The 230,686-nt window shown below is 63.6% G+C and carries 193 protein-coding genes and 4 pseudogenes (2 of these 197 only partly in view); 97 read left to right on the forward strand and 100 right to left on the reverse strand.

Translation table 11 applies throughout. The annotated features are described in order from the left end of the window. Positions 1-731, reverse strand: partial view of a dihydrodipicolinate synthase family protein gene (locus QAZ47_RS15240; RefSeq protein WP_278233642.1) — the 5' portion only. It extends 190 nt beyond the left edge of the window; only the first 731 of its 921 coding nucleotides appear in the window; it begins with the start codon at positions 729-731; the stop codon falls past the left edge of the window. Between the two features lie 438 nt (positions 732-1,169). Continuing rightward, entirely contained in the window at positions 1,170-1,856 is a 687-nt protein-coding gene (locus QAZ47_RS15245) for a GntR family transcriptional regulator (RefSeq protein ID WP_278233643.1), read from the reverse strand. A gap of 205 nt (positions 1,857-2,061) precedes the next feature. Here QAZ47_RS15245 and QAZ47_RS15250 point away from each other — a divergent pair, with 205 nt between their 5' ends. Continuing rightward, positions 2,062-3,042 (forward strand): GlxA family transcriptional regulator, encoded by a 981-nt coding sequence (locus QAZ47_RS15250; RefSeq protein ID WP_278233644.1) that lies wholly within the window; start codon positions 2,062-2,064, stop codon positions 3,040-3,042. A gap of 277 nt (positions 3,043-3,319) precedes the next feature. Here QAZ47_RS15250 and QAZ47_RS15255 read toward each other — a convergent pair whose 3' ends face one another. Further along, on the reverse strand, positions 3,320-4,885 hold the full coding sequence (locus QAZ47_RS15255; protein WP_278233645.1) for an ABC transporter substrate-binding protein: 1,566 nt from the start codon (positions 4,883-4,885) through the stop codon (positions 3,320-3,322). A 17-nt stretch (positions 4,886-4,902) separates the two neighbouring features. Next, positions 4,903-6,426 carry a sulfatase-like hydrolase/transferase gene (locus QAZ47_RS15260; protein ID WP_278233646.1) on the reverse strand — a complete coding sequence of 508 codons (1,524 nt, stop codon included), beginning with the start codon at positions 6,424-6,426 and terminating at the stop codon, positions 4,903-4,905. Between QAZ47_RS15260 and QAZ47_RS15265 the strand changes: the two genes are divergently transcribed. The 3 genes from QAZ47_RS15265 to QAZ47_RS15275 all read left to right on the forward strand — a co-directional run bounded on the left by QAZ47_RS15265 (position 6,413) and on the right by QAZ47_RS15275 (position 10,234). Next, a complete protein-coding gene (locus tag QAZ47_RS15265) occupies positions 6,413-7,468 on the forward strand; it encodes a LysR substrate-binding domain-containing protein (protein WP_278233647.1) in 1,056 nt (351 codons plus the stop codon). The genes QAZ47_RS15260 and QAZ47_RS15265 overlap by 14 nt on opposite strands. Positions 7,469-8,205: 737 nt before the next feature. Then, on the forward strand, positions 8,206-8,427 hold the full coding sequence (locus QAZ47_RS15270) for a DUF680 domain-containing protein (protein ID WP_278207581.1): 222 nt from the start codon (positions 8,206-8,208) through the stop codon (positions 8,425-8,427). A 262-nt stretch (positions 8,428-8,689) separates the two neighbouring features. Continuing rightward, positions 8,690-10,234 (forward strand): cyclic nucleotide-binding domain-containing protein, encoded by a 1,545-nt coding sequence (locus QAZ47_RS15275; RefSeq protein ID WP_278233648.1) that lies wholly within the window; start codon positions 8,690-8,692, stop codon positions 10,232-10,234. Between the two features lie 252 nt (positions 10,235-10,486). Here the strand turns inward: QAZ47_RS15275 and QAZ47_RS15280 are convergent, their stop codons facing one another. Further along, positions 10,487-11,269 (reverse strand): ATP-binding protein, encoded by a 783-nt coding sequence (locus QAZ47_RS15280; RefSeq protein ID WP_278233649.1) that lies wholly within the window; start codon positions 11,267-11,269, stop codon positions 10,487-10,489. 462 nt (positions 11,270-11,731) lie between these two features. Between QAZ47_RS15280 and QAZ47_RS15285 the strand changes: the two genes are divergently transcribed. The 6 genes from QAZ47_RS15285 (at position 11,732) to QAZ47_RS15310 (ending at position 16,367) form a co-directional block, all read left to right on the forward strand. Continuing rightward, complete coding sequence (locus QAZ47_RS15285; protein ID WP_278233650.1) at positions 11,732-12,493, forward strand: alpha/beta hydrolase; 762 nt, start codon at positions 11,732-11,734, stop codon at positions 12,491-12,493. A 72-nt stretch (positions 12,494-12,565) separates the two neighbouring features. Further along, positions 12,566-13,324, forward strand: a complete 759-nt coding sequence (locus tag QAZ47_RS15290) for an SDR family oxidoreductase (protein WP_278233651.1) — start codon at positions 12,566-12,568, stop codon at positions 13,322-13,324. 63 nt (positions 13,325-13,387) lie between these two features. After that, positions 13,388-14,380, forward strand: a complete 993-nt coding sequence (locus tag QAZ47_RS15295) for an alpha/beta hydrolase (protein ID WP_278233652.1) — start codon at positions 13,388-13,390, stop codon at positions 14,378-14,380. Between the two features lie 97 nt (positions 14,381-14,477). Beyond that, on the forward strand, positions 14,478-14,891 hold the full coding sequence (locus QAZ47_RS15300; protein ID WP_278233653.1) for a cupin domain-containing protein: 414 nt from the start codon (positions 14,478-14,480) through the stop codon (positions 14,889-14,891). A gap of 18 nt (positions 14,892-14,909) precedes the next feature. Next, the gene (locus QAZ47_RS15305) at positions 14,910-15,662 is read left to right on the forward strand and encodes an SDR family oxidoreductase (protein WP_278233654.1); all 753 of its coding nucleotides are present in this window, start codon (positions 14,910-14,912) and stop codon (positions 15,660-15,662) included. A gap of 57 nt (positions 15,663-15,719) precedes the next feature. Next, positions 15,720-16,367 (forward strand): hypothetical protein, encoded by a 648-nt coding sequence (locus QAZ47_RS15310; protein WP_278233655.1) that lies wholly within the window; start codon positions 15,720-15,722, stop codon positions 16,365-16,367. 117 nt (positions 16,368-16,484) lie between these two features. Here QAZ47_RS15310 and QAZ47_RS15315 read toward each other — a convergent pair whose 3' ends face one another. The 4 genes from QAZ47_RS15315 to QAZ47_RS15330 are packed head-to-tail and all read right to left on the reverse strand — an operon-like array spanning position 16,485 to position 21,985. After that, positions 16,485-17,168 (reverse strand): response regulator transcription factor, encoded by a 684-nt coding sequence (locus QAZ47_RS15315; RefSeq protein ID WP_278207852.1) that lies wholly within the window; start codon positions 17,166-17,168, stop codon positions 16,485-16,487. Beyond that, a complete protein-coding gene (locus QAZ47_RS15320; protein WP_224706964.1) occupies positions 17,158-17,547 on the reverse strand; it encodes a response regulator in 390 nt (129 codons plus the stop codon). The genes QAZ47_RS15315 and QAZ47_RS15320 overlap by 11 nt, the downstream gene beginning before the upstream one ends. A gap of 2 nt (positions 17,548-17,549) precedes the next feature. Further along, complete coding sequence (locus tag QAZ47_RS15325) at positions 17,550-18,191, reverse strand: response regulator (RefSeq protein WP_278233656.1); 642 nt, start codon at positions 18,189-18,191, stop codon at positions 17,550-17,552. Beyond that, the gene (locus QAZ47_RS15330; RefSeq protein WP_278233657.1) at positions 18,188-21,985 is read right to left on the reverse strand and encodes a PAS domain-containing protein; all 3,798 of its coding nucleotides are present in this window, start codon (positions 21,983-21,985) and stop codon (positions 18,188-18,190) included. Before QAZ47_RS15330 ends, QAZ47_RS15325 begins: the two co-directional genes overlap by 4 nt. Positions 21,986-22,406: 421 nt before the next feature. On the opposite strand from QAZ47_RS15330, the gene QAZ47_RS15335 reads away from it, so the two are divergent. Further along, positions 22,407-23,324, forward strand: a complete 918-nt coding sequence (locus QAZ47_RS15335; protein WP_278233658.1) for an MBL fold metallo-hydrolase — start codon at positions 22,407-22,409, stop codon at positions 23,322-23,324. Between the two features lie 434 nt (positions 23,325-23,758). Here the strand turns inward: QAZ47_RS15335 and QAZ47_RS15340 are convergent, their stop codons facing one another. Both QAZ47_RS15340 and QAZ47_RS15345 read right to left on the reverse strand, forming a co-directional pair. Continuing rightward, positions 23,759-24,841: a site-2 protease family protein gene (locus tag QAZ47_RS15340; RefSeq protein WP_278233659.1), complete on the reverse strand. Its 1,083-nt coding sequence runs from the start codon at positions 24,839-24,841 to the stop codon at positions 23,759-23,761. Positions 24,842-25,210: 369 nt separating this feature from the next. Beyond that, on the reverse strand, positions 25,211-25,492 hold the full coding sequence (locus tag QAZ47_RS15345) for a hypothetical protein (protein WP_278207596.1): 282 nt from the start codon (positions 25,490-25,492) through the stop codon (positions 25,211-25,213). Positions 25,493-25,942: 450 nt separating this feature from the next. On the opposite strand from QAZ47_RS15345, the gene QAZ47_RS15350 reads away from it, so the two are divergent. Genes QAZ47_RS15350 through QAZ47_RS15360 form a run of 3 tightly spaced genes read left to right on the forward strand, consistent with a single transcriptional unit; the run spans position 25,943 to position 30,756 of the window. Beyond that, complete coding sequence (locus tag QAZ47_RS15350; RefSeq protein ID WP_347567199.1) at positions 25,943-26,911, forward strand: HlyD family efflux transporter periplasmic adaptor subunit; 969 nt, start codon at positions 25,943-25,945, stop codon at positions 26,909-26,911. After that, positions 26,895-29,627 (forward strand): ribosome-associated ATPase/putative transporter RbbA, encoded by a 2,733-nt coding sequence (rbbA, locus tag QAZ47_RS15355; protein ID WP_278233661.1) that lies wholly within the window; start codon positions 26,895-26,897, stop codon positions 29,625-29,627. The genes QAZ47_RS15350 and rbbA overlap by 17 nt, the downstream gene beginning before the upstream one ends. A gap of 4 nt (positions 29,628-29,631) precedes the next feature. Beyond that, on the forward strand, positions 29,632-30,756 hold the full coding sequence (locus tag QAZ47_RS15360; RefSeq protein WP_278233662.1) for an ABC transporter permease: 1,125 nt from the start codon (positions 29,632-29,634) through the stop codon (positions 30,754-30,756). A gap of 358 nt (positions 30,757-31,114) precedes the next feature. Here the strand turns inward: QAZ47_RS15360 and QAZ47_RS15365 are convergent, their stop codons facing one another. The 4 genes from QAZ47_RS15365 to QAZ47_RS15380 form a co-directional block, all read right to left on the reverse strand. Then, a complete protein-coding gene (locus tag QAZ47_RS15365; protein ID WP_278207601.1) occupies positions 31,115-31,513 on the reverse strand; it encodes a response regulator in 399 nt (132 codons plus the stop codon). A 124-nt stretch (positions 31,514-31,637) separates the two neighbouring features. Further along, on the reverse strand, positions 31,638-32,033 hold the full coding sequence (locus QAZ47_RS32110) for a LuxR C-terminal-related transcriptional regulator (RefSeq protein ID WP_347567200.1): 396 nt from the start codon (positions 32,031-32,033) through the stop codon (positions 31,638-31,640). Positions 32,034-32,252: 219 nt separating this feature from the next. Next, positions 32,253-33,680, reverse strand: a complete 1,428-nt coding sequence (locus QAZ47_RS15375; protein ID WP_278233663.1) for a PAS domain-containing sensor histidine kinase — start codon at positions 33,678-33,680, stop codon at positions 32,253-32,255. Positions 33,681-34,500: 820 nt separating this feature from the next. Further along, positions 34,501-34,737: a hypothetical protein gene (locus QAZ47_RS15380; RefSeq protein ID WP_278233664.1), complete on the reverse strand. Its 237-nt coding sequence runs from the start codon at positions 34,735-34,737 to the stop codon at positions 34,501-34,503. 138 nt (positions 34,738-34,875) lie between these two features. On the opposite strand from QAZ47_RS15380, the gene QAZ47_RS15385 reads away from it, so the two are divergent. Further along, complete coding sequence (locus QAZ47_RS15385; protein WP_278233665.1) at positions 34,876-35,157, forward strand: hypothetical protein; 282 nt, start codon at positions 34,876-34,878, stop codon at positions 35,155-35,157. On the opposite strand, the pseudogene adhP reads toward QAZ47_RS15385, so the two are convergent. The 9 genes and pseudogenes from adhP to QAZ47_RS15430 form a co-directional block, all read right to left on the reverse strand. Then, positions 35,152-36,176: pseudogene (adhP, locus tag QAZ47_RS15390) on the reverse strand (alcohol dehydrogenase AdhP). The gene QAZ47_RS15385 and the pseudogene adhP overlap by 6 nt on opposite strands. Before the next feature lie 349 nt (positions 36,177-36,525). Continuing rightward, positions 36,526-37,668, reverse strand: a complete 1,143-nt coding sequence (gene pqqE, locus QAZ47_RS15395; protein WP_278233666.1) for a pyrroloquinoline quinone biosynthesis protein PqqE — start codon at positions 37,666-37,668, stop codon at positions 36,526-36,528. Further along, entirely contained in the window at positions 37,665-37,961 is a 297-nt protein-coding gene (gene pqqD, locus QAZ47_RS15400; protein WP_278233667.1) for a pyrroloquinoline quinone biosynthesis peptide chaperone PqqD, read from the reverse strand. The genes pqqE and pqqD overlap by 4 nt, the downstream gene beginning before the upstream one ends. After that, on the reverse strand, positions 37,961-38,716 hold the full coding sequence (gene pqqC / locus QAZ47_RS15405) for a pyrroloquinoline-quinone synthase PqqC (protein WP_278233668.1): 756 nt from the start codon (positions 38,714-38,716) through the stop codon (positions 37,961-37,963). Before pqqC ends, pqqD begins: the two co-directional genes overlap by 1 nt. Next, complete coding sequence (pqqB, locus tag QAZ47_RS15410; protein WP_278233669.1) at positions 38,713-39,651, reverse strand: pyrroloquinoline quinone biosynthesis protein PqqB; 939 nt, start codon at positions 39,649-39,651, stop codon at positions 38,713-38,715. Before pqqB ends, pqqC begins: the two co-directional genes overlap by 4 nt. 153 nt (positions 39,652-39,804) lie before the next feature. Continuing rightward, positions 39,805-39,942: a hypothetical protein gene (locus QAZ47_RS15415; protein WP_278207612.1), complete on the reverse strand. Its 138-nt coding sequence runs from the start codon at positions 39,940-39,942 to the stop codon at positions 39,805-39,807. A gap of 166 nt (positions 39,943-40,108) precedes the next feature. Then, positions 40,109-40,978, reverse strand: coding sequence for a substrate-binding domain-containing protein (locus QAZ47_RS15420; protein ID WP_278233670.1), 870 nt, complete (start codon positions 40,976-40,978; stop codon positions 40,109-40,111). Between the two features lies 1 nt (position 40,979). Beyond that, a complete protein-coding gene (locus QAZ47_RS15425) occupies positions 40,980-41,504 on the reverse strand; it encodes a c-type cytochrome, methanol metabolism-related (RefSeq protein WP_278233671.1) in 525 nt (174 codons plus the stop codon). Between the two features lie 159 nt (positions 41,505-41,663). Beyond that, on the reverse strand, positions 41,664-43,565 hold the full coding sequence (locus QAZ47_RS15430; RefSeq protein WP_347566946.1) for a methanol/ethanol family PQQ-dependent dehydrogenase: 1,902 nt from the start codon (positions 43,563-43,565) through the stop codon (positions 41,664-41,666). A 693-nt stretch (positions 43,566-44,258) separates the two neighbouring features. Here QAZ47_RS15430 and QAZ47_RS15435 point away from each other — a divergent pair. Next, positions 44,259-44,612 carry a hypothetical protein gene (locus QAZ47_RS15435; RefSeq protein ID WP_278207616.1) on the forward strand — a complete coding sequence of 118 codons (354 nt, stop codon included), beginning with the start codon at positions 44,259-44,261 and terminating at the stop codon, positions 44,610-44,612. A 140-nt stretch (positions 44,613-44,752) separates the two neighbouring features. Here the strand turns inward: QAZ47_RS15435 and QAZ47_RS15440 are convergent, their stop codons facing one another. From QAZ47_RS15440 to QAZ47_RS15455, 4 genes are all read right to left on the reverse strand, one after another. Then, positions 44,753-45,493, reverse strand: a complete 741-nt coding sequence (locus QAZ47_RS15440) for an ATP-binding cassette domain-containing protein (protein ID WP_278233811.1) — start codon at positions 45,491-45,493, stop codon at positions 44,753-44,755. Beyond that, entirely contained in the window at positions 45,462-46,208 is a 747-nt protein-coding gene (locus tag QAZ47_RS15445; RefSeq protein ID WP_278207855.1) for an ABC transporter permease, read from the reverse strand. The genes QAZ47_RS15440 and QAZ47_RS15445 overlap by 32 nt, the downstream gene beginning before the upstream one ends. Before the next feature lie 77 nt (positions 46,209-46,285). Further along, positions 46,286-47,248 carry an ABC transporter substrate-binding protein gene (locus QAZ47_RS15450; RefSeq protein ID WP_347567201.1) on the reverse strand — a complete coding sequence of 321 codons (963 nt, stop codon included), beginning with the start codon at positions 47,246-47,248 and terminating at the stop codon, positions 46,286-46,288. 52 nt (positions 47,249-47,300) lie between these two features. Further along, positions 47,301-47,510, reverse strand: a complete 210-nt coding sequence (locus QAZ47_RS15455; RefSeq protein ID WP_278207618.1) for a hypothetical protein — start codon at positions 47,508-47,510, stop codon at positions 47,301-47,303. 266 nt (positions 47,511-47,776) lie between these two features. Between QAZ47_RS15455 and QAZ47_RS15460 the strand changes: the two genes are divergently transcribed. Further along, positions 47,777-48,157: a cytochrome c family protein gene (locus QAZ47_RS15460; RefSeq protein WP_278077214.1), complete on the forward strand. Its 381-nt coding sequence runs from the start codon at positions 47,777-47,779 to the stop codon at positions 48,155-48,157. A gap of 113 nt (positions 48,158-48,270) precedes the next feature. On the opposite strand, the gene gph is transcribed toward QAZ47_RS15460, so the two are convergent. From gph to QAZ47_RS15510, 10 genes are read right to left on the reverse strand one after another with little or no spacing between them, the layout of a single operon-like run. Continuing rightward, complete coding sequence (gene gph, locus QAZ47_RS15465) at positions 48,271-48,972, reverse strand: phosphoglycolate phosphatase (protein ID WP_278233673.1); 702 nt, start codon at positions 48,970-48,972, stop codon at positions 48,271-48,273. Further along, complete coding sequence (locus QAZ47_RS15470) at positions 48,969-49,526, reverse strand: thioredoxin family protein (RefSeq protein ID WP_278233674.1); 558 nt, start codon at positions 49,524-49,526, stop codon at positions 48,969-48,971. The genes gph and QAZ47_RS15470 overlap by 4 nt, the downstream gene beginning before the upstream one ends. A gap of 21 nt (positions 49,527-49,547) precedes the next feature. Next, on the reverse strand, positions 49,548-50,234 hold the full coding sequence (gene rpe, locus QAZ47_RS15475) for a ribulose-phosphate 3-epimerase (protein WP_278207623.1): 687 nt from the start codon (positions 50,232-50,234) through the stop codon (positions 49,548-49,550). Next, positions 50,231-51,169 carry a CbbX protein gene (cbbX, locus tag QAZ47_RS15480; protein ID WP_278233675.1) on the reverse strand — a complete coding sequence of 313 codons (939 nt, stop codon included), beginning with the start codon at positions 51,167-51,169 and terminating at the stop codon, positions 50,231-50,233. Before cbbX ends, rpe begins: the two co-directional genes overlap by 4 nt. Before the next feature lie 24 nt (positions 51,170-51,193). Continuing rightward, entirely contained in the window at positions 51,194-51,613 is a 420-nt protein-coding gene (locus QAZ47_RS15485) for a ribulose bisphosphate carboxylase small subunit (protein ID WP_278233676.1), read from the reverse strand. 11 nt (positions 51,614-51,624) lie between these two features. Continuing rightward, entirely contained in the window at positions 51,625-53,085 is a 1,461-nt protein-coding gene (locus QAZ47_RS15490; RefSeq protein ID WP_278233677.1) for a form I ribulose bisphosphate carboxylase large subunit, read from the reverse strand. A 35-nt stretch (positions 53,086-53,120) separates the two neighbouring features. Beyond that, the gene (fba, locus tag QAZ47_RS15495) at positions 53,121-54,200 is read right to left on the reverse strand and encodes a class II fructose-bisphosphate aldolase (protein ID WP_278233678.1); all 1,080 of its coding nucleotides are present in this window, start codon (positions 54,198-54,200) and stop codon (positions 53,121-53,123) included. An 11-nt stretch (positions 54,201-54,211) separates the two neighbouring features. Beyond that, complete coding sequence (gene tkt, locus QAZ47_RS15500; protein WP_278233679.1) at positions 54,212-56,218, reverse strand: transketolase; 2,007 nt, start codon at positions 56,216-56,218, stop codon at positions 54,212-54,214. A gap of 10 nt (positions 56,219-56,228) precedes the next feature. Beyond that, complete coding sequence (locus QAZ47_RS15505) at positions 56,229-57,101, reverse strand: phosphoribulokinase (protein WP_278207631.1); 873 nt, start codon at positions 57,099-57,101, stop codon at positions 56,229-56,231. Positions 57,102-57,109: 8 nt separating this feature from the next. Next, the gene (locus tag QAZ47_RS15510) at positions 57,110-58,159 is read right to left on the reverse strand and encodes a class 1 fructose-bisphosphatase (protein WP_278233680.1); all 1,050 of its coding nucleotides are present in this window, start codon (positions 58,157-58,159) and stop codon (positions 57,110-57,112) included. A 120-nt stretch (positions 58,160-58,279) separates the two neighbouring features. Between QAZ47_RS15510 and QAZ47_RS15515 the strand changes: the two genes are divergently transcribed. Together QAZ47_RS15515 and QAZ47_RS15520 are read left to right on the forward strand one after the other, a co-directional pair. Beyond that, complete coding sequence (locus tag QAZ47_RS15515; protein WP_278233681.1) at positions 58,280-59,242, forward strand: LysR family transcriptional regulator; 963 nt, start codon at positions 58,280-58,282, stop codon at positions 59,240-59,242. A 255-nt stretch (positions 59,243-59,497) separates the two neighbouring features. Then, on the forward strand, positions 59,498-59,698 hold the full coding sequence (locus QAZ47_RS15520; RefSeq protein ID WP_278233682.1) for a hypothetical protein: 201 nt from the start codon (positions 59,498-59,500) through the stop codon (positions 59,696-59,698). Between the two features lie 4 nt (positions 59,699-59,702). On the opposite strand, the gene QAZ47_RS15525 is transcribed toward QAZ47_RS15520, so the two are convergent. From QAZ47_RS15525 to QAZ47_RS15545, 5 genes are all read right to left on the reverse strand, one after another. Beyond that, positions 59,703-60,332 (reverse strand): hypothetical protein, encoded by a 630-nt coding sequence (locus tag QAZ47_RS15525; protein WP_278233683.1) that lies wholly within the window; start codon positions 60,330-60,332, stop codon positions 59,703-59,705. Further along, entirely contained in the window at positions 60,332-61,192 is an 861-nt protein-coding gene (locus QAZ47_RS15530; protein WP_278233812.1) for an ABC transporter permease, read from the reverse strand. The genes QAZ47_RS15525 and QAZ47_RS15530 overlap by 1 nt, the downstream gene beginning before the upstream one ends. An 11-nt stretch (positions 61,193-61,203) precedes the next feature. Further along, positions 61,204-61,992: an ATP-binding cassette domain-containing protein gene (locus tag QAZ47_RS15535; protein ID WP_278233685.1), complete on the reverse strand. Its 789-nt coding sequence runs from the start codon at positions 61,990-61,992 to the stop codon at positions 61,204-61,206. Between the two features lie 77 nt (positions 61,993-62,069). Beyond that, on the reverse strand, positions 62,070-63,041 hold the full coding sequence (locus QAZ47_RS15540; RefSeq protein ID WP_278233686.1) for a PQQ-dependent catabolism-associated beta-propeller protein: 972 nt from the start codon (positions 63,039-63,041) through the stop codon (positions 62,070-62,072). Positions 63,042-63,060: 19 nt separating this feature from the next. After that, positions 63,061-64,308, reverse strand: coding sequence for an ABC transporter substrate-binding protein (locus QAZ47_RS15545; RefSeq protein WP_278233687.1), 1,248 nt, complete (start codon positions 64,306-64,308; stop codon positions 63,061-63,063). Positions 64,309-64,712: 404 nt separating this feature from the next. Here QAZ47_RS15545 and QAZ47_RS15550 point away from each other — a divergent pair, with 404 nt between their 5' ends. Both QAZ47_RS15550 and gfa read left to right on the forward strand, forming a co-directional pair. Continuing rightward, complete coding sequence (locus QAZ47_RS15550; RefSeq protein WP_278233688.1) at positions 64,713-65,840, forward strand: S-(hydroxymethyl)glutathione dehydrogenase/class III alcohol dehydrogenase; 1,128 nt, start codon at positions 64,713-64,715, stop codon at positions 65,838-65,840. Positions 65,841-65,907: 67 nt separating this feature from the next. Next, positions 65,908-66,477 carry an S-(hydroxymethyl)glutathione synthase gene (gene gfa, locus QAZ47_RS15555; protein WP_278230347.1) on the forward strand — a complete coding sequence of 190 codons (570 nt, stop codon included), beginning with the start codon at positions 65,908-65,910 and terminating at the stop codon, positions 66,475-66,477. A 276-nt stretch (positions 66,478-66,753) separates the two neighbouring features. On the opposite strand, the gene QAZ47_RS15560 is transcribed toward gfa, so the two are convergent. From QAZ47_RS15560 to QAZ47_RS15570, 3 genes are all read right to left on the reverse strand, one after another. Continuing rightward, complete coding sequence (locus QAZ47_RS15560; protein ID WP_278233689.1) at positions 66,754-67,167, reverse strand: c-type cytochrome; 414 nt, start codon at positions 67,165-67,167, stop codon at positions 66,754-66,756. A gap of 267 nt (positions 67,168-67,434) precedes the next feature. Then, positions 67,435-67,836 (reverse strand): hypothetical protein, encoded by a 402-nt coding sequence (locus tag QAZ47_RS15565; RefSeq protein WP_278233690.1) that lies wholly within the window; start codon positions 67,834-67,836, stop codon positions 67,435-67,437. Between the two features lie 259 nt (positions 67,837-68,095). Continuing rightward, positions 68,096-70,759, reverse strand: a complete 2,664-nt coding sequence (locus QAZ47_RS15570) for a LuxR family transcriptional regulator (protein WP_278233691.1) — start codon at positions 70,757-70,759, stop codon at positions 68,096-68,098. 774 nt (positions 70,760-71,533) lie between these two features. Here QAZ47_RS15570 and ftsZ point away from each other — a divergent pair. Beyond that, a complete protein-coding gene (ftsZ, locus tag QAZ47_RS15575; protein ID WP_278207645.1) occupies positions 71,534-72,526 on the forward strand; it encodes a cell division protein FtsZ in 993 nt (330 codons plus the stop codon). Positions 72,527-72,799: 273 nt separating this feature from the next. After that, a complete protein-coding gene (locus QAZ47_RS15580) occupies positions 72,800-74,776 on the forward strand; it encodes a protein-L-isoaspartate(D-aspartate) O-methyltransferase (protein ID WP_278233692.1) in 1,977 nt (658 codons plus the stop codon). A gap of 99 nt (positions 74,777-74,875) precedes the next feature. Here the strand turns inward: QAZ47_RS15580 and QAZ47_RS15585 are convergent, their stop codons facing one another. Beyond that, a complete protein-coding gene (locus tag QAZ47_RS15585) occupies positions 74,876-75,892 on the reverse strand; it encodes an ATP-dependent DNA ligase (protein ID WP_278233693.1) in 1,017 nt (338 codons plus the stop codon). 220 nt (positions 75,893-76,112) lie between these two features. Beyond that, positions 76,113-76,718, reverse strand: a complete 606-nt coding sequence (locus QAZ47_RS15590) for a DUF6496 domain-containing protein (protein ID WP_278233694.1) — start codon at positions 76,716-76,718, stop codon at positions 76,113-76,115. Between the two features lie 354 nt (positions 76,719-77,072). Between QAZ47_RS15590 and QAZ47_RS15595 the strand changes: the two genes are divergently transcribed. After that, entirely contained in the window at positions 77,073-77,510 is a 438-nt protein-coding gene (locus tag QAZ47_RS15595; RefSeq protein WP_278233813.1) for a DUF2267 domain-containing protein, read from the forward strand. Positions 77,511-77,819: 309 nt separating this feature from the next. On the opposite strand, the gene QAZ47_RS15600 is transcribed toward QAZ47_RS15595, so the two are convergent. The 3 genes from QAZ47_RS15600 to QAZ47_RS15610 form a co-directional block, all read right to left on the reverse strand. Then, a complete protein-coding gene (locus QAZ47_RS15600) occupies positions 77,820-78,257 on the reverse strand; it encodes a CBS domain-containing protein (protein ID WP_278233695.1) in 438 nt (145 codons plus the stop codon). Between the two features lie 527 nt (positions 78,258-78,784). Beyond that, positions 78,785-79,606 (reverse strand): hypothetical protein, encoded by an 822-nt coding sequence (locus tag QAZ47_RS15605; RefSeq protein ID WP_278233696.1) that lies wholly within the window; start codon positions 79,604-79,606, stop codon positions 78,785-78,787. A gap of 172 nt (positions 79,607-79,778) precedes the next feature. Continuing rightward, positions 79,779-82,577 carry a glycosyltransferase family 25 protein gene (locus QAZ47_RS15610; protein ID WP_278233697.1) on the reverse strand — a complete coding sequence of 933 codons (2,799 nt, stop codon included), beginning with the start codon at positions 82,575-82,577 and terminating at the stop codon, positions 79,779-79,781. Between the two features lie 1,026 nt (positions 82,578-83,603). Here QAZ47_RS15610 and QAZ47_RS15615 point away from each other — a divergent pair. The 6 genes and pseudogenes from QAZ47_RS15615 (at position 83,604) to QAZ47_RS15640 (ending at position 92,962) form a co-directional block, all read left to right on the forward strand. Next, a complete protein-coding gene (locus QAZ47_RS15615) occupies positions 83,604-83,918 on the forward strand; it encodes a hypothetical protein (RefSeq protein ID WP_278233698.1) in 315 nt (104 codons plus the stop codon). A gap of 88 nt (positions 83,919-84,006) precedes the next feature. Continuing rightward, positions 84,007-84,450, forward strand: a pseudogene (locus QAZ47_RS15620) (DUF4347 domain-containing protein); the annotation flags it as partial. A gap of 2,688 nt (positions 84,451-87,138) precedes the next feature. After that, complete coding sequence (locus QAZ47_RS15625) at positions 87,139-87,318, forward strand: hypothetical protein (RefSeq protein ID WP_278233935.1); 180 nt, start codon at positions 87,139-87,141, stop codon at positions 87,316-87,318. A 114-nt stretch (positions 87,319-87,432) separates the two neighbouring features. Further along, complete coding sequence (locus QAZ47_RS15630; RefSeq protein ID WP_278233699.1) at positions 87,433-89,808, forward strand: peptidase domain-containing ABC transporter; 2,376 nt, start codon at positions 87,433-87,435, stop codon at positions 89,806-89,808. Positions 89,809-89,820: 12 nt separating this feature from the next. Next, on the forward strand, positions 89,821-91,227 hold the full coding sequence (locus tag QAZ47_RS15635) for an HlyD family type I secretion periplasmic adaptor subunit (protein ID WP_278233700.1): 1,407 nt from the start codon (positions 89,821-89,823) through the stop codon (positions 91,225-91,227). A gap of 1 nt (position 91,228) precedes the next feature. Continuing rightward, positions 91,229-92,962 carry a tetratricopeptide repeat protein gene (locus QAZ47_RS15640; RefSeq protein ID WP_278233701.1) on the forward strand — a complete coding sequence of 578 codons (1,734 nt, stop codon included), beginning with the start codon at positions 91,229-91,231 and terminating at the stop codon, positions 92,960-92,962. 61 nt (positions 92,963-93,023) lie between these two features. Here QAZ47_RS15640 and QAZ47_RS15645 read toward each other — a convergent pair whose 3' ends face one another. Then, positions 93,024-94,169, reverse strand: coding sequence for an NAD(P)/FAD-dependent oxidoreductase (locus QAZ47_RS15645; RefSeq protein ID WP_278233702.1), 1,146 nt, complete (start codon positions 94,167-94,169; stop codon positions 93,024-93,026). Positions 94,170-94,386: 217 nt separating this feature from the next. On the opposite strand from QAZ47_RS15645, the gene QAZ47_RS15650 reads away from it, so the two are divergent. Further along, entirely contained in the window at positions 94,387-95,763 is a 1,377-nt protein-coding gene (locus tag QAZ47_RS15650) for an aspartate aminotransferase family protein (protein ID WP_278233703.1), read from the forward strand. Positions 95,764-96,041: 278 nt separating this feature from the next. Here QAZ47_RS15650 and QAZ47_RS15655 read toward each other — a convergent pair whose 3' ends face one another. The 8 genes from QAZ47_RS15655 to QAZ47_RS15690 form a co-directional block, all read right to left on the reverse strand. After that, the gene (locus QAZ47_RS15655; RefSeq protein ID WP_278233704.1) at positions 96,042-96,479 is read right to left on the reverse strand and encodes a CBS domain-containing protein; all 438 of its coding nucleotides are present in this window, start codon (positions 96,477-96,479) and stop codon (positions 96,042-96,044) included. A 256-nt stretch (positions 96,480-96,735) separates the two neighbouring features. Then, positions 96,736-99,405, reverse strand: a complete 2,670-nt coding sequence (locus QAZ47_RS15660; RefSeq protein ID WP_278233705.1) for a nitrate reductase — start codon at positions 99,403-99,405, stop codon at positions 96,736-96,738. A gap of 3 nt (positions 99,406-99,408) precedes the next feature. Further along, positions 99,409-99,738 carry a nitrite reductase small subunit NirD gene (nirD, locus tag QAZ47_RS15665; protein WP_278233706.1) on the reverse strand — a complete coding sequence of 110 codons (330 nt, stop codon included), beginning with the start codon at positions 99,736-99,738 and terminating at the stop codon, positions 99,409-99,411. A 70-nt stretch (positions 99,739-99,808) separates the two neighbouring features. Beyond that, the gene (nirB, locus tag QAZ47_RS15670) at positions 99,809-102,259 is read right to left on the reverse strand and encodes a nitrite reductase large subunit NirB (protein WP_278233707.1); all 2,451 of its coding nucleotides are present in this window, start codon (positions 102,257-102,259) and stop codon (positions 99,809-99,811) included. Between the two features lie 17 nt (positions 102,260-102,276). Then, the gene (locus QAZ47_RS15675; protein ID WP_278233708.1) at positions 102,277-103,578 is read right to left on the reverse strand and encodes a nitrate/nitrite transporter; all 1,302 of its coding nucleotides are present in this window, start codon (positions 103,576-103,578) and stop codon (positions 102,277-102,279) included. Between the two features lie 65 nt (positions 103,579-103,643). Continuing rightward, entirely contained in the window at positions 103,644-103,823 is a 180-nt protein-coding gene (locus QAZ47_RS15680; protein WP_278207667.1) for a hypothetical protein, read from the reverse strand. 362 nt (positions 103,824-104,185) lie between these two features. Continuing rightward, positions 104,186-105,418 carry a CmpA/NrtA family ABC transporter substrate-binding protein gene (locus tag QAZ47_RS15685; protein ID WP_278233709.1) on the reverse strand — a complete coding sequence of 411 codons (1,233 nt, stop codon included), beginning with the start codon at positions 105,416-105,418 and terminating at the stop codon, positions 104,186-104,188. After that, positions 105,415-106,017: an ANTAR domain-containing response regulator gene (locus tag QAZ47_RS15690; protein ID WP_278233710.1), complete on the reverse strand. Its 603-nt coding sequence runs from the start codon at positions 106,015-106,017 to the stop codon at positions 105,415-105,417. The genes QAZ47_RS15685 and QAZ47_RS15690 overlap by 4 nt, the downstream gene beginning before the upstream one ends. Before the next feature lie 277 nt (positions 106,018-106,294). On the opposite strand from QAZ47_RS15690, the gene QAZ47_RS15695 reads away from it, so the two are divergent. The 5 genes from QAZ47_RS15695 to QAZ47_RS15715 all read left to right on the forward strand — a co-directional run bounded on the left by QAZ47_RS15695 (position 106,295) and on the right by QAZ47_RS15715 (position 111,489). Next, a complete protein-coding gene (locus QAZ47_RS15695; protein ID WP_278233711.1) occupies positions 106,295-107,179 on the forward strand; it encodes an AraC family transcriptional regulator in 885 nt (294 codons plus the stop codon). A 225-nt stretch (positions 107,180-107,404) separates the two neighbouring features. Next, positions 107,405-108,472: a sugar ABC transporter substrate-binding protein gene (locus QAZ47_RS15700; protein WP_278233712.1), complete on the forward strand. Its 1,068-nt coding sequence runs from the start codon at positions 107,405-107,407 to the stop codon at positions 108,470-108,472. A gap of 187 nt (positions 108,473-108,659) precedes the next feature. Continuing rightward, complete coding sequence (locus tag QAZ47_RS15705) at positions 108,660-109,472, forward strand: ATP-binding cassette domain-containing protein (RefSeq protein ID WP_278207674.1); 813 nt, start codon at positions 108,660-108,662, stop codon at positions 109,470-109,472. Further along, the gene (locus tag QAZ47_RS15710; protein WP_278233713.1) at positions 109,469-110,722 is read left to right on the forward strand and encodes a sugar ABC transporter permease; all 1,254 of its coding nucleotides are present in this window, start codon (positions 109,469-109,471) and stop codon (positions 110,720-110,722) included. Before QAZ47_RS15705 ends, QAZ47_RS15710 begins: the two co-directional genes overlap by 4 nt. A gap of 38 nt (positions 110,723-110,760) precedes the next feature. Next, on the forward strand, positions 110,761-111,489 hold the full coding sequence (locus QAZ47_RS15715) for an SDR family oxidoreductase (RefSeq protein ID WP_278233714.1): 729 nt from the start codon (positions 110,761-110,763) through the stop codon (positions 111,487-111,489). A 94-nt stretch (positions 111,490-111,583) separates the two neighbouring features. On the opposite strand, the gene QAZ47_RS15720 is transcribed toward QAZ47_RS15715, so the two are convergent. The 3 genes from QAZ47_RS15720 to QAZ47_RS15730 all read right to left on the reverse strand — a co-directional run bounded on the left by QAZ47_RS15720 (position 111,584) and on the right by QAZ47_RS15730 (position 117,668). Then, positions 111,584-112,981 carry a hypothetical protein gene (locus QAZ47_RS15720; RefSeq protein ID WP_278233715.1) on the reverse strand — a complete coding sequence of 466 codons (1,398 nt, stop codon included), beginning with the start codon at positions 112,979-112,981 and terminating at the stop codon, positions 111,584-111,586. After that, a complete protein-coding gene (locus QAZ47_RS15725; RefSeq protein WP_278233716.1) occupies positions 112,978-115,854 on the reverse strand; it encodes a peroxidase family protein in 2,877 nt (958 codons plus the stop codon). The genes QAZ47_RS15720 and QAZ47_RS15725 overlap by 4 nt, the downstream gene beginning before the upstream one ends. 104 nt (positions 115,855-115,958) lie before the next feature. Continuing rightward, positions 115,959-117,668: a thiamine pyrophosphate-binding protein gene (locus tag QAZ47_RS15730; RefSeq protein WP_278233717.1), complete on the reverse strand. Its 1,710-nt coding sequence runs from the start codon at positions 117,666-117,668 to the stop codon at positions 115,959-115,961. An 84-nt stretch (positions 117,669-117,752) separates the two neighbouring features. Between QAZ47_RS15730 and QAZ47_RS15735 the strand changes: the two genes are divergently transcribed. The 5 genes from QAZ47_RS15735 (at position 117,753) to otsB (ending at position 124,047) form a co-directional block, all read left to right on the forward strand. Beyond that, on the forward strand, positions 117,753-117,902 hold the full coding sequence (locus QAZ47_RS15735; RefSeq protein ID WP_278207682.1) for a hypothetical protein: 150 nt from the start codon (positions 117,753-117,755) through the stop codon (positions 117,900-117,902). A 163-nt stretch (positions 117,903-118,065) separates the two neighbouring features. Continuing rightward, a complete protein-coding gene (locus QAZ47_RS15740) occupies positions 118,066-119,124 on the forward strand; it encodes a glycosyltransferase family 4 protein (protein WP_278233718.1) in 1,059 nt (352 codons plus the stop codon). 43 nt (positions 119,125-119,167) lie between these two features. Continuing rightward, positions 119,168-121,330 carry an amylo-alpha-1,6-glucosidase gene (locus tag QAZ47_RS15745; protein ID WP_278207684.1) on the forward strand — a complete coding sequence of 721 codons (2,163 nt, stop codon included), beginning with the start codon at positions 119,168-119,170 and terminating at the stop codon, positions 121,328-121,330. A gap of 150 nt (positions 121,331-121,480) precedes the next feature. Further along, on the forward strand, positions 121,481-123,268 hold the full coding sequence (locus QAZ47_RS15750; RefSeq protein ID WP_278233719.1) for a trehalose-6-phosphate synthase: 1,788 nt from the start codon (positions 121,481-121,483) through the stop codon (positions 123,266-123,268). Further along, complete coding sequence (otsB, locus tag QAZ47_RS15755; RefSeq protein WP_278233720.1) at positions 123,265-124,047, forward strand: trehalose-phosphatase; 783 nt, start codon at positions 123,265-123,267, stop codon at positions 124,045-124,047. The genes QAZ47_RS15750 and otsB overlap by 4 nt, the downstream gene beginning before the upstream one ends. Positions 124,048-124,183: 136 nt before the next feature. Here the strand turns inward: otsB and QAZ47_RS15760 are convergent, their stop codons facing one another. Continuing rightward, a complete protein-coding gene (locus QAZ47_RS15760; RefSeq protein WP_278207687.1) occupies positions 124,184-124,489 on the reverse strand; it encodes a hypothetical protein in 306 nt (101 codons plus the stop codon). A 218-nt stretch (positions 124,490-124,707) separates the two neighbouring features. Then, positions 124,708-125,739: a hydroxyacid dehydrogenase gene (locus QAZ47_RS15765; RefSeq protein ID WP_278233721.1), complete on the reverse strand. Its 1,032-nt coding sequence runs from the start codon at positions 125,737-125,739 to the stop codon at positions 124,708-124,710. Between the two features lie 144 nt (positions 125,740-125,883). On the opposite strand from QAZ47_RS15765, the gene QAZ47_RS15770 reads away from it, so the two are divergent. From QAZ47_RS15770 to pobA, 11 genes are all read left to right on the forward strand, one after another. Continuing rightward, positions 125,884-126,957, forward strand: coding sequence for a LacI family DNA-binding transcriptional regulator (locus QAZ47_RS15770; protein WP_278233722.1), 1,074 nt, complete (start codon positions 125,884-125,886; stop codon positions 126,955-126,957). 76 nt (positions 126,958-127,033) lie between these two features. Continuing rightward, complete coding sequence (locus QAZ47_RS15775) at positions 127,034-128,023, forward strand: substrate-binding domain-containing protein (protein WP_278233723.1); 990 nt, start codon at positions 127,034-127,036, stop codon at positions 128,021-128,023. 124 nt (positions 128,024-128,147) lie between these two features. Next, positions 128,148-129,134, forward strand: coding sequence for an ABC transporter permease (locus QAZ47_RS15780; RefSeq protein ID WP_278233724.1), 987 nt, complete (start codon positions 128,148-128,150; stop codon positions 129,132-129,134). Next, on the forward strand, positions 129,131-129,907 hold the full coding sequence (locus tag QAZ47_RS15785) for an ATP-binding cassette domain-containing protein (protein WP_278207693.1): 777 nt from the start codon (positions 129,131-129,133) through the stop codon (positions 129,905-129,907). The genes QAZ47_RS15780 and QAZ47_RS15785 overlap by 4 nt, the downstream gene beginning before the upstream one ends. A 1-nt stretch (position 129,908) precedes the next feature. Beyond that, entirely contained in the window at positions 129,909-130,763 is an 855-nt protein-coding gene (locus tag QAZ47_RS15790; RefSeq protein ID WP_278233725.1) for a sugar phosphate isomerase/epimerase family protein, read from the forward strand. Positions 130,764-130,863: 100 nt separating this feature from the next. Continuing rightward, positions 130,864-131,676, forward strand: a complete 813-nt coding sequence (gene pcaD, locus QAZ47_RS15795; protein WP_278233726.1) for a 3-oxoadipate enol-lactonase — start codon at positions 130,864-130,866, stop codon at positions 131,674-131,676. After that, positions 131,669-132,073: a 4-carboxymuconolactone decarboxylase gene (pcaC, locus tag QAZ47_RS15800; protein WP_278233727.1), complete on the forward strand. Its 405-nt coding sequence runs from the start codon at positions 131,669-131,671 to the stop codon at positions 132,071-132,073. The genes pcaD and pcaC overlap by 8 nt, the downstream gene beginning before the upstream one ends. Further along, complete coding sequence (gene pcaH, locus QAZ47_RS15805; protein WP_278233728.1) at positions 132,066-132,818, forward strand: protocatechuate 3,4-dioxygenase subunit beta; 753 nt, start codon at positions 132,066-132,068, stop codon at positions 132,816-132,818. The genes pcaC and pcaH overlap by 8 nt, the downstream gene beginning before the upstream one ends. Further along, the gene (gene pcaG / locus QAZ47_RS15810) at positions 132,818-133,432 is read left to right on the forward strand and encodes a protocatechuate 3,4-dioxygenase subunit alpha (RefSeq protein WP_278233729.1); all 615 of its coding nucleotides are present in this window, start codon (positions 132,818-132,820) and stop codon (positions 133,430-133,432) included. Before pcaH ends, pcaG begins: the two co-directional genes overlap by 1 nt. A 10-nt stretch (positions 133,433-133,442) precedes the next feature. After that, the gene (locus QAZ47_RS15815) at positions 133,443-134,495 is read left to right on the forward strand and encodes a 3-carboxy-cis,cis-muconate cycloisomerase (protein ID WP_278233730.1); all 1,053 of its coding nucleotides are present in this window, start codon (positions 133,443-133,445) and stop codon (positions 134,493-134,495) included. Next, positions 134,495-135,667: a 4-hydroxybenzoate 3-monooxygenase gene (gene pobA / locus QAZ47_RS15820; RefSeq protein WP_278233731.1), complete on the forward strand. Its 1,173-nt coding sequence runs from the start codon at positions 134,495-134,497 to the stop codon at positions 135,665-135,667. The genes QAZ47_RS15815 and pobA overlap by 1 nt, the downstream gene beginning before the upstream one ends. Before the next feature lie 13 nt (positions 135,668-135,680). Here pobA and pcaF read toward each other — a convergent pair whose 3' ends face one another. Genes pcaF through QAZ47_RS15835 form a run of 3 tightly spaced genes read right to left on the reverse strand, consistent with a single transcriptional unit; the run spans position 135,681 to position 138,544 of the window. Beyond that, positions 135,681-136,886 (reverse strand): 3-oxoadipyl-CoA thiolase, encoded by a 1,206-nt coding sequence (pcaF, locus tag QAZ47_RS15825; protein ID WP_278233732.1) that lies wholly within the window; start codon positions 136,884-136,886, stop codon positions 135,681-135,683. Then, complete coding sequence (locus QAZ47_RS15830) at positions 136,887-137,690, reverse strand: CoA-transferase subunit beta (protein ID WP_278233733.1); 804 nt, start codon at positions 137,688-137,690, stop codon at positions 136,887-136,889. Continuing rightward, a complete protein-coding gene (locus QAZ47_RS15835; protein ID WP_278233734.1) occupies positions 137,687-138,544 on the reverse strand; it encodes a CoA transferase subunit A in 858 nt (285 codons plus the stop codon). The genes QAZ47_RS15830 and QAZ47_RS15835 overlap by 4 nt, the downstream gene beginning before the upstream one ends. Before the next feature lie 225 nt (positions 138,545-138,769). On the opposite strand from QAZ47_RS15835, the gene QAZ47_RS15840 reads away from it, so the two are divergent. The 12 genes from QAZ47_RS15840 (at position 138,770) to QAZ47_RS15895 (ending at position 149,806) form a co-directional block, all read left to right on the forward strand. Beyond that, the gene (locus tag QAZ47_RS15840) at positions 138,770-139,495 is read left to right on the forward strand and encodes a GntR family transcriptional regulator (protein WP_278207708.1); all 726 of its coding nucleotides are present in this window, start codon (positions 138,770-138,772) and stop codon (positions 139,493-139,495) included. Between the two features lie 2 nt (positions 139,496-139,497). Further along, on the forward strand, positions 139,498-140,532 hold the full coding sequence (locus QAZ47_RS15845; protein ID WP_278233735.1) for an ADP-ribosylglycohydrolase family protein: 1,035 nt from the start codon (positions 139,498-139,500) through the stop codon (positions 140,530-140,532). Next, positions 140,529-141,503 carry a PfkB family carbohydrate kinase gene (locus QAZ47_RS15850; protein WP_278233736.1) on the forward strand — a complete coding sequence of 325 codons (975 nt, stop codon included), beginning with the start codon at positions 140,529-140,531 and terminating at the stop codon, positions 141,501-141,503. The genes QAZ47_RS15845 and QAZ47_RS15850 overlap by 4 nt, the downstream gene beginning before the upstream one ends. Positions 141,504-141,542: 39 nt before the next feature. After that, positions 141,543-142,607 carry an ABC transporter substrate-binding protein gene (locus tag QAZ47_RS15855; RefSeq protein ID WP_278233737.1) on the forward strand — a complete coding sequence of 355 codons (1,065 nt, stop codon included), beginning with the start codon at positions 141,543-141,545 and terminating at the stop codon, positions 142,605-142,607. Positions 142,608-142,630: 23 nt separating this feature from the next. Further along, positions 142,631-143,500: an ABC transporter permease gene (locus QAZ47_RS15860; RefSeq protein WP_278207712.1), complete on the forward strand. Its 870-nt coding sequence runs from the start codon at positions 142,631-142,633 to the stop codon at positions 143,498-143,500. Further along, the gene (locus tag QAZ47_RS15865) at positions 143,500-144,288 is read left to right on the forward strand and encodes an ABC transporter permease (RefSeq protein ID WP_278233738.1); all 789 of its coding nucleotides are present in this window, start codon (positions 143,500-143,502) and stop codon (positions 144,286-144,288) included. The genes QAZ47_RS15860 and QAZ47_RS15865 overlap by 1 nt, the downstream gene beginning before the upstream one ends. Beyond that, positions 144,289-145,356, forward strand: coding sequence for an ABC transporter ATP-binding protein (locus tag QAZ47_RS15870; protein WP_278233739.1), 1,068 nt, complete (start codon positions 144,289-144,291; stop codon positions 145,354-145,356). It abuts the gene before it with no gap. 97 nt (positions 145,357-145,453) lie between these two features. Continuing rightward, on the forward strand, positions 145,454-146,542 hold the full coding sequence (locus QAZ47_RS15875; protein ID WP_278233740.1) for a Gfo/Idh/MocA family oxidoreductase: 1,089 nt from the start codon (positions 145,454-145,456) through the stop codon (positions 146,540-146,542). 50 nt (positions 146,543-146,592) lie between these two features. Continuing rightward, positions 146,593-147,507, forward strand: coding sequence for a sugar phosphate isomerase/epimerase (locus QAZ47_RS15880; RefSeq protein WP_278207716.1), 915 nt, complete (start codon positions 146,593-146,595; stop codon positions 147,505-147,507). A 21-nt stretch (positions 147,508-147,528) separates the two neighbouring features. Continuing rightward, positions 147,529-148,626 carry a fatty acid desaturase family protein gene (locus QAZ47_RS15885; protein ID WP_278207717.1) on the forward strand — a complete coding sequence of 366 codons (1,098 nt, stop codon included), beginning with the start codon at positions 147,529-147,531 and terminating at the stop codon, positions 148,624-148,626. A 28-nt stretch (positions 148,627-148,654) separates the two neighbouring features. Beyond that, a complete protein-coding gene (locus QAZ47_RS15890; RefSeq protein ID WP_278207718.1) occupies positions 148,655-148,969 on the forward strand; it encodes a MocE family 2Fe-2S type ferredoxin in 315 nt (104 codons plus the stop codon). A gap of 33 nt (positions 148,970-149,002) precedes the next feature. Next, positions 149,003-149,806 carry a 3-methyl-2-oxobutanoate hydroxymethyltransferase gene (locus QAZ47_RS15895; protein WP_278229980.1) on the forward strand — a complete coding sequence of 268 codons (804 nt, stop codon included), beginning with the start codon at positions 149,003-149,005 and terminating at the stop codon, positions 149,804-149,806. A gap of 20 nt (positions 149,807-149,826) precedes the next feature. Here QAZ47_RS15895 and hutH read toward each other — a convergent pair whose 3' ends face one another. Next, positions 149,827-151,308, reverse strand: a complete 1,482-nt coding sequence (gene hutH, locus QAZ47_RS15900) for a histidine ammonia-lyase (protein ID WP_278229981.1) — start codon at positions 151,306-151,308, stop codon at positions 149,827-149,829. After that, the gene (locus QAZ47_RS15905; protein ID WP_278229982.1) at positions 151,305-152,306 is read right to left on the reverse strand and encodes an ornithine cyclodeaminase family protein; all 1,002 of its coding nucleotides are present in this window, start codon (positions 152,304-152,306) and stop codon (positions 151,305-151,307) included. Before QAZ47_RS15905 ends, hutH begins: the two co-directional genes overlap by 4 nt. 239 nt (positions 152,307-152,545) lie before the next feature. On the opposite strand from QAZ47_RS15905, the gene QAZ47_RS15910 reads away from it, so the two are divergent. Next, the gene (locus QAZ47_RS15910; RefSeq protein ID WP_278229983.1) at positions 152,546-153,079 is read left to right on the forward strand and encodes a GNAT family N-acetyltransferase; all 534 of its coding nucleotides are present in this window, start codon (positions 152,546-152,548) and stop codon (positions 153,077-153,079) included. Positions 153,080-153,116: 37 nt separating this feature from the next. On the opposite strand, the gene QAZ47_RS15915 is transcribed toward QAZ47_RS15910, so the two are convergent. The 11 genes from QAZ47_RS15915 to QAZ47_RS15965 form a co-directional block, all read right to left on the reverse strand. Beyond that, positions 153,117-154,004 (reverse strand): amidohydrolase, encoded by an 888-nt coding sequence (locus QAZ47_RS15915; protein ID WP_278229984.1) that lies wholly within the window; start codon positions 154,002-154,004, stop codon positions 153,117-153,119. Next, positions 154,004-155,122: a VWA domain-containing protein gene (locus tag QAZ47_RS15920; protein WP_278229985.1), complete on the reverse strand. Its 1,119-nt coding sequence runs from the start codon at positions 155,120-155,122 to the stop codon at positions 154,004-154,006. The genes QAZ47_RS15915 and QAZ47_RS15920 overlap by 1 nt, the downstream gene beginning before the upstream one ends. 149 nt (positions 155,123-155,271) lie before the next feature. After that, on the reverse strand, positions 155,272-156,153 hold the full coding sequence (locus QAZ47_RS15925; protein WP_278229986.1) for a MoxR family ATPase: 882 nt from the start codon (positions 156,151-156,153) through the stop codon (positions 155,272-155,274). A 7-nt stretch (positions 156,154-156,160) separates the two neighbouring features. Further along, the gene (locus tag QAZ47_RS15930; protein ID WP_278207728.1) at positions 156,161-157,165 is read right to left on the reverse strand and encodes a molybdopterin cofactor-binding domain-containing protein; all 1,005 of its coding nucleotides are present in this window, start codon (positions 157,163-157,165) and stop codon (positions 156,161-156,163) included. A 1-nt stretch (position 157,166) separates the two neighbouring features. After that, positions 157,167-158,534 (reverse strand): xanthine dehydrogenase family protein molybdopterin-binding subunit, encoded by a 1,368-nt coding sequence (locus QAZ47_RS15935; protein WP_278207729.1) that lies wholly within the window; start codon positions 158,532-158,534, stop codon positions 157,167-157,169. A gap of 11 nt (positions 158,535-158,545) precedes the next feature. Then, complete coding sequence (locus QAZ47_RS15940; protein WP_278229987.1) at positions 158,546-159,028, reverse strand: (2Fe-2S)-binding protein; 483 nt, start codon at positions 159,026-159,028, stop codon at positions 158,546-158,548. A gap of 112 nt (positions 159,029-159,140) precedes the next feature. Further along, entirely contained in the window at positions 159,141-159,935 is a 795-nt protein-coding gene (locus tag QAZ47_RS15945; RefSeq protein WP_278229988.1) for an FAD binding domain-containing protein, read from the reverse strand. A gap of 15 nt (positions 159,936-159,950) precedes the next feature. After that, positions 159,951-160,394 (reverse strand): SRPBCC family protein, encoded by a 444-nt coding sequence (locus QAZ47_RS15950; RefSeq protein WP_278229989.1) that lies wholly within the window; start codon positions 160,392-160,394, stop codon positions 159,951-159,953. A 115-nt stretch (positions 160,395-160,509) separates the two neighbouring features. Then, positions 160,510-161,337 carry an AraC family transcriptional regulator gene (locus tag QAZ47_RS15955; RefSeq protein ID WP_278207734.1) on the reverse strand — a complete coding sequence of 276 codons (828 nt, stop codon included), beginning with the start codon at positions 161,335-161,337 and terminating at the stop codon, positions 160,510-160,512. 189 nt (positions 161,338-161,526) lie between these two features. Then, positions 161,527-162,525 carry an ABC transporter permease gene (locus QAZ47_RS15960; RefSeq protein ID WP_278207735.1) on the reverse strand — a complete coding sequence of 333 codons (999 nt, stop codon included), beginning with the start codon at positions 162,523-162,525 and terminating at the stop codon, positions 161,527-161,529. 60 nt (positions 162,526-162,585) lie between these two features. Beyond that, positions 162,586-163,329, reverse strand: a complete 744-nt coding sequence (locus QAZ47_RS15965) for an ATP-binding cassette domain-containing protein (RefSeq protein ID WP_278207736.1) — start codon at positions 163,327-163,329, stop codon at positions 162,586-162,588. A gap of 454 nt (positions 163,330-163,783) precedes the next feature. Here QAZ47_RS15965 and QAZ47_RS15970 point away from each other — a divergent pair, with 454 nt between their 5' ends. Both QAZ47_RS15970 and QAZ47_RS15975 read left to right on the forward strand, forming a co-directional pair. Beyond that, on the forward strand, positions 163,784-164,773 hold the full coding sequence (locus QAZ47_RS15970; protein ID WP_278207737.1) for a sugar-binding protein: 990 nt from the start codon (positions 163,784-163,786) through the stop codon (positions 164,771-164,773). Positions 164,774-164,942: 169 nt separating this feature from the next. After that, positions 164,943-165,681: pseudogene (locus tag QAZ47_RS15975) on the forward strand (FadR/GntR family transcriptional regulator). An 18-nt stretch (positions 165,682-165,699) separates the two neighbouring features. Here QAZ47_RS15975 and QAZ47_RS15980 read toward each other — a convergent pair. Next, positions 165,700-166,638, reverse strand: a complete 939-nt coding sequence (locus QAZ47_RS15980; protein WP_278229991.1) for an NAD(P)-dependent oxidoreductase — start codon at positions 166,636-166,638, stop codon at positions 165,700-165,702. 150 nt (positions 166,639-166,788) lie between these two features. Between QAZ47_RS15980 and QAZ47_RS15985 the strand changes: the two genes are divergently transcribed. Together QAZ47_RS15985 and QAZ47_RS15990 are read left to right on the forward strand one after the other, a co-directional pair. Continuing rightward, positions 166,789-167,685 (forward strand): NAD(P)-dependent oxidoreductase, encoded by an 897-nt coding sequence (locus tag QAZ47_RS15985; protein WP_278229992.1) that lies wholly within the window; start codon positions 166,789-166,791, stop codon positions 167,683-167,685. Positions 167,686-167,786: 101 nt separating this feature from the next. Next, complete coding sequence (locus QAZ47_RS15990) at positions 167,787-168,563, forward strand: FadR/GntR family transcriptional regulator (RefSeq protein ID WP_278072646.1); 777 nt, start codon at positions 167,787-167,789, stop codon at positions 168,561-168,563. A gap of 25 nt (positions 168,564-168,588) precedes the next feature. On the opposite strand, the gene QAZ47_RS15995 is transcribed toward QAZ47_RS15990, so the two are convergent. Beyond that, on the reverse strand, positions 168,589-168,876 hold the full coding sequence (locus QAZ47_RS15995; protein WP_278072647.1) for a DUF3175 domain-containing protein: 288 nt from the start codon (positions 168,874-168,876) through the stop codon (positions 168,589-168,591). Positions 168,877-169,106: 230 nt separating this feature from the next. Here QAZ47_RS15995 and QAZ47_RS16000 point away from each other — a divergent pair, with 230 nt between their 5' ends. The 7 genes from QAZ47_RS16000 (at position 169,107) to QAZ47_RS16030 (ending at position 176,983) form a co-directional block, all read left to right on the forward strand. Then, positions 169,107-170,279 (forward strand): MFS transporter, encoded by a 1,173-nt coding sequence (locus QAZ47_RS16000; protein ID WP_278233814.1) that lies wholly within the window; start codon positions 169,107-169,109, stop codon positions 170,277-170,279. Positions 170,280-170,431: 152 nt separating this feature from the next. Then, a complete protein-coding gene (locus tag QAZ47_RS16005; RefSeq protein WP_278207741.1) occupies positions 170,432-171,460 on the forward strand; it encodes a LacI family DNA-binding transcriptional regulator in 1,029 nt (342 codons plus the stop codon). A gap of 269 nt (positions 171,461-171,729) precedes the next feature. Further along, positions 171,730-172,854: a sugar ABC transporter substrate-binding protein gene (locus QAZ47_RS16010; RefSeq protein ID WP_278229994.1), complete on the forward strand. Its 1,125-nt coding sequence runs from the start codon at positions 171,730-171,732 to the stop codon at positions 172,852-172,854. 75 nt (positions 172,855-172,929) lie between these two features. After that, positions 172,930-174,474: a sugar ABC transporter ATP-binding protein gene (locus QAZ47_RS16015; protein ID WP_278229995.1), complete on the forward strand. Its 1,545-nt coding sequence runs from the start codon at positions 172,930-172,932 to the stop codon at positions 174,472-174,474. Then, positions 174,471-175,451, forward strand: a complete 981-nt coding sequence (locus QAZ47_RS16020; protein WP_278229996.1) for an ABC transporter permease — start codon at positions 174,471-174,473, stop codon at positions 175,449-175,451. The genes QAZ47_RS16015 and QAZ47_RS16020 overlap by 4 nt, the downstream gene beginning before the upstream one ends. Then, on the forward strand, positions 175,448-176,434 hold the full coding sequence (locus QAZ47_RS16025; protein ID WP_278229998.1) for an ABC transporter permease: 987 nt from the start codon (positions 175,448-175,450) through the stop codon (positions 176,432-176,434). The genes QAZ47_RS16020 and QAZ47_RS16025 overlap by 4 nt, the downstream gene beginning before the upstream one ends. Before the next feature lie 81 nt (positions 176,435-176,515). After that, positions 176,516-176,983: a gluconokinase gene (locus tag QAZ47_RS16030; RefSeq protein ID WP_278207860.1), complete on the forward strand. Its 468-nt coding sequence runs from the start codon at positions 176,516-176,518 to the stop codon at positions 176,981-176,983. A gap of 22 nt (positions 176,984-177,005) precedes the next feature. Here the strand turns inward: QAZ47_RS16030 and QAZ47_RS16035 are convergent, their stop codons facing one another. The 10 genes from QAZ47_RS16035 to QAZ47_RS16080 all read right to left on the reverse strand — a co-directional run bounded on the left by QAZ47_RS16035 (position 177,006) and on the right by QAZ47_RS16080 (position 193,008). Further along, complete coding sequence (locus QAZ47_RS16035) at positions 177,006-178,154, reverse strand: hypothetical protein (protein ID WP_278229999.1); 1,149 nt, start codon at positions 178,152-178,154, stop codon at positions 177,006-177,008. Between the two features lie 96 nt (positions 178,155-178,250). Then, positions 178,251-178,700, reverse strand: a complete 450-nt coding sequence (locus QAZ47_RS16040) for an Rrf2 family transcriptional regulator (RefSeq protein ID WP_040970141.1) — start codon at positions 178,698-178,700, stop codon at positions 178,251-178,253. A 246-nt stretch (positions 178,701-178,946) separates the two neighbouring features. Further along, complete coding sequence (locus QAZ47_RS16045; RefSeq protein WP_278230000.1) at positions 178,947-179,933, reverse strand: sulfate ABC transporter substrate-binding protein; 987 nt, start codon at positions 179,931-179,933, stop codon at positions 178,947-178,949. A 199-nt stretch (positions 179,934-180,132) separates the two neighbouring features. Continuing rightward, positions 180,133-181,173, reverse strand: coding sequence for a sulfate/molybdate ABC transporter ATP-binding protein (locus QAZ47_RS16050; protein ID WP_278230001.1), 1,041 nt, complete (start codon positions 181,171-181,173; stop codon positions 180,133-180,135). A 70-nt stretch (positions 181,174-181,243) separates the two neighbouring features. Continuing rightward, positions 181,244-182,128, reverse strand: a complete 885-nt coding sequence (cysW, locus tag QAZ47_RS16055; RefSeq protein ID WP_278207753.1) for a sulfate ABC transporter permease subunit CysW — start codon at positions 182,126-182,128, stop codon at positions 181,244-181,246. After that, a complete protein-coding gene (gene cysT / locus QAZ47_RS16060) occupies positions 182,121-182,972 on the reverse strand; it encodes a sulfate ABC transporter permease subunit CysT (RefSeq protein ID WP_278072657.1) in 852 nt (283 codons plus the stop codon). Before cysT ends, cysW begins: the two co-directional genes overlap by 8 nt. A gap of 94 nt (positions 182,973-183,066) precedes the next feature. Continuing rightward, complete coding sequence (locus QAZ47_RS16065; RefSeq protein WP_278230002.1) at positions 183,067-184,095, reverse strand: sulfate ABC transporter substrate-binding protein; 1,029 nt, start codon at positions 184,093-184,095, stop codon at positions 183,067-183,069. Between the two features lie 199 nt (positions 184,096-184,294). Further along, a complete protein-coding gene (locus tag QAZ47_RS16070; protein WP_278230003.1) occupies positions 184,295-185,002 on the reverse strand; it encodes a M15 family metallopeptidase in 708 nt (235 codons plus the stop codon). A 229-nt stretch (positions 185,003-185,231) separates the two neighbouring features. Next, positions 185,232-187,322: a penicillin-binding protein 1C gene (gene pbpC / locus QAZ47_RS16075; protein ID WP_278230004.1), complete on the reverse strand. Its 2,091-nt coding sequence runs from the start codon at positions 187,320-187,322 to the stop codon at positions 185,232-185,234. A 205-nt stretch (positions 187,323-187,527) separates the two neighbouring features. Further along, positions 187,528-193,008 (reverse strand): alpha-2-macroglobulin family protein, encoded by a 5,481-nt coding sequence (locus QAZ47_RS16080; protein ID WP_278230005.1) that lies wholly within the window; start codon positions 193,006-193,008, stop codon positions 187,528-187,530. Positions 193,009-193,287: 279 nt separating this feature from the next. Between QAZ47_RS16080 and QAZ47_RS16085 the strand changes: the two genes are divergently transcribed. From QAZ47_RS16085 to QAZ47_RS16110, 6 genes are all read left to right on the forward strand, one after another. Further along, positions 193,288-195,216: an autotransporter assembly complex family protein gene (locus tag QAZ47_RS16085; RefSeq protein WP_278230006.1), complete on the forward strand. Its 1,929-nt coding sequence runs from the start codon at positions 193,288-193,290 to the stop codon at positions 195,214-195,216. 2 nt (positions 195,217-195,218) lie between these two features. Beyond that, positions 195,219-201,272 (forward strand): translocation/assembly module TamB domain-containing protein, encoded by a 6,054-nt coding sequence (locus QAZ47_RS16090; RefSeq protein ID WP_278230007.1) that lies wholly within the window; start codon positions 195,219-195,221, stop codon positions 201,270-201,272. A gap of 275 nt (positions 201,273-201,547) precedes the next feature. Continuing rightward, entirely contained in the window at positions 201,548-203,206 is a 1,659-nt protein-coding gene (locus tag QAZ47_RS16095; RefSeq protein ID WP_278201723.1) for an ABC transporter substrate-binding protein, read from the forward strand. A gap of 148 nt (positions 203,207-203,354) precedes the next feature. After that, complete coding sequence (locus QAZ47_RS16100; protein WP_278201724.1) at positions 203,355-204,389, forward strand: ABC transporter permease; 1,035 nt, start codon at positions 203,355-203,357, stop codon at positions 204,387-204,389. Between the two features lie 13 nt (positions 204,390-204,402). After that, complete coding sequence (locus QAZ47_RS16105) at positions 204,403-205,560, forward strand: ABC transporter permease (protein ID WP_278201725.1); 1,158 nt, start codon at positions 204,403-204,405, stop codon at positions 205,558-205,560. A gap of 127 nt (positions 205,561-205,687) precedes the next feature. Beyond that, the gene (locus QAZ47_RS16110; RefSeq protein ID WP_278201726.1) at positions 205,688-207,898 is read left to right on the forward strand and encodes an ABC transporter ATP-binding protein; all 2,211 of its coding nucleotides are present in this window, start codon (positions 205,688-205,690) and stop codon (positions 207,896-207,898) included. 38 nt (positions 207,899-207,936) lie between these two features. On the opposite strand, the gene QAZ47_RS16115 is transcribed toward QAZ47_RS16110, so the two are convergent. Next, on the reverse strand, positions 207,937-208,527 hold the full coding sequence (locus tag QAZ47_RS16115; protein WP_278201727.1) for a transglycosylase SLT domain-containing protein: 591 nt from the start codon (positions 208,525-208,527) through the stop codon (positions 207,937-207,939). Between the two features lie 210 nt (positions 208,528-208,737). Here QAZ47_RS16115 and QAZ47_RS16120 point away from each other — a divergent pair, with 210 nt between their 5' ends. Further along, the gene (locus QAZ47_RS16120; protein ID WP_278230008.1) at positions 208,738-210,276 is read left to right on the forward strand and encodes a trimethylamine methyltransferase family protein; all 1,539 of its coding nucleotides are present in this window, start codon (positions 208,738-208,740) and stop codon (positions 210,274-210,276) included. A 238-nt stretch (positions 210,277-210,514) separates the two neighbouring features. Further along, complete coding sequence (locus tag QAZ47_RS16125) at positions 210,515-212,941, forward strand: FAD-dependent oxidoreductase (RefSeq protein WP_278230009.1); 2,427 nt, start codon at positions 210,515-210,517, stop codon at positions 212,939-212,941. A 21-nt stretch (positions 212,942-212,962) separates the two neighbouring features. On the opposite strand, the gene QAZ47_RS16130 is transcribed toward QAZ47_RS16125, so the two are convergent. Beyond that, on the reverse strand, positions 212,963-213,361 hold the full coding sequence (locus tag QAZ47_RS16130; RefSeq protein ID WP_278230010.1) for a DoxX family protein: 399 nt from the start codon (positions 213,359-213,361) through the stop codon (positions 212,963-212,965). A 196-nt stretch (positions 213,362-213,557) separates the two neighbouring features. On the opposite strand from QAZ47_RS16130, the gene QAZ47_RS16135 reads away from it, so the two are divergent. After that, positions 213,558-214,046, forward strand: coding sequence for a hypothetical protein (locus tag QAZ47_RS16135; protein ID WP_278072672.1), 489 nt, complete (start codon positions 213,558-213,560; stop codon positions 214,044-214,046). Positions 214,047-214,082: 36 nt separating this feature from the next. On the opposite strand, the gene QAZ47_RS16140 is transcribed toward QAZ47_RS16135, so the two are convergent. Further along, positions 214,083-214,859 carry a VOC family protein gene (locus tag QAZ47_RS16140; RefSeq protein WP_278230011.1) on the reverse strand — a complete coding sequence of 259 codons (777 nt, stop codon included), beginning with the start codon at positions 214,857-214,859 and terminating at the stop codon, positions 214,083-214,085. Between the two features lie 275 nt (positions 214,860-215,134). Between QAZ47_RS16140 and QAZ47_RS16145 the strand changes: the two genes are divergently transcribed. From QAZ47_RS16145 to QAZ47_RS16165, 5 genes and pseudogenes are all read left to right on the forward strand, one after another. Further along, positions 215,135-215,869 carry a gamma-glutamylcyclotransferase gene (locus QAZ47_RS16145; protein ID WP_278230012.1) on the forward strand — a complete coding sequence of 245 codons (735 nt, stop codon included), beginning with the start codon at positions 215,135-215,137 and terminating at the stop codon, positions 215,867-215,869. A 113-nt stretch (positions 215,870-215,982) separates the two neighbouring features. Continuing rightward, on the forward strand, positions 215,983-217,347 hold the full coding sequence (locus QAZ47_RS16150; RefSeq protein WP_278230014.1) for an NAD(P)-dependent oxidoreductase: 1,365 nt from the start codon (positions 215,983-215,985) through the stop codon (positions 217,345-217,347). A gap of 2 nt (positions 217,348-217,349) precedes the next feature. After that, positions 217,350-218,663, forward strand: a complete 1,314-nt coding sequence (gene preA / locus QAZ47_RS16155; protein ID WP_278230015.1) for an NAD-dependent dihydropyrimidine dehydrogenase subunit PreA — start codon at positions 217,350-217,352, stop codon at positions 218,661-218,663. 273 nt (positions 218,664-218,936) lie between these two features. After that, positions 218,937-219,089: pseudogene (locus tag QAZ47_RS16160) on the forward strand (DoxX family protein); the annotation flags it as partial. A 99-nt stretch (positions 219,090-219,188) separates the two neighbouring features. After that, a complete protein-coding gene (locus QAZ47_RS16165; RefSeq protein ID WP_278230016.1) occupies positions 219,189-219,683 on the forward strand; it encodes a DUF3592 domain-containing protein in 495 nt (164 codons plus the stop codon). A gap of 12 nt (positions 219,684-219,695) precedes the next feature. Here QAZ47_RS16165 and QAZ47_RS16170 read toward each other — a convergent pair whose 3' ends face one another. After that, positions 219,696-220,418, reverse strand: a complete 723-nt coding sequence (locus QAZ47_RS16170) for an SDR family oxidoreductase (RefSeq protein WP_278230017.1) — start codon at positions 220,416-220,418, stop codon at positions 219,696-219,698. Further along, positions 220,415-221,260, reverse strand: a complete 846-nt coding sequence (locus QAZ47_RS16175) for an SDR family oxidoreductase (RefSeq protein WP_278230018.1) — start codon at positions 221,258-221,260, stop codon at positions 220,415-220,417. The genes QAZ47_RS16170 and QAZ47_RS16175 overlap by 4 nt, the downstream gene beginning before the upstream one ends. 102 nt (positions 221,261-221,362) lie before the next feature. On the opposite strand from QAZ47_RS16175, the gene QAZ47_RS16180 reads away from it, so the two are divergent. After that, a complete protein-coding gene (locus QAZ47_RS16180; RefSeq protein WP_278230019.1) occupies positions 221,363-222,235 on the forward strand; it encodes a helix-turn-helix transcriptional regulator in 873 nt (290 codons plus the stop codon). Positions 222,236-222,534: 299 nt separating this feature from the next. On the opposite strand, the gene QAZ47_RS16185 is transcribed toward QAZ47_RS16180, so the two are convergent. Further along, on the reverse strand, positions 222,535-223,164 hold the full coding sequence (locus tag QAZ47_RS16185; RefSeq protein WP_278207861.1) for a TetR family transcriptional regulator C-terminal domain-containing protein: 630 nt from the start codon (positions 223,162-223,164) through the stop codon (positions 222,535-222,537). A gap of 356 nt (positions 223,165-223,520) precedes the next feature. On the opposite strand from QAZ47_RS16185, the gene QAZ47_RS16190 reads away from it, so the two are divergent. The 4 genes from QAZ47_RS16190 (at position 223,521) to QAZ47_RS16205 (ending at position 228,065) form a co-directional block, all read left to right on the forward strand. Next, positions 223,521-224,849 carry an aspartate aminotransferase family protein gene (locus QAZ47_RS16190; protein ID WP_278230020.1) on the forward strand — a complete coding sequence of 443 codons (1,329 nt, stop codon included), beginning with the start codon at positions 223,521-223,523 and terminating at the stop codon, positions 224,847-224,849. A gap of 69 nt (positions 224,850-224,918) precedes the next feature. Continuing rightward, positions 224,919-226,169: a Zn-dependent hydrolase gene (locus QAZ47_RS16195; RefSeq protein WP_278201741.1), complete on the forward strand. Its 1,251-nt coding sequence runs from the start codon at positions 224,919-224,921 to the stop codon at positions 226,167-226,169. Between the two features lie 64 nt (positions 226,170-226,233). Next, positions 226,234-227,685, forward strand: coding sequence for a dihydropyrimidinase (gene hydA / locus QAZ47_RS16200; RefSeq protein ID WP_278201742.1), 1,452 nt, complete (start codon positions 226,234-226,236; stop codon positions 227,683-227,685). Between the two features lie 2 nt (positions 227,686-227,687). Next, the gene (locus QAZ47_RS16205) at positions 227,688-228,065 is read left to right on the forward strand and encodes a hypothetical protein (protein WP_278201743.1); all 378 of its coding nucleotides are present in this window, start codon (positions 227,688-227,690) and stop codon (positions 228,063-228,065) included. A 23-nt stretch (positions 228,066-228,088) separates the two neighbouring features. Here QAZ47_RS16205 and QAZ47_RS16210 read toward each other — a convergent pair whose 3' ends face one another. Further along, positions 228,089-228,499, reverse strand: coding sequence for a cupin domain-containing protein (locus tag QAZ47_RS16210; protein WP_278201744.1), 411 nt, complete (start codon positions 228,497-228,499; stop codon positions 228,089-228,091). 113 nt (positions 228,500-228,612) lie between these two features. On the opposite strand from QAZ47_RS16210, the gene QAZ47_RS16215 reads away from it, so the two are divergent. Then, positions 228,613-229,404 (forward strand): ABC transporter ATP-binding protein, encoded by a 792-nt coding sequence (locus QAZ47_RS16215; protein ID WP_278201745.1) that lies wholly within the window; start codon positions 228,613-228,615, stop codon positions 229,402-229,404. 409 nt (positions 229,405-229,813) lie between these two features. Then, a protein-coding gene (locus QAZ47_RS16220; RefSeq protein ID WP_278201746.1) for an ABC transporter permease crosses the window boundary here: on the forward strand, positions 229,814-230,686 show its 5' portion. The gene runs 6 nt beyond the window's last position; only the first 873 of its 879 coding nucleotides appear in the window; its start codon is at positions 229,814-229,816; its stop codon lies beyond the right edge, outside the window.

The raw sequence follows: 230,686 nt of genomic DNA on the forward strand, positions 1-230,686 counted from the left end.
AGGAAGTCCATCAGCGGCAGCATTGCCGTCATGATGGCGCGGCCCTTGTCGAAGTTCTTTTCGAGCACGCAGGCTTCGTAGAGCGCGACATGCTCGCGCGGCAGGAAGTTCGAGCCGGCGCAGACCCAGCTCCTGGCCCCCCAGGCGAAGAATTCGAGCGCCTGGTCGTCCCAGCCGCAGGACAGCGCGATGTGCGGGAACTTGCGGGCAAGCCGATGCAGGTTGCCCATGTCGCCGGAGCTTTCCTTGATGGCGACGACGTTCCGGGACTTCCCGATGCGGGAGAAATATTCCTCGCCCATCATGACGCCCATGCGGGCGGGGTAGTTGTAGAGCATGATCGGCAGGTTGGCCGCGCGGTCGACAGTCAGCGCATGAACCGCATTCTCCCGCTCGGTCGGCAGCGCGTATGGCGGCGACGAGACGAGGATCGCGTCGGCGCCGATCTCCTTCGCCGCCTTGGCGTACTCGACGGAGTCTTCGGTCCTGATGGCGCCGGTGCCGATGATGAGGGGGAGGCGGGTGCCGATCACCTGCTTGGCGTAAGCGCCGAGATCGAAGCGCTCCTGCGCGCTCTGGGCGTAATATTCGCCGGTAGAGCCGCCGACGATGATGCCGTGCACCTTGGCTTCGATGAGTGACTCAAGAACGTCGGCGAAAGCGGCGTTGTCGATCTGCCCGTCCGGGCCAAGCGGCGTCACCGCCGGCGTATAGATGCCCTCGAACTTCAAGACAGTTCTCCGTCCCTGGGGTGGCCGTTTCGACCAAAGCGTCGTTCGGCCAAAGGGGAGCTGTCTGCGAACTCTCCAGTGAGAGTCCCCAGCGCCGAAACCGGTCGATCGCATTTGATGGCGCGGAAGATTGCACGCCGTCGAAGCGGAGTCAACAGATTGTATTATATACGTACACAAAATTTATACGGACAGAACACAATGCTGCCGAAGGCTGTCGAAGCGTCCTCCGGAGCCACAAGTGCGACAGCTGCCCAGTTGCCGCGGAAGCCCCCGAGGCAGACAGAAAGCCGCGCGCGCCACCGAGTGGAGTCATACATCAGAGTTGAGAGGAGGCGTGCCTTTCGGAGCGAGGCGTGCTTTATGCACCTTTACGGATGCTGAAACGGCTCCGCACGCAGAGTTGGAAGGATGTCGATCCGAAGGGTGAAAGCGCCGTCAGTTGTCCCCAACCAAGGCGTCCGCCTTCATTCCCTGGGGCGCGATGAACATTTCCATGTTTTCGCGCGACAGTTCCCAGTGCTCAAACACCAGATCGACGACGGCGTCCTCGTCATGACCGCCAATAGCAGCGATGAAACCATCATGGTGTTCCACCGCTTTTTTGAGGCGCTTGCGCATGTCTTCATTGCGCGGGCGGAAGAAGGTATGGCCGATGCGGGCATGGTCGATCAGCAGGCGGCCGAGGCTGGGCTGCAGATAGACGTTGCCGGACATCTCGCCGATGATCTCGTGGAACCTGTTGTTCTCGACCACCATGGAAAGCGCGTCGCCCGACTTGCTCGCCGCGCGGAAACGCTCCTGCGTGTCCTTCAGGTCCGACATCTGTGAAGGCTTGAAATTCTGCACCGCCAGCCGGCCGATCGCAGCGTAGACCATCGGGGCGACCAGGAAGAATTGCCTGAGCGTCGAGTGGTTCATCGGGACGACTCTGGCCCCCCGGTTCGCCCGAATTTCGATGTAGCCTTCGCCCTCCAGCCGGCGGAAGATTTCCCTGACCGGGGTGCGCGACAGGCCGTAGCGCTCACTCAGCGCCACTTCGTCCAGATCCTCGTCGGGATCGAGTTCCATGGTCAGGATGCGACGCTTCAGATCGTCGTAGAGACTGCCCTTGCTTCCCTTCATCGAGCACCTTCGGAATCATCTCTGCCAATCGATACTATTTGGCACGGCTGGAAGAATCGCACGCACGCGAATGCGAGTCAACGGATTGTATTTTCTTGGTACACAATATATAGCTGATGGATCGGTGCTCGCCCGTAGGAGAGACAAAAAAGACAATTCCGTCTGGATGAGCTTCGGATAGCACGACGGACAGTCCCGGAAAAAAATGGCCAAGAAGTTTGCGTTTCTCCTGGTTCGCGATTTCACCCTGTCGCCGCTTTCGCTCTTCATTGACACGCTTCGCCTGGCGGGCGATGAGGGCGACCGCAGCCGCAGAGTGGAGTTCGACTGGCAGATCGTCGGCGAGCGCGGCCTGCCGATCCGGGCGAGCTGCGGCGTCGAGTTGCTGCCGACCAAGGCGATCGGCAATCCGGAGGATTTCGACAACGTCGTGGTGGTCGGCGGCCTGCTCGACATCAACCGCGGCTTGAGTTCGGAAAAGGAAGCCTTCCTTCTGCGGGCCGCCGAAAAGGGCGTGCCCATAACCGCGCTGTGCACGGGAAGCTTCGTGCTGGCCCGCTACGGCTTGCTGGACGGCTACAGCGCCGCCGTCAGCTGGTTCCACATCAAGGATTTCCGGGTCCAGTTCCCAGACGTGAACGCGCATGCCGATAGTTTGTTTTCCGTCGACCGCGGCCGTGCGACATGCGCCGGCGGCACGGGCGCGGCCGATCTCGCTGGCTATTTCGTGTCGCAATTCATCGGCCAGAAGGCGGCGGAGAAGGCCGCCAAGATCCTGGTGCTCGACCGGATCCGCAACATCAGGGACGTGCAGCCCGTGGGCGACCTGTTTCCCGAAGCCGCGAGCCGCGCGGTGAAGCGGGCCTTGCTCTTGATGGAAAGCAATCTGCAGGAGAAGGTGTCGGTTACAGAGATCGCAAGCCGCCTCAATTGCTCGCGGCGCCAGCTCGAGCGTCTTTTCGCGACCGAACTCGGCACCAGTCCGATGGCCGCCTACCTGGCGCTCAGGGTGCACTACGCGAAATCGCTGCTGGAAGGCAGCGATCTGCAGATAGGTGACATCGCCTACCGATGCGGCTTCGAAAACGCCGGCCATTTCAGCCGGGTCTTCCGCCAGCACACCGGCATCACGCCGACCCATCTCAGGCATCCGAACCGATCGGTCCGAATTCCTGCCGAGGCATGACTTCAAGCCATCCTGCTGGAGAATGCGCGATCTGCAAAATCACTACGTCTGTTGGTCGGCGCAGCACTGGATAGATCCGACGCTTCTAACCGTTCCCCGCCGATAGCGGATATTCCGCTACTGGCCCTCCTTCTCGTTGAGTAGAAACCGGACGGCAACGCGCCTCAATACGGACGCGAAGCCGACGTCGAGCCCGCTCAAAGCTGCCTCCGGCCAAGGTAGGCGGAAAGTCGGTTATCCGCCTGATATCGAGACTGTAGGGAAGGTTCGATTTGGATCATGCCTCCAGCCAGACTCGCTCAGCCACGCGATGGTCGCTGAGCAGGAAATTCGGGTTCGCCACGAAACCTTTCACTTCTTGACGCGCGGCGTCGATCCAGCTGGCGAAGGCCGGTATGATCGTAGGGCAGTCGTCGTGGATCATCCGCTGCAAGTCGAAATAGACTTCGCGGCGCTTGGCCGGATCTGCCAGCGAACGTGACTCTGCGAGCTTGCGATCGAAGCTGTCGTTCTTCCAGTGCGTCTCGTTCCAGGGCGCGCCTGAGGCGTACACGGAGGAGAACATCATGCTGGCTGAGGGGCGGCCGGCCCAGAAGGATGCTACCCAGGGCTTCTTCATCCACACATCGCTCCAATAGCCGTCGTCTGGTTCGCGCTTGACTGTGATGGCGATGCCGGCGGCCTTGGCCGATTGCGCGAACAGCTCGGCCGTGTTGACGGCCTGCTCGAACGCCGCCGGGGCGGCGTGCAGCTCCAGCGCGAGATCGCTCTTGCCGGCCTTTTTCAGATGGAAGCGGGCCTTGTCCGGATCGTAGGTACGCTGCGCGATGTTGGGGTTGAAGCTCGGATCGCTGGCGGCGATCGGATGGTCGTTGCCGACGTGTCCGTAGCCCGCCATCAGCAGCTTCACCATTTGCTCACGGTCAATGGCGTGCTTCAGCGCCAGCACGACGTCAGGATTGTTGAAGGGTTCCTTGGTGGCGTCCATCGGCAATGAGAAATGCTGCTTGCCTTCCGTGACCACCAGATACGCGCGCGGATCTTTCTTGAGCAGCGGAGCGATCTTGTAGTCGATGCCGTTGATGATGTGTACCGAGCCGCCTTGCAGCGCCGAGACGCGAGCCGTTGCGTCGTTGATCACCACCGTTTCGACCGTGTCCACGTGGCCGCGATCACCGCGCCAGTAGACCTCATTGCGTGTTGCTGTGGCGCGAACGCCGGGCTGGAAGGCGGTGAGCTTGAACGGGCCGGTGCCGACCGCTTTCGACCAGTCGACGAACCCTGCTGGGACTATAGCGAAATGCAGGTCCGACAGCACATAGTCCATGTCAGGATTGGGCGACTTGAGCAGGATCTCGACCTGCGACGGCGAGGCGGCCCGCACCTCCGCGACGTCGGCGACCAGCCCCTTGGCTTTTGACTTGGTCTTATCGCTGATATGCAGCCCGAGCGAATATTTGACGTCCTCTGCATCGAGTGTCTTGCCGTTGTGGAATTGCACCCCGGGCCTGAGGTTGAGGATCCATCGCTTGTTGCCGTCGCTGGCTTCCCAGCTTGCCGCGAGCTCCGGCGCCGGCTTGCCGTCGTCGCCAATCTCGACCAGCGTGTTGTAGACCTGCCGCGAGACATTGATGGAAAAGGTGCCGATCAGCTGCGTCGGGTCCAGCGTGTCGGCGGAGCTGCCGCCGTTGAGACCGAGGCGCAGCGCACCGCCTTTCCGCGGCGTCTGGGCAAGGCCGTGGCGAGGAAACGCCGCTGTGGCCAAGGCAGCCGCAGTGGCTGTCTTGATGAAGCTGCGGCGGTTCATGCTGTCCAGGCTTGAGAAAACGATTTTGTCGTTCATGTCATTCCCCATTGGTTTCAGTAGGCGCCGAGGACTTCGTTGGCTATCAGCGGCTGCGGCGGCAGCCGCCGGTCGAGAACGGCGTTCAGCGCGCGCGCCTGCTCGCTGAACGCTTTCTCGGGAAACAGATTCCAATGCTCCCAGGGATCACGACGGAGGTCGAAGAGCTCGCCCCATGCGGGTTGGTTTGGATAGCGTGTGAAGCGCCATTCCCGGGAGATGACCGACTGGTTGTAGAGGCACGCATCACGGCGGGGGTGGTATTCGGTGAACAGGAAGTCGCGGACGTCGCTTATCCGCCCTTCTAGCAGCGGTTTCAGGTCGATGCCGTCGGTCGCCGGCGTCGGCAGGCCGAGCAGCGATGCGAGCGTTGCGAACAGGTCGAGATGACTGGTGAGGGCATCGATGTTGGTGCCTGGATGAATGCCCGGACCACACAGCACTAGCGGCACCTGCAGCAGTTGGCGATAGGGTGGCGGTCCCTTGCGCAGCAGCCCATGGTCGCCGAGCAGCTCGCCGTGATCGGCGGTGAACAGGACGTAGGTGCTCTCCAATATGCCGGCGCCGGCCAGCGCCTCCAACAGCCTGCCGACGGCGTCGTCGATCATCTGGATCATGCCGTGCGTATGGGCGATCGCGGTGGACAGCGTCTCATCGGAGATGGCGTCGGTGCGCAGCAGGAAGCCTTGCTCGCGCGGCTGCTCGCCGCTGGCGACATAGGGCTCTTTCGTTGGGTCGTCGCCCTCGCGGAGATAGGCCGGCATCCGCTCCAGTTCGCCCGCGCGGATCGTCGGCTTTGGCATTCTTTCCGGCCGGAACAGGTCGCAATAGGGCCGGGGAGGGGCGAAAGGGTGGTGTGGATCGGGAAACGACACGAACATGCCGAGAGGCTCCCGCCGCTTGCTCTGGCGCTCGATGAAGTCGACGGCCCGGTCTGCGATCCAATTCGTGTAGTGCAGTTCGGCCGGCACCGCGCTCTTCCAGACCTCCCGCAGGTCCTCGGCTCGGCTTCCGCCCCCGGCCTCCGGCTCGTAGAGGTCGACCACCTCGGGATGGTTGCGCCTGAGCCAGGCCGCGTAGTGTCCCGCGCGCGTTGATTCATTCGCTTCCCCCATCACGAGGTCGACGCTATCAAAGCCGAAATAGGGGCCGCGCCAGCCTTCGCGGCCGGGTCTTTCCCAATAGGCGAGCGATTCCGGCATGGCGCGCTCGGCGGGCGCAAGCAACGGCTGGAAGTGGAGTTTGCCGACGCCCTTCGTGGCGTAGCCCGCTTGCGAGAGCGCCTTCCAGATATTGGGCAGCCGCTCGTCGAGCGCCACGCCGTTGCGCCACAGACCATGATGGCGCGGATAGAGCCCCGTCGCCATGGTTGCGCGGCTTGGCGAGCAAATCTGGTTGGGAGTGAAGTGCCGGTGGAACGTCGCACCGCGCGCCGCGATGTGGTCGATATTGATCGTGCGGGCGATGCGATTGCCGGTGATCGACAGGGCGTCGTAGCGCATCTGATCGGCGCAGATGAAGATGAGATTGGCTGGCTTCAAGACCGTTCTACCCGTTCATGCCACAGGTACAGCTACGGCCCGAAGTGGAGCGAAATCAAAGATCAAGATTTTCGGCCGGTATGTGCTAGTTCTATACCAGGAGGCAGAAATGCGTTTTTCCGGGCTTAGCGTTCGCCAGTTGGAGGCCTTCGAGGCCATGATGGTTGCCGGCTCGGTGTCGGCCGCGGCGATGGCGCTCAACGTCTCGCAGCCGAGCGTCAGCCGGCTATTGCAGGAGCTGGAGATCGACACGGGGCTCAGCCTGTTCGACCGATCGCGTGGCCGGCTGGCGCCGACTGAACAGGGCCTGCTGTTCTATGGCGAGGTCAGCAAGACTTTTCACGGCGCACGCAACCTAATCATGGCGGCTCAGGAAATCCGCGAATTGAAACGCGGCGTCGTGCGTATCGGCACGCTAGCGGCGATGTCGTTCAACATCGTGCCGGCCGCGATCCAGCGACTTCGAACGCAATTTCCGGAAGCGCGAACCACAATCGCGGTTCGAAGCTCGACAGAAATAGTGTCCTCAGTCGCTTCGCGTCTGACCGACATCGGCGTGGTAGACGCCGGCGTCTCGTTTCTTGACGCGAAATGCATAGCTATGTTCGAGAGCAACAGCGTCTGCGTGATGGACGAGAACCACGCGCTTGCTGATCACGACCGGGTTCGGCTGAAGGACTTTTCCCGCCATCCGTTTGTGTCGCTGGGCGAACTCTATTTCCGGCGCAGCCACGACGGCGCGAAGCTCCTTGAAGTGACCGCCGCCAACACCGTGGCCGATATTTTCCAGTCCTTTCTTGCCTGCGCGCTGGTCAGGGGCAGTCCCTCGCTTGCGGTTGTCGATCCGTTCACCGCAAGCTTCTATTCCGAATTCGGGCTGATATTGAAACCGATTGATTTCAACATTCCGTTTCGCACCGCGATCATCGCCAACGACCGCTCGGCAACGGGGGTGGCGGCTGGCAAGGTCATCGAAGCGCTGACGGAACTGATGGTCGTAAGTGATCAGGGCTGGCTGCTGCCGTCACAAGGCGCAAGCTGACCTATCCGGAAATGCGAGCTTCGGGTAACGGCATCGATTCTCGGGTCTATCCAAGCGCCGCCAGCTTGGGTTGACTTGATAGCAGCTTCTACGAAACTCACTCCGTCCCGTCCGGTGGCCAGCCGGCCTCCTCCGACGGCAGCTAGCTACGGATCGCTTCTCCAGAACCAGACCGTCCGGAATCGGCCCCAAACCGGTCGCGCTAACGCCCTTAGTCAACATGTATTCATGGCCCTTTTGGAGGATAGGAAAGAGCCACCGACTGCATTGAAAACTACTCCTCTTCCTGATCCCTAGGTTCGCCCGACCATACGAGATTATACGAAGGATATCGGTTGGCTAACCATCCTGTAAGCCATTGATTTTCTTTGGCAGTCTCACACCCTCCGGGCCCACCATGACCATTGATTGCATTTGTCGGTTCCAAAAAATAGCGATTTGGATCCAAAAAATAGCGAGTTGGGTTCCAAAAAAAGCGAACCTAGTCAGCACGTATTGGTTTCCCGTAAGCTATTGGTTTCAATTTTGTTTTCGTATTTTGGTTGAACGTAACACGGCTGAGTTGCTCCCTATGGCCGAATGCTTTGCCCCTGCGTGGCAACCGCGAGATCGTTCCCTCGTCTTCGGCCAGTGCTATCCAATGCTTCTGTATATATCCAACTATTCGGTCGTCTGATCGTCTGGCTACGGCCTGTTCCGTATCATTCTGGCGCAGTGTCCAACATTGGAGAAGAAGAATGAAACTCATCGCACTTGCTGCCGCCTCTCTTGCTGTTTCTGCCGGAACCGCTCTTGCCGGCAGCGACCACTACGGGTCAGAAAAGGCGACTTCTGCCGACAAGTTGCATACCTCCTCGGTCGAAATGATCGACGGACATGCCAAGCATGACGCCGGTCAAACGGTACGAAAGCCAGTCGCGCCTAACGACAAATACGGACAGGGTATTTGGGGACGCTAGAGCAAAAATAGCAATGAGCCACTCGGTCTTTCTTCGGATCGAGCGGCCTTTATGCCGATATCCGACTTGATCGAGGCCCCGCGCGCTTGCCGCACTCGATAATCTGGGCGGTCCTCGAGAAGAACAGAGTGGCCACCGATTCTGCTCGTGAAAGCTCGCAAGAGGTCTAATCGGTGTCGCTCCTGTCGTATGATCGAGCGCACGGCTCAAGGCGGCGGGCTAGTGGCATTGAGGATTGGAAGCATTTGTTGAGGCTTTGATCATGAGCTGGTGGATCGCCCCTCCTCTCTACATGGCTCTGGTGGGCGTCGCCGGAATTGTCGTCTGGTACGTCATTCCGCAGCGTCTCTCCAACACAAGGCTGATCGTTCAGATTGCGTTCTTCCTTACGATGTCGGTTCTCCTTCTGGACGGAGCCGTCGTCCCGTACGAGTTAACTCGGAGTAGTGAGACAACCGCCCGAGCGATACTCTTCGGGGTGGCGAAAGCGTTGTGGTGGCTTCATCTCGCATGGGCGCTGATCGGTTTCGTCCGCATCTTTCTCGTCTTCGAGGGCAAGCCACGCGAGGCGCGGCTCTTGCAGGATCTCGTCGTCGGCATCGTCTATGTTGGAATGCTGCTGTCGGTCCTTGCTTTCGTCTTTGGCGTGCCGGTCGGCACCCTCATCGCCACCTCAGGTGTCTTTGCCATCATCCTGGGACTGGCCCTGCAGAATACGCTAAGCGACGTGTTTTCAGGCGTCGCACTAAACCTCGGCCGCCCCTTCGTGCTTGGGGACTGGATCGTCTTGAGTGATGGCACCGAAGGCCGCGTCGTAGAAACCAGCTGGAGATCGACCCAGGTGCTCACCTGGACCCACAACGTCGTTGCACTTCCGAATAGCTTTCTGGCCAAGCTTGGGTTGACCAATATGAGCAGACCAGACGAGAGTCACGGAATCGCCTTCAGCATAAGAATCGCGCCCACCAAAATGCCGGCAATCGTGGTGGACGTGATGCGTACAGCCTTGCTGAGCTGCAACTCCATCTTGAAAGAACCGGCGCCCTTGGTGGTCATTCGGGATTTGAACGCCGTGGCGATCGAGATCGATCTGGTTGTTCATGTCGAGAATCTCGGCCGACGAATCGCAGCGCGGAATGAAGTCTTCGATCTCGTCTACCGCCACGCCAAGTCCACCGGCCTGCTGCTTGCGGCGCCTCCCTCGTCGATCGCCGTGAGCAACCTGCCGACTGAAGAGACCGCGAGGCCACCAAGCGTCACCCCGATTGACCTTATAAGAGCCATACCGATTTTTTCGGCGCTGACGGACGACGAGCAGGAGGCCCTTGCCGCGACGACCTCGGTTCGTACCTACCGAAAGGGCGACATCATCGCACGACAGGGAGAGATTCTGCCGTCGCTCATGATCGTTCGAGCAGGCATCATCGCCCGGCAACTGGGCGAGGACGATGTCCGCATGCAGGAAATCGGTCGTCTCGCGCCCGGCGACTTCTTAGGCGAGACAGGTCTGCTGGCCGGCATCGGCGAGACCTCGACATTGCGAGCGTTGACCCATGTCGTGGTCTACGAAATTGACCAGACAAGCTTCGCTCCTTTGCTGCTCGCCCGGCCCGAAATGGCCGAAGACCTCGCGGCGGTGCTCGCAACCGGCCTATCAACTTCAGGCGAAAGCGGCGCTCCGGAGCAGCAGCACACGCGCTCGAGATCCGCGCTGATCAAGGCCATTCGGACGGTCTTTCGCGACATTCCGCTCGGACGCCTTTTGGACACCGGGACGCAGCCCTCGCAAGAGCGGAGGAAGCGATGACCATCCCACGGGGCGAAACACCGAGTTCAGGATAGGAAGAATTGCTTCCTACGGATGCGGCTACGGAACTTTATGCGTGGCGCGCGCTACTCGGCGAAGGTCAAAATCATAGCGACATTGAGAGGATCTGCCTCATGGTGCGTTCGCAGCCGCCTACTACAGGCTGAGGACGGGCGGGTTGTTCTCATTTCTCACGCAGGATGCTGTTGCGTATTTCCGTGGCCCTCGCGTCAAATTTGCAAGCGCTCAGCTTCACAAGGCAGGTCGATCGGTTCGCCCGGCGTCGAGTTCCGACGGTGCTGCCGGCACTCGCAGGATCACGGTTGTACCGGCCCCCAGGACGCTCTCGATCTCGACGCTTCCGCCGTGCTCCGCGGCGAAATGCTTCACCATCGGCAAGCCGACACCACCCAGGCCCTTGCCCTTCGTGGTGAAAAATGGCTCGAAGGCGCGGGCGACGGTCTGCTGCGTCATTCCGATACCCCTATCGACGATGCGAAGCTCGATAAGAGTGGGACGGCCTTGAACGACGGTGGCGTCGATTAAGATCAAACCGCCGCCTGGCATTGCGTCACGCGCGTTGAATACAAGATTCAGGACCGCATTCTGCAGGCCCAAGCGATCGCATTTCGCGCGAGGCAGGCCGGATCCGACACGAAGCTCAAGCTGGATATGCGGCTCGCAAGAACACCGGATGAGGGCCTCGACCTCGATCAGGCAAGCACCTACGTTGGTTTCCTCGATCTCGGGATGGCTCTCTTGAGCCCTGCTTATCGTCTCCCGGACAAGCGCGCCGGCTTGCAGCAAGGCCGTCCTGGCGCTGCCGATCACGGGCTCAAGCGCTGGAGCAACCGAGGCGCCAGGTTCCCGTGCGATGCGGTTTAGCGCGGATAACGCGATCTGGATAAGATTGCCCAGATCGTGAACGGTGCCAGCTGTCGGCGGCTTCGTGTGCAGGCTGTGCCGAGCGGCTTCGGCGGATGAGTCACGGGCATACTCGCCCGCTGGGTCGGCTTTTGGCTCTGCGCTTAGCATCTTGGCCTCTTCTGTTCGGCAACGGCCTCTGTCTCCGGGGACGCTATTTCGACGAGCCTTTGCCATCGATTGGATCGAGGGAGAGGGCCGACCATACCGCGGTATATGTCTTGCTGCGGATCTCGTTGGACCAAGCCCGTTCGATCGGTGCCAGGGCTTTATTGAGTTGGTCGTCCGCTTGTCCGATTCTCGGCCGACATGCTGGCTGCCTAGCCCGTACTGTCCGCTCCGCCCCTCCAAGTTTATCCGTATCGTCTGACCGATCGATGCCTCCATACGCTGCCCATTGCCTCTCGTCGGCTAGAGCTCCGAGTTGTCGAGTGCACCAACCCTATACTTTCGCATCGGAAGACCGATGCCCCCGTAGAATAGTTCAGCGCACAGGCTCGGAGCATTCTTCGCTGCAACTGGTAACGCCCGGTCGCAAAGGAGAAGGAAGTGCTAAGGACTACGAGAATTTTGATGCTCGCCACGGCGTTTGCCGTTTCGGGTGAGGCCATGGCCCAACCCGCGGGCCGGCAGGTCAAGCCGACAATCGTGCTGGTGCATGGCGCCTTCGCCGAGTCGTCGAGCTGGAACGCGGTGATCGCCGACCTCAACAAGGACGGCTACACGGCCATCGCTGCGGCCAATCCTCTTCGCAGCGTCGCGGGCGATGCAGCCGCGGTTTCGGCAGTCGTCCGCTCGATCTCAGGACCGGTCGTGCTGGTCGGCCATTCATATGGCGGGCCCGTCATCACCGAGGCAGCCAATGGAAAGAACAATGTGAAGGCGCTGGTCTATGTGGCCGGGTTTGCGCCGGAGACCGGCGAGTCCAGCCTCACGCTTTCGGCAAAATTCCCCGGCAGCACGCTGGGCGACGCGCTTCTGCCGGTGACGCAGCCCGACGGCGGCCAGGATCTCTATATCCGGTCGGAAAAGTTCCACGAGCAGTTCGCTGCCGACGTACCGTCGACCGAGGCCAGCCTGATGGCGGCGACCCAGCGTCCCGTCGCCAAAGCCGCTCTGGCGGAGCCATCGGGTGTCGCCTCATGGAAGACGATCCCCTCGTACGCGATCTATGGCTCAGCCGATCGAAATATCCCGCCTGCGGTCATGAAGTTCATGGCGGAACGTGCGCATGCCGTGAAAACCGTGGTCGTCGAGGGCGCTTCCCACGCCGTGATGGTCTCGCATCCCAACGAGGTCGCAGCGCTCATCGAGGAAGCTGCCTCAGCCCGGTGAAGAGCCGGCTACCCGCTACGGCCGGCATTCCGTTCCGCAACGCAATTCAGCATGCAAGACAGGAGATTGGATATGAAAATCGTCATCATAGGCGGCACAGGACTCATCGGTTCGAAGACCGTCGAGAGGCTGCGCAAGAAGGGTCATGAAGTGCTCGCAGCTTCACCGAACAGCGGCGTCAACACCGTCACGGGCGAGGGCCTGGCGGAAGCTCTCGCCGGAGCGCACGTCGTCATCGATCTCGCAAATTCGCCTTCGTTTGAGGACAAGGCCGTTCTGGAATTCTTCGAGACCTCAGGCCGGAACCTCCTCGCAGCAGGCAAGGCGGCCGGCGTCAAACATCACATCGCGCTCTCGATCGTGGGCGCCGAGCGCCTGCCCGATAGCGGCTACCTGCGCGCCAAGATGGTGCAGGAAAAGCTGATCCGGGAGTCTGGAATTCCCTACACCATCGTTCATTCGACGCAATTCTTCGAATTCCTGGGCGGCATCGCCCAGTCGGCAACGGTCGGCGATACCGTAACCCTTCCGTCCGCCTACTTTCAGCCGATCGCGTCGGACGACGTGGCCGACGCCATGACGGACGTAGCGCTTTCGGCCCCGATCAACGGCATCATCGAGATCGCCGGGCCTGAGCCGATCCGCATGAGCGAACTCGTCGCGCGGTTCCTGAAGGCGACCAACGATCCGCGCAAGGTGATCGGGGACCCCCACGCGCGCTATTTCGGCACGGAACTGGACGACAGCTCGCTGGTCCCCGGCGATCATCCACGCATCGGAGCGATCCGTTTCGAGGACTGGTTCACCCACGCCCCGCTCGCACGACGCTGATCCACCGCGGTCGCGCATCGCCAATCACGCGCAGTCTACCTTCAACGCGAAAAGAGCGAACCGATGAAAGACGACTTTTCCTCCTCCGCCGCAGCATCACGCCGGGACATCTTGTTAGGCGCACTGGCCGCCACCGCAGCGACCGGCCTCTCCATAGCTGCGCCCGCGCGAGCAGAGCGTGCGAAAGATATTTCCTCTCTCAGACCAGACAAAGGACCAAGGACAATGAGCACCGTTACCACCAAGGACGGCACTGAGATCTATTACAAGGACTGGGGTACGAAGGATGCCCAACCGATCGTCTTCCACCACGGCTGGCCGCTTAGCGCCGACGACTGGGACGCGCAGATGCTCTTCTTCGTCGGCCAGGGATATCGCACCATCGCCCATGACCGGCGCGGGCACGGCCGCTCCGCACAGGTGAGCGACGGTCACGACATGGATCACTATGCCGCCGACGCGGCGGCGGTGATCGAGCACCTCGGCTTGAGGAACGCCATTCATATCGGTCACTCGACCGGCGGCGGGGAAGCGGCCCGCTACGTCGCCCGCCATGGCAAGGGGCGCAGCGCGAAACTCGTCCTCATCGGCGCCGTGCCGCCGATCATGGTAAAGACGCCGGCAAATCCAGGCGGCCTTCCAGTCGAGGTGTTCGACGGGTTGCGCAGGTCGCTCGCCGACAACAGGGCACAATTCTACATCGATTTCCCGTCAGGGCCCTTCTACGGTTTCAACCGGCCAGGCGCGAAAGCGATCCCGGGCGTCATCCAGAACTGGTGGCGGCAGGGCATGATGGGCAGCGCCAAGGCGCACTACGACGGCATCAAGGCCTTCTCGGAAACTGATTTCACCGACGACCTCAGGATCATCGACGTGCCAACTCTCGTCATGCACGGCACGGATGATCAAATCGTGCCGTTCGCGGATTCGGCGCCTTTGTCGGCAAAGCTCCTGAAGTACGGTACGCTCAAGGCCTACGAGAACCTGCCGCACGGCATGTGCACGACCCATGCCGAACTGGTGAACAACGACCTTCTCGCTTTCCTCAAGTCATAGGCTCCCGCTGTACCGCCAGCTAGAGCCTGCCGCCGGCCGTCCTCCCCCCTCCGGCCGGCGGCTCCCAATCAAACCAAACCGCGACTGGAGCCAGACAATGATCAAGACCATCCTCTGCTGCGCAGCAACCGTAACGATTCTCGCAAACGGGGCACTTGCCCACGATACGATCGGCGAGAACGTCAAGCTCGTCTACGACCATCCGCTCCCCAACGTGCCGGGCAAGAGCATGCGCGCCGTGTTGGTCGAATATGCACCTGGCGGCACCTCCTCGGCACATACTCACCCGAAATCCGCCTTCATTTATGCGACCGTTCTCGAAGGCGCGATCCGCAGCAAGGTCAATGATGGGGCGGTCACGACCTATCACGCCGGCCAGAGCTTTTCCGAGTTTCCGGGCGACCGTCACGGCGTCAGCGAGAACGCCAGCGCGACTGAGCCTGCCAAGCTGCTTGCCGTGTTCGTCGTCGACACCGCCGAGAAGGAACTGACCACACCCTACGGCGAATGAAAGCCAAGGAGCAAAGCCATGTCCGCATTTGACAACAAGGTCGTCATCGTCACGGGTGGAAGCTCGGGCATCGGGCGCGCTGCGGCCATTGGCTTCGCCAGGCAAGGCGCAAAGGTGATGGTAACCGGCCGCCGCGCGACGCCGCTGAAGCAGACGGTCGCCGAGCACCCGAACATTGTCAGCCTGGTCGCCGACGCCGCGGAGCCCGAAGATGCTCCGCGCACCATCGCCAGGGCAATCGACACATGGGGTCGCCTCGACGTGCTGGTGAACAACGCCGGCGCCGGTGCTCTTCTGTCCCTGCGTGATGCTGCCGCTGAGCGGGTCGCGAACATATTTGCCGTGAATGTCTTCGGCCCCAGCCTGCTGGCGGCGGCAGCACTTCCGCATCTGGCGGCGACGAAAGGAGCGATCATCAACATATCGAGCACGTTCGGTCATCGGCCCGCGGCTGGCCTCTCCCACTATGCCGCCAGCAAGGCGGCGCTGGAGCACCTGACTCGCTGTTGGGCGCTCGAGCTCGCGCCCAAGGGCGTACGCGTCAACGCCGTCGCCGCCGGCCCGACCGAATCCGGCGCGCTGACGGGCATGATGGGGCTCTCCCCGGAGCATGCTGCCGTCATCGAGGAAGCGGAGCGCGAGCAGATACCGCTCAGACGACGCGGCAGCCCGGATGACGTGGCCAAGTGGATTCTGCATCTCGCCGATCCGGCGTCCGAATGGGTGACCGGGCAGGTCGTCGCCGTCGACGGAGGTCTGGGTCTCACATGATCGCGGACAATGAACTTCTGCCCCGGCTGCACGAAATCCGCTGAGGAGACCAGCAAGATGAACAGCGCCAACAGTCGTGAGCTTGCAGGAATTTCGGTTCCGGACACGCCGCTTGTGGAGCAGGCCTTCGACTATGCTCGCCGGGAATGCGAGCCTTATCTGTTCAATCACGTCGTTCGTTCCTGGTTGTTCGCGACGCGCATAGGACAGCTTCGCAACATCGCTCACGACGCGGAAGTCGTAGCCGTGGGAACACTGCTGCACGACATCACGTTAAACGAGCGCTTCCATGGTCCTCGTCGTTTCGAAGTCGAGGGCGCGGATCTGGCGCGGGTCTTCGCGCGGCAAGGAGGTGTCGACGAGCGCCGAGCCCAATTGATCTGGGATAGCGTCGCCCTGAACTCGACACCGTCGATCGGTCTCTACAAGGAGGCTGAGGTAGCGCTTTGCACCGCCGGAATCTGCCTGGATGTCGTCGGCCTGCAATACGAGGTCGTCCCTGCCGCAGAGGTCGCAAGGATCGTCGAAGAATTCCCGCGACTCGATATGAAGCGGCGCATGACACGGTGCTTCTGTCGCATCGCCGAGACAAGGCCCGAAACGACCTATGACAATTTCGTTCGGGATTTCGGTGAACGCTATGTCCCCGGGTACCGGGCACCTTCTTCCGTCGATTTTGTAGCAAGCGCCCCCTTCGACGAATAGCAGCACGCAAAACAGGTCGCATGAATTTGCCGCCTGACGAGTTCGGTTTTCAGCCAGTCGCCGTTAGTCGACGTTGCAATTCTGGCGCGCCGAATCCCGTTGACGGCCGCTACCTGATCAGGCCGAGGTCTCGCGCAGCGGGATGGGCAATGTCTCCCAAGCCCGGATCAGTTCGCCGATGGAGGCCGCCTCCATCTTGCGCATAACGTTGCCTCGATGCAGCTTCACCGTCACTTCGCTGATGCCGAAGTCGAAGGCAATCTGCTTGTTGAGGCGGCCGCGCGCCACGTGATGCAGGACCTCACGCTCACGTGGCGTCAATGTTCGAAGTCGTTCGACATTTCGCTCGACCACCTCCGCCTTCGCCCGTTGCGAGGCGTCCATTGCTATGGCTGCGATTACAGCATCAAGCAATGTCTGGTCTCGTACCGGCTTGGTCAGAAAATCCACTGCGCCGGCCTTCATTGCCTGAACCGTCATCGGTATATCGCCATGACCAGTGAGAAAGATGATCGGCTTCGGGTTGCCATTCTGGGCCAGATGATGCTGCAGATCGAGACCGCTCGCTCCCGGCATGCGCACGTCCAGGATCAGGCAGCCGGGTTTGCGCAAGACGTCGGCGTGGAGCAATTCTCGCGTCGAGCCGAAGCAGACCGGCTGGAAACCCGCCGACAGGATCAGCTCTGACAGTGCCTCTCGAACCGCCGCATCGTCATCGACAATGATTACCAGCGGCTGCTCCGCTTCGCCTATGTGCGGTGACGGTGCCGATCTTCGCTGGAGCGGCTGGTCAACTCTCATCATTACCCTCCATTTCTCGATCGTTTAAGGCGTTGGCAACGGCGGCGAGCAGGGCTTGACCGTCGAAAGGCTTGCGGAAAAAACCGCTGATACCCTGGGCGCGAAACTGATCCGCTATCTCGTGGCGGCCGGTGATAAGGAACACCGGCAATTCCGAACGAGCCTTCTTCACTAGGTCGCGAAGTTCGAAGCCATCTGTGCCGGGCATGCCGATGTCGGTGATGAGCACGTCCACGCCCAACAGTCCGCAGGCGAGCAGCGATCGCGCCGAAGAGAAGCAACAAGCGACATAGCCCGCGGATTCCAGGAGGTCCTCCAGCGACTCGAGGACTCTCGGATCGTCGTCGACAACCGCCACGACAGGTCGCATCTTGCTCACACTCAGATCCCTCCCGCTCGTCGAGAGTGGGTAATCGGTATCTCCAATCGTTCCGCCATGCGCACGAGATCGGCGAGCGACGCCGCCATCATTTTCTGCATCACGTTCCTTCTATGGATCTGCAACGTAACCTCGCTGATTCCCAACTCAGCCGCGGCCTGTTTGTTGAGGAGACCACTCACGACAAGCGGCAGCACGTCGCGCTCGCGCGGCGTGAGCTCCAGATAGCGTTGCCTCAACATGATGAGTTCGGCGCGCTCCGATCGCCTTTCCCGATCCTGGGCGATCGCCGTCTGGATTGCGGCCATGAGGTCGGCGTCACTGAAAGGCTTTGTCAGGAAGTCCACGGCGCCGTGTTTGATCGCGCGCACCGAGGATGGGATGTCGCCGTGCCCTGTTATGAAGACGATCGGCGGATGATCGCCCTCGGCGATCTGCTTCTGCAGATCGAGGCCGTTGATGTCCGGCAATTCCACATCGAGGATGAGGCAGGCGGGGACGTCCGGCTTTTCCGCCAGGACATAGTCGCCGGCCGATCCGAACGCGATGGCGCGCATGCCGTGCGACTCTAGAAGCTCACCAAGCGCTTCCCGGATGCGCACGTCGTCATCGACGATGAAGACCATGTGGTTGTAGGTCGTCATGCTGCCGCTTTCATTTCAACGGGCATTGTAAAGACGAACGTCGTTCCGTGCGGCTCGTTCTTCTCCACCCACAACCGTCCCCCGTGCGACTCGACGATCGAACGGCAGATCGCGAGGCCCATGCCCATGCCGTGCTCTTTCGTCGTAAAGAACGGCTCGAATATTCGGTCGGGAAACTCGATGCCCGGGCCACGATCGCTGATTTCGATCTGGATCGCATTCCTTACCCGGCGCACGCGAAGTCCAAGAACTCTGTCGCCCGCAACGGAGTCCATCGCATCCATGCCGTTGCGGATGAGGTTCACCAGAACCTGCTGAATCTGCACCCGATCGAGCGCGACGACAGGAAGGTCGTTTTCGACATCGATGTCCATACGAACACGACGCCGCGCCGCCTCTTCAGCCATGAGGTCACGCGCCTCCGCGACGACGCTGCCGAGCGTTGTGTAGGCCATCGCGTCTGCGGACTGCTTGAACAAGGCGCGGATGCGGCTGACGACATCCGCCGCCGAATTGGCATCCCGGATAATACGCTCCACCGTCTTCTGCGCCCGCTCGATATTTGGCGGTTCGGCCGTGAGCCAGCGCTGGCAGGCATACGAGTTGGCGACGACGGCCGCCAGAGGCTGGTTCACCTCATGCGCTATAGAGGCCGAAAGCTCGGCAAGACTCGCCGCCTGGCTCGCACGTGCGAGTCTCTCTTGCGCCAGACGCAGCTCTTCTTGCGCTCGAACTTCACCATCGATGTCCAGACAGACGACGTTCCACTGAACAATCGCCCCTTCGGCATTGCGCATCGGCGCTGCGCGCGTATCGACCCAGCAATATTCGCCATCGAAGCGCCGCAGACGGTGCCTCCGCGCATATGGTTCGCCAGTGGCCAACGAATGGGCATAGTTCGTTTTGACGCCCGCCAAGTCGTCAGGATGAACACCTTCGTCGAGTGTGCGGGCCAGGCGCGACTTTCCCTTGCCGTCCATTGACTCCAACTCATATCCGAGGAATTCGCGGAGCTGACGGCTGCGATATATCGGCTCGCCATTCGGTGCGGCGCAGTCGATCATCACCGGCAGCGTTTCAACCAGCTGCCACAGCGAACGTTCTCTCTCGCGCAGCGCCACCTGCGCGCGCATCTCATCGTCGATGTCGATGGAAACCTGGTACCATTGCACGATCGTTCCGTCTCGATCGCGCAGAGGCTCGCAACGCCCCTCTATCCAGCGATAATTGCCGTCCTTCCAACGCCGGCGATATCGCATGATGAAGGAGTTGCCAGTTTTGAGGCAGTTGGCCGACGTAGCCAGCACCTCGGGAGCATCTTCGGGGTGAACCAGCTCTTGCGCCACCCTGGTGAAATCTTCGAAGCTCGCCCCGGAGATGCCGAGATCCTCCAAAGACCGCCTGTTGACGTAGGCCAGCTTGCCATCGGGCGTCCAGCTCCAGATGTGGACAGGCAAGGCATCGACGAGCTGCTGAAGCTCGCGTTCTCTTTCGCGCAATGCCTCTTGCGCTCGCATCTCGTCTTCGATGTCGATTGAAGCCATATACCATTGCACGATCGCGCCATCGGCGTCCCGTAACGGTTCCGCTCGCGCTTCTATCCAGCGGTAGACGCCATCCTTCTCGCGACGACGAAACCGGTTCACGAAAGGCTGGCCGGTGGCAAAGCCATTCGATGCCCTCCGGAACATTGTCGGAAAGTCTTCAGGGTGGGCCAGGTCCCGAGCCAAGGCATCGAAGTCCTCGATGTGCGTGGGTGGCGAACCGACCTTCTCCAGATATCGTTTGCTAGTGTAGGTGATCCTGCCTGAAGGAGCGAAGCTCAGGATATTCACGGGCACGACGTCAATCATCTGTTCCAGCTGGCGTTTGCTGCTCCGCAGTGCTTCTTCGGTTCGCACCTGATCATCGATGTCGTGTGACAACCCGTACCATTGTACGACGGATCCCTCCTCATTCCGCATCGGCTCTGCACGGCTCGACATCCAGCGATAGATGCCATCCGCGCGACGCAGGCGATAGTTCAGCGAGAAGCTCTCGCCGGTGATGATGGAATGGTTGAGCGCAGCTTCCAGCTTGGCCGCATCTTCGGGATGTACGACAGCCGCTATGGCAGCTGTCAGACCATTTCCTCCCGCACTCTCGTATTCTCCCACGTCGAGACCGAGAAACTCGACCATTTGCTTGCTGAAGAAGACCGGCTCGCCCGACGCAGACAGGCGCCAAAGGAAGCTCGGCACCATATCGACAAGTTGCGAGAGCTCGCGTTCGCGGAGACGCAGCGCTTCCTGGGCGCGCATCTCATCGTCGATATCGATGGAAATTGCATACCATTGTACGATCGCGCCGCTATGATCACGAACCGGCTCCCAGCGACCATCCACCCAGCGGTAGGCGCCGTCCGCTCGACGCATGCGATACTTCATCGAGTTGGGCTCGCCGGTAGCCAAGGAATGATGGAGCCTTTTCAAAAGGCGGGCAGCATCTTCCGGATGGACGAGAGACTGGATGGCTGCCGCCATCCGGCTCATTCCCGGCCTGTCCAATTGCGCCACGTCGTTCAGTCCGAAGAAGTCGAGCAAGCGTTTATTGAAGAAGATCGGCTCACCTTCGGGTGTCAGACGCCTGATCTGGACCGGGACCATGTCGACGAGCTGAGAAAGTTCCCTTTCCCGGCCACGCAGCGCCGTCACGGTTTTCTTGTAGACGTCATTGTCGAGTGCAATGCCATACCATCCCACGATACGACCGCGGCTGTCGCGTGCTGGCCGCGCGGCTGCTCGAGCCCAGACATAGATGCCGCTCGCGCGCCGAAAGCGAAACTCGACATTGAAGTGATCGCCTGTCTCTAGGCAGTGGCGCCATGTGGCCGCGATCTGCTCATAGTCGTCCGGATGAAGCAGACGCTTCCAGGCGGTATGCCCCTCGTCCAAAGACGCGTTCAGTTCTTCCAACGTCACCCCAAGAGAATTCTGTGCAAACGGGTGCAGGTAAATCCATCTGCCGGCCGCGTCGAACGCCCATCCGTTCCCGAATATGCTCTCGACAACCTTCGCCGATCGAATTGGTTCAGCCTCGCTTTCTACCGATGGGTCCAACCCTGCCGAGGCGAGTGCCTCCCTATCCGTCACCAGATCGTCGATGTCGACACTCACACTGTAACCTGGTTCTGACCGCGTCTCGTTCCAGCGATAACTACCGTCGGCCTGGAGTTGCCGATGCCTCGTCACCTGAGGAACACCCGTCCAGAAGGCGCGGGCGGCAGCGTGAGCTGCGGCAGTCCGGTCATCCGGATGGACAAGGCTCAGCGAATGCGGAGCATCGGAAACGGCTTTGCTTTCGAGCGTATCACTGATGACGTCAGCGAATCGTTCCTTGGCCGCGGACGGAACATCACCGTCGATCAGTGCACCGTACCATGCAAGGATACGACCTGTGCTGTCGCGCAACGGCTGCCCCGAGCTTCTGCTCCAACCGTAAGCACCGCTAGCGCGCAATAGACGATGCTCCATATTGTAATGGTCACCTGTTTGCAGGCAGCGACGCCACATAGTGACGGTTGCGTCGTAATCGTCTGGATGGACTAGCCGCTTCCACCCGACCGCGCCCTCTTCCGAAGGCGAATTGAGCTCCTCCAGCGTTGTGCCGAGAAGCGTCAGCGCACTTGGCGTCACGTAGGTGAATGTGCCCGAGGCGTCTGTCGCCCACGCGTTGCCGACCACGCCTTCGATGATCCGAGCCGCTCGCAATGCTTCGGGGTCGATTCCGCCAATGGACTTAAACGCTGTCGTCATTGTCTTCTCCTCCCGGACACAAAAAGCCGGAGACCGTCAGCGCCCTGTGTAGCACTCATCCTTGGATCTGGGTGGCGATTTGGCTTGCCAGCTTAACGTGGCCATGCCTCGGCCGCACGTCATGGAAATCCATGAGGTATGGGCGATCCTGCGTTGCGGACAAGGCTGCTCGACTTCCCTGAGTGAGGGTTCAAGCGATCGGGGTGAAGGGGTACTGAAGGCAAGCAGTTGCTCGCGAGCTTGTCGAAGCGGGTCGCCATTCGCTGGCAAAAGAAGCCGACGCGTCAGTCGTTTATTTCGATGCCCCGCAACCTATCCCGTGGTGTGGCTCGCCCTCTCCCTCAACACAATCGACCAGCAAACGCACCTCGATGTACGTCGTCGATGCCGCGTGTAAGGCGGCGGTCAGCAGGAGATGAACATGAGCCTAAACAAAACCTCACACCCCCGCAGAACGGGGACCGAAGAGTTGGTTCCGTCTCGCTATGCGGTACGAGTCGGCGAGATCGAAGTGCTGGTGGTCAGCGATGGAGTGCTACCGCTTCCAACCAACATGTTGGGATACAACGCCGACCCCACCGTGCATGCGGCCTGGCTGAAGGACATGTTCCTGCCGCCGGACGCTTTCGACTGGGCGCTGAACGCGGTCGTGGTGCGCAGCGGCGGGCAGACCATACTCATCGATGCCGGGCTAGGATTGGACCCGGAGTTGAACTTGCCGCGGGCCGGGCAGTTGATCAAGCGACTGGAGGCCGCCGGCATAGATCTCGGATCCGTGACCGACGTGGTGCTCACCCACATGCACATGGACCACGTTGGCGGGCTGCTCGTCGACGGGGTGAAAGACCAATTGCGTCCGGACCTGCGGATCCACGTGGCGGCCGCCGAGGTCAAGTTCTGGGAGTCGCCCGATTTCTCCCGCGTCTCAATGCCACCAGGGTTCCCGGATGCGCTTCGGGCAACCGCCAAGCGGTTCAGGAAAGAGTACGAGAGCAAGCTGCGGCTGTTCGATGAGGAACACGAGGTGGCGCCGGGCGTGATCGTCTCTAGAACGGGCGGCCACACTCCCGGGCACAGCGTAGTCCGCGTGGCATCCGGCAAAGACCGGCTGATGTTTGCTGGCGATGCCGTGTTCACTGTCGGGTTCGAACACCCTGACTGGTACAACGGTTTCGAGCACGATCCCGAGGAGGCAGCTCGCGTTCGGGTCCGACTCTTGCGGGAACTGGCGGAGACCGGAGAGCTGCTGGTGGCTACTCACATGCCGTTCCCCTCCGTCGGCCATGTGGCGGTGGACGGCGATGTCTTTCGTTGGGTGCCGGTCTTCTGGGATTACTGACCGCTCGTTGGGTCAGGGCCTAAACTAGGGCGCGTACTCATAGTGTTAATGAGTTTGCGCCCTGGTTTTCCCGCAAGCTTGGCCGTTCGCATCACTTTTGCGACGCTCATCTTCGCTCGCCTCTGTGAACGGGGATCGATTCCACAGCCTTGGCTGCGACTGTGCCGCAAGCGCCGACTCGCGTCACGCGATGATGGCAGCTTCTTCGGCATTCGGCTTGGGCTGGCTCCGTGTGCCGCGACCCTCTGAAACTGCAGTCCAGTCGCCGATCACCTACGGGCGCCTTGGCCAGACGATTGAATGCCCGTTGCAGCAGGGATTGTTCCATATCCCGACTGGCATGCCGCTTTCACCACCGGTCACCGAGCGGCTAAAGACTTACCAAACCAAGGTGGCGGACGGCTTTCCATTGGCCGCGGCCGAATCGTTATCTGTCAGCTTGCGACGGCGCTGCGCAGCAGCATCAGCTCGCCGATGTTTTCGATGATGACATAGCCGACCAAATGGTCCTGGGCGTCCACCACACCGACGGCAGGTGCGGCTCCACTCTTCAGGTGTTCGAGCGCATTGATGAGCTTATCATCGTCGCGCATCACTGGGATATTTGCCGCCATTGCCTCGATCACAGGGGTCTGACCGCCGTGCTTCTGCAGGCCGGTGACGAGCCCCTCACGTGTCAGCACGCCGCGCAGCCGGCCGCCATCGTCGACGATCGGGAACTCGTGTTGCGTCGTGCGCAACAAGGCCCGTGCTGCTTCGTCGAGGGTCGCGGTCGCCGGCAGGCTTTCAAACCGGCTGATCATGACGTCGCGCATGTTAACGGCGCGCGCCGCTGCCTCGAGCCCCATCGCCTGCGTTTCCGCAGCGGCGGCGAGGTAGACGAAGATCGCAACGAATATGAGCAGCACGTTGCCGACGACCAGACCGATGAAGCCGAAGGCGAAGGCGGCGAACTGACCAACGGTCCCTGCAATCTCCGTCGCGCGCTGGCGGTTGTAGCGCGTGGCGAGCAAGGCGCGCAGCACGCGCCCGCCATCCATCGGAAAGGCCGGAATGAGGTTGAACAGGACCAGCCATATGTTGACGGCGGCGAGGCGAGCCACGAACGCGACATGCGGGTTCTCCATCGACGTCAGCGCGTCGATGCCGACGGTGGTGCCAAGCGCGGCGACGAGGAAGGCAGCGATGACGACATTGACCAACGGGCCGGCAAACGCGACGACGATCTCTTGCGACGGCTTCTCGGGCAGGCGCTCCAGCTCCGCGACGCCGCCGATCGGCAAGAGCGTGATCTTTGGAGTTCGAATGCCGTAGCGACTAGCGGCAGCGGCGTGGCCGAGCTCATGCAATACCACGCAGGCGAACACGGCACCGATGAAGGCGATGCCCTCGATCGCAGCCCGTGTTCCGCCCTCCTGGTAATAGGCGATGCCGATCCAGGCGAGCAGCAGCAGGAAGGTCAGGTGGATGCGGATTTCGGTGTCGCCGACACGGAGGATCGGGTAGGACCACTGCATGATGTGACTCCGTCGGGTCGGGAAGCAGGCCGCGCCCGCCGAGCATGCCCCCGTTTGCAGTCGCGTCAAGTGCCTCGTCATTCGTTCGGGCGTGCGCTCCGGCCGGCTGTCAATGCAGGGGATTTCGGCCGGTGCGCGCACCGACGGTGGGCCGCGAGGACCCGTTCCGTGACCGAATGTTGAGCCTCGCCGACCTTCAGCCAGGCGAGACGGTGCTCGGCGTCGCCTGAGGGACGGGCACGCTGGCGATCGCGGCAAGGCGACTGGTCGGTCCGGGCTTTAGCATGGCCGATATGGACGCGTTGGCCGAGATGATCGACGGGGCGCGCGCCAAGGCCGTTCGCGCCGCTCTAGGTGTGGCGCCACGCGCTACGGCTGGAGAAGTGCGCCACCGTACTGCGCCCAAAGGTGTTCGCAGTCCCAGCTTCTCAAGCTTGGCGTTCCTGGTTCCCCGTAAAAGACCATTGCACCGCGAACGTCGTATCCAAGCACCGACGCGTTGGCGACGAATTGGATGGCGCGCCCTAGGCTGACCGCGCCTATCCGCGCTTCAATTTTGCTGGTGAGATCGATCACTCCGAAGATTTCTGCATCCGCACCTCTGCCGGCCAAGACAGCCGTCGAGATCGCATCGTCCAGGGCAAGGAGCATCGGATGAGTCCCCGTAAGCAGCGCTTGCTAGCTTCGATGCGCGAAATTTGTTCCCGCGTCCCTGAAGGAATCTGAGTCCATGGGTTGCCCGGCGGCGATTTCAGAGAATCGGCCCGACCCTGCACACTGCCTTGACCTGCTTGACATGCACATGGATCAGGCATTTCGCACTCGCTGAGGCGCCCGAGTTGATGCGGATCCTTTTGACGCAGATCAACGACCATCCGTCGCATCCGGACAAGGGTAAGAACAAGGCGCTGGCGCCCGTCGTCTTCTCTGGTGATTAGGAATCGACGAATGCCCAACACAACGGTCATCGATGACGGCACTGAGTTGCTCCCCTCGAATGACCGTTCGGCGGGCCGAATGCTTGTGCCGAATAAGCCCGAGATCAGCCTCCCGGAGATCATTCCTGCCGCCGTGAAACGGCGCCGCCGGCTTTGGCTCGCGTTGGCGCTGGTTGCGATCGCCGGCGCGGCGGCAGGCGGATATTGGTGGCTGCATGCCGCTCCCGCACTGCCCGCCGGGATCGCCTTCGGCAACGGCAGGATAGAGGCAGACGAGATCGACATCGCGGCCAAGTTCAGTGGTCGCATCGCCGCGCTTCTCGTTGATGAGGGTGATGTCGTTCGCGCCGGCCAAGTGGTCGCGCGGATGGACACGCAGGACCTTGAGATGTCGCTCCGCAAAGCCGAGGCACAGGTGCTTGGGGCCAATCGGATGCTCGACGAGGCGCGGGCGGGCGTCGAGCAGCAGAATGCCCAGGCCAAGCTCGCCGAGCAGCAACTCACCCGCGCGATTGTCCTCGTCGACAAAGGTTACGCGACAGCCGAGATTCTCGATCAGCGGCAGCAGCAGATGAGCGCTGCCAATGCCGCGCTCGCGGCGGCCAATGCGCGCGTCGGACAAGCCGAACAGACGCTGGCGGCCGCCAACCACGATGTCGACCTCTACCGGATCAATATCGCAGACAATTCGCTCGTCGCTCCGCGTGACGGCCGCGTTCAATATCGCCTCGCCAATATCGGCGAGGTGGTCGGCGCCGGCGGCAAGGTCTTGATCATGATCGACACGGGCTATGTCTATATGGACATTTTCCTGCCTACGGCGGAAGCCGGTCGCACGACCGTAGGTAGCGCCGCGCGCATCGTGCTTGACGCCGCGCCTGAATCACCGATCCCGGCCAAGGTCGTCTTTGTCTCCGGAGAGGCACAGTTCACGCCGAAGGCTGTGGAGACCAAGGCGGAACGCGACAAGCTGATGTTCCGAGTCCGCGTGCGCGTTGATCCCGACTATCTGCGCATCCATGCAGCGGAGGTGAGCTCGGGAGTTCCCGGGCTCGCCTATGTGCACCTCAACGGCAGTGCCGAGTGGCCGACCTTCCTTGCACCAGGGCGGACGGATGAGCCATCTCGCTAATGTCATCGCCGTCGAGGGGCTCTCGCACTCCTACGGTCGCAGGCTTGCGCTCGAAGGCGTGACGCTTACGGTCCCGACCGGAGCGCTGGTCGGATTGATCGGCCCGGACGGCGTCGGCAAATCGACCCTGCTCAGCCTGGTCGCCGGAGCCAAACGCATTCAGACCGGACGCGTGAAGGTCTTCGGCCGCGATATGGCCGACCAGCTCCATCGTTCTGCCGTGTGTCCGCGCATCGCCTTTCTGCCGCAGGGGCTTGGCAAGAACCTTTACCCCGATCTCAGCGTCCGCGAGAACATCGATTTCTTCGGACGCCTCTTCGGCGAGCCGGCCGGCGAGCGCGCCCGGCGCATTGACGCGCTGCTCGAGGCGACCGGCCTGGCACCCTTTCCCGACCGCCCGGCCCGGAAACTCTCAGGCGGCATGCGGCAAAAGCTCGGCCTCTGCTGCGCGCTCGTTCACGACCCTGACCTGCTCATTCTCGACGAGCCGACAACGGGCGTCGATCCGCTGTCGCGCCGGCAATTCTGGGAGTTGATCGAACGCATGCGAGCGCGGCGGGCCGGCATGAGCGTGGTCGTAGCCACCGCCTATATGGAGGAGGCGGAGCGCTTCGACGAGCTCATCGCCATGAATGCCGGGCGGATCCTCGCATCGGCCACGCCGGCTGAACTGAAACGGCTGACAGGGCAGGGGAGCCTGGAGGAAAGCTTCATTGCGCTTTTGCCCGAGGCGGTTCGCGACGGGCGTCGCGCGCTCTTCATTCCGCCGCGGCCATCGGGCGAACACGAGGCGGTCATCATCGCTCGTGGCCTCACTCGGCGCTTCGGCGAATTCGTAGCGGTCGATGACGTGAGCTTCGCCATCGAACGCGGCGAGATCTTCGGCTTCCTCGGCTCGAACGGCTGCGGCAAGACCACCACGATGAAGATGCTGACCGGGCTGCTGCCGGCCTCCGACGGCAGTGCCTGGCTGTTGGGACAGCCGATCGATGCCACCAACATGCGCCTGCGTAGGCGTGTCGGCTACATGTCCCAGTCTTTCTCGCTCTATACCGAGCTGACCGTCAGGCAGAATCTCGATCTGCATGCCCGTCTCTTCCACATCGCCGCCGACAGGGCGAAATCGCGCATCGCCGCGCTCATCGAGCGGTTCGGCTTCGGCCCTTATGTGGACCAGCGGGCATCGGAGCTGCCCCTCGGCATCCGTCAGCGGCTCTCTCTCGCCGTCGCCGTCGTGCACGAGCCGGAGGTCCTTATCCTCGACGAGCCCACCTCCGGAGTTGACCCGCTTGCGCGCGACAGCTTCTGGGAGCTGCTCGTCGAGCTTTCGCGGCGGCAAGGCGTCACCATCTTCGTCTCGACCCATTTCATGAACGAGGCGGCGCGGTGCGATCGCGTCGCGCTCATGCATGGCGGCAGGGTGGTGGCCACCGGCACGCCGACGGAGCTGGCCGAAGCCAAAGGCGCAGCCGATCTCGAGGACGCCTTCGTGGCCTATCTGCAGTCTGCAGGCGGCGAAGGCTCAAGCCTGGTCAGCGGTCCACCAGAGCCTGAGCGCGCCGCGACCTCTTCGTCCGCGCGCGTGGCACCGCGGGCCGGCTTCAGCCTGGGGCGGCTTTTCGCCTATTCGTGGCGCGAGGCGCTGGAGCTTTGGCGCGATCCAGTGCGGCTCGGTTTCGCCTTGCTCGGTACGGCATTCCTCATGGTCGTCTTCGGGCTCGGCATCAATACCGATGTCAATCAGGTGACTTTCGCCGTCCTGGACCGCGACAACACGCCGGAAAGCCGAGCCTATCTGCAGGAGTTCCGCGGATCGCCCTATTTTGCGGAACGCAAAACACTGGCCAGCTACGACGATCTTGATCGGGCGCTGCGCAGCGCCGCCTTCGCATTGGCCATCGAGGTACCGCCGGGCTTCGGCCGCGACCTCCGGCGCGGGTCAGCACCCGAGATTGGCGCTTGGGTTGACGGCGCCATGCCTTTCCGTGCTGAAACCGTCCGCGGCTATCTCGCTGGCCTGCATCAGCAATATGTCGCCGATGTCGCCGACGCGGCCGGCAGTCGGCCAGTGTCGCCGGTCATCGAGACTCGATTCGTCTACAATCAGGACTTCAAGAGCATCTTCGCCATGGTGCCGGGGACGATCGCGATGCTGCTGGCATTCATGCCTGCAATGTTGATGGCTGTTGGCGTCGTCAGGGAGAAGGAACTGGGTTCGATCGTCAATCTCTACGTCACTCCCGTCACGCGGCTGGAATTTCTCCTAGGCAAGCAACTGCCCTACGTCATCCTTTGCCTGATCAGCTTTCTTACCCTCTTCCTAATGGCCGTTTTGCTGTTCGGCGTGACGCTGAAAGGAAGCTTCTGGGTGCTCCTTCTCGGCGCGCTGCTCTACGTGACGGCGATGACCGGCTACGGCTTGGTGATCTCGGCATTCACGCGAACCCAGATTGCCGCGCTCTTCGTCGCGGGAATCATGACCTCGCTGCCCGCCGTGCAGTTCTCCGGCATGTTGGCGCCCGTCTCCTCGCTGGTGGGCTTTCCGGCCTTCATGGCACATACCTTCCCGGCGATGTATTTCCTGCGCATCTCGGTCGGCACCTTCACCAAGGCGCTCGGCTTCCGGGAACTTGCCGGAAGCCTGTTGGCGCTCGCGGTCTTCATCCCGATCCTCATCTTGATCAGCCTGGCATTCCTGCGCCGCCAGGAGGCATGATGTCATGCAGCACCTGGCGAACATCTTCTGGCTCGGCACAAAGGAACTGCGCAGCTTCTCGCGCGATTTCGTGCTCTTCGGCTTCGTCATCTATTCCTTCACGCTGGCGGTCTATGCGCAGGCCGAGAGCCCGGCGCAAGAGGCCCACAACTCTTCCGTCGCCATTGTCGATGAGGACCATTCGGCGCTCTCGCGTGCGATTGCCGCAGCCCTGCTGCCGCCCTATTTCAGCTCCCCGACCGAGGTCGTCGCCGGTCAGGTTGACGAACTGATGGACACCGCCCGCAGCACGTTCGTCCTCGATATTCCACCGCATTTCGAGCGCGACATGCTGGCGGGCCGCCAACCGGTCATCCAGGTCAATGTCGACGCCACCGCCATGATGCAGGCAGGCATCGGCGCCGGCTATCTGGAGCAGATCATCGCTCGCGAAATCGCCCGCTCTGCTGCGGCTTCCGAACCTTCGCAGGCCGAGCCTGTGAATCTCGCTGTTCGCGTCGCCTTCAATCCCAATCTCACCACGCAACTCTTCAATGCGGTCATGGCCATCATCGGCAACGTCAACATGCTTGCCATCATACTTGCGGGTGCGGCAATCATCCGCGAGCGGGAGCACGGCACGATGGATCATCTGCTGATCATGCCGCTCACGCCTTTCGAGATCGCGGCTGCAAAGGTGTGGGCGAATGGCCTGGTGATCACCGTCGCGGTCGGCCTGTCACTCTGGTTGGTGATAGAGACGCTGCTCGGAATTCGGATCGTCGGTTCCGTCCCGCTCTTCATGGCGGGCGTCACGATCTATTTGTTCTTCGCAACCGCCATCGGCATCTTCCTGGGCACGGTGGCTCGCTCGATGCCGCAGCTTGGGCTCCTGTTCGTCCTGGTCGCTTTGCCAATGAACATCCTGTCCGGTGGCAACACGCCGCTCGACAGCATGCCGGCGTTCTTACGTACGGTAATGCAGTTGTCGCCCTCGACCCATTTCGTAAGCTTCGCGCAGGCTATCCTCTATCGAGGCGCCGGCATTGACGTGGTCTGGCCGCAGTTTGCTGTCGTCGGAATCGCCGGCGGCGTATTCTTCGCCCTCTCCATCATGCGTTTCCGCAAGATCAGCGCCGCCATGATGTGACGTCGCGATGCTGACCGCGGCGCTGTGGCTCGTGACCCTCATCGTGTTCGCTCCGATCGCCGGAGGGAAGTCGTTGGCTGTACAGCGTCTCAACGAGCCGCATGGCCAACTTGCGTGGGTTGGGCGCGGTGTATGACAAGTGCGTCAGATCCGATCAGCGCCAGCAGCGCCACGACGGCCGTTACCAGCTGCGGAACCTGAAGGGCGCCGAAGTTGCCAGAAGCGAAAGCCGGCACAGTGACTTCGGTTTCGGAGGAAGGCGGTGGTCGCAATCCGCCTGATCGCCGACCCTGCACTCGCCAATCCCGACACGCCCAACATTTTTGAAGGCCCGCCCAGACGTGCTTACGCCGTTCGTTCAATGCCTGTCCTGACGCTCCAAGGCGCCCCGAATGCTGTCACTCAGGGTGTGATTGAAGAACGGCTTTTCGACAATCGGGATCCCGGCGGCGGCTGCGCTCTCCCGCAGCATCTTACTCGGAGACGAGGTGATCAAGATCGCCGGCAGCCGAACCTGCCCGTTCCGTAGTCGCTGCAGCAGTTCGAGCCCGTTCACTGCCGGCAAGTCGTAGTCGATGACCAGGCAGCCAAAGGGCGGCAGCGTCACCTCGTTCAACACCTCTGTCGCATCGGCGTAGGTGCGGACCGAAAACCCCTCGAGCTCGAGCGAGAATTTGAGTGATCTCAGTACCGCCGGGTCGTCATCAACCACGATTACTGTCGGTTTGTCGCGCGATACGGAATCCGCAGCTTCCATCGCATTGATCTCCAAGCATCCGTTCACGATCCAGTAAGCCGTTACCAGAGACACTTCGCTTTGACCTGAGGCAAAAACAGCGAAACGGCCTGCAGATGTCGCCGATCTTGGGAAGATGGCACTGCTATGAGCGCTCGTTCAGCACGCTCGGGATCAGTGCCATACGCACGAGTTCGGACAGATTCGAAGCCTGCATCTTGGTCATCACATGTGCCCGGTAAATCTCGAGGGTCCGCGGGCTGACTTTCAAATCGTGCGCGATCGTTTTGTTCGAATATCCGGCCATAAGGCCTTCGAGCACCTGCCGTTCAATATTGGACAGATGGGCAAGCCTACCCTGAACGTCCAGACATTTGGCTTCCTGCGTCGCGTCTCGCTCATGCTGATTGAGCGCAGACCGAACCGCAGCCAATACTGCCTCGTCGTCGAAGGGCTTCTCAAGAAAATCGACCGCACCGGCTTCCAGGGCTTTTCTCGCGAGCGTGATATCGCCGTGGCCCGCAATGATGATGACCGGCAAGTCGATGCGGAAGCTTTTTTACTCGCCGGAGCAGCTCGAGCCCGTCGATTTCCGGCATTCGCAGGTCGGTGACGATGCATCCCCGTTCGGCGCATTCGATGTTCGCCAAAAAAGGCAACGGCCGTTTCGTAGCTGCGCACCGAGAGTTGGGCCGTGCCAAGCAGAAAAGCGAGCGACTTGCGCACTGCCTCGTCGTCGTCGACGATATGGACGACGCTGTCAGTGGGCATCGGTGGCCTCCTCCTTCGTCACCGCAGGCAATGTAAAGCGAAACGTCGTTCCGCCGCCTGGACGCGGCTTGGCTTCGATCTGCCCGCCATGCGCCTCGACAATTGTGCGAGAGATCGAAAGGCCCACTCCCATCCCGCGCGGCTTGGTGGTGGCGAATGGTTGAAACAGTCTCGCCGCCATTTCCTCCGAAATGCCCGAACCAGTATCATCGACCTGCACGACAATCATCATGTCATCTGCAGGCTTCGAGCGAACGGTCAGAGTCCGCTCACTTGATTCCTCCATGGCCTCGATGGCGTTTCGGATCAGGTTGACCAGGACCTGTTGAACTTGAACCTTGTCGGCCAGGACAAGATCGGCACGGGGGTCGAAGTCGAACGTCACGCGCAAGCCCTTGTCCTTGGTGCCGACAAGCGCAAGCGCGGATGCTTCCTCGACGAGCTTGGCAATGTGTTCGACCTGTCTTTCGCTCTCCCTGCGACCGACGAAATCGCGCATGCGCCGAATGATCTGACCGGCCCGCAGCGCCTGATCGGCCGCGCTGTCCATCGCGTCTCGAAGCATCGCCAGCCGCTCGCCGGTGCTGTCGTCGAGCAGGCGGCGTGAGCCTTTCAGATAGTTGGCTATGGCCGCCAACGGCTGGTTGAGTTCATGAGCGATCGCCGATGCCATCCCGCCCATCTCAGTTAGGCGTGACACGTGGGCGAGTTCAGACTGCAGCTCCTGAAGTCGTGCTTCGGTCTCCTGCCGCTCCGTCAGATCACGGATGAACCCGGTGAAAAATCGCTGGCTCGCCGACCATATCTCTCCGACGGCCAGTTCGATTGGAAACGTCGAGCCATTTTTGCGTCGCGCTGCAGCCACACGGCCAATTCCGATAATGCGCTGCTCTCCGGTGTCGCGGTAGCGCTTGATGTAACCATCATGTTCCTCTCGAAAAGGCGAGGGCATCAGCAGCGTCACATTGTTCCCGATCATCTCGGCCGCGGTGTAGCCGAACATCCGCTCGGCGGTCGCGCTGAAGGACTGGATGATGCCGTGCCCGTTGATCACGATCGTGGCTTCGGGAACTATGTCAATGATCGATTGGAGATGGGCCTCCCGCGTCAAGGCCAGAATGCGCGCCTGCCGCAGCCGTTCACCAATCCAGGCCGTCCCGACCCCGATCAATACAAAGACAGCGCCATTGGCGACCTCCGTCCAACCGACTGCCCTGTAATTGGCAATGAAAAAGAAAACGAGGGGAACGCTCAAGCTGGTGGCCAGAACGCCAGGACCGAAGCCGCCCGCTCCCGCCGCGAGCAGCACGGCGGGCAGGAAGAAGAGGTAAGGAGCTTGATCCTTGAGAACCGATGCCACGACAAACCTCGCGGCGAAGGCGATAGCGACCGCCGCCAAGGCGATGGCATAGCGCAAAGCTGTTTCTCGTCGTGAGTTCGACCGATTCCGAACCGGCACGCCATTCGATCCTACGGGTGAGTTGACCGGAGAGCCTTCTTACCGCAAGCAGTCGCGACCGAACGTTGATCTGAAGCAAATTTCTCAGGCGAAGCCGATTGGTACGATAATTATCTGTTGCGGAGAAAAAGGGCTGAGATGCCCGCATGTCGTTTTCGCCGACATGCACCAACGCAAGTGCCTGCTGTTGCCCGGCCGGAACCCGTAGGAGACATACCTCGAAATTGGCTCTATGAGCGTTTTGACCGCATACTGCTTGAAGCGCTTCTTGCGCTGTTGCGAGTCGACAGCGGAGCGATCACAGCTCGGCACTATCGGGCGGGCCGATCGCTGAAGAGCTTTCCAGCCTGCGCAGGCGGCCACGCTGGTGATCGGTTCCGGTCTCATCCATTAGCATTGTCATCCAGAGTTTCCGAGACAGCCGTCGGTTAGACAGAATTCGAATAATCAAGCGTCTTGCGCAGGGCCTCGACCCTGCAAGCGGCCATCCTGAAGTAGCGACCAATCCTTTCGGTCGAAAGGCCGAGGTCGACCAGTATGGCGATCGTGAGCTCGGGCCGAGGTCCCAAATCAGGGGACCTCCAATTGGAGCTCGCACACACTTTCTGACGATGTTCCCGCAACTGTCCGACCTCCGAATGCGCACTCACTGTGCATCTCCGCACTTCAATGCTTTCGCCGAACCAAGCGTCAACTCTCATATGGGTTACGAAATAGCCGCTGATCAGCCGCCATCATTGATGCGCGTCAAGGACCGGGCGATCTTCGCATCGCCTGGTCAAAAGCCGGTGACGATTGGTGGCGGCGAAAAGTTCTTGAAGCCAAGTCGCGGCTCGTCACAGCTTGGATCGAATTCGCCGAGTGGAACCGAGCGGTGGCATTGAGGCACGCTCGTATGTGAGTTGCTGGTGGTGCCAATAGAGCCAGTGGTCTGCGAGCACCCGGCAACCGTCACAAGTAAAATGATCGAGGCAACTAACTTTTTGCGCTTGAGAACCTGTTTTTCACTTGACATGGACACGCCCTTTCCGACTTACAAAACAATAGATTAGTCAATCATTTACCATAACCTGCTCACAAGATTCTTTGTCCCAGATCAAAACCACGGCCCGGCTTTGAAACACCGAGAGACGGCAGCGTCGCAGACGCACCGATGATCAGCGGCGGCTTGCACTTGCGGGTCATCAAGCTGATGGGTCATGACGGCGGTTGTCCCGGCCCGAGGACGAAACTTGCGTCCGAGGCAAAGCGGGACGACGCGGCCAAGCAGCGGTTACCAGATCTCGGAGGAACGGCGGGCTTGGCGGCCACCGAGACGGGCACCGAAGGCTGCGGCGAAGGCACGGTGACGACAAAACATCTCGTCGAACACGCGCCGTTTGCGGATCGGGGCGAGACGGCTTTCGCAGCCCTCGTCCCATGGCGACAACTATAGGGTCATCACCATGCGGCCATCGACCTTCCCGGCTCCGAGATCGTCGAAGATCGTGTTGATATCCTCGAGCTTCGCTTTGTGAATGTGTGTCTTGACCTTGCCTTCGGACGCGAACTCAATGGCTTCCGCCAGATCCTTGCGCGTGCCGACGATGGACCCTCGGATCGTGATACGCTTCAGCACAACGTCGAAGATCGGTGTGCCAAACTCGCCGGGCGGAAGGCCGTTCAGGCTGATCGTGCCCTTGCGTCTGACCATCTGCAGGGCCTGTGAGAAGGCCGGCACCGAACGGCGGTCACCAGCACGCCATGAGCGCCGCCGCCGGTCGCCTTGACCACCTGCGCCGCCGCGTCGGGCGATTTCGCGTTGATGACAGCGTCAGCTCCAAGCTGGCGCGCCAGGGACAGTTTCTCGTCAGTCACATCGAGCGCGGCCACATGCAGACCCATTGCCTTGGCATATTGCACAGCGACGTGCCCGAGACCGCCGATCCCCGAAATGGCAATCCATTCGCCCGGCTTGGCTTCGGTCTCCTTGATGCCCTTGTAGGAGGTCACGCCAGCGCAGAGGATCGGCGCCATCTCGGCGAAATCGACATTCTTGGGAAATCGCGCCACGTACGGAGCGCTGCCGATGGCGTATTCGGCGAAGCTGCCATTCACCGTATAGCCGCTCATATGCTGGTGCTCGCACAGCGTTTCCCACCCGGTGCCGCAATATTCGCAGCAGCCGCACGCGTCGTGCAGCCAGGCGATGCCGACGGGATCACCTTCTTTAAGTCCGGTGACGCCTGGCCCCAAGGCGGCGACGATGCCGGCCCCTTCATGGCCCGGGATGAATGGAGGCGTTGGCTTGACCGGCCAATCTCCGCTCGCCGCATGAAGGTCTGTGTGACAGACGCCGCTGGCAATGATCTTGACCAGGACTTCTCCCGGCCCCGGCTCGGGGATCGGCACTTCCTCGATCGTCAGCGGCTTGCCGAATGCGTGGACCACCGCGGCCTTCATTGTCTTTGCCATAATCGATCTCCTTTGAATTCGTCGATCGCACAATAGAAGCGCCGGACCGCACGGCTTTGATGCAGGTCAACGCCGTCACCGGCGTCGCCAGATCAAGACTGGAAGGGTTTCTGGGCTGGTCAGTCTTCGTGGGCTATCGCTGGTACGATGCGCGCGGTATCGAGCCGCTTTTCCCGTTCGGCTTCGGGCTGAGCTACACCGAATTCGCTTATTCGAATCTAGCGCTTGACCGAACCGTCCTGCGATCCGGCGAGAAGGTCGCGGTCAGCTTTGCCATCACGAACACAGGAAAGGTCCGTGGCAAGGAAATCTGCCAGGTCTACGCCCGCTATTTCGGCGTGAACTTGCATTACAAGGCGCGCGCAGCGTGCGTTTCGTTGTCGGGTCGGGTTGTGGCGCCGATCCGCCGGAAGATGAAATGTTCCGCGCCGTTTCTCTCCGGCGCTGCCCCTGCCAGCGCGGCGTCGGTCATGTGCTTGTGGATCGGCGACTTGATGCAGGCCGGATCCGTAGCCGCGGCATCACCGGCAATCGCCATCGCCTGACACCTGCAGCCGCCCCAGTCGACCTCGCGACGCTCGCAGCTTCGGCACGGCTCCTGCATCCACTCGGTGCCGCGGAAAGCATTGAATGCTGGTGAATCGGTCCAGATTTCGGCAAGCGTGCGCTCTCCGAAGCGCTCGAAGCGAAGCGAAGGAATCGTCTGCGCGGCATGACACGGCAGCACCGTGCCATCTGGGGCCACCATGAACGCATCGCGCGCCCAGCCGCCCATGCATGGCTTGGGGTAGATGGCAAAATAGTCAGGCGGGACGAAATCGATGTTGATGACGCCGGCCAGCTGTTCCTGCGCCGCCGCGACGGTGTCGGCCTGCCGGTCGACCGCGGCGCGTTCGGGCATCAGCGCATTGCGATTGGCCAGCGCCCAGCCGGCATACTGCACGTTGGCGATCTCAAGCCGCTCCGCGCCCAGCGAAAGGGCCAGATCGATGAATTCCGGCACTTCCTCGATGTTGTGGCGATGGATCGGCGCATTGATGGTCAGCGGCAGCCCGGCCGCGCGGGCGCGGCGTGCCGTCTCCAGCTTCTTTTCATGGCTGCCGACATGATTGCCGATACGGTCGGTGGTCGCTGGGCGGGCACCCTGAAAGCTAAGTTGCAGGTGGTCGAGACCGGCTTCGGCAAAGGCCTCGATGCGGCCATCGGCAATGTTGATGCCGGCGGTGATGAGGTTGGTGTAGACACCGCGCGCCGAAAGTCCGGCGATCAATTGCTCGAGGTCGCGGCGCAGCGTCGGCTCGCCGCCGGACAGATGCACCTGCAGAATGCCGAGATCGGCGGCCTGCGAGAAGAGATCGAGCCAGGTCGGTGTGTCGAGCTCGCGATTGGCCTTCAGCAATTCAAGCGGATTGGAGCAATAAGGGCACTGCAGCGGGCAGCGATGCGTCAGTTCCGCCAGCATGCCGATCGGAGGGAGAACGGCCTCGCTCATAGCCTCACCAGCAGCTTGTCCGACCATTCCTGCAGGAAGGCGATGACGTCGGCCGCCACGGCCTCCTGATCGGCGTCATAGTCGGAGGCAAGGTGGGCGATGATGTGGCCGACGGTGGATCGTCCATCGCAGCGGCGCAGTATGTCGAGGCTGATCTCGTTCGGCCAGAATACCTTCTCTGGCGAAAGCACGGCGAAGGCCTGCCTCACAGGGTCGTACTGTATGCGCACATGCTTCGGCAGCGACGGCATGGATTGCAACGACACCAGGGCTCTTTCGCGCAGCGCCATCATCAGACCGACTCCGGGCGAAAAGCGCCGGGGGGTATGTTTCCCGGCGCGCCATAGGCATGTTGAAGCGCGTCGAGCATGGCCCAGAGTATATCGCATTTGAACACCAGCGCATCGATCGCCTGCTGCTGGCGTTCCGCCGTATCGGCGTGGCCGAGCACATAGGCGAGGGCGAAGTCGGCATCGCGCGATGCCTGCTCGGGCCGGCGGCTGAAATAGGCCAGCGTGTCCTCGGTGACGTAGTCGTATTTGGCCAGCATCGCCGGCACCCGTTCGCCGATGATGCGCGGCGAGAACATCTCGGTCAGCGAAGACGCGACCGCCTCGAGCAGCGTCCGGTTCGTGCAGAAGGAAAGGTAGGCGCCGACGGCGAAACGGGTCGCCGGCAGTGCCAGCCTTTCGCTCTTGACGGCTTCGGCATCGAGCCCGAGCGAGGTTGCCAGGTGCAGCCAGCGCGCGATGCCGCCGCTCCAGCCGTCCTCGCCGTCGTGGTCCTCGATGCGTTTGCGCCAGGCAGCGCGAAACGCGGGGTCCTCGGCACGTGCCAGGATCATGGCGTCCTTGCGCGGAATGACGGCCTGGTAGCAATAGCGGTTCAGCGCCCAGGCCTGCATTTCGGCCTTCGACAGGTCGCCGCCGGTCATTCTGTGATGGAAAGGATGACGATTGTGATAGCGCTCGTCACCGACGCGCCGCAGCACGGCCTCGAGCTCGCTCTTGGACAGGCCACCTGCGGCCGCATCGCGGAAATCGCTCAAAATTCCATCTCCATCCCATCGCCGGCGACTTCCCAGCCAGCGGCTTTGACCGCCGCGTGTTCGGCGGAATTCTCGTCGAGAACCGGATTGGTGTTGTTGATATGGACGAAGATGCGGCGGCCGATCCTCAAATCGGCCAAGCCGGCAATCGAACCCGCTTGTCCAGACATCGCGATGTGCCCCATGCGCGCACCGGTTTTCTGGCCGACACGGGCAACGATCATCTCGTCGTCCGTGTAGACGGTGCCGTCGAACAGCAGGCATTCGGCATCGCGTACACGAGCGCGCAGGGAGGCATCTATGCGCGCGCAGCCGGGGATGTAGAAGACAGCGCCGCGGCTGCCGGCCCCGGTGATGCGGACTCCGATCGTGTCGCCCGTGTCGGAGCTGAAATCGGCGCTGGGATCGTCTCCTTGCTCGAGATAGAGCGCGATCTTTCCGGGCACGGGAAAGGCGTCGACGACCACACCGGTCTCGCGGCTGTCCGCATCGCGGATCGCCAGTTCCTCCGTTGGCGCCAGGAGGCGCCGCGGCACGATCGCCGGATCGAGAACATTGAAAATCGAATTCGCCGCCAGCGTCGCCAGCACCTGCGCCGTTGCATAGATTGCGAAAGGCTGTCGTTCGCGCAGGCTGAGCAGGCCGGCGATATGGTCCACGTCGGCGTTGGTCAGCACCACCGCGCGGATAGGCGTCGAACGCAGCGGCGCGTCGGTTGCGGGCTGCAGTTCAGGCGTCTGCGCAATCTGCTGGCGAATGTCAGGCGACGCGTTGAAGAGAACCCAGCCTGCCCCGTCCGACGATGCGGCAATGCATGATTGGGTTCGTGAATGCACGCCGGGCATCCCGGCGCGAGCCGCGCGGCTCAGGTGATAGTTGCAGTTCCATTGCGGAAAGCCGCCTCCCGCCGCCGATCCGATGATCTTCACGCGCATGACGATGCCTGCTCCGCGGCCCATTTGACCGGCAGCAAATTCACGATGGTAAACGGCTTCGCGCCCGCGTTGCCCACGGCAAAGCCCGTCGCGAGGACCTCACGCGGCAAGGGGGTGCATGCCCCTGTTGCCAGGGACATGCACCTTTGCGGCCTACTTCCTGGGAGGAATTTCAGCAGGCAGATACCGCGAAATTTCGAAGCCCGCAGCAACCTGGCACATGGTCGGTTTCTTCCAGCTCTTCTTCTTCATGGCATTCTCCTCTTCTGCCAGCCCGAAGGGGCCGGTCATGTCGTTTGCGCCATTGCGGGCAATGCAATGGCTCGTCCATCACCTCACAAATGGACAAATGAAACAATGGGTTCTCAAACAATCAAAAGCAAATGAGCAAAGCACGATTATCTATCTCAAAGATCGTTCCTTCTCTCCATCATCTGTCCAGTTTCACGCCTATATGTCACCCTGGTGCCGCGGTGATCGCGTTGTCATGCTCGTCGATCAGCGGCACGTTGTAGTCGAGCAGGAGCTTGTTGATCTCCGCCTGGTTTTCTCGGATCACCTTGTTGAGCGTACGCTTCCATTCCTGATCGGATGGACGTACCCCCATGGTGATGCGGTAGGACATGCGCGAGCCGGTCTTTTCCTTGACCAATGGGACGATCGCAACATTCGCGTTGAGTTGCTTGGCATAGTAGCCCGCCATCGGCCCCCACAAGATTGCCGCGTCGATCTTGCCGGCAAGCATGTCCTTGATCACGACCTCTCCCATCGACGGGGTGACGCGCGTGTCGATGGACAACGGGTAGATTTTTGCCGTTCGCAGGAGTTTGTTGGCGGCCATGTTGGCAGTCGGCGGCGTGCGTTCGACGACGCCAATCCTCTTGCCGGTGAGTTTCGGATCCTCGATCGTCTCGACACCTTCGAGGTCGTCGCCCTTCGGATGCACGAGAACATAGGAGGAGCGATAGTAGGCATTGGTGTTCTGCACCAGCTCATCGCCCTGGGCATAGCCCATGATGACGTCGCATCGGTTGGCGGCAAGCGTGTTGCGCACGAAGCCTATGACAGTCGGAAACCATGTGTAGGCGACCGACTTCCTTCCCGTCTTGCGGGCAACCAGCTCGGCCAGCTTGTTTTCGAAACCTTGGCCATTCTGGTCGGTGAACGGCATGTTCGAAGGATCGGCGCAGACGCGCAGCGTATCGGGATCGACCAGTTCGCCCGCTGCCCCGAGGCCCGCGCCTTGCGCCTGGGCGTTCGACGGCGACATGGCGAGCGCGCCGAGGATCAGCAAGACAACGCGTTTCGATGCGTCACCGCCGGTCATGTCACCCACCCATGCAGGATTTTTCGGCATCCTTCGCCGCTTGAGCCTTGTCTTCGTGCTTGGGCGGCCTTCCACGGGGTGCCGCGCCATCGGCGCGGGCACGCAGATAGACGTAGAGATCGTCCAGGTAGCAATAGACGTTCTTGTTGTCGCCGAAGGCGGGCATGACGTTTTCCTTGCCGTTGGCGGTATTCTTGCGGCCCTGGGCGACGATCGAGAGAAAAGTGGGGTAGTCGATGTTTTTCAGGCTGTTCGCCAGGGCCGGCGCGTAGCTCGAACCTGTTCCGTCCTGTCCGTGGCAGACATGGCAGTCCGAGTGATAGCGGCGATAACCGCTGAACGTGTACCAATCCACGGTTCCGTTTCCGATCTTGTAGGTTGGATTTCCATCCGCGTCCAAATACTTGCCGCCTTCTTCCTTCACCGCCTTGGCTTTGTCTGCGCTGTCCTCAGCCCGCGCCGGACCTGAGCCGGCCGGAGGCAGAAGAGCCAGGGCGAGAACGGAAATTGCAATGCGAACAAACATTCAGACGCTTCCTTCTTTTGCCAAGGACAAAGGGTTGCCGCCGCGCCGCGGCGTTGATCGATGTTTCGGGTGCGCGGCAAATCGAGAGCCCGGAAATACCTCCGGGCAACCGGGCTCTCGTATTTTCAGGTCTTCGGTCCCTGAGGCCGTTTCCGGATATCAGTCCGGAAGACCGAAGACGGTCAGCTGGCCGCCCAGCGTCGTGTAGTCGGCAAGTGCTGCGTAACCACCGACTGCTCCCAGACCGGCGGTTCCAACGACCGCGGCCTGATCGCCTTGCGCGCGGCCCTGATCGACGGCGCCATGCCAGGCAGCGGCGTTGTCGGGTGACAGCAACCCGCCGGCGAGGCCGATGCCGGCCCATCCACCGACGCCGGAGAGAACGGCGATGTACTGCTTGCCGTCATGCTCGAAGGGCGTGACGTTGCCGATGATGCCGGACGGAGTCTTGAACTTGTAAAGTTCCTTGCCCTTCTCATCGACCGCCTTGATGTAGCCTTCGAGCGTTCCGTAGAAGATGACGTCACCGGCGGTCGCCAGTGCGCCCGACCACACCGAGAACTGCTCGGGCTTCGACCAGACGATCTCGCCCTTGGCAGCATCCCAGGCGATGAAGTTGCCCATATTGCCGTCACCGCCAGGCGCGGGATACATCGACACCGTGGCGCCCACATAAGGCTGGCCGGCCGTGTAGCTCACCTTATATGGCTCGTAGTCCATGCACACATGGTTGGTCGGCACATAGAACAGGCCGGTCTTCGGCGAGTAGGCGGCCGGCTGCTGGTCCTTGGTTCCAAGTGCTGCTGGGCAGATGCCCGTCGAGTTGGTGTCCTCGCCGTTCTGCTGGGTCGAATATTTCGCCACGACCTGCGGGCGGCCATATTCCTTGCTCTTGGGGTCCATGTTGACTTCCGTCGCCCAGTTCACCGCCGGATCGTACTTCTTGGCGACGAGAAGTTCGCCGGTGGCGCGATCCATGGTGTAGGCGAAGCCGTTGCGGTCGAAATGCACCAGCACGTCATGCTTCTTGCCTTTGACCTCCATGCCGTCGACGAGGATCATCTCGTTGATGCCGTCAAAGTCCCATTCGTCATGCGGGGTCATCTGGTAGACCCATTTGGCCATGCCGGTGTCGGCATCGCGGGCAAAGATGGTCATCGACCAGCGATTGTCTCCGGGGCGCTGGACCGGGTTCCATGTCGAGGGATTGCCGGTGCCATAGTAGACGAGGTTCAGCTTCGGATCATAGGAATACCATCCCCAGGTCGTGCCGCCTCCGGTCTTCCACTGCTCGCCTTCCCAGGTGTTCGTGCCGGAGTCCTTCCCCACCGGCTTGCCAAGCTGGGTGGTCTTCTCGGGATCGATCAGGGTGTCTGCATCCGGACCTTCCGAATAGGCCTTCCAGGCGAGCTTGCCATCCTTCAGATTGTAGGCGGCCAACCAGCCGCGGACGCCGAATTCCGCGCCGGAGACGCCGACGAGAACCTTGTCCTTGACGACCACGGGCGCCGACGTCCCGGATTCACCCTTTCCGCCGTTCGTGTTTTCGCCGTTCTTGACCGACCACACGACCTTGCCGGTCTTGGCATCGAGCGCAACGACGGTGGTGTCGGCCTGGTTGAGAATGATCTTGCCGTCTCCGTAGGCGACGCCGCGATTGACCGTGTCGCAGCACATGATCGGAATGACGTTCGTGTCTTGCTTGGGCTCGTACTTCCAGAGGATCTTTCCGTCCTTGTTGAGATCGAGAGCGTAGACGGTGTTCGGGAAGGGCGCGTGAACATACATCACATCGCCGATGATCAGCGGTCCACCCTCGTGGCCGCGCAGCACGCCGGTCGAGAAGGTCCACTTGACCTGCAGGTTCTTCACGTTCTCCTTCGTGATCTGCTTGAGCTTGGAATAGCGGGTGTTGGCGTAGTCACCCGTCTGCATCACCCAGTCTTTCGGGTTTTCGGCCATCTTCGCGAGCTCTTCGTTGGCTGACGCCGCATAGAGCGCGCCGAACGACAGTAGCGCCGAGGCCGTTACAATGTAGGTAGCTTGCGTAAGTGCGCGCATCAATATCCTCCCAGGTTAACGACGAGAATCGATTGTTAAACCCACAAGGGGCAGTCCAAGCGATTCATTTGGGAAGTATTTCCGGCAGCGTGTCACGACCTAAACCAACCAGTAGAGGCACATTTCTGCCCTCCACCCATTCAGCCTAGCCTGTACCCGCCCAATTGGCCTACGAAAGACTGCCGCCGCTCCCTTGTTACGGCGACGTCCTTGAAGCCGGAAACAAGGTAAGGCTATGTCATCGCAAAATGCCAGGCAAGGAAAAACCCCTGTGGGCATGTTGCATTGCGTCATCGATTTGCTGCAACGCAATATAAAGAAGAAGGGTAAAAAATAGTCCCAGCAACGGTTCGCCGAACGGCTTCAGCCATGTCATGCTATATATAAAATTCTCACCTTTCCATATTCATGATATGATATGATTGAATTTTATTTCAGCATATTTTACTGAATTTGTTGGCATGGCCATCTTTGGTTGCCCGGTAGTGAGCGAGGGCCGAAAAGAAGCCAAGAAGATGAGTGCGGAGGCGGATCACGAGGCTGCCCTGAACCACTGTTGCCGGTGGGCAGGGCATTCCTCCTTTGGTCCTATACGGGGGCAATGAGAGGTTGACCAGGCTCGCGGCATGTCGCCAACTTGGCGCGACGATGATGGCTCGCTGCACGGCGCTCGGGCAACAGGAGGAATTTCTCATGGTCAGATATGTTGGATTTTCGATCCTGCCGCTCCTTTTTTCATCGACAATGGTCCTTGCAAACCCAGCAGGCGCCGCGGGAGATTACCCGACGGCGACGATCGTCGACTATGTGCTCGGCTGCATGCAGACGAATGGCCAGACACGTCAGGCGCTGGAGAGTTGTTCCTGCTCGATCGATGTCATCGCCTCGATCCTGCCTTACGACCATTATGAGAGGGCCGAGACCTTCAAGAGCATGTCTCTGACGACCGGCGAGAATGCAGGCCTGTTTCGCGAAAGCGCGCCGGCGAAAGCCGCGCGTACGGAGTTGAAGCGTGCGCAGGCGGAAGCCGACGTGCGTTGCTTCTAGAGCGGTTCACCGTCTCACGGAAACGGCAACCCGCTCTGTCTCTTTGTCCTGACGCAATTCCGGACGGAAAACCGTTTCCACTTTTCCTGGAATTGCTCTAACGCTTTGCCCTTCAAGGGAATTTCGCCCCCGCTGGGCGATCAGGTCACGCCCGGAAATTGCTGGTGGAACGACCGCAGAAGGTCGCTCGTCGCCTCTGGGCCGCGGTGCTGCCGCGGCAGCGCTACGTCGAAAATGCCGAGCACATGCGCGGGCCGCGGCGCGAGCACGATGATGCGATCCGACAGCGTCAGGGCCTCGGTCAGGTTGTGCGTCACCATCAGGGCGGTTGTAGGCCGGGCCGACCATACCGCAAGAAGCAGCTGCCGGAGCTGCTCGGCGGTCCGCCCGTCGAGCGAGACGAAGGGCTCGTCAAGGAAAAGCACCGCCGGCTCGGTGGCGAAGGCCCTCGCGATTGCTGCCCTCCGCGCAAGGCCGAGCGAAAGCTCCGCCGGATAGAGCGAGCGCATACCGGCGAGACCGAGAGTGTCAAACAGCCCGTCGAGATTTTTCATTCGTAGGTCTTTCGGCAGCGCCAGCCTGACATTCTGCTCCACCGTCCGCCAGGGCAGCAGGGTGGGCTCCTGGAACACGGCGGCTATGCGGTTCGAGCCGCCTTCAGGCAGCTGGAAGGACCCGGAAAACTGCATGTCGAGCCCAAGCAGAATACGCAGCGTCGTGGTCTTGCCGCAGCCCGATGGTCCGAGCAGGCAAGCGAATTCGCCTTGCCGGACCTCGAAGGAAAGATCTTTAAGCGCCGTGACCGAGACGCCCTGCGCGGACCTGAAGGTCTTTTCGGCGATGTCGACCCTAAGCGGGGCGACGGCGCCAACGGGTTGCATGTCGTTCAACGGGCTGCACCAGAAGAAGTTCGACGACGAGCATCACCGCCACGAAAGCCAGCGTGTAGGCCAGAATGGCAGCGACGTCGAAAAGCTGGAAATAGAGATAGATCTGGAAGCCCACACCGTTGGAGCGGCCGAGCAGTTCGACCACCAGAACGATCTTCCAGATGAGCGCGATGCCGGAACGCGAGGCGGCGGCCAGATAGGGCTGCAGTTGCGGCAGCAGGATATGGCGAACGCGGTCGAGGGGACCGAAGCGGTAGACGGTCGCCATTTCGGCGTAACTCGGGTCCAGGGCCCTGGCGCCCTCGCGCATGGTTACCACGACATTCGGGATCTTGTTCACGGCAACCGCGCCTATCGCGGCCACCTCGTTGAGGCCGAACCAGATGTAGGCGAGCACGATGATCACCAGCGCGGGAATATTGAGGAACAGGATCACCCAGGGATTGAAGAACCGGTCCGCGCCGCGGTAGCTGCCGAGGAGAATACCGATCACCGATCCGACAATCATCGCAACGACATATGCCGCGGCAACCCGGCCGAGGGTTGCGCCGAGATGGTAGAAAAGCTCGCCGCTCGCCGCCTCTCTCAGCAATACCTGCCAGACCTGTCCAGGCCCTGGAAGGGCTCGGCTCGGCCAAGCGTTCGCCGCCAGGCCCCACAGCAGGCAAAGCCCGAGCAGAGAGAATATCACTGTCAGCGCGGGCATCAGCGCCTCTGCGGGGCCGGAACGGCTGGAAATGCCAGCCGTATCGCCAGGCTTGCGATCGCCGTCGTCTCTTGCGGTCATTTCGTGGGCTCCTGCCAGAACGTGCCCGGCGCCATGTCCGGCGCGCTGCCGACCAGCTTTTCGCCGCCGATCCCGGCCAGCACACGATAGAGCCTGCCGGCGTCGGCCGCTTCCTCGGCGACCGGCCGCCTGGGGATGCCCTCGCGATAGCGGTCGCGCAGCTTTGCCAGTTCCTTGCCATCCGCGCGGACAATCGGCGCGAGGCGCAGCCATTCCTCGTCGGACCTTGCCAGCAGATCCTTGGCCTGCGCGGAAGCCTTGAGGAAGCCGCGGACGGCCTGCGGATTGTCGTTCGCCCATTTGTCGTGGAACACATAGCCGAGCGCGGACACCGGGCCCGCGGCGCCGAGCGCCTTTTCCGCATCATCGGCGCCGATCAGCCGGCGAAAGCCGTTGGCCTCGAGCCGGGCGCAAAAATGCCAGAAATTGAGCACCGCATCGAGTTCGCCCTGAATTGCTTTTTCCGAAATCAGCGGCGGCGCGCCAAAGACGACATCGCTGATCGCTTGCAGGTCGAGGCCGTGATCGCGCCTGGCCAGCGCCTGTATCAGCAGCCAGCTCTTGTCGAGGGCCCCGCCGGCGACGCCGATCTTCTTTCCCTTGAGGTCGGCGATCGTGCGCATCGGCGATGCGTCCTTCACCATGATCGCCCCGACGGCCGTCGAATAGGGGGCCAACGTGACGTCGCCGCCGGCCGAGCGCTGGCGCGAGACCCACAGCCAATCGGTCACGATCATGTCGATCGCGCCGGCCAGTATGGCGACATTGGTCGCATCCTCGCCGGCGAAATAGATGACTTCCAGATCGATCCCGTTGGCCGCGTCGAACTTGTGCTCTTTCAGCGTGTCAAGCTCCCAACTCACCGTGCCGAATTTCAGCACGCCGATGCGGACCTTGGACGCGGCGGAGGCGGCAATGGCGTGCGAGCCAAGAAACGCTGCCGTCCCGAGAGCCGTCAAACGGAGCGTTTCCCGCCGCGAAATCATGGTGTTTCCTCCCGGGATTGGCCGGTCAGATCGCCCGGTCCTTCGTCGGGAAAGCGCATTTCCAGCGCCTGATCTTGAAGGTCGGGTGATCCTGCGACCATTTCGCGATCTCGCTGGGTGCCAGGATCATGCATTGGAACAGGGAGCCACGGCTCTCGAAATAGAGATGCTCATCCCTGCAATTGCCGGGATTGGCGCTCAGGCAAACCGTCAATATGAGGTCGACCATATTCATGCTGCACCTCTTGCGCGCATAGACGCCCGCTCTGGCGAAATCCTGCCCGCCCCATTGCCTGGGAAAATATCAGCCTGGACAAACGCAGCCTGACCGGGTTCCCGAGGTGCCCATGAGAATCCGGAATGACTTGAAGCTACGCGTTCACCCTGAGGCCGTCAACAAAGGCGAAAGGACAGTCGGTGTGGACCTTTGTATTGTTGACTTCGTCAAGGCAATGGCGTGCAAATCATCCGGGGCGTCTTGACGATCAATGAGGAAATGCCATGCGCGCTATCGCATTTTTCGCCGTCGTATTCTTAGCGACTTTCATCACGAACCAATCCCAAGCGCAGGATGCCGCGGCGGGTGAGAAGGTCTTCATGAAATGCAAGGTCTGCCACGTCGCGGACAAGGACCAGAACAAGGTCGGTCCGTCATTGAACGGCGTCATCGGCCGTACGGCCGGCACGCATCCGGGGTTCAGCTATTCGCAGGCCATGATTGCGGCTGGAAAGTCCGGCGTGAAATGGGACGAGCCAACGCTGACGACCTATCTCCATGATCCAAAGGCCATGGTGAAAGGCACGAAGATGGCGTTTGCCGGCCTCAAGGACGACAAGGACGTAGCCAACGTCATCGCCTATCTCAAGCAGTTCTCGAAGTAACGGCCTTGCCGGCCGCTCGATTGCGATCGGCCGGCGACTGCCTCCACAATCGGCGCAGCCGGTATTGCATGTCGCCCAAATCGCGTTTTTGGGAGAATGACATGCGACGCGCTTCAGGCAGCGGCATGCAGCCTTCGCATCGCGGAGGGCAGATCGAGCAGGCTGTCGCAGACAAGGTCTGCGCCAAGCTCTTCGACGGGGGCCTGAGTGTAGCCGCCGCGCAGCAGAACGACGGGCATGCCGGCGGCGCGCGCGGCGCCGACGTCGCTGCCGCTGTCTCCCACCATCAGCGTGTCGGCGGGTTCGACCCCAAGCTGATCGAGCGCCAGCAACAGGGCATCGGGTGCCGGTTTCAGGCATGTCACCGCGTCTCCGCCGACGATCGCGCCGAGATATTCCGTCAAGTGGAAATGCAGCAGGATTTCGCGGGCCGCCAGTTGCGGCTTGTTGGTGACGACGCCCATGGCCATTCCGTTCAGGTAGAAGTGCGTGAGCACTTCCCTGACGCCGGGCATCAGCCTCGTCAGGCCGGTCAGATGTCTGCGGTAGATCGGCGCCATGGCGCGGTTGACCTCGTCGAGCGCGCCGGCGAGAAGCGGGGCTCCGGAAGCCGCGAAAGCCCGCTCGACCAACTTCCTCACGCCGCCACCGATCATTGCCCTGACCTGATCCACGCGTAGCGGCGACAGGTCGCGGCCGGCCAGCAACTCGTTGACGGCCGCCGCTATGTCGGGCGCCGAATCGATCAACGTGCCGTCAAGATCGAACAGGATCGCCCTCGGAGACCGAAACGGCCTGCTTGCGCCGACGTTCATGCGGCCTCCTTCCATTTGATCGAGCAGCCGATCGAAGCGATCTGGTCCAGCGGTCCGTCACCTGTTCGAGCGACCTGCTTCATCGCCTCGAACAGATCGCGCCTCAGGCCGGGCGGTCCGGCGTCCCGTCGCGATGCGTCCAGCCGGCCGCGATATTGCAGGGTCAACTCGCTGTTGAGGCCGAAGAAATCCGGGGTGCACACGGCGCCATAGGCGCGCGCCACCGCCTGCTGTTCGTCGTGCAGGTAGGGGAAGGTGAAAGCATTCGCCCTGGCGAATAGCTTCATGTTGTCGAAGGAATCGTCTGGATAGGTGTCGGCATCATTGGAGTTGATCGCGACAAAGCCCACCCCTTCGGCCTTGAGGTCGTTGGCGTCACGCACGATGCGCGAAATCACCGCCTTCACATAAGGGCAGTGGTTGCAGATGAAGGCGACGACCAGCCCGTTGGGGCCGGCTTGGCCGAAGATCGAATGCGATTTGCCGTCGGTGCCGGGCAAAACGGCATCGACGGCTTGCCAGCCGAAATCGCAAACAGGTGGGATCGCCGCCATGTCATCCTCCGACCAAGCAGTTCAAGCGGCTCGCCGGATCGCTCCGTCGGCCGCCTGTCTGATTGCGCCGATATTGGCGCGATAGGCCGCCTCGGTGCCGCCCTTGAAGACTGCGGAGCCGGCGACGAGCACATTGGCGCCGGCCGCGGTGACCAGGGGAGCCGTCTCGGGCGTGACGCCGCCGTCGATCTCGATGTCGATCGGACGTTGGCCGACGAGCGCCTTGACGCGCCTGACCTTGTCGATGACCGCCGGAATGAAGGCCTGGCCGCCGAAACCCGGATTGACCGTCATCAGAAGCACCAGATCGAGCCGGTCGAGAACATATTCGATGACGCTTTCCGGTGTCGACGGATTGAGCGACACGCCGGCCTTCTTGCCGAGGTTCCTGATCGCCTGCAGCGAACGGTCGAGATGCGGCCCGGCCTCGGCATGCACCGTAATGATGTCGCACCCGGCATCGGCGAAAGCCGCAAGATAGGGATCGGCCGGTGCGATCATCAGATGACAGTCGAAGACCTTGTCCGTTCGATCGCGGATTGTCCTGATCACCGGCGGGCCGAATGTGATGTTGGGCACGAAATGCCCGTCCATCACGTCGAGGTGGATCCAGTCGGCGCCTGCTGCCGAGACGGCCTCGACCTCGTCGCCGAGGCGCGAAAAGTCGGATGACAGAACGGAAGGGGCGATGATGGTCTTTCCGGTCATTTGCTGTCTCCTTGCCCAGGATTTAGCGCGAACACCCGGCTGGCGGTGATGTCCTCAGCCGAGATCGTCGACAGTGCCTTCGCGTCGAGCGGTCCCTTGGCGCTCTCGAACAGGCGATTGGCCTGCCTCAGCCGTGCCCGGTCGAGCGCGTTGCGGATCGAGCGGGCATTGGCGAAATGCGGCTGCGAGCGGCGGCGTGAGATGTAGTCGGCCATTGCGGCGGTTGCCTTCGTGTCGAACAGGTAATTTTGCTGGTCGAGCATTTGTTCCGCGATTCTGAGAAGCTCGTCGTCGGAATAGTCGGGAAAGTCGATGTGGTGGGCGATGCGCGAGCGGAATCCCGGATTGCTTTCGAAGAAGCGATCCATGCGCTGCGCGTAGCCGGCAAGGATGACCACGAGATCGTCGCGCTGGTTCTCCATCACCTGCAGCAGGATCTCGATCGCCTCCTGACCGTAATCGCGCTCGTTCTCGGGGCGATAGAGATAGTAGGCCTCGTCGATGAACAGCACGCCGCCCATCGCCTTCTTCAGGATCTCCTTGGTCTTGGGCGCGGTGTGGCCGATATACTGGCCGACCAGGTCATCGCGCGTCACCGAAACCAGATGGCCCTTGCGGATATAGCCCAGCCGATGCAGCAGGTCGGCCATGCGCAGCGCGACGGTCGTCTTACCGGTGCCGGGGTTGCCGGTGAAGCTCATATGCAGCGTCGGCGTCTCGTGCGCGAGGCCCATGCGGCGGCGGGCCCGCTCGACCAGCAGGAGCGCCGCCGTTTCGCGGATGCGTCTCTTGACCGGGGCGAGTCCGATCAGCTCGCGGTCGAGCTCGGCCAGGACGTCCTTGACGCCGGAAGTTTCGAATTCCTCACGCAGGTCGATCGCCGCCGGGACGGCTTTTTGAGGCACTTCCGTTTCGGCCAGGGCTGGCGCCGACATGGCATTCTCCTCTCGTCGCGATGATCAGCCGTACCTCGTTCCAGCCGGCTTGTCGGCGGCGTAGGGCTTGGTGGTGTAGCGGATCATGCGGCCTGCGGCTTCCTGCCGCTCGAGCCGATAGCCGGGTTCCTCGGCCGGACGGTTGACGATGAAGGAGAGCTTCACCGATTCCCAGCCATGCGAGGAATCGAAGGCGACGACGCGGATATAGCGATCGCCATAGAGCTTGCGGCATGCGTTCAGCTCCATCATCAGCGCCGCAGCGTCGGGATTGTCGAACATCGGGTGACCCCACATCTCCCAATAGACGTTGCGCGGGTGCGGGTCGTCGGTGAACTCCAGGCTGACAGCCCATTTGTTGTCGATGCAATACTGCACCTGCGCGCGTATCTGGTCGTCGGTCAGGTCGGGCAGGAAGGAAAAGGCCCCTTGGGTGATACGCATGACGGTTCTCCTTATTCGGCTGCCGTTGCCACGGGGACGAAGTCCGGCGTGTCGGTCGAGGCATAGTTGAAGGTCACATCCTTCCAGGTCTCGAGCGCCTGTTTCAGCGGCAGACAGTTCCTGGCCGCGTTCTCGAGGATCTGCGGTCCTTCCCGCACATAGTCGCGGCCCTCGTTGCGGGCGAGGATCATGCATTCGAGGGCGACGCGATTGGCGGTGGCACCGGCGGCGATGCCCATCGGATGACCGATTGTGCCGCCGCCGAACTGGAGCACGACGTCTTCGCCGAGCAGGTCGATGAGCTGATGCATCTGGCCGGCATGGATGCCGCCCGACGCCACCGGCATCAGTTTGTTGAGCGAGGCCCAGTGCTGGTCGAAGAAGATGCCGTTCTCCAGCTTCATCGGGTTATGGTCCTCGCGGCAGATGTCGTAGTAGCCCCTTGTCGTCGCCGGATCGCCTTCCAGCTTGCCGACGACGGTGCCGGCATGGATGTGGTCGACGCCGGCCAGCCGCATCCATTTGGCGATGACGCGGAACGACACGCCGTGGCTCTTCTGGCGCGTGTAGGTCGAATGGCCGGCGCGATGCAGGTGCAGGATCATGTCGTTCCTGCGCGCCCACTTCGCCATCGATTGGATCGCCGTGTAGCCGATCACGAGGTCGATCATGACGATGTTGGAGCCGAGTTCCTTGGCGAAGTCGGCGCGCTCGTACATGTCCTCCATGGTGGCCGCGGTGACGTTGAGATAGGTTCCCTTGATCTCGCCCGTCTCGGCCTGCGCCTTGTTGACCGCCTCCATGCAGTAGAGAAAACGCTCGCGCCAATGCATGAAGGGCTGCGAGTTGATGTTCTCGTCGTCCTTGGTGAAATCGAGCCCACCCTTCAGCGCTTCATAGACGACACGGCCGTAATTGCGGCCGGAAAGGCCGAGCTTCGGCTTGACGGTGGCGCCGAGCAGCGGGCGGCCGAACTTGTCGAGGCGCTCGCGCTCGACGACGATGCCGGTCGCCGGGCCCTGGAAGGTCTTCACATAGGCGACGGGAAAACGCATGTCTTCCAGCCGCAATGCCTTCAACGGCTTGAAACCGAAGACGTTGCCGATGATCGATGCCGAGAGATTGGCGATGGAACCCGGCTCGAACAGGTCGAGATCGTAGGCGATGTAGGCGAAATACTGTCCGGGCGCATTCGGCACGGGGTCGACCTGATAGGCCTTGGCGCGGTATTTCTCGCTCGCCGTCAGCCGGTCGGTCCAGACCACCGTCCAGGTCGCGGTCGAGGATTCTCCAGCAACCGCCGCCGCCGCCTCGATCGGATCGACGCCGTCCTGCGGTGTAATGCGGAACACCGAGATTATGTCGGTATCCTTGGGCTCGTAGTCGGGCTCCCAATAGCCCATCTTCTTGTATTCCATGACACCGGATCTGTAGCGGTCCTTGCCGGTCACGGTTTCGGATTTGTTGGGCATGACGCTGGTCCTTTCCCTTGTTGGCGGACCGCCGCTCAGGCGGCTTTGGCGGTTGCGATTTGCGGGTCGAGTTTTCCCGCGGCGTAACGTTTCGCCATCTCGTCCATGGCGATGACCTTGATCTTCGAGGCGTTGCCGGCGGTGCCGAAGCGTTCGAAACGATCACGGCAAAGGTCGCGCAAGGCGTCCATGGCGGGCTTCAGGAATTTGCGCGGATCGAATTCGCGCGGATCCTGCGTAGCAATGCGGCGGAACTGTCCGGCCATGGCCATGCGGCAATCGGTGTCGATGTTGACCTTGCGCACGCCGTGGCGGATGCCGCGCTCGATCTCCTCGACCGGAACGCCGAAGGTCTGGGGCATCTCGCCGCCATATCTGTTGATGATGTCCTGCAGTTCCTGCGGCACGGAGGACGAACCGTGCATGACCAGATGCGTGTTCGGCAGCTTCTCGTGGATCGCCTCGATCACCTGCATGGCCAGGATGTCGCCGTCCGGCTTGCGCGTGAACTTGTAGGCACCGTGGGAGGTGCCGCAGGCGATCGCCAGCGCATCGACGCGGGTGGCGAGCACGAAGTCGACCGCCTGATCGGGATCGGTCAGGAGCTGGTCGTGCGACAGCGCGCCCTCCGCGCCGTGACCGTCCTCGGCCTCGCCCTGGCCGGTTTCCAACGAGCCGAGCACGCCGAGCTCGCCTTCGACGGAAGCGCCGACCCAATGCGCCATGCGTGCGACGCGTTCGGTGACGGCGACGTTGTAGTCGTATGGGGCCGGGGTCTTGGCGTCCGCCATCAAAGATCCGTCCATCATCACCGAGGTGAAGCCGTGGCGGATCGCCGAAAGGCAGGTGGCTTCGTTATTGCCGTGATCCTGATGGATGCACAGCGGAATGGCCGGATGCATCTCGGTCAGCGCCTCCATCATCTTGGCCAGCATGATGTCGTTGGCGTAGGAGCGGGCGCCGCGCGAGGCCTGGATGATCACCGGCGCGTCGCAAGCGCTCGCCGCCTCCATGATGGCGAGGCCCTGCTCCATGTTGTTGATGTTGAATGCCGGCACGCCGTAACCGTGCTCGGCGGCATGGTCGAGAAGTTGGCGAAGGGTGATGCGGGCCATTGTCGGTCCTCCTAGATGATGAGCCTCAGCGCCGCTGCGGCGACAGCTTCGGGCGTGATGTCGAAATGCCGGTAGAGGTCCGGCGCGGGAGCGCTGGCGCCGAAGCCGGTCATGCCGACAAAAGCGCCCGTGTCGCCGATCCAGCGGTCCCAGCCGAGGCGGGCGGCCGCCTCCACGGCGACGCGCGGCGCGGAGCCGAGGACGGACTTGCGGTAGTCCCCATCCTGTTCCTCGAGCAGTTCCCAGCACGGCATCGAGACGACCGCGGCGGCGATGCCGTGTTCGGTCTCCAGCCGTTCGGCGGCGGCAACGGCGATCTCGACCTCCGAACCGGTGGCGATCAGTGTCACGGCTCGGTGCGCGGACGGCTCGCGCAATACGTAGGCGCCCCGGCCGGATCGGTTTTCGTCGCCGTGTGCCTGGCGCAGCATCGGCAGGTTCTGACGCGAGAGCACCAGCACACTCGGCCGGGTCTCGCTCTTCAGCGCCAGTTCCCAGCATTCCGCCGTTTCGACGATGTCGGCCGGACGGAAGACGTTGAGGTTCGGTGTCGCCCGCAGCATCGCCAGATGCTCGATCGGCTGATGGGTCGGGCCGTCCTCGCCGAGGCCAATGGAATCATGCGTCATCACATAGACGACACGCTGGCCCATCAGCGCCGAGAGCCGCATCGCGCCGCGCGCATAGTCGGCGAAGCACAGAAAGGTGCCGCCATAGGGCACGAACCCGCCATGCAGCGCGATGCCGTTCATGGCCGCGGCCATGCCGTGCTCACGGATGCCGTAGTGAATGTAGCGGCCCGCGTAACCACCCGGCACGATGCGATCCATGCCTTTGGTGATCGTCAGATTCGAATGCGTGAGATCGGCGGAGCCGCCGACCGTCAGGTCGGTTGAGCCGTTGATCGCGGCAAGCGCCATTTCGGAGGCCTTGCGCGTTGCAACCTTGGTCGCCTTCTCGACATGCTCCTTACGGAAGGCGCCAAGTGCCTCGAACACGGCATCGGGCAATTTGCCGCCGATCGCGCGCTCGAAGGCTTCGCGCCGCGGCGAGGCGGCAAGCCGCTGCTCCCAGGCGCGCCGCGCCGCTTGCCCGCGCTCGGCAATCTCGCGCCATGCGGAAAGGATATCGTCCGGCACCTCGAACGGTGCGTAGGCCCAGCCGATGTTTTGCCGCGTCGCGGCAATCTCCGCATCGCCCAGCGGCGCGCCATGCGTCTTTTCCGAACCGCCCAGATTGGGCGCGCCCTTGCCGATCACCGTGCGGCAGGCGATCAGAGATGGCCGATCCGACTGCCGCGCGGTCTCGATTGCCGCGGCGACGGCTTCCATGTCGTGGCCGTCCACCGACTGGACAAGCCATCCCGCTGCTTTGAACCGGGCTGGCTGATCCATCGATGTCGACAGCGAGGTCGGTCCGTCGATGGAGATCGCGTTGTCGTCCCAGAGCACGATCAGGCGGGAGAGCTTCAGGTGACCTGCGAGGTCGATCGCCTCGTGGCTGATGCCTTCCTGCAGGCAGCCGTCGCCGGCGATCACGTAGGTGTAGTGGTCGATGAGATCGGCGCCGTGACGGGCAGCAAGCATGCGCTCCGCCAGCGCCATGCCGACAGCGGTCGAAATGCCCTGTCCGAGCGGACCGGTCGTCGTCTCGATGCCAAGCGCGTGGCCATGCTCGGGATGTCCGGCGGTACGGCTGCCCAGTTGACGGAACCGCTGCAGTTCCTCGATCGGCATGTCTTCGTAGCCGAGCAGGTAATGCAGCGCATATTGCAGCATCGAGCCGTGCCCGGCCGAAAGCACGAAGCGGTCGCGATCTGGCCAGTCCGGCGCTGTCGGGTCGATGTTGATGAAGCGGCCGAACAGTACCGTCGCGACGTCGGCCATGCCCATCGGCATGCCCGGATGTCCGGAGTTGGCCTTCTGCACGCTGTCCATGGCCAACGCGCGGATGGCGTTCGCCATGTCGCGCTCGGAGACGGCGGCGGCGACGGATTTTAATGCTGCCAGGCTGGTCATGGCGTCCTCCTCACGACACACGTTTCTTGCGTTCGATCAATTGCAGGATGAGCGGCGTCAGGATCAGCTGCATGGCAAGGTCGAGCTTGTTGCCCGGCACCACTATGGAATTCGGCCGCGACATGAAGGAGTCGTGGATCATGGAAAGCAGGTAAGGGAAATCGATGCCGCGAGGATTGGCGAAGCGGATGACCAGCATCGATTCGTCTGGGGTCGGAATCCAGCGTGCGATGAACGGGTTGGAGGTGTCGACGATCGGCACGCGCTGGAAGTTGATGGCGGTCTGCGAGAATTGCGGGACGATGAAGCGGACATAGTCCGGCATGCGGCGCAGGATCACGTCCATCACCGCCTCGGTGGAATAGCCGCGTGTTGCGCGGTCGCGATGGATCTTCTGGATCCATTCGAGATTTATGACCGGCACCACGCCGATCTTGAGGTCCGCATGCCTGGCCAGGTTGATCTTGTCGGTGACGACGCAGCCGTGCAGGCCTTCGTAGAAGAGCAGGTCGCTGGGCGCGAATTCGCGCCACTCGGTGAAATTTCCCGGCGGTGTGCCGGTGAGCTTCTCCTCGTCCTCGTCATGGACGTAGGTGCGGGTCCTTCCGGTCCCCCGGCGGCCATATTCCTCGAAAACCTCCTCGAGGATGCCGAGCTCGTTGGCCTCGGCATGGAAGTGGGTGAAGTTCGGGTTGCCGGCCTTTTCCTGTTCGGCGACCGCCACCTTCATCGCCGCGCGGTCGTAGCGATGAAAGGCGTCGCCTTCGATGAAGGCTGCTTCGATGTTCTCGCGCCGGAAGATCAGCTCGAAGATGCGCTTGACCGAGGTCGTGCCCGCGCCCGACGACCCGGTGATGGTGATGATGGGGTGCTTCGCCGACATGATGCTGCTCAGGCCCTGAAAAGTCCGCGACGGCTGAACAGCGGCGCACGCTCGCCGATAGCGCTGGGTTCGGTGTGATAGCGGGCGATCCGCGCGACTTCCCGCGCGGATCCGAAGACCACGGGTATGCGCTGATGCAGGCTGTCGGGCTCGATTTCGAGGATGCGGGTAATCGTATCGGTCGCGGCACCGGCCGCCTGCTCGATCAAATAGGCAATCGGATTGGCCTCATAGACGAGCCGAAGCCGGCCTTGGCGGTAACCCCTGCGTTGGTCGCCGGGATACAGAAACACGCCGCCGCGCATCAATATGCGATAGCAGTCGGCGACAAGCGAGGCGATCCAGCGCATGTTGAAGTCCTTCTCCCGTGGGCCTTCGGTGCCTTCCAGGCAGTCGTCGACGTAGAGGCGCACGGCCTCGTCCCAGTGGCGGTAATTGGCGGCGTTGATGGCGAACTCCTGGGTCCGCTCCGGGATTATCCGGCTTTCGTAGGCCTGGACGAAGGTGCCCAGCCTGGTCGAATGCACGAAGACATGCGTGCCGCTGCCGAGCGACAGAACGAGTGCCAGCTGCGGGCCGTAAATAAAGAACCCGGCGCCCAGCATGCTCACGCCTGCCTGCAAAAAGGAGGCGGCCGGATTGGCGTCCGGCGCGCCAGTTGCAGGGAGGAGGGAGAAAATCGTTCCGACCGACACGTTGGTGTTGATGTTGGAGGAGCCATCCAACGGGTCGATGGCGATGGCCAGGGGGGCTTGCCTGTCGAGCAGGACCGGCTGCTCCAGCTCCTCGGAGGCATAGAGCGCGACCGGAGCGTGACGCATGGCGTCGAGGAAGATGTCGTCGGCGAAGACGTCGAGATCCGTCTGGACATCGCCGTTGGGATTGGCGCCACGGGTCCCGGCAAAAGCGGTGCCGAGCGCCCCTTGGTTGATGGCGTTGCGGACCCTGGTGGCGGCCTGCGTGAGCTGACGGATGGTGGCAACGACCGCGGAGCGGCGTTCGTCCGGCGGGTCGCCGAGATAGGAGTTCAGAAAAGCGTCGAGTGTTGGCGCCGGCATCGTAACCTCCCGCTCCGGCGGTATCTCCTCGGGGCCGGATGGAGAGATGAAACCAAACGATCCGAACTAAGTAAAATTCAATAACTTTACTCAGCCAATAAAAATAATTTAGTATGTTGCATGAGAAACCTCACGCTCAAGCAATTCAAGACCGTTCAGGCAATCGTCAGCCACGGGAAAATCGTCAGCGCTGCCAAGGTGTTAGGCCTTTCTCCCCCAGCCGTGACGATCCAGTTGCGACAGGTGGAGGAGGAGTTCCAACTGGCCTTGTTCGACCGGACGTCGGACGGCATGCGTCCCACCGCCGCAGGGCTGGCCTTCGTCGAGGCGGCTCAGGCTATCGAGGAGCGGCTTCGTCTGCTCGACGACGAGATGGACGCCATCAAGGGCGTGCGCACCGGCAGCCTGAGGCTCGGCGTCGTTTCGACCGCCAAATATTTCGCGCCGCGACTCATGGCCGGCTTCATGAAGCAGCATCCCGACATCGACATGCGGCTTGCTATCGGCAATCGCGCCGAAACGATCGATAGCCTGAAGAACCACGACATCGACATCGCGCTGATGGGCCGTCCGCCCAAGGAAGTTTCGGTGCGCGCTTCGGTCTTCGGCGATCACCCGCTGGTCATCATCGCGCCGCCGGAACACCCGCTGGCGTCGGCACGCGACATTTCCAAGGAAAGGATCGCCGAGGAGCATTTCATCATTCGCGAGCCGGGCTCGGGCACGCGCATCTCGCTGGAGATATTCCTGAGCGACGTGCCCGGCCGGATCGACGATCTCGGCGTCGAGATGGGCTCGAACGAGACGATCAAGCAGGCGGTGATGGCAGGTCTCGGCATCGCCTTCATCTCCGCCCACACCATTGCCGCGGAAACGGAAGCGGGCCGGCTCGTCATTCTCGACGTGGTCGGCATGCCGATCCGCCGGCAATGGTTTTCGGTGATGCGCACCGACCACGTGATCTCGCCGGCGATGGCGACCTTCAACGATTTCCTGATGCGCAAGGGCGCAACGTATCTGCCCCTGTTCGGCAAACTGTATCCGCACGCCGAAGCGAAGGAAGCAGCACCGAGGCAAAAATGAGAGCGCCTGGAAAGCGGCCAGAGAGTGAAGCGCCAGACATACCGGCCGAAGAAATCATGCGACAAAAAGCCGACAAGGGCGTGGAAAACGCACCGCCATCGATGGCGGTTGGTTGGCTCGCATGGTATGTTGCAGTGCGAAAGGGCAGGGGCACGCGCTTCATACTCGCAAACAAGACGGATGGGCAGCCAACCCTGCATGCAAATCGCTATGCGTCCCGGGCGTGGGGTTCGGGAATTCGAAGGGGAAGGGGCAATGCTTTATACAATCGTGATGATGGTCTGCATGACGGCGGTGCCGCAGACTTGCGAGCAACGCGAGGAAATGGCGGACGGCCTGGCCATAAATCCCGGAGTGGCCTTCATGCAGGCGCAGCCGCTGGTCGCCCATTGGCTGGAGACACATCCTGGCTATTTCGTGCAGCGCTGGCGTGTGCTGCCCGGCCGGGGAACCTAACGGACTATTTCTTCGGGGCAAGCGTTTCCGAGACAGTCTTGGACAGCTGATACAGCCGCTGCTCGATTATCGTCGGCACATCGCAGACGTAAGTCAGCGATTGCGCACGCTCGTTGAAGATTCGCGTTGCGAAATTCAGCTGGTCCGTCCGTCGCTCGACTTCGTCCTGATCCGCGTCGGGTTTTGCACGCAACGCATCGACATCGGACGCTTCCTTGCGCAATTCGGCGGCCATTTCGAGTTGCCTGTGGGCGTAGCGGGATATGCCGGAAATCACATGCGAACGCTCGGCGTCCATGTGGTCGAACATGCCCTGCTCGAGCATCGCCATTTTCGGCGCAAGCTGCCCGGCCGGCAGCGAGGCCGCGAAATCCTTGATCTTCTTCTGTGCGTCTGCAATCGGCAGCCTGCGAGCCGCCACCTCCTCGACCAAGGCGGAGACCGAAGGGTCCTCCGACCAGTCCTTCGCCGCTGCCGGGATATCCGGCCCGTTCCAGACCTGGCCGAGCGAAAGTTGCGGCACCTTGCGCTGCACGCAGGGCCAGTCCGGATCGGTATTCGCGGCGGTGGCGCCGGCGCTCGGTACGAGCATGGCAGCCGCAACCAGGCTGCAAACAAGCCTCATCCGTTCCATCAACCGTTTCCTCCCGTGCCTTGTTTGCGGGTTATCAGGCCGCGCGAGGGGTCGTAAGCGATGATGGCACCTCCCAGGAACAGCAGGGTGCAGCCGGCCACGACGCCCAGCGACACCCAGTCGACCTGCCCGTAGAAGGCGAAGCGGATCAGTTCGACGGCGTAGGTGAAGGGGTTGGCGAGGCAGAGCTTGTAGAGAAGCGGGCTCGCTTCCTGGATGCGCCACAAAGGATAGAGCGCAGGAGAAGCGAAATAGCCGGGAAAGATGACGAAGTTCATGATGCCGGCGAAGTTTTCGAGCTGCTTGATCATTGAGGACAAAAGCATGCCGAGCGCACAAAGCATCATGCCCGACAGGAACAGGGCCGGCAGCACGAACAAATAGCCGAGCGGCGGCGCCTTCACGCCCCAGAACCAGGCAACGATCAGAAACGCATAGACCTGCGCGATCGATACCGAAACACCGGCAAGCATCTTCGACAGCAGCAGGTACCAGCGAGGAAATGGACTGACCAGCAGGATGCGCATATTGCCCATCTCGCGGTCGTAGACCATCGACAGTGAAGACTGCATGCCTGAGAACAGCAGGATCATGCCGCACAAGCCTGGCGTGATGTAGACCTCGTAGAGCACGTAGGTCTTGTAGGGCGGGATGATCGAAACGCCGAGCACCTGCCGGAATCCGGCGGCGAAGATGAATAGCCAGACGAGCGGTCGAACCAGCGATGAGATGAAACGCTCGCGCTGGTGCAGGAAGCGCAGGCATTCCCGCACGACGATACCTTTGAGGCAGATGAGATAGTGACGAAGGCCGAACGCGTCGGACGCCCGCGGCGGGGCGGCGGCGACCTTTTCCGGCATTGCGGAAGCGCTCATGGCGAGATCTCCCCGATGCCGGCTGCTTCGCTGCGGCTGAGCCTCGAAAAGGCGTCGCTGATCGAACCGGCGCCACTTGCCTTGACGACGTCGGCGACCTTGCCCTTGGCGACAAGGTCACCCTGACGCAGCACGACGAGATGGTCGCCGTCATCGACCTCGTCGATCAGATGGGTGGCCCAAAGCACGCCGATGCCCTCGGTTTCGACCAGCTTGCGGATGGTGGCGAGAATGCCCGCGCGCGATTGGATGTCGAGACCGACCGTCGCCTCGTCGAGCAGCAGCAGGGAAGGGCGGTGGAGCAGCGCCCTGGCGATCTCGATGCGCCGCATTTGGCCGCCCGAAAGGCTGCGAGCCTTGTCATGCTGACGGCCCCGCATGTCGACCGTCTCGATCAGCGCCGCAATGCGCTGCCGGGCTTCGTGCCGTCCGATGCCGTGCAGCGAGGCGTGATAGGAGAGGTTCTGGTACACGCTCAGATCGAGATCGAGCGTGCGTGCCTGGAACACGATGCCGACACGCCTGAGCGCCTCGCCGGAAGCACGGCTGACGTCATGGCCGAAGATGCGGATCGATCCCCTGCGCGTGTCGTAAAGGTGGCTGATCAACGAGAACAGAGTTGTCTTGCCGGCACCGTTGAGACCGAGTAGCGCGGTGAAGGTCGCCGGCGCGATCGAGAACGAGACGTCGTTGAGCGCCCGCTTCGGACCATAGGAATGACTGACGCCGGCGACGTCGAGCGCCGCCACCTCATCTTCCGCTTTCCTCGTCCTCGCGTGCTGCATGGATGGCTCTCTTCGGATGCTTATCTAGCGCGCTCGCCGCCTTTGGCCTTGGCGGCAGGCCCAGTCTTCCGGCTGCTTCATTGGGGCGATATGGCCACGCCCCAGGGCTGCTGGCCGACGGTGACCGACTGAACCGGCTCGTCGGTCGCCGTGTCGATGAAAGTGATGTCGTTGGAATTGCCGTTCGTGGTGATCAGTGTTTTCTGATCGGGGGTGAAGTCCAGATGCCAGACGCGCTGGCCGACGAGGATGTACTTTTCCACCTCGTAGCTTTCCGTGTTGATCACCGCGACATGGTTGGCCGGGCCGAGCGCGACATAGGCCTTCCTGCCGTCGGCGCTGATGGCGATGCCTACCGGCTGAATGGTTTCGGCCCTTAATCCCGGAATCGCGAACTTGATCTTCTTTACCACCGCGCGCTTGGCGTTATCGATGACGCTGACGGTGCCGCCGACCTCGGCGCTGACCCAGACCTGCGATCCGTCGGGCTTGAACGCAGCGAAGCGCGGGCGTGTGTCGACCAGCACGTTGTCGGTTACGTCATGACTCTCGGTGTCGATGAAATGCGCCATGCTGGTGGTCTCCGAGGTGTTGACCATGGTCTTGCCGTCTGGGCTGACGGCCATGCCTTCCGGTTCGACGCCAACCGGAATCTCGGTCTTGACTTCCTTGCTGTCGACGTCGATCGCGGTGACCAGATTGTCGTTTTCGTTGGCGACGTAGAGCGTCTTGCCGTCGGGCGAAAGCACGAACAATTCGGGATCGTCGCCGGAGGGCAGCGTGCCGACGACCTCAAGCGTCGCGGTGTCGATGATCTGGATCGTATTGTCGTCGCTGGCGCACAAATAGATGAACTTGCCATCGTGCGACATGGTGATGCCGCGCGGCCTCTGGCCGACGTCGACGGTCTTGACCACCTGCATGGTCGCCGTGTCGACGACGGTCATCGTATTGTCCTTCTCATTGGAGACATAGGCCGTGTAGGCCGATGCGGGGCCGGCCATGATGCCGGTTGCGACAATGGCGAGTACCCAAGCTCGTCTCTGCACGAATTCCTCCCGATTGGCGCTACTTGAGAACGCATTTCGTTTCCGGTTGATCGATGCCGAGGGTGTCGAGCTCCGAGACCTGGTGGAGATAACCCCCCTGGGGAGATGTCGAAACGACCGATTTGGTATCGCCTAGCAGGATCGGCTGGCGCAGCTGGAGGTTCCATTTGCGGAAGGTCAGCTTCTGTCCCTTGAAGGCGGCGACCGAGAAATCGTCCGAGCGGATGTAATCGCTGATCTTTTTTGGATCGTCGCCATTGGTGCGCGTGGTGGCTTCGCCGACGGCCCGCACGGCCGTCCAGGCCGACATGTCCTTGGACAGCATTCGCCGGCCTGTCGTCTTCAGGAAGCGGCTCTGCATCTGGATGCCGCCCCACTGCTCACTCGCGGGGTGCCATGACGATGCCACGAGACCGGCCGTGCCTGCGACCAGCCGCGACGTCCAGGTGCGGTAGGGCACGTAGGTCCCGAACACCTCGCTTTCATCGGCCACAAGCAGCACGTCATGCTCCGGCAGGTCTTGCGTGAATACCGAAATCTGCTGCTGTATCTGCGTGGCTCCGGTATCGGTGCGGCGCGCCGTGCCGGTGTCCTTGAATTCCTTCTCCGCCACGATCTGGCCGCCGAAGCGGGCCGCCGCGCGGCGCAACGCGTCCGCATAGAGGTGGTCCTCATCATGCGAGCCATAGAGCAGCGCCCAGTTCGGCCATTTCTTGACCATGAGGTACTGCGCCAGCGCGTCGGCGAGCATGCTTCGCGTCGGCGCGATGTGGAAAACATTTATGCGGCAGTCCTCTTCGCGCAGGCTGTCGTCGGTGGCGCCGACGTTGAAGATCAGCACCCCCTTGTCGCGCGCGATGCCGGCGATCGACAGCAACTGCTTGGCCGAGAGGTCCGCGACCACATAGCGGTCGCCTTTGGCGATCAGGTCGTCGAATGCCTGGACCGCATCGGCTTCCGGCTTTATCTCGGCGACGTCGAGGCTGAATTTCTGCTTGATGAACTTGCCCGTCGTATTGTTGTCGCCGATGGCGACATTGGCGCCGGCGACCCCTTCGTCACGCGGCGGTACGTCGAGCAGGGAAAGCGTCAGCCGCGGCGCGTAGGCCCGTAAATAGCCGATCTTGATTTCGGTTATCTGTCCTTGCGGCCTGATCGCTCCGGCCGGCTGCACGGTCGGTTGCTGGGCGAACGCACCCGGAGCTCCAGCGGTCAGGGACAGAAAGCACAAAAGGGCCGCCAAGGTGCCCGGCACCGCGCTTGTCATCGACAGAATTACCCATTCTTGCGCTTGAGTCCGATCGTTGCCGGACCGGCGCAAAGTCAAGGTGCCCCGAGGCGAGCTTAGTGAACCCGCGGGATTTATCAACCTGGCGAGCAGAGCGTCACGGCTCTGCTTTAGTCCTATTCCCATAGCGAGGAGGTCGGGCGTGACGGCTCGCCGGAACTGCGCGGAAATTTCCGAACCGAGCCTCGGGATCGGCACCGCGTCCACAACGCAACTGCCTCGAGGCGGGTGAGGGAGGGGGACCTTGGTAGAATAGACTTATGAGGTGGATCGTTCGATTATCGCGACCTCACGGCAACCAGGAAATGGAATTTTTTGTTGCAGGGCAGGCCTCAAGCCCGCCGGGACGGGAAATTCTTCGACTGCCTTGGGAGGAATGCCTCATGAAAACGCGAGCCGCAGTTGCCGTTGGTGCGGGAAAGCCGCTTGAGATCATGGAGGTGGACCTCGAGGGGCCGCGCGAGGGCGAGGTGCTGGTCGAGGTGAAGGCGACCGGCATTTGCCACACCGACGAGTTCACGCTGTCGGGCGCCGACCCGGAAGGCATTTTCCCGGCGATCCTCGGCCATGAGGGCGCGGGCATCGTCGTCGACGTCGGCAAGGGCGTGACCTCGGTCAAGAAGGGCGACCATGTCATCCCGCTCTACACGCCCGAATGCCGGCAGTGCCCGTCGTGTCTGTCGCGCAAGACCAACCTGTGCACCGCCATCCGCGCCACGCAGGGGCAAGGGTTGATGCCCGACGGCACCTCGCGCTTCTCGGTCGATGGCGAAAAGCTCTTCCACTATATGGGCTGCTCGACCTTCTCCAACTTCACCGTGCTGCCGGAGATCGCGGTTGCCAAGGTCAATCCCGACGCCCCCTTCGACAAGATCTGCTACATCGGCTGCGGGGTGACCACCGGCATCGGCGCGGTCATCAACACGGCCAAGGTCGAGCAGGGCGCGATCGCGGTGGTCTTCGGCCTCGGCGGCATCGGCTTGAACGTCATCCAGGGGCTGAAGCTTGCCGGCGCCGACATGATCGTCGGCGTCGATTTAAACAACGACAAGAAGGCCTGGGGCGAGAAGTTCGGCATGACGCATTTCGTCAATCCGAAGGAGATCGACGGCGACATCGTGCCTTACCTGGTCAACATGACCAAGCGCGGCGCCGACCAGATCGGCGGCGCCGACTACACCTTCGACTGCACCGGCAACACCAAGGTGATGCGCCAGGCGCTGGAGGCCTCGCATCGCGGCTGGGGCAAGTCGGTCATCATCGGCGTCGCCGGCGCCGGCCAGGAGATTGCGACCAGGCCCTTCCAGCTGGTCACCGGCCGCACCTGGATGGGCACCGCCTTCGGCGGCGCGCGCGGCCGCACCGACGTGCCCAGGATCGTCGACTGGTACATGGAAAAGAAGATCCAGATCGATCCGATGATCACCCATACGCTGCAGCTGGAAGACATCAACAAGGGCTTCGACCTCATGCATGAGGGCAAGTCGATCCGCAGTGTCGTGGTTTACTGAAGCAATGCCGCTAGGCCGCGGGCCGAAACGCCCGCGCCCTTTGTGGTCAACATGGGAGGAAGTGTAAATGGCGGAAAAACTGCATCCGAAGATCGACAACGGCCTGCCGAAGGAAAGCGCTTCCTTTGCTGGCGGCACGCTGGTCTGCGCCTGCACCAGCAACCCGGTGAGGGTGAAGGTCAAGGGCCAGATCGCCCACAACCACGCCTGCGGCTGCACCAAATGCTGGAAGCCGGAAGGGGCGATCTTCTCGGTGGTGGCGGTTGCCGGCACAAGCGACGTCACCGTCACCGAGAACGGCGACAAGCTGAAGGTGGTCGATCCGGCGGCGCTGATCCAGCGCCATGCCTGCACCGGCTGCGGCGTGCACATGTACGGCCCGGTCGAGCGCGACCATCCCTTCAAGGGCCTGTCCTTCATCCATCCCGAGCGCTTCGAGGAGGACGGCTGGTCGCCGCCTGGCTTCGCCGCCTTCGTCTCCTCGATCATCGAATCCGGCGTCGACCCGAGCCGCATGGCCGGCATCCGCGCCCAGCTGAAGTCGATCGGGCTCGAACCCTATGACTGCCTCAACCCAGGCCTGATGGACTACATCGCCACCTGGACGGCCAAGAAATCAGGCGCTTTGGCGGCATAGTCCGCATTGCCGCGGCGGGGGGCGCGTCAGCCGCGCCGAAAACGTCTGGGCGCTCGGCGAGGCCATATTCCTCGCCGAGCGCCTCGGAGCATCTGAATCCACCGCCCATCTTGGCGCTGTGATCGATCCGTGGAGATAGCCAATTCGCGATACCGCAGGGTCGGAATTCACGAGCTGTCCACCGCGATGGAAACGCAGCGACGGCTGGCGGCCATTCTTCTCGCCGGCGAAGAACATCGCCATCGATCCGGTTCGAAGCGGACGCTCCAGGGCTTTCTACGGCTGCAGTCTGCCGGGCCGCCCGCGGCCGAGCGAGCCGTCAGCACGGGCCTGCAGGTAGGCATAGATTTCGTCCACATAGGGTGCGAAGTTGGGATCGCCGGCAAAGCCTTTCATCACCGAGCCGCCGTCGGCACGGCCGTTCAGCACGGCGCGCCGGAAGGCTTCGATGTCGGGCAGCCGGCTGACCAGGGACGGCGCGAAGGTCGACCCCACGCCGTCGGGGCCGTGGCAGCGGCCACAGCCCGCATGATAACGCCTGAAACCGTCATAGGTCCGCGCATCGGCCTTGCCGTCCACGACCCTATAGAACTTTCCGGGAGCGGCGGCATCCCGCGCCTCCGCTCCTGCGCCGGCCGTGAGGCTCAGGACAGCGGAAGCCAGGACAACCCTCTGCAGCAAGCTACCCATCTGTCCGTCATCCAACAGCGGCGGAAATCCATTCGCCGGACCGACAGGCCGAAATCACCCTACTTGGTCGCTCCTGGGCGAAAACAGGAGCGAAGCTCCATCGTGGCGCCCCTGGATCCCGTACCCTCCGCCGCAAAACGCGGCAGAACAGAACTCCGCGCCGTCGCAACGCTCTGAAGTCATGGCGCAGGATCCCGAAGGTCTGCGCCACGCCGGTTCAGGATGACGATGGAATGGGCGCCCCCCAACGGTGCCGGCCAGCCCTATTCAGGGCGCGGTGGCAGACGTCCTGACCGGCTCCGCGCTATCCAGCGTCAGGTCGTTCTCCGCGGCGGTGGCCGGAACGAAGTTCGGGTCGCTCACGAGCAGTGTCTTGCCGTCGCGCAATATTTCGAAATCGATCGACGGCTGGCCGACGGCCTGCGGCACGGAGATCATCATGCGCTGGCCCGGCGCGAGCGTGGAGACGACGCGGACCGGCTGCTGCTCGGCCCCGGAAGCCATGGTCGCGACGACCCGGTAGCCGTCCTGCTCGACCGTGTAATAGACGGCGCCGCTGAAGCTGCCGAGCTGGATGCTGTGGCCGCTGCCCGGTACCAGTTCCGATGCCGCCGCGCCACCCGTGGCGGCGAGCAGCGCAAATGCAAATGCGCCAAAACGTCTGGTCATCGCTATCTCTCCTTCGGTTCAGCGAACTCCCGGACAGGCGGCCCGCCCGGAATATCAACTGACTTGAGCCTACGCGCCGCGGCTTTCCCGCACATCGGTACGATCACCCAAATTTCGGCTGTCGCGTTCCTAATTTCGCTACAGCGCTTTCCATTTGAACCGGTCCTGTTTCTCCGACGGCAAGCCGCCTGACAAAGGGGAAGTCCGCCGGGGGAAACCCTCCGGCAAAACGATTCAATCAGGAACGAAAGGCTTCGGATCAGGGCGCGGCGACGGTGGGGAGCAGCCACGGCTCGCCGCGCAGCCGTAGCAGCACTTCCATCCGGTTGGCGGCGTTGAACTTGCCGAGCACCGATGAGACCTGGTGCTCGATGGTGCGCGGCGATCGCGACAGGGTCCGGGCGACCTCCTTGTTGCTCTTGCCCTCCGCGATCAGCGCGAGCACTTGCTGCTCGTGCTGCGTCAGGCCGAGCGGGTGCTGGCGGGCGGCCGTGTACGGACCCCGGCGCACCTTCGGCAGCCGGCCGGCGATGCCCAGGCGCTGCGCCAGCTTGCGCGCCAGCATCGCGGCGGGACGCGCCTCGATCGCCTCCAGCCTTGTCACGGCGCTCGCCAACGCCATCGCGGTATCGGCGCCTTGCACCTGCATCAGCGCAAGCGCCGCCTCGTAGGGGAGGCCGAGGCGCTCCCATTCCCTGGCCGCTGTCAACGGATCGCCGGAAAGCTCGACCGCGCGCCGCCACGGAATGCGTGTCGTCGGCGCCGGCAGCGGCTCCTCCATCCCGCATCGTCGCCACCACACAGCCAGTTCGCCGAGATCGGAAGGGCGGAAGTTGGCGAGATCCATCGCAGCCAGCGCCGCCAGCTGCTCGTGGCCGGCTGCGCGGTCCTCGGCAAGCCAGGCGGCCTCGGTCAGCGCCATACGAACCGGCACGATGCGTTGCAGCTCGCCGGTCGGCAGTCCCTCCTCCAGCGCCTGCTGCAGCAGGGCAGGGCCGCCGGGTTCGCCCAGCCGCACGCGCACCCTGCCAAGCACGGTGAGCGCCGGCAGGTGCATGACCACCGGCAGGCGTTCCAGTTTCATCACGCCCTGCGCTATGGTCTCGGCGTCGCGAAAGCGGCCCTGCTCCATGCGAAGCTGCGCCTGCCGGCCGAGCAGATACTGCGCCGGCGAATCGAGGTCATGCCGGGCGGCGAACACGATACCTTCGGAGAGCAGCCGCTCGGCGAGCGCGAAGTCCTTGGACACGACCGCATATTCGGCATAGTTGGTGTAGGCTCGCGCCGCATGGTCGTGGAACCCGTGCTCGAGCGCGAGCGCCAGGCTTTCCTCCATTCGTTCGCGACCGCCCGGACGGTCGTCGAACAAAAGCGAGGTGCCGACATTGTTCAAGGCATGGACGCGCGTTTCGACCTCGCCTAGCCGGTCGGCCAGGGTGATCGCGCGCAGGCCCCACTCGATCGCCTCGTCGAAGCGGTAGTGCAGCATATGCAGCTGCGAGCAGGTGCTGTAGGCCATCGCCAGTTCCGGCCCGGGCGGCAGGTTTTCCACCTCGCGCACCGCTTCGTTGGCAAAATGTTCCGCCTGCTCGCCTTCGCCGCGGCGCCAATGCAGCCTGGAAAGGTTGCGCAGGTTGAGGCTGACCTTGTCCGGGCGGTCGAGTTCCCGCCAGAGCGCGATGGCGCGATGCCGCGCTTCGATGATCGTGTCATAGACCTGCAGTGCCAGCCCGGCCTCGTAGGCCCAGGATTCGTAGAGCTGGGCCGCCTCGGCCGGCGGCGCCTGCGCGATGTATCTGAGCGCCGTCGCCAGATGCGAGGCGGCTTCGCTATGCGCCCCCAGCCGCGCGGCCTGCGCCGCGGCCCGCGGCGCGAGTTCGAGAACGCGCGCGCCGTTGTCGGCGGCGGCGGCGTGATGCACCCGGCGCGCAAGCTGGGCGCCAGCCTGTGCTGCCGGAAGCCTTGCCATCGCTGCCTCCGCCTTGGCATGAAGCGACCGCTGAAGGCTGGGCGACAGCCGCTCGAGCGTCGCCTGCCTGGCCAGCTCATGGCGGAAGGTCAGGGCGCCTTGAGCGTCCCGCCGCAGCAATCCGCGAGCCACGCAGCGGTCCACGACAGCGTCGACCTCGGCGCCGAGAAGGGCGCGGATCAGCCACGGCTCCACGCTGCCCGGCTCTATGCTCATCATCTCCAGCACCTCGCGCTCGCCGGCCGTCAGGCGCGACAACCGCGACCACACGGCGTCGCGGATGGAATCGGGGACGTGCCCCGGCTCCGCCTCGCTGCTTGCCAGAAGCTCGGAGACGAAAAACGGATTGCCCCCGGTGATCTGGTAAAGATCGGCGCCGGCGCGGCCCGACTGTTCGGCGAGTGCCGTGATCGCCTGGGGCGAAAGCGGCTTCAGCGCGATGCGGGTCAGCGATGCCGCCGGCAGATCGCCTCTTATATGCGTGAGCGGATGGTCGGCGACGAGCTCGTCGCTGCGCGCGCTCAGCACCAGCAAGGCGCGAAGCACGGAAATGCGACGGCCGAGATATCGGATAAGATCGAGCGTCGCATTGTCGGCCCAATGCACGTCCTCGAAAACGAGTACCGTGGTTCCTGACCGGTGCTGAAGCGCATCGAGGAGCGCGGGAAAGAGCCGCTCGGGCGCGGCTCCCTGGTCGAGCAGCGCTGCGACCTCGGGGTCGAGCGCCCGCGCCATGTCCTGCAGGGGCCCGAGCGGACGGGGCGTGAAAAGCGCCTCGCACCAGCCCCACAACACCCGACAGCCTTCGCCCGCGCGGTCGGTGAATTCCTGCAGCAGCGAAGTCTTGCCTATCCCGGCCTCGCCTTCGAGCAGCACGATGCCGCCCCGCCCCTCGGCGGCACTGGCCGCGGTTGCCAGCAAAGTTTTGAGAGGTCCCTCTCGCTCGAGCAGCATTGGTGCAACCGTTTCCAGAACATGTCGCCCAAGAATGCCCCGCGTTTGCCACATGCTTGCAAGCAAGACAGTGGAGCGCCTCACAAAAGGCGGTTCGAACGCGACGCGCTTCAAGCCGCGAGTGTACCCCAACCAGGTCGGCTTTCCATTAGCATCGCTTAAAATTAGGCCAAATCCCGGCAGGCCCGATCACTTCCGGTACGCTCATGCGGGTGCGCAGGATATCGACGCCGCCATTCAGTGTCGCGGCCAAAAGGTCCGGGGGCGTTTAGCGCGACGGCATTGCGGCATGCCCCACCCAAGAACCGGCGGACGCGCGACGGCGCCAGACCGCATCTGGTTGAGGAGGCGTAAGTCAGATATGTTCACGAAACAAAGCCTGAGAAAACTGGAAAGGCCCGCTTCGCCAGGACACGCCGATTGGGGATGCAGGTGCGGCGACATTGCCGGTGGGGTAGCTTGGCCGAAGGCCGGTATGGAGAGAATGGGATGCGCGCAGCGCGCATGGGCTGCAGGCTTGGCTTGCGAGCACTCACTGCGCTGGCGTTTGTCGTCGCGCCTCTTCAACTCTCCTTAGACGGTTCTGTCGTGACCAAGGCCTATGCCGGCAAGGGCGGCAACGGGCAAACGCCTCGACGGCAGTCCTCAGCCTGGCCTTGCAGCGAGGCGCCTACTCTGATTCCTTAACGTCGGTGGGGATCGCCTGATTCGTGCGCTTGCTGCGCCGGCTCCGCATGGTGCGGCGCGGCGGGTGCCTGCCGTAGAGGGATCACAATGACCGCCAAGCCGGAAATCCTGGAGATGAGACCTAAGATCACCGTAGTCGGGGTCGGCGGCGCCGGCGGAAACGCGGTCAACAACATGATTGCCGAAGGCTTGCAAGGGGTCGAGTTCGTCGTTGCCAATACCGACGCTCAGGCGCTCACCATGTCGAAGTCGCCAAGACTGATTCAGTTGGGCGCGCACGTGACCGAGGGCCTGGGGGCCGGATCCTTGCCCCAGGTCGGCAGCGCGGCGGCAGAGGAATCCATCGATGAGATCATGGATCATCTGGCGGGAACGCATATGTGTTTCATCACCGCCGGCATGGGGGGCGGCACAGGGACCGGCGCCGCGCCCATCATTGCGCGCGCCGCGCGCGATGCCGGCATCTTGACGGTGGCCGTCGTCACCAAGCCGTTCGTGTTCGAAGGCAAGCGCAGGACGCAGGCCGCCGAGGAAGGCATAGAACGCCTTCGCGAGAGCGCCGATACGGTCATCGTCATCCCGAACCAGAACCTCTTCAGGGTCGCCGACGCCAGGACAACGTTTGCCGACGCATTTGCCATGGCGGACCGCGTTCTCTACGCGGGTGTCGGCTGCATCACCGATCTCATCGTGAAAGAAGGCCTGATCAATCTCGACTTCGCCGACGTGAAGTCAGTGATGCGGGACATGGGCCGGGCGATGATGGGAACCGGCGAGGCCTCCGGAGAGGGTCGCGCAAGGACGGCGGCGGAGGCCGCAATCGCCAATCCGCTCCTCGACGAAGCCTCCATGACCGGCGCCAGGGGCCTGCTGGTATCGATCTGCGGCGGCATGGACATGACACTGTTCGAGGTCGACGAAGCTGCGACGCGGATACGCGAAGAGGTCGATGCCGACGCCGACATTATCGTCGGTGCCATCTTCGACCAGGCGCTGGCGGGAAAGTTCCGGGTGTCGGTCGTCGCAACGGGCCTGCGGCAGAACGCGGACATGGCACAGCTCGAGCAAAGGATCGCTTGAAGCCAGAACTCTCCGCTTCAGGGGTGGCAAACCCCACTGCATCACATTGATTTCCTTGCCTTATCGGGGGCCTTTATCGAGGTTTCCCATTCCTGTTGCTCCAAAGCGACAGGCAACACGAGCGCCGTGGCCAACAGCAGCGGCTCGCAGTCTCCGAGACTTCCAAGACGCAGCGGTAGATCTGGCTGGAGCAATTTGCGGGGCCGTTCGCCTGCCACCGAATCGAACGGAACAGTTTTGGTTCTGGCAAGTTCGATAGCAGGGAGGAACCCGATGCTCGATTTCGAAAATGCCCGGCAGCACATGGTTGCCGCCCATCTCGCGCGACGCGGTATTCGCGATCCCAGAGTGCTTGAAGCGATGCGTCAAGTTCCACGCGAGGTGTTCGTCGAGGAAGGTTTTGAGGAGTTCGCATACGAGGATTCGCCACTGCCGATCGGTCACGGCCAGACGATTTCGCAGCCCTTCATCGTTGCCCATATGGTCGAAATGGCGGAGGTCGAGGCGACGGACCGCGTGCTCGAGGTCGGCACCGGATCTGGCTATGCCGCCGCGATCATTGCCAAGGTTGCCGATCGCGTATTCACGGTCGAACGACACGGTGCCCTTGGTGAAATGGCACGACGTCGGTTGAAGCAGCTGGATATCGGCAACGTGGAGCTGCGCATCGGCGATGGAAGCAAGGGCTGGCCAGAGAAAGCGCCATTCGATGCCATAATCGTGGCGGCTGGCGGACCGGTCGTGCCCGAAGCCCTCAAGGACCAGCTCGACATTGGCGGCCGGCTGATCATTCCCGTGGGGATCAACGAGATAGAGCAGCGCTTGGTCCGCGTGACCCGCGTCGGCGCCAAGAAGTTCGAGGAAGAAGATTTGGGCGGCGTGATGTTTGTGCCGCTCATCGGGGAACACGGATGGTCCGACACGGCTGAACGCTCTCCCGGTTTTTCGAAGAAGAGTTTGCCCGAACTGATTTGCCACGCCGCAGAAGACCTGCCGGAACCGGAGGATCAGGCGTTCGGCGGGTTCTTCGACAGGTTTGCGGATCGACGGATCGTCTTGCTCGGCGAGGCGACCCACGGCACGTCGGAGTTTTACCGGGCCCGCGCAGCGATTACCCGGCGGCTGATTGAACATCATGGCTTCTCGGTCATTGCCCTGGAGGCTGACTGGCCTGATGCATCAGCTGTGAACCGCTTCGTTCGCGGACTACCGGCGCGGGAAAGCGAACCCACGCCTTTCAGGCGCTTTCCGACCTGGATGTGGCGCAACCGGGAGTTTGATGCTTTCCTCCGCGATCTTCGTACGCACAATGAAGCCGCCGACCCCGATCGACAAGCCCGCATCTACGGTCTCGACATCTACAATATGAGCGGCTCGATCGCCGCTGTTCTGGCATACCTCGACGAGGTCGACCCCGAGGCGGCGGCGGTGGCCCGCGAGCGATACGGCTGCCTGACACCGTGGCAAAACGAACCCTCCACTTACGGGCGCGCAGTGCTCACTGCCGGATACCGTAACTGTGAGGACGCCGTGGCGAAGCAGTGTCGGGAGCTTCTTGAAAATCAGCTTCGCTATGCGAGCGACGGCGGTGACGAGTTTCTCGATGCCGCGCAAAACGCCAGGCTGATAGCGTCCGCGGAGCGGTACTACCGCGTCATGTACTACGGCGGCGCGGAAACATGGAATTTGCGCGATCGGCACATGTTCGAAACGCTCGAGCATCTGCTCGATGCAAGGGGCTCGGACGCCAAGGCCGTCGTTTGGGCACACAATTCGCATGTTGGTGATGCTCGCGAAACCGAGATAGGAAAGATTCGTCGGGAACTGAACATCGGTCAGCTCTGTAGGGAGAAATTCGGCAGCGAGATTGCACTGATCGGTTTTGGCACCCATGCCGGAACCGTGGCGGCTGCGAGCGACTGGGACGGCCCGATGGAGGTGAAGAAGGTCAGGCCGTCTCACGAAGAAAGCGTGGAGCGATGCTTCAACTTGGCGGGAAAGCCCCGCGCAATCGTCGATTTTCGACAGGACAACCAGGCGACGGAGGCCCTTGCGACGCAGCGACTCGAGCGGTTCATCGGCGTGATATACCGGCCCGAGACCGAACTGCTTAGCCATTATGCGGAGGCTTCGTTATCGCGGCAGTTTGATGCGTTTGTTTGGTTTGATGAGACGAAGGCGGTGACGTCGTTACCGTTTGAAGGCGAGGGCGGCGGTCGGGTCCCGGATACCTTCCCGTTCGGGCTGTAGTTTAGTTCAAAGCGATAAGTACCGCGATCTTTCCAAGGAAAGCAGTCGTTCGACGAAAACCTTGTTGCCTTCAACGGCATCCCTTTTGCGGAACGGCGCTTACTGCTTGATCTGCTCGAATGTGCATTGACGCGGCGCCTTGTCAGGTCGCCAGCGCACCAGCCTTGTTCCGTGGCGGAAGCGGTTGCCGGTGACGTGGTCGAAGCGGACTTCCACGACCAGTTCCGGCCGCACCGGCTCCCATTCTCCGCTGCGCTCGGTGCTCCAGCGGCTCGGGCCGCCCGGTGCCTTGCCGGTGAAGCCGAACCCGCCGCGTAACTCCTCGAGTTTCTTGGTGATCGCCGCCCGGACGTCATTGCCGATCGCCGAGGTGAAGCCGACATGATCGAGCAGGCCGCGCTCGTTGTAGAGGCCAAGCAGCAGCGAGCCGACGAGGCGCTTGCCGCTCAGGTATCGGAACCCGCCCACCACGCAGTCGGCCGTGCGCAGCCGCTTGACCTTGATCATCGCGCGCTCGCCCGGCCGGTAGGGTTCGTCCAGAGCCTTGGCGACGACCCCATCGGTCGAGCCGTGATCCGCGCCTTGCAGCCATCGTTTGGCGGTTGCGAGTCTCGTGGTGGATGGCGAGAGCCGCAAGCAGGCCTTGTCGACCTCCGTCACGAAAGCCTCAATTGCCTCCCGCCGCTCCTGCAGGGGCTCTGCGAGCAGCAACTTGCCGCCCGGTGCGACGAGCATGTCGAACAGGATCAATTGCGCCGGCGTTTCCACGCTCAGCTTTTGGATCCGGCTCTCGGCCGGGTGAAGCCGCATCTGCAGTGCGTCGAAGGAAGCGCGGCCCTCGATCTCGATCACGATCTCGCCGTCGACGACGAAATCTTCGGCATGGATGTCGCGCAGAATGGCCGTAAGTTCGGGGAAATAGCGACCGAGCGGCTTCCCGGATTTCGCCCTGAGGTCGACGGTGTCACGGCCCTTGAAGGCGAGACAGCGAAACCCATCCCATTTCGGCTCGTATTCCCACGCGCCGCGATCCTCGGGTAGCGCCTCGGCGGTCTGCGCCTCCATCGGCTGCGTGTCGAGAGGCAGCGGGAAGCTGGTTTCGGATGCAGCTACCATCGCTCCTCCCTGCTGTGATGCGGCAGCTCTAAGCCACAGAAAAGCCAGGCGAACCGGCGCGAAGCTCCCGACGTGAGGCGCAAGCTTTGCCGCGGCCGCTCGACCATACCAACGCCGCTAGGCTTCACCAAACAGGCCATGGCGAAGCGGTTGCCATGCGGTCGGTAAGCGGGTGGCCGGATCTATGCTTTGCGCCTTTTTCTCATGGTGCAGTAGTCGGCTAGCTGTGACTGTGACGTGCGCGCGTCTTGGCTGCCTTCCGGGCCGCCGCGGAGCGATCACTCGGGCCTTTGGTTCTGGCTGCCTTCTTCGCAGCGGCCGACCGCTCTTCCGCCGTCCGGCGGGATGCCGCTCTCTTGGCTTGTTGCGAGAGTGCCTTGTGTGATGCACTGCTTTTCGGCTCGTCCTCGAGAACCTCCGACACTGCGTGCGAGACCTTCGGGCGATGCTTCGGCTTGCGTTCACCCTGGCCTACTTCGTAGGCGTACTCGGCGCCCTTGCGCGTGCTCTTCTTGACCTTGCCTTTTCCGGGTGGCGGCAGGTCGACGCCCGCGCGGCGCGCCTCAGAAAGGCCAATTGCAATTGCTTGCTTGGTGGAACGCGCGCCGTGCTCGCCGCGGCGAACTTTCTTGATCTCCTCATGCACGAATTCGCCCGCTTGCGTGCTTGCCGACTTTCCTTCGCGCTTGTCCTTTCGTGCCTTATCGATGATTTTCTTGTCCGGCATCACCTTCTCCTTGCTCGGAATGGCTGAAGCGCCGTTGGTTCCTTTTGAACGCGAGGCGTTGGTGAGGGTTCCAGCTTTCCAGTCGAGCGGTTTCGGCATGACGCCGACAACCGAGCCTTGGGAGGCAGAGATCGAAGCGAAAGGTGACAACGCGATGCATGTATTGGTTCGGGCTGCGGCGATAGTTCATGATACTGCTGGCACTGCTGTGTCTGGGATTGTGGTATTCGACCGGCGGATCGGGCTTTCTGCTCACTGCCGGCAGCACGCCAGCCCAGTAGCTCGCCTGGCGAGCAATCGCCGAGAGAAATGTTGTCCGCCGTCGGACGCACAGGAACTATAGGTCGCTGACCAGCATCGGGCCAAAAGAATGCCGGATGGACGAAACAATAGCTCCAGTCGCGTGTTCTATCTGCAATGGGCGCGAGGGTGATTTTCGTCAGGGAGGCGATGATGAGCGCAACCGGTCTCGATGTTTTTGACAAGACCGTACAGACCACCAACATCTGGCTGAACGAGATCATGGATGATCTCGGCCCCGACCGCCAGTTGGCGTGGCACACGCTGGGCGTGGTCTTGCGGACCCTGAGGGACAGGTTGCCTGCGGAACTGGGAGCCAACCTGGCTGCCGAACTGCCGCTTCTGGTTCGCGGTGCATATTACGACCAGTACAAGCCGTCCGACCTGCCACGCCGCGATCGGTCCGCTGAAGAGTTCCTCCACCCCGTGGCGGAAGGCCTGAAATCCGGGCGACCCGTCAACGCCGGCGATGCTGCAAGGACCGTCTTCAAGGCGCTCGCCCATCATATCGATCTCGGCCAGTCGGCCAAGGTACGCGATGCTTTGCCAAAGGACATCCAGAGGCTCTGGCCGGACAGCGTCGGCGCGTAGCTGAACGCTGTGAGGATGGCTATGCAGGATGGCGCTCGGCTGAAGGCGCAGAGGAGGTTGCGGGCCGCATGAGAAGCCTGTGCGCGCGTTTCCCGCTTTGGAAAAGTAGGCCGTTACGCGAGGCGTGATCGAGCGACGGCTTCAAGATCGTGGCGATGGAGGACTACTGGCCGGACGCCGAAGAGTCGGCCTCCAGGTGGGCCGATGCTTCGGATTTGCGATTTTCGAGCAATCGAAGAAAGCGCCGAGCCTTCCGGCCCCAACTGAAGGTCAACGAAGGGAGGCTCATCTCCCGTCGACTTTGTGCAGTCAATGCGCAGTCTGCGAATGCTCGCCGCCTGGTCGCGAGATGTCGCGCAAAGCCCCTCCAGCCTCCGCGGTTTCGCCATTTGTCGCAAGGTCGCCAATGGAAACAATGCCGACGAGCCGCTTGTCTCGATTGAGAACGGGGAGTCGGCGCACCTGCAAGTCGCCCATGTTCTCGAGCACATGCTCGATCTCCTCGTCATCAAAGCAGTATTTGACCTCCGAACTCATGACATCGCGTACCTTGGTGTCGGGACCCTTGCCCAACGCCACTCCACGAATGGCGATATCGCGATCGGTTATCATGCCTACCAGCCGATCATTGTCGCCCACAGGCATGGCTCCTGCGTCAAGCCTGTCCATCATCTGCGCTACATCGCGAATTGACTGTTCGGGATTCGCGATCTTTACGTTCCTTGTCATGCAACTGCCGATTTTCATTGTACTCTCCCATCAGTACGAAGCCCGCCGCCAGATCGATGTTTGACCAGGAACTCGCTGTCCACCGGTAGCGTTCCATCACAAACCGGGCCGCGATTCCGGGTGCATCCGCGAGAGCAAGATATCCACCGGATCCGGCGTAGCCTCCGTCGCCGCCGCTCGGCTGAGGCAGACATCAAATCCTGCATTCGCCTCTAAAGCAGGGGAACGACCGGTCAGCCGCCGAGCCGGCGTGGAACTGCAAACTTCCTCCAAAGTTTGTGCAGGTAAAGGAACCTGTACGATGTCGAAATCAGCGAAACGGGAAAAACCACACAAACCAACGCCGCCCAGCCCCAATCCAAAGGACAAGCCGCCGAGGGATACGCGTGAAAAGCCGGCGCCGAACCCAGACGGTCCTAGCGAACTACCCGATACGAGCACGCGAGAAGAGGTCAAACCAATCAGGCCTAATCTGAAGCGCTAGTGAGATCTATCCGGTGCTGAGATCTGGGATGTGATCGGTCACCGTTGCGCCGGGCCACGCCTCACTTGGTGCGGGGCAGAATCCCCAAAAGTTCGCCCAAGTGGAGCGGCAACCGAGGTGACGCGTGCAATTCGGCACAGCTTTCTTTCCACTTCTGGAAATATTCGCCGACGGGAATCCCGCTGCGACCGGGCCAGCGGTTGAGTGCGCCAAGCGCCTCGACGCAGTCCGGAGCCTGCTCGTATTCCGTGAGAATCGTCAGGGACATCGCTTGCGCGAACGGATTGAGGGCCGGAGCCTCGATCTCACTGCGATGATCGTGGAACCACGTCGCGGCATCGCTGGTAAGCCCTTGGCTGCCGGCGAGCGCGCTATAGCCTCTGACGATGTTTGCGCGATAATCGGCAATGGCGTCTCCGAAAGCGTTGTCGCCGGCGAAGGGAGGGTTTTGCTTCCAGTCCTTCGCCAGGCGTCCCAGGCCATGCAGCGACAAGGCCTCCACCATCGCTTCCTCGAGCCATTGGCAGGGCAGCGCGGGCTTGGCGTCGGCCTGCCAGCTGTTGGCAAGCACATGACCCAGTTCATGGCCGAACTGGTAGGCAAGCTTCGACCAGTCCCGCTCGCCGATGTCGACGATGATCCACGCCATACTGGTCCCATCCGGGTGCAGCCAGATGGCGGGCGTGCCGGATGTATGCTCCTCGATGCGCAGCCGCGTCGGCTGGCGGTCGGAGACGAGGCGAATGCCGTCAAGGCAAGCGTGCCGCATCCGCTCGACGACCTGAACGACGGCACCATGAAGCATCCGGCCCCAGTCGCCCGCAAGCTCGACGGGAGCGCGAAGCAACCCGGCCGATGGTTCAGCTTGGGCATTCACGGACATCGTGGCCGCCAGACTCCTGCCCAGGATCCGCCGTGGCGGGGAAACCAGACCAAGGGATGTGACGGTTAACGCCGTAAACTCTCGTCGGTTCATCGAAGCGATGTCAGCCCGTTGGCCGGACTTGTAGGCCGGAGATCAAACCCGACCGCCAGCAGGCCGAGGCCAGCGCCCCTTACTGCTGCTGGTCCATCGCTATTCGATCCGAAGGCAAGTCGTCATCCAGAATAACGAGTGGGGGCATGCACACGAAGGCCCGCATCGAAGTATATGCGCCGCACATCGCGCAATCGATGCCGGTGTCGTCAAGGACGACGGCGGTTCCAGGAAATGGGATCAGTCTGCTGCGCAGCGGGAGACATTTTTCGAGAAGTATGCGCGCGCCTTTTGGCGTGATCGTGTAGGCCTGCAGCCCAAATGAATGCTCGACCTTGATGAGCGATCTGGGGAATTTCTCGAACTGGAACGAGGTCGTTCTTTTGCTGTATCTCCGATCATAGAATTCCAGCTTGGCTTTCGAAAAGCCCAGATCGAGCCATATGAAGGAAGGATCAAATATATAGCCCCATTGTATGATATCCCAATCCGCCGGCGCTTGGGCCATTAAAGTGGCCGCTTCCTCTACAAATTGGAATGAAGATCGAACGTCGTCTTCGAAGATAGTTATTATCTTATTCTGCGAAACTGACTGCTTCCATAGATTGATGTGAGACAGGGCGCATCCCAACGTGCCTGGAGGGTATGCGCAATCGGCAGTTATGAGGCCTTCCTTGATGAGCTCATCCCTGTCCAGCGAAGCCCCGTCAACCGCCGATACGCGAACCGTTTCGCGCCTCAGATGCCAGTTGTTGCTCTGATATTTGTTCCAGCGCTCGACGCTGCGGTCGAGGTTTATCAGGTGAATTTGCGACGAAGCCGTCGACTCGTCAGGTTTGGGCGATGCCGGCGCGGATGCAGGGATCGTGGCGCCGGCAAGCACAGGAGTGTCGCCCGCGTTTTGCAAAAGTTCTCGTGCGCGCTCGATCCCGTCACTCACGTGGTACTCGTGGTCGCCGAAAGTGATGTAGCCGTAGACCTGCCGATTATCCATGTACTGGATGATGCCGGCCTTCCTGGCGCTGTCGGCAAAGATGACGTATTCGTATCGTGACGTGCCGTCGTCATAGGTCAGCTCGTTGAGCACGTCGGCGCGCACGAGGTAGGTGCAGTGCACCAGCGGCATCTCGATGACGCCGCGTACATGGCGATTGAGCACCCAGGCATACTGATCGCACTGCCTATAGTAGCCGTTCGCGTCGATCTCGGCGTGGTAGTTCGAATAGTATTGGCCAGGCGAGATGGAGCGGAGCAGGGGAGCGACGATCGGCAGATCGAGCGCGACAAGCTCTCGCAGCGTGGCTGCGCGCACGAAATTGTCGACATCGACGACGAAATAGAAGTCGCAGCCATGCTCGAGCGTCTTCTGCAAACTTATGTTGCGGATTCGCCCGAGCACTTTGAAGCGCGTCTCATTCCATTCGTGCTCGCGAAACTGCTCGACCCGATCGGCGACGTCCGAAGCGTCGATCTCGACTGCCGAATAGAGATGACCGACGCGCTCCACCCATTCGCGCAATATGTGCTCGGTCCTGTCGGTGTTGTTGTTCGTCCGGATGTAGAGGACGATCGATTCCTTCGGGTAGTCGAGCGCATCGATGCATTCGAGGTAAAGGGGGAGTGACGGCTCCTTTTGCTTTGCCAGTATCGATATCAGAACGCGCGGCATGCCCTTCAATCGCGAGCGCAGCGAACGCTGCCGGACCAGCTTGTGCTGTTCGATCAAGGTTTCGCTGCCGAACCGTCCCAACTGCGGTGGTTCGCGCACCGGCAGCTTCTCGGCGGCAAATCGCGCATTGGCCGCCACGCGCTTCAGCATGTCCGACGGCGATTTGTCGGAGGTCAGCAATTTCAAGCAGGCATCGAGTGACTCGCGGTATGCGCCGGCCCAGTACGCGTTGACGGAAAACTCGTCGAGCAGCCCGTAGTCGTAGACCCAGGGCTGAACGAACAAGCCGGCTGGCGCCTTGAGGTCCAAACCGCGCCGCGCGTACTCCTGCCCTTCGGCGTTCCTGCCCTGGTCGCGGCAATAACGGCTCGCCGCATGCAGCGCCTCCCCGCGGGCCGGCACTGTCTGGGTCGCACGCTCGTAGGCGCCGACGACCTCTTCGAATGGCCGCTCGAGAGCCGCCATCATGTTGCCCGCTTCGAGGAGGCTCACATAGACCTCCTCGTTCCAGAAACCCAGATCGGCGCGCTTCAGGTAGTGTTCCAGCGCCTTCTCGCGCTCGCCGCAATCCCTGTAGCTCTGCGCGAGATAGAACGTGTAGCGCGATATCAGGAACGGGTCGGTCTCGGTTGCGAGCGCGTTCTCCAAGACAGCCGCATCGTCCTGATATTTCCTTGGGTTCTGACTGCGGGCTCCCCCACGTCCGGTCGCAATGCGGAAGCCTTCGGCGTTCAGCCGTGTGATCGGCCCGGGAGGCGCCTCGAGATATTCGTGCAGCACACCTTTGAAGGAGAAGGGCAGTCGGTTGCGGCAAATCTGCGGGCGGTAGAAAGAGATGTCGCCATGCGACACCTCGATGTCATACAGATCGTGTTCCATCCGCGACTTGAATGCGGTCGGCTCGAAGTCGCGATCGACGATCAGCACGTCATCGGCATCGATGATCATCGCATAGTCGACCCATTCCACCTCGCGCAACTGCTCGAGGGCGAAGCTGCGGTTATATGCAAAATCCCGCCATGGCTCGTCGATGACGGCACCTTGGACATTGTGGATGGCCAGGAAATCGCGGATTACGTCTTGCGTGCCGTCGGTGGAGCCCGTGTCGACGACGAGCACATAGTCGACCAGTGGAAGTGCGCTGGCGAGGCAGTTCAAGATGACCTTGGCCTCGTTCTTGACGATCATGCACAGGCCGATGGTGCTCATGCCAATCCCTCGGTGGAACGGCGCTCGTCGCGAGTCTTTCCGTTCCCAGCGATCATGTTGAACGAGAGTCGCTTGCCGTTCGTCATTTGCCGACTGTAGGGCTCCCTGATGGCTGCAGACCAAGGCCATATTCGCATTGCGGCGCCATCTAGAACACTGATCCCTTTAGATGAGGATCGGTCCGATTTTACACTCCATGGTGCTCGTCGCCCAGATCGTGCGACAGCCAAACGCTTTACGGCCAGTTGCATTTTCCGTCCCCACACCCGATGCATCCGCTCCATCGTCAGCCGGCATCTTTCGCCGCGGCCAGGCTTGCTCGTCGGAACAATCTTCAGCTCCGCCGCGATTTTTTCGCGCGACGGCGGACCGACTCTAAGCCTCGGATTTTCAACGCCGTTCGGACCCGGCCAGCGGCCCGGTCACAACTTTATAGTTCATAAGTTGTAAACCAACCCATTTACAAGTTTATAAATTTCGAATTTACTAATATCTAATGCAACGGGAGGGTAGCCGCAGGCCGGGCGGGAACGCCGTGGGTTTGCGGATGTCTGCAAAGCTAGTGGAGCATCCGGGAACAAAGCCACCTCCTGCGAGGGGGCTTTGACAGCACGCGCGCGTGCCGTCGTTTCAACATCAGCCTGTCAGCCAGGCCCGACGATTCCCAATCGATGTTCCCTCGCAAGTAGTCCGGGTTCCCTCGCAGGTCGTCGCCGAGCGATCGCGACACGCGTGATGGAGTTGACAGTGGTTCGAGTGTTGCCGCCCACCTGCGGGTGCCGCGCCGATGCGGCCTTGGTCCCGCGCCTGACTCCTCCGAATCTTTCCGCCCGCAACGGTCGCCCAGCGATCGGCGGGCGCTCGGCGATGATTTCGCTCAGTGAACGACGGGGCCTTTCCCGAATTCGACAATCCTTGGCGTCCGTTACCGTGGCCCGCCCGGCCCGGTTACGAGCGCCGGGCACCGACTGAACACAAGGAACGAGACAGGACAAACAGCGGCGCAGGCCGACCGAGGAGGATGTGATGAGCTACACAGCAAGCTTTGCGGTCATGGAAGTCACGGTTCGCGGCGTCTTGCCCATCGGCGACACGACCGAGAACGCAACCTATTTCATCCTGGATACGGCAAAAAGCGCGATCGTGGGCCAGGTCATGCTCCCCAAGGCCGTCAAGCGAAGCCTCGCTGTCGCGCTCACGGTCAAAGTCCCAAGCAGCGCCGGTTCATTGGCGATCGGCACGTTTGACGATGGCGGGAACTTCCAGGTTGCCAGCTTCCTGCGGGTAGAGATCCCCACTGTTCAAAGACCCGACGGAGCCGTCGGGGCATCCGGAAGGTGATCCCGTCCGATCCATTGCCTGTCGCTCGCCCGCCAAAACAGCGGGCGGTTTCCCCCTGAATTGAATTTGACGCCAACAGGAGCCAGTCATGGCCCGTGCCTCTGAAATTCTCTTTGTGGATTCTTCAATTTCCGACATCCAGACCGTTCTCGGCAATTTGAGGCCCGAAGTGCGGGCTGTCGCGCTCGATGGCCGCCGACCGGCCGCGCAACAGATCGCCGCCGCCCTCGAAGGACAGGAGGAACTCGACGCCGTCCACATCATGGCGCATGGAGCGCCAGGGCGCGTGAAGCTGGCTGGAGGAGACTGGACGGCCGCCTCATTGAAGGAACAGGCCGATGATTTCGTTGCAATCGGCAGGGCGCTCGCAGTGCATGGCGAGCTTCGGCTGTGGAGCTGCGAAACGGCGTTGGGAAGCGCTGGCGAGATTTTCGTTGCGGCATTGGAAGAGGCGGTAGGCGCGGACGTCCGTGCTTCGACGTCGCTGGTTGGCGCGGCCGCCCTGGGCGGCTCTTGGGAACTGCCGAAATACGCGCCCTCTTCGCCTTTGCCGCCAATCACTTTAGCTGGCGTAGCGAATTACGCGGGGATACTTGACGCAGGTAACCTGACGCTTTCTGGTTTTACGGATTCAGGTAGTAGTAAAAGTATTAATACATACTATCTTATCGATACAAACAATACGCTAACAACGGCCGATGATACTGTCGTTGGTAGCTTTGTTCTTAATTCTTCAGCCAATAGCGTGGCTCCAAATTTTGCAGTAACAATAACAGTCCCGGATATCTCTCATACATATCTTATCTATGATTCAGGATTCCGCCAATACGGTACGCTTACGCCTGTCACCGACGTCGACCCCGCCACTCCGGGCGACCAACCGGGTTATGATTTCACCACCACGACCATCAATAACGTCGGCGCTCCCGGCAACGATGGCAATCACTTTAATGATGGCCTTTTAACTCTCGCGAGCTCTGGTGCCGTGGGCGCAACAGGCCCGGCGGGTGCTACCGGCGCCACAGGCGCGACCGGGGCCACCGGTGCGACTGGCGCGACAGGTGATACGGGTGCGACAGGTGCCACGGGTGATACCGGTGCGACCGGCGATACGGGCGCCACAGGTGCTACGGGTGATACCGGCGCTACAGGTGCGACTGGCGACACCGGCGCCACAGGTGCGACCGGCGACACCGGTGCAACAGGCGCGACCGGCGCTACGGGTGCGACTGGTGACACGGGTGCAACTGGCGCGACCGGCGATACTGGCGCCACAGGTGCGACCGGTGCAACGGGCGCCACAGGTGCGACTGGCGATACTGGTGCGACCGGAGCCACGGGTGCAACCGGTGCGACCGGCGATACGGGCGCCACAGGTGCTACGGGTGATACCGGCGCTACAGGTGCGACCGGCGGCACCGGTGCAACAGGCGCGACCGGCGCTACGGGTGCGACTGGTGACACGGGTGCAACAGGCGCGACCGGCGATACTGGCGCCACAGGTGCGACTGGCGATACTGGTGCGACCGGAGCCACGGGTGCAACCGGAGCGACAGGTGCGACCGGCGCAACCGGAGCGACTGGTGCCACAGGTGCGACCGGCGCGACCGGAGCCACAGGTGCGACCGGTGCAACGGGAGCCACAGGTGCGACTGGCGATACCGGTGCGACCGGAGCCACGGGTGCAACCGGAGCGACAGGTGCGACTGGTGAGACTGGAGCCACGGGTGCCACAGGTGCGACCGGCGAAACCGGAGCGACTGGTGCCACAGGTGCGACCGGTGAGACCGGAGCCACGGGTGCCACAGGTGCGACCGGCGCAACCGGAGCGACTGGTGCCACAGGTGCGACCGGTGAGACCGGAGCCACAGGTGCCACCGGAGCAACTGGTGCCACAGGTGCGACCGGCGAAACCGGAGCCACGGGTGCAACCGGCGCGACTGGAGCCACAGGTGCAACCGGAGCCACAGGCGCGACTGGAGCTACTGGTGCCACGGGTGCGACCGGCGAAACCGGAGCCACAGGTGCAACGGGAGCGACCGGCGCGACTGGCGCGACCGGAGCGACGGGCGCGACCGGAGCAACTGGTGCCACAGGTGCGACCGGCGAAACCGGAGCCACAGGAGCGACCGGAGCGACCGGCGCGACTGGCGCGACCGGTGAGACCGGAGCGACGGGCGCGACCGGCGCGACTGGAGCTACTGGAGCGACCGGCGCGACTGGAGCCACAGGTGCAACCGGAGCCACAGGCGCGACTGGAGCTACTGGTGCCACGGGTGCGACCGGCGAAACCGGAGCCACGGGTGCGACTGGAGCTACTGGCGCGACCGGAGCCACAGGCGCGACTGGAGCTACTGGTGCCACGGGTGCGACCGGCGAAACCGGAGCCACAGGTGCGACTGGCGCGACTGGTGCCACCGGAGCAACTGGCGCTACGGGTGCTACCGGAGCCACGGGTGCAACCGGAGCAACGGGCGCGACTGGAGCCACTGGCGCGACTGGTGCCACGGGGGCGACCGGCGAAACCGGAGCCACGGGTGCTACTGGCGCGACCGGCGCTACTGGAGCCACTGGCGCGACCGGAGCCACGGGCGCGACCGGAGCGACTGGAGCCACTGGCGCGACTGGTGCCACGGGCGCGACCGGAGCAACTGGTGCCACTGGCGCGACCGGCGAAACCGGAGCCACGGGTGCTACTGGCGCGACTGGTGCCACAGGTGCGACCGGTGAGACCGGAGCCACTGGCGCGACCGGCGAAACCGGCGCCACGGGTGCAACCGGCGCTACTGGAGCCACCGGCGCTACAGGTGAAACTGGTGCCACAGGTGCGACCGGAGCGACTGGAGCCACGGGTGCAACCGGCGCGACCGGTTCCACTGGAGCCACGGGCTCGACCGGTTCGACGGGTGCTACCGGCTCGACCGGAGCCACCGGCCCAACCGGAGCGACCGGCGCAGGCGGCGGAACGGGCGATCGCGAGCATGGCAACAATGGTGGCGGCAATGATCCTGACGGAAGCGACAGCAGCAACCCGGGCAAGGGTCATCCCAATGACGGCACCGACAATGACGGCTCGCCGGGCAATGGCGGCAAGGCCAGCATCACGGCCGACACGCTGGGGCTGACGGACACCAAGAAGTTCCTGCAGTCCGGTTCGGGCGGCAGCGACACTGACAAGCAGGGCTCTCTCAAGCAGCTCGTCAGCCAGGCTGTCGGTGCGGTGACGACCGATCTCTTGAACGTCCTCAACACGGTCAAGGGCTTCGGCCAGAGCCAGAACCAGCCGTCCGGCGCCACCTCCGACCTGACTTCGGACAAGGGCAAGCAGGGTGCCGGCTATGCCCAGACCGACGACACGCTGAAGAAGGCTCTGAAGGATATTCTCAAGCCGAATGAGTGAGTGTTGGTCGAAAACAGCGCGCGCGGGCCTTGCGGAAACGCAGGGCCCGCGTGCTCGTGATTCCGGCGCGGGCAATGGGCTCGTCCCGCGGTCAATTCCGGACTATGATGAGGCTTGCCAGAAACCCCGGCTGACGCGGCGCGCCGGGAGCATGCCCTCGCTTGTAGGTCGCAGGGGGAGTGCAGGGTGAGCGCATATTTGAGCCCGGTGGCCGAACCGATCCCGACCCGCTCCGACGCGGAAGCGGACGCGGTCGGCAAAGCTGGCAGCGAGAGCGGAGCGGGGCGGTTTCCCGGCGGTCCCGCCGAGTTCGAGCACGTCGCGCCGCGCCTCAAGGCGATGATCCGGGTTGCGCGTTATCACGGTTTCGAACTCGACCCGAACGAATTCAGGGCGGCGAGCGCGGGCAAGTTTGCAAACGCCGCCGACCTTTCCCAATGGGCGCAGAACGGCGGCATGTGGTCGCGCGCGGTTCGCATCCGCTGGTCACACCTCCTGCGCTTCGAGCAGACAGGGCCTGTCGTCCTTTTGTTCAGTGACGGCGGAGCAGGCCTTCTTACCGGGGCCAGCGCCGAGCGCAATGTCGTTTACCTGAAGAGCGTCGATGCGCCGGACGATGCGGAAGGCGTAGCCATCGACGAACTGCGACTGCTGCAGGTGTGGTCGGGCGAGGCCGTTCTGCTGCGGCCGGCGCGGTCGTACATCGCAGCGGACGCGCCCTTCACGTTCGGCTGGCTGGTCGATCTCGTGCGGCTCGAAAGCCGGCCCTTGCGCGACATCGGCATCGCCTCCTTCACGCTCTCCGTCCTGACCATCCTGCCCCCGCTTATCGTCATGACGGTGGTCAACAAGGTGCTGCAGTTCTCCAGCATCTCGACCCTGGCGTTGCTGAGTGCGATCATAGCCGTCGTCTTCGTCTACGAGACGCTGCTCGGTCACGCGCGGCGACTGATCGTCAACGTCGTCGGCGCGCGGCTGGACACCAAGCTGAACCTGCACGTCTTCAGCCGGCTCCTGCGCCTGCCGCTGGACTATTTCGAGCGTCATCCGGCCGGCGAAACCCTATACCATCTCGCCCAGGTCTATCGCATCCGCGAGTTCCTGACGGGAAAGCTTCTCACCACGTTCCTGGATCTGATCACGCTCGCCGTGCTGATCCCGGTCATTTTCTACATCAACGCCACGCTCGCCTGGATGGTGCTCGCCTGCGCGGTCGTGATCGTCTCGATCATCTTCGCCTTCCTTGTGCCGCTGCGCCGAAGATACCAGCAAGTGGTCGATGCCGAGACCTGGAAATCGGCGGCGCTCGGCGAAACCGTCGTCGGCATCAAGACGGTGAAGGCGCTCGGCCTCGAACCGCAGCGCAAGGCGCTGTGGGACGAACGGGTGGCGGATGCCGGCAAGGCGCGTCTCGCCTTCGGTCAGCTCGCCAACTGGCCGCAAACCCTCGTCACGCCTATCGAACGCGTCATGGTCCTCGGCACCATGCTGATCGGCGCCTATCTCGCCATGAACGACCGCTCGGGCTACATGGTCGGCAGCCTGTTCGCCTTCATGATGATCGCACAGCGCGTCGCGCAGCCGCTGGTCGGCCTGGCCCGGCTGGTCGAAGATTACGAGGAGGTCGGGGCCGCGATCGGCGAGGCGGCATCGGTCCTCAACCGTCCGTTGGAAAGCAGCTCCAATTCGGCGGGCTTGCGGCCGAAGCTCGTCGGGGAAATCAGCTTCAGCGACCTGACCTTCAGCTATATCGGCACCAAGACGCCGGCGCTCGACCGGGTCAGCTTCGAGATTCCGGCAGGCACGATGTTCGGCATTGTCGGGCGCAGCGGATCCGGAAAGTCGACGATCGCGCGCCTGCTGCAGGGGATCAATCGCGACTACAGCGGCTTCCTCAAGCTTGACGGCGTCGACCTCAAGGAAATCAACCTGCGTCACCTTCGCCAGGGACTGGGCGTGGTGCTCCAGGACAATTTCCTTTTCCGCGGTTCGATCAGGGACAACATTATCGCCGGTCGTCCCGGACTGACGCTTTCCGACGCCATGCGCGCCGCGCAGCTGGCTGGTGCCGCCGAGTTCATAGAACGCATGCCGAACGGATACGACACCTATATCGAGGAAGGCTCGCCCAACCTGTCGGGCGGCCAGAGGCAGCGGCTGGCGATCGCCCGCGCGCTCATCCACGATCCGACCGTCCTGATCCTGGACGAAGCGACGAGCGCGCTCGACCCCGAGAGCGAGGCGGTGGTCAGCGCCAATCTCATGCGCATCGCCAGCGGGCGCACGGTGATCATCGTTTCACACCGGCTTGCCTCGCTCACCGAATGCGACCAGATCCTGGTCATGGACCAGGGCAAGGTGCTCGACGTCGCGCCGCATTCCGTCCTTCTGGAGCGGTGCGGCGTCTACCGCCAGCTTTGGTTCCAGCAGAACCGGCATCTTGATGGCCGACATGGTCGTCTGGCGGCTGTACCGCCTCGTCCCGTCTGAGCTCGGCCGGCCATGAGCAGCACCACCTATTCCACCCTTCCGGTCCGACGGCGTCGGACAGAGGTCAGCGATCCCACCGCGCCCGCGATTCTCGAATTCCAGTGGCCGTCGACGGCGGTCGCCAACGCGCCCATTCCGCAGGTGGCGCGCGGCATCGTCTGGATCATCACGAGCATGGTCGTCACGTTGATCACGCTTGCGGCCCTGATACCGGTCGACCAGGTCGTCACGACGAGGGGCCTGGTGGTCTCGCAGACGCCCAACATCATCGTTCAGCCGCTGGAGACGGCGATCGTGCGCTCGATCGAGGTGCGCGAAGGACAACGTGTGAAGGCCGGGCAGGTGCTCGCCCGTCTCGACGCCACCTTTGCCTCGGCCGACCTCACTGCGTTGGCTACCCAGGTCACGACGCTCGAAGCCGAGGTGGCGCGCTTGAAGGCGGAAGCCGACGGGAAGCCTTTCAACTATGACGGACTGGACCCGAGCTGGACATTGCAGGCATCGATCTTCGATCGCCGCAAGGCTGTCTACGATGCCAAGCTGGAAAGCTTCGACCGGCAGAAAGACGAGCTCAGTTCCGTCATCTCACGCTCGCAGTCCGATGCCGACGGCTACCGGCAGCGGCTGGCAGTGGCGGCGTCGATCGAAAAGATGCGCCAGCAACTCGAAGAGAGACAGGTCGGAAGCCGCCTCAACACGCTTATCGCCGAGGACAATTCGGCCGAAATGTCGCGCTCGCTCAGCAATGCCGAGCAGACGACCGAGGCGGCCAAGCGCCAGCAGGCGGCAATTGCGGCAGAGCGTGACGGCTACATTCAGAGCTGGCGCGCCGACGTCTCGCAGAGCCTGTCGGAAGCCAATTCGCGGATGTCCGACGCCCGCGAGCTGCTCAACAAGGCGAAGCTTCGCAAGCAGCTGGTGGAGCTGAGGAGCGAAGCCGACGCCACGGTCCAGTCGGTGGCCAAGGTCTCCGTCGGCTCGGTCCTGCAGTCCGGCGAGCGATTGATCACGCTGGTGCCGGCGGACGCAGTGCTCGAGATCGAGACGAACATTGTCGGCCGCAGCAGCGGCTTCGTCCATGTCGGCGATCCCGTGGCGATCAAGTTCGATACCTTCCCCTATTCGCAATATGGCCTGGCGCACGGAACGGTCCGCACGGTCAGCCCGGATTCCTTCTCGGCCAGGGAGCAGGCGCGCGACCCGAATAGCTCGCTGGCGATGCTGCCCGCCGATGCCGACCTGTTCTATCGCACGCAGATTTCCATCGACGACGTCGCGCTCCACGGCGTGCCCGCCGACTTCGCGGTAAGCCCCGGCATGCCGGTCACCGCGGACGTGAAGGTAGGTCGCCGCACCGTCCTCAAATATATTCTCGGCGCGATGCTGCCGATCGGTCAGGAAGCGATGCGGGAGCCGTGACATGGCGATCCTGGATCGGCTGACCGGACGCATCCACCCGGCGCTGGCGCTGCGCAGAGCGATGCAGCTTGCCGAAAATGGAAAGCCCGCCGAGGCCTTTCCGCTCATGGCGATCGCCGCACGTGCGGGCGTTCCAGAGGCCGAGTACCATGTCGCCCGTTGCTACCTCGAAGGCCTGGGCGTGCCGCCGAGCCAATCGGAGGGCGCGCGCTGGCTGCGGCGGGCCGCCGACCATGGAAGCGCCGACGCGCAGGCGCTTTTCGCCGCGCTTTGCGTGGCCGGACTGGCAGGGCACGAAGACGGCGAAGGCGGCGCCAATTCGGAAAGCCTGTTCAAATCGGAATCCTCGCAAGACCCTGATTTCGAGACTGCGTTGCGGTTCGCCCGAAAAGCGGCGGAGGCCGGCTCCGCAACCGGGCAGGCAATACTCGGCTACATCCTGACCAAAGGCCCGAAGGCCATGCGCGATCTCGATGCCGCGCATGGCTGGTACGAGAAATCCGCGGCTGCCGGCTGTCCGGAAGGATGCCTTGGCCTTGCCCTTTCGCTCGCCCGGCGCAAGCAGCCGGAGCAGAGGGTCAGGATCGCCGCGGAGCTGCGGCGCGCCGCGGATGCCGGCCTGCCGACGGCGATCTATTTTCTTGCGGTCCTCACCGAGCACGGAATGGGCGTGCCCGTCGACCTGGAGTCGGCTGAGGCACTCTACCGGCTTGCCGCGGAAAAGGGCTTTGCCTCGGCGCAGTTCCGGCTGGGACTCGCTCTGATCGAGGGCAGCCTGTCGCGTCAGGATTCGGTCGCCGGCGAGGCGTGGATGCGCCGCGCGGCACTGGCCGGAAATCTCGACGCGGCTCATCGCCTCGGCGAACACTATGTGAAAGGCCCCCGGCCGGACTATGCCGAAGCCGCGACATGGTATCGGCGGGCCGCGGAGGGTGGCCATCAGCTGGCTGCCCGCGCTTTGGCGTCGCTCTATCTGTCGGGGAATGGCGTTGCCCAGGACGCCGAGGAAGGAACGCGCTGGCTGCGCGCCGCCGCCAATGACGGCAATCGCCAATCGCAAGTCGATCTCGCGAACCTTGTCCTCGAAGGCGCAGGCGAAGCGGACGACGGTATCAACGTCGCAGCATGGTTTGGGGCGACGGCTTCGTCGGGTGACCTGGTCGCGGCCTTCAATCTCGGGCTCTGTTTCGCCGAGGGAGTAGGAGTGCGCAAGGACCAGGAGCGGGCGGCGCATTGGACGAGGCGCGCCGCCGAAGGCGTGGCCGAGGCGCAGTATATGTATGGGCGCATGCTGCAGAAGGGCCGCGGCGTGACTGCCGACCAGAGCGAGGCTCGTATCTGGTTCGAGCGGGCCGCCAATGCCGGCATGGTGGACGCGCAGGTGGCTCTCGCCGAAATGCTTTACAACGGGCATGGCGGAGAACGCTCGTTTGCATCCTCGGCGCATCTCTTCAAACAGGCTGCCGCTGCGGGCCATGCCGGGGCGATGTTCGCGATCGGGGCGCTCTACGAGACCGGGCAGGGCCTGTCTCTCGATCGCAAGGCGGCGCAGAAATGGTTCGCAGCCGCCGCCGAACGAGGTCATGGACATGCGCAGCTCATGCTGGGCCGCTATCTGTCCAAGGGCATCGCCGGTGAACACGACTTGACCGCAGCCCGGATCTGGCTCGAACGGGCGGCTGCTCAAGGCGTCGATGAAGCCGCCGAGGAGCTCGCCGATGCCGAGCTAGGTTAGAGGCGACTGATAAATCCGGAAGGGCGCGACAGGTCGGCGCCCGCTTCCGGCGCAAAGCGGCTCACGATACGGCGGCGACATCGGCCCGCTCTCTCGCCAGCGCAATGATGCGCGTCACATGCTCGGCGATCGCCAGGCTCGAAGTCAGGCCGGGACTTTCAATGCCGAACAGATTGACCAGCCCCGCAATGCCATGGATCGAGGCATCCTGGATGACGAAGTCGCTGTTGGCTTCACCTGGGCCGGAGAGCTTCGGCCGGATGCCGCTATAGGCCGGCTGCAGGCTGCCGTCGGCCAGTTCCGGCCAGTATTTGCGGATCGCGGCGTAGAAGCGTTCGCCGCGTGCCGGATCGACCCGGTAGTCGAGCACCTCCGTCCATTCGACGTCCGGTCCGAACCGAGCCGTGCCGGCAAGGTCGAGCGTCAGATGGACGCCAAGCCCACCAGGCTCGGGCACCGGATAGACGAGGTGCGAGAAGGGCGCGCGGCCGACCACCGAAAAGTAGTTGCCCTTGGCGTAGCGAAGCGTGGGCAGGAACCGCCGGTCGAATCCTTCGAGCGCGCCGGCCAGCGCGACCGCGCCCAGGCCGGCCGCGTTGACGAGACGCGACGTGGCGATCTCGAAACCGTTGCCGGTCGCCGTGTCGGTCGTCTGGAGCACGATTTGGCCGGGCTCGATACGGCCCGAAACGATGCGTGTATTGAGCGAGAGCATCGCGCCGTTTTCCTCGGCGTCGCCGAGCAGCGTCAGCATCAGGGCGTGGCTGTCGATGATGCCCGTCGAGGGCGAAAGCAGCGCCTTCGTGCAATGCAGCGCCGGCTCCAGCGCTTGCGCCTCGGCGACGGAGAGAAAGCGCAGATCGGCGACGTCGCAAGCGGCCGCACCGGCGCGGATCGTGGCGAGCACGGGCTCCTGCGCTTCGTCGGTCGCGACGATCAGCTTTCCGCAACGCCGGTGCGGGATCGAGCGTTCCATCGCGTAGCGGTAGAGCATGTCGCGCCCGGCAACGCAGAGCCGGGCCTTCAGCGATCCTTGCGGATAGTGGATCCCGGCATGAATGACTTCCGAATTGCGCGAGCTCGTCTCGGTGCCGATGGCATCCGCCGCTTCGAGGATCAGCGTGTCGAGGCCCTGCGCCGCCAGGCCGCGCGCGATCGCAAGGCCGATGACGCCGGCCCCGGCCACTATGCAGTCGACCTGTTCCATGTCGCATCTCTTCGGTTGCGTACGCGTTGCTCCTGCAGGGACTATACCGTCTCCGTCTGCCTTGGAAATCTCATGGCGCTATCGATTGTGACACAGCGGCTCTTGCGGCCGCATCTCGCCATAAGGCATCAAGCTGCGGATGCGAGGCGGATTCCCGGAGTTTCTCGACAGGGGGAGGGGTCCTGTCTTTCGCTTCCGCCTGCCGACAGGAGCCATCATGGACGCCAGACCGAATTCCCCTGAAGCCCGCGACATCCGCTACCACATGCATGCCTACACCAATGCCCGCAAGCATCAGGAGACGGGTCCGCTGGTCATCGAAAAGGGCGACGGCGTCTATGTCGAGGACATCGCCGGCAACCGCTACATCGAGGCGATGGCCGGCCTTTGGAGCGTCGCCGTCGGCTTCTCGGAAAAGCGGCTGGTCGAGGCCGCCACGCGGCAGATGTCGAAGCTGCCCTTCTATCACGACTTCGGCTCGAAGGCGCATTCGCCACTGATCGACCTGGCGGAGAAGCTGGTGCAGATGGCGCCGGTGCCGATGAGCAAGGCCTATTTCACCAATTCCGGTTCCGAGGCCAACGACACGGCGATCAAGATGATCTGGTACCGGTCGAACGCGCTCGGCCAGCCGGCGCGCAAGAAGATCATCAGCCGCAAGCGCGGCTATCACGGCGTCACCATCGCGTCCGCAAGCCTGACCGGGCTGCCGAACAATCATCTTTCCTTCGACCTGCCGATCGCCAATATCCTGCACACGTCGACGCCGCATCACTGGCGCGATGCCGAGCCCGGCGAAAGCGAGGAGCAGTTCTCCAGCCGGCTGGCCGACGATCTCGAGAAACTGATCGTTGCCGAGGGACCGGAAACCATCGCCGCCTTTATCGGCGAGCCGATCATGGGCGCCGGCGGTGTCGTCGTGCCGCCAGCCGGCTATTGGGAAAAGATCCAGACGGTGCTGTCGAAATACGGCATCCTGCTAGTGGCCGACGAGGTGATCTGCGGCTTCGGCCGCACCGGCCAGATGTTCGGCTCGCAGACCTTCGGCATCAAGCCGGACATCATGGTGCTGTCGAAGCAGATCTCGTCTTCCTACCTGCCGATCTCGGCACTGCTGATCAACGATCGTGTGTTCGAGCCGATCGCCGACGAGAGCAACCGCATCGGCACGTTCGGCCACGGCTTCACCGGCGGCGGGCATCCGGTCGCGGCGGCGGTGGCGCTGGAAAATATCAAGTTGATCGAGGAGCGCGATCTCGTCGGCAACGCGCGCAAGGTCGGCGCGCATTTGAAGGCGCGGCTGCGCAAGCTCGTCTCGCATCCGCTGGTGGGAGAAGTGCGCGGCGTAGGCCTGATCGCCGCCGTCGAGCTGGTCGCCGACAAGGCGAGCAAGGCGGCGTGGGGCAAGCCGGCCGCGCTCGGCGCGCTGGTCAACGGCTTCATGCAGCAGAATGGCGTCATCTCGCGCAACATGGGCGACGCCATCGCCTTCTGTCCGCCGCTGATCATCACCGAGGCCCAGGTCGATGCCCTGGCCGACGCGTTCGAGCGATCGCTCGACGCGGCGCTGCCGCAGGTTCACCCGCAGGGCTGAACCAACCCCTCTTACGCAATGCTTCCCGATGGTCGAGATCGCGATCGAAGTCGGCTTCGAGAACGCCTCGCACTTCTCCAAGCCCTTTCGCGAGACGCTCCGCCTGCCGCCCAGCAAGGCGGGCCGGCAAGCCAAAACTGACTTGCCGGCAAGAAAGGTTGTGCAAGCTTGTCGTCCAAGCGCCTAGGCTCGCAGAATCAATCGCCGAGATATTTCACCGACGGTCTTGTCGGGTCAGGAACGGACGTCTTAGCCTCGACGGCGGGCACTTCCACGTGTCAATGCGTAGTTTGCGAGTGCTGACCGCCTGGTTGAGAGATGCCTTCCAGCGCCTTTCCCGCATGAGCAGCTTCGTCATTTCCGGTGAGATCGCCGAGCGAGACAATGCCCACCAGTCGTTTGTCCCTGTTGAGCACGGGAAGGCGCCGTACCTGGATATCGCTCATGTTCTGAAGCACGTCGCTGATTTCCTCGTCCTCGAAGCAATATTTGACATCGGTCGTCATGACATCTCGCACGGGAGAGTCAGGCCCCATTCCCATGGCAACCCCCCGAACGGCGATATCCCGGTCGGTCACCATGCCGACCAGCCGATCGTTGTCGGCAACCGGAATGAGTCCGGCGTCCAGGACGGCCATAGCCTGGGCCACATCACGCAGAGTTGCTTCTGCGGTCGCAATTCGTACGTCCTTGGTCATGCACTCCTGCACTTTCATGGCGGTTCTCCCAGAATTGGTGCGCTTGCTGAAGACTTGGTCAACGCCCAATGAACCTGCGACGTTCCGATAAATTGGACCCCGGCCATGCGGCCGGTCGAAGCAACCGAGTTGGCGTCAGTACGCTATCGGGGGAACCCGGAGCAGCAAGCGTACCAAGCAGGGCTTAAGCCGGCTTGTCGTGTTTGTCGTCCGGATGCCTGGGCTCGCAGAGCCGTTTCTCGAGGAAGCGGTGATCTGAGCGGCCCCTGCGATTTCACTCGGCCGCCTGAACCTGGCGGGCATCGATGATCGCTCTTATCTCCGAGCGACAGGAACCGCAGTTGGTGCCGGCGCGCAGCGTGGAGCCGATCGCCTCCAGACTGTCGCATCCCGAAGCGACGGCCGCGGCGAGCTGGTTGACACCGACATGGAAGCATGAGCACACGACCCGTCCGATGGCGGGCGTGGGCGCTGGCGAGCGTCCGGACAAAAGCGCATGGCGATCGGCAGGCGATAGCGGCTGGCGGGTGGCCAAGAGCGACACCAGCCAGTCCCGCATCGGCAGTTGGTCGGGAGCGGCGACCAACAGGGCCTCGGCCATGGCGCCACCTTCGTCGATGGCAGCGGCGCGATAGGCGAGCCCTCTGCGATCGGTGTATTCGAGCAGATGATCGTGCCGTTGAACGGTGAGCAGCTTGCGCGCCAGGAGAATGCCTTGGTCCGGCGGCTCGGTTCCGGTCAGCTCGTAGACCCAGCCGCCCTCGACCGCGTGCCGGCTCCAATGGACGAAACCGGTTGGTCTCAGATCCCGCCGCGTGATGAGCACGCCGGCCCAGCCGGTATTCTCGCGCACGATCCGGACCGGAACATGCTTGAGCTCCGGCTGGCCGGAATGCGGGTCGGTGACGGGCGAGGACAACAGGCCTGCGGCGGCCTTGGCCGCGAAATGACCGCTCCAGTGCATGGGCATGAAGGCCTGGCCACGACGCTGCGCGTCGGACACGCGCACTTTTGCGCGGACGAAGCCGAAGCGCGTCGAAAGATGCGCGAGGTCGCCGTCCTTCAGATGATGCGCGGCGGCGTCCACCGGGTTGAGGTCGACCGCCGGTTCCGGCGCGTTCGCCATCAGGCGCGGCACGTTGCCGGTGCGCGTCATGGTGTGCCACTGGTCGCGCAGCCGGCCGGTGTTCAGGGCAAGCGGGTAGGCGGCGTCGACCGTGAAAGCCGTCGCCTCTTGCCGCACCGGGACGAAGCGCGCGCGGCCGTCGGGTGTGGCGAAGCGGCCGTCGGCAAATAGTCTTGTCGGCTGCTCGTTCCGGTCCAGCACGGGCCAGTGGCGCGGCGCGAAGGCGGCGTAGTCCGCTTCGCTGAGATCAGCCGCACCGTCGAGGTCGAACAGGCGCTCGCCGTCGTTCTCGAAAGCGGAGAGCGCGGCGTGCTCGCGGAAGATTTCGGCCGGCGTCCGATAGGCAAAAGCATCGCCAAAACCCATGCGGGTGGCGACCTCGCAGATGATGCGCCAGTCGGTTCTTGTCTCGCCGGGCGGCGGCAGGAACGGCCGCTGGCGCGAGAGACGCCGTTCCGAATTGGTGACCGTGCCGTCCTTCTCGCCCCAGGCGGCGGCCGGCAGCAGCACGTCGGCATAGCGCGTGGTGTCGGTGCGGGTCACATCCGAGACGGCGACGAAATCGCATTTGGACAGGGCAGCGCGCACACGCGAAGCGTCCGGCATCGAGACCGCCGGATTGGTGCCCATCACCCACAGCGCCTTGATGCGACCGTCGGCGACCGCCTGGAACATGTCCACGGCCTTCAGGCCGCCGCGCCGCGCGACCTTGGGCGCGTTCCAGAAGCGGGAGACCCGGTCGATGTTGGCCTCATCGGCGAAGTCCATATGCGCGGCGAGCTGGTTGGCCAGGCCTCCCACCTCGCGGCCGCCCATCGCGTTCGGCTGGCCGGTGACCGAGAACGGTCCCGTGCCCGGCTTGCCGATGCGGCCGGCGGCGAGATGGCAGTTGATGACGGCGTTGACCTTGTCGGTTCCATGCGCCGACTGGTTGACGCCCTGGCTGTAGACGGTGACGGTCCGCTCGGTGCCGGCAAAGAGTTCATAGAAAGCCTGGACGTCGGCGACGCCCAGCCCGCAGCCTTTCGCGACGCGCGCGATCGACGGCGCGTCGGCGCCGGCCAAAGCGGCCGTAGCCTCGAAGCCGGAGGTGTTGTCGCGGATGAAATCGACATCGATCCTTCCGGTCTGGACGAGATGCGCGAGCAGCCCATTGAACAGAAGCACGTCCGTGCCAGGATCGAGCGCCAGATGCAGGTCGCACTCGTCGGCCGTGGCGGTGCGCCGAGGATCGATGACGACGATCCTGGTCCCGCGCTCCCTGCGTGCTGCGAGCATGCGCTGGTAGAGCACGGGATGGCACCATGCGGTGTTGGAGCCGGTGAGCACGATGAGATCGGCGCACTCGAAATCCTCATAGACTCCGGGAACGATGTCCTCGCCGAAAGCGCGGCGATGGCCGGCGACGGACGACGCCATGCAAAGCCGCGAATTGGTGTCGATGTTGGCCGAGCCGATGAAGCCCTTCATCAGCTTGTTGGCGACGTAATAGTCCTCGGTGAGCAACTGGCCGGAGACGTAGAAGGCGACCGAGTCCGGCCCGTGCTCGGCAATCGCCTGCGAGAATTTCGCGGCAACGAGATCGAGCGCTTCGTCCCAACCAACCTGTCTGCCACGGATTTCCGGCTGAAGCAGACGGCCTTCGAGGCCGAACGTCTCGGCAAGGGCCGACCCCTTCGAGCAGAGGCGGCCGAAATTGGCCGGGTGCTCGGGATCGCCGCGGACGGTCGTCTTGCCGTCCGCGGCGATCTCGGCCAGCACGCCGCATCCCACCCCGCAATAGGGGCAGGTGGTCCTCACCTCGCGTGCTTCTTCCATGCCTCAGGCCGCTTTCGAGGCCAGCGCTTCGAGCGCGATGAAGAGCCGTTCGCCCTCGACCCTGACCGGGATCGTTCGGACAGAGCCTTCGTCGGCGCCGAGCGCCTTGCCGGTCTCCAGCGAGATCACCCAGTTGTGCAGCGGACAGGTCACGGACGCTCCGTGGACGATGCCCTGGCTCAGCGGGCCGCCCTTGTGCGGGCAATGGTCGTCCATGGCAAAGACCTGGTCATCCGCGGTGCGGAAAACGGCGATCTTGCCTTGCGGGGTGGCCACGCAGCGCGCGCCGCGGCGAGGGATGTCGGAAAGGGAGCCGATCGATATCCAGGTCATTGGGTCGCCTTTGCTTGATATGAGTGCGCCAAGGTGCCCCCCTCTGTCCTGCCGGATGCAGACATCTCCATCATTCCGCCGCCTCCGCGAAGCCGACGGTGGCAAGCGGCCGGAACTCGTGCTTGTCCTTGCCGGAAACACGCTCGGACCAGGGATCGACCTGCGCGAATTTCTGGCTGAAGACGAAGCGCTCGAAATAGGCGCGGCGCTTCTCGGCGTCGTCGAGGATCTGTTTTTTGATCTCGGCGGTGCCGATCCGCTTGGCCCATTTGTAGATGCGCTCCAGATAGCGGGCCTGCTCGCGATACATCTGTACGAGCGCCACGATCACCTCCAGCGCCTCGTCCTCGGTCTTGACCAGGCCGAGCACTTCGGTGCCCTTGATGTCGAGGCCGGCGGCGCCGGCGAAATGGATCTCGTAACCGGAGTCGACGCAGACCACGCCGACATCCTTGCAGGTCGCTTCGGCGCAGTTGCGTGGGCATCCCGACACCGCCATCTTCACCTTGGCCGGTGTCCAGGAGCCCCACATGAACTTTTCGATGCGGATGCCGAGTCCGGTCGAATCCTGCGTGCCGAAACGGCACCAGTCCGAGCCGACGCAGGTTTTCACGGTGCGCAGGCCCTTGGCATAGGCGTGGCCGGAGACGAAACCGGCCTTGCCGAGATCGGCCCACACCGCCGGCAGGTCCTCCTTGCGGATGCCCAGCATGTCGATGCGCTGACCGCCGGTCACCTTCACGGTCGGGATGCGGAACTTGTCGACCACGTCGGCGATGGCGCGCAGTTCGCCGGCGCTGGTGACGCCGCCCCACATGCGCGGCACGACCGAATAGGTGCCGTCCTTCTGGATGTTGGCGTGCACGCGCTCGTTGATGAAGCGCGACTGATAGTCGTCGGCATATTGGTCAGGCCAGTCGCAGACCAGATAGTAGTTGAGCGCCGGCCGGCATTTTGCGCAGCCACAGGAGCTCTTCCATTCGAGCTCCTGCATGACGGCGGGTATCGTCTTCAGACCCTTCGCCTTGATCAGGCGCCGCACGTCGTCGTGGCCGAGTGACGTGCAGCCGCACATCGGCTGCACCGCCGCCGGATTGTAAGCGTCGCCCAGCGTGAGCTTCAGGAGCTGCTCGACCAGGCCCGTGCACGAGCCGCACGAAGCGGAAGCCTTGGTGTGGGCGCGCACGTCGTCGAGGCCGGTCAGGCCCTTGGCCGTGATCGCGCCGGTGATCTTTCCCTTGCAGACGCCGTTGCAGCCGCAGATTTCCGCATCATCCGCCAATGCCGCAACGGCCGCCAAAGGGTCCGAGGAAGCGCCTCCCTGCAACGCCTGTCCGAAGATCAGCGTGTCGCGTATCTCTGAAATGTCGGTCGCCTTCTTCTTGAGGTCGTTGAACCAGGCGCCGTCGGCCGTCTCGCCGAACAGCACCGTGCCGATGATGCGGTTGTCCTGCAGCACGACGCGCTTGTAGATGCCGGCGGATGCGTCGCGCAGGATGATCTCCTCGCGGTCGTCGCCGTCGGCAAAGTCGCCCAGCGAATAAAGGTCGATGCCGGTGACCTTGAGCTTGGTCGGCGTGTCGGAGTGGACGAAGCGCTTGTCCTCGCCATCCGCCAGCCTGGCCGCCGCCACCCGCGCCATCTCGTAGAGAGGCGCGACCAGCCCGTAGACATGGCCGCCGACCTCGGCGCATTCGCCGAGCGCCATGATCGCGGGATCGGACGTCTGCATGCGGTCGTCGACGACGATGCCGCGATTGACTTCCAGCCCTGCGTCCTTGGCCAGGGCGATGCTGGGGCGAATGCCGACCGCCATCACGACCAGCGTTGCCGGGATGATCGTGCCGTCCATGAGCTCGACGCCCTCGACCTTGCCATTGCCGAAGATGGCCTTGGTGTTGGCCTTGGTCATGACCTTGATGCCGCGTGCCTCGACGGCTTTCTGCAGCAGGTAGCCGGCGGCGGGATCGAGCTGGCGCTCCATCAGCGTCGGCATGACGTGCAGTACGGTGACGTCCATGCCGCGTTCCTTCAGCCCGGCAGCGGCTTCGAGCCCGAGCAGGCCGCCGCCGATGACGACCGCCTTGGCGCGCGCCTGCGCGGCAAGCAGCATGGCATTGACGTCGTCGAGGTCGCGATAGGTGAGCACGCCGGGCAAGTCCTTGCCCGGCACCGGAATGATGAAGGGCACCGAGCCGGTGGCGATGACCAGCCTGTCGTAGCGCTCGGTCACGCCGTGGTCCGAGGTGACGGTCTTCGCGTCCCTGTCGATGGCAACGATCCGGTGGCCCTTGTAGAGGGTGATGCCGTGCTTGATGTACCAGCCGTCGCCGTGGATGACGATTTCCTCGAAATCCTTCTCGCCCGAAAGCACCGGCGACAGCATGATGCGGTCGTAGTTCACGCGCGGCTCGGCGTTGAAGATGGTGACGCTGTAGCGGTCGGGCGCGGCTTCCAGCAGGTACTCCAGCATCCTGCCGGGCGCCATGCCGTTGCCGATGATGACGAGTTTTTCGCTCATGTCCGGTCTGCTCCGATCTATTCGGCGGCGTAGGAAAGGGGCGCAGGCTTGACGGCGGCCGCGCGCTCCATCCGGCGGATGGTGACGTGCATCCAGACGAGGCACGAGACCACGATGAGGAAGAGCAGCATGAAGCAGCTCGACCAGACGCCGGTGAGGTCGTTCAGCGCGCCGAAGGCGATCGGCAGGACGAAGCCGCCGAGGCCGCCGATCATGCCCACCACGCCGCCGACCGCGCCGACGCTCTGCGGATAGTAGACCGGGATGTGCTTGTAGACGGCGGCCTTGCCGAGGCTCATGAAGAAGCCGAGTACGAAGGCGACGCCGATGAAGGCGAGCGGGCCGATCTCGAAATGGAAGGGGATCGGCCCGCTGATGCCGCGCACGACGTAGTCTGCCGAGGGGAGAGACAGAACGAGGGTCGCCACGGCACAAACGCTGAAGGTCCAGTAGAGCACGGTGCGGGCACCGATGCGGTCGGAAAGCACGCCGCCATAGGCGCGGAAGATGCTTGCGGGGATCGAATAGGCGGCGCCGATCATGCCCGCGGTGGCGATGCCGAAGCCGTAGACGCCGATCAGGTAGCGCGGCAGCCAGAGCGACAGCGCCACGAACGCGCCGAAGGAGAAGAAATAGTAGAAGGCGAAGCGCCAGACCTGCAGGTTCTTCAGGGGAGCGAATTCCTGCCAGAAGCTTCTCGCGGGTGCTGCCTTGCCGGCGCGACGCTCGCGGATGACCGGATCGTCGTCGGTCGTGAGCCAGAACACGGCCGCCATGACGACCAGCGCCGCCGCCCAGATCAGCGCCACCGACTGCCAGCCCCAGGAGAGCAGCACGAACGGCGCCAGGAATTTGGTGACCGCGGCGCCGACATTGCCGACGCCAAAGATGCCGAGAGCCGTTCCCTGCCTGCCGGCGGGGAAGAAGCGCGAGACATAGGCGACGCCGACGGCGAAGGAACCACCGGCAAGCCCAACGCCGAGGGCCGCGATCAGCATCTGCTCATAGGTATGCGCGAAGGCGAGCAGGAAGGTCGCGACCGCCGCAGCGAGCATGGTCATGGTGTAGACCAGACGGCCGCCGTAGCGGTCGGTCCATACGCCGAGCACGATACGCACGAGCGAGCCGGTGAGGATCGGCGTGCCGACGAGCAGGCCGAACTCGGTCTCGTTCAGGCCGAGTTCCTGCTTGATGCGCACGCCGATGATGGAAAAGATCGTCCACACCGCGAAGCAGACGGTGAAGGCGATGGTAGACATGACGAGCGCCTGCCGGGGAGCACTGTCCTGGCTGGGCGGGGCTGGGTGGTTTGCGGTCATGGTCGGCTCCGGTTTGCGGCGTGGGAGGCACCGCGAGTTGTGTTGATTAGGAAGCGCGGCATCGCTCAGCGCGACGAGAGCTGGCGCTGCGCGATCGTTTCGGGGCGCTTGCCGTCGGTCATGGTGCTTGGGGGAAACAGCAGCAGTGCCACGGTGAACAGCACCGCCGTCAGCATGCTGCTGGCGATAAAATCGCGGCGCGTGAAATCCTTGAGCGTTGTCGCAATTCCGATCCGTGTCGTCATAGTCGTCTCCGCTTGGCGCCGCCTGGGATCGGCGCGTCGATTCTCGGGTTCGGGTCCAAAAACAAAAAAGCTGCCGTCCAGGTCTCTCGCGTCCGTACATCCGGGATCGCGTGGTTACCTGAGCGGCAGCTTTGCCTGTGGCGCCCGCCATTGGACGCCGTATTCTATTGCCCACGAGGAGCTCGATTATTTCAAAGCATGAAGCGTGCCAGTTTTGTGTCGATGGGGATTTTCAAGCAAAATCAATTGGATACCTGCCTCCCGTGCCGACCGGGCCAAGCGGCGATACGGTCAAACATTGATCAACGGGACGGGCATGGCGCACAAATATTGTGCAATGCACAAGAATGACGCGCAAAGGATCAGGCGCGCTTCTGGCCGGCAATGTAGGCGTCGATCTTGTCCGGATCGAAGATCTGGCCGTCGAAGAAACCATCAGGGCCAAGGATGAGACTGGCCCCTGCGGAGCCAACCGGCGTCGCAGCCTTCAGCGCGCCCTCGACCTTGGCATTGGCGCCGGGCAGGGCCACGCCAAGCGGCCTCAGCGCCGAGCGGTAAAGGTCGGGCCGATAGCAGTCGCGGGCGATCGCCAGGTTTTGCGGCGTGTGCCGCAATTGTCCCCAGCGTACCATCTGCGTGTAGAACCAGAGCGCGTGGCTTTTCCAAGGGAAGTTCGCCGCCTTGTCGAAGGGCAGGAAGAAATCCTCGACGCGCCGTTCCGCCCTCCCGCCGAGTTGCAAGCGTCCGGTGAGCGCCGGCATCTGGATCGCCTCCGGCTGGCCAAGGAAAGCGGGCCTCGCCATCAGCGCGGCCAACTCGTCGCGGTTTGCAGGATCCTGGCACCAGCGGGCGGAATGATGCAGCGCCCTCAGCAGCGCCGCCAGAGTGTCAGGATTCTCCTCCGCCCACGCCCTGCGGGCGCCGATCACCTTTTCCGGGCTGTTGCGCCATAGCAGCGCCTTGACGGTGACGATGCGGCCGGTGCCGGCGTCGACGGCAGCGCTGTTCCAGGGCTCGCCGACGCAATAGCCGTCGATGCGGCCGGCGGCGAGCGCGTCAGCCATGAAGGGCGGCGGCACGATGACGACCTCGATATCGCGGTCAGGATCGACGCCGCAGGCGGCGAGCCAGTAGCGCAGCTCGTAATTGTGCCCGGAATGCGGATGCACGACGGCGAAGCGCAGCGGATCGCGGCCGGCGGCCGCCCGCGCGCGGATCAGCGCGCCGAGCGCCGCCCCGGCACGCGCCGGATCGAGGTCGGGCGCAGCGCCGTTTGCCGCCATGCCTTCCCACACCGCAGTGGAGACGGTGATGCAGTTGCCGCCGAGCCCCAGCGAGAAGGGCACAATGGTCTCGGAGGCGAGCGGCGTGAGACCGAGGCTGCAGGCGAGCGGCATCGGCCCAAGCATATGGGCGACATCGAAATGGCCGATCGCGATGCGGTCGCGGATGTTAGCCCAGGAGGTCTCGCGATGCAGTTTGAGCTCTATGCCTTCGCGGGCGGCAAAGCCCATCTCGCCGGCCGCGACGAGAACGGCGCTGTCGAAGAGCGGCATGAAGCCGGCGGTGATCTGATGCGCAGCGGTCGTGCTCATTCGCCCTCCAGCGGTCCCAGTAATCCCGCCGCCGTCACCAGGCTCTGGGCGATCTCGGCGATCTTGCGGTTCTGGTTCATGGCGGTCTTGCGCAGAAGCGCGTAGGCCGCCTCCTCGCTCAAGCCGCGCGACTTCATCAGTATGCCCTTGGCGCGATCGACGACCTTGCGGTTCTCGAGCTCGCTGCGCGCTTCCTCCAGTTCGCGCGCCATGCGCGAGAAGGCATTGAAGCGGCTGATCGCCATGTCGAGGATCGGCTTGATGCGCTCCTTCTTCAGCCCGTCGATGACATAGGCCGACACGCCGGCGTCGACCGCCGCTTCGATCGAGGCCCGGTCGGAGCGGTCGACGAACATGGCGATCGGCCGTTTCACCGCGCGCGAAAGCTGGAACATGTTTTCCAGCATGTCGCGGTTAGGGTTCTCGAGATCGATGACGATGACATCCGGCTCCAACTCGGCGATGCGCTTCGCAATGCCGGCCACGTCATGGACCACGGTGACATGCCGATGGCCGGCATCCCGCAATCCGGCCTCGATGATCGAGGCGCGGATGCGGTTCTCGTCGATAACAAGGATGGTCAACGAACCGGCGGACATGCGCCTATTGTGCAGCCCGGCCGGAATTGTGCAATGTGGTAGCGTGGTCCGAAGCGAACTTTGCCTCGCCCAAGCGTCGGCGGCCAATCCCAGATATGCGAAGGCTCTAATTTTCGAAGGTGATTTTTCGCTGGGCCAAAATGGTCAAAAACGTATCAGTCGGCGCGGTGTGGCGAGGTGGCAGCCATCCTTGGCCGCCGCTATCCTGACCCTAGACGAGCCAAACAAACGGCCGCGGTTCGAAGGCTGAAATACCCGACAGCCTCCGGGAGGAAGCATGGGACCCGATCTGGAAGTCATACAGATAAGGCCTGGCGAGTCATTCGCGGTGAAATGGCACGGCTATCCGTATCATACGGTGCGCTGGCATTTTCATCCGGAATACGAGCTGCACCAGATCGTCGCGACCAAGGGCCGCTATTTCGTCGGCGACTTCATCGGCGAATTCGATATCGGCAATCTCGTGCTGGCCGGCCCCAACCTGCCGCACAACTGGATCAGCGAGGTTCCGGAAGGCCAGTCGGTTCCGCTGCGCTGCAGGCTGGTCCAGTTCCGCGAGGAATTCATCGGTGGCGCGATCACGACTTTTCCGGAGCTCGGCGCCGTCTCGCCGCTGCTCGACCTGTCGCGGCGCGGGGTGCTGTTCAGCAAAGCCGTGAGCAGACAGGTCATGCCCCTTCTGGCGGAAATCACGCATGCCTGCGGCGTACACCGGATCAGCCTGTTCATGTCGATCATGGAGGCGCTGAGCCGAGAGACCTCGCCGCGCGTGCTCGCCAGCGAGAACTATCTGCCGGACCCGTCGGGATATATGTCGGCCGGCATGAATCAGGCACTTGCCTATATCCGCGAGAACCTGACGCAGCAATTCAACGAAGGCGATCTCGCCGCGATCGCAGGACAGACGCCGAGCGCCTTCTCGCGGTCGTTCCGCAAGCACACTGGCATGTCGCTGCTGCAATACATCAAGCGTCTGCGCATCAACCTCGCCTGCCAGATCCTGATCAGCGACGAGCAGGCGCAGATATCGGACATCTGCTTCGAGGTCGGCTTCAACAATCTGTCGAACTTCAACCGCCAGTTCCTGGCCGAGAAGGGCACGCCGCCTTCGCAGTTCAGACGATTGGTTGCGGACAATTTCGCGGCCGCGCGCGCCGCATAGAAAGGAGTTTGGGAGGAAAAACAAGCCTAAGTAAGAACCAGGACGAAGCGATGGGTCGCGCGAGCGAACCAGCGATGGATGAGTATTGCCTCGTGTCATGCCAGCGGGAGGAAGCCGTTGGGCTGCTGCACGAGGCAGCTAGACTTCCGATCGGGCGGCACGAGCAGACATCCAAGCCCGATGTCGAGGTCCGTTACATCAAACAATGGGAATGGAGAAGACCTTATGTCCAGATACATATCCAGATTGGCCGCGGCCGCCATGGCCGTCTCGAGCCTCGCCCTCGGCGCGACGTTTGCCAATGCGCAAGATATTGCCGGTTCCACGGTCGCGTTCCTGATGCCCGACCAGGGTTCGACACGCTACGAAGAGCATGATCATCCCGGCTTCGTCGCCGAAATGAAGAAGCTCTGCGACAGCTGCAAGGTGCTCTACCTCAACGCCGACGCCGACGTCACCAAGCAGCAGCAGCAGTTCAATTCGGTCATAACCCAGGGCGCCAAGGTCGTCGTGCTCGACCCGGTCGATTCCGCCGCGGCGGCGTCGCTGGTGCACAATGCGCAGGCACAGGGCGTCAAGGTCATCGCCTATGATCGTCCGATCCCCGACGCCAAGGCCGACTTCTATGTCTCGTTCGACAACAAGGCCATCGGCAAGGCGATTGCCGCCTCGCTGGTGGAGCACCTCAAGGCCAAGGGCGTGTCGAGCGACGGCGATGTCGGCGTGCTGCAGATCAACGGCTCGCCGACCGACGCCGCGGCGGGCCTGATCAAGGACGGTATCCATGAAGGCCTCAAGACCGGCAGCTACAAGACGCTCGCCGAATTCGACACGCCGAACTGGGCGCCGTCGAATGCCCAGCAATGGGCGGCGGGGCAGATCTCGCGCTTCGGCAACAAGATCGTCGGCGTGGTCGCCGCCAATGACGGCACCGGCGGCGGCGCCATCGCCGCGTTCAAGGCCGCCGGCGTCGATCCGGTGCCGACGGTGACCGGCAACGATGCCACGATCGCCGCCTTGCAGCTCATCATTGCCGGCGACCAGTACAACACTATTTCCAAGCCGAGCGAGATCGTCGCGGCGGCAGCGGCGAACGTTGCGGTGCAGCTTCTCAAGGGCGAGACGCCGAAAGCCGAGACGACGCTCTACGACACGCCCTCGAAGCTCTTCGTGCCGGCGGTGGTGACGCAGGAGAACCTCAAGGCCGAGATCATCGACAAGAAGATCCAGACCGCAGCCCAGCTCTGCACCGACCGCTACGCCGAAGGCTGCAAGAAGCTCGGCATTGAATAAGGAGCAATGCCGCTTGCGGCATTGTCTCCGGGGCAATGCCGCTTGCGGCATTGTCTCCGAACGCGATGCGGCGCAGCCGCGTCGCTGGCGATATACTCGGCGCGTCGCCAAGGCGACAGCCGGGCGTGTCCGGCCGCTACCTCCTGGCGGCCGGACATATCGACCGCAAACGGGGAGAAACAGCGCCATGGCAATACCCGACACGCCGTCCACGACAAGCCGCCAGCCGGTGCTCAGCCTGCGCGGCATCTCGAAGAATTTCGGAGCGGTGTCGGCGCTCACCGATGTCGATCTCGATATCAATGCCGGCGAAATCGTCGCGCTGGTCGGCGACAACGGCGCCGGCAAGTCGACGCTGGTGAAGATCCTCGCCGGCGCGCATATGCCGAGTTCGGGTTCGATCACCTTCGATGGCCAGCCGGTGACGCTTGCCAATCCCGCCGCGGCGCTCAAGCTTGGCATCGCGACAGTCTTCCAGGATTTGGCGCTCTGCGAAAACCTCGATGTCGTGGCCAACATCTTCCTTGGCCGCGAGCTCCATCCGCTTCGTCTCGACGAAGTCTCGATGGAGGTGCGCGCCTGGACGCTGCTCAACGAGCTGTCGGCACGCATTCCCAGCGTGCGCGAGCCGGTCGCATCGCTCTCGGGCGGGCAGCGGCAGACGGTCGCGATCGCCCGCTCGCTCCTGATGGAGCCGCGGGTCATTCTCCTCGACGAACCGACCGCCGCGCTGGGCGTCGCGCAGACGGCAGAGGTGCTCAACCTCATCGAGCGCGTGCGGGATCGCGGACTGGGCGTCGTCATGATCAGCCACAACATGGAGGATGTGCGCGCCGTGGCCGACCGCATCGTGGTGCTGAGGCTCGGACGCAACAACGGCATCTTCCTGCCTGGCGCGTCGAACCAGGAACTGGTGACCGCGATAACCGGCGCCGACGACAACGCGGTCTCGCGGCGCGGCAGGCGTGCAGCCGAGAAGGTGCAGGGAGAACAGCCATGACGACGGCTTCCGACCGCAATCCCGGCGCGCTGCTCGATCGCAGCGATGAGCGGCTGAAGGATCGCAGCGGGGCGAAGGGCGCCATCAGGGGCTTTCTCGACCGCGTCCGCTCCGGCGATCTGGGATCGCTGCCGGTGGTCGTCGGACTGGTGCTGATCTGCACCATATTCCAGACGCTCAATCCGGTCTTCCTGTCGCCGAACAATCTGGTCAACCTTTTGTTCGACTGCTCGACGGTCGGCATCATCTCGCTCGGCATCGTCTGCGTGCTGATGATCGGCGAGATCGACCTGTCAGTCGGCTCCGTCAGCGGCTTGTCTTCCGCGCTGCTCGGCGTGCTTTGGGTCCAGTGGGGCTGGCCGGTCGCGCTGGCCATCGTCACTGCCATGGCGGTCGGATTCGTGACCGGCTGCGTCTATGCGTTCCTGCTCAACAGGCTCGGCATGCCGAGCTTCGTGTCGACGCTGTCGGGCTTGCTCGCCTTCCTCGGATTGCAGCTCTACATCCTCGGGCCGACCGGCTCGATCAACCTGCCTTACGATTCGCCGCTGGTGAATTTCGGCCAGCTCCTGGTCATGCCGCACTGGGTGTCGTACACGCTGGCGGTGGTGCCCGGCGTGCTCGCCTTGGCTCTCGGCTACCGCAAGGCGCAGCGCCGCCAGGCCGCCGGGCTGTCGTCGCGCTCGTTCGGCGGGCTTCTGCTCCAGGCCGTCGCGATCACGGTTGCGCTCGAGCTGGTGGCTTACTACCTCAACCTGTCGCGCGGCGTGCCCTGGATGTTCGCGCTGTTCGTCGGCCTGGTCGTGGCGATGAACTATGCGCTGAAGCGGACCCAATGGGGCCGCTCGATGACCGCCGTTGGCGGCAACCGCGAAGCGGCGCGCCGCGCCGGCATCAATGTGCGGCTGATCTACACCAGCGCCTTCGCGCTCTGCGCCACGCTGGCGGCCACCGGCGGCCTGCTCTCGGCGGCACGCCTGGCAACCGCCAGCCAGCAGGCCGGCACCGGCGACGTCAACCTCAACGCCATCGCGGCGGCCGTCATTGGCGGCACCAGCCTGTTCGGCGGCCGCGGCAGCGCCTATTCGGCGCTGCTCGGCATCATCGTCATCCAATCCATCGCAAGCGGCTTGACGCTGCTCGATCTGTCATCCTCGCTCCGGTACATGATCACCGGCTGCGTGCTGGCGATCGCGGTCATCGTCGATTCTCTCGCCCGCCGCTCGCGTGTCTCACACGGCCGCGCCTGACAGCTCATCAAGAAGGCGGCTCATCGAAGAGGATCGCAATGTCTGAAAGTCTCTCCGGCAAGGTTGCCGCAATCACCGGCGCTGCCTCCGGCATCGGGCTGGAATGCGCCCGCGCCATGCTCGCCGCCGGCGCCAAGGTTGTCCTGGTCGATCGCGCCGAGGATAAGCTGAAGACGCTCGTCGCCGAACTGGGCGACAATGCATTCGCCGTAGTCACCGACCTGCTCGACCCGGCAAGCGTCGACCGCATGATGCCCACGATCCTGGAGAAGACGGGTCGGCTCGATATCTTCCATGCCAATGCCGGCGCCTATGTCGGCGGCGAGGTGGCGTCGGGCGATCCCGACCAGTGGGATCGGATGCTGAACCTCAACATCAACGCCGTGTTCCGCACGGTGCACGCCGTGCTGCCGCATATGATCGAGAAGAAGAGCGGCGACATCATCGTCACCAGTTCCGTGGCCGGCTTCGTTCCCGTGGTCTGGGAACCGATCTATACGGCGTCGAAATTCGCCGTGCAGGCCTTCGTCCATACGCTCCGCCGCCAGGTGCTGAAGCACGGCATCCGCGTCGGCGCCGTCGCGCCCGGTCCGGTTGTGACGGCGCTGCTCAGCGATTGGCCGAAGGCCAAGATGGAAGAGGCGCTGGCGGCCGGCAGCCTGATGGAGCCCAAGGAGGTGGCCGATGCCGTGCTCTTCATGTTGACGCGGCCGCGCAACGTCACCATCCGCGACCTCGTCATCCTGCCGCAGAGCGTGGACATCTGAGACGTCCGACGGCGGCAACTGGATGAGCTGATCGACGTCCTCGACGCTGCCCCCCGGAGACCGCCAGCGAGCGCCACGGCGCATGCCGTCACCATCAGTGCCAGTCGCGCGCGTGGTTGAGATGTACGTCGGTCAGGCCGTTGCGGAAGAAGCGCTGGTAGTAGCCGACATCGACGTGATGCACCTGCAACCATATGCCGGGCACATGAATGGCGTCGCAATGCGCCGGGAAGCGGCCGTGCGTCTCGTAGATGTAGGTGCAGATGTCGCACACGCAGTCGATGACCTCCGGCGTATAGACCGCCGCCTCGCTGAGATAGCGGTGGCCGTAATCGCCCTTGTAGATTTCGGCAAAAAGCTTCTCGTCCGCGTAGAGGCCGCTCTTGCCGAACTTCTCCTCGATCACTTCGGCGACGGCGTCGGCCATCGTATCGTAGTAGGGCGGCGACATGCCCTTGATCAGGTGCTCGCCCTTGAGGCGCAGGCCGATCGGGTTGCTGCGCAGGTTGGAGTATTTCGGCAGTGGTATGTGCCAGCGCAGCAGGTCCATGAGGCGCCAGCGCGGCACCGCCACGTCGAAGCCGAGCATTGCGCCGTAAGTCTTTGAGAACTTCGGATCGCCGAGCAGCACCGGCGGGCTGATCGAGCCATGGATCCAGGCGCCGAGCCCCATGGCATCGGCGACGAGGAAGATGTTCTGCAAGAGCAGGTCCGCCTCGATCTGAGTGCGCAGCGAGCCGATCGCGCCGAGCGGGATCTTCAGGTCCTTGTTGAGGAAACCCTTCTTGACCCAGCGCTTGACGCCGGCCGAGCGATAGAAGTTGCGATCGTCGACGATGTGAGGCCGCGCGCCATCGGGCTGGGTGAGCAGGTACATCATGCCGTTGATGTACTGGCGCGAGAGATCGACGACCGGCAACAGGATCGTGGTGCCCGGCAGGTTGGAGAGGAAGCGGTTGGAATCGAGATAGGCCGGAAAATCGCGCTGGCCTTCGGCGACGTCGAGCCGGCGATCGAGAATCTTCACCTTGGCTTCCCGCGCACGCTCGACCAGTCGCTCCGGCGTGAAAGCGGTGTTGCCGTCGGCGGGCGGCGGCATCTTGCGCAGGAAATAGGTGCCTGAGTCGTTGATCAGGAAGAAATGCGTGCCTTGCGCATTGTCGGGGCTGCCCGCGGTGCGGCCGGCCATGGTGAGATTGGGCTTGGCCATCACCGGCTGCCTCGTCGCCGGATCCTCGAAGGGCCGGTCGGGCATGGTGAGGCCGGTGCAGCCGGTCATGGCGATCAGCACCGCCTCCTCGAGTTCCGACAGCGGCTCGCGCGGCTCTTCGGATTGATAGCTCATGCTGCCGGCGAGCACCGAGCTGCCCTGGCTGACGCGATGGGTGCGGCGGCGGAAGATCGTCTCGACCAGCGGCCGCTTCAAAAGCACATCGAGCCCCGAGGCACTGCTGCCGTTCGCGGCCGGAGCCGGCTTGATCGGCGCCGTCATGGCTTCGCTCCCGCCATGGCGGGGTCGGTGCTTGCGGGCACGATCGGGCGCCAGGGCGCAAACGCGCTCTGCGTTCTCGGCAGCACGGAGGCGAGGTCGGGGCAGTGGCGCAGGATCAGGCTGGTCATGCCGTTGTTGGCGATCCAGTCGATGCCGAAAGGCGAGTAGATCTCCGGCCGGTAGTCGACGGTGAGGAAGCGGTCGCTCTGCAGCCGCCGCGACGCCATCAGGATGAAGATGCGGAAGGCGGTGTCGCTGAAGCCGAAGCCCGCCGGCGCCGGCTCGGAGAGCAGGCCGACCACGGTGTCGATTTTGTCGACGTCGCCGTAGATCTGCTTGAGCAGCCGCGCATCCTCGGGGCTCGCGGTGACCTCCTCGAAGCTCCTGATGCGCGGCCGGTGCAGCCCGGCACGAAAATCATTGTAGCGCGGCACGCCGCGCCGCCTGGTGCGCACGATGTCGACCACCGAGAGGTCGATGATCTCGTTGTCGCGCTCGAGCTTCAGCAACGACCTTGGGAAGTTATGCAAGGCAATCGCGCCGGGATGCGCGACGCCGAAGGAATAGAGCGTGTTGCGCAAGCCGAAGGAGCGCATGATCTCGTCGGCATTGGCGCCCTGTATGTCGAGGAAGCCCTTCTCGGCGATCTTCTCGCCTGACCGGTGGTGGTAGAAGCAATAGTCGTCCGGCAACAGCGGATGCATGCGGTAGACGGTGGTGAAATCCTCGGTCAGCGAATAGGGCGCGGTGTGGTGGTCCGGCATCGTCTTCGGGATACCGGTCGACGCATGCTCGTCGAGCAGCCACAGACCGAATTTGGTCACCCAGTCATTGGCCGGCGGGCCGTTCCAGTTGCTCGAGAGGCCGATCTCGATCGCCCGCGTGGCGAGGATTGCCGGCGTCCACTCCACCGTATGGATCTTGGCGATGAGCGCCGAGACGATGAGCCGGGCCGTCTGGTAGATGCGCTCGTCGTCCCAGTTCTTGTAGCGCGAGCGCAATTCATCGCAGAGCAGATTGTGCTCGCGCGCGAACAGCGTGTGCATGGCGCCGAGGCCGAGCCACCAGCTCTCGTTGAAGCCGGTCACCTCGAAGCCTTTGATGTCGACCGGCAGGTGGTTGTCGACCAGCCTGATCTTGGCGCCTTCGCGCAGCATCATCGCCTTGGTGCTGTTCGGACCATAGACCTCCGATCCGTCCCACCAGTGCGAGGCGGCATTGCCGAAATAGGTCGGCGGCCAGCCGGGGCCGCGGTCCAGTTGCTGGTTGCCGGCAATGCGCATGACCTGTTCCGGTTTGCCGCCGACGGTGTTCGTCCACTTCATGCCGGGAGGCAGCGGTACGGTGATATCGTTGGTGCCGAGCGGATTGCGGGCATGGTTCACCCAGTCATGCACCTGGAACTGGATCCAGGCGGCGGCAAGGATGTTGAGCGAGCGCGCCGGAATGAACGTCTCGCGATGCAACAGTTTTTCCGCGACGACGACCGGATTCGGCGTGTCGAACAGGTCGGGCGCGTAAGCCGGTTTCAGGTTGCGGCCGAAGGTGGCGCCGACCGCGCCCATCTTCGGCACCGACAGGTCGTTGTAGGTGCCGTCATAGGAGCGCGTCTGCCGCACTTGCTCGGCGATCGGCGGTTGCGGCTCCGGCCGCGCCTCGGGCGGCGCCTCGACCGCTTCCGTGTCGATGAGGTTCTTCTGCCTCAGCACGTAGCGGAAGGCGTCGAGGTTGAGCAGGCTGAGGCGCAACGGCAGCTTGTGCCATTCGACGAAGCGATTGATGGCAACGAAGGACCGGCGCGCAATGGCGCCGAGCACGCGGTTGCGCAGCGGCGCTTCGGTGCGCCAGCGATAGGCGAGCCGATGCGCGGCACTCGCGTCATACACCACCTTGCGCGCCCGGTTGAGATTGCCGAGCGGACGGAACTCGTCGGTCGTGTTCCACGGGTTGAAGGCGAGCTCGTCGATCACCCTCGTGTTGGTGAAGGCCTCGGCGGTGCCGACCGACGGCTGGGTGATGGTAAGCTCCGCCACCTTCACGGGCGGCGAGACGGTTTCGGTCCACTCGACAGCGGTATCCTCGATCGGCGTCGAGCGCTCGTCGATGTAGGGCTGGACACACAGCTCGAAACGGACGTCGCCCGCCGCGAGCCGCGTGGCGAATTCGTTCGACAGATAACTCGCATCCGTTGTGGACGCCTCTGGCGCGGGTGCCGCGCTCGGCACGGGCCGCAGCAGATAGCGCACGGCGAGCGTTTCGCCCCAGCGGATGGCGCCGCGGCTCCAGAAGGTCTCCAGCGCGACGCTGCGCACTTTGCGGTTGCGCCCCTTGGAGACGTTCCTCAGCATGCGGATCACTTCAGCCGGACTGAAGCGGAAGGCGAGGCCGACAAGGCCGATCAGCTTGCCGATCGCGCCGCCCGCGGTCGCCTTGGCGAAGGCGACGAATTGCCGGGCATCGCGAGCATGCGAAACCGGGAAATTGGTGGCCAAAAGGTCGTGCTGCTCCTTGTCCGAAACCTTGACGCGCAGCGCCACGCCGCGCAGGTCGGGCTTGTAGTCGGGCTGGCCCGAGGCGTTCGCGTTGGAGAAGCGCACGATCGCCGGATAGGATTTTCCCGGCTGGGCGAAGCCGGCGCGGAAGTCGGCGGGAAGATCGTCATTGAAGCGCAGCGTCGCGTCGATCGAGGCGAAGATCGGCTTGGCATGGAAAGCGCGCCGGATGCCCGCCGTCTTGGAGCGCCGCCTGGTCTTCAGCTGGACATGCATCATGTCCTGCGCCAGCCGCTCGAACAGCAGGCGCTCATCCTCCGCCGAGCCTTGCGGTATTTCGCGCCAAATCGTCGTTGCTTGCCTGTCTGGTTGCGTCAACAACGCTGCCTCCCTGGCTCGAAGCGGTTCAGCGTTTGTCAGGCTTGCCGAACCGCACCAACTCTTTGTTTTCACGGAAAACCGCTGTGCAGTTTTCCTAGAATTGCCTAATCCGGGCGGATGCGCTCCGCGATCATTTCGGCGACGCCGGCGACCACACCCTCGGGCGAGGCGCTGTAGTGCGGCAGCGCCAGGCGCGTGATGTGGGCGTCGATGATCGCGGGCTTGCCGAGCGCCAGCGCGTCCTCGAGCGCGGCTTCGAATTCTTCCAGAGTCTCGACGCGATAACCCTTCGCGCCGCAGGCCTGGGCGTAGGCGACGTAGTCGGGATTGCCGAAATCGACCAGGCCGTATTCCTGGTAGGATTGCAGCTGGTAGAGCTTGATCAGCTGGAACTCGGCGTTGTTGAAGACGATCCAGATCACCGGGATGTCGTATTGGACGGCGGTGAGCAGCTCGAAGCCCGAGAGCAAATAGCAGCCGTCGCCGCAGCCGACGATCACCGTCCGCTCGGGATGGGCTAGCTTGACGCCTAGCGCGCCGTTGACGTTGCCCGCCATCGGGCCGAAACCGCCGGGCTTGCGGAAATTCTGGCCCGGCGCGATCTGCAGATAGTAGCCGAGCCAGGCGAGGTGCGCGCCGGCATCGGCGAGAACGATGGCATTGTCAGGCAGCCGTTTCGACAGCGACTGCGCCATCTGGCCAGGATGGATCTTGCCGGTGAGATGGAGGATGTGCTCGTCGCTGTAGTCGGTCGCCTCGCGGTCTGCCGGCGGGCTCGGCTCGAGCAAGCCCGACATCTTGTCGAGCAGAGCGCCGACGGCCAGCCTGGCGTCGCCGATAATGGCGCCGTCGGCCTTGTAGACCTTGTCGATCTCGCCGATGTCGATGTTGATGTGGATGAGCTTGTGGTCGGCGAACAGGTCGTCGCGGAAGCCGAAGGTGGCGTGCTGGGCGAAGGAATTGCCGACGGCAAGGACGACATCCGCCTCGAGGAAAGCCTTCCAGGCGGCGCTGTGGCCGCTGTCGCAGAAGACACCGGCGCACAGAGGGTGCCGCTCGGCTATGATGCCCTTGCCGTCCAGCGTGGTCGCGAAGGGGATCTGATAGCGTTCGACGAGCTGCTTCAGCTCGTGGCCGGCGCCGCTCTTCACCGCGCCGAAGCCGATCAGCGCCAGGAGCTTCTTGCCCTTCTCCAGCGCCTCCACCAGCGTTTCGGCCACGTCCTGCACCCGAGCCGGGTCCGGCAGGACAGGCTTCACCCGAAGATCGATCGGACGGAAATTGTCGACCGAAACGCCGTGATCGGTGAGGTCTTCCGGCACATGGATATGGACGGGACCCGGCCGGCCTTCGAAGGCGATGTTGACGGCTTCTTCCAGCACATCGCAGGTTTTCGCAGCATCGGCGAGCAGGAAGGATTTCTTCGTCGTCGCGGCAAACATCGCCTGCGAGTTCGGCGTGCGGCTCACGCCCGACGTCTCGTTCAGTGCGCCTTTGCCGGTCCATCTGCGCGAGGCGTAACCGGAGACGGCAAGCACAGGGTAGGAATCCGACATCGCGACCGCAAGTCCGGAGAACAGGTTGAAGGCGCCGGGGCCGGCCGTGGCGAAGCAGACGCCGAGGCGGCCCGATAACATGGCATAGCCGCAGGCCATGAAGGATGCAGCCTGCTCATGCCGCGTGATCACCGGCCGGATCGACTTGGAGTGTTTCAGCGCCAGCATCAGCCCGGCGGCATTTTCGCCCGCGCCGCCGAACGCGGCGCCGACGCCGATCCCCTCCAGCCCTTTGACGATCGCCTCGTAGACCCGCATCCGCATCGCCCCCGATTGCGCTTCCGGCCTGCGCGATCGAAGGGGTCCGATGTCGCGCGGCGGAATGGGCAGAAGTATTTACAAATGGAATCGATAGGCCCGGCAATTTATGCTTCTGGCCGCGTGCTGACTGTGAAACAGCTAACATTCATGGAAAATGGAGAAGAAGCTCAAGGCAGAAAAGCCAAGTATTTCCAACGCAAGGGACTGCACGCGCCCGAAAAGATCGGCTAGGCGCCGGCGACCAAAGTGGGGGCCAGCCGTCGGCCGGCCATTCGCCGTATAGCCGCGCTCTCGCGAGCGCCCGGCGCCATATACTCCGCCACATGCGGCCGATTGGGAGGAACGATCTCGCGGCTGACGCATTTTGGTTCCCGTCAACAGTTTGAGGGAATCCATGCGCATTGCCCATGTCGCGCCGCTCTATGAATCCGTCCCCCCGAGATTTTATGGCGGCACGGAGCGCATCGTCTATCATCTCACCGAAGCGCTGGTGGAACTGGGACACGACGTGACGCTGTTCGCGAGCGGCGACAGCGAGACCTCGGCGCGGCTGGTGCCGGGCCGCGACCAGGCGATCCGCCTCGACCCGCGGCCGAAGAAATCGGAAATCGCTGCGCATCTGGCGATGCTTGCCGACGTGCGCGAGCGGGCCGACGAATTCGACGTCATCCATTTCCATCTCAGCCATTTCGCGCATTTTCCGTTCTTCGAGCACATGTCGGATCGAACGGTGACGACGCCGCATGGCAGGCTCGACTATGTCGACCTGGCGCCGGCCTACAAGCGCTTCCCGCGCTTTCCGATGATCTCCATCTCGCACAGCCAGAAGCAGGGATTGCCCGACGCCAACTGGCTGGCGACGATCCATCACGGGATCCCGGTCGATGCCTATCGGCCCACGTATGACCCGTCACCCGAAGAGCCGTATCTAGCCTTCCTCGGGCGCCTTTCGCGCGACAAACGGCCGGACCGAGCGATCGAGATCGCGCGCCGGTCCGGATTGAAGCTGAAGCTGGCCGCCAAGATCGGCGATGACGACCGCGCCTATTTTCACGACGAGATCGAGGCGCTCATCGACGGCGACCGCGTCGATTATGTCGGCGAGATCGCGGAAGACGAGAAGGCCGGCTTTCTCGGCAACGCCGCGGGCCTTCTGTTCCCCATCGACTGGCCGGAGCCGTTCGGCCTGGCTCCGATCGAGGCCATGGCTTGCGGCACGCCGGTGATCGCCTGGAACTGCGGCGCCCTGCCGGAGATCATCGACCAGGGCGTGACCGGCTTCGTCGTGGACAGCGCCGATGAGGCCGTCGCCGCGATGCCCACCCTGCTCGAACTTGATCGAAGGCGGGTGAGGGCAGCCTTCGAAAAGCGGTTTTCAGCCACCAGGATGGCGCGCGACTATCTCGCCGCCTATATGCGCCTGATCGGCATCCGGGAGGCGAGAGCCTCCTGATCGGCATTGTCTTCGGGGGCGGGACAAAACGAAGAGGTGACGAATGACGCAACTCGACGAGCGAAAGCTCGATCCCGCGGTGGCCCTTGCCTCACTCGACGAGACGGCACCGCGGGAGCCGCATCGGCTGTTCGCGCTCAAACAGGGCGACTGTTTTGCCGTCACGGACGCCTATGGCGACATCAGGGGCGCCGGCGACGGTTTCTTTCGCGACGATACGCGCGTCCTCTCCGAATTCCGCCTGACGGTCGGCGGCAGACCGATGTCGCTGCTTGGCGCCTCGCTCAGTCAGGACAATGTGCTGTTCACCAGCAACCTGACCAACCTGCCGATCCAGAGCGCCGCCGGCCGCGACATTCCGCAAGGCGCGATCCATATCGAGCGCGTCAGGCTGATCTGGCAGGATCGGCTGTTCGATCGCATCACGCTTTCCAACTACAGCCGCGAGCACTCGACCATTGCCGTCTCGTTGCATTTCGCCGCCGACTTCCGGGACATGTTCGAGGTGCGCGGCTCGACGCGGCCGAAGCGTGGAACGGTCCATGTCGCCAAGACCGACAAGGCGTCGGTGCTGCTCGGCTATGACGGTCTCGACGGGTTGCCGCGCCTGTCGGTGATTTCCTTCTCGCAAGCCCCTGACCGGTTGGGCGACAATCGCGCCGATTTCCTGATCGCGGTCACCAAGCGCAGCAGCAAGGTGCTTTATGTCGAAGTCGGTCCGGAGGTCGCCGACATACCCGGGCGCGACCGCTTCCGCGCCGCCGCGGCCCGCGCCCGTTTCGGCATGCGCGCCAAGCGCCGGCACGGCGCCACGGTGCACAGTTCCGGTCGCGTGTTCAACGACTGGGTCGAGCGCGCACGCGCCGATGTCGCGCTGCTCACCACCGAGCTCTCGACCGGGCCCTATCCCTATGCCGGCATCCCGTGGTTCTCGACGGCCTTCGGCCGCGACGGCGTGATCTCGGGACTGCAGATGCTGTGGCTCAATCCCGGTCTGGCGCGCGGCGTGCTGGCGTTTCTGGCCGAGCATCAGGCGACGGAGACCTCGCCCTTCATCGACTCCCAGCCGGGCAAGATCATGCACGAGACCCGCAAGGGTGAGATGGCGGCGCTGCGCGAGCTTCCTTTCGGCCGCTACTATGGCGGCGTCGACACGACCCCGCTCTACATTCATCTCGCCTGCGCCTATGCCGACCGCACCGGCGACATGGCTTTCATCGATACCCTCTGGCCATCGCTCAAGGCGGCCGCCGAATGGACGGAAGAGGCAAGCCGGGCGACAGGTTTCGTCACTTACCAGCGTGGGGCCGAGTCCGGGCTCGCCAACCAGGGCTGGAAGGACAGCATCGACTCCGTCTTCCATGCCGATGGCCGCATGCCTAAAGGACCGATCGCGCTGGTCGAGGTGCAAGGCTATGTCTTTGCAGCTTACCGCGGCCTTGCCGCGCTCGCGCGCCGCCGCGGCGAATTCGCCGATGCCGAGCACTGGGAAAACCTCGCCGAGGAAATGCGGCTGGCCGTCGAGCGCGACTTCTGGATGGACGATCTCAACTTCTACGCCCTTGCCATCGACGGTGAGGGCGAGCCCTGCAAGGTGCGAACGTCGAACGCCGGGCATCTGCTCTATGTCGGGCTGTCGCAGCCGGAGCGCGCCAAGATGGTCGCCGACCAGTTGCTGTCGGCCTCCTTCCATTCCGGTTGGGGAGTGAGGACGCTCGCCGACGACGCGATCTTCTTCAACCCGATGTCCTACCACAACGGCTCGATCTGGCCGCACGACACGGCGCTCTGCGGCGTCGGCCTGGCGCGCTATGGCGAGCGCGAGAGCGTGGTGCGACTGATGAGCGGCACCTTCGAGTCGGCCGTGCATTTCAACATGCGCCTGCCGGAGCTGTTCTGCGGCTTCACCCGAGCGCCGGGCGAGGCGCCGATCGCCTATCCGGTCGCCTGCCTGCCGCAGGCCTGGTCGGCAGGCTCAACCTTCATGTTGATGCAGGCCTGCCTCGGCCTGGAGATCGATGGCTGGGAAGGTGAATTGCACATTACGCGCCCAAGGCTGCCGGCTGGCATCGACACACTCACGCTTCGGCATCTATCGGTTGGCGACAGATCTGTCGACCTCACCTTCCAGCGTGTCGGCGACCGCGTCGTTGCCTTCCTCGCTGATCGGCATGAGGGCCTGGTGCCGCTTATTGTGCGCACGTAAGCGGAATTCTGCAAGTACGCGTCGGATAATCGAAAAATGTCGGAACCGACGACCGGTTTACGCGTTTGCAAATTCGTACCGGTCTACCGCTCCGCAGCCGGCAAGAACGAAAAACAAAATAGCGGACAGCCGGAGGCAACCTGGCATTCAATGATACAATATGGCGTCGACCTTTGGTGGGTCCTTATTCTAGCAAGTCTGACACTTTCCGCTCTGGCGATCTTCATTTCAATGTTCCGGCACCGCCGCCGGCATCCGAAGGACGTGAACACGTTCGCCTTGGGTGAGGACGTCGCCTCGGAAACCGCGCGCAAGGTGCTGCGCGAATTCGAGAAGAACGGACAGTCTGTCGATGCCGCCCTCGTCACTTGGTCGCCGGAGACGTTGCGCAAGATCCTCACCGAGGATCTGCCGGACGCACAGGTCATCGTCGTTTCCAATCGCGAGCCCTACATCCACAACGAGGACAAGAATGGCGATGTCGAACTCGTCGTGCCCGCAAGCGGACTGGTTTCGGCACTCGAGCCGATCACCCGCGCCTGCGCGGGCACGTGGATCGCCTATGGCGGCGGCAGCGCCGACCACCTGGTGGTGGACGGGGACGACCGTGTGCAGGTGCCCCCTGGCAGTCCCTCCTACACGCTGCGCCGGGTCTGGCTGACGGACGAGCAATATCAGGGTTACTATCTGGGCTTTGCCAATGAGGGCCTGTGGCCGCTCTGCCATATCGCCTTCACCCGCCCGATCTTTCGCGATTCCGACTGGGAAGCCTACGAAGCCGTCAACCGCAAATTCGCCGATACCGTGGTCGCCGAGGCGCGCAACAAGCGGCCGATCGTGCTGGTGCAGGACTATCACTTTGCGCTTTTGCCGCGCATGATCCGCGAGCGGCTGCCAGAGGCGATCGTCATCACCTTCTGGCACATCCCATGGCCGAACTCCGAGGTGTTCAGCATCTGCCCGTGGCGCGAGCGCATCCTCGACGGCCTGCTCGGCAGCTCCATCATAGGGTTCCACACGCAATTCCACGCCAACAACTTCACCGAAAGCGTCGACCGCTTCATGGAGAGCCGGATCGAGCGCGCGGATGCCGCCGTGTCCTATGGCGGCCAGACGACCTTGGTGCATGCCTATCCGATCTCGATCGAATGGCCCGTCGAGTTGCTGAGGACCCTGCCTTCGGTCGAAGAATCCCGGCAGCACATCCGCGAGCGGTTCGGCATTCCGGCCGATGCCAAGCTCTGCGTCGGCGTCGAGCGGCTCGACTACACCAAGGGCATCCTCGACCGCTTCCACGCGCTGGAGGAGCTGTTCATTCGCCACCCCGAGACGATCGGCCAGGTGGTGTTCCTGCAGATCGCCGCGCCCAGCCGAGGCTCGCTGCCTGCCTACAAGCAGCTGCATGAGGAATGCCAGCACTTAGCCGAGGAGCTCAACGAGCGTTATGGCAGCGAGAATTATCGTCCTGTGGTCCTGGTGGCCGCGCATCACTCCCAGAAGGACGTCTACGAAATCTACCGGGCGGCCGACATCTGTCTGGTCACCAGCCTGCATGACGGCATGAATCTCGTCGCCAAGGAATTCGTCGCCGCGCGAGACGACGAGCAGGGCGTGCTTCTGCTCAGCACCTTCGCTGGCGCATCGCGCGAGCTGCTGGAGGCGCTCATCGTCAACCCCTACGACGCGGCGATGATGAGCGAGGTCATGCTGCAAGCGCTGACCATGGGGCCGGAGGAGCAGCGTGGGCGCATGCGGCGCATGCGCGAAATCGTCCGCGACAACAATGTCTATCGCTGGGCCGGCAGCATGCTGCTCGACGCGGCGCGGCTGAGGAAGCGCGACGAGCTCGACCGGGTTACCGCATTATCCGACCGGTCGGTGAACGGCGACAATGTCGTCTCCATGTTCGAACGCAAGCAGGCAGTCGGATTCCGATGAATATCCAGACAGATTTGACGCCGCGCCTTTCCGACGGCCGGTGGGCGCTCTTCCTCGACATTGACGGCACCTTGCTCGAGCATGCCGCCCATCCGGACAGCGTGTCGGTCAGCGACGGCCTGCGGCTCCTCCTGGAGACGATCGAACGGCGTCTGGACGGCGCGCTCGCCTTCATCACCGGCCGTTCGATCGCGGCCGTCGACGGACTGTTCGATCCCTTGAGGCTGCGGATCGCCGGCCTCTATGGGCTGGAGCACAGGCTGACGCCGAACGGTCAAATCGAGGCCGCCGACGAGCCGGCGGACATGGCAGCACTTGCCGACGAAATCGAGCTGGAGCTGGCCAGCAAAGCCGTCTATGTCGAACGCAAGGGCCCGGTGCTCGCCATTCACACAAGGGCGGCCCCGCATCTTCTGGCGCGCGCGACGGAACTGGTCGAGGCGGCACTTGCCCGCCTGCCGGAAGGGTACAGGGTCATCGCGGGTAACGCGGGGGTCGAACTGATGCCGCTGGAAGCCGCCAAAGGCGCCGCGATCCGGCGCTTCATGCAGCTCGATCCGTTCAGCGGCAGACGCCCGGTGTTCCTTGGCGACGACACGTCCGACGAAAACGGTTTTGAGACCGTCAATGCCGCGGGCGGGATCTCGATCCGCGTGAAGCCGCAGGGCGAGACCGCGGCACGTTTCGCCATTGCCGACGTCGCCAGCGCGATCGCCTGGCTTGAAGCCAATTTCGGCGGCGGCGCCGAACAGGCGAGCCGCGGCGATCTCGTTGCCTAAAGCGTCTCATCGTTTCACGGAAACGGCGAAACGCTCTCTTTGTTTTGATGCAATTCCGGGCGGAAAACCGCTGCACACTTTTCCTGGAAGAACGGCCCCGCGAACGGGCCGTATCATATTCGCCTACACTGACTGCCTACTTGCTGCCGCCGTTCTCCTTGACGCTGCTGCAGAACTCCGGATGGGTGTTGGCCGCGTTGGCGTTCTTGGCCTCATCGGCGCATGCGGTCATCATCGCCGTTTGATCCTCCGGCGACAGTGCCTTCCACGCCTTCACGAAGGCGTCCTTGCTGACCATCGTCTTCATGCTGGAGTCGGTATAGAAAGGCTGCATCTTGGCCGGATCGTCGAGCGCCGAAGTACCAGTCTGTCCGGCGGCGAGCGCGGAGCCCGCAACCATCGAAAGCGCCATCGCGCCGAAGCAGATCATCTTGACGTTCATGACATAGACCTCCTGTTTCTCCGGATCGTTCGAGAAACGATCATGTCATCAACGGAAGATTTGGATCAAAGTTCCTCTACTTCATGCAACGCAGAAAAGGTTTTCTGAGCAAGCTTACAAGCGAGAAACTTCTCATCATCCGCCGTTAAGTTTGGTTGTTCTGCTTCAGGATGCAATCATTAGTAGGAAATTCCGCTGCCTGGCCGACAAGGCGCGGGTCAGTTCCTATCGACCGGTTTGGAGCGCATCCGCGAGACGGTCTCGCGCTCGGCGCGCTTGGAGCGCATCGGCGGCAGGCCGCGGTCGACAAGGTCCATGTCCTCCAGCACCATGTCGCCCATGCGCCTGAAGGCGACGTCGAGCGCGCCGGCGCGGTGGGCCGAACGCAGGAAGCCGGGCAGCGCGCGCACCGGATGCTTTTTCGCCAGCGGCTCTTCCGGGAAGACATCGCTGGCGGCAACGATGTGGCCGCTTCGCACGGCCTCCATCAAGGCCGCGAAATCGACGACGTCTGCGCGGCTGAGCAGGATGAAGGCGGCCCCTTTGCGCATTTTCGCGAAAGCGTCGGCGCCGAGAAAACCCTGGTTCTCGCTGGTCACCGACGCGACGACGAAGACGAAGTCGCTTTCCGACAGCACCTTGTCGAGAGAAGACGGCTCGACGCCATGCTCGACCAGCACGGAAGGCGGCAGCCACGGATCATAGGCCCTGGTGCGGGTGCGGAAGCCGGAGAGCAGGCGGTTGAGCGCGCGGCCGAGGTCGCCGAAGCCGACGATGCCGACATCGGCGCCGGAGAGGAGACGCGCGGTCTGGTTGCCGTCGCCGCCCCAAAGCTCCTTGCCCTGCCGGAAGGCGAGATCGGCATCGACGATGCCGCGCGCCAGGTTGAGCGCCATGGCAAGGCCCAACTCGGCGACCGGCTCGGCGAAGACCAGTCCGGTGGTGACGACGTGGATGCCGCGGGCAAACAGCGTCTCATAGGGCATGTTGTTGATGAGGTTGGTTTCGACATTGAAGATGCAGCGCAGCGCCTTCAATTTCTCCAGCGTTTCGGGCGCGATCGGCGGCTGGCCGACGATGTAGCGCGCTTGGGCAAGCACGTCGGCTGGCAACTTCGCCACGCCTTCGGGCGTTGTCTCGACGATGCGATATTTCCTGCGAAACAGCGCCAGCTGCGGCGGCGTGAAGATCAGATCGAGCGTGCGCGGTTCGGGTGCGCTGATCACCAGCGGCAAGGCTTTGGCGGACATGATTTTTCCTCCCGGCGCGATTGGATCGCGTCAATCACATCTGTGTTTTTTACTCCGGATGAAACGATTTACAACAGCGAAAAATCGATTTATCGGTTATATTGGTGAGAGGGCAGGCGATTACCTGTCCTCAGGAGGAGGCTAATGGCGCAACAGGAAGGCCAGCAGCGGCGCCCGTCGATCCACGACGTGGCAAGCCATGCCGGCGTGTCGGCGGCGACCGTCTCCAAGGTGCTGTCCGGCGTCACCACGGTGAAGCCGGAAAACGCACAGCGCGTCCTCGATGCCGTCGAGCTTCTGGGCTACCGCGTCGATCCGCTCGCTTCCGACATGCGCAGGGCCAAGCGCCGCATCATCGGCGCCATCATGCCGGAGTTCGAAAGCGAGTTCTTCGGCCAGATGGTGAGCGAGCTCGAAGGCCTTGCCGAACAGCGCGGCTATACGCTCGTCGCCGCCTCCAGCCGTGAATCGGAACAGCGCGAGAAGGAGATCCTTGCCCGCATGCACGACTGGCGCGTCGCAGGCGTCGTGCTGGCGCCGGTGCGCAACGAGCATGGGCCGGCGGCCGCCTTCATGAAGGCAAACGGCATGACCGGCGTGCTGATCGACCGCGTGCTTGCCGACGATGCCTTCGATACGGTTTCAGCGGACAGCGCGGCGGCAAGTGCCGAAGTGGCGCGCGCGCTTGTCGGCCAGGGCCATCGCCACATCCTCGTCGTCGGCCTCGGCCAGCAGGCGGCGACGGTGCGCGCTCGCCTCGAAGGGTTTCGCAACACCGCACTCGAGCTTGCGCCCGACATTCGTATCGACGTCGTGCTCTGCGAAAGCGACGTCGAACCGCTGCGAACGCTGCTGCGCGACTATTTCAGCAAGCGCGAAGCCGGCGACGACCGGCCGACGGCGGTCTATTCCCTCTTCCTCAAGGGCACGCTGGTAGCGCTGTCGGAATTCCGGCGGCGCGGCTGGCATTGCCCGAACGACATCTCGCTGGTCGGCTTCGACGATGCCGAATGGATGCAGGTGACCTGGCCGGCGATCGCCGCGGTGGTGCAGCCGGTGCGCGAGATCGCCGGCAACGCGATGGAGGTTTTGTTTCGTAGGATAGAAGGCGAGGGGGGGCCGCCAAGGGCGCGGCTCGAACCCTGCAAGGTGTTGATGCGGGAATCCGTTGGCTCGCCAGGCAGCGTCCCGCATTCCGGGGGAGGAGACCGACAATAGCCCCCATTGTCTACAGCGGAAGAAAGGCGCCGGCCCTGGCCGAGGCATCCGGCGCAAACAACAAACGGAGGATGGAATGACATCGCTTTTCCCAAAGATAAATCGATTTACCATTGCCTTGGCCGTGGTTCTTGCCGTTTCGGCTATTGGCGCCGCCAAGGCGGAGGACGGCGAATACGGCGTGCTGATGAAGACCTTGGCCAATCCGTTCTGGGGTGCGATGGCCCAGGGCGTCGCCGATGGCGCCAAGGAAGCCGGCGTGAAATACTTCCAGCAGGCGGCCGAAAGCGACCAGGCGGCCGAGCCGCAGCTCAACCTCTGCAACACGATGCTCGAGCGCAAGCCGGTGGCGATGATCACCGCCGCCATCAACTCGACCAACCTCTTGCCCTGCCTGAAGTCGGCGCAGGACGCCGGCATCAAGATCGTCGACCTCGACAACAACCTCGACCAGGCAGTGCTCGACAAGGAAGGCGTCAAGGTCACCTTCCACATCGGTTCCGACAACGTCGCTGCCGGCGCGCAAGGGGCGGAATATCTCGTTTCCAAGCTCGGCAAGGACGCCAAGGGGCCGGTGCTGGTGATCGAGGGCCTCTCCGGCAACATCACCGGCGAGAAGCGTGCCAAGGGCTTTGCCGACAAGCTGAAGGAACTTGCGCCGGGGCTGCAGATCGTCGCTTCATTGCCGGGCGACTGGGATCGCGGCAAGGCGGCCTCGATCGCCACCGACACGCTGACCGCGCATCCCGATCTCGTCGCCATCTTCTGCGCCAATGACGGCATGGCGCTGGGCGCGGTGGAATCGGTCTATGCGGCCGGCAAGGGCCAGCAGGTGACGATGATCGGCGTCGACGGCAATGTCGATGCGGTGAAGTCGATCAAGGAAGGCCGCCTCAACGCTTCCGTCGCGCAACTGCCCTATCTGGTCGGCAAGCAGGCGGTAGAGAACGTCAAGAAGGCGCTCGCCGGCGAGAAGGTCGAGGAAAGCATCGCCGTGCCCACCCTGGTGCTGACCAAGGACGTGCTCGACGCCGGCAAGGAGCCGATGCTGCAATATGTGAAGTGAGGAAATAGGCAGTAGGCAGTAGGCAGTAGGGGAAGCGAGCGGTTCGACCGCTCGGATCGCTTCCATATTTTCACTACTGCCTAAGCCCTACTGCCTTACCGCCCTCTCTTAAAGGTGCAAAGACATGGCTTCTGAACAGCCCGGGTTCTGGGCTCGGGTGCAGCGCGCATCCGTCGAGCGGCTCCATATCAGGCTGGAGTCGCTGCTGGTGCTTGTCTTGCTGAGCGCGGCGATGGCGCTGCTGTCGCCCTTCTTCCTGTCGCTCAGCAATTTCCTCAACATCCTGCTCGCGACCTCGACGATCGGCGTGCTGGCGATCGCAGCCACCTTCGTCATCGGCTCGGGCGGGCTCGACCTTTCGCTCGGCTCGGTCATGGGCCTTGCCGGCGTGGCGGGCGCCTTCGTCGCCGTCAATCTCGGCTGGCCATCGGTGTTCGCGGTGATCGCCTGCATCCTTGCCGGCGCCATCGCCGGCTACATCAACGGACAACTGGTCACCCGCGCCTTCGTGCCGGCCTTCATCGTGACGCTCGGCATGCTGGGTCTCGCGCGCGGGCTCGCGCTCGTCATCTCGCAGGGCAGGGCGATCTACGGCCTGCCGCCAGAAATCGTCTATATCGGGCAAGGGAGGCCCCTCGGCATTCCGATGCCGGTCATCATCTTCGTGCTCACCGCGATCGTGGCGCATGCGGTGCTTGCCTATACGCGCTTCGGACGCCACACGCTGGCGCTCGGCGACAGCGAGGGCGCCGCCCGCGCCGCCGGCATCCGCGTCGAGCAGCATCGCCGCATCATCTACACGCTTTCCGGCGCGATCGCCGGTCTTGCCGGTCTGCTCTTCACCGCCCGCGTCAATGCCGGCGATCCGACCGCCGGCATCAACTACGAGCTCACCGCCATCACGGCGGCGATCATCGGCGGCACCAATCTGTTCGGCGGCCGCGCCTCGATCCTCGGCACGATGATCGGCGCGCTGATCATGGGCGTGCTGCAGAATGGGCTGACGCTGCTTGCGGTGCAGTCCTACTACCAGCAGATGGCGATCGGCGCGGTGCTGATCCTCGCGGTCTTCATCGACCAGTACCAGGTGCGGAAGGAGTCGCGCGTATGACCCTGCTTTCGCTCCACAACATCCGCAAGAGCTTCGGCGCGGTTGACGTGCTGCACGGCGTCGACCTGTCGGTCGCTGCCGGCGAGGTGGTCGGGCTGGTCGGCGACAACGGGGCCGGCAAGTCGACGCTGATGAAGACCATAACCGGCATCTACCGCGCCGATACCGGCTCGATCGAATTCGACGGCAAGGACATACTCGCCCTCGACCCCGGCCAGCGCCGCCGGCTCGGCATCGAGATGATCTACCAGGACCTGTCGCTTGCCAAACAACAGGACGTTGCCTCGAACATCTTCCTCGGCCGCGAGCCGACGAAAAGGCTGCTCGGTCTGTTCCCGGGTTTCGTCGACAAGGCTGAGATGGATCGCCAGGCGGCGCGCATGATCGAGCGGCTCGGCGCGCATCTGCCGTCGATCAGCCGCTCCGTCGGCTCCTTCTCCGGCGGCCAGCAGCAGACGGTGGCGATCGCGCGGGCGCTCACCTTCAATCCGAAGCTCGTCATCATGGACGAGCCGACGGCGGCGCTCGCCGTGCGCGAGGTGCAGAGCGTGCTCGATCTCATCCGGCGCCTAAAGTCGGAAGGCATTGCCGTCATCCTGATCTCGCACCGACTGAACGACGTGCTGTCGGTCACCGACCGCATCGTGGTGCTGCGCCACGGAAGGGCGGATGCCGATCTCGTCACCGCCAGGACCAACATGAACGAAGTCGTCAGCCGCATCGTCGGCGGCGGCGATACGGCCGCAGCGGCGGCGCACGAGCAACGAGGCTGACATGAACACGTTCGGACTGCACACTTTCGCCATAGCCCCGGTCTGGGACCTCGCCCGCATCGAGCCGCAGATGGACAGGCTGAAGGAGCTCGGCATCGGCCTGATGGAGATCCCGCTGCTCAGACCCGAGGAGATCGACACCAAGCGCACGCGCGGCTTCGCCAACCACTACGGCGTTCAGCTCATCCCGTCGCTTGGCTTGCCGCGTGCGCTCGACGTTGTCGAGCGGCCCGAGGAAGCGCTCGATTTCCTGCAGCCGGCCTTCAAGGTCTGCAACGAGGTGGGGGCCGAGGCGCTCGGCGGCGTCACCTACGGCACGATCGGCAAGACCACGGGCCGCGCGCCGACGCAGAGGGAGATCGACGGCATGTGCCGCTTCCTCGAACGTGCGGCGAAATCCGCCAAGTCGCGCGGCCTGAAGCTCGGCATCGAGCCGTGCAACCGCTACGAGACGCATCTGATCAACCGCGGCATCGACGCGGCGCGCATCATCGAGCGCATCGGCGCCGACAACATCTTCATCCACCTCGACACCTACCACATGCATATCGAGGAAGAGAGCTTTGCCGCGGGCTTCGAGGCGGCGGCGCCCTTCCTCGGCTACGTGCATGTCTCGGAGGCCAATCGCGGCGTGCCGGGGCGCGGCATGCTCAACTGGGCGGCCTGCATGAAGGCGATCGCCGACATCGGCTATGAGGGCGCGATCACGCTCGAAAGCATGAACCATGTCGACGTCGACATCGCCGGCGGGCTGGCCGTGTGGCGCCCGGTGGCGGAAGATCCGCGCGACGTCATCGAGATCGGGCTGCCGTTCCTGCGCGAGGAAGCGAAGAAAGCGGGCCTGACGCTGGGATAGGCAGCGGAGCTCCTATAGGGAGCGGCCGAAGCAATCCTGGACGGTTTCGATTTACCGAACCAAATAGCTGGTGCAATGTGGGCTTCGGAGGATCGAAACCGTGCCATTCGCCAGCATAGGCGGCGTCACGCTGCACCATCGCTATATCGAAGCGACCGGTACTTCGCGTCCGATCATCTTCATCAATTCGCTCGGCACCGACTTCCGGATCTGGGACGACGTCGTCGCGCGTCTTGAAGACGAAATGCCGATGCTCGTCTACGACAAGCGCGGCCATGGGCTTTCGGATATCGGCAGCGGCGTGCGTTCGATCGGCGACCATGTCGATGATCTGAGCGCGCTTGTCGATCACTTCGGTTTCGACAAGGTGGTGCTCTGCGGCCTTTCCGTCGGCGGCATGGTCGCGCAGGGGCTTTATGCTCGCCGACCGGAATGCGTCGAGGCGTTGATCCTGAGCGACACGGCGCACAAGATCGGTACCGCCGAGAGCTGGAACAGCCGCATCGCGACGGTCGAGCGCGACGGCATAGAGGCGATTGCCGATGGCGTGCTGAAAGTGTGGTTCACGCCGGATTTCCATGCCAATCGCGCCGCCGAGCTTGCCGGCTGCCGCAACATGCTGACCAGGCAGGCGCTGCCCGGCTACATCGGCACATGCATGGCGGTGCGCGACGCCGATTTCACCGACAGCGCGCGCCGTATCGCGGTGGCGACGCTCTGCATCGTCGGCGACCAGGACGGCTCGACGCCGCCGGACCTTGTGCGCGCGCTTGCCGAATTGATCCCAGGCGCGCGCTTCGAGGTTATCTGTGGCGCGGCGCATATTCCTTGCATCGAGCGGCCCGACGCGCTTGTCACCCTGATCCGCGACTTTGTCGCCTCGTTGCCTGAGGGAAGCCACGCCCATGGATAACGACTCCAAGAATGAAAACCGATACCCAACCGGGGTCGAGGTCCGCCGCTCCGTGCTCGGCGATCAGCATGTCGACCGTGCCGAGGCCGCGACGACCGATTTCGACCTGCCGTTCCAGCAGCTGATCACCGAGGCCGCCTGGGGGACGGTGTGGTCGCGCCCCGGCCTGACGAAGCGCGAGCGTTCGATCGTGACGCTGGCGCTGCTTGCGGCGCTCGGCCATGACGAGGAGGTGGCCATGCATGTGCGCGCCACCGCCAATACGGGCGCCTCGCGCGACGATATCCGCGAAGCCTTCCTGCATGTCGCGGTCTATGCCGGCGTGCCGGCGGCCAACCGCGCCTTCAAGGTCGCCAAGGAGGTGTTCGCGCAGATGGACGGAGTCCCCCATGCCTGAACCTGGCTCCAACCGGACGCCGGAAACCGGTGCCTTCTACCAGCGCGACCGCCAATGGCACCCGCCGGCATTCACGCCTCCCTACAAGAGCTCGGTGCTGCGCTCGCCGCAGAAGGCGCTGATCGCCTTCGACAACACGCTGTCGGAACTCACCGGCCCGGTGTTCGGCCATACCATGCTCGGCGAGCTCGACAACGACCTGATCCACAATTTCGCCAGGCCCGGCGAGAGCGCCCTCGGCGAGCGCATCATCGTCCATGGACGCGTGCTCGACGAGCGCGGCAAGGGCGTGCCCGGCGTGCTGCTCGAATTCTGGCAGGCCAATGCCGGCGGCCGCTACCGCCACAAGAAGGACGGCTATCTCGCGCCGCTCGATCCGAATTTCGGCGGCTGCGGCCGAGCCATCACCGACGAGGACGGCTTCTATGCCTTTCGCACGGTCAGGCCCGGACCCTATCCATGGCCGAACGGGCCGAACGACTGGCGCCCGGCGCATATCCACTTTTCCGTGTTCGGCCACGGCTTCGCGCAGCGGCTGATCACGCAGATGTATTTCGAAGGCGATCCGCTGATCTGGCGCTGCCCGATCGTCGGCGGCATTTCCAACAAGGCTGCCGTCGAAGCGCTGATCGCCTCGCTGGACATGCAGTCGACAATCCCGATGGATGCGCTCGCCTACAAGTTCGACATCGTGCTGCGCGGGCGCCGCTCGACGCTGTTCGAGAACAGGCCGGAGGGCAATTGATGGCACAATCGCTCGACCGGCTGAAGGAGAGCCCTTCGCAGACCGCCGGACCCTATGTGCATATCGGGCTGACGCCGAATTTCTGCGGCATCGGCGGCGTCTATCCGGGCGACCTCGGCTCGACGATGGTCAACGACCAGACCAAGGGCGAGCGCATCGAGCTGCGCATCCGCGTGCACGACGGCACCGGCACGCCACTCAAGGATGCGCTGATCGAGATCTGGCAGGCGGACGCCAACGGGCTCTACAATTCGCCGGCCGAATTGCGTGGCGCGGCCGATCCTAATTTCCAAGGCTGGGGACGGCAGCCGACCGACATGGAAACCGGGACCTGCCTGTTCCAGACGATCAAGCCTGGCCGGGTGCCGTTCCGCGACGGGCGGCTTATGGCGCCGCACATCACGCTGTGGGTCGTGGCGCGCGGCATCAATATCGGCCTCAACACGCGGCTTTATTTCTCGGACGAGGAAAAGGCCAATGCCGAGGACCCGATCCTGGCGCGCATCGAGCACCGCGTGCGTGTGCCGACGCTGATCGCCGAGCGCCAGGGCGACACCTACGTCTTCGATGTCCATCTACAGGGCGAAAAGGAGACGGTCTTCTTCGACAGCTGACCGTGGCGACATGACCGTTTCGCCCTTCGATCATCCGCTGCTTTCCGGCCTGCTCGGCGACGAGGAGGCCACGCGGCATTTTTCCGTCGAAGCCGATATCGAAGCGATGCTCGGTTTCGAGCGGGCGCTGGCCGAGGCGGAAGCCGAATGCGGCGTTATCCCGCACGATGCCGAGGCGGCGATCGTCAAAGCGCTGGCCTCCTTCCGACCGGACACGGCGAAGCTGCGCGCCGGCGTCGCCAAGGACGGCGTCGTGGTGCCGCAATTGGTGCGTCAGATCAGGGCGGCGGTCGGCGATCCGCACGGCGAGTTCGTTCATTTAGGCGCGACCAGCCAGGATGTCGTCGATACCTCGCTGGTGCTGCGCCTCGGCCGGGCGATCGATCATATCGGCCTGCTGCTCGGCGAAAACATCGTGCGGCTCACCGGGCTCGCAGAGGAGTTCGGGGGCAGGGCGCTGATGGGGATGACGCGCATGCAGCCGGCAATCTTGATCCCGGTGGCGGACCGGATCGCTTCGTGGCGGGCGCCGCTCGAACGCCACCAGCAGCGCCTGAAGGAACAGGCCGGCCGGCTGCTTGTGGTGCAGTTCGGCGGTGCGGCCGGCACGCTCGACAAGCTCGGCGACAAAGCGCTGGCTGTGCGCGGGGCGCTCGCCGCCAGGCTCGGCCTTGGCGACGCGCCACAATGGCATAGCCAGCGCGCCGCGCTCGCCGAGTTCGCCGGCTGGCTGTCGCTCGTCACCGGCAGCCTCGGCAAGTTCGGTCAGGACGTCGCGCTGATGGCGCAAGCCGGAACCGACATCAGGCTTTCCGGCGGCGGTGGCTCGTCGGCGATGCCGCACAAGCAGAATCCGGTGAAGGCGGAAACGCTGGTCGCGCTCGCCCGCTTCAACGCCACGCAGCTTGCAGGCATGCACCAGGCGCTGGTGCATGAGCAGGAGCGCTCGGGCGCCGCCTGGACGCTGGAATGGCTGATCCTGCCGCAGATGGTGGTGGCGACGGCAGCGGCGCTCAGGCTTGCCGCCGAGCTTGTCGGGCAGATCGAGAGCCTTGGCCGCTGATGCGCACGCAGGTGGCCATCATCGGCTCGGGACCGTCGGGCCTGCTGCTCGGCCAACTGCTCGCCACCATCGGCATCGAGACTATCATTCTCGAACGGTCGAGCCGCGAGCATGTGCTCGGCCGGGTGCGGGCCGGCGTGCTGGAGCAGGGCACGGTCGATCTGCTCGGCGAAGCGGGCGCTGCGGGGAGGCTCCATGCCGAGGGCCTGCCGCATTCCGGCATCTCGCTCGCCTTCGACGGGCGCCTGCATCGCATCGACCTCACGGGCTTGACCGGCGGCAAGCATGTCACCGTCTACGGCCAAACCGAGGTGACGCATGACCTGATGGACAAACGCGAGGCGGCTGGGCTCGTCACCGTCTACGAGGCGGCGAATGTCGCGCTGCATGATTTCGACGCCGCGTCGCCCTTCGTGACTTACAACAAGGACGGTGCCAGCCATCGCATCGACTGCGATTTCATCGCCGGCTGCGACGGCTATCACGGCGTCAGCCGCCGTACGGTGCCGGAAGGCGCGCTGAAGACCTTCGAGCGGCAATATCCGTTCGGCTGGCTGGGCGTATTGGCCGAGGTGCCGCCAGCCGATCATGAGTTGATCTACGCCAATCACGAGCGGGGCTTTGCACTCTGCTCGATGCGCTCGCCGCGCCGCAGCCGCTACTATGTGCAGGTCCCCGCCGATGAGCATGTCGAGGCCTGGTCTGACGACCGCTTCTGGGAGGAGTTGCGCCGGCGCCTGCCGCCGCAAACCGCTGCCGCCGTCACCACCGGGCCGTCCTTCGAGAAGTCGATCGCGCCGCTGCGCTCCTTCGTCGCCGAGCCGATGCGCTTCGGAAAATTGTTCCTGGTCGGCGACGCCGCCCATATCGTGCCGCCGACCGGCGCCAAGGGCCTCAACCTCGCCGCCAGCGACGTGCGCTATCTCTTTGCCGGGCTTCGCGAATTCTATGGCGACAAATCTGAAGCCAGGCTCGATGCCTATTCAGCCAAGGCGCTGGCCCGAGTCTGGAAAGCCGTGCGCTTTTCCTGGTGGATGACGACGATCCTGCACCGTTTTCCGGAAAACGGCGAATTCGGCCAGCGCATCCAGGAAGCCGAGCTCGAATATCTGGTGCATTCCAAAGCGGCGTCCGCTGCGCTCGCCGAAAACTACGTCGGCTTGCCTTACTGATCGGCGGACGCGGTCACATCCGTTCCAGCGCTATCGCGATCCCCTGGCCAACGCCGATGCACATGGTGGCCAAAGCAAGCTTGCCGCCGCGCTCGCGAAGCTCCAGCGCTGCCGTGCCGGTGATGCGCGCGCCGGACATGCCGAGCGGATGGCCAAGCGCGATCGCCCCGCCATTTGGATTGATGTGCGCGGCGTCCTCGGCGATGCCGAGCTCACGCAGCACGGCGACGCCTTGCGAGGCGAAGGCTTCGTTCAATTCGACGACGTCGAATTGCTCGGGTCTCAGGCCGAGGCGGGCGCAGAGTTTCTTCGTGGCAGGCGCCGGACCGATGCCCATGATGCGCGGCGCGACGCCTGCGACTGCGCCGCCGAGGATGCGGGCGATCGGCGTCAGGCCATGTTTCTTCGCTGCCGCTTCCGAAGCCACGATGAGGGCGGCCGCGCCGTCATTGACGCCGGAGGCGTTGCCCGCCGTCACCGTCCCGCCTTGGCGAAACGGCGTCGGCAATTTGGCCAGCGCCTCGATGGTCGTGCCGGCGCGGGGATGCTCGTCCTTCGCCACGACGACAGGGTCACCTTTCTTCTGCGGGATGGTCACCGGCGTGATCTCCCTAGACAGCCGGCCGTTGGCTTGCGCGGCGACGGCCTTGTCCTGGCTGCGCACGGCGAAAGCATCCTGGTCGGCGCGTGAGATCGAAAAATCCTCTGCGACGTTCTCGCCGGTCTCCGGCATGGAATCGACGCCGTACTGCTTCTTCATCAGCGGGTTGACGAAGCGCCAGCCGATAGTGGTGTCGTAGATCTCCGCATTACGCGAGAAGGCGCTGTCGGCCTTCGGCATGACGAAAGGCGCGCGGCTCATCGACTCGACGCCGCCGGCAATCATCAGCTCGGCTTCGCCGGCCCTGATGGCGCGCGCAGCGATGGTGACGGCATCCATGCCCGAGCCGCACAGACGATTGACCGTCGAGCCAGGGATGTCCTGGGGGAGGCCGGCAAGCAGCAGCGCCATGCGGGCGACGTTGCGGTTGTCCTCGCCGGCCTGGTTGGCGCAGCCATAGACAACGTCATCGACGGCCGCCCAGTCGACGCCCGGGTTGCGCTCGACCAAGGCTTTCAGCGGTACGGCAGCGAGATCGTCCGCACGCACCGAGGACAGCGCGCCGCCGAAGCGGCCGATCGGCGTGCGGATGTAATCGCAGATGAAGGCATCAGTCATTTATGCGGCTTTCCCTTTGGCGGTCCCTTGATGCGCCGCCTTGGTGCGGGCCTGCAGGTCGCGCAATGTCTTCAGCTCGAGTTCCGCCGGCGCCGGCGTCTCGTCAAGGGCCTCCGCGAACTTGACCGTCCAGCCACAGGTCGCCTGCACCTCTTCGCGCGTGACGCCGGGATGCAGCGACACGACGGTGAATTCCTTGGTCACCGGGTCAGGCTTCCAGATGGCGAGATCGGTGATCAAAAGCGTCGGGCCGGCGGTGTCGATGCCGAGGCGCTTGCGATGGTCGCCGCCCTCGCCATGGCCGAAGGAGGTGAAGAAGTCGATCTTCTCGACCATGCCGCGCTTCGACTGCGCCATGGTGATGTAGACCTCTCTCGACGAGGTGGCGATCTCCGGCGCGCCGCCGCCGCCGGGCAGCCGCGTCTTCGGGTGCCCATAATCGCCGATGACGGTGGTGTTGATGTTGCCGAACTTGTCGAGCTGGGCGGCGCCGAGAAAGCCGATCGAGATGCGCCCGCCCTGCAGCCAGTAGCGGAACATCTCCGGCACTGCGACGGTGGTGACGGCCGTGTCGCACAATTCGCCGTCGCCGATCGACAGCGGCAGCACGTCGGGCGCCGTGCCGATGGTGCCGCTCTCATAGATCAGCGTGATGTCGGGCGCATGCGTCAGCCGCGCGACGTTGCAGGCGGCCGACGGCGCGCCGATGCCGACGAAGCAGACATCGTCGTTCTTCAGTGCGCGGCTGGCGGCGATCGTCATCATCTCGTTAGGGGTGAAGCCCAGGTTTGGCGTGTCGTTCATGCGGCTTTCCTCAGATGCTCGACGCGGCCGGCAAAGTCTTCCGCCGTGCTTTCCAGGACGTTCTTCCGCATCCATGCCTGAAAGCGGTCGCGGTCGGCGGCGATCTCATCCCATTCGAGATAGGCGGCGTTGTCGCGTTCGTAATAGCCATGCGTATAGGAGGGATGCGAGCCGCCGGGCACGACCGCGATCGCCGCGATTGTCCAGCCCGGCAGCACGGTGAGGTTGGGGTGGAGATCGTCGAAATTGTCGACCACTTCCTCGACCGTCACCACGGCGCGTTTTGCGGCAAGAACGGCCTCCTTCTGGATGCCGATGATGCCTTCGACCAGCACGTTTCCTTTCCGGTCCGCCTTCTGCGCATGGACGAAGGTGACATCGGGCCGGATTGCCGGCACGGCGGCAAGCACCTCCCCGGTAAAGGGGCAGGTGACGGACCTGATGTTTGGATTGACCGCAGGCAGGCCTGCGCCGCGATAGCCGCGAAACACCGCGCAGGGGAGGCCGGCCGCGCCCGCCTCATAGGCGTTGGCCATGCCTGCATGGCTGTGCTCTTCAGCCTCGATCGCGCGCGGAAAACCGTTCTCGATGGCGTCGCGAACGCGCCTGAGCAGGCCAACACCCGGATTGCCGAGATAGGAGAAGACGATCTTCCTTGCCATGCCCATGCCGATCATCTGGTCGTAGATCAGGTCGGGCGTCATGCGGATCAGTGTCAGATCGCGAAAACCCTGGCGGATCGCCTCATGCGCGGCGGCGGTCGGGATCAGATGGGTGAAGCCCTCGAAGGCGACAGCGTCGCCATCATGCAGGTTCTCCGCGACGGCCTCTTTCAGCGGCAGGAACTTGACCATCTCCAGGCTCCGGGGATTCAGTTTGCATTGCGAACACAAGTTTTCCATGGGCAATGCGGCGCGTCGAGAAATTCTTCTTCGTTTGATTTGGCGAGTTCCCGCCCCTTTTGTGACGCCGGATACCAACAGGCAAGTGAGCGGCGACGGTCGTAACAACGGCATTGACTCGCCCGTCCATATCCAATACTGAACAGGATTATACAGGTTCATTGAACAGGTATCGATATGGCCCGTCGCGCGATGCAGCTCACCCCCGGCACGGGCAAGCCCGAGCAGATCGCAACGGTGCTGGAGCGCGAGATCCGCTCCGGCGTGCTCGGCTTCGGCGATCGCCTGCAGAGCGAGAACGAGCTTGTTCAGCGCTTCTCCGTCAGCCGCAACACGGTTCGCAAAGGATTGGAGGAGCTATCCAATCGCGGGCTGATCACCACCAAGGTCGGTATCGGCTCCTTCGTCACTTTCGACGGCATGCCGGTCGATGACGCCATCGGCTGGTCGCGCGCGTTGGCCAATGCCGGCGCCAATGCCGAGACCCGGACGTTGCGGCTCGAGGTCATCGAGGACGCCGAACTCGCGGCGAGACTCGGTGTCGAAAACCCGTCATTCATCGCCGTCGACCGCGTGCGAACCAATGCGGACGACGGACATGCCATTTCGATCGAACGCAGTCGTCTGCCTTTATCGCCGGAGCTTGAAGACGTGCCGCTGCGCGGCCTGCGCGAAGGCTCGCTGCACCAGACATTGCGCGGGGCAGGGCTCGTTCCAGACCATGGCGAGGAGTGGGTCGACATCGAGATGCTGAGCGCCGCGGACGCCGCCATCCTCGACTGCGCGCCGGGCACGCCTTTCCTCAGGACGCGGCGGCTGACACGCGCCGCCGACGGGCGCGCCATCGAATTCGTCACCAGCCTGCTCAACCCGGCGCATTTCGCGCTGCATCTGGAATTTTGAGCATGGGCGCGGCCGATATGACCGACCGGGCAATGGGCGCGCTCATCGGCGGCGCGCTGGGCGATGCGCTAGGCATGCCGACGCAGCTTCTGTCGCCCGCCCGTATCGCCGAGCTCTACGGCCACGTCGAAGATTTCGTCGCGCCCGCCGCCGACCATCCAGTGTCCAAGGGGCTGCCGGAAGGCGCCATCACCGACGACACCGAGCAGGCGCTGCTGCTCGGCCGCATCCTGGTCAGTTCCGGCGAGCGCTTCGACCACGGGCGCTGGGTCAACGCGCTGCTCGACTGGGAGCGGGACGTCAAGGCGCGCGGCAGCTACGACCTGCTTGGCCCATCGACGAAGCGCGCCATCGACGCGATCAATGAGGGCGTGCCGGCGGAAGAGGCGGGACGCGGCGGCGACACCAATGGCGCAGCCATGCGCATCGCGCCTGTCGGCATCATGATGCTACCGGAGCCGCTCGACGTGCTGGTCGCCAAGGTCGCCGAAACCTGCCGGGCCACGCATAACACCTCGATCGCCATTGCCTCCGCGGCCGCCGTCGCTGCCGCGGTCAGTCTCGGTGTATCGGGCGGCGACTGGCGCGCCGCGTCCGGCCATGCGGTCGCAGCGGCGAGACTCGGCGCCGCGCTCGGCCATTGGGCGACCGGCGGCGACATCGCTGCGCGCATCCTCTGGGCGCAGGAGCTGGTTCGCGGCAAAGCCGAGAACGACGCAATCAGGCTGATCGTCGACCTGGTCGGCACCGGCGTCGCCAGTCAGGAATCGGTGCCGGCGGCATTCGCGGTGCTGGAGGTGGCGCAAGGCGATGCGTGGCAGGCAGCCGTCATTGCCGCCAATCTCGGTGGTGACACCGACACGATCGGCGCTATCGCCGCCGGCATGGCGGGCGCGTGCTCGGGCTTGTCGGAGTTGCCGCAGGATCGCATCGCAAGGCTCACGGGCATCGACCTCGCGGAAGTCCGCACGCTGGCCAGCGATCTCGTCACAGCGCGGACGGCAAAGGCCGGCTCGGGCAAGGAGGCTGCAGCATGAGTGGACGGCTCGTCCATGTCGGCAGCGCGGTGGTGGATTATGTCTACCGCATCGATGCCTTGCCTGCGCCCGGCGCGGAAAGGACCGCGTCGAGCTACGCGCGGGTTGCCGGCGGCGGCTTCAACATGATGGTGGCGGCGAGCCGCACTGGCATGAAAGTGGTGTTCGGCGGGCGGCTCGGCACCGGACCCGACGGCGATTTGCTGCGGTCGGCATTTGCCGCCGAAGGCATCGAGACGCTGACGCCGCCGTCACCACTGATGGACAGCGGCAATTGCGTCGCCATGATCAGCAGCGACGCAGAGCGCACCTTCGTCTCATGGCCGGGAGCCGAAAGCGTGCTCACGCCAGACATGATGATGCCTGTCCAAATCACCCCGGGCGATTGGATTTTCACCTCCGGCTACACGCTGAGCTATCCCGGCAGCCGCGATGCGCTCGCTGACTGGATCGAGGCGCTGCCGGCGGACAGTCCATTGGTCTTCGACCCGACGCCGGTGATCGCGGAGATTCCGCGGCCGATCCTGGACAGGGTGTTGGCGTGCACCACCTGGCTGAGCTGCAACGCGGACGAGGCCGCCGAAATCGCCGGCGCGGGCGACGCGCAAACCGTCGCCATCCGCTTGCTCGCGCAGCATTGCCCCAAGGCTCAAGGCGTGGTCATCCGCGCCGGCGCGCGCGGCTGCCTGGTGCGGCTGGCGGAAGGCGGCACGCGTGCGATCCCCGGCTTCGCGGTCAACGCCATCGACACCAATGGTGCCGGCGACACGCATATCGGAGCCTTCGTCAGCGCATTGTCGCGCAGCCTGTCGGCTTACGAAGCGGCCGGCTACGCGAACGCCGCCGCGGCCCTTTCCGTCACGCGTCATGGCGGCTCGTCAGCGCCGACGGACACGGAAATCCGGGAATTCCTCGCCCTTCACGATCGCCCGGTGACCGTGCGTGGCGAGGAGCAAGAGGCCACACCTTAACAAGCCCGCAAAGCGGGCAAACAATGAGAGGAAAACAACATGCGCATGCCCAGACTGACTGCTTTTCTGACGGCGGCCGCCGTCTTGGTTTCCGCATTCACGCTGGCCGCCCAGGCCGCCGAAGAAGTGCACGTGTTGAACTGGAAAGGCTACGGCACCGACGAGCCGTGGGCGGTCGCCAATTTCGAGAAGGCAACCGGCTTCAAGGTGGTCAACGACTTCTTCAACTCCGAGCAGGAGATGCTGACGAAGCTGAGGACCAATCCAGGGCTCTACGACGTCGTCATGATCAACGCTGCCTTCAACGATCAGGCGATGGCCGGCAAGCTGATCCAACCGATCGACACATCGAAGCTCTCCAACTACGCCGACATCGCCAAGGACAAGGCCGGCTCGCCGATGCTGAACCACGACGGCAAGGTCTATGGCGTGCCGTGGGTCTGGGGCCTGACCGCGCTCGCGATCAACGAAAAATCCTTCGACAAGCCGCCGACGAGCATCACCGAAATGTGGGATCCGGCGCATAAGGGCCGCGTCGTCATCCGCGACGACGCGGTCGAGGCGGTGCAGTTCGGCGCCATTGCATCGGGACAGAACATCAACGACATCAAGGACATGGAGGCAGTCAAGGCGAAGCTCACCTCGCTGATGCCGCAGATCAAGACCTTCTGGAGCTCGGAGAACGACTGGAACCAGATGGTCGCCTCCAACCAGATCGACATCGGCACCTATTGGAGCGGCTCGGCCGACCGCGCCAAGACGCATTTCAAGCTGCCGGTCTCGCTGGTCATTCCGCAGGAAGGCGCCGTCGCCTGGCTCGATGCCTTCTCAATTCCCGCCGGCTCGAAGAACGTCGCCGGCGCCGAAGCCTTCATCAACTACATGATCGACCCGAAATTCTATGTCGAATGGGTTACCAAGGTCGGCGCGCCGGTCTCGGCCAACACCAAGGCGGTCGAGGCTCTCCCTGAGGACGCCTTCAACCGCAAGGTCATGGGCAGCCCCGAGGTCGCCAAGCGCATCCAGTTCCAGGCGCCGGTCACCGATGAGCAGCGCGAGAAATACCTGGCGCTCTGGCAGGAGCTGAAGGTCAACGTGAAATAGTTGGCTCGGGGAGGAGAGGCATCATGGCCGAGCAGCTCGCGACCGGTCCGCGCCGCGGACTGAAGCCCGCCCTGCCGCTTCTCCTTCCTGCCTATCTGTGGCTGACGGTGGCGATCTTCCTGCCGCTGTCGGCCATGGTCTTCTTCTCCTTCATGACCGACCTGCCGCTGGCAGGGAAGGATTGGGCCTTCACGCTCGGCAACTATGCCGCCTTCTTCTCGCAAAGCCTCTACTCGACACTGCTGTTCGCCTCCTTGCGGCTCGGGCTCGAGGTCACGCTGTGGTGCATCGTCATCGGCTATCCGGCGGCCTATGTGCTGGCGAAGGTGCTGAAAGGGCGCAGCCGCGAGGCGATCTTCCTGCTCGTCATCCTGCCTTTCTGGTCGAACGGGCTGGTGCGCATCTTCTCCTGGGCGATGGTGCTGCGCGAGGGCGGCATCCTCGATACGGCGCTCAACGCCGTGCTGCCGTTCAAGATCAACATCGACCTGATGTATTCCTATCCGGCCGTCATCATCGGCCTCGTGCACTCCTACGTGCCCTACATGGTGCTGACCTGTTATCTCACGCTGCAGGCGATCGACGACTCGCTGATCGAGGCCGGGCGCTCGCTCGGCGCCTCGCGGCTGCAGGTGCTCAAGCGGGTTATCATCCCGCTGTCGATGCCCGGCCTTATCGCCGGCGCGGCACTGATCTTCGTGCCGGTCGTCGGCTCCTTCATGGAGCCGCGCATCCTCGGCGGCCGCACCGGCACTTTCTACGGCACCGTCATAGAGGATCAGTTTGTCGCCGTCTTCAACTGGCCGCTGGGGGCGGCGCTTTCCTTCATTCTGCTCGCCGTGGTGCTGATCATTCTGGCGCTCGCGGCGCCGGTGCTGCGGAGGGCCGGCTGATGGCGACGACACGCATCCTCGAATGGCTCGGCCGCTTCTATATCGTCCTGCTGCTCGCCTTCCTCTATCTGCCGATCATCATCATGGCGCTGATGTCGTTCAACGTCTCGCCCTTCTACCAATTGCCGTTCGAGTGGACGACGGACTGGTATCAATCGCTCTGGCAGAACGACCAGTTGATCGCGGCGACCTGGAATAGCATCGAGATCGCTGTCATCACGACGATCATCTCAACGGTGCTGGGCTCGATGGCGTCGCTGGCGCTCTACCGCTATGAATTCCGCGGCAAGAAGCTGCTGCAGGCGCTGCTGTTTCCGCCGATCGCCATTCCGTGGCTGATCACCGGCACGGCGATGCTGATCTTCTTTTTCGGCATCGGCATCGGCCGCGGTCTGGTCGCCATCCTGCTCGGGCATGTCGCGCTGGCGCTGCCTTACGTGATCGTCGTCGTGTCCGCCCGGCTGCAGACCTTCGCGCCGGAGCTGGAGGAGGCGGCTCGCTCGCTCGGCGCCAACCAGTGGCAGGTCACCAACCGCGTGACGCTGCCCTGGATCATGCCCGGCGTGATCGCCGGCGGGCTGTTCGCCTTTGCCGTCTCCTTCGACCAGTTCGTCGTTTCGTACTTCCTGTCGACGCCCGGCCAGACGACGCTGCCGGTCGAAATCTACGCCGCGATCCGCAAGGGATTCACGCCCGAGATCAACGCGGTGTCGACGATCATCATCGTGGTGTCGATGGCGCTGATGCTGCTCACGGCGCGCTTCTTCAAATTCGGCGGAGAGAAATAGATGGCAGGCGTCCAGGTAGCGAACGTCTTCCGCAGCTTTGGCGCGCACAAGGCGCTGGACGACGTCTCGATCGACTTTCCCGACGGCGGCTTCTACGCGCTGCTTGGGCCTTCGGGCAGCGGCAAGACTACACTGCTGCGCCAGATCGCCGGCTTCGACTTTCCCGACGCGGGCCGTATCGCCATCGGCGGTGAAAGCGTGGAGCGCGTGCCGGTCGAGAAGCGGCGCATCGGTATGGTGTTCCAGAACTACGCGCTGTTTCCGAACATGAGCGTCGCCGACAATGTCGCCTTCGGGCTTTCGGTGCGCGGCGAGCCGAAAGCGACGATCGCCACGGAAGTGCAGCGCGCGCTCGACCTCGTACAGCTCGGCAAGCTCGGCGGGCGCAAGCCTCATCAGCTCTCCGGCGGCCAGCGCCAGCGCGTGGCGTTGGCGCGCGCCATCGTCACCAAGCCGCGCGTGCTTCTGCTCGACGAGCCGCTCGGCGCGCTCGACAAGGCGCTGCGCGTCGACATGCAGATCGAGCTGAAGCGCATCCAGCGCGAGATCGGCATCACCACCATCTTCGTCACGCACGATCAGGAGGAGGCGCTGACGATGAGCGACCGCATCGGCATATTGCGCGACGGCAGGCTGGTGCAGGAAGGGCCGCCGGAGGAGATCTACGACAGACCGCAAAGCGAGTTCGCCGCGACCTTTCTCGGCGACGCCAACATCTTTCGCGGTGATGCGACCGGCAACGGCATCCGGCTGCCGGATGGCACGATGATCGTCGCCGCCTCCGGGCCATCGCTGGCGGCCGGCGCCAAGGCGAGCTGTGCCGTGCGGCCGGAACGCATCCAAATTTCGACCGGTACGACGAGGCCTGACAAAGGCGACGCCAACACGCTCAAGGGGCAAGTCTCGAAACGCATCTTCGCCGGCAACAACAGCACCTATTTCGTCGAGCGTGATGGGCAGACGCTGAAAGTGATCGTCCAGAACACCGGCGCCGAGCGGCTGGCCGAAGGACAGCCGGTGGTGCTCAGCTGGTCGCCGGAAAGCACGGTGCTGATCGCGGCAAGCTGACGGTTGCCGCTGCCGATCCCTGATGGGAAATGATGGTGTGGGCCTTGGCTGATGTGCAGGCCATGGCGTTATATCCAGTCCTCGACGGGAGGAATGGATGGCGAGCACGGGTTTCGAACCGGATGTGAAGGTTCGTACCAGAGAATACCGGATCGGCTGCATCGGGGCCGGCATGATCATGGCCGAATGCCATCTCGCCGCTTACCATGAGGCTGGCTTTCCGGTTGTCGCACTCGCTTCGCGCACGCGGGCGAATGCCGAAAAGGTCGCCGCTCGCTGGGACATCGAGACCGTTCACGATACGCCGGAACAGCTCATCGAGGACAGCCACGTCGAGATCGTCGACCTTGCCTTCCCGCCCGATCAGCAGCCCGCGCTGATCCGCCATGCCCTGCGACAGCCTCACGTCAAGGCAATCCTGGCGCAGAAGCCGCTGGCGCTGTCGGTGGAGGAGGCGGTCAAGCTGCGCGACGAGGCGGCGGCCTCCGACAAGATACTCTCGGTCAACCAGAACATGCGCTACGACCAGTCGATGCGCGTCCTGAAGCAGATCATCGACAGCGGGGCGCTGGGCGAGATCGTCTTTGCCGAGATCGACATGCACGCGATCCCGCATTGGCAAACCTTCCTTGCCGATTACGATCGGCTGACGCTCGCCAATATGAGCGTGCACCATCTCGACGTGCTGCGCTTTCTATTCGGCGATCCCGATGAGATCACCACACAGGCGCGCAAGGATCCGCGCACTCGGTTTGAGCATGTCGACGGCATCACCGTTTCCACGCTCAGATTTCCCTCCGGCGTACTCGCCGTGTCGCTGGAGGACGTCTGGTCAGGCCCGCGTGAGCAAGGTTATCAGGACGACCAGCACATCAACTGGCGCGTCGATGGCGCCAAGGGTGTTGCCAAGGGCACCATCGGCTGGCCAAAGGGCGTCGCATCGACGCTGACTTACGCCTCGACCGAGACGACCGGTGGAAAATGGGTCAGCCCAAGCTGGGAGACGATGTGGTTCCCGCATGCATTCATCGGCGTCATGGAGCAATTGCAATACGCACTGAAGACCGGCACGCCGCCGGCGCTGTCCGTTGCCGACAATGTCAAGACCATGGCGCTGGTCGAGGCCGGCTACCGCTCGATGGCGGAGGGCCGTACCATCAAGCTCTCCGAAGTCCGCGTCGACTGAGAAAGCCAAAGGCACGACGGCGGAATCGCTTACCCGGAGGAGTTCACCTCATGATGCAGGCAGGTATCTTCACAGGCTATTTTCCCTACGAGGTCGAGGAAGTCGCCAGGCGAATCCGCGCGCTGGGTTTCAATACCGTGCAGCTCGACCTGCATTTCAAGGATATCGATCTCTCGGCCGGGCAGATCACCAGGAACAAGGCAAGGACGGTGCGCGACACGTTCCGCGACTACAATCTGCCGGTCTGCTGCGTGTCCGGCTACACCAACATCATTCATCCGGACAAAGCCGAGCGTGAGAAGCGGCTTGCCTATCTGAAGGAGATCATCCGCAATGCACGTGAATTCGGCAGCCCTTACGTGATCTCCGAGACCGGCACCTACAACACCGAGTCCGACTGGGTGCATCACCCGAAGAACAAGACCGAGGAAGGCTTCGAGGAATGCCGAAAGGTGATCTCGGATCTTGCGCAGACGGCTTACGACCACGGCGCGGTGTTCCTGCTCGAGACCTATGTCAACAACGTCGTCGGTTCGGTCGAGGAGACGGTCAGGATGTTCGCGCAGGTGGATCACCCAGGATTAGGCTTGTTGATGGATCCGACCAATTATTTCGAGGCGCACAATATCGACCGCATGGATCAGGTGCTGAACCAGGTCTTCGACACGCTGACCGACAAGATCAAAATCGCGCATGCCAAGGACGTGAAGCGCTCGGGCAGCGACAAGACGGAAAAGCATGCCGATATCGGCGACGCGGATGCGCATGAAGGGCTGACCTTCCGGGGCGTCGGCGAGATCGAATTGCCGGCGCCGGGGCTCGGCGCGCTCAACTACGACCTCTATCTCACGCGGCTCAGCGAGAAGCACCCGAATATTCCGGTGATCATCGAGCATCTGACGGAAGACGACGTGCCGCGCGCCAAGACATTTCTGGACGGGAAATTCCGCGCCAACGGTCTTTGAGAGCCGGCGGGGGAAGCGACGATGACGACGGCCGCCGGGACGAAGCGCGACTACAGCCTTGTCGGCGAAAGCACCCGGCTTGCGATCGAGACCGGGCTCGCATCGGCCGAGTGGTACCACACCGACGTGCCGCGCAAGACTATGAAGGAGCTGATGCAGCGCTCCGACGGGCCGGCGATCCGCGACACCGTCATCTGGATTGCAGCGATCCTGGGCTCGGCCGCCGGCATCGTCTGGTTCTGGGGCACGTGGTGGGTGGTGCCGTTCCTGTTCGTCTACGGCGTGCTCTATGGCTCTTCGAGCGACTCGCGCTGGCACGAATGCGGCCACGGCACCGCGTTCCGCACGCGCTGGATGAACGACGTCGTCTACCAGATCGCCTCGTTCATGCTGATGCGCAATCCGGTGCAGTGGCGCTGGAGCCATGCCCGCCACCACACCGACACCATCATTGTCGGCCGCGACGCCGAGATCGCCGTGATGCGACCGCCGGACCTCTTGAAGGCGGCGCTTGCCTTCACCGGCGTCCTCGACTTCCGCTATTCGCTGCCGACACTGGTGCGCCAGGCCCTCGGCAAGCTGTCGGATGACGAGACGAGCTACATCCCGGAGATGGAGCGGCACAAGGCGGTGGTCGCGGCGCGCTGGCACATGGTCGTGTATGCCGCGACGATCTTTGTCGCGATCGCGCTTGGATCATGGATACCGATGGTGCTGATCGGCCTGCCGCGCCTCTACGGCACTTGGCACATGGTGCTGACCGGCCTGCTGCAGCATATCGGCCTTGCCGACAATGTCATCGACCACCGGCTCAACTCGCGCACCGTCTATATGAACCCGCTCAGCCGGTTCATCTACTGGAACATGAACTACCATGTGGAGCATCACATGTTCCCGATGGTGCCCTACCACGCGCTGCCGAAGCTGCACGAGCTGATCAAGCACGATTTGCCGGTGCCGAACCCGTCGATGTGGCACGCCTATCGCGAGGTGTGGCCGGTGCTGCTCAGACAGCTGAAATACGAGGACTACTACCTCAAGCGCGAGCTGCCGCCGACGGCCAAGCCCTATCGTGGCGAATTTCACGAGCTCGATATGACGGCAGCGGCTGCCGAATAGGCGTCGCGCAGCAATCCGGAGAAAGACGATGGCGGAGTGGGTCGAAGCATGCGCGGTGGGCGACGTGGACGAGGAGGACGTGATCCGCTTCGACCACGGCGGCCGCACCTTCGCGATCTACCGCTCGCCCGACGACGAGTTCTTCGCCACCGACGGCTTTTGCACGCATGAAAAAGCGCATCTGGCCGATGGGCTGGTGATGGACGACATCATCGAATGCCCCAAGCACAATGGACGCTTCAACTACAAGACCGGTCAGGCCAAGGGCGCGCCGGTATGCGTCAACCTCAAGATCTATCCGGTCAAAGTCGAGGCCGGCAAGGTGATGATCGAGATCGGCTGAGAGCCGTTAGCCAAGTAAAACAGGAATATACCGATGAGCCGAAAGAGACCGACCGTCGCCGACCTGCGCGCCATGAAGGGCAAGCGGCAGCTGACCATGCTGCGCGTGCTGACGCTGGACGAAGCGGAGGCCGCCGAACGGGCCGGCATCGACATCGTCTCGGTACCGCCGGAGCTGGTGCTCAATCCGCAATATCGCGATGCCGCACCCAGCCTTTTCACCATGCCGGGCGAAAATTTCTTCGAGATCGGCACGGCGGACGATTTCCTGCGCTGGTCGTTCCGGCTCTACAAGGCCGGCGCGGATGCCGTCTATTGCAGCGCCGGCTACGCCACGATCAAGCGCATGGCCGACGATGCGATTCCCGTCATCGGCCATGTCGGGCTCATTCCTTCCCGCGCGACCTGGACCGGCGGCTTCAAGGCGGTCGGCAAGACCGCCGATACGGCCATGCAAGTGTTCGAGGCGGTGAAGCAGCTGGAGGCGGCCGGCGCGATCGGGGCCGAGATCGAGGTGGTGCCGGTCGAGGTGGCGAAGGCGATCTCCGAGCGCACCTCGCTGATCATGCTGTCGATGGGCGCGGGAACCGGCTGCGATGCCCAATACCTGTTTGCGGAAGACATTCTCGGCACCAATCGCGGCCACATGCCGCGCCACTCGAAGGTCTATCGCAACTTCGCCGCCGAGTACGACCGGCTGCAGGCCGAGCGCATCGCGGCGTTTTCCGAATACGTCGCCGACGTCAACAGCGGCGCCTATCCGGAAGACAGGCACATCGTGCATATGGATCCGGACGAACTCACCCTCTTCATGAAGAGGATGGACGGAAAGCTCTGAAAGAACAGCTTAATCCAGCATTAGGCCCGCCAGGTCCCGTCGGCGAGCGCGGCGTGGAGCGTGTCGGCATTGGGGCCGAGCGGCCGGTCTTCCTTGAGGGTCGGCACATGGGCGCGTACAGCCGCATGGATAACGCCGGTAGCGGGCGCCAGCGTGAGGCCTTCGCGCAGGTCGACCGCCTGCGCCGCCGCCATCAGCTCGAAGGCGATCAGGCGCCGCCACAGCACGATCATCTCGGCGCATTTGGCGACGGCAAGCGGCGTCTGCGTGGCGTGGTCTTCGACGCCCTCGGACACGGGCAGGAAGTCGAGCATCACCGGATTGGCCTTGTGGCGGATGCCAGCCAGTATCGCCGTTACCGTCTTCTGCAGCGGCACGAAGCCGGCAGAGGCGCCGCCTACCGGCGACAGATATTTCGGCAGACCGTGGCGGGTTGCGCCGGTGAGCTGGATGAAGCGGGCGGCGGACGCTGCCGCGCATTGGGCGATCGCCAGCCCCAGCGTCTCGAAGGCCAGCGCCAGCGATGCGGTGTGGAAATTGCCGGTCGACAGCACGAGCGAGTCTTCGACCAGCACCAGCGGGTTGTCGGCGGCGGCGTTGAGCTCGATTTCGACCGCGAGCCTGGCGTGATCGATCGCCTGGATCAGCGCGCCGTGGATCGAGGGCATGCAGCGGATCGACAGCGGATCCTGGATGGTCGTCGGCGCCGGCGCCTCATCGCGCGCCAGCAGATCGCGCAACGCCTTCGCCGCAACCTGCTGGCAGGCAGCAGGCCGCGCCAGGTGCAGGCGGGGATCGAGGATGGTGCGGTTGGCGCCCAGCGCCTCCATGGTGAGCGCACCGGCCTGTTGTTGCTGTTCCAACGCCGAGAGCGCATCGGTGAGCGCCAGCGCGCCGGCGCCGGTGGAGACGGCGGATGCGTTGATCAGCGACAGGCCGTCCTTGGGTGCCAGGCTGACTGGGGCAAGGCGTGCCATCATCAGCGCCTTTGCCGAAGGCATGCGCCTGCTCTGATAGTCGGCATCGCCTTCGCCGATCAGCGTGTGGGCGATCGCCGTCATCAGCACCAGGTCGCCGGCGCCGATGGAGCCGAGCGAAGGCATCACCGGATGGACGCCGGCGTTGAGCACATCGACGAGCGCGGTGAAGACATGCGGCGAGAGACCGGAGCCGCCTGCCGCGAGCATGGCGATGCGGGCGAACATCGCCGCGCGTACGAGCTGGGTTGGCAATGCGTTTCCCACCGCGGCACCGCGTCCGTCGAGAAGCTGGCGCTGGAACGCGCCGGCATCGCCTTCGACCGTCGTGCCGAGATTGGCGCCTAAGCCGGTGTTCAGCCCGTAGATCTGCTGACCGCCGGCGGCGGCCTCGTCGAGCACCTTGCGCGCCTTGCCCAGCCGTTCGATGACGGCGGGCGTGACCTCGACCTTTCCTGCATTGCGCGCGACGGCGGCCACGTCCTCGATGCTGACCCCGGCGCCGGTGAGAACGAGGGGGGTCATGCGAAGCGCAGCCTCTGGCCGATGCCCTTGTCCGCGGCCTTGGCCAGCATCGCCTTGCCGAGCGCGATGTCCGATAGCGACAGGCCGCGGTGCCAAAATAGGATCGTCTCGCCGTCGCTTTGGCGTCCGGCTTTGAGGCCAGCGGCGATCTGGCCGAGCTCGGCATGCAGCGTCGCCTCGCTCAGCCGCCCCGTCTCGACATGGGCGCGCAGCGAGCCGAACTTGCCGCCTTTGCACTGACCCCAGTCGTCGACGACGATCTTTTGCATGATCTCGGTGAGCGACAGCTCGACCGCGCTCATCGTGCCGTAGGGCACGACCAGCGCGCCCCGCTTGATCCATTCGGTCTTGAGCAATGGTTGCGGCTCCGGCAGCCGCGAGGCTTCTACGACGATGTCCGCGCCTTCGACGCAGCTCTTCCAGTCGGCCACGGCCATGACCGGCTTGCCGAGGTCGGCGGCAAGCTTGGCGGCGAAAGCGTCGCGGCTTTCCGGCCGGCGCGAATGGACGCGGATCTCGTCGAAATCGAAGAGGTGATCCAGCAGGCGCACATTCCAGTAGGCGGTGCCGCGCGCGCCGATATGGCCGAGCACCTTGGATGACTTCTTCGCCAGATGCTTGGCGCCGATGGCGGTGACCGCGCCGGTGCGCATGTCGGTGATGACGGTGGCGTCGAGGATGGCGCGCGGCGTGCCGGTGCGCGGGTCGAAGAGGTTGAGGATGCCGAATTCGGACGGCAGACCGTGCAGGTAGTTGTCGACATAGTCGCCGACGACCTTCACGCCGGCCGCCTCGAGCGGCGCCACATAGCCGCGCAGCACGTTGAAATGGCCGTGGAAGGACGGGTCGGGCTCGAGATGGACGCGCGGCTCGATCACCGTCTGGCCCTTGCCTTGCGCGACCAGCCCGGCTTCGACGGCGCCGATGATCTCGGCGTCGCTCATCGCCAGCGCTTCGATATCGAGAGCGTTGAGGTAGTCGATATAGATGGGCTTCATGCATTCCCCTCGGCCGGCCCGCGCTCATCCATAACAGGCGGAGGGCCGGCAAGGAAGTTTGTTGGATAAGTTCTGGACTGAACCGGATTAATGCTGTTCAACCAGCGCGTCATGACAAGCATTCCCGACAACGAGGCCGTGTCCCGGCCCGTGCCGATGGCGGCGCGCCAGGCACGGCGCTGAGGTCTCGGGGCATTTGATGGCGAAATGACGTTCATGCGGGTGGAGGTCAGACTTCCGTGGATAAAACGACAAAATTCCCAATCTCGCTTTCCGGATACGAAATCGAAGGCCTGATTGGAACTGACGCTCCACGGCTGGCGCCGCTGTATAAGGCTTGCTCGGACTATATCGAGCTGGAACACGGCCAGCCCCCCGATCCCGCCAGCGCGAGCGAGGAATTCGAGAACTTTCCACCGAGCCGGACGGAAGCCGACAAGTTCGTGTTCGGGCTAAGAGCAGCCGACGACGGCCAACTTGTCGGCTTGCTAGCCTGTGACCGCGACTACCCGAGCGTGGGGTGCTGGTGGATCGCCTTGCTCATGATCGACAAAGCCCTTCGCGGAAGAGGCCTGGCGCGAGCGCTTTGCGACGGGTTGTTCACCTGGTTGAAGTCTCAGCATGTCCAACGAGTAGAGCTCGGCGTGATCACGGAAAACGTGCAAGCTCTTGGCTTTTGGCAGGCGCGTGGCTTCGAGCCAATACGTATGGCGGGACCGGTCAGCATCGGTGCCAAACAGCACATGGTTCAAGTCTTCGGCCGCTCATTGTGAGCGGCCACGCGCTTCCAAGGTGGCAGCAGGCATTACGCTACACCGGCCGATAGACCTTCTCCGCCGTGTTCCAGAAAATATCCGCCTCGGCCTTAGGCCCGTGCCTGGCCACCGCGGCGCGGTGCGCCTTGATCAGCTCGGCGTGGCTGGTCCAAAGCTTCTCGATCGGGAAGTTCGAGCCGAACATCAGGCGGTCGCTGCCGAGGATTTCGATCGCGTTGTCGACGATGTAGGCGATGAGTTCCGGGTCGTTGCGGTGCACGAAGGTGCCGAGGCCCGATAGCTTGGCGTAGAAATTCGGAGCAGCCGAAAGCGTGCGCAGGCCGGTCTTCCAAGCTTCAGTCGTTTCAGGCTCCATGCCGGTCAGCATGCCGGCGTGGGTGAGGATGAAGTTCGTCTCGGGATTCTCGCCGACCAAAGTCAGCCCGTCCTTCATCTGCGCCGGAAAGAGCTGCAGGTCGAAGGAGAGGCCGTAGTCCTTCAATCGGGCGACATTGGCCCGCACCTTGGGATCGACCACCTGGTCGGCCGAGGCGGCGAAGCGGAAGGCAGGCGTCTCGTGCCAGTGGAGCTGCATGCGCACGCCGCGCAGCAGCGGATACTTTTTCAGCCGGTCGATCTGCGGGCGGACATCGTCGACCGTCATGTCGGCATAGCCGACGACGGCATGCGGCCAGCCGGTCTCCTCCGCCGTCTTCTGCAGGAAGGCGACTTCCTTCTCGAAATCCTCCTTGGCCCAGTTGGTCTGGACATAGACGGCCTTCTCGACGCTGGAACCTTCCTGGTCGTCGAGGAATTCGCCGATCGGATAGTCGCGACGGATCGGCTCGTAAGGGCCGAAGATGCGCGGCACCATCGGCCCAACAAGCCAGGGCTGGTCCTTCTGGCGCCAGATGTGGAAATGCGAGTCGATCGCTTTCTGCATCACGATACCCTTTTCCAGATGGTTTCGGCCGCCGGAGCAGGGCGGGCGAGCGACAGGATGAAGTCGGTCAGGCTTCTGACCGAAGAGCCGTCGACCAGGTCGTCGAGCAGCGGCAGGATGGCGCGAAGTGCCGCCGTCTCCGGGCGGAAACGTGGGTCGCCGGCGAGCGGCGTCGCCAGCGACAGCCGGAAGGCGCGGGCACTGAGCCGCCGTATCGCGGTTTCGAGGTCGGCATGGTCGCCGCGCTCCAGCGCGTCCGAAAGGATCACCACCGCCGCGCCGCGCGCGAAGGCTGAAAAGCGCGGCACCGACAGGAAGGCGAGCAAGGTCGGTCCCATGCGGGTGCCGCCGTCCCAGTCGTCGACGAGCGCTGCTGCGCGGGCCAGCGCTTGATCGCGGCCACGGATGCGCAGCGCCGAGGTGATGCGGGTGAGCCGGGTGCCGAAGGTGAAGACTTCGGCGCGGTCGGCGCCTTGCACCGTCGCATGCGCCAGCTTGAGGTAGTCGGCGGTGTGCGGCTTCATCGAGCCGGAGACATCGATGAGCAGGAGCAGTTTTCGCGGTACGGCCTGCCGGCGGCGCAGCAGCGGCGAGGGGATGTCGCCGTCGGCGCTGACGATTTCGCTGAGCGAGCGCCTGAGATCGAGCGTGCCGCGCGAGCGGGTGCGCATGGTGCGGAAGGAACGACGCGCGGGCAGGGCGGAAGCGAGCTTGCGGCGAAACTGGCCGAGTCCATCGGCGTCGCGCTGGAAATCGCGGCTGCTCAACTGTTCGAGTGCCGAGGACAGCTCGCCGCCCTTCTCCTGGCGAACGGTCAGGCTTTCCTGCTGACGTGTGCCGCGATCATCCTTGATGCGCGTTTCATCGTCCTCTTCGCCTTCGATCGAAGGCTTGGCATCACCGTAGAAATAAGCTCGGAAATGCGCTTCGAATTCGCCGCGGCGATCGGGCGAGGGAGCGAGCGTCGCTAGTGCTGCCTCGCGGATCTCGTTCATCGAGCGCGGGCCGAGCAGCGTCACGGCCCGCATGAAGCCGGCCACCTGCTCGGGCGCGATGGCGAAGGCGTGGCGGCGCAGCAACCGGGCGAAACCGAGGAAGGGTGCGGCGGCGCGAGGCAAGCTCTCCTCTCCCCGTTTACGGGGAGAGGATGCCGGCAGGCAGGTGAGGGGCGGCGCTGAGTTCTGCTTGGCATGGCGCTGCCCCTCATCCGCCCCTTCGGGGCACCTTCTCCCCGTAAACGGGGAGAAGGGATTGTCGAGGTCGCGGCTCACCCCAGCGCCTCCTCGACGATTTGGTCCAGCTCCGGCGCGATTGCGGCCATATCCTCCTCGTCCTTGATCAGCACGCCGATGGCGCGGCGGAAGGCTTCCGGCCACGGGCTGCCGCCTTTTTCCAGGATGGTCGCGGCATTCGCCCATTCGACGGCCTCCGCGATGCCCGGCGGCTTGGCCAGCGGACGCGCGCGAATTTCCTGCACGGCCTTCGCCACGGCACGCGCGGTCGCCCCGGCGACATCGCCGGCGCGCAGCATGATGATCTCGCCCTCGCGCTCGGCGTCGGGATAGCCGATCCAGTGATAGACGCAGCGCCGGCGCAGTGCCTCGGCAAGTTCCCGGGTTCGGTTCGAAGTCAGGATGACGATGGGCTGGGTCGCGGCGCGGATGGTGCCGCGCTCGGGAATGCTGATCTGGAAATCGGAGAGGAACTCCAGGAGCAACGCCTCGAATTCATGGTCCGAGCGGTCGATCTCGTCGACCAGGAGCACGCGCTGGTCCGGCGCGCGCAAGACTTGCAGCAACGGCCGCGCGATCAGGAAACGATCGTCATAGATGTCGATCTCGTGCTCGCCGGCATGGCGGATGGCGAGCAGCTGGCGCTGGTAGTTCCATTCGTAGAGCGCGTGCGCGGCGTCGATGCCTTCGTAGCATTGCAGCCGCACAAGCTCGCGGCCGAGCAGTTCGGCGATCGCCTTCGCCGCCTCGGTCTTGCCGACGCCCGGCGCGCCTTCGAGCAACAGCGGCTTGCCCAAGCGGATCGCAAGGAAGATCGCGGTCGCAAGGCTGTCGTCGGCCAGATAGCGCGAAGCGGCGAGACGCGCGGCCACCGCCTCCGGGGAAGCCGCGACATCTACTGCGTTGACGCGGGTCATCTTGCGCTCAGCCCGCGGCCTGCGCCTTCAGCGCCCGCAGGATGCGTTCGGGCGTGATCGGCAAAGTGTCGATGCGCACGCCGACCGCGTCGAAGACGGCATTGGCGACCGCCGGGATCTGCGGGTTGGCGCACATCTCGCCCGGACCCTTGGCGCCGAACGGGCCGTCGGCGGAAGGACGCTCCAGCACGATGATCTCGGTTTCGGCGAGATCGCCGGGGCCAGGCATCAGATACTGGTTGAAGTCGGTGCCGCCATGGTCGCGGTTTGGATAATAGGGCTCGGTCGTCTCGTAGAGCGCGTGGCTGATGCCCATCCAGGAGCCGCCGACCAACTGCTGCTCGACCATCTTCGGGTTGAGGGCGCGGCCGATCTCGAAGACGTTCTTCACGTTAAGCACCGTCACCTCGCCGGTCTCGTCGTCGACCTCGACCTCGGCCACCGTGCAGGCATGGGCGTAGCAGGTGGAGGGCTTCATCGCGCCGGTTTCCTTCTCCGGATAGGAGCGCGGGATCAAGAACATGCCGCGGCCGGAGATCGAGCGGCCACGCTTGAAATGCGCCGACAAGGCGACGTCGAAGATCGAGATCGATCTTTGCGGGGCACCCTTGACCAAAATGTTGCCCTGGCCGTCGGTCTCGAGGTCCGAGGCATTCACCTCCAGCTCTTCCGCCGCCACTTCCAGCATCACCTGGCGGGCTTCCTTGGCCGCCTGGATGACGGCGTTGCCGGCGCGGTGCGTGCCGCGCGAAGCGAAGGTGCCCATGCAATGCGGGCCGGTGTCGGTGTCGGCGGTGTCGATGACGACGCGGTCGGTCGGCACGCCGATCGTCTCGGCGCAGATCTGCGCCATGATCTGCTTCATGCCCTGGCCGAGATCGACGCTGGAAAGCGTGACCATGAAATTGCCGGTCGGCGTCGAATGGACCAGCGCCTGGGTCGGGTCGCCGCCGAGATTCATGCCGGTCGGATAGTTGATCGCGGCGACGCCGCGTCCACGCCGGATCGCCATCTCACGCTCCCTTCCTGTAGGAGGACATCGCCATGTATTTTTCCGCCACCGGCCAGTTGGCGGCGCGCGAGGTTTCCTGCATGCATTCGATCAGCGCCGCGCCTTCGGTCGGCTGGCGATGCGCCTTCATGTCGCCGTCGCGATAGGCGTTGATGAAGCGGAACTCGAACGGATCCATGCCGATCAGCCGCGCCAGCTTATCCATCTGCACCTCCAGCGCGAAGTCGCCGATGGTGACGCCGAAGCCGCGCATGGCGGACGAAGGCGTGCGGTTGGTGTAGACGCAGTAGGTGTCGATCCAGACGTTGGGGATCGTGTAGGGCCCGGGATAGTGCGCGGCGCCCTTCTGCGCCCCGTAGGGCGAATGGCGCGAATAGGCGCCGGCATCGGTGTAGCCGATCACCTTGCGCGCGACGATGCGGCCGTCCTTCATCACGCCGTCCTTGATGACGACTTTTTCAGCCGCACGCGGCGAGGAGATCTGCATCTCCTCCTCGCGGCTGTAGATGAAGGAGACCGGCCGTCCGGTGAGCTTGGCGGCGAGGATGGCGATCGGCTCGACGATGACGTCGACCTTGCCGCCGAAGCCGCCGCCGACCGTGCCGCCGACGAAATGCAGCTTCGAGCCCGGCATCTGCAGGATGATCGAGGCATTGTCGAGGGTGAAGAACATCGCCTGGGTGTTGGTGTAGCAGGTGAAGCGGTCGTTGCCCTCGGGCGCCACCACGCAGCCGGTGGTCTCGGTCGGGGCGTGCTCGATCGGCGAGGACTGGTAGGTCTGCTCGAGAATGTGGTCGGCCTGGGCAAAGCCTGCCTCGACATCGCCGAAGCGCACCTTGCGGCACTCGCCGCTGTCATAGAGGTAGTAGTTCTGGCCGTGATATTCGTTGACGACCGGCGCGCCGGGCTTCAGCGCCTCCTCCATGTCGAACACGGCCGGCAGAACCTCGTAGTCGACCCTGACCTTGGCGGCGGCTTCCAGCGCCGCGCGTTCGGTCTCGGCCAGCACCGCCACCACGGCCTCGCCCTTCCAGCGCACCTTGCCGTCGGCAAGCACGGTCTCGTCCTCCGGGCCGATCTGGATCAGGATCAGGATGGTGTAAACATTGTGCGGCACGTCCCTGGCGGTCAGCACCCTCACCACGCCCGGATGCTTTTCCGCTTCCGATGTGTCGATCGAGCGGATGCGGGCATGGTGGTGCGGGCTGCGCACCATTTTCAGATGCAGCATGCCGGGGAAGTTGCGGTCGGCGAAATAGGCGGTCTTGCCGGTGACATGTCCTGGCGAGTCGAGGCGCGGCCGCGGCTGGCCGATCTCGTTGAGGCCGTCCTTGCGGACATCGGCAAAGTAGTCCTTGCGCAGTTCCATGATAGTGATCCTCAGGCGGCGTTCTGCGAGTTGGCGCGCGCGGCGGCCAGCACCGCCTGGATGATCGGCTCGTAGCCGGTGCAGCGGCAGATGTTGCCGGAGAGCGCCTCGACCACGTCCTCACGGCTGGGGTTGGGTGTATGGTCGAGCAGCACCTTGGCGGCAATGATCATGCCCGGCGTGCAGAAGCCGCATTGCGTGGCGAAGGCGTCGAGGAAAGCGCGCTGCAGCGGATGCAGCATGCCGCCTTCGGCAAGGCCGGCGGCGGTCTGGATGTCGGCGCCGCTGCAGGTTTCCGCCAGCATCAGGCAGGAAAGCCTCAATTCGCCGTCGATGATCACGGAGCAGGCGCCGCAGGTGCCTTGGTGGCAGCCGCCTTTCGGCGAGGTATCGCCGATCTTGTCGCGCAGCGCATGGAGCAGCGTCGTGCCGCTCTCGATGAATTCGGCCTTTTCGGAGCCGTTGAGCGTGAACTGAACCGGGACCTTCGCCATTTTTCCTCCTTGCGCGCCTGCCCGGATGACCGGACAGACGCGCGTCCCCCACGGACTTATTTTCGTGCTTGTCGTTGTCCCAAAACCGCTGCGCGCTTTTGGGCGACAAGCATTAGCTCAGCAACAGTCGCCCGAGATGGACCGGCAGAACCTCGGCGCGATACCAGGCGCTGGCGATCGGGTCGGTGATCGGTGTGATGCCTTCGCCCGCGGCAGCAAGCGCCGGCGCGATCTCTTCGGGCGTGAGCTTGCAACCGAGCAGCGCATTCTCAGCCGCCTTGGCGCGCATCGGCCGGTCCGCCATGCAGCCCAGCGCGATGCTTGCCGAGGCCACGGTGCCGTCGGCGGAGCGCTGCAGGAGCGCGGCAATGCTCAGCACCGAGATGCCCTTGGGTTTGACCCGCGACACTTTCAGGAAGCGGAAGCTCTCCGCCCTGGGCAAGGAGAACTCGACGGCGGCGACGATGGCGCGGCTGCGATCGCGGCCCGCCAGGAAGGTCTCGATCGGCATTTCGCCGTCCGCAGTGACAACCGCGGCGTCCAGCGCCAGCAGCGCTACGGCGAAATCGCCGTAGGGAGCGGGGGCAAACAGATTGCCGCCGACGGTCGCCATGTTGCGGATCGCCGGCCCGCCGACGGCGCGCGCGGCCGGCGCGAGCGCGGCAAGTTCCGGGTGGCGGGCGATCGCCGCCATGGTGACGGAGGCGCCGAGCTTTACCTTGCCGCCGGAAACGGCGATCCGCGCAAGATCGGGGTCGGCGACGCGCACAAGGTCGGAGACGGAAACGTCGCCCTCATTGGCGGCGCGAACCACCAGCGTGCCGCCGCCGAGATAACGGGTGCCGGACGCCTGCAGGGCCGTATTGGCGTCTTTCACCGTCGGAAAGGTCTGCAGCGCAAGCGACATGGCGCGCTCCCCGATTTAGCTGTTGCCGGCGAAATAGGCCTTCAGGGCATTGAAGCCGCCCTGGAAGACATTGGCGCCCATGCCTTCGGCCAGCTTGTCGGCTTCTTCCGGAGCAGCGTCGAAGCTCGCGGTCCATTCGGCATAGGTGCGGTTGCCATCGGTTACGCGCCGCAATTGCAGCGTTGCCTGGTGATTGGTGAGCGGCTGCGGCGTTTCGAGGATCGAGTAGCTGACCAGGAAATTCTCATCGGAGAAGTCGAGCAGCTTCTCGCGCAGCCGCGCGCCGCTGACCAATTGGAAGTTGCGCACGCAGCCGATCGTCGCGGGGTCCTTGCCGTCCTCGATATGGCTTTCCACCATGCGCGGGTGCCAGTTCGGCAGGCCGTTGAAGTCGCGGATGCGCGCCCAGACCTGTTCGACCGGCGCATCGATGACGCTGGAAATGGTGACTTTCGCCATATGCTCGTTCCCTTGCCAAGATGGGAAGAAGGCTAGGGCGGCCGGCCGGATTGCGCTTATCAACGCGTCTTGCGCGCCTATCAATCAGTCTGAAAAAATGGCGCGCTTCAGCGGCTCAGGACATCGCCCGGGCCGCTTCGCGATAAAGCGTCGGCGGCACGCCGACATGGTCGCGGAAGAAGCGTGAGAAATTGCCCTGCGTGGTGAAGCCGAGATTGCAGGCGACCGAGATCAGCGGTTCCTGCGACCACTGCAGCTGGCGCACGGCTTCCTCCATTCGCAGCGTGTTCCAGTAGACGTTCGGCGTCAAATTGGTCTGTTCCTTGAACAGCGCGAAGAAATGCGGTCTCGACAGGCCGACGCTGCGCGCCACGTCATCGAAGGAGATGCGCTCGCAGACATTGGCCTTCATCAGCTGGATCGCCTTGCGGACGCGGAAATCGAGCATCGTGTTGACGCGAGCCCGCGCTGCCTGGGGCGCCGAAGCATCGGCCGCATCGAGCACGCTGTCGATGAAGCGCTCGATCTCGTAGTTGGCGACATCGTCGATGCTTTCATTGTCGCTCAGATGATCGAGCAGGTTTGCCGCTGCTTGATGCAGCCACGGCTCCAGCGTGATTGCCGCCTGCGCGAACAGCGGCGCCGACGAGGGCAGATCACGGCGCCGGCGAGCCCAGTCGGGATCGATGTAGAAGGCGAGGAACAGGCCGGGCCTGCCGTCATGAGAAAGGGCGTGGCTGTGGGGCTGAAACGAGTTGATGCCGGCGGCGGTGGTCGGTCCGAGCCGCACCGTCTCGCGGCCGATCGTCATTTCGCCGGCGGTGCCTTCCAGCCAGATGATGAGATGCGCCTCGCCATGGGCATGGGTGACGAAGTCGTTGGCGACATTCAGGACAGAGACATGTCCGAACCGGCCCCAATAGAGCCTGATCGCGTCCGTCATGGGTATACTTCCTCCCGCAGGCGACTGGCCTCCCTTCGCCTGCCGGGGGATTTTGCGGCCGGCCTCCGGCCTGCGTCAAGGCGCGCCGGAACGACGGGTGCTTCGCATCGTCGGTCCCCGCCGATTTTCAGACTGAACGATATGAGCGTCCTCTTCTCCGCTTGTTGTGGGAGAAGGGAAAGTTGCGCCTTAGTCGCTGCGCCGGAAGTTGCGGATGCGGTCGAACAGCACGGCCAGGATGATCGCGCCGCCGATGAAGGTGCCTTGCCAGAAGGCGTTGATGCCGAGCAGGCCCAGGCTGTTGCGGATTACTTCGATCAGCGCGGCGCCGACGACGGCACCCAGAGCCGTCCCGACGCCGCCGGCGAGATTGGCGCCGCCGATGACGGTGGCGGCGATCACCTGGAGCTCCATGCCGGTGCCGATATTGGTGGTGACGGCGCCGAGCCAGCCGGTCTGGATGATGCCGGCGAGACCGGCGGAAAGCGCCGAAATCATATAGACCGCGACCTTGATCTGGCGCACCGGAACGCCGGTCAGCGTCGCCGCGTGCTCATTGCCGCCGATGGCGAAGATATGCCGGCCGAACTTGGTCCAGCGCAGGGTGAAGCCCGTAAGCAGCGCCAGAAGGATCATGTAGAGCACCGGGTTGGCGATACCGAACACCCAGGCGCCGCCGCCCAAAGCGAGCAGCTTGTCGTGATCCGGTCCAAACTGGAAAACGACGGTGTTGTTGGAGGCGACCATGGCGAGGCTGCGGGCGACCGAGAGCATGCCGAGCGTCACCACGAAAGGCGGGAAGTCGAGATAGGCGATAAGGACGCCGTTGAAGGCACCGATAATGAGTGCGGTGGCAATCGAGACGCCAATGCCGGTGACGATGCCGTAACCGGCATGCATCGTGACGGCAAGCACCATCGAGCACAGGCATAGCACCGAGCCGACCGACAGGTCGATGCCACCGGTGATGATGACGAAGGTCATGCCGAGCGCGATGATTGCAACGAAGGTGACGTTGCGGGTGATGTTGAAGATGTTCTTCGACGTGGCGAAGGAATCCGTGGCAAGGGACAGGAAGAGGCAGGCAAGGATGACCGCGATCACCACCCAGAAGGTCTGGCTGGACAGCATGCGCGACAGGAAGGTGTGCTGCTTCTGCGCGATCGTCTGGTCAAGTGTGACTGCCATTATCGACCTTTCCTGCCAAAGGTGAAGCGCGCCGGCGGCGCGAGTTCCGGATCAGTGCTGTCATGCCACCTGTTCGATGGCCCCGGTGATCAGCCCCGTGACTTCCTCGGGCGAGCTCGAGGCGATTTTCTTGTCGGCGACCTTGCGGCCGCGACGCATGACGATGACGCGGTCGGCGACGTCGAAGACGTCGGGCATGCGGTGGCTGATCAGCACGACGGCGATGCCCTGATCGCGCAAATGGCGGATCAGGTTCAGCACTTCGGCGACCTGCCGGACCGAGATCGCCGCGGTCGGCTCGTCCATCAGCACGATCTTGGCCTGTGACAGCATGGTGCGGGCGATCGCCACCGCCTGGCGCTGACCGCCCGACATCTGCTTGACGAGATCTCGCGGCCGCGTCTCGGATTTCAGTTCGGCGAAGAGCTGGCCGGCGCGCCTGTACATCGCGGCATAGTCGAGAATGCGGAACGGGCCGATGCCGCGGCGGAGTTCCCGCCCGAGATAGACATTGGCGGCGGCCGTCAGATTGTTGCAGAGCGCCAGGTCCTGGTGGACGATCTCTATGCCGTGCTGGCGGGCCTCGGCCGGCTTGTGCAGGATCAACTCCTTGTCGTCCATGCGCATCGTGCCATGGCTCGGGCGAAAGTTGCCGGCGATCATCTTGACCAGCGTCGACTTGCCGGCGCCGTTGTCGCCCATCAGGCCGACGACCTCGCCGGCCTGCAGCGTGAACGAGACGTCGTTCACCGCCTGGATGGCGCCGAAATGCTTCGAGATGTTGGCGAGTTCGAGAACCGACACCAGCCTTAAGCCTCCCCGTTTCCGTTCCACGGGCGCCGTCATCGATGCCGGCGCCGCATGGGCCTCGCACGTCCAACTCCTCCCGAGCGGGTGCGATCGGTGCATTTAGGCGAAAGCCTGCATGGGCGTCAATCAACTGTCGGACGATTAATTTCGGATCTCGTCGAAAAATCGGTTTTGTAGGACAAATAGGAATTGACGTTGGCTGCGAGCCGTTATTAGCTAGCGTTGGAGGAAGGGCTTGTCCTCGCAAGACCGCCGCCCGATGGAGGCGGTTGGCGGGGTTTGATCAGGATCCGGCAAGACCAGCGTTCATCGAGCTGGAACGGATCGGCAAATGCTTATCGGACCGGTCTAAGACACGAGCATTCAAGGTGATTGCCGTGTCCTTGCATCCGGGCCGATCGGTGTGGCGGACACGTCGTGTTCGTCTGTTTTCACGGGAGGAGATGATATGAGGAAATCACTTTTGCTCGCCGCCGTCGCCGCCATGGCGTTGGGGGCCGGGCCGGCTTTGGCCAAGAAACAACTCGTCATTGTCGTGAAGGGTCTCGACAACCCGTTCTTCGAAGCCATCCACCAGGGCTGCGAGAAATGGAACAAGGAAAACGCCAGTTCCGAATATGAATGCTTCTATACCGGTCCGGCATCGACCTCGGACGAGGCCGGCGAAGCCCAGATCGTGCAGGACATGCTGAGCAAGCCGGATACGGCGGCGATGGCGATCTCGCCGTCCAATGCGCCGCTGATCGCGCAGACGATCAAGAGCGCCAATCCGTCGATCCCGATCATGACGGTCGACGCGGACCTGACCAAGGAAGATGCGGCGCTGCGCAAGACCTATCTCGGCACCGACAACTATCTGATGGGCAAGCGCATCGGCGAATACATCAAGAAGGCCAAGCCGAATGGCGGCACGATCTGCACCATCGAAGGCAATGCCGCGGCCGACAACATCCTGCGCCGCGCGCAGGGCATGCGCGATGCGCTGTCGGGCAAGGAAGGCCTGTCGGAGTTGAAGGGCGAAGGCGGCTGGACCGAAGTGGCCGGCTGCCCGGTGTTCACCAATGACGACGGCGCCAAGGGCGTTCAGGCGATGACCGACATCCTCGCCGCAAATCCGAAGCTCGACGCTTTCGGCATCATGGGCGGCTGGCCGCTGTTCGGCGCTCCGCAGCCCTATCGCGACCTGTTCAAGCCGATGGCCGAGAAGATCGCCAAGAACGAGTTCGCCATCGGCGCCGCCGATACCATCGGCGACGAAGTGGCGATCGCCAAGGACGGGCTGGTGACCGCGCTGGTCGGCCAGCGGCCGTTCGAAATGGGCTACAAGGCGCCTTCGGTGATGCTCGACCTCATCGGCGGCAAGAAGGTCGACGATCCGGTCTTCACCGGCCTCGACGAATGCACCAAGGATACGGTCGACACCTGCATCCAGAAGTAAGCTTCGATAGCTGGGGCGCCCCCTCGTGGGCGCCCCTTCACCCTTTTCCGCTTGGACCATGAACGCGGCCTTTGCCTCCGGTAACAGGCGAGGGCCTTCGTGCGCCCGAAATTTCTTGGCGGATGATTGCGGGCGGCCTCTGCCCGCGACGGGAGGCACCGGAACGCGGATGCCACGAGAAAAGTCAGGGAAGCGCCTGGCCGAACCGGTCCAGCCGGCTACGATCCGCAGGCCCGAGGCGACGCGGATCGCCGGCCTCAGCGTGCATGCCTCGCTGGCGGGCGAGATCGGCCTCAGGATCGTGCGCGGCGACTACCCTCCCGGCACCATCCTGCCCAACGAAGCCAAATGGTCGGAAACCTTCAACGTCAGCCGCTCGGCAGTGCGCGAAGCGATCAAGATGCTGATGGCCAAGCAGCTGGGTCGAGCCAAGGGAGCGGTGGAACCTGCTCGACCGCGACGTGCTCGCCTGGTACGCGACGTCGCCCGATCGCGAAGTGTTCCTGAGGACGGTGCAGGAGTTCCGCCACATCATCGAGCCGGAGGCGGCCGCCTTCGCGGCGACGCGGCGCTCCGACGAGCAGATGATCGAGATCAGCCAGGCCTGCCGCGAGATGGGCGAGGCGATGCATTTCCAGGAGCGCACGCGCGCCGATACGCGGTTCCATATCGCCATCCTGCGCGCCTCGGGCAACGAGCTTTTGGTGCCGCTCGGCGTGCTGATCGAGTCGGCGCTCGACCATCTCTTCGTCTTCGTCACGCGCGAGCACAGCGACCAGCGGCGGGCCCAGTCCCTGCACGAGGCGATCGAGCGGAACATCCGCCTGCAGCGCCCCGCCGCCGCGAGAAGCGCGGTGCACAAGCTGCTCGCCAACACCGACGAGGTGATCGGGCGGTCGCGGCGGTGAGGACTCGCCCGGCGGGCGTCAGATCTTCTGCTTCACGCCGTCCTTCGACGGCATCAGGTCGACGCCGTTGAGCTTGCCGACATGGGTCGCCAGCATCGGCACATACTGGTCGGCCGGTCCGGCGGCGAAGGCGGTCGCGAACGAGTTCTTGGTGGCGTTGCCCAGCGGGTTGGCAATGCCGGCAGCGCCCGCCATCGATTCCAGATAGGTCAAATCCTTGAAGGCATTGGCGATGGAGAATTTGTGCGCGTCGCGATCGCCCTCCAGCGTCCAGCGCATGAAGGTCTGATAGAAACCGCAATCCATGCGGCCGTTGCGGATCACGCTGTCGAAGCGCGGCGGCGAGATGCCGACCTTCTGCGCCAAGGCAAGCGCCTCCGAATAGATCGCCGCGTAGCCCAGCGAGATGAAATTGTTGAGCAGCTTCATGCGGTGGCCGTCGCCGGTGTCGCCGATATGGACGATGCGGCCGGCCCAGGTCTCGATCACCGGCTTCAGCCTGGCGAACACCGCGTCGGGCGCGCCGACCATGGCATCGAGCGTGCCTTCCCAGGCCTCCTTCGGCGTGCGGCTGAGCGGCGCATCGACATAATCGACGCCGAGCGCCTTGAGCTCGGCGGCGAGCCCCATGGTGGAGACCGGGTCGGATGTCGAGCAATCGACGACCACCGAGCCTTCCTTCAAGCCTTCCTTCAGCCCGCCGGGGCCACGAATGATCGCCTCCACCTCGCGCGAGCCGGTGACGCAGATGAAGACGATGTCGGACGCCGCCGCCACCTCGCGAGAAGTCGATGCTTCTTTGGCGCCGCGGCCGATCAGGTCTTCCGCAGGCTTGCGGTTCTTGCGGCCAAGGAAGGTCAGCGGATAGCCCTTGTCGACGATGTTCTTGGCGATGCCGTGCCCCATCAGGCCGAGGCCGATGAAACCGATGTTTTCGCGGGCAGCGGTGGTGGTCATGTCGTTTCGTCCCTGTTTTTCCTGATGGTCGGCGCCGGCGCGACCGACCGGCGAGCGATTGCTGTTTTCGCGGATCGCGGTTGGCAGGCGATTGCGGAATACCATATTGTCTGACAATACACATAATTCTCGTGCAATGTGGAGAGCAAAATGACGAAGCGGATCATGTTCACCGGCGGCAGCGGCAAGGCCGGCCGCCATGTAGTCCAGTACCTGGTCGAGCATGGCTGCCAGGTGCTCAACATCGACGCCAAGCCGCTCGACAACCCGAAGGTGCGCACGCTGATCACCGACATCACCGACAGCGGTCAGGTGTTCAATGCGCTGTCGAGCTATGCGGGGTTGCACGAGTTCGATCCGTCGCTGCGGGCGCAGCCGGTCGATGCCGTGGTGCATTTCGCCGCCATACCGCGCATCATGATCACACCCGACAACGAGGTGTTCCGCATCAACGCGATTGGCACCTACAACGTCATCGAGGCGGCTGTGAAGCTCGGCATCCGCAAGGTGATCATCGCTTCCAGTGAGACGACCTACGGCCTGGTCTTCGCCAACGAACCGCGCAACCCGACGCATTTCCCGCTCGATGAGGACTACGACGTCGATCCGATGGACAGCTACGCGCTGTCGAAGATCGTCAACGAGAAGACGGCGCGCGCCTTCGCGCTGCGCAGCGGTTTCGACATCTATGCGCTGCGCATCGGCAACGTCATCGAGCCGCATGAATATGCGCTGTTCCCAAAATGGTTCGCCGATCCGGGTTTCCGCAAGCGTATCGCCTGGAGCTATATCGATGCCCGCGATCTTGGCCAGATCACCTTGCGCGCCATCGAGAAGGACGGATTGGGCTATCAGGTGTTCAACGCCGCCAACGACGACACCTCGTCCGACCTGCCGACGGCGGAGCTGCTGAAGCGTTTCTATCCGGGCGTGCCGGTGAAAGCCGAGCTCGGTGAATTCGAGACGCTGCTGTCGAACCGCAAAGCTCGGGAGGTGCTCGGCTTCCGCCCCGAACACAGCTGGCGCAAATACGTCAAGACTGCGTGAAGGGAGCCAAGCCCCGGCTGAGCTGTGCACATCCCGGCATCTTGCGGCAAAGCCAGCCTTGCCGTGCTTGACAGCTTCTGAAAACCGGACTTTCTGGATATATGCGGGACGCAAAGCCGAACAACGAAAAAAGGGCGACGAGAGTGGCATCCGCCGATCGTATGGCGGGCGTTCGCCGGCCGGATGCGCCGCGCATCCCGGGCGCCAGCGTGCATACGTCGCTGGCCAGCGAAATCGGCCTTCGGATCGTGCGCGGCGACTATCCGCCTGGCACCATCCTGCCCAACGAAGCGAAATGGTCGGAGACTTTCGACGTCAGCCGTTCCGCGGTGCGCGAGGCGATCAAGATGCTGATGGCCAAGAGCCTTCTGGCGTCGCGGCCAAAGATCGGCAGCTGGGTGGAGCCGAAGGAGCGCTGGAACCTGCTCGACCGCGACGTGCTCGCCTGGTACGCGACCTCGCCGGATCGCGAGGTCTTCCTGAAGACGGTGCAGGAATTCCGCCATATCATCGAGCCGGAGGCGGCCGCTTTCGCGGCGATGCGGCGCACCGATGAGCAGATGGCCGAGATCAGCCAAACGTGCCGCGAGATGGGCGAGGCGACCAGCCTGCAGGAGCGCACACGCGCCGACACGCGCTTCCACCTCGCCATTCTGCGAGCCTCGGGCAACGATCTCCTGGTGCCGCTCGGCGTCCTGATCGAATCCGCTTTCGACCACCTCTTCGCCTATACGACACGCGAGCTGGACGACCTGCAGCACGCCCAGAAACTGCACGAAGCGATCGAGAGGAACATCCGGCTGCAACGGCCGGATGCGGCGCGCAACGCCGTGCGCAAGCTGCTTGCCAATACCGACGACGTCATCCGTTCGCGCTGAGGCCCGCCGCGATTCAGGTCAGGCCTCAATCCTGCTTTTCGCGCCCGAAGGCGACGCGCAACTCGTCCTTGGCCTTTTCCAGCACCCGCTTACGCTCCTCCGGCAGATTCCTGCCGGCACGGTTGATGTAGAAATTCAGCATCGACATCGCGGAGCGGAACGGCTCCGCCTTGCGGCGGTGGCTGTGCTCGGCCGAGCGCTTCAACGAAGCGGCGATCTTCCTGGCATCGTCGGATTCGAAGACATGCTCCTCGAGATCCAGCGCATCGCTGTGTTTGGTCACTTCGGCCGACCATTTCTTCCTGGCGGTCATGGTGAAGCTCCTTCCTGGGGCACAACTCCCCTTCAGGCACAACTCGGGGCAGCATGGCCGGTTCCAAGTTTCTGGAGCCACGGATTTGCCGGTCGTGGCGCTGCTCGATGCGGGAAATGGGCAGATAGTGGTGCCGCACCACCGACGCGGGAACGGCAATAGGAAATGCCTTGACGATAATCTCCGGAAGCGCGGCAAACAGCCCCGGCATCGACAGCGGCTATGCATGGATGCGGCTTGCCGTTTCGGTGCTGCTGGCGACGATAGGCGGCGCCGGCATGTGGGCGGTGGTCGTCGTCCTGCCCGCCGTCCAGGCCGAGTTCGGCGTCGATCGCGCGGCAGCCTCGATGCCTTACACCGCGACGATGGTCGGCTTTGCCGCCGGCAATGCGCTGGTCGGACGCGCCATCGACCGCATGGGCTACTGGATGCCGGCGCTTGCCTCCGCGCTGGCGCTCAGCGCGGGCTTTCTTCTTGCCTCGCTCACAACGTCGATCCTGGTGTTCACCCTCGTCCAGGGGCTTTTGATCGGCGTAGGCACGTCGGCGATCTTCGGGCCGCTGATCGCCGACGTCTCGCACTGGTTCAATCGCCGCCGTGGCGTCGCGGTGACCGCGGCCGCCTCCGGCAGCTATCTTGCCGGCGCCGTCTGGCCAACCGTGATGCCCTATGTGATGCAAAGCGGTGGCTGGCGGTTCACCTATGCAACGATCGGGGTTATCTGCCTTGTGACCATGGTGCCGCTGGTGCTGATGCTGCGGCGCCGCGCGCCGCGCGAGGTGGCTCAAGGCTCGCCGGGCAGCCGGCCGGTTCACCCGATCTCGCTGTCGCCGGCCGCGCTGCAAATGCTTCTGGTCGTCGCCGGATTCGGCTGCTGCATGGCGATGGCTATGCCGCAGGTGCATATCGTCGCCTATTGCATGGATCTCGGCTACGGCGTCGCGCGCGGCGCCGACATGCTGTCGATCATGCTGGCGGCGGGTGTCGTAAGCCGCATCGGCTCAGGCTTCCTCGCCGACCGCATCGGCGCGGTGAAGACGCTGCTCATCGGCTCGGCGCTGCAGTGCCTGTCGCTGCTCTTCTACATTCCCTTCGACGGGCTCGCCTCGCTCTATGTGGTCTCGCTGGTGTTCGGCCTGTCGCAAGGCGGCATCGTTCCCTGCTATGCGATCATCGTGCGCGACTACATGCCGGCAAAGGAAGCCGGCCAGCGCGTCGGCATCGTCATGATGGCAACGATCTTCGGCATGGCGGTCGGCGGCTGGATGTCGGGCTGGATCTACGATCTCACCGGCTCCTACGCCGCGGCGTTCCTCAACGGCATCACTTGGAACCTGGTGAATCTCGCAGCGGTCCTGCTCCTCATGTGGAAGGCGAGGCGGAGCGCCGAAGCGCTGGCTTGATGTCCGTCAGGTGGCTGGGACAGGCTGACCATCGCTTGACAACGGCCATCGCCTGCGCGACCCAGATCGGATGGGACGGGCTGCGGGATATTGGCTAAGATGTTGACGGTCGGCCCGCTGCCGCGCTGCTTACGCGCAGAAAGGGCAGGGCTGTGACAAAGCCCCGCTCACGCCGCGGCGGCGGTCGCCCGACCATCGCCGACGTGGCGCGCAAGGCGGGTGTGGGCGCCATTACCGTGTCGCGCGCCCTGCGCGAGCCTGGGCGGGTTTCGGAAGATCTGCGCCGGCAGATACAGGCCGCCGTCGACGAGCTCGGCTATGTTCCGGATCCCAACGCGCGGGCCTTGGCCTCGGCGCGCGCGGAAGTCTTCGGCGTGCTGGTGCCGTCACTCACCAACAACGTCTTTGCCGAAGTGGTGCGCGGCATCTATGACAGCCTCTCCGATGGCCCGTTCCGCATTCAGCTCGGCAACACGCACTATTCGGGTCTGGAGGAAGAGCGGCTGCTGCAGGTGTTTGCCCTGCAGCGCCCGGCGGCACTGATCGTTGCCGGCATCGACCAGACGCCCCAGTCGCGAAAACTGCTGGAGACGGCCGGCTGCCCGGTGGTGCAAGTCATGGAAACCGGACCGGATCCGATCGATATGCTCGTCGGCTTCTCGCATTTCGACGGCGGCCGGGCGGCCACCGAGCATCTGATCGAAGCGGGCTACAGGCGGATCGGCTTCATCGGCGCGCGCATGGATCCGCGCTCGCAGCGGCGCCTTGCCGGCTATCGCGCGGCGATGGAAGCAGGCGGCCTGTTCGACCCCCGTCTGGTCACCACCACGCCGCTACTGTCCAGCGTGACGCTCGGGCGCGAGCTTCTGCGCGATGCATTGGCCAAGATGCCGGCGCTCGATGGCGTCTTCTGCAACAATGACGATATTGCGCTCGGCGTTCTGTTCGAATGCCGCCGAGCCGCGATCGCGGTGCCGAAGACGATCGGCATCGTCGGCTTCAACGATCTCGACATGATGCAGGCAGCCTTTCCGTCGGTCACCAGCGTTCGCACGCATCGCTATGAAATCGGCCGCCAGGCGGTGGCGATGGCGCTTGCCGCGATCGCCGGCCAAAGACCGCAGCAGCGGGTCGTCGACCTCGGTTTCGAGCTTATACGCCGCGAGAGCACCACTCGCTGAAACACGCAGAGGCGACTGTGCAAATGCCGGTTTACAGGCTTTAATGGTAGCGCTACCATTTTTGCATGAAGTCTGTTTATTATACATAAGCAACAGCTCATGCTTGTTTATTATGTATAATATGATAGTTTCATAAGCCACCTGGAGGGGATGGGAGGGGGAAAAGAGGGACGGCGCAAGCCACCTCGCAAGCGTATCGGATTGGCAGGAGGGTGCCGGCCGACCGCCAACACATTCAACAAGCAGAACTGCAACTGGGAGGAATACCGATGATCAAGTCACTTGTTGGCGGCGTCATTGCCGCCACTGCATTCGTCATGCTGAGTTCTTCGGCGATCGCCGATCCGGAGATCGTGAAAGGGCCGTCCGCCGAGCCCGACTGCTTCGCGCCGTGGGCGGCCGACACGCAGTTCTTCAAATATCCGAAGAAGGATGGGCCGTACCGTATCGCGCTCGCCAACGGCTATATCGCCAACACCTGGCGCATCCAGATGATCCAGACGGCCAAGGCCTATGCCGCGCAGCCGGACGTTGCCAAGAAGCTGAAGGAATTCAAGGTCGTATCGACCGGCGAGGATGTGCCGGCGCAGATCTCGGCGATCAACAACTTCATCGACTCCGGCTTCGACGCGATCGTCGTCAACGCCCAGAACCCGACGGCGTTCGGGCCGGTCATCAAGCGCGCCAAGGAAGCCGGCGTCATTCTCGTCGCTTTCGACAACATCCTCGACACCAAGGACGCCATCAACGTCAACGTCGACCAGAAGGGCCTCGGCGAGTTGTGGGGCAAGTGGCTGGTCGCGCATGTGCCGAATGGCGGCAAGGTGCTCGAGGTGCGCGGCGTCGCTGGTACCTCCGTCGACACCGACCGGCACAACGGCATCCACGAGGTGCTCGACGGCTCAGGCAAGAAGTGGGATGTCACCGAGGTCGTTGGCAAGTGGGATGACGGCGTGGCGCAGAAGGCCACCGCCGACGCCATCGCCACCAGCGGACCGTTCGACGGCATCACGGGACAGGGCGGCGACACCGGCATCGTGCAGGCGATGATGGATGCCAAGCATCCGTTCGTTCCGTTCGGCGGCGAGACGGAAAACGGCTTCCGTAAATTCTGCGCGGCGCACGCGGGCGATGGATTGAAATGTTCGTCGGCCGGCACCGGCCCGGCCCAGGTCGCGGTCGCCATCAAGACGGCGATTGCCGCGCTCGAAGGCAATGTCGTACCGCAGTCGGTCAAGCTGCCGCTGGCCATTGTCGAGGACCCGAACTTCAAGGCAGGCCAGGATTTCTTCCCCGACCAATCCGACAATTTCTTCGTCGGCAATTCCTTCCCGACCTGCGGCATCAATTTCACCGCCCAGGAAATCATGGGCCAGACCAAAGAAAACAAGTAGCTTGACCATCCGGCGCCGCGGCTTTCGCGGCGCCGGCCGCTTGATGCCAATCGCGAACTGGCCTGGGGAGGGCTGATGGACGGCGCGGCTCCGCTCTTCCGCATGGAAGGCATATCCAAGCGCTATGGCGGCGTACGGGCGCTGGAGAAGGCCGACCTCACGGTGACGGCCGGCAGCATCCACGCCATTCTCGGTGAAAACGGCGCCGGCAAGTCGACGCTCATCAAGATCATGGCGGGCGTCGTCGCGCCCGACGAGGGTCGCATGACGCTCGACGGCCGCGAGGTGAGCTTCGCGTCGCCGGCCGCCGCAAACCAGGCCGGCATCGCCTGCATCTTCCAGGAGCTGTCGCTCATTCCGGAACTCAGCGTCGCCGACAACATCGTCATTTCCGATCCCCCGAAACGCTTCGGCATGATCGACCGCAAGGCGCAGCGGCGCATGGCGGAGGAGGCCCTTGCCCGAGCAGGCGCTTCCGACATCCATCCGTTGGCATTGGTCAAGGACCTGCCGCTGTCGCGCCGGCAGATGGTCGAGATCGCCAAGGCGCTGGCCAGGAAACCGCGCATCCTGATCCTCGATGAGGCGACCTCCGCGCTGACGGCCACGGACGTCGACAAGGTCTTCGACGTGCTCAAGCGGCTGCGCGAGGAGGGGCTGGCGCTGCTTTATATCTCGCACCGCATGAACGAGATCGCCGAACTGGCCGACCAGTGCACGGTGTTCCGCAACGGTCGCAATGTCGCCAGCTATCAAGCTGGATCGAAGAGCGACAACGAAGTCGTCGAGCTGATGATCGGCCGGGAGTACAGCCACATCTTCCCGCCAAAGCCCACCATACCGGCTGCCACGACGCCCGTGCTCGAGGCGCGCAACCTCACCTGGGTCGACCGTCTGGACAACGTTTCTCTGAGTGTCAGGGCAGGAGAAGTGGTAGGGCTCGGCGGTCTCGACGGCCAGGGCCAGCGCGAGCTGCTGCTTGCGTTCTTCGGCGTGTTGCGGGGTCTTTCCGGGCAGATCCTGGTCGACGGCAAGCCGGTCTCGATTGCCAGTCCCTCGGCTGCGAGCGACGCCCGCATCGGCATGGCGCTGATCCCTGAAGACCGCAAGACGGAAGGGCTGATGCTGCCGATGACGGTGCGCGAGAACCTGTCCTTCGCAGCACTCGGCAGGCTGTCGAAAATGGGCGTGATCGACCGCGCGACGGAACAGCGGCTGATCGACGACATGGTCGGGCTGCTGGCCATCAAAACGGCGGGCCTCGACATTCCGGTCGGCGCGCTTTCCGGCGGCAACCAGCAGAAGGTGGTGATCGCCAAATGGCTGATGCGGCAGCCGCGCATCATCCTGCTCAACGATCCGACGCGCGGCATTGATGTCGGCACCAAGCAGGAGCTCTACCAGCTGATGCGCAAGCTGGCCGACGCTGGCGCGGCGATCCTGTTCTATTCGACCGACTATGACGAGCTGATCGGCTGCTGCGACCGTGTGCTGGTGCTCTATGACGGCGCGGTCAAGCGGGAGCTGGTCGGCGCCGAAATCACCGAGCGTGCGCTGATTGCCAGCGCACTGAACATCCACGGTGACAGCAATGGGCCAAGGCAGGGAGAGGGCGCGTGAAGGATTGGCGCTACTGGCTGGCAGAGCAGCGCGGGACGCTGCTTGCCTTCGGCATCTTCATCGTCATGTTCGCGATCTACAGCGCCAACCATCCGGCCGGCTTCACCGCCAATGTCGTGCAGACGGCGGCGAACAAGGGCGTCCTGCTTGCCTTTGTCGCCATGGCGCAGACGCTCGTGGTGATCACCGCGGGCATCGATCTCTCGGTCGGCATGATCTTCACGCTGACCAACTGCATGGCTTCCTGGCTGGTGATCGGCACCGGGCTCGAAACGGCGTTCGGGGTGGTGGCCGTGCTCGGCACCGGGCTCATCTGCGGGGCGGTCAACGGCGCCATCGTGATCTACGGACGCCTGCAGCCGATCGTGGCGACGATCGCCACGGGCGCCGTCTATTTCGGACTGGCGCTGCTTTTGCGACCGGTTCCCGGCGGATCGGTCGATGAGGGTCTCGCCGACTTCCTGACCGGGCGCTTTTTCGGCGTGGTGCCGGCGAGCCTGGTGGCGCTGTTCGTCGTCGTGCTGGTCGTGTGGGTGCCGTTCAGCCGCTCCGAACTCGGTCGCGCGGCTTACGCTGCCGGCTCGTCCGAGACGGCGGCCTATATGTCGGGCGTACCGATCCGCAGGGGCAAGTTCCTTGCTTATACGCTGGCCGGCCTGCTTGCCGCGATCGGCGGGCTGTTCCTCACCTTCTTCACCTATACGGGCGAAGCCGCCTATGCCAGCGGCAATGCCTACACGCTGTTCTCCATCGCGGCCGTCGTGCTCGGTGGCGTTTCTTTGTTTGGCGGCAAAGGCAGCGCCGTCGGCGCGATTTTCGGCGCGCTCGCCTTCCGCACCATCGGCGACCTCCTGTTCGTCTTCGATTTCGATCCGCTCTGGCAGCCGCTGTTCCAGGGCATTATCCTGTTGATCGCGGTCAGCCTCGGCGCCTTCGCGCTGTTCAGGGTGCGCAACCGGCTGGAGTGGTTCCTGTGAGCGAAACGACGCTTGGCGGCATCGCCAGCCGCATGCCGAAATTCATCCGCCGCGCCGATCCGGCGGTGGCGACCGCCTTTGCATGCATCGTGATCCTGCTTCTGGTGGGCAGCCTCTATTCGCGCAGTTTTCTCTCGCCGGAATATCTCCTGCAGCAGCTGAAGGTGGCCTCGTTCCTCGGCGTGATCGCCACTGGCATGATGCTGGTCATCCTGCTCGGTCAGATCGACCTGTCGGTGCCGTGGTCCGTGGCGACCGGCGCCATGATGGCCTGCGCGGCCGCTGCCTATGGTCAGTTCGGCGTCGCGCTCGCCATCCCGTTCGGCATCCTGTGCGGGGTGGCGATCGGCATCGTCAACGGCATTGGCGTCGCCTACCTGCGCATTCCCTCGATGATCATCACCTTGGCCACCAATGCCGTCGCGCAAGGGCTGATGGTGGTCTATACGGGCGGGTTCTCGCCGCAGGATTCGGCGACGGCGGCGATGCGCTACCTCGCGACCGGTTTTACCATTCCGGGAGTGCCGAACGCCGTGATCATCTGGGCGCTGATAGGAGCTGCAATGGTCTTCGTGCTGACACGCACCAGTTTCGGCCGCGCCGTCTACGGCATCGGCAATCGCGAGCGCGCCGCCTATCTTTCCGGCATCGACACGCGCCGTGTGGTGATGATTGCTTTCGCGGTGTCCGGCGGGCTCTCGGCCTTCGGCGGCGTGCTTCTGGCGGGCTACGCCTCGAAGGCCGCGCAGTCGATGGGCGATGCCTATCTCCTGCCGTCGATCGCCGCGGTGGTGCTGGGCGGCACCTCGATCCTCGGCGGACGCGGCTCCTATCTCGGAACCGTCGCCGGCGTGATCCTGATCACGCTGCTGCAATCGATCCTGTCGGTCATGCAGATGCCGGAGGCGGGGCGGCAGATCATCTACGGCGTCGTGATCGTCGCCATGCTTCTGCTCTATGGCCGCGCGCCGGCAAGTCGCTGATCGCGGATGAAGGATCGGCAAAGGTCACAAGCGTCGGAGGCTCCTTTGAACGACATCCGGTCAGCGCCGGCCATCGTCGCGATGGGGGTTGCCGGCTGCGGCAAGACGGTGGTCGGCGAAGCGCTGGCCGAAGCGTTGGGCGCCGTCTTCATCGAGGGCGACCGGTTGCATCCGCCGGAGAACGTGGCGCGCATGGCGCGCGGCGAGCCGCTGACGGACGCGTTGCGCGAGGGCTGGCTCGACGCCATCGGCGAGCGCATCGCGGCTTCCGTCGCCGACGGACGGAAAGCCGTGGCTGCCTGCTCGGCATTGAAGCGCAGCTATCGCGACAGGCTGCGCGGTTTTTGCCCGGGCATCGTCTTCCTCTATCTCAAAATCGATCGCGAGACGGCCTGGAGCCGGGTCGCGAACCGCAAGGGTCACTTCATGCCGGCAAGCCTGGTCGACAGCCAGTTCTCGACGCTGGAAGAGCCAGGCCCGGATGAGTTCGCCGTGACGGTGGATGCGACGCGGACCGTGGCCGCGATCGTGAAGGAAGTCCTTGGCTAGAACGTCGGCAATCTAGTTTGCTCTAAGCGGCGTCGCCGCCGATCGCGGGTTGGTCTTGCCGCCCGGTGAGCCGATCGGCGCTGGACCAAGCCATCATCTGATCGGGGTATAATTTGACCGCTTCCAGCAGACGGTCGCGCTTGAGCAGGATATAGCCCGCCTGCAGGACGAGGTTCTTTGCCGTCACGTCCCTTGCCGGCAAGGAGGCTGGCTGGATAGCGTGTGGCTTCAGCTCGGGGCTGACGATCGCGCGGTACTCGCGAAAGGGTACGGTCTCCAAGGTCGACATGGCAAACAGCGCTGCACCGGCGCGCGCCGCGAAATTCGCCGGCGCCGAGGCGAGATGGGTCCAGCCATGCTCGCCCATGGCAAGCTCCGTGAAGGTGGAGCCCGCGTAGATGGTGTTGGTCATCAGCACGACGCAGTTCTCCTTGAGCGCCTTCTGGATGCGCGCCGTGACCTGGTAGGCGTCGGCGCGCTCGAAGACGATGCGGCTTTTCAGGAAGCGGTTTTCGACCTCGACCAGCGGCCTGTTGATCACATGCAGGCCGAATTTGCTTTCCGAAAAGCCGTGGAAAGTGACGCTCACCTGGTGCGCCTCGATGCCGGCTTCGAAGAGGGCGCGCTTGCCGATGATGGTCTGGGCGATGAACTGATCGCACCAGACGATGGCGCCGCGGCCGCGCTGCAAGGCCTCGCGCAAGCCGTCGAGCCCCTCCAGCCGGATAGAGGGCGACCAGCGGCGAGGGACGAGGTGAGCGGCAAGCATCAGGCGGCGGCGATGCGCGGCGGCGAGATGGCGCCTGAAAAGGCTTTGCGTATCGACGTCATCGCCAAGCACCGCTTTGATCGCGACATCATAGCGTGCGAATTCTTTGCGAAAATGGCGCTTGCGCCGAAGCGTCGAAACCCAATCGCAGATCGGCGCCCACCAGGCGACGGGCAGCAGCGCCGCCACACCGAGATAGAACAGGGACAGCAGGCTTTCGCGCAGATCCCTGTTGGAGAAGCGGCGCAATTTGCCGGGGCGAACGAGCTTGCGGCTGAAGAAGCGGACGGTTTCGTCGCGCTCCGGCACCAGCACGTCCGCGATGATCTCGGTATGATAGACGTTTGGAGATGAAGGTTGCCGGCTGGCCCTGCGGCAATTGCCTAGCCAAGGCAGCCTCATGCGTCAGGTACCCCCAAACCTTGTTCCATCCGTCAGCCGCTTTACTGCGTCTGTCGCGGAGAGACAACCAAACGGTATGGCGCCGCAGCTGAGCGGTCAGATCTGCGAAGTGAGTTCGGCCGGGAAATCGTCGTTGTCGGCGTCGCGCATGGCGGCGAGGCTGCGATTGTCGAGCACCTCGGCGATCGCCTGGCGCACTTCCAACATCATGTGGCGAACCTGGCACGTCGCCTCGTCGCAATCCTCGCAGCGCTGGTATTGCGTGCGGCTGGCACAGGGGATCGGCGCCAGCGGCCCGTCCAGCACGCGCACGACGTGGCCGATCTTGATCTCGGAAGCTGGTCTGGCGAGGCGATAGCCGCCTTCCTTGCCCTTACGGCTTTGCACGAAACCGGCATTGCGCAATTCGCCGAGGATCGCATCCAGGAATTTCTTCGGGATGTTGTTGGCGACCGCTATGTCATTGACGAATGCAAGCTGGCCAGCCGGCAGGCTGGCAAGATGCACGAGGGCCTTGAGGCCGTATTTGCCTTTTTTGGTCAGCATGCCCGATTCAATTCATCAAACCCCAGTCGCCCTGCATCTGGCGGTTGTTTGTGTGCAAATCATGACAGTTCGGCTGTGCAGCGCATTTTGGCACAACAATTCGCCCGCACAGGTTTAGGCACAAACGCATTGATTCTTTGTAACGTTTTCACACCGGTTGTGGGATTTCCCCGACAAAAACGATGCCAGCGCCAGATATAAAGAAAGCCGGCAAAAGCCGGCTTTCCTGCTTCCTATGATTGTGGATCAGCGGCTGCCGTAGGCCTGGTCGAGCAAGCCGCCGGCCGCGAAATGCTCTTTCTGTACCTTGTCCCATCCGCCGAAGACCTCGTCCACCGTCAACAGGCGGACGTCGGGAAATTCGGCCTTGTATTTCGCCGCGACCGCAGCGTCGCGAGCCCGCAGGCCGTTGCGGGCGGCGATGTCCTGGCCCTCGGGCGAATAGAGGAAATCGAGATAGGTCTTGGCGAGATCGCGACTGCCGTGCTCGTCGGCGACCTTGTCGACGATCGCCACCGGAAATTCGGCCAACAGGCTGACCGAAGGCGTGACCTGTTCGAACTTGTCGTCGCCATATTCCTTGCGGATGCCACGCGTCTCCGACTCGAAGGTGATCAGCACGTCGCCGATCTCGCGCTGCACGAAAGTGGTGGTGGCGGCGCGGCCGCCGGTGTCGAAGATCGGCACGTTGTTGAACAGCTTGGTGATGAACTCCTTCACTTTGGCGTCGTCGCCGTTGAAGGCTTCCTTGGCGTAGGCGGTGGCGGCCAGATAGGTGTAGCGCGCATTGCCGGATGTCTTCGGGTTGGGGAAGATCACCTGCACATCGTCGCGCACCAGATCGTTCCAGTCCTTGATGTGCTTGGGATTGCCGGCACGGACCAGGAAGGACGGCAGGGAATAGAAGGGCGAGGCGTTGTCCGGGAAATTTTTCTGCCAATCGGCGGAGACGAGGCCCTTCTTGACCAGGAAATCGACATCGGTGACCTGGTTGAAGGTGACGACATCGGCCGCCAAGCCTTCGGCAATGGCGCGCGCCTGAGCCGAGGTTCCGGCATGCGACTGATCGACGGTCACGCCGGGATGCTTGGCGACGAAGGCCTTGTTGACGTCCGCAAACAATTCGCGGCCGACGTCATAGGATGCATTCAGCAGCTTGTCGGCCGGCCAGGCCTGGGAGGATGCGAGGACGAGGCCGGCAATAGCGGCGATGCCCAGCAATAAACGCTTCATGGAAATCTCCTTTGGAATGATCGGAACTATGGTGCGACGATAAAAAGGAAAGCCGGGTCCGACGAGGCACGCACTCCGGGAGCCGTGTGGGCAGCCGGAAAATATCCCGCCCGAATAGCGGTTTGGTAGGATTTTCTTCCAACCCGATTCAGGCGGCGCCACCGCCGCGCGCAGTGGGAAATGGCAAGCGCAAGATACGTCAGGAAGCTGGGAAAAGCTTCCAGCGCCGCGGCCTGAAGGCCACCCGGCTCTTCTGTGCCGCGGGATGGTCGACCGGCAGCTCGATCTCGACGCGTTGGCGTTCGCCGCCGACCTCGAGCTCGACCCGCCTGGTGCCGGCGACCCGCCGGCTGGCGGCGACCGTGCCGGCGATGCAGCCGCTGCAGCCGTCGAGCAGTTCGACATCGTGCGGGCGAAAGTAGAGCAGAGCCTCGCCGGACAGCGCGTGCGGCGCCTGCAGGCCGATCGGCCGGTCGGCGATCCAGACCTCGCCATTGTCGACCTTGACCGGCAGCGAGCTCGACTCGCCGATGAAGCTGTAGACGAAAGGCGAGTTCGGCGTGTCGTAAATCTCGTCGGCCGAGCCGACCTGCTCGATGCGGCCCTGGCTCATCACCACGACACGGTCGGCGAGCTCGAGCGCCTCCTCCTGATCGTGGGTGACGAAGACGGTGGTATGACCGGTACGGTCGTGGATTTCGCGCAGCCAGCGGCGCAACTCGCGACGCACCTGCGCGTCGAGCGCGCCGAACGGCTCGTCGAGCAAAAGCACCTTGGGCTCGATCGCCATGGCGCGGGCCAAAGCGACGCGTTGGCGCTGGCCGCCGGACAGCTGTGCCGGATAGCGCTTTTCCAGCCCCGACAGTTGGACGAGGTCGAGGAGTTCCGAGGCGCGTCGGCGGATCTCCTGCGCCGAGGGACGCGCGGCGCCGTGACGGACCTTCAGGCCGAAGCCGATATTATCGGCAACCGTCATGTGGCGGAACAGTGCGTAATGCTGGAAGACGAAGCCGACATTGCGCTCCTGGATCGACTTCTGAGAGGCGTCTTCGTCGCCGAAGAAGATGGCGCCCTTGGTCGGCCGCTCCAGGCCGGCGATCAGGCGGAGCAGCGTCGTCTTGCCGGAACCGGATGGCCCAAGCAGCGCGATGAGCTCGCCCGACCTGATGTCGAGCGACACGTCGTGGAGCGCCGGAAACCGCTCGAACTCCTTGCGCACGTTGACAACGCGAACTTCCATACAAATCCCTCAGTCAGTTGATGCATGTCGTTGCCCCAAAACCGCTACACACTTTTGGGCGACATGCACCTTAGTGTCCGCGTGTCGCGGCGATCTCGGCGCCGTAACGCATCTCGAGAAGCGTTTTCAAGACCAGCGTCACCAGTGCCAGGCCGGCAAGCAGCGAAGCGACCGCAAAGGCACCGACGGCGTTGTACTCATTGTAGAGAATTTCCACATGCAGCGGCATGGTGTTGGTGAGGCCGCGTATGTGGCCCGACACCACCGATACCGCGCCGAACTCGCCCATGGCGCGGGCATTGCAGAGAAGCACGCCGTAGAGCAGCCCCCATTTGACGTTCGGCAGCGTCACATACCAGAAGGTCTGCCAGCCATTGGCGCCGAGCGAAAGGGCGGCCTCCTCGTCGCCATTGCCTTGTTCCTGCATCAGCGGGATCAGTTCGCGGGCGACGAAGGGGAAGGTGACGAACACGGTGGCCAGAACGATACCCGGCACGGCGAACAGGATGACGATGCCGTGCGCCTTCAGCCAGGCGCCGAGCAGGCCTTGCGCGCCGAAGAGGAGCACGTAGACCAGGCCGGAAATCACCGGCGACACCGAGAAGGGCAGGTCGATAAGCGTGGTCAGGAACGCCTTGCCCTTGAATTCGAACTTGGCGATCGCCCAGGCGGCCGAGATGCCGAAAATGACGTTGAGCGGCACCGAGATCGCCGCCACGAGCAGGGTCAGGCGGATCGCCGACCGCGTGTCGGGGCTGGCAAGCGCCTCCGTGTAGGCACCAATGCCCTTGGCGAGCGCCTCGTGGAAGACGATGATCAGCGGCAAAAGCAGGAAGACGGCGAGGAAGGCGAAGGCGATTGCCATCAGCACGGCTTTCACAGGCCGGCTTTCGGTCACCGCCGCCGACTGGCTTTCGTGCAGCGGCTCGTAGGATTTGATCTCGGGATCAGCCATAGCGCTTACGGCTCCATGTCTGCACGAGATTGACGACCAGAAGCATCACGAAGGACAGCGCCAGCATGATCGCCGCGATCGCGGTCGCCGCCTCGTAATTGTATTCCTCGAGCCTGATCACGATCAGAAGCGGCGCGATCTCGGACTTGAAGGGCAGATTGCCGGCAATGAAGATCACGGAGCCGTATTCGCCGACGCCGCGGGCGAAAGCGAGCGAGAAGCCGGTGATGATGGCCGGCGCCAGACCCGGGAAGAGCACGCGGGTGATGATCTGGAAGCGGTTGGCGCCAAGCGTGGCGGCGGCTTCCTCGACCTCCTTGTCGAGCTCCTCCATGATCGGCTGTACCGTGCGCACGACGAATGGCAGGCCGATGAACACCAGCGCGATGACGATGCCGAGCGGCGTGTAGGCGACCTTGATGCCGAGCGGCATCAGAAGCTGGCCGATCCAGCCATTCGGCGCATAGAGCGTGGTAAGCGCGATGCCGGCGACCGCGGTGGGCAGGGCGAAGGGCAGATCGACCATCGCATCGGCGATGCGGCGGCCCGGGAAACGGTAGCGGACCAGCACCCAGGCGACGACCGTGCCGAACACGACATTGACCACGGCGGCAATGAAGGCGGTGCCGAAGCTGATCCTCAGCGCGTTGAGGGTGCGCCGGTCGACGGCGATCGCCCAGAAATCGGTCCAGCCGAGCGCGGCCGAACGCCAGACCAGACCCGAAAGAGGGATGAGGATGATGAGCGTGAGGTAGGCAAGCGAGAAGCCGAGCGTCAATCCGAAGCCCGGAATGACGCTCGGCTGTCTGAACCGCCACCCCGCCTTAGCGGGTGCTGTGGTCATGCTGTTCTGGATCTTCCCTTCTATTCAAACCAGAATGGCTGTTCGCAGTCATGTTCGGAAAGCGTGCCAGATCAGGCCCGCCGGCCGTCTGGTCTTACTGGGCCGGCTTGTAGATCTGGTCGAATATACCACCGTCGCCAAAATGGTAAGGCTGCGCTTTCTTCCAGCCGCCGAATTGCGGGTCGTCGATGGTGACAAGCTTGATTGCCGGCAGCTTGGCAAGGTCCTCGGCCGGCACCAGGTCGGGCTTGGCCGGACGATAGTGGTTCTTGGCGATCAAGGTCTGGCCTTCCTTGGAGTAGAGCCAGCCGAGGTAAGCTTCGGCGACCTTGCGCGTGCCCTTGGCGTCGACATTGGCATCGACCACGGCGACAGGCGGCTCGGCCAGGATCGAGGTCGGCGGATAGACGATTTCGAAATTGTCGGCGCCGAATTCGTCGAGCGCGAGATAGGCTTCGTTCTCCCAGGCGATCAGCACATCGCCCAGCCCCTTCTGTGCGAAGGTCACCGTCGAGCCACGGGCACCAGTGTCGAGCACCGGGACGTTCGCATAGAGCTTGCCGACGAATTCCTTGGTCTTGGCTTCGTCGTTGCCGTCATTGGCGTTGGCATAGGCCCAGGCGGCAAGATAGTTCCAGCGCGCACCGCCGGAAGTCTTCGGGTTGGGCGTGATCACCTGGACGCCGTCCTTCACCAGATCGTTCCAGTCGTGGATGCCCTTGGGATTGCCCTTGCGCACCAGGAAGATGATGGTCGAAGTGTAGGGCGCGGAATTATTCTCGAATTTTTTGCGCCAGTCCGGATTGATCTTCTTCGTCTTGGAGACGATGGCGTTGATGTCGCCTTCGAGCGCCAGCGTCACGACATCGGCGTCGAGGCCGTCGATCACGGCGCGGGCCTGCGCGCCCGATCCGCCATGCGATTGCTGGATGGTGACGGTTTCGCCGGTTTCCGCCTTCCAGTGCGCGGCGAAGGCCTCGTCATAGGCCTTGTAGAGTTCACGTGTCGGATCGTAGGACACGTTGAGAATAGTCGTATCGGCAAACGCGAAACCGAGCGTGCCGAACTGGACAGATGTGGCGACCAGCGCGCCGAGCAGTTTCCTGAAATGAGGGTTGGTCATTTCCGCCTCCGTTGAACTGCTGCGAACTCTAGCGAGTTTATAGAAATTAGATGCATTGAATGTTGCCTTTTTCGCCGCCTTGCAGAAATTTCTCGCCGAGCGGCGGCCAATCGAGGAAATAACTTCCTCTATTGGCGGGCGTGGTTCATCGTCAGCGGGCCTAATTAGAAGCGCTGGCGTCTACGACAAGTCCCGCGGCCTAGTTGGCGGTCACGGGAAAATCGAAGCGGCGTTTTGGAAATGGTTCGCCGACAAGCGTGAAATGCCACCATTCGCGCGCATAGTTGCGGAAGCCGGCGGCGCGCATGGCTTCAAGAAGCATCTTGCGGTTGGCCGCCGCCTCGGCGGCGAGAGGACGGTGGGCCGTCTCGCTCGCCGGATCGAAACAGTCGAACCCGGTGCCGAAGTCGAGCGTGCCGATATCGGCTGCGCCGCAAGCGGGGTGAATGGTGCTTTTCTTGTCCATAGCGGCGATGGCGAGGTCGACGGTCGAGCCGCGCGAATGGCTGGAGAACTCGCCGACATAACCCTTGGCGATGAGATCGCCACGCTCGACCGTCGGATACCATTGCGGGTCAGGCGGGCCGCCCTGTTTTGTCCATTCGCGCAGGTCGGCGACGGCGCGCGCCGGGCGGTAGCAGTCGAAGACGACCAGCGTCAGGCCTGTTTCGGTCATGGCTTTCTGCACGCTGGACAGCGCCTTCGCCGCCTGCGCGGTCAGGATGCAGACCGGGGCATCGTAGCCGTCGGCCTTGCGGTGCAGGAAGTTTTCCAGGCCGGCATAGCGGATGTCCTGGCGGATGCTCGGATCGACATCGGCGAGCCTGACGAAGCCCGCGGGCAGAGGAGCGGTGTGGGCTGGGGCGGTGACGGTCAGGATAGCCAGCGTTGCGAGAAATGGTCCCAATAAACGCCGCCGCGAGGCACCCCCCTCTGCCCTGCCGGGCATCTCCCCCGCAAGGGGGGAGATTGGCAACTTCGGCGCTGCACCCCTCTTTCCAGCGTTGAGAGTTGGCGAAAAGCGCGAAGCGAATAATCTCCCCCCTTGCGGGGGAGATGGCCGGCAGGCCAGAGGGGGGTGCCTCGCGCCGAACAATCGGCCGAGAATCGCAACCCGCCGAATCGCTTGCAACCTTCTATTCAACGAAAACCTTCACGCTGGCCGCGCGGCCGGCGGCGTCGATCACTGTCAGCGTCGAGTAGCCGGTGCCGTCGGGCTGCCAGGTCGCGGTGCGGCGGCGATCTATGCCGGCAAGCGGCTTGCCGTTGGCGAGCCAGCGGAACGGCGCGCGGCCGCCCTGCAGCTTCAGCACCAGCGGCGTGGCGTCTGCCGAGTTGGCGCCGAGATCGACGCGGGCGCCGTCCGGCGGGAAGATGATGGTGGGTGCCGGCTCGGTCGGCGTTGCCTGCACCAGCCCGTCCGACCCGGCGCCGAAGCGGGCGAGCGTCACCGGCAATTCCTCGCGCTTGGGATTGAAGACGCCCGGCGGCCGGCCTGGCAGCGGCACGCCGGCGAGACCGGAGCGGACGAAGCCCTCGAACAGGATCGGCGCCGCCGAGACGTAGCCCGACAGGCCAGGGATCGGGCTGGCGTCGGCGCGGCCGACCCACACACCCAGCACGTAGCGGCCGTCGAAGCCGACCGACCAGGCATCGCGATAGCCGTAGGAGGTGCCGGTCTTGTAGGCGATGCCGCGCTGCATGGCGCCTTCGGGCGGCTTCACACCGGACAGGATGTCGTCGATCTGCCAGGCGGACTGGTCGTCGAGGATGGTGGCGGTGGTGCGCTCGGCATCGGCCGGTTCGGTGCCGTCATGCAGCGTGTGCATCTTGCCGCCATTGGCGAGGCCCGTATAGAGCTGCACCAGGTCGCGTAATGTCACGCCAGCGCCGCCGAGCCCGATCGCCAAGCCAGGCGCCTCGTTGAGCGGCAGGACCAGGTTGACGCCCGCCTGGCGGAAACGCGCGGTCAGCCTTGCCGGGCCGACCGCATCGAGCACCCGGATCGCCGGCACGTTGAGCGAAAGCTGCAGCGCCTGGCGGATCGAGACATCGCCCTGGTAGCCCATGTCGAAATTCTTCGGCCGATAGCCGCCGAAATCGGCCGGGCTGTCCTCGATGATAGTCTCCTGCGCCACCAGGCCTTGCTCGAAGGCGAGCCCGTAGATGAAGGGCTTCAGTGTCGAACCGGGTGAACGCACCACCTTGGTCATGTCGATCCAGCCGGAACGGCTGGCGTCGAAGAAATCGGCGGAGCCGACCTCGCCCAGAATGTCGCCGGTGCGGGCATCGGCCATCACCATCGCGATGGAAAGCTTGGGCCCGAGCTTTCTGGCGGCCTCCCTTGCCACCTGCTCGAGCCCTTGCTGGACGCTTCTGCGGATGGTGAGCTGCAGCGGCTTGCCGGGTTCCGCCTTGGGCAGCATGGCATAGGAGGCATGCGCGGCCAGCGCCGGCAGTTTTCGGCGCAGGCCGGACACGTCATCGAGCGCCGCACGCGCGGCCTCTCTTTCGTTGAGCAGGCCGGCGGAAACCATGCGGATCAGCACACGGTCGCGTGCTGCATGGGCGATGTCGAGGTTGCGGTCGGGCCGGCGTTTTTCGGGCAGTTGCGGCAGTGCGACGATGAGGGCGGATTCCGAAACGGTCAGCCGCTTCGGCTCCTTGCCGAAATAGGCGAGCGAGGCGGCGCGCACGCCTTCGAGATTGCCGCCATAGGGCGCCAGCGTCAGATAGCGTTCGAGGATCTCTTGCTTGGAAAGCCTCTGCTCGATCTGGATGGCGCGCAGGATCTGCTTGAGCTTGGAGCCGAGGCTGCGGCTGTCGCGCGGCTCGATCAGACGGGCAAGCTGCATCGACAGGGTCGAGCCGCCCGAGACGATACGGCCGCTGGTGACGAACTGGCCGGCGGCGCGGCAGAGCGCCAGAACGTCGACGCCACGGTGATCCCAGAAGCGCTTGTCCTCATAGGCGACCAGCATGTCGACGAACTTTCGGTCGACCTGGTCGAGCCTAGTTTCGAGCCGCCAGTAGCCGTCCGGCGTGGCAAAGGCGCGCAAGAGCTGGCCGTCGCGGTCCTGTACCTCGGTCGAGACCGTCAAGGTCGCCGGCAGCGGCGGCGGAAAGGCGCGGTCGAGCTCCCAGAGGGCGGCTGCGGCGATTGCTGCAAACCCAGCAAATGAAGCTGCGGCGATGCCTGCTCGACGGAGAAATTTCTTGGAGAGCATGGCGCTGCCCCTCAACCGCCTGCCGGCACCTTCTCCCCGTATAGTGACGGGGAGAAGGGGGCTATCTGCGACGTCGGCTTCGGTCTTGCGACTTTGGCGATTGGCGAAAGCCTCGACGCAAGCCCCTTTCTCCCCGTCACTATACGGGGAGAAATGTCCGGCAGGACAATGAGGGGCAGCGCCATCGCTATGTCTGTCAAGGCGCTTACTCCGCCTTGACCTCCATCATGCCGGAGGCAGTGCGGGCCGAGTATTGCGGCCGGTACATGTCCTCCACCGTCGCCGCCGGATGAGCGTAGGTGCCCGGCGTCACGGCGCGCACGACATAGGCCAGCGTGATGTTGCGGTCGCCGTCGCCTTCGTTGGGGTTGAAGGCGGCGACGAAACGGTCGTCGCGGAACTCCAGATGCGCGGCGTCGGTCTGCGCCAGCCAGGAGAAGTTCGACAATTGCGCGCTGGAAACCAGGCTCGGGTTGTCGATCTCGAAGCCGGCCGGCAACAGGTCGGTCACCAGAACGCGCGAGGGCCAGTTGTTCTGCTCATAGACCTTGAGCACGACCACATAGCGCTCGTTCTGCTTGGCTTCGGTGACGTTGGCCTCGGTGCCGTCGAGCTTGTAGTAGGTGCGATCGACGGTGAAGCCGTCGCCGCCGGCCGGCAGCGGTTCCACCGGTGCCGCCACCGCGGTTACCACCGCCTGCAGCGGCGTCGCGCCGGTGTTGGCGATGGTGAGCGGGCTGCCCTCCAGATCGCTGCCGGAGATACGGTCGGAATAGCCGCCGGAATGCGGCGCGCCGTTGATGGAAAGCGTGATGGAATCATTGCCTTCCTTCAGCGCCCGGGCGGCAAGCAGCATCCAGGCCTCGTCCTGCGTGCTCGTCCAACGGGCATCGGCGCGTTCCCTGGCGACCAGCCTGATCAGCTGCGGCACGATGCTCGGCAAGGGCTTCGATTCCGCCGCCAGCGCCAGCATCGCCGCACCATCGCGGAGCGGCGAACCGTAGTCGGAGCGATAATAGTCGTACTCGGTGCTGGCCTGCGCCAGCCGCAGCGCCGTCTGGAACGTCGCCTCCGAACGCTGCGTGTCGCCGTAGAGTGCGAGGCTGGCCGCGAGCTGGGCGACGGCCATCGGGCTGGAGAAGGCTTCAAGCTGCGTGTCGGCATAATAGCGCAGGTCGCCGATCGAGGCCTTCTTGTTGCGGGCGAGCACATAGAGCGCATAGGCGATCTCGCTGCCGCGATCCTGGACGTCCTGGTCGTAGCCGAGCGAGTTCTGCAGGTTGTTCAACGCCTGGTTCATCGCCTGGGCCGGCACGTCGTATTTCTGCTCGCGCGCCCGGGTCAGGAATTCACTGACATAGGCGTCGAGCCAGAGATCGCCGGAGCCCGGACCCCAGAGGCCGAAGCTGCCGCTCGACGCCTGGTAGCTCAGCACCTTGTAGACGGCGTCCTGGATGCGGCCGTGCAGTTCGGGATCGCTCTCCATGCCGATGCTTTTAGCCATGTCGTTAACATAGAGCAGCGGCATGGCGCGGCTGGTGGTCTGCTCGGCGCAGCCATAAGGATAGTGGTCGAGGCTCATCAACAGCGAGGGCACGTCGAAGGCGGCGGCTTGCGAAACGCCGACGCTGACCGAGGCGCCGTCGAGCACGCTGGCCGCGAGCAGCTCCTTGTCGACGCGCAGCGAACCGCCTTTGGGCTTCAGGTCGACCACCATGCGATTGGTGACCGGGAGCTGGGCCGGACGCACCGGCAGGTAGAGCGTCTGCTCGACCTCGGCGCCGCTGTCATGGGCGAGCTTGACGGTGATCGAGGCGTCACCCGCCGTCCGCGCGATCAGCGGGATTGAGAGCGACTGCCGCTTGCCTTGGGCGAGCGTGAGCTTCTCGGGCAAGGGCTTGTCGCCGGTCGAGAGATCGCCGGTCGTGGTGACCGACAGCTTGTAGTCGCCGACGGGACCGTCGGTGTCGGCGATGTCGAGGCGCATGGTCGCGGCATCGCCGGGTGCCAGGAAGCGCGGCAGGCCGGCGGTGATCACCACCGGATCGCGCACGATGACGTCCGTCTGAGCATGGCCGACGGCTTCCTTGGTCCAGGCGACCGCCATGACCCGCACGGTGCCGTTGAACTGCGGGATGTCGAAGTCGACCCGCGCCTTGCCGTTGGCGTCGAGTTGCACGGGGCCGGAAAAGAAAGCGACCAGCTTCTCGGTCGGCGGGCTGCCTTGCGACTGCATGTTGGCGCCGTCGCCGCCGGTCCGCAATTTGCCGGTGGTGCCGAGCGAGCCGTCGATAAGATGGCCATAAAGGTCGCGGATCTCGAGACCCAGCATGCGCTGGCCGAAGAACCAGTCTTCCGGATCGGGCGCCTTGTAGTTGGTCAGGTTGAGGATGCCGACATCGACGGCCGCGACCATCACATAGGCATTGCTGCCGGGTTGCGCGCCATTGACGGCGACCGGGATCGACAGCTGCTGGCGCGGCGCGGTCTTTTCAGGCGGCGTCAGCGTGACAGCAAGCTTCTTCGAACCGGGATCGACGGTCAGCCACTTGACGCCGATGGCGCGCGCCGGCATGCGCGATTGCTCGGCATCGCCGGGCCGGAACAAAGTCGCCGTGACATAGGCGCCGGCGCCCCAGTCGTCGCCGACCGGGATGTCGACGGTGCTGCCGCCGGCCGGCACCGACGCGGTGACGGTCTTCAAAAGCTTCTCGGCACCGAGGGTGACGAGCAGTTCGCCGGCGAAATGCGGCGAAACCTTCAGCTTGGCGACCTCGCCCGCGGCGTAAGTGTCCTTGTCGAGGGCGATCTCCAGGCCGTCCGGAGTCTCGGTGGTGGTCGAGGCGACATACCAGCCGGCGTCGAACTCATAGCTGGTCGCCGGGCCCTCCGGGTCGGCCGTCTCGACCTCCAGCCGGTAGCGCCCCCAGTCGACGGGCAGCGACACGGTCGCCTCGCCGTCGGCGTTCAGGTCGATCTGGCCGTTGGCGACGGCCTTGGTAAGGTTGACCGCTTCATAATTCCAGGAATTGTTGGAGCGATACCATTGGTAATTGCGCTCGACCTTGACCAGCGACCACTGGGCGCCCTTCAGCTCCTCGCGCTTGCCGTTCGGATCGACCGCGATGATGCTGAACTTCGCGGTTCCGCCTTGCGGCACCTCATCGCCTTCGAAGTCCGGACGGATACCGATCATCTCCTTTTCCGGATGAACGGCGATGTCGAGCGAGCGCTCGACGGCACGGCCGCCGGCTTCGCGCATGCGCACGGTCACCTTGGCGTTGATCAGCTTGGTGGTGGACGGCAATTGGTCGATCGAGACCGGGAAGGTCGCCTTGCCGTCGTCGCCGACGACGGGAAGATTGGCGAGCGGCGTCACCGTGGGTTCGGCCGACTGCTCGTCGGCGAGGCCGAAGGTGAAGTCCTCGAACCGGTCCCAGCTGTCTGTGGTCGACAGGGTCATCTCGCCTTCGAGCGCGAGGCCGGCGGCGGGCGCGCCATAGAGGAAGCGGCCGTCGACGCTGACATTGGCTGTCTCGCCCTGAGCGATCTCCTTCTTGTCGGCGGTCAGGTCGAACTCGATGCGATCCGGCACGAAGTCCTCGACCAGGAACATCTGGCTCGCCACGGGCGACTGCTTGGGATCGGTGTAGATCGATACCGTCCAGGTGCCGCGCATGGCGTTCGGCTCTAGCGGCAGGTCGACGGCATGGCCGCCGGCGGAGACGCCATCGCTGACGATGCGGCGGTTCTCGACGCCATCGGGACGGGTGAAGATGAAGGTGAGCGGCAGGTTCTCGACCGCCTTGGCGGCGCCGTCGCGGGCGAGCGCCGCGACATGGACGTCCTCGCCGGCACGGTAGATGCCGCGCTCGGTCCAGGCATAGACGTCGAGCGCGCCGGGCGCGGCACGCCCGGCAACGCCGCGATCCGACAGATCGAAGCCGGCGCGGCCCATGTCGAGGAAGACGAAGTCGTTGTCGCCCTGCTTGGCCATCAGCACGGCCGGCACCATGCCGCCTTCGCCGCGGGTGAGGCCCGGGTTGAACACGGCGTGGCCTTCGGCGTCGGAAGTCGCGGTGCCGAGAATCTCGTTGTTCTTGGCAAGCAGCGTCAGTTCGGCGCCGGCGATCGGCTTGGCGGAGCCGAGCGAGCGGGCAAAGACATTGAGGCCGTCCTGGCCGGTAAAGGTGGACAGACCGATGTCGGAAACGACGAACCACTGGGTGGCGCGCGACCCATACTCGTCGCTCTTGTCGTCGACCGGCTGGGCTGTCAGCACATAGACGCCGGGCTTACGCTGCGGGATCGCCTCGTCGACCGGGAAGGAGGTGGTGACCTCCTTGTTGAGGTCGTTGGCGATATCGAGCGTGCCTTCCCAGACGGGCTCGCCCATCTGGTCGGAAATGGTGGAAATGTCATAACCGTCGAGCTGATGCAGGAACTGATAGCCGGACAGTAGCTGCGCCAGCGACCGGTCGCCGATGCGATAGAGCTTCATCTTGGCGGCGTTCATGTTGACGGTGACGACCGGGATGCCGCGGCGGGCGCCGGCCGGCAGCACGAAGCTGTCGCCGGTGAAGCGGGCGGACGGGGCGCGGTCCTGGACATAGATCGATAGCACGACCGGGGCGGCGATCGTCTCGCCGATCGCGGCCGGCAGGCCAGCGCGGAAGGTCACGTCATAATGCTGGCCGTGTTCCAGCCCTTCGACACAGATCTGCTTGTCCTTGGCCTCGACGGCTTTTGGGGCGGCGTTATCGACGGTGATGAACTGCGAATAGTCGACGCCGGTCTTGACCAGTTGCTCGGAGAACTGCGCGCAGATGCGCGGTGAAGAGGAATCGGCGTCGACGGAATGGTCGATGACGCGGAAACCCTTGCGCGCCTTGAGGTCGGCATAGTCGGCCTGGACGGCTGGCGAGTTCACCAGCGCGAGGCTCGCCTCATAGGCCTGGATCGCCGGCCGGAAGAGGTCGCGCTTGTCGAGGCCGGCGGCCAGCAGCGCCAAGGCCTCGGCTCGGGTCTTTGCCGTGCGCACCAGCTTATAGGCGTTGAAGGCGGCCGAGGTGATGTTTGCCGGCAAGGTTGAGGGTTCGGAGGTGTTGGCAGCCGGCTGCACGCCGAGCGTCTCGCGCGCCAGCGCCAGCCAGAGCGCGCCGTCGTCCGGCAGGACGGAAAGGGCCGCCTGGTATTTCTGCATGGCCAGACGATGGTCGCCGGTCAGCGCCGCCTGCTCGGCCGCGGCCTGGAGCGCCGCCAGGCCCTCGGTCGGCTTGTCATAGGCCGGGTCGGTCAGCTTGTTGCGGAACTGCTGCGCCTGGTCGGCCATCCAGCTGGGGAAGAAGGCGAGCGCCGGCGGGGCGCCGATATCGGGATCGCCGTCGACATTGGCAATCTTGCCGGCGACGGCGCCGCTGAACGGTTTGAGCTGGTTATAGTCGGATTTGAGAAAGCACCATTTGGCCTTGGTGTTGTAGGTGAAGGCGCGGCAGGCAGGGTCGCCGAGGCATGTGGTCTTGCATTGATCGAGGCTGACATTCTGGTCGGACCTGAGGTCGAAACCGAAATAGTCGGAATTGTCGGTCGTCACGATTCGCCTGGCTTCGGCCGCAAGTGCTGCACCACTCAAGGCGAAAAAGAGAAGGAGAAGGATAGAGAGACCACGAGCCGCGCGCATTGCCACATCACCCTCCAGACATTGCCAGCGTCCGGGCATGATCAAGCATCAAACGGGCTTGTCAACGCCGGAACGCGGCAGGTTTTTTCCACCTGCCAACGGTTTCCATGCCGGCCAAAGGCCGGTATTTCGACAGAACCTCTATGAGAAGGATCACACTTTCTTGCGAAGATGCAAAAGGTGTGAATTCCAAGCCCGGTCTATTTAAGACAATTGGATTATGGCCCCTTTACGAGCGTTTCAGAACTTCATTCCAATTTTAGATTTGTCGACTAGGTTGTCTTAATGCCGGCGCATGAAACGCAGATGTCAGGAGGGATCGCGCCAGGGCGCGGGCTTCCGCGCGTCCTGCTTTCGGCGCTTGTCTGCTCGGCCATCCTCGCCGGTGAAGCACGGACGGCGGCCGCTTTCGAGATTTTCGGCATCAAGCTCTGGGGTTCGTCCAAGGACGAGGATGCCGATATCGTCGATCCTCTGCGCTATTCGGTGACGATCGATGCACCGGATGCCGACAAGGACCTGGCCGAGAGGCTGGAGAATGCCTCGGCGCTCAAAAGCGACGAGGAGCATCCGGTATCAGGGTCGCTCGGCCTGATGGCCAAGGCGCGCAGCGACCGGGAACAGCTCGTTGCCGCCCTTTACGCCGACGCCCGCTACGAAGGCGTGGTCACGATCACCATCCAGGGCAAGCCGTTAGACGAACTACCGCCGGATGCCGAGTTCAAGGGACCGCAGCCCATTCCGGTGGTCGTCAGCGTTGCGGCTGGTCCCAAATTCACGCTGGGCGACATCAGGCTGAAAGGCGACGCGGCGGGCCTGGCGAGCGCCGATTTCGGCCTGATCGCAGGCGGCGATGCAGGATCGGGCGCAGTGCTCAAGGCTGAAGCGGCGATCGTACGCGCCTTGAAGGAAGAGGGCAGGCCGCTCGCCAAGGTGACGGATCGCGAGATCGTCGCCGATCACGCCACCTCGACGCTCGACGTCACGCTGACGGTGGCGGCCGGCCCAGTTGCCGGCTATGGCGACACGACGGTCGAGGGCACGGAGAAGGTCGATCGCGACTTCACCGAATACATGACCGGGCTGAAGCGGGGTCAGCAATATTCGCCGCAAGAGATTGACGATGCCCGCGATCGCCTGCTCGGGCTCGAGGTCTTCAACAGCGTGACCATCAAGGAAGGCGACAGCCTCGACGCCCAAGGCAATATTCCGATGGACGTCCAGGTCAGCGAGCGCAAGCCCCGCTTTTTCGGCATCGGCGGCACGTTTTCGAATACGGAAGGGCTGGGACTGGAAGGCTATTGGGGCCACCGCAACCTGTTCGGCCAGGCAGAGAAGCTGCGTATCGACGGCTCCATCAGCGGCATCGGCAGCAACAGCCTTTCCGCGCTCAACTACAATGCCGGCATCATGTTCGAGAAGCCGGGCGTGCTCGGGCCGACATCGAAGTTCTTCACCGGCATCAAGACGGTATTCGAGCACCCCGACGCCTACGACCATTTCTCGGTCAAGGGCGACGTGGGCGTCTCCTACGACCTCGACAAGAGGCAGCGGGTCTCCGCCGAATTCGATCTCGACTATTCGCGGATCACCGACGCGTTCGGCAAGCACACCTATCTGATCGCCAGCGTTCCGCTGCAATATGTCTATGACAGCCGCGACGACAAGCTCAACCCGACCAGGGGGTTTCGGGCGCTCGCCTATGCCGAGCCGAGCTACGACATCCTGAACGGCGCGACCTTCCTCAAGCTGAAGGGCGAAGGCTCAGCTTACCAGTCGCTCGATACGGCGAGCAAATTCGTACTCGCCGAGCGCGCCGTCCTAGGCTCGATCGTCGGCACCGGCCTGCAGAACGTGCCCGCCGACCGGCGCTTCTATTCCGGCGGCGGCGGTTCGGTGCGCGGCTATGCCTATCAGGGCATCGGCCCGAAGGACATCGACGGCCAGCCGATCGGCGGCCTGTCTTTCTTCGAGACCTCGGTCGAGATGCGCATAGCGATCACCGACACGATCGGCATCGTGCCTTTCGTCGACGCCGGCACGGTGTCGACGAAATCCTTCCCCGATTTCGCGGACGTCAAGGTCGGCGCCGGCGTCGGCCTGCGCTATCTCACGCCGTTCGGGCCGCTGCGCGTCGATGCGGCCGTGCCGCTCAACCGCGATCCGAGCGATCCGCATTTCGGCATTTATGCCGGCATCGGTCAGGCGTTCTGATCATGAGGATATTCTGGCGCATACTCAGCATCTGCCTCTACGCGCTGCTCCTGCTGCTGGTGGTGGCGATCGGCGCGCTCGTCGTTCTGACCGGGACCGAAGGCGGCCGGCAAAATCTCGCCGGCATGATTTCGAAAATGGCCTCGACCGAGGACCGCAAGGTCACCGTCAGCGGCATCGAAGGCATATGGTCCGGTGCGTTGCGGGTCGATCACGTCGTGCTGGAGGATCGCGTCGGACCCTGGCTGGTGGCGCGCAAGGTGGCGCTCGACTGGTCGCCGACGGCGCTCTTGTCACGCAATTTCAACGCCGATCGGATCGCCGCCGAGCGCATCGAGCTGGCGCGGCTGCCGCAAGCCAGCCAGCAGCCTTCGCAGGGCGGTTCGAGCAGCCTGCCGGTTTCGGTCGATGTCAAGCAGATCGACTTGCCGGAGATCGCGCTCGGGCAGCAGCTTGCCGGCAGCGGCATTGCCGAACTTGCCGCCAAGGGTTCGCTGAAAGCCGACCCATCGCCGTTGGCGATCGAGACGGTGCTCAACGTCGCCCGCCACGACGGTAAGCAAGGCAATGTCGACGCCAAGGTCCATTTCGCGCCGGCCGACAACAAGCTCGACCTCGATCTCAAGGCGTCGGAGCCGGCGGGCGGGATCATCGCCAACCTGCTCAAGCTGCCCGATGCGCCACCCGTCGACATCGTCGTTTCCGGTACCGGGCCGCTCGCCAATTGGAGCGGCATCGGCACTTTCGTCGTCGACCGCCAGATCATCACCCAGCTCACCGGGCGCCATCAGCTCAGCGACAAGGGCCACTATATCGAAGCCAAGGGCGACGGCGAATTCGAGCGCTTCCTGCCGGATAAGTTCAAGTCGCTGTTCGCAGGCAAGACGAGCTTCGACATCGCCGGCACGGCGACCACGGCCGGTGGGGTCGATATCGAGCGCGCCACTATAGAGAGCGACACCGTGCATGGCACGGCGACCGGCAATGTCGACCCGAAAGGCACCAGCGACCTTGCCGTCGAGCTTTCAGCCAAGGGCAAGCCAGTCACCATCGATGTCGGCAGCAGCGCCGTGCCGATCCTGATCGCGGTCCAGAAGGCGACCGCACGTGCCTTTGGCGACGGCAAGACTCCGATGGTCGATATCGGCACCGCGCTGGCCTCGATCGCTGTCGGCGGCACGCAGCTCAACAATGTGACGGGAGAGATCCATTCCGATGGCTTCGATGTCGAGACGCTTGGCGGTCCGGTCAGCGTCAAGCTCGCCGCCGCCGGCCTGAAAACCGACGTGGCGACGCTGGCGCCGCTGGTGACGGGCAAGCTCGCCGCCGATCTTTCAGGCACGGTCAGCCGCGATAACGTGACCATCGACAAGGGCACGTTGCGCAGCGATGCGCTCAATGCGGCGCTGACGGCCGGTGTCTCGCTCGCCGATCTGTCGATGACGCTGAAGATGAACGCCGACGCCGTATCGACGGCGCTGCCGCCACAAATCAGCTCGCTGCTTGGCGAGCGGGTGAAATTCTCGGCTACCGCGACCCGCGATCCGCAAGGCGCGTTCGCGGCCAATTCGCTGGAGATTACCTCCGGCTCGCTCAGCGCCAGCGGCACCGGCAGCATGCAAGGCTCGGACATTCAGGCCAACGTCAAGGGCGCGCTGGGCGACGTCTCGCCGCTATCGTCGCTTGCCGGCACGCCGCTCGCCGGCGGGATCAATTTCGCGCTGACCGCGAGCGGGCCGCGCTGGGCGCCGGACTTTTCGATTTCAGCCGACAGCGCCAGCCTGACGGCGGCTGGCCGGACGGTGAAGGACATCAAGCTCTCCACGAACGGCAAGGCCGACATCGCCAACCCTTCGGCCGATGTTTCGCTGACGGGCAGCGTGGAGGAGCAGCCGCTCGACATCAGCGCCTCGCTGGTGACCGCCGACGGCAAGCGCTCGATCAGGGGGCTCAGCCTGTCGCTCGGCGACAACAAGGTTTCGGGCGATCTCGCGCTCGACGATCAGTATCTGCCGCTCGGCACGCTGACGCTTGCGGTTCCCGACATCGGGCCGCTGGCGGCTCTCGGCGGGCAATCGGCGACCGGCGATATCAACGGCACGATCGCCTTCGCCAAGGATGGCGGGGCTCCGACCGTCACCGTCAACGCGGCAAGCACCTCGATCGCGCGCGGCGACCTGGCGGCAAAGACCATCACCGTCAACGCGCTGATCGCCAACTATCTCAAGGGACCGGCGATCGCGGGCACGGTCAAGGCCGACAGCGTGACTTCCGGGAGCACGGTGATCAGCGGCATCGGCATCGATCTGAAGCGCGACGGCGATTGGACCAACTTTGCCGGCGGCGCGACGGCGTCGGGCATTCCGGCCACCGCCACCGGCCGCGTGAAGATCGCAGGCGGCAAGACCAGCGTCGAGATCGCGTCCGGCGAAGCGACCGCACGCGGCATCAAGGCGGCGATCGCCGAGCCGTCGAGCCTTTCGATCGCCAACGGCGTCACCACCGTCGAGAAGCTAGCGCTCAATCTCGGCGGCGGCACGGCGACCGTTTCAGGCAGTGCTGGCCAGATCCTCGACCTGACCGCCAATTTGGCCAATCTGCCGGCGGCGCTCGCCAATGATTTCGTGCCTGGTCTCGATGCGGCCGGAACGCTGGAAGGCACGGCGCATGTCACGGGTCCGTCGGCCAACCCCGATGTCCGGTTCAATGCCAAGCTCGCCGGCGCGGAGACCGCCCAGACCCGACAGATCGGGCTTGGGCCGCTCGATCTCGACGCCGCCGGCAGCGTCTCGACGTCGGGCGGCCTCGTCGTCGACCAAGCGACGCTTTCCGGCGACAAGATCTCGGGCAGGGCCGCCGGCACCATCAATCCGAACGGCGCCAGCGATTTCTCGCTCGACCTCAACTCGAACGGCCCGAGCCTGCCGCTCAAATTCGGCACCGCCGCAAGCCCCGTCGACCTGGAATTGCAGACCGTTTCGGTGAAAGCCGCGGGGCAAGGCGCGACGCCGCGCCTCGATATCTCGGCCACACTGCCCTCCGCTACGGCCAACCACATCAAGGTGGAGGGCTTGGCGCTGGCGCTGCATTCCGACGGGTTCGACGTCAAGAGCCGGACGGGCCCCGCCTCCGGTATGATCGCGGCCGACAAGATCGATCTCGACAATCCGACGGTTGCGCCGCTGGTTGCCGGCAAGGTCACGGCGAAAATCGCCGGCAGCCTTGCTCCCGACGCGATCACCATCAATAGCGGCTCGGCGACCAGCGGCGCGGTCGACGGCGCCTTCAATGGCAGAGTGTCGTTTGCCGACGGCTCCGTCGACTTCACCGTCAAGGCGGACGTGCTCTCGGCCGCCTTGCCGGCGGCGGTGCGCGGTGTTCTCGCCGAGCGCACGCAACTGAGCGCCACAACGCAACGCGACGCCAAGGGCAATGTCAACGTCGGCCCGGTCAAAGTAGCTTCCGGCGCGTTCACCGCCGACGGGCAGGCGAGCATCGCCGACAACACGCTGAGCGCCGCCATCAAGGGCGCGCTGGCGGACATTTCGCTGCTGTCGAAGGACGCCAAGGGCGCCATCACCTTCGCGCTCAATGCGCAGGGCGCGCCTACGGCACCGGACCTGTCATTGACGGTGAACAGCGACCGGCTTTCGGTGGCGTCGCGCGATATCACCGGGCTGAAGCTGATCGCGACCGGCAAGGCCGATGCCGCCAGTCCGGCGGCCAATGTGCAACTGACCGGCAATGTCGCCGGGCAGCCGCTGCAGGGCAGCGCGGTGCTTGCCACCACCAACGGCAAGAGCGCGATCAACGGGCTTCTGCTGTCGCTGGGATCAAGCAAGATCTCCGGCGATCTGGCGCTCGACCAGGCTTTCGTGCCGGTGGGCACCGTGTCGCTCGACCTGCCCGACATCGGACCGCTGGCGGCGCTGGCACTGGAAAAGGCGGAAGGCGACGTACGCGGCACGATCGCCTTCGCGAAAACCGACAACGGACCGAATGTCACCGTCAAGGCGACCACGGCGGCGATCAAGCGCGGCGACCTCTCGGCCAAGAACGTCGCCATCGATGCCCAGATCGCAAACTATCTCGCGGCGCCCGTCATCTCCGGCACGATCCGCGCCGAGAGAGTGATCTCGGGCGGCACCGCCGTCACCGGCATCGACGTCGACTTGAAGCGCGACGGCGACTGGACAGGCTTCTCCGGAGGCGCCACCGTGAAGAATATTCCGGCGAAGGCGGCCGGCCGGGTGAAAATGGCGAACGGCACGACGACCATCGAGCTCGCGTCGGGCCAGGCGACGGTGCAAGGCATCAAGGCCGCGATCGCGCAGGCCTCGACGGTGACCATCGCCAACGGCGCGACGACGCTCGACCGGCTGGTGCTCAATCTCGGCGGCGGCACGGCAACGGTGACGGGCAAGGTCGCGCAGACGCTCGACATCAACGCCAATCTGGCCAGGGTGCCGGTCTCGCTCGCCAACAGTTTTTCGCCCGGCCTCGATGCGGCGGGCTCGATCTCGGGCACGGTTAAGGTGTCCGGCGCGCCGGCCACGCCGGCGGTCGCCTTCAAGGTCGACGCTTCGGGTGTGCAGACCTCGCAGACGCGCGGCGCCGGACTCGGCGGCATCAACGTCTCGTCGTCCGGAACCTTTGCCGGCAACAAGCTCGCTTTCGACGCCAACATCAGCGACAGCGCTGGCCTTGGCCTCAAGGGCGGCGGCACGGTGACGACAGCAGGTGGGCCTACATTGGCGCTCGACTTCAACGGCAAGGTGCCGTTTTCCTTCCTTGCCGCCAAGCTTGCGGCGCAAGGCCTGGCGCTCAATGGCACCGCCAATGTCGACGTGCAGGTGCGCGGTCCCGCATCGTCGCCGGTGATCAGCGGCAAAGTCACGACATCCGGCGCACGCCTTATCGACGCGCGTTCCGGGCTCGCGGTCAACGACATCGCGGCCGACGTCTCGATCGGCGGCGGCGTTGCCAGGATCAATCGCCTGACCGGTACTTTGTCGACGCGCGGCAGCCTTTCGGCCAGCGGCACAGTCGGCATTACCCCGGCGCAAGGCTTCCCGGCCGACCTGTCGATAAAACTTACCGATGGCCGCTATACCGACGGCAGGGTGGTGACCGCCAATCTCGGCGGCGACCTGACCATCAAGGGGCCGCTCGTTTCGGCGCCGGTGATCGCCGGCACCATCAATCTGGCGAGGACGGTCATCACCGTGCCGGAAAAGCTGCCGGGCTCGCTCTCGGCGCTCGACGTCAAGCACAAGAATGCGCCACGCGCGGTGCGGGCGCAGGACAGGGCGCTGAACCCGCCGACATCTAGCGGTAGCAGCAAGGGCGGCGGCGGTCTTGTTCTCGACGTCACAGTCAACGCGCCGAACCAGATCTTCATCCAGGGCAGGGGCGTCGATGCCGAGTTCGGCGGATCGCTCAAGCTGACCGGCCCGGCCTCGTCGCCGCAAGCCGTGGGCACCTTCACCCTGCAGCGCGGACGGCTGTCGATTCTTGCCAAGCGGCTGACCTTCACCGAAGGCACGGTCGGCTTCCAGGGTTCGCTGGTGCCTTATCTCAACCTGACGGCGACTACGACGACAAGCAGCGCCACCGTCACCATCGTCGTTTCGGGCGAAGCGACCAATCCGAAGTTCACTTTCTCCTCCGTGCCGGCGTTGCCCCAGGACGAGGTCCTGGCACAGCTCATCTTCGGTCAATCCATGTCCAAACTGTCACCGCTGCAGATTGCGCAACTGGCGCAAGCCGCCGCGCAGCTGGCAGGGGTCGGCGGCTCGACCTCACTGCTCGAGAACCTGCAAAGCGCCATCGGCGTCGACAATCTCGACGTGACGACGGACGAGAAAGGCGGCACCGCGGTTTCCGCCGGCAAGTACCTCAACGACCGCACCTATGTGACGATCCAGAAGGGCGACAAACCAGGCTCCGGCAAAGCAACGATCGACCTCAATGTCGGGCGTGGCGTGAAACTTCGCGGCGAGGCCAACGACGCGGGCGAAGCCAAGGGCGGCGTCTTCTACGAGCGCGAATATTGACGACGTGGCGCTCGCCTCGGCGGGCCTGAGGGGACTTTTGCCGTGCGCGCAAGGCCCTTATCCGCCTAAAATGTCTTGATTTAATCCGCTCGTCGATTTTTTCAGAAATGTGCGCTGCACTAACAAATTTGCGTCATGACTGTCGTTATCGCGCGAACCGGCCTCATTCCAAAGTTGCACATTCGCCACCATGTTCCCAGTCCACACCGTGTTTTGACATCACGGTCCGGATGCGGAATGTTAAAAGGCAGAAAGCCAAACAATGGGAGTTAGTCATGGCAATCTACAAAAGTAACGGTGACCGCGTTCCGGACCACATCCTGGCAATGGCCGAACAGGCCAAGTCGGGCGAGGTGGACCGCCGTGAATTCCTGGCCTTGGCCACCGTCTTCGGCGCATCGACGGCAATGGCCTACGGCATGCTCGGCCTCGCCGCTCCGACGCCGGCCAAGGCCGAGGACGTGCAAGGCAAGAAGGGCGGCGTGCTGAAGGTCGCCATGTCGGTCAAGGATCCGAAGGATCCGCGTACCGCGGATTGGTCAGAGATTGCCAACGCCGAGCGCCAGGCGCTCGAGCCGCTGGTTAAGTACACGAAAGAGTACACTTTCGCGCCGTACCTGCTGGCAAGCTGGGACATCAACGACGACGCCACCGAATACACGCTGCACGTGCGGCCGGGCGTCGAATGGAACAACGGCGACAAGTTCACCGCCGACGACGTCATCTACAATTTCACCCGCTGGGCCGACAAGGGAGCGGAAGGCAACTCGATGCCCGGCCGCCTCGGCAGCCTGGTCGACGACACCACCAAGAAGCTGCGTGAAGGCTCCGTCGTCAAGGTCGACGACATGACGGTCAAGCTCAAGCTGAGCAAGCCTGACATCGCCATCATCCCGAACCTGTGCGACTATCCGGCACTGGTCGTGCACAAAACCTTCGACGAGAAGGGCGCCAACTTCAAGAACTGCCCGATCGGCACCGGCCCGTTTGAGCTCGTCTCCTACGATGTCGGCCAGAAGGTGGTCTACAAGCGTCGCGAGACCGGCAAGTGGTGGCAGGGCGAGGCTTTCCTCGATGGCGTCGAGTTCATCGACTACGGCACCGATCCGGCGGCGACGGTTTCGGCCTTCGAGTCCGGCGAGGTCCAGACCAACCACGAAACGACCGCCGACTACATCAAGATCATCGCTGACGTCGGCGCGCCCGTATCGGAAGTGGTGACCGCCGCCACCGTGGTGTCGCGCTTCAACGTCACCCACAAGCCCTATGACAACCAGAAGGTTCGTCAGGCGATGTTGCTTGCCGTCGACAACGCCACCGTGCTGCAGCTCGGCTACGGCAATGCCGGCACGCCGGCCGAGAACCACCATGTGGCGCCGATCCATCCGGAGTATGTCAAGCTGCCGGAGGTCAAGCGCGATATCGCCAAGGCCAAGCAGATGCTGACGGAAGCCGGCGTGATGGATTTCGAGCACGAGCTGATCAGCAACGACGAGGACTACCACAAGAACACCACGGACGCGATCGCGGCGCAGCTGCGCGAGGCTGGCATCAAGGTGAAGCGCACCGTGCTGCCGAGCTCGACCTTCTGGAACGACTGGACGAAATATCCGTTCTCGGAAACCAACTGGAACATGCGTCCGCTGGGCATCCAGGTCATCGCCATCGCCTATCGCTCCGGCGAAGCGTGGAACGAGACGGCCTACGCCAATCCGGACTTCGACAAGAAGGTGAACGAGGCGCTCGGGATCGCCGATGCGGAGAAGCGCAAGACGGTGATGAAGGACATCGAGCAGACCCTGCAGGATTCCGGCATCATCATCCAGCCCTACTGGCGCAAGCTCTACATCAACATCAAGCCCGAGGTGAAGAACCACTCGATGCACCCCACCTACGAGCACGACTTCGGCAAGGTCTGGCTCGATCAGGCGTGATCCTTTGCGATGAATACGAGGGGCGCCAGCCCCTCGTATTTGCAGCTTCGTCGCCGTTGCGTATTGTGCAGCGGTGGCGGGGCCTCACAAGGTTTCCGACACAGGGTTGAACGTATCTGACCCCAACCCGGCCGGCAGGGGGGCACGCATGTTCTCATTCATCGCCAGACGCATCGGCACCATCCTGCTCACGATGCTATGCCTGACGCTGGTCGTCTTCTTCCTCGTCAATCTCGAACCCAATCTGAAGAAACTGGCGATCAGCCAGACCGAGATGCACACTTCGGCCGACCAGCTCGAAAGCTGGCTGGTCAACCATGGCTACCGGCAGAACTTCTTTGCGCGCTACGGCCAGTGGCTGGGCATCCTGCCGAAGCAGCCGATCACGGATCCGGCGACCGGAAAGATGATGCAACGCTTCACTTTCTGCAATGATCCGACCGTGCCGACATTTTCCGGTGTGCTCGAAGGCGATTTCGGCTGTTCGACCAAATTCAAGACGACGGTCGCGGCCAAGCTCTTCCCGGCGCTCGGCGCCACAGGCGTACTGATGTTCTGGGTGCTGGCGCTCATGGTGCCGGTTTCGCTGCTGATCGGCATCCTGGCGGGGATGCGCGAAGGCTCGCGCACCGACCGGACGTTGTCCGTCGCCTCGATCGCCTCGACGGCGACGCCCGAATATGTGTCGGGCGTCATCTTCACCGTCATCTTCGCGTCGTGGCTCGGCTGGCTGAACGGCTCGGCCGCCTCCGCCAGCCAAGGCATCACCTTCTACAATTTCACCCTGCCGGTGATCACGCTGGCGATCTACGGCACCGGCTATATCGCGCGCATGACGCGCGCCTCGATGGTCGAGGTGATGACGCAGCAATATATCCGCACCGCGCGCCTCAAAGGCCTGTCATTCGGGGGCGTGGTGGTCAAGCACGCGCTGCGCAACGCGCTGATTGCGCCCTTCACCGTCATCATGCTGCAGTTCCCGTGGCTGCTCACCGGCGTCGTCATCGTCGAGGTGATGTTCCGGTACCAGGGTTTCGGCTACACGCTGGTCGAGGCCGCGGGCAACAACGACATCGACCTTCTGCTCGGCTGCTCGCTGGTCTCGGTGTTCATCGTGCTGATCACGCAGCTCATCTCCGATGTCGGCTACGCGTTCCTCAATCCGCGCATCAGGGTTCAATAGGGGGACAGGGCGGATGCAAATCGAATATATCAGCGCCTTCGACGTCGTGGTCGGCGTGCTATGGCGCTTCTGGCCGGTGTGGGTCGCCCTCGTCGTGGTGATGGGTGTCAGCTTTGCCTACAAGAAGAAGCTCGGCCTCTACGGCCAGCTCTTCGACAGCGGCGTCGGCATAGCCGGCGTCGGCATCTGTCTGTTCTGGCTGTTCACGGCGATCTTCGCCTCGACCATCTCGCCCTTCGATCCGCTGGCGCAGGTGTCGATCATGAAGGACACGCTGCCCGGCGCGATCGAGCCGACGTCGAAGCTCATCTATTATTTCGGCGGCGACAAGCTTGCCCGCGACGTGTTCTCGCGCATGGTCTACGGCAGCCAGATCGTGCTGATCATCGCGCCGGCGGCGACCGGTTTCGCGCTGATGGTCGGCATCACGCTCGGCCTGCCGGCCGGCTATTACGGCGGCAAGATCGACACTATCCTGTCGTTCCTCGCCAATCTGGTGCTGGCCTTCCCGGTGATCCTTTTGTTCTACCTCCTGGTGACGCCAGGCATCATGGACACGCCGATCCCCTATGCGATGGCCGGACTGTTCTTCCTGTTTCCGATCATCTTCTTCTGCGTGCTGTTCTGGACCCGTTACAAGAACCGGCCGGACCGCCTCTACATCCTGCTCGGTGTCACGCTCGTCGTCGGCGGCTGGATCTATGCCGGCCTCGTCTTCGACAAGGACCCGCTGAAGATCGTCCACATCGATCCCAACCAGCTCAACATCTTCGTGGCGGTGGTGTTCGCTTCCAGCCCAGGCGTGTTCCGCATCGTGCGCGGGCTGACCATGGACATCAAGACGCGCGACTATGTGGCGGCGGCGCAGACGCGCGGTGAATCGCCCTGGTACATCATGCTGTGGGAAATCCTGCCCAACGCACGCGGACCGCTGATCGTCGATGCCTGCCTGCGTATCGGCTACACGACGATCCTGCTCGGCACGCTTGGCTATTTCGGCCTGGGCCTGGCGCCGGAAAGTCCCGACTGGGGAACCGCGATCAAGGATGCGAGCCGGCTGCTGCGCTCCTTCATCCATCCGGCGCTGCCGCCGACGATCGCGCTGATGTCGTTCGTGCTGGGGCTGAACCTTCTGGCGGACTCGCTGCGCGAACAGTCGATGAAGGATTGATGACGGGGCCTTAGGCCCTAGTTGCCCGGAGCATGATCCCGAACCGAAGGTCAGCGTAGCAAAAAGTGGTACTCTGGTTTTCGGACAAGATCATGCTCTAACAAAAGACCAAGGATTGGAGCGACCCATGAACGAGGCAGTTCGAGATCCGGCCAAGCCCTCCAACGGGCCAATCATCGAGATCGAGAACCTGTCGATCTCCTTCTTCACCCGCAAGGGCGAGATCCCGGCGGTGATGGACTTTTCCTGCACGGTCATGCCTGGCGAGGCGATGGGCATCGTCGGTGAATCCGGCTGCGGCAAGTCCACCGTGTCGCTCGGCATCATGCGGGACCTCTCCAACATCGGAAAGATCGTCGGCGGACGGATCAAGTTCCAGGGCAGGGACATGGGCGAAATGTCCGAGGAGGAGCTTCGCGCCATCCGCGGCAACAAGATCGCCATGATCTACCAGGAGCCGATGGCGAGCCTCAATCCGGCAATGAAGATCGGCCAGCAATTGATGGAAGTGCCGCTGATCCACGACAAGGTCTCGAAGGACGAGGCCTACAAAAGAGCGCTCGACATGGTGCGCGCGGTGAAGCTGCCGGACCCCGAGCGCATGATGCGCTCCTATCCGCACCAGCTTTCCGGCGGCCAGCAGCAGCGCATCGTCATCGCCATGGCGCTCTTGTCGAAGCCGGCGCTGCTTTTGCTCGACGAGCCGACGACGGCGCTCGACGTCACAGTCGAGGCCGGCATCGTGGAATTGGTCAAGGGGCTCGGCGAGAAGTTCGGCACCTCGATGATCTTCGTGTCGCACAATCTCGGCCTCATCCTCGAGACCTGCGACAAGATTACGGTGATGTATTCGGGCGAGGCGGTCGAGACCGGCAAGATCGAGGACGTCTTCGACCGGATGCGCCACCCCTATACGCAAGGGCTGTTCCGCTCGATCCCGCTGCCAGGCGCCGACAAGAATTCGCGGCCGCTGATCTCCATTCCCGGGCAGTTGCCGCTGCCGCATGAGCGGCCCATGGGCTGCAATTTCGGCCCCCGCTGCCACCATTTCGTCGAGGGCGTCTGCAACGCCGCCGAAATCCCGATGGTTCCGGTCGAAGGGCATGAAGGCCATTTCTCGCGCTGCGTGCGCTTCAACGAGATCGACTGGGAGGCGCTGCCGCCTGGCGCCAAGAAAGTCAATGAAAAGGTCGAGCCCGGCGCGCCGGTGCTCAAGATCGACGACCTCAAGAAATACTACAAGGTCGGCGGCAGCGAGGTGTTCGGCTCCAGCGAAGGCCGCGTCGTCAAGGCCAACGAGACGATTTCGTTCACCGCGCGCGAATCCGAGACGGTCGCAATCGTCGGCGAGTCCGGCTGCGGGAAGTCGACGCTCGCCAAGGTGCTTCTGGGGCTCGAGACCGCGAGCTCGGGCACGGTGACGCTGGGCAACAAGGAGATCCAGTCGACCGGCATCGAGAGCCGCAATGTCGAGACCGTGTCTTCGATCCAGATGGTATTCCAGAACCCGTTCGACACGCTGAACCCCAGCCATACGGTCGGCTCGCAGATCATCCGCACGCTGGAGAAGTTCAATGTCGGCAAGACGGTCGCCGAGCGGCGCAAGCGCATGCTGGAACTGCTCGACCTGGTGAAGCTGCCGCGGGCCTTCGAGACCCGCAAGCCGCGCCAGCTCTCAGGCGGCCAGAAGCAGCGCATCGGCGTGGCGCGCGCCTTCGCCGGCGACGCCAAGGTGGTGGTGGCCGACGAGCCGGTCTCGGCGCTCGACGTCTCGGTGCAGGCGGCGGTGACCGAGCTTTTGATGGACATCCAGCGCAAGAACAAGACGACGATGCTGTTCATCAGCCACGACCTGTCGGTGGTGCGCTATATCGCCGACCGCGTCGTGGTCATGTATCTCGGCTACATCGTCGAACAGGGCACGACGGATCAGATATTTTCGCCGCCCTACCATCCCTATACCGAAGCGCTGCTCTCGGCGATCCCGATCGCCGACACCAGCGTGGTCAAGAAGCACATCGTGCTCGAAGGCGACATCCCGTCGGCAATGAACCCGCCGACCGGCTGTCCGTTCCAGACACGCTGCGGCTACAAGAAGCTGGTGCCGGACAATCTGTGCGAGACCAAGGTACCGCCGATAAAGAATCTCGGCGACGGCCATATGAGCCTGTGCTGGCTGGCCGACGATGTGCTGGCCAAGATGGAGCCGGTCATCAAATTCGACAAGGAGCACGCCGCGCATGAGGGCGTGCCGGATGACGCGCCGCACGGCGCTGGTCCGGGCTTTGCCGGTACACCTCCGAAGCGTCCGCGCGGAAAGAAGCCGAAGCCGAACTAATTTAAGGGCGTGGCGCCGACATCAGTTCCGCGCCACGGTCAGCTTCCGCACTGCCGCAACTGCGTGGCGTAGTCGCGGGCCATCTGGTCGGTGGCGCGCGCGTAGTTCTGTACGCCGGCGTCGCCGCGATTGCCGCGGCCGTAGGTCGACCAGCCGAGGTAATAGGCGAGATAGAGGTTGTAAGTGTCGTTGCGGGCGACGCCGAACGTGTCGGCGGTCTTGGAATGATACCAGCCGACGAAATCGATGGCGTCGGCGAAACGGCTGCGGCGCGCCGCCCAGTTGCCGGTCTCCATCTGATACTGCGACCAGGTGCCGTCGAGCGCCTGCGAGTAGCCCGCGGCAGTGGAGACGTGCTTCCAGGGAATGAAGCCGAGCAGCTTGGTGCGCGGCGGCCGGGCGTTGCTCTTGAAGCCGGATTCCTTGCGCACCGTCGCCATCAGCACCGGGACGGGAATGCCGTATTTCTGCTCGGTGCGTTCGGCAGCGGACTGCCAGTTGTCGAACCAGCCGTCGTTCTGGTCGAAGACGGCGCAGACGTTGTTGATATGGCTGGGCGCCGTCGCGCAGGCCGAAAGCGCCAGCAGCACAGAGACAGCGACAATTTTACTAAAACTCGATCTACGCATCGGAAGACGAATAGGCGGAAATCATAAAAGGAGTCTTTCGAGCTTCCTTAACGCCGGCCGTAGTGCGCCGATCTGGCTCTATCGATATTTCGACCAAATGCGTCGCATTTCTCTCCATCGATTTTGAAAAATGCCGCCTTGGCTAAAATCACGCCGGCAAATGGCGAATTCCTGACAGCTCATGGGCCACGTCGGCGCTCTGATGCGCGCATGACCGAACCAAGACGAAAACGCGGCGCCGAGCGAACCAGCAACCGGGGGCCATCCGCCATCCCGCAGTTGCCGCTAAGGCGCGTGACGAATCCCTACCCGCCGATGGCTCTGCTTTCGGCCGACCAGATCGAAGCCATCCATCAGGCGTCGATGCACATCCTGGAAAATTTCGGCATCGAGGTGATGAGCAGGAGGGCGCTCGCCCTGTTCGAACGCGCCGGCGCCAAGGTCGATCACAGCTCGATGAATGTGCGCGTCGATCGCGGCATGGTCGACGAGGCACTGAAGACGACGCGTGCCAGCTACACGCTTACGCCGCGCAACCCGGCCCGCGCCATTCATCTCGGCGGCAACACCATCAACTTCACGCTGGTCGCCGGGCCGCCCAATGTGCACGACATGGAGCGCGGCCGCCGTGCCGGCAACCTCGCCGACTACTCGGACCTCGTCCGACTGGCGCAGCATTTCAACTGCATCCACATGCTCGGCAACCAGGTCTGCGCGCCGATCGAGCTGCCGGCGAATTCGCGTCATCTCGACACCTATTTCGCCAACCTGACGCTGACCGACAAATGCTTCCATGTCTCGGCGATCGGCCGGGGCAGGGCGCTGGACGGCATCGAGATGATGGCGATTGCGCGCGGCCTGACACTGGAGCAGTTGGGCGAAGATCCCGGCGTCACCACCATCATCTCGGTCAACTCGCCGCGCCGCTTCGACGAGATGATGGCCGAAGGGCTGATGACCATGGCCGAGTTCGGCCAGTCGGTGGCGGTGACGCCGTTCACGCTGATGGGCGCGATGAGCCCGGTGACGCTCGCCGGCGCGCTGGCGCAGCAGAACGCCGAAGCACTGTTCGGCATCGCGCTGACGCAACTCGTGCGGCCGGGCGCGCCGGTGATGTACGGCGCCTTCACCTCCAATGTCGACATGAAGTCCGGAGCACCGGCCTTCGGCACGCCGGAGAACACGAAAGCAAACATCGCCTCCGGGCAATTGGCGCGGCGCTACAATCTGCCGTACCGCACTACGCCCGGCTCCGCCTCCAATACCACCGACGCGCAAGGCGCCTACGAGACGCTGATGGCGCTGTGGGGCGCCGTGCTTGGACACGGCAACCTCGTCTACCATGCCGCCGGCTGGCAGGAGGGCGGGCTGACGGCGTCGTTCGAGAAGCTCATCATCGATGTCGAGATGATCCAGCACATGATGGAATTCCTACGGCCGATCGTGGTCGACGAAGGCGAACTGGCCGTCGAAGCGCTGGGCGCGGTGCCGACGGGCGGCCATTTCTTCGGCGAGCCGCACACGCTGGAGCGCTATGCCACCGCCTTCTATCAGCCGATGCTTTCCAACTGGCAAAATTACGAAGCCTGGCAGGAGGCCGGCGCGCTCGACGCCACGGCCCGCGCGACGCGGCTATGGAAGAAAGCGCTGGAGGAATATGTCCAGCCGGCCATGGATCCTGGCGTGCGCGAGGCCCTCGAAGCCTATATCGCGCGCCGCAAGGAAGCGATCGGACAGGGCGAGCCGTGACTTTAGCGTTGGCGCGAGGTACCCCCCTCTGTCCTGCCGGACATCTCCCCCTCAAGGGGGGAGATTGGCTGTCCTTTTTGCCTTCGCTAATTGCCAACCTTGAAAAATGGGCGGCGGCGCTGCCGCTGCTGATCTCCCCCTTGAGGGGGAGATGGCCGGCAGGCCAGAGGGGGGTGGCTTGGCGCTGCCCTTTCGATTCACTTTGTCGCTCAACTCACTGAAATAACGAGAAGAACCCATGAAGTCGCATGCAAAGGTCGTGGTCATCGGCGGCGGTGTCGTCGGATGCTCGGTGTTGTTCCATCTCGCCCGCCACGGCTGGACCGACGTCGTGCTTCTGGAGCGCGATGAGCTGACTTCCGGCTCGACCTGGCACGCGGCCGGCGGCATGCACACCATCAATGGCGACCCCAACGTCGCCAAGCTGCAGAAATACACGATCTCGCTTTACAAGGAGATCGAGGAGCTTTCCGGCCAGGCGACCGGCGTGCATCTGACCGGTGGCGTGCTTTTGGCCGCGACCGAGGCGCGACTCGACTGGCTGCGCGGCGTCGTCTCCAAAGGCCGCTATCTCGGCATCGATCTCGAAGTGATCTCGCCGAACGAAGCGGCCGAGCTGATGCCGCTGCTCGACCCGAAGCAATTCGTCGGGGCAGTGCGCAACAAGGAGGACGGCCATCTCGACCCGTCCGGCGTGACGCATGCTTACGCCAAAGCAGCGCGCAAGCTCGGCGCCGAGGTCGAGCGCTTCACCAAGGTAGAGGACATCGTGCGCCGGCCGGACGGGTTGTGGCGCGTCATCACCAACAAGGGCGAGGTGATTTGCGAGCATGTCGTCAATGCTGGCGGACTGTGGGCGCGCGAGGTCGGCCGCATGGTCGGGCTGGAGCTGCCGGTGCTGGCGATGGAGCACATGTACTTGATCACCGAGGACATGCCCGAGGTCGCCGACTGGAACAAGAAGACCGGCACCGAGATCATCCATGCGGTCGACTTCGACGGCGAGCTTTATTTGCGCCAGGAGCGCGGCGGCATGCTGATGGGGACCTATGAGAAGGCGAACAAGCCGTGGTCCGAGTTCCAGACGCCATGGAATTTCGGCCATGAGCTGCTGGAGCCGGACATCGACCGCATCGCGCCGTCGCTGGAGGTCGGCTTCCGCCACTTCCCGGCCTTCCAGAAGACCGGCATCAAGCAGATCATCAACGGACCCTTCACCTTCGCGCCGGACGGCAACCCGCTGGTCGGCCCGGTGCGCGGCCTGCCCGGCTTCTGGGTCGCCTGCGGCGTCATGGCGGGTTTCAGCCAAGGTGGCGGCGTCGGGCTGGCGCTCTCCAACTGGATGATCGAGGGCGATCCCGGCGCCGATATCTGGGCGATGGACGTGGCGCGCTACGGCGACTGGGCGACGATGGCCTACACCAACGCCAAGGTGCGCGAGAACTATTCGCGCCGCTTCTCGATCCGTTTCCCGAACGAGGAACTGCCCGCGGGGCGTCCGCTCAAGACGACACCGGTCTATGACACGCTGTCGGCCAAGGGCGCGCAGTGGGGGGTCGCCTATGGGCTGGAAGTGCCGCTGTGGTATGCGCCGGAAGGCGTCAAGGACGAGTTCTCGTGGCGGCGTTCGACCGACTTCGACCATGTCGCGAGCGAGGTTGCCGCCGTTCGCAACGGCGTCGGCCTGTCGGAGATTTCGAGCTTCGCCAAATACAGGGTGACGGGCGAAGGCGCCGCAGCCTGGCTTGACCGCGTGCTCGCCTGCAAGCTGCCCAAGCCAGGCCGCATGACGCTGGCGCCGATGCTGAAGGAAGACGGCAAGCTGATCGGAGATTTCACGCTCGCCAATGTCGGAGATGGCGAATGGTTCATCGCCGGCTCAGGCATTGCCGAGCAGTACCATATGCGCTGGTTCGAGGCGCATATGCCCGATGATGGCTCGGTCCGCATCGAAGCGCTTGGGCAGAAGCTCACCGGTCTCGCCGTCGCCGGCCCAAAGGCGAGGGAGGTGCTGGCCAAAGTCACCCGCGCCGATGTCTCCAACGCTGCCTTCCCCTTCATGGCGGTCGCCAGGATGGATATCGGCATGGCGCCGTGTCTTGTCGGCCGCGTGAGCTATACGGGCGATCTCGGCTACGAGATATGGGTGGAGCCGGAATATCAGCGCGCCGCCTACCAGGCGCTGATCAAGGCAGGCGAGGAACTCGGCATCGGCCTGTTCGGCTCGCGCGCGCTCAATGCGCTCAGGCTGGAGAAGAACTACGGCTCATGGGCGCGCGAGTACCGGCCGATCTACGGACCGGTCGAGGCCGGGCTCGATCGTTTCGTCGCCTATGGCAAGGAGGCCGATTTCATCGGCAAGGAAGCGGCGCTCGCCGAACGCAAGCAGGGCGGCAAGCTCAGGCTGCGCGCCTTCATCGTCGAGGCTCACGATGCCGATGTCATCGGCGACGAGGCGATCTGGCATGACGGCGTCGTGCGCGGCTGGGTTACCTCGGGCGGCTATGCTCACAATTCGAAGAAATCGGTCGCGATGGGTTATGTGCCGAAGGAGATCGCCGACAGGCCGGACGGCTTCGAGATCGAGATCCTGGGCAGGCGCCATGCGGCGCGCATTCAGGCAGCGCCGCTGTTCGACGCCAATTTCGAACGGATGCGCGCCTGAATTCAGGCGCGCGTTTTGCTACTACGCCCTGGCGCTGTCGCGATTGTCCAGCGCGAAGGAGCCCGGACCGGCAAAGAACAGATAGAGGAAGACGAAGCAGAACAGGATGGCTGCGTCGCCGCCATTGTTGGCCGGGAAGAAATTGCGCGGCATGTGCACCATGAAATAGGCGACAGCCATCTCGCCGCAGAGCAGGAACGCCACCGGGCGCGTGAAGAGCCCCAGCGCCAGCAGGATGCCGCCGGCAAACTCGAGAATGCCGGACGTCAGCGCAAGCCCGGTCAGGGCCTCGGCATGGGCGCCAGAAGGAAAATTGAACAGTTTCTGGGTGCCGTGCTCGATGAACTGCAGCGCGGTCATGATGCGAAGCACGCCCAGCACCTGCGGACGGTATTCGGCAAGGCTTTCGAAAAGCTTCAATGCAAAACTCCGTTTACCCCCGGGGCCGGCCATAAATTATCGCCCGGCAATGGACCACTCACTTCCCTTGGCCTGCCATCAACAATCGGTGAGTGGAATGGTTTCATTCTCGCGTTTTTATTCTCGCTATGGTTGCATTTCTGTCTCTCTGGTTGTATTGATATGCCGGTATCAAACCATACGAGTTTTCTGTGCCATGAAGAAAATCGTCGTCAGCCTATTCGTACTCCTTGCAGGCACCAGCTTCGCCATGGCCGGCGACGCCGGCTGCGATGCCTTCAAATGGCCGGTCACACGCGAGCAGGCCCTGTTTCCGGAAGCGCCGGCCGCGCAGTCCGGCGCTGCCTTGACAGTCGGGCAAGCGGTGGATTTGTCACTCGCGGCGGTCGACACGATCAGCTTTGAGGTGCCGCCGCAACGCGCACCGGCAGCCGGCTCGTTCGGTGCGACGGCAAGCGTGACAGTGCCACCTGAAGGCGAGCTCCAGTTCAGCCTGTCCGATGAGGCCTGGATCGATGTCGTGCAGGACGGCCATTCCGTGAAGTCGACGGGTTTCAGCGGCGTGAAGACCTGTCCGGGCATTCGCAAGAGCGTGCGCTTCAAACTTTCCGCCGGTCCGGCTACCGTGCAGCTCAGCGGCGCCAAGAAGGCCGATCTCAAAGTGGCAGTGCTGACGCCGGAGTGAGCCGGCGCCAGCTGATCGAACGGAACTGCTTTGCGCCTACCGCCCCGGCGCCAGCAGTGCGAAATGCGCGCCTTGCGGATCCTGGCATTGGACGACCCACTGCGCGCTCGGCACTTCCATCGGTCCCATCAGGACTTTGCCGCCATTGTCGGTGACGCGCTTGGCCGCGGCATCGATGGCGTCGACGTTGAAATAGAATTGCCAGACCGGCACCGGAATCTGCGGCGGCTTGTTCATCATGCCGCCACCCGATTCCGGCCCGGCGGTGAAGGTCTTGTAAACGCCCATCTCGCCCATGTCGAACTCGCCGGCGCTCTCCCAGCCGAACTGGCCCGCATAAAAGTCGAACGCCGCTTTCCAGTCCGAGGTGTAGAGTTCGTGCCAGCCGATATGGCCGGGCGTGGTGGCAGGCACCGGCGGTTGCCCAGGCTGGTTGGGCTGCAGGAACATGAAGGTCGCGCCCTGCGGGTCAGCAACCACGGCGAAGCGGCCGACTTCCGGAATGTCATCCGGCGGGCGATGGACGGTGCCGCCGGCCTCCTGCAGCGCCTTCGTCGAGGCGTCCACATCCTTGGTGTAGATGTAGCCGAGCCAGGCGGGCGGCATGCCCATCTTGGCGGCATCCTCCGGCATGGTCATCAACCCGCCGACGCCGCGCACGGCCGAATTCATCACGATATAGCGAGGCATGCCCGGCGCTTTCGCAAAGGGCTCGGCCTTCCAGCCGACAACGGCTGTGTAAAAGGCCTCGGCGGCGTCGAGGTCGGTGGTCATCAGTTCGTACCAGAAGAAGGGTTTTGGGGAATTCGGCATGGTCGGTCTCCTCACCGGTTCAGGCAGCGATCGCGGTCCGATCCATCCTAGGACGATCTCGGCGACAGAAATCCGACATCTGGACCAGAAATCGCAAACGGCAAGGCGCCACAAAAGCATGTCGCCCAAAAGTGCGCAGCGGTTTTGGGAGAACGACATGCATCAAGACTTAAAGCGCGTCGCCCGAAACCATTTCCGCGCGACGCGGTTTGGGCCAGCGATCTTGCGTGTTCCGCGGTTTTCGACTTTGCTGGCGTCAAAGAGGGGCTGTTTCCATGCGTCGAATGTCGCTCACGCCCGAGCTCGTCGCTCTGTGCCACCGGGAGGAGGTCGATCCGGGCCCGAGCGGGGAATGGACACAGTTGAACGACGACGATTTCCGGGCGCTTGCCTTGCGCCTGTCGGGCGAAGCCGACGAGGGGCCGCTCTGGGTGTTCGCCTACGGCTCGCTGATCTGGAAGCCGGCCTTCGAATCCGTCGAGCAGCGGCGCGCCTCGGCCCATGGCTGGCATCGGTCCTTCTGCCTGGACCTTGTGCGCTGGAGAGGCAGCGCCGAGCAGCCGGGGCTGATGATGGCGCTCGAGCGCGGCGGGTGCTGCGATGGCGTGATCTACCGTCTGCCCGATGGCGAGAAGCCGGCCCAGATCGAGAGGCTGCTGCGGCGTGAAATCGACGATCACGAGGCTGTCAGCTCCGTCAGATGGGTTCCGGTACGCACGGCACAAGGATCGTTGCGGGCGCTGGGCTTCTGGGTTGGAGTGACGGGCAGGGGGACGTCGCTCAGGCAGCCACTCGAAAGGGTAGCAAAGATACTGGCACGCGCGTGCGGCCATGTCGGCTCCGGCGCCGAGTATCTCTACAACACCGTCAGCCACCTCGAGACATTCGGCATCCATGACCGCAATCTGTGGCGACTGCAGCAACTGGTCGCCGACGAGATCAGGTCGCTCCATGGCCACAGGATCGCAAGCGGCGAACCGTCGGAGACAGTAGTTCCCGCTATAATATGACTACGATTATCAAGTTTTTATCCAGCCATTACAGTGACTTGGTCGAAAATTGACCAATTGATAAAAAAATAAAACGTGCTAGCCTTCCCCAAAATAAAACAAGGGGAACTGGAATGGCGACTGGTCATTTCATCGAAGGTATCGCCGGCGGCCGGCTGTCTGCCGAGCAATATGCCGACAATTTTTCCGACCTGCATCCGCCGCTCGATCATCACGAGGCGCTGGTCGAGGCCGACCGCTGCTACTTCTGCTACGACGCGCCGTGCATGAATGCGTGCCCGACGTCGATCGACATTCCGATGTTCATCCGGCAGATCGCGACCGGCAATCCACTGGGCTCGGCCAAGACCATCTTCGATCAGAACATCCTTGGCGGCATGTGCGCCCGCGTCTGCCCGACCGAGACGCTCTGCGAAGAGGTCTGCGTGCGCGAGGTGGCGGAAGGCAAGCCGGTGCAGATCGGCCGGCTGCAGCGTTACGCGACCGACGTCGCGATGGGCGAGGACAAGCAGTTCTACACGCGCGCCGAACCGACCGGAAAAACGGTCGCCGTGGTCGGCGCCGGGCCGGCGGGTCTCGCGGCGGCGCATCGTCTTGCCCGTCACGGTCATGACGTCACCATTCTCGAAGCGCGGCCGAAGGCCGGCGGCCTCAACGAATACGGCATCGCCGCCTATAAGAGCGTCGACGATTTCGCCCAGGCGGAAGTCGACTATGTCACCGCTATCGGCGGCATCGACATCCAGAACGGCAAGGCGCTCGGCCGCGACTTCCAACTGGCCGACCTGATCCGCAACTACGATGCGGTGTTCCTCGGCCTTGGGCTTGGCGGCGTCAATGCGCTCAGGGCCGACGGCGAGGACGCCGACGGCGTCGCCAACGCCGTCGAGTTCATCGCCGAGCTCAGGCAAGCGAGCGATCTTGGCAGCCTGCCGGTCGGCCGGCGCGTCGTCGTCATCGGCGGCGGCATGACGGCGATCGACGCCGCGGTGCAGTCGAAGCTGCTCGGCGCCGAGGAGGTGACGATCTGCTACCGGCGCGGGCAGGAGCACATGAATGCCTCCGGCTTCGAACAGGATCTGGCCGCCGCCAACGGCGTTACTATCCGCCACTGGCTGCAGCCGAAGCGCGTCATCGCCGAGAACGGCAAGGTGTCGGCGATCGAGCTCGAATACACCGCGATCGACGGCGACAAGCTTGCCGGTACCGGCGAACGGCTGACACTTGCCGCCGATCAGGTGTTCAAGGCGATCGGCCAGAGTTTCACGCCGGCGGTGCTCAACGGCAGCGTCGCATCGATCGAACTCGAGGGCGGCCGCATCAAGGTCGACGCCGAGGGCCGCACCTCGCTGGCGAAAGTCTGGGCCGGCGGCGACTGCATCGCCGGTGGCGACGACCTGACGGTGTCGGCCGTGGCTCAAGGGCGCGACGCCGCCGAATCCATCCACCGGGCACTGACCTCTAACGGGAGGGCATGAGCATGGCAGACATCCGCAACACCTTCGTCGGCATCAAGTCGCCCAATCCGTTCTGGCTGGCCTCGGCGCCGCCGACCGACAAGGCTTACAATGTCGAGCGCGCCTTCAAGGCCGGCTGGGGCGGCGTGGTCTGGAAGACGCTGGGCGAGGAGGGGCCGCCCGTCGTCAACGTCAACGGCCCGCGCTACGGCGCGATCTGGGGCGCCGACCGCCGCCTGCTCGGCTTGAACAACATCGAGCTGATCACCGACCGCGACCTGCAGACCAATCTGCGCGAGATGAAGCAGGTGAAGATGAATTGGCCGGATCGGGCGCTGGTCGCCTCGATCATGGTGCCGTGCGTCGAGGAAAGCTGGAAGGCGATCCTGCCGCTGGTCGAGGAGACCGGCGCGGACGGCATCGAGCTCAATTTCGGTTGCCCGCATGGCATGAGCGAGCGCGGCATGGGCTCGGCCGTGGGCCAAGTGCCGGAATATATCGAGATGGTGGTGCGTTGGTGCAAGCAGTACACGCGCATGCCCGTCATCACCAAGCTGACGCCGAACATCACCGATATCCGCAAGCCGGCCCGCGCGGCCAGGGCCGGCGGCACCGACGCGGTGTCGCTGATCAACACCATCAACTCGATCACCGGCGTCGACCTCGACAGTTTCGCGCCGCAGCCGACCATCGACGGCAAAGGCTCGCATGGCGGCTATTGCGGCCCGGCGGTCAAGCCGATCGCCATGAACATGGTGGCCGAGATCGCGCGCGATCCGGAGACTCACGGCCTGCCGATCTCCGGCATCGGCGGCATCACCACCTGGCGGGACGCCGCCGAATTCATGGCGCTCGGCGCAGGCAATGTGCAGGTCTGCACGGCGGCGATGACCTATGGCTTCAAGATCGTGCAGGAAATGATCGCGGGCCTGGAGAACTGGATGGACGAGAAGGGGCACGCCTCGCTCTCGGACATCATCGGCCGCGCCACGCCCAACGTCACCGACTGGCAGTATCTCAACCTCAACTATGTCGCCAAGGCGCATATTGACCAGGATGCCTGCATCAAGTGCGGGCGCTGCCACATCGCCTGCGAGGACACCTCGCATCAGGCGATCACCAGCATGGTCGACGGTGTCAGGCATTTCGAGGTGATCGAGGCGGAATGCGTCGGCTGCAATCTTTGCGTCAATGTCTGCCCGGTGGAAGGCTGCATCACGATGGAGCCGCTGGCGGCCGGTTCGGTGGATCAGCGCACGGGCAAGCCGGTGTCGCCGATCTACGCCAACTGGACGACGCATCCAAACAATCCGATGGCCCAGGTGGCGGCGGAGTAAGCTTGGGTTCCTTGCCCCGGCGAGGTGGCCCCGCGAAGCCGGGATGGAGAGGCGCCTTGGCTGCTGGACACGGCTGAGGGCCCCTAATTCCAAGCGGCTGGTCTTTGGCGATAGCGTGCATGGCAGCTTGGTGCATGCATTGTCTAATGTAGCGCTGGTCGACCCCCCACTCCGTCTCGGCTTCGCCGAGCCACCTCTCCCCCGATCGACGGGGTAGAGGAAAGGCGCCAAGCCTTTTGCCGTCAACGCCCGTCCAGCAAGGTTCCCTTCCTTTCCCTCCTGATACTGTTCCTCATCGTCGCAACACCTATGTTCCACAATTTCTGGGACCATCAGGGTCCGGATCGCGCCTCTCGTATCAACGGCTTCGTCGGCAATGTCGCTTTAGCCGGAGGGTTCCTGGCGTTGATCGCGCATTCTGTTTGATCTCGGTCGCCGGGTTCGGCGCAATTGATGCCGCAGCGTTAATCGCTCCGTCGCGATTGCCTTGTATTAGCAAATGCAGGTTCGCCACTCGGAGCGTTCATGGAGCAGAGCTGGACTGCATTCTGGACACGCGTTTCGGAAGCCTTCCATCAGGCGCTGTTCCCGTTCCGGGCTGTCGCCCAAGTCCTTGGCGGGCATCCGAGCGACATTCAGATATGGTGCTTCCTGTGCGGCGTCTTCTTCCTGACGGTGGTCGCCATACAGACCTATGGCGACATCGTGTTCAGGCGATGCGGCGTCCTTGCCACCGGCAAGGTGGTCCGCATCGACAAATCCAGCGACGGGCCGGATACGCCGATCATCGAATTCGCCGACCGGCTGGGCAAGACATGGCGGTTCACGTCCTATTTGCCGGTCAACGGAACGACCGGGAATGTCGGCGCCCCAGTCGAGGTGATGTACGACCCGCTTCGCCCGAAGCGGGCGCGCGAAGTGGGCCGCCCGCTGATGAAGGCGGTCCACCTGATTGTCTGGTATGCGGTCGTTGCGGGGCTGATGGCACTCGCCTTCCTGCCCGGCCTCACTTCCAATTGATCCATTCGCCGTTCAGGCGGCAAAGCGCAGGCCGCCGTCGCAGGTCAGCACCTGGCCGGTCATGAAGCCGTTGGAGACCAGAAAGGCGATCGCGTCGGCAACGTCTTCGGCGCGGCCGATGCGGCCGACCGGCGTCTTGCCGGCATATTCGGCAAACACCGCTTGCCGCTGTTCGCCCGGCAGAAAATCCCACCAGGGCGTATCGATGACGCCGGGCGCCACGACGTTGACGCGCAGCGGCTTCAACTCGACCGCGAGGATCGGCGCTATGGTGAGCAGCATGCCGTTGATGGCGCCGATGCCGGCGACGCCGGGCGCGGCGAGCTGCGCAGAGACGGCCGAAATGAAGGTGGCCGATCCGGCCCTGTTCAAGGTCGGCAGGGCCGCCTGAAGACAGGCCAGTTGCGGCCTGATCTTCTCGTCGACGCCGCTGCCGATGTCGGCAAGGTCGAGGGTCGCGAACGGCCCAAGTCCTTTGCCGCCGCTCGCGGCCAGAACGAGATGGTCGAAGGGCCCGAGGCCTTCGAAAAACTGCCGGACCTCATCCGGCTTGGTCGCGTCGAAAACGGCCTTGCCGACGGTGCCGCCAAGGCTCGCCCAGGCGTTCTTCAGCTTCTCCTCGTTGCGGCCGGTGATCGTCACTTTCATCGTGGGGCTGACCAGCCGTTTGGCCGTGGCAAGGCCGATGCCGGACGAGCCGCCGATGATCACGCAATGTTCGATGGTCTCGCTCATGAATTTTGTTCCTTGGACGTCGTGGAAGATTGTCCGGTCAGTTCGAGGCTGAGCGCCCGCAGCTGGCGGCGCGCCTTTTCGTCATAGGCCTGGGCATCGGCGCGCGATTCCCGCTGGCCGTCGAAATAGAGGCCGCTGCGGCCTTCGAGCGCCGGCGACGCCGCGAGGTTGAGGATCGCGTCGGCGCCGGTCTCGACCGAGCTCCATGGCGTTACGCCGGCCTGCCGGACCATGGTGGTGTCCATGTAGCTGGCCGGATGAAGCGCATTGACGGTGACGCCGGTGCCTTTGAGCTGTTCCGCCAGACCGACGGTGAACAGGATCTGCGCCAGCTTGCTCTGGCAGTAGGCGCGCACGCCGCTAAAGCCATGGGTCAGCATGACGTCGTCGAAGTCGATCGCCTGCTGGCCGGCCGAGGCGACATTGACGATGCGCGCCGGGGCGCTTGCCTTGAGCAGCGGCAGCAGTTCCGACGTCAGCAGAAAGCCGGCCAGATAGTTGACGGCAAAGCGCAGCTCATAGCCATCGGCGCTCACCTGCCTTTTCGCACCCTGGCCGCCGGTGCCGACACCGGCATTGTTGATCAAAACATCGAGCCGGTCGGTCCTTTTGCGCACGGCTTCGGCGAGGCGGCGCACCTCGGCGAGCGAAGAAAGGTCGGCGACGAGAAATTCGGCCTTGCCGCCCTTTGCCTCGATGGCGGCGACTGTCGCCTTGCCGCGGGCCTGGTCGCGGCCATGCACCAGCACGCGGGCGCCGGCGGCGCCGAGCCTTTCGGCGACCACGCGGCCGACGCCGTCGGTCGAGCCGGTGACGAGAATGGTCTTGTTCTTGAGTTCCATGTTCAGAGCCTCCTTGTGCTGCTCTGAACGCAAGATGGGGCGCGGCGCGCATTCCAAACAGTTCAAACTTTATCCTGGTATCAGTACTGCTATAATAGCTTCATGGATGCCGTGACCCATTCCCCCGAGGACACCCGCCGCCGCGAACTCGGCGCGTTCCTGCGCTCGCGCCGCGAAAGGCTGTCGCCCGCCGACATTGGCATTGCGACCGGCGCCCGGCGGCGCACGCCCGGGCTGAGGCGCGAGGAAGTGGCGATGATCGCCGGCGTCGGCACCACCTGGTACACCTGGCTGGAGCAGGGCAGGGACGTGCGGCCGTCGGTCGAGGTACTTTCGGCGCTCTGCGAAGCGTTGCGCCTCGACGCAGTGGAGAAGCGGCACCTGTTCATCCTCGCCGCCCGCCAGCAGCCGGAGCGTCGCGTTGCTGCGCCCGAAAAAGTCGATGGCACGCTGCTGCACATGCTGCAAAGCCTCGTTCTGCAGCCGGCCTATGTGGTTGGCCGGCGCTGGGACGTGCTGGCCTGGAATGACGCCGCGGCGGCGGTGTTCGGCGACTATGGCCTGCTGGAGGGCGACGCCCGCAACATCGTCCATCTGGTGTTCACCAGCCCGCATCATCGCCGGCTGCTGGTCGACTGGGAAGGGCTTGCGCGTGTGGTGCTCGCTTCGTTCCGTGCCGAAAGCGCGAAATATGTCGGCGATCCGGATTTCGAGCGGCTGATCGCGCTGATGATGCGCTCGAGCCCGGAGTTCCGCGATTGGTGGCCGCGGCGGGACGTGGCGCGAAGGCTGACGGGAGTGAAGCACGTCCGCCATCCCACCGCCGGCGCGATGGCCTTCGAACATATGAGCCTGTCGATCGACGACGGCTCGGACATGCGGCTGATTGTCTACACGCCGCTCGCCGAGCAGAACTCGATCGCGAAGTTGAAGAAGTTGCTCGAAGCGGAGCCGACCGAGCGACGCAGCGCCTGAGGTTAGTAGGTCGCGGGCCCCTCAACTTCGTCATCCACGGGCGGAGCGGGAGCGAAGCGGACGCGGAGACCCGAGGATCCATTCCGTTACCTTGGCAATGGGGTGCAGCAGTGCAGAATTTTGGACCGCAGCGGCGCTTCGAGGCCACGGAATGGATCCTCGGGTCTGCGCCGCGTCGCTTCGCTCCTTGCTCCGCCCGTGGATGACGAAGCTGAGAGGCTTCGGCTAATCTCGAAGGGCAGCAATAGCCAAACGGCTCGCAAGCTGCTCAAGCCCGTTGAGCTGTCATGACGAGCCGCTCAGCCCTTCGGCTTCAGCCCTTCGAGGAACAGCTGCTCGAGGAAACGTGCCGCGTCCTCGAAGCGACCGTCGCCGCCACGGTCGGGACCGAGCACGGCGCGCACCTGGACGTCGAAATCGGCATAATGCTGCGTCGTCGCCCAAATCGAGAAGATCAGATGCCACGGATCGGTGCGGGCGATCTTGCCGGCGCGCATCCAGCCCTTGATGACGGCGGCCTTCTCGTCGACCAGCGTTTTCAGCTCGCCCTCCAGCATCGGCATGATGCGCGGTGCGCCTTGCAGGATCTCGTTGGCGAAGAGCCGGCTTTCGCGTGGGAAGTCGCGCGCCATTTCGAGCTTGCGGCGGATGTAGCTTCTGAGCTCGGTCATCGGATCGCCGATGTCGTCGAGTTCCCTAAGCGGGGCCAGCCAGGTGTCCAGGAGCCGCTGCATCAGGGTCTCGTGGATGTCTTCCTTGCGGCGGAAGTAATAGAGAAGGTTCGGCTTCGACATGCCGGCGGCCTCGGCGATCTGGTCGATGGTCGAACCGCGAAAGCCATTGGCGGAGAAGACTTCGAGCGCGGCTTCCAGGATGAGTTCACGCTTTTCCAGCTGGATGCGGGTGCGGCGTGGAGTCGAGCCTTCCATCGTGTCCGTCATCCTTGCCAGCCGCTAAAGCAATTCCAGGAAAAGTGCGCGGCGGTTTTCCGTCCGGAATTGCGTAAAAACAAAAAGTTGGAGCAGGCCAGCGGCTCTATCAAACGCTGGACTGCTCCAGCGTGCGGTCTCGCTGGACCAATTCTCTGGACCAGTTTTTCTCCGAGCCGTGGAACGCGCTTTTGATGCCGCATTTCCGCTAGTAGTCCCTTGACCGCCGACAGGGCGGTGCTAACGTTTGTCCAATCGGTCAAAAATTTGCGTAGCACGAAAACGCAACGAAGACCAAGCCTTGGGAAGACCAAGCGTTAGCGTACCGAAACAGGTTACAAGGGGAAGTCTTGGTCATGTCCAACCGGCTGAAAGTCACGCCGAACGATCTCAGCGCATTCTGGATGCCGTTCACGGCAAACCGGCAGTTCAAGCAGGCGCCGCGTATGTTCGTGTCCGCCAAGGACATGCACTACACGACGAGCGACGGCCGCAAGGTGCTCGACGGCACCGCCGGTCTCTGGTGCGTGAACGCCGGCCACTGCCGGCCGAAGATCACCGAAGCAATCCAGAGTCAGGCGGCGGAGCTCGACTATGCGCCGGCCTTCCAGATGGGCCATCCGATCGTGTTCGAGCTGGCGAACCGCCTGGTCGACATCGCGCCGAAGGGCATGGACCACGTCTTCTTCACCAATTCCGGTTCTGAATCGGTCGAGACCGCGCTGAAGATGGCGATCGCCTATCACCGCGTCAGGGGCGAGGGCTCGCGCACCCGCCTGATCGGTCGCGAGCGCGGCTATCACGGCGTCAATTTCGGCGGCATTTCCGTCGGCGGCATCGTCAGCAATCGCAAGATGTTCGGCACGCTGCTCGGCGGCGTCGACCATCTGCCGCACACCCATCTTCCGGAGAAGAACGCCTTCTCGAAGGGCGTGCCTGAGCATGGCGCGGAACTGGCAAACGATCTCGAACGCATCATCGCGCTGCATGACGCCTCGACCATCGCGGCCGTCATCGTCGAGCCGGTCGCGGGCTCGACCGGCGTCATCCTGCCGCCGAAGGGCTATCTGCAGAAGCTGCGCGAGATCTGCACCAAGCACGGCATCCTGTTGATCTTCGACGAGGTCATCACCGGTTTCGGCCGCCTTGGCGCACCGTTCGCGGCGGACTATTTCGGCGTCACGCCGGACATCATGACCACGGCCAAGGGCGTGTCCAACGGCGTCATCCCGATGGGCGCGGTGTTCGTCAAGAAGGAGATCCACGACGCCTTCATGACCGGCCCCGAGCACATGATCGAGTTCTTCCACGGCTACACCTATTCGGGCAATCCGATCGCCTGCGCCGCGGCTCTCGGCACCTTGGACACCTACAAGGAAGAGGGCTTGCTGACCCGCGGCGAGGAACTCTCTTCCTACTGGGAAGATGCGCTGCATTCGCTCAAGGGCGAGCCGCATGTCATCGACATCCGCAATATCGGCCTGATCGGCGCGATCGAGCTGGCGCCGATCGCCGGCAGCCCGACCAAGCGGGCCTTCTCGGCCTTCGTCAAGGCGTTCGAGCGCGGCGCGCTGATCCGCACCACCGGTGACATCATCGCGCTGTCGCCGCCGCTGATCATCACCAAGGGCCAGATCAACGAACTGATCGACCATGTCAGGGACGTTCTGCGCTCGATAGACTAAACTGCTTCAACCGGTCGGGCGGCGTCGGGAACCGCCGCCTGACGGTGACATGAAATGAGAGGACTTTGAATGGCCGCCCCCGGCGAGAATCTGCGAGTGAATTCAGACCGTTTGTGGGATTCCATAATGGAGATGGCGAAGATTGGTCCCGGCATTGCCGGCGGCAACAATCGCCAGACGCTCACCGATTCCGACAGAGAAGGTCGCGAGCTGTTCAAGTCCTGGTGCGACCAGGCCGGGCTCACCATGGGCGTGGACCAGATGGGCACCATGTTCATGACTCGCGCCGGCACCGATCCGGACGCGCTGCCCGTCTATGTCGGCTCCCACCTCGATACCCAGCCGACCGGCGGCAAATATGACGGCGTGCTCGGCGTGCTGTCGGGTCTGGAGGTCGTGCGCTCGCTCAACGATCTCGGCATCAAGACCAAGCATCCGATCGTCGTCACCAACTGGACGAACGAGGAGGGCGCGCGTTTCGCCCCGGCCATGCTTGCCTCCGGCGTGTTCGCCGGCGTGCATACGCAGGATTACGCCTATGGCCGCAAGGACCTCGACGGTCTGACCTTCGGCGACGAGCTGAAGCGGATCGGTTGGGTCGGCGACGAGAAGGTCGGCGCGCGCAAGATGCACGCCTATTTCGAGTATCACATCGAGCAGGGGCCGATCCTCGAGGCCGAGAACAAGCAGATTGGCGTGGTCACCCACTGCCAGGGCCTTTGGTGGCTGGAATTCACACTGACCGGCAGGGAGGCGCATACCGGCTCGACTCCGATGAACATGCGCGTCAATGCGGGCCTCGCCATGGCGCGTATCCTGGAGATGGTGCAGACGGTCGCCATGGAGAACCAGCCGGGCGCCGTCGGCGGCGTCGGCCAGGTGAAGTTCTCGCCGAATTCCCGCAACGTTCTGCCGGGCACGGTGATCTTCACCGTCGACATCCGCTCGCCCGACCAGGCCAAACTCGACGGCATGCGCGCCCGCATAGAGAAGGAAGCGCCGAAGATCTGCGAGGCGCTCGGCGTGAAATGCTCGGTCGAGGCGGTCGGCCATTTCGATCCGGTGACCTTCGATCCGACGCTGGTCGGCCGTGTCCGCACGGCTGCCGAGAAACTCGGCTACAGCCACATGAACATCATTTCGGGCGCCGGCCACGATGCTTGCTGGGCGGCCAAGGTCGCGCCGGCGACCATGGTGATGTGCCCCTGCGTCGGCGGGCTCAGCCACAACGAGGCCGAGGACATCTCCAAGGAATGGGCGGCGGCGGGCGCCGACGTGCTGTTCCACGCGGTGGTCGAGACGGCGGGAATTGTCGAATGACCGAATAGACGTCACCTCGAAAAGCCGCTCGCAAAGAAGCGCGAAAAAGATCAGGGGAACAGATATGACCAAAGTCATCAAGAACGGCACCATCGTCACCGCCGACCGCACGTGGAAGGCCGACGTGGTGTTCAGCCACGGCAAGATCATCGCCATCGGCTCGGACCTGCACGGCGACCACGAGTTCGACGCTACGGGCTGCTACGTCATGCCGGGCGGCATCGACCCGCACACCCATCTCGAAATGCCTTTCATGGGCACCTATTCGGCCGACGATTTCGAGTCCGGCACGCGCGCGGCACTCTCCGGCGGCACGACCATGGTCGTCGATTTCTGCCTGCCGGCGCCGCAGCAGTCGCTGCTCGAAGCCCTGCAGATGTGGGACAACAAGACCTCGAAGGCGTCCTGCGACTATTCCTTCCATATGGCCATCACCTGGTGGGGCAAGCAGGTGTTCGACGAGATGGCGACCGTCGTCGACAGGGGCATCACCTCGTTCAAGCACTTCATGGCCTACAAGGGCGCGCTGATGGTCGACGACGACGAGATGTATGCGTCGTTCCAGCGCTGCGCCGATCTCGGCGCGCTGCCGCTCGTCCATGCCGAAAATGGCGACGTGGTTGCGGCCCTCTCGCAAAAACTGCTTGCCGCCGGCAACAACGGGCCCGAGGGCCATGCCTATTCGCGTCCGCCGGAGGTGGAAGGCGAGGCGACAAATCGCGCCATAATGATCGCCGACATGGCCGGCGTGCCGCTCTATGTCGTGCATGTCTCCTGCGAGCAGAGCCACGAGGCCATCCGCCGCGCGCGCCAGAAGGGCATGCGCGTTTTCGGCGAGCCGCTGATCCAGCACCTGACGCTCGACGAGACCGAATATTTCAACAAGGACTGGGACCATGCGGCGCGCCGCGTGATGAGCCCGCCTTTCCGCAGCAAGTGGCATCAGGATTCGCTGTGGGCCGGCCTGCAGGCCGGCTCGCTGCAGGTGGTGGCGACCGACCACTGTTCCTTCACCACCAAGCAGAAGCGCAACGGCCTCGGAGACTTCACCAAGATTCCGAACGGCACCGGCGGCCTCGAGGACCGTTTGCCCATCCTGTGGACAACCGGCGTCAACACCGGCCGGCTGACGATGAACGAGTTCGTCGCGGTGACCTCGACCAACATCGCCAAGATCCTCAATATGTATCCGAAGAAGGGCGCGATCGTCGAAGGCGCGGATGCCGACATCGTGGTCTGGGACCCAAAGCGAAAGAAGACGATCTCGGCCAAGAAGCAGCAGTCGGTGATCGACTACAACGTCTTCGAAGGCTTCGAGGTGACCGGCCTGCCGCGCTTCGTCTTCTCGCGCGGCGAGCTGTCGATCGAGGAGTCGGACGTCAAGGCCAAGATCGGCCATGGCGAATTCGTCGCCCGCGAGCCGAACGCTGCGGTCAACCGGGCGCTGTCGACCTGGAAGGAGATTTCCGCGCCACGCAAGGTGGAGCGGTCCGGCATTCCGGCGACCGGAGTTTGAGCGTGCGGATAGCTCACCTTATCATCGCGGCAGCCGTGCTGCTGACCGCAGGCTCGGCCTTTGCTGCCGGCATCGACCTCAGCAAGCCTTACGGCGACAAGTATGGCTGTATCAACAGAAACGGTCAGGAAGTCGCCGCCGATCAGATGCTGCTTCTGACCGACAAGGAGCTGATCACTGCAGCCAGCGCCTGCACCTTCAGCGACAAGCAGATGCAGGCCGATGGTTCGCTTGTGGTGACAGCAAAATGTGAGGCGGAAGGCGAAGAGGGGCAGTCGCCGACAAAGTTCATCATCAAGCGCAGCAAGAAGAATGCGAAGAAGCTGGTGGTGACCGACCAGGACGGCAATGCAATGGGCGAAGTCTCCCGGTGCAAATAGCGGCGAGAGAGATCCCTCCGGCCTCAGGCGACCAACGCATCCAGCTCCGGCAGCAGGACGACGCTTTCCTGCTCGTTGGGATCGGTGCGGGCAATGACCGCCGAAGAGGGCGCGCCGCTGAGATTTGCAGGCAAATGCGGCATTCCGGCCGGGATGTAGAAGAGATCGCCGGCCTTGACGACGATGTGGTGCTCGAGCCGGTCGCCGTACCAGGTATGGACCTCGCCGGAGAGCACATAGATCGCCGTCTCGTGGTTCTCATGCATATGCGCCTTGGCGCGGGCGCCGGGCGGCATGGTCAAGAGATGCATGCAGATGCCGGAAGAGCCGACGGTCTCGGCGGCGATACCGGCGAAGTAGCTCAGCCCCTGCTTGCCTTCATAAGTGCTTTCAGGGCGAATAAGATGACAAGTGGGTTTAGGCGACATAGGCAAGCCTCCGGGCGGCGTCGATCTGTTGGGACAGGACGAGTGGAAAGCAACATAAACGCAAAATCAACCGGATTCCGGCCAGCGCGGCAACGGCTGCGAAAGGCAGGCTGCAGCCAATGAGCGGACAGTCGCCAGCAGTCGTTTCGGCAAGCAAGCTCGGCCTCACCTTCCAGACCAATGACGGTCCGGTGCAGGCTCTGTCCAATGTCGATCTCACCATCAACAAGGGCGAATTCGTCTCCTTCATCGGCCCCTCCGGCTGCGGCAAGACGACGTTGCTGCGCGTCATCGCCGACCTGGAGAAGCCGACATCGGGAACGATCTCCATCAACGGGATTTCGCCGGAGCAGGCGCGCGAGAAGCGCGCTTACGGCTATGTCTTCCAGGCGGCGGCGCTGTTCCCGTGGCGCACGATCGAGCGCAACGTGGCGCTGCCGCTGGAGATCATCGGCCTCAGCCAGGCCGAGCAGGCGGAGCGCATCAAGCGCACCATGGAGCTGGTCAACCTCTCCGGCTTCGAGAAGAAATATCCCTGGCAGCTTTCCGGCGGCATGCAGCAGCGCGCCTCGATCGCGCGCGCGCTCGCCTTCGACGCCGACCTGCTCCTTATGGACGAGCCGTTCGGCGCGCTCGACGAGATCGTGCGCGACCATTTGAACGAACAGCTCCTCGAGCTCTGGGACCGCACCAACAAGACGATCTGCTTCGTCACCCATTCGATCCCCGAGGCAGTCTATCTGTCGACGCGCATCGTCGTCATGTCGCCGCGGCCGGGCCGCGTTACAGACATCATCGAATCGACGCTGCCTAGGAAGCGGCCGCTCGACATCCGCGAGACGCCGGAATTCCTGGCGATCGCCGCGCGCGTGCGCGATGGCTTGAGGGCTGGGCACAGCTATGATGATTGAGGGTGATCTTCCTCCTCTCCCCGACGGGGAGAGGGTGGCCGGAGCGAAGCGGAGGTCGGGTGAGGAGGCGGCCGCCCACCGCTTCGTCACCCGAGGGCGGAGCAGGGGGGCCAACGCGCATGTAGTGGGAGCCGCCCATCGCGATTTCGTCATCCTAGGGCGGAGCGACGCGAAGCGGAGTGCAGACCCTAGGATCCATGCCGTGACCTCGGCCGAAGGGTCAAAACGGCGAAGAATGGCCACTAAATGCCGCGCGGCGCAGGGAGCCCTATTCTGCACCGCTGCGAAGCCGAGAAGGAACGGCATGGATCCTAGGGTCTGCGCTGCGTCGCTTCGCTCCTTGCTCCGCCCTAGGATGACGAACAACGCGCCGCGCCACGCTCTATCGCTGAGACGAGGGGAGCGGTAGATGGACTCCTTCCGCTCCAAGATCATCCCCGTCACCACCATCCTCGCCGGCGTGGTTGTTCTCTGGTATGTCTTCGCCGTCATCCTCAACGCGCCGTTCCAGCGCGATCTCGACCAACGGGCGAACCAGACCCGCGGCACCGTCGAATTCATCGGCAAGACGCTGTCGCAGCCGAAGCCGACGCTGCCGGCGCCGCATCAGGTGGCGGCGAACTTCTTCGAGAACACATTCCTGCGCAGCGTCACCTCGAACCGCAGCCTGGTCTACAACGCCTGGGTCACGCTGTCCTCGACGCTGCTCGGCTTTGCCTTCGGCACGGCGCTCGGCATCGTCATCGCGGTCGGCATCGTGCATGTGACGACGCTCGACCGCAGCCTGATGCCGTGGATCATCGCATCGCAGACCATTCCGATCCTGGCGGTGGCGCCGATGATCATCGTGGTGCTGGCGGCGGTCGGCATCACCGGCCTGATCCCCAAAGCGTTGATCTCGACCTATCTCTCCTTCTTCCCGGTCGCCGTCGGCATGGTGAAGGGCCTGCGCTCGCCCGAGATCATGCATCTCGACCTGATGCACACCTACAATGCCAGCGCCTCGCAGACCTTCTGGAAACTTCGCGTGCCGGCCTCGGTGCCGTTCCTGTTCACCTCGATGAAGGTGGCGGTGGCGGCGAGCCTGGTCGGCGCCATCGTCGGCGAGTTGCCGACCGGCGCCGTCGCCGGTATCGGCGCCAAGCTGCTCTCCGGCGCCTATTACAGCCAGACCATCGACATATGGTCGGCGCTGGTCGCAGGCTCGGTGGTTGCCGCACTTCTGGTCATGGTGGTCGGCATCGCCGGCCGCCTTGTCGACCGCGCCATGGGCGGGAGGCCG

It is taken from the genome of Mesorhizobium sp. WSM4904 (assembly GCF_029674545.1).
In the GTDB taxonomy this organism is placed as follows: Bacteria; Pseudomonadota; Alphaproteobacteria; order Rhizobiales; family Rhizobiaceae; genus Mesorhizobium.

Coding starts and splice junctions, on each gene's coding strand:
- QAZ47_RS15245 (WP_278233643.1), bottom strand. CDS start 1,856: ATGAAGGGAAGCAAGGGCAGTCTCTACGACGATCTGAAGCGTCGCATC.
- QAZ47_RS15250 (WP_278233644.1), top strand. CDS start 2,062: ATGGCCAAGAAGTTTGCGTTTCTCCTGGTTCGCGATTTCACCCTGTCG.
- QAZ47_RS15255 (WP_278233645.1), bottom strand. CDS start 4,885: ATGAACGACAAAATCGTTTTCTCAAGCCTGGACAGCATGAACCGCCGC.
- QAZ47_RS15270 (WP_278207581.1), top strand. CDS start 8,206: ATGAAACTCATCGCACTTGCTGCCGCCTCTCTTGCTGTTTCTGCCGGA.
- QAZ47_RS15275 (WP_278233648.1), top strand. CDS start 8,690: ATGAGCTGGTGGATCGCCCCTCCTCTCTACATGGCTCTGGTGGGCGTC.
- QAZ47_RS15280 (WP_278233649.1), bottom strand. CDS start 11,269: ATGCTAAGCGCAGAGCCAAAAGCCGACCCAGCGGGCGAGTATGCCCGT.
- QAZ47_RS15285 (WP_278233650.1), top strand. CDS start 11,732: ATGCTCGCCACGGCGTTTGCCGTTTCGGGTGAGGCCATGGCCCAACCC.
- QAZ47_RS15290 (WP_278233651.1), top strand. CDS start 12,566: ATGAAAATCGTCATCATAGGCGGCACAGGACTCATCGGTTCGAAGACC.
- QAZ47_RS15295 (WP_278233652.1), top strand. CDS start 13,388: ATGAAAGACGACTTTTCCTCCTCCGCCGCAGCATCACGCCGGGACATC.
- QAZ47_RS15300 (WP_278233653.1), top strand. CDS start 14,478: ATGATCAAGACCATCCTCTGCTGCGCAGCAACCGTAACGATTCTCGCA.
- QAZ47_RS15305 (WP_278233654.1), top strand. CDS start 14,910: ATGTCCGCATTTGACAACAAGGTCGTCATCGTCACGGGTGGAAGCTCG.
- QAZ47_RS15310 (WP_278233655.1), top strand. CDS start 15,720: ATGAACAGCGCCAACAGTCGTGAGCTTGCAGGAATTTCGGTTCCGGAC.
- QAZ47_RS15315 (WP_278207852.1), bottom strand. CDS start 17,168: ATGAGAGTTGACCAGCCGCTCCAGCGAAGATCGGCACCGTCACCGCAC.
- QAZ47_RS15325 (WP_278233656.1), bottom strand. CDS start 18,191: ATGACGACCTACAACCACATGGTCTTCATCGTCGATGACGACGTGCGC.
- QAZ47_RS15330 (WP_278233657.1), bottom strand. CDS start 21,985: ATGACGACAGCGTTTAAGTCCATTGGCGGAATCGACCCCGAAGCATTG.
- QAZ47_RS15335 (WP_278233658.1), top strand. CDS start 22,407: ATGAGCCTAAACAAAACCTCACACCCCCGCAGAACGGGGACCGAAGAG.
- QAZ47_RS15340 (WP_278233659.1), bottom strand. CDS start 24,841: ATGCAGTGGTCCTACCCGATCCTCCGTGTCGGCGACACCGAAATCCGC.
- QAZ47_RS15345 (WP_278207596.1), bottom strand. CDS start 25,492: ATGCTCCTTGCCCTGGACGATGCGATCTCGACGGCTGTCTTGGCCGGC.
- rbbA (WP_278233661.1), top strand. CDS start 26,895: ATGAGCCATCTCGCTAATGTCATCGCCGTCGAGGGGCTCTCGCACTCC.
- QAZ47_RS15360 (WP_278233662.1), top strand. CDS start 29,632: ATGCAGCACCTGGCGAACATCTTCTGGCTCGGCACAAAGGAACTGCGC.
- QAZ47_RS15365 (WP_278207601.1), bottom strand. CDS start 31,513: ATGGAAGCTGCGGATTCCGTATCGCGCGACAAACCGACAGTAATCGTG.
- QAZ47_RS15380 (WP_278233664.1), bottom strand. CDS start 34,737: ATGTCAAGTGAAAAACAGGTTCTCAAGCGCAAAAAGTTAGTTGCCTCG.
- QAZ47_RS15385 (WP_278233665.1), top strand. CDS start 34,876: ATGATCAGCGGCGGCTTGCACTTGCGGGTCATCAAGCTGATGGGTCAT.
- pqqE (WP_278233666.1), bottom strand. CDS start 37,668: ATGAGCGAGGCCGTTCTCCCTCCGATCGGCATGCTGGCGGAACTGACG.
- pqqD (WP_278233667.1), bottom strand. CDS start 37,961: ATGATGGCGCTGCGCGAAAGAGCCCTGGTGTCGTTGCAATCCATGCCG.
- pqqB (WP_278233669.1), bottom strand. CDS start 39,651: ATGCGCGTGAAGATCATCGGATCGGCGGCGGGAGGCGGCTTTCCGCAA.
- QAZ47_RS15415 (WP_278207612.1), bottom strand. CDS start 39,942: ATGACCGGCCCCTTCGGGCTGGCAGAAGAGGAGAATGCCATGAAGAAG.
- QAZ47_RS15420 (WP_278233670.1), bottom strand. CDS start 40,978: ATGACCGGCGGTGACGCATCGAAACGCGTTGTCTTGCTGATCCTCGGC.
- QAZ47_RS15425 (WP_278233671.1), bottom strand. CDS start 41,504: ATGTTTGTTCGCATTGCAATTTCCGTTCTCGCCCTGGCTCTTCTGCCT.
- QAZ47_RS15430 (WP_347566946.1), bottom strand. CDS start 43,565: ATGCGCGCACTTACGCAAGCTACCTACATTGTAACGGCCTCGGCGCTA.
- QAZ47_RS15435 (WP_278207616.1), top strand. CDS start 44,259: ATGGTCAGATATGTTGGATTTTCGATCCTGCCGCTCCTTTTTTCATCG.
- QAZ47_RS15440 (WP_278233811.1), bottom strand. CDS start 45,493: ATGCAACCCGTTGGCGCCGTCGCCCCGCTTAGGGTCGACATCGCCGAA.
- QAZ47_RS15445 (WP_278207855.1), bottom strand. CDS start 46,208: ATGCCCGCGCTGACAGTGATATTCTCTCTGCTCGGGCTTTGCCTGCTG.
- QAZ47_RS15455 (WP_278207618.1), bottom strand. CDS start 47,510: ATGAATATGGTCGACCTCATATTGACGGTTTGCCTGAGCGCCAATCCC.
- QAZ47_RS15460 (WP_278077214.1), top strand. CDS start 47,777: ATGCGCGCTATCGCATTTTTCGCCGTCGTATTCTTAGCGACTTTCATC.
- gph (WP_278233673.1), bottom strand. CDS start 48,972: ATGAACGTCGGCGCAAGCAGGCCGTTTCGGTCTCCGAGGGCGATCCTG.
- QAZ47_RS15470 (WP_278233674.1), bottom strand. CDS start 49,526: ATGGCGGCGATCCCACCTGTTTGCGATTTCGGCTGGCAAGCCGTCGAT.
- rpe (WP_278207623.1), bottom strand. CDS start 50,234: ATGACCGGAAAGACCATCATCGCCCCTTCCGTTCTGTCATCCGACTTT.
- cbbX (WP_278233675.1), bottom strand. CDS start 51,169: ATGTCGGCGCCAGCCCTGGCCGAAACGGAAGTGCCTCAAAAAGCCGTC.
- QAZ47_RS15485 (WP_278233676.1), bottom strand. CDS start 51,613: ATGCGTATCACCCAAGGGGCCTTTTCCTTCCTGCCCGACCTGACCGAC.
- QAZ47_RS15490 (WP_278233677.1), bottom strand. CDS start 53,085: ATGCCCAACAAATCCGAAACCGTGACCGGCAAGGACCGCTACAGATCC.
- fba (WP_278233678.1), bottom strand. CDS start 54,200: ATGGCCCGCATCACCCTTCGCCAACTTCTCGACCATGCCGCCGAGCAC.
- tkt (WP_278233679.1), bottom strand. CDS start 56,218: ATGACCAGCCTGGCAGCATTAAAATCCGTCGCCGCCGCCGTCTCCGAG.
- QAZ47_RS15505 (WP_278207631.1), bottom strand. CDS start 57,101: ATGTCGGCGAAGCACCCCATCATCACCATCACCGGGTCGTCGGGCGCG.
- QAZ47_RS15510 (WP_278233680.1), bottom strand. CDS start 58,159: ATGCCGGCGCCAACACTCGACGCTTTTCTGAACTCCTATCTCGGCGAC.
- QAZ47_RS15515 (WP_278233681.1), top strand. CDS start 58,280: ATGAGAAACCTCACGCTCAAGCAATTCAAGACCGTTCAGGCAATCGTC.
- QAZ47_RS15520 (WP_278233682.1), top strand. CDS start 59,498: ATGCTTTATACAATCGTGATGATGGTCTGCATGACGGCGGTGCCGCAG.
- QAZ47_RS15525 (WP_278233683.1), bottom strand. CDS start 60,332: ATGGAACGGATGAGGCTTGTTTGCAGCCTGGTTGCGGCTGCCATGCTC.
- QAZ47_RS15530 (WP_278233812.1), bottom strand. CDS start 61,192: ATGCCGGAAAAGGTCGCCGCCGCCCCGCCGCGGGCGTCCGACGCGTTC.
- QAZ47_RS15535 (WP_278233685.1), bottom strand. CDS start 61,992: ATGCAGCACGCGAGGACGAGGAAAGCGGAAGATGAGGTGGCGGCGCTC.
- QAZ47_RS15545 (WP_278233687.1), bottom strand. CDS start 64,308: ATGACAAGCGCGGTGCCGGGCACCTTGGCGGCCCTTTTGTGCTTTCTG.
- QAZ47_RS15550 (WP_278233688.1), top strand. CDS start 64,713: ATGAAAACGCGAGCCGCAGTTGCCGTTGGTGCGGGAAAGCCGCTTGAG.
- gfa (WP_278230347.1), top strand. CDS start 65,908: ATGGCGGAAAAACTGCATCCGAAGATCGACAACGGCCTGCCGAAGGAA.
- QAZ47_RS15560 (WP_278233689.1), bottom strand. CDS start 67,167: ATGGGTAGCTTGCTGCAGAGGGTTGTCCTGGCTTCCGCTGTCCTGAGC.
- QAZ47_RS15565 (WP_278233690.1), bottom strand. CDS start 67,836: ATGACCAGACGTTTTGGCGCATTTGCATTTGCGCTGCTCGCCGCCACG.
- QAZ47_RS15570 (WP_278233691.1), bottom strand. CDS start 70,759: ATGCTGCTCGAGCGAGAGGGACCTCTCAAAACTTTGCTGGCAACCGCG.
- ftsZ (WP_278207645.1), top strand. CDS start 71,534: ATGACCGCCAAGCCGGAAATCCTGGAGATGAGACCTAAGATCACCGTA.
- QAZ47_RS15580 (WP_278233692.1), top strand. CDS start 72,800: ATGCTCGATTTCGAAAATGCCCGGCAGCACATGGTTGCCGCCCATCTC.
- QAZ47_RS15585 (WP_278233693.1), bottom strand. CDS start 75,892: ATGGTAGCTGCATCCGAAACCAGCTTCCCGCTGCCTCTCGACACGCAG.
- QAZ47_RS15590 (WP_278233694.1), bottom strand. CDS start 76,718: ATGCCGAAACCGCTCGACTGGAAAGCTGGAACCCTCACCAACGCCTCG.
- QAZ47_RS15595 (WP_278233813.1), top strand. CDS start 77,073: ATGAGCGCAACCGGTCTCGATGTTTTTGACAAGACCGTACAGACCACC.
- QAZ47_RS15600 (WP_278233695.1), bottom strand. CDS start 78,257: ATGAAAATCGGCAGTTGCATGACAAGGAACGTAAAGATCGCGAATCCC.
- QAZ47_RS15605 (WP_278233696.1), bottom strand. CDS start 79,606: ATGTCCGTGAATGCCCAAGCTGAACCATCGGCCGGGTTGCTTCGCGCT.
- QAZ47_RS15610 (WP_278233697.1), bottom strand. CDS start 82,577: ATGAGCACCATCGGCCTGTGCATGATCGTCAAGAACGAGGCCAAGGTC.
- QAZ47_RS15615 (WP_278233698.1), top strand. CDS start 83,604: ATGAGCTACACAGCAAGCTTTGCGGTCATGGAAGTCACGGTTCGCGGC.
- QAZ47_RS15635 (WP_278233700.1), top strand. CDS start 89,821: ATGAGCAGCACCACCTATTCCACCCTTCCGGTCCGACGGCGTCGGACA.
- QAZ47_RS15640 (WP_278233701.1), top strand. CDS start 91,229: ATGGCGATCCTGGATCGGCTGACCGGACGCATCCACCCGGCGCTGGCG.
- QAZ47_RS15645 (WP_278233702.1), bottom strand. CDS start 94,169: ATGGAACAGGTCGACTGCATAGTGGCCGGGGCCGGCGTCATCGGCCTT.
- QAZ47_RS15650 (WP_278233703.1), top strand. CDS start 94,387: ATGGACGCCAGACCGAATTCCCCTGAAGCCCGCGACATCCGCTACCAC.
- QAZ47_RS15655 (WP_278233704.1), bottom strand. CDS start 96,479: ATGAAAGTGCAGGAGTGCATGACCAAGGACGTACGAATTGCGACCGCA.
- QAZ47_RS15660 (WP_278233705.1), bottom strand. CDS start 99,405: ATGGAAGAAGCACGCGAGGTGAGGACCACCTGCCCCTATTGCGGGGTG.
- nirD (WP_278233706.1), bottom strand. CDS start 99,738: ATGACCTGGATATCGATCGGCTCCCTTTCCGACATCCCTCGCCGCGGC.
- nirB (WP_278233707.1), bottom strand. CDS start 102,259: ATGAGCGAAAAACTCGTCATCATCGGCAACGGCATGGCGCCCGGCAGG.
- QAZ47_RS15675 (WP_278233708.1), bottom strand. CDS start 103,578: ATGACCGCAAACCACCCAGCCCCGCCCAGCCAGGACAGTGCTCCCCGG.
- QAZ47_RS15680 (WP_278207667.1), bottom strand. CDS start 103,823: ATGACGACACGGATCGGAATTGCGACAACGCTCAAGGATTTCACGCGC.
- QAZ47_RS15685 (WP_278233709.1), bottom strand. CDS start 105,418: ATGAGCACGACCGCTGCGCATCAGATCACCGCCGGCTTCATGCCGCTC.
- QAZ47_RS15690 (WP_278233710.1), bottom strand. CDS start 106,017: ATGTCCGCCGGTTCGTTGACCATCCTTGTTATCGACGAGAACCGCATC.
- QAZ47_RS15695 (WP_278233711.1), top strand. CDS start 106,295: ATGGGACCCGATCTGGAAGTCATACAGATAAGGCCTGGCGAGTCATTC.
- QAZ47_RS15700 (WP_278233712.1), top strand. CDS start 107,405: ATGTCCAGATACATATCCAGATTGGCCGCGGCCGCCATGGCCGTCTCG.
- QAZ47_RS15705 (WP_278207674.1), top strand. CDS start 108,660: ATGGCAATACCCGACACGCCGTCCACGACAAGCCGCCAGCCGGTGCTC.
- QAZ47_RS15710 (WP_278233713.1), top strand. CDS start 109,469: ATGACGACGGCTTCCGACCGCAATCCCGGCGCGCTGCTCGATCGCAGC.
- QAZ47_RS15715 (WP_278233714.1), top strand. CDS start 110,761: ATGTCTGAAAGTCTCTCCGGCAAGGTTGCCGCAATCACCGGCGCTGCC.
- QAZ47_RS15720 (WP_278233715.1), bottom strand. CDS start 112,981: ATGACGGCGCCGATCAAGCCGGCTCCGGCCGCGAACGGCAGCAGTGCC.
- QAZ47_RS15730 (WP_278233717.1), bottom strand. CDS start 117,668: ATGCGGGTCTACGAGGCGATCGTCAAAGGGCTGGAGGGGATCGGCGTC.
- QAZ47_RS15735 (WP_278207682.1), top strand. CDS start 117,753: ATGGAATCGATAGGCCCGGCAATTTATGCTTCTGGCCGCGTGCTGACT.
- QAZ47_RS15740 (WP_278233718.1), top strand. CDS start 118,066: ATGCGCATTGCCCATGTCGCGCCGCTCTATGAATCCGTCCCCCCGAGA.
- QAZ47_RS15745 (WP_278207684.1), top strand. CDS start 119,168: ATGACGCAACTCGACGAGCGAAAGCTCGATCCCGCGGTGGCCCTTGCC.
- QAZ47_RS15750 (WP_278233719.1), top strand. CDS start 121,481: ATGATACAATATGGCGTCGACCTTTGGTGGGTCCTTATTCTAGCAAGT.
- otsB (WP_278233720.1), top strand. CDS start 123,265: ATGAATATCCAGACAGATTTGACGCCGCGCCTTTCCGACGGCCGGTGG.
- QAZ47_RS15760 (WP_278207687.1), bottom strand. CDS start 124,489: ATGAACGTCAAGATGATCTGCTTCGGCGCGATGGCGCTTTCGATGGTT.
- QAZ47_RS15765 (WP_278233721.1), bottom strand. CDS start 125,739: ATGTCCGCCAAAGCCTTGCCGCTGGTGATCAGCGCACCCGAACCGCGC.
- QAZ47_RS15770 (WP_278233722.1), top strand. CDS start 125,884: ATGGCGCAACAGGAAGGCCAGCAGCGGCGCCCGTCGATCCACGACGTG.
- QAZ47_RS15775 (WP_278233723.1), top strand. CDS start 127,034: ATGACATCGCTTTTCCCAAAGATAAATCGATTTACCATTGCCTTGGCC.
- QAZ47_RS15780 (WP_278233724.1), top strand. CDS start 128,148: ATGGCTTCTGAACAGCCCGGGTTCTGGGCTCGGGTGCAGCGCGCATCC.
- QAZ47_RS15785 (WP_278207693.1), top strand. CDS start 129,131: ATGACCCTGCTTTCGCTCCACAACATCCGCAAGAGCTTCGGCGCGGTT.
- QAZ47_RS15790 (WP_278233725.1), top strand. CDS start 129,909: ATGAACACGTTCGGACTGCACACTTTCGCCATAGCCCCGGTCTGGGAC.
- pcaC (WP_278233727.1), top strand. CDS start 131,669: ATGGATAACGACTCCAAGAATGAAAACCGATACCCAACCGGGGTCGAG.
- pcaH (WP_278233728.1), top strand. CDS start 132,066: ATGCCTGAACCTGGCTCCAACCGGACGCCGGAAACCGGTGCCTTCTAC.
- pcaG (WP_278233729.1), top strand. CDS start 132,818: ATGGCACAATCGCTCGACCGGCTGAAGGAGAGCCCTTCGCAGACCGCC.
- QAZ47_RS15815 (WP_278233730.1), top strand. CDS start 133,443: ATGACCGTTTCGCCCTTCGATCATCCGCTGCTTTCCGGCCTGCTCGGC.
- pobA (WP_278233731.1), top strand. CDS start 134,495: ATGCGCACGCAGGTGGCCATCATCGGCTCGGGACCGTCGGGCCTGCTG.
- pcaF (WP_278233732.1), bottom strand. CDS start 136,886: ATGACTGATGCCTTCATCTGCGATTACATCCGCACGCCGATCGGCCGC.
- QAZ47_RS15830 (WP_278233733.1), bottom strand. CDS start 137,690: ATGAACGACACGCCAAACCTGGGCTTCACCCCTAACGAGATGATGACG.
- QAZ47_RS15835 (WP_278233734.1), bottom strand. CDS start 138,544: ATGGTCAAGTTCCTGCCGCTGAAAGAGGCCGTCGCGGAGAACCTGCAT.
- QAZ47_RS15840 (WP_278207708.1), top strand. CDS start 138,770: ATGGCCCGTCGCGCGATGCAGCTCACCCCCGGCACGGGCAAGCCCGAG.
- QAZ47_RS15845 (WP_278233735.1), top strand. CDS start 139,498: ATGGGCGCGGCCGATATGACCGACCGGGCAATGGGCGCGCTCATCGGC.
- QAZ47_RS15850 (WP_278233736.1), top strand. CDS start 140,529: ATGAGTGGACGGCTCGTCCATGTCGGCAGCGCGGTGGTGGATTATGTC.
- QAZ47_RS15855 (WP_278233737.1), top strand. CDS start 141,543: ATGCGCATGCCCAGACTGACTGCTTTTCTGACGGCGGCCGCCGTCTTG.
- QAZ47_RS15860 (WP_278207712.1), top strand. CDS start 142,631: ATGGCCGAGCAGCTCGCGACCGGTCCGCGCCGCGGACTGAAGCCCGCC.
- QAZ47_RS15865 (WP_278233738.1), top strand. CDS start 143,500: ATGGCGACGACACGCATCCTCGAATGGCTCGGCCGCTTCTATATCGTC.
- QAZ47_RS15870 (WP_278233739.1), top strand. CDS start 144,289: ATGGCAGGCGTCCAGGTAGCGAACGTCTTCCGCAGCTTTGGCGCGCAC.
- QAZ47_RS15875 (WP_278233740.1), top strand. CDS start 145,454: ATGGCGAGCACGGGTTTCGAACCGGATGTGAAGGTTCGTACCAGAGAA.
- QAZ47_RS15880 (WP_278207716.1), top strand. CDS start 146,593: ATGATGCAGGCAGGTATCTTCACAGGCTATTTTCCCTACGAGGTCGAG.
- QAZ47_RS15885 (WP_278207717.1), top strand. CDS start 147,529: ATGACGACGGCCGCCGGGACGAAGCGCGACTACAGCCTTGTCGGCGAA.
- QAZ47_RS15890 (WP_278207718.1), top strand. CDS start 148,655: ATGGCGGAGTGGGTCGAAGCATGCGCGGTGGGCGACGTGGACGAGGAG.
- QAZ47_RS15895 (WP_278229980.1), top strand. CDS start 149,003: ATGAGCCGAAAGAGACCGACCGTCGCCGACCTGCGCGCCATGAAGGGC.
- hutH (WP_278229981.1), bottom strand. CDS start 151,308: ATGACCCCCCTCGTTCTCACCGGCGCCGGGGTCAGCATCGAGGACGTG.
- QAZ47_RS15905 (WP_278229982.1), bottom strand. CDS start 152,306: ATGAAGCCCATCTATATCGACTACCTCAACGCTCTCGATATCGAAGCG.
- QAZ47_RS15915 (WP_278229984.1), bottom strand. CDS start 154,004: ATGCAGAAAGCGATCGACTCGCATTTCCACATCTGGCGCCAGAAGGAC.
- QAZ47_RS15925 (WP_278229986.1), bottom strand. CDS start 156,153: ATGACCCGCGTCAACGCAGTAGATGTCGCGGCTTCCCCGGAGGCGGTG.
- QAZ47_RS15930 (WP_278207728.1), bottom strand. CDS start 157,165: ATGGCGATCCGGCGTGGACGCGGCGTCGCCGCGATCAACTATCCGACC.
- QAZ47_RS15935 (WP_278207729.1), bottom strand. CDS start 158,534: ATGGAACTGCGCAAGGACTACTTTGCCGATGTCCGCAAGGACGGCCTC.
- QAZ47_RS15940 (WP_278229987.1), bottom strand. CDS start 159,028: ATGGCGAAGGTCCCGGTTCAGTTCACGCTCAACGGCTCCGAAAAGGCC.
- QAZ47_RS15945 (WP_278229988.1), bottom strand. CDS start 159,935: ATGTCGCTTGCGCTGCAGACCTTTCCGACGGTGAAAGACGCCAATACG.
- QAZ47_RS15950 (WP_278229989.1), bottom strand. CDS start 160,394: ATGGCGAAAGTCACCATTTCCAGCGTCATCGATGCGCCGGTCGAACAG.
- QAZ47_RS15955 (WP_278207734.1), bottom strand. CDS start 161,337: ATGACGGACGCGATCAGGCTCTATTGGGGCCGGTTCGGACATGTCTCT.
- QAZ47_RS15960 (WP_278207735.1), bottom strand. CDS start 162,525: ATGGCAGTCACACTTGACCAGACGATCGCGCAGAAGCAGCACACCTTC.
- QAZ47_RS15970 (WP_278207737.1), top strand. CDS start 163,784: ATGAGGAAATCACTTTTGCTCGCCGCCGTCGCCGCCATGGCGTTGGGG.
- QAZ47_RS15980 (WP_278229991.1), bottom strand. CDS start 166,638: ATGACCACCACCGCTGCCCGCGAAAACATCGGTTTCATCGGCCTCGGC.
- QAZ47_RS15985 (WP_278229992.1), top strand. CDS start 166,789: ATGACGAAGCGGATCATGTTCACCGGCGGCAGCGGCAAGGCCGGCCGC.
- QAZ47_RS15990 (WP_278072646.1), top strand. CDS start 167,787: ATGCGGGACGCAAAGCCGAACAACGAAAAAAGGGCGACGAGAGTGGCA.
- QAZ47_RS15995 (WP_278072647.1), bottom strand. CDS start 168,876: ATGACCGCCAGGAAGAAATGGTCGGCCGAAGTGACCAAACACAGCGAT.
- QAZ47_RS16000 (WP_278233814.1), top strand. CDS start 169,107: ATGCGGCTTGCCGTTTCGGTGCTGCTGGCGACGATAGGCGGCGCCGGC.
- QAZ47_RS16010 (WP_278229994.1), top strand. CDS start 171,730: ATGATCAAGTCACTTGTTGGCGGCGTCATTGCCGCCACTGCATTCGTC.
- QAZ47_RS16015 (WP_278229995.1), top strand. CDS start 172,930: ATGGACGGCGCGGCTCCGCTCTTCCGCATGGAAGGCATATCCAAGCGC.
- QAZ47_RS16030 (WP_278207860.1), top strand. CDS start 176,516: ATGGGGGTTGCCGGCTGCGGCAAGACGGTGGTCGGCGAAGCGCTGGCC.
- QAZ47_RS16035 (WP_278229999.1), bottom strand. CDS start 178,154: ATGAGGCTGCCTTGGCTAGGCAATTGCCGCAGGGCCAGCCGGCAACCT.
- QAZ47_RS16040 (WP_040970141.1), bottom strand. CDS start 178,700: ATGCTGACCAAAAAAGGCAAATACGGCCTCAAGGCCCTCGTGCATCTT.
- QAZ47_RS16045 (WP_278230000.1), bottom strand. CDS start 179,933: ATGAAGCGTTTATTGCTGGGCATCGCCGCTATTGCCGGCCTCGTCCTC.
- QAZ47_RS16050 (WP_278230001.1), bottom strand. CDS start 181,173: ATGGAAGTTCGCGTTGTCAACGTGCGCAAGGAGTTCGAGCGGTTTCCG.
- cysW (WP_278207753.1), bottom strand. CDS start 182,128: ATGGCTGATCCCGAGATCAAATCCTACGAGCCGCTGCACGAAAGCCAG.
- cysT (WP_278072657.1), bottom strand. CDS start 182,972: ATGACCACAGCACCCGCTAAGGCGGGGTGGCGGTTCAGACAGCCGAGC.
- QAZ47_RS16065 (WP_278230002.1), bottom strand. CDS start 184,095: ATGACCAACCCTCATTTCAGGAAACTGCTCGGCGCGCTGGTCGCCACA.
- pbpC (WP_278230004.1), bottom strand. CDS start 187,322: ATGCTCTCCAAGAAATTTCTCCGTCGAGCAGGCATCGCCGCAGCTTCA.
- QAZ47_RS16085 (WP_278230006.1), top strand. CDS start 193,288: ATGCCGGCGCATGAAACGCAGATGTCAGGAGGGATCGCGCCAGGGCGC.
- QAZ47_RS16090 (WP_278230007.1), top strand. CDS start 195,219: ATGAGGATATTCTGGCGCATACTCAGCATCTGCCTCTACGCGCTGCTC.
- QAZ47_RS16095 (WP_278201723.1), top strand. CDS start 201,548: ATGGCAATCTACAAAAGTAACGGTGACCGCGTTCCGGACCACATCCTG.
- QAZ47_RS16100 (WP_278201724.1), top strand. CDS start 203,355: ATGTTCTCATTCATCGCCAGACGCATCGGCACCATCCTGCTCACGATG.
- QAZ47_RS16105 (WP_278201725.1), top strand. CDS start 204,403: ATGCAAATCGAATATATCAGCGCCTTCGACGTCGTGGTCGGCGTGCTA.
- QAZ47_RS16110 (WP_278201726.1), top strand. CDS start 205,688: ATGAACGAGGCAGTTCGAGATCCGGCCAAGCCCTCCAACGGGCCAATC.
- QAZ47_RS16115 (WP_278201727.1), bottom strand. CDS start 208,527: ATGCGTAGATCGAGTTTTAGTAAAATTGTCGCTGTCTCTGTGCTGCTG.
- QAZ47_RS16120 (WP_278230008.1), top strand. CDS start 208,738: ATGACCGAACCAAGACGAAAACGCGGCGCCGAGCGAACCAGCAACCGG.
- QAZ47_RS16125 (WP_278230009.1), top strand. CDS start 210,515: ATGAAGTCGCATGCAAAGGTCGTGGTCATCGGCGGCGGTGTCGTCGGA.
- QAZ47_RS16135 (WP_278072672.1), top strand. CDS start 213,558: ATGAAGAAAATCGTCGTCAGCCTATTCGTACTCCTTGCAGGCACCAGC.
- QAZ47_RS16140 (WP_278230011.1), bottom strand. CDS start 214,859: ATGCCGAATTCCCCAAAACCCTTCTTCTGGTACGAACTGATGACCACC.
- QAZ47_RS16145 (WP_278230012.1), top strand. CDS start 215,135: ATGCGTCGAATGTCGCTCACGCCCGAGCTCGTCGCTCTGTGCCACCGG.
- QAZ47_RS16150 (WP_278230014.1), top strand. CDS start 215,983: ATGGCGACTGGTCATTTCATCGAAGGTATCGCCGGCGGCCGGCTGTCT.
- preA (WP_278230015.1), top strand. CDS start 217,350: ATGGCAGACATCCGCAACACCTTCGTCGGCATCAAGTCGCCCAATCCG.
- QAZ47_RS16165 (WP_278230016.1), top strand. CDS start 219,189: ATGGAGCAGAGCTGGACTGCATTCTGGACACGCGTTTCGGAAGCCTTC.
- QAZ47_RS16170 (WP_278230017.1), bottom strand. CDS start 220,418: ATGAGCGAGACCATCGAACATTGCGTGATCATCGGCGGCTCGTCCGGC.
- QAZ47_RS16175 (WP_278230018.1), bottom strand. CDS start 221,260: ATGGAACTCAAGAACAAGACCATTCTCGTCACCGGCTCGACCGACGGC.
- QAZ47_RS16180 (WP_278230019.1), top strand. CDS start 221,363: ATGGATGCCGTGACCCATTCCCCCGAGGACACCCGCCGCCGCGAACTC.
- QAZ47_RS16185 (WP_278207861.1), bottom strand. CDS start 223,164: ATGGAAGGCTCGACTCCACGCCGCACCCGCATCCAGCTGGAAAAGCGT.
- QAZ47_RS16190 (WP_278230020.1), top strand. CDS start 223,521: ATGTCCAACCGGCTGAAAGTCACGCCGAACGATCTCAGCGCATTCTGG.
- QAZ47_RS16195 (WP_278201741.1), top strand. CDS start 224,919: ATGGCCGCCCCCGGCGAGAATCTGCGAGTGAATTCAGACCGTTTGTGG.
- hydA (WP_278201742.1), top strand. CDS start 226,234: ATGACCAAAGTCATCAAGAACGGCACCATCGTCACCGCCGACCGCACG.
- QAZ47_RS16215 (WP_278201745.1), top strand. CDS start 228,613: ATGAGCGGACAGTCGCCAGCAGTCGTTTCGGCAAGCAAGCTCGGCCTC.